General features: G+C 69.5%; 210 protein-coding genes and 3 pseudogenes. 90 read left to right on the top strand and 123 right to left on the bottom strand.

Annotated features, from left to right (window positions below; genetic code table 11):
• Positions 1 to 87: 87 nt before the first annotated feature.
• Entirely contained in the window at positions 88 to 1,191 is a 1,104-nt protein-coding gene (locus tag K933_RS01155) for an AI-2E family transporter (RefSeq protein WP_023392835.1), read from the bottom strand.
• A gap of 187 nt (positions 1,192 to 1,378) precedes the next feature.
• On the opposite strand from K933_RS01155, the gene K933_RS01150 reads away from it, so the two are divergent.
• Entirely contained in the window at positions 1,379 to 1,798 is a 420-nt protein-coding gene (locus tag K933_RS01150) for a CBS domain-containing protein (protein ID WP_049947429.1), read from the top strand.
• 127 nt (positions 1,799 to 1,925) lie between these two features.
• Here the strand turns inward: K933_RS01150 and K933_RS01145 are convergent, their stop codons facing one another.
• The 8 genes from K933_RS01145 to K933_RS01115 form a co-directional block, all read right to left on the bottom strand.
• Complete coding sequence (locus tag K933_RS01145) at positions 1,926 to 2,375, bottom strand: pyridoxamine 5'-phosphate oxidase family protein (RefSeq protein WP_049947428.1); 450 nt, start codon at positions 2,373 to 2,375, stop codon at positions 1,926 to 1,928.
• 578 nt (positions 2,376 to 2,953) lie between these two features.
• Positions 2,954 to 4,078, bottom strand: a complete 1,125-nt coding sequence (locus K933_RS01140; protein WP_023392832.1) for an MBL fold metallo-hydrolase — start codon at positions 4,076 to 4,078, stop codon at positions 2,954 to 2,956.
• A 224-nt stretch (positions 4,079 to 4,302) separates the two neighbouring features.
• The gene (locus K933_RS01135; protein ID WP_023392831.1) at positions 4,303 to 4,707 is read right to left on the bottom strand and encodes a helix-turn-helix domain-containing protein; all 405 of its coding nucleotides are present in this window, start codon (positions 4,705 to 4,707) and stop codon (positions 4,303 to 4,305) included.
• A gap of 65 nt (positions 4,708 to 4,772) precedes the next feature.
• Positions 4,773 to 5,783 (bottom strand): sulfite exporter TauE/SafE family protein, encoded by a 1,011-nt coding sequence (locus K933_RS01130; protein WP_268744610.1) that lies wholly within the window; start codon positions 5,781 to 5,783, stop codon positions 4,773 to 4,775.
• A 2-nt stretch (positions 5,784 to 5,785) separates the two neighbouring features.
• The gene (locus K933_RS18505) at positions 5,786 to 5,935 is read right to left on the bottom strand and encodes a DUF7512 family protein (protein ID WP_023392829.1); all 150 of its coding nucleotides are present in this window, start codon (positions 5,933 to 5,935) and stop codon (positions 5,786 to 5,788) included.
• Between the two features lie 91 nt (positions 5,936 to 6,026).
• Positions 6,027 to 6,458 carry a YeeE/YedE family protein gene (locus K933_RS01125; protein WP_049947461.1) on the bottom strand — a complete coding sequence of 144 codons (432 nt, stop codon included), beginning with the start codon at positions 6,456 to 6,458 and terminating at the stop codon, positions 6,027 to 6,029.
• Between the two features lie 101 nt (positions 6,459 to 6,559).
• On the bottom strand, positions 6,560 to 7,075 hold the full coding sequence (locus tag K933_RS01120) for a YeeE/YedE family protein (protein ID WP_023392827.1): 516 nt from the start codon (positions 7,073 to 7,075) through the stop codon (positions 6,560 to 6,562).
• Between the two features lies 1 nt (position 7,076).
• Positions 7,077 to 8,258, bottom strand: coding sequence for an MBL fold metallo-hydrolase (locus K933_RS01115; protein WP_023392826.1), 1,182 nt, complete (start codon positions 8,256 to 8,258; stop codon positions 7,077 to 7,079).
• A 205-nt stretch (positions 8,259 to 8,463) separates the two neighbouring features.
• Between K933_RS01115 and K933_RS01110 the strand changes: the two genes are divergently transcribed.
• The 3 genes from K933_RS01110 to K933_RS01100 all read left to right on the top strand — a co-directional run bounded on the left by K933_RS01110 (position 8,464) and on the right by K933_RS01100 (position 10,449).
• Positions 8,464 to 8,706: a sulfurtransferase TusA family protein gene (locus K933_RS01110; RefSeq protein WP_023392825.1), complete on the top strand. Its 243-nt coding sequence runs from the start codon at positions 8,464 to 8,466 to the stop codon at positions 8,704 to 8,706.
• A gap of 28 nt (positions 8,707 to 8,734) precedes the next feature.
• Entirely contained in the window at positions 8,735 to 9,316 is a 582-nt protein-coding gene (locus K933_RS01105; protein WP_023392824.1) for a DsrE/DsrF/DrsH-like family protein, read from the top strand.
• 197 nt (positions 9,317 to 9,513) lie between these two features.
• Entirely contained in the window at positions 9,514 to 10,449 is a 936-nt protein-coding gene (locus tag K933_RS01100; RefSeq protein WP_023392823.1) for an alpha/beta hydrolase, read from the top strand.
• 220 nt (positions 10,450 to 10,669) lie between these two features.
• On the opposite strand, the gene K933_RS01095 is transcribed toward K933_RS01100, so the two are convergent.
• Entirely contained in the window at positions 10,670 to 10,963 is a 294-nt protein-coding gene (locus K933_RS01095; protein ID WP_023392822.1) for a winged helix-turn-helix domain-containing protein, read from the bottom strand.
• A gap of 365 nt (positions 10,964 to 11,328) precedes the next feature.
• Here K933_RS01095 and K933_RS01090 point away from each other — a divergent pair, with 365 nt between their 5' ends.
• Positions 11,329 to 13,251, top strand: coding sequence for a methyl-accepting chemotaxis protein (locus K933_RS01090; RefSeq protein ID WP_023392821.1), 1,923 nt, complete (start codon positions 11,329 to 11,331; stop codon positions 13,249 to 13,251).
• Between the two features lie 86 nt (positions 13,252 to 13,337).
• Here the strand turns inward: K933_RS01090 and K933_RS01085 are convergent, their stop codons facing one another.
• On the bottom strand, positions 13,338 to 14,345 hold the full coding sequence (locus K933_RS01085) for an aldo/keto reductase (protein ID WP_023392820.1): 1,008 nt from the start codon (positions 14,343 to 14,345) through the stop codon (positions 13,338 to 13,340).
• Positions 14,346 to 14,640: 295 nt separating this feature from the next.
• Here K933_RS01085 and katG point away from each other — a divergent pair, with 295 nt between their 5' ends.
• Complete coding sequence (gene katG, locus K933_RS01080; RefSeq protein WP_049947427.1) at positions 14,641 to 16,815, top strand: catalase/peroxidase HPI; 2,175 nt, start codon at positions 14,641 to 14,643, stop codon at positions 16,813 to 16,815.
• A gap of 170 nt (positions 16,816 to 16,985) precedes the next feature.
• Here the strand turns inward: katG and K933_RS01075 are convergent, their stop codons facing one another.
• The 3 genes from K933_RS01075 to K933_RS01065 form a co-directional block, all read right to left on the bottom strand.
• Positions 16,986 to 17,798 carry a DUF6920 family protein gene (locus K933_RS01075; protein ID WP_023392818.1) on the bottom strand — a complete coding sequence of 271 codons (813 nt, stop codon included), beginning with the start codon at positions 17,796 to 17,798 and terminating at the stop codon, positions 16,986 to 16,988.
• A gap of 197 nt (positions 17,799 to 17,995) precedes the next feature.
• On the bottom strand, positions 17,996 to 18,955 hold the full coding sequence (locus K933_RS01070) for a carbohydrate kinase family protein (protein ID WP_023392817.1): 960 nt from the start codon (positions 18,953 to 18,955) through the stop codon (positions 17,996 to 17,998).
• 246 nt (positions 18,956 to 19,201) lie between these two features.
• On the bottom strand, positions 19,202 to 19,636 hold the full coding sequence (locus K933_RS01065; protein ID WP_023392816.1) for a DUF488 family protein, N3 subclade: 435 nt from the start codon (positions 19,634 to 19,636) through the stop codon (positions 19,202 to 19,204).
• A 254-nt stretch (positions 19,637 to 19,890) separates the two neighbouring features.
• Between K933_RS01065 and K933_RS01060 the strand changes: the two genes are divergently transcribed.
• The 3 genes from K933_RS01060 to gdhB all read left to right on the top strand — a co-directional run bounded on the left by K933_RS01060 (position 19,891) and on the right by gdhB (position 24,327).
• Positions 19,891 to 22,770 carry a bacterio-opsin activator domain-containing protein gene (locus tag K933_RS01060; protein WP_023392815.1) on the top strand — a complete coding sequence of 960 codons (2,880 nt, stop codon included), beginning with the start codon at positions 19,891 to 19,893 and terminating at the stop codon, positions 22,768 to 22,770.
• Positions 22,771 to 22,885: 115 nt separating this feature from the next.
• Positions 22,886 to 23,029 carry a rubrerythrin-like domain-containing protein gene (locus tag K933_RS17710; RefSeq protein ID WP_152529718.1) on the top strand — a complete coding sequence of 48 codons (144 nt, stop codon included), beginning with the start codon at positions 22,886 to 22,888 and terminating at the stop codon, positions 23,027 to 23,029.
• A gap of 2 nt (positions 23,030 to 23,031) precedes the next feature.
• Positions 23,032 to 24,327 carry a glutamate dehydrogenase GdhB gene (gdhB, locus tag K933_RS01055; protein ID WP_023392814.1) on the top strand — a complete coding sequence of 432 codons (1,296 nt, stop codon included), beginning with the start codon at positions 23,032 to 23,034 and terminating at the stop codon, positions 24,325 to 24,327.
• 167 nt (positions 24,328 to 24,494) lie between these two features.
• On the opposite strand, the gene K933_RS01050 is transcribed toward gdhB, so the two are convergent.
• The 4 genes from K933_RS01050 to K933_RS01035 all read right to left on the bottom strand — a co-directional run bounded on the left by K933_RS01050 (position 24,495) and on the right by K933_RS01035 (position 26,774).
• Positions 24,495 to 24,794, bottom strand: coding sequence for a DUF7521 family protein (locus K933_RS01050; RefSeq protein ID WP_049947460.1), 300 nt, complete (start codon positions 24,792 to 24,794; stop codon positions 24,495 to 24,497).
• Positions 24,794 to 25,114 (bottom strand): hypothetical protein, encoded by a 321-nt coding sequence (locus K933_RS01045; protein ID WP_023392812.1) that lies wholly within the window; start codon positions 25,112 to 25,114, stop codon positions 24,794 to 24,796. The genes K933_RS01050 and K933_RS01045 overlap by 1 nt, the downstream gene beginning before the upstream one ends.
• 1 nt (position 25,115) lies before the next feature.
• Positions 25,116 to 25,460: an ArsR/SmtB family transcription factor gene (locus tag K933_RS01040; protein WP_023392811.1), complete on the bottom strand. Its 345-nt coding sequence runs from the start codon at positions 25,458 to 25,460 to the stop codon at positions 25,116 to 25,118.
• A 612-nt stretch (positions 25,461 to 26,072) separates the two neighbouring features.
• Positions 26,073 to 26,774 carry a TOBE domain-containing protein gene (locus tag K933_RS01035; RefSeq protein ID WP_023392810.1) on the bottom strand — a complete coding sequence of 234 codons (702 nt, stop codon included), beginning with the start codon at positions 26,772 to 26,774 and terminating at the stop codon, positions 26,073 to 26,075.
• Between the two features lie 65 nt (positions 26,775 to 26,839).
• On the opposite strand from K933_RS01035, the gene K933_RS01030 reads away from it, so the two are divergent.
• From K933_RS01030 to K933_RS01015, 4 genes are all read left to right on the top strand, one after another.
• Positions 26,840 to 27,949, top strand: coding sequence for an extracellular solute-binding protein (locus K933_RS01030; RefSeq protein WP_023392809.1), 1,110 nt, complete (start codon positions 26,840 to 26,842; stop codon positions 27,947 to 27,949).
• The gene (locus K933_RS01025) at positions 27,949 to 28,764 is read left to right on the top strand and encodes a molybdate ABC transporter permease subunit (protein ID WP_023392808.1); all 816 of its coding nucleotides are present in this window, start codon (positions 27,949 to 27,951) and stop codon (positions 28,762 to 28,764) included. The genes K933_RS01030 and K933_RS01025 overlap by 1 nt, the downstream gene beginning before the upstream one ends.
• The gene (locus K933_RS01020; RefSeq protein WP_023392807.1) at positions 28,761 to 29,855 is read left to right on the top strand and encodes an ABC transporter ATP-binding protein; all 1,095 of its coding nucleotides are present in this window, start codon (positions 28,761 to 28,763) and stop codon (positions 29,853 to 29,855) included. Before K933_RS01025 ends, K933_RS01020 begins: the two co-directional genes overlap by 4 nt.
• A gap of 244 nt (positions 29,856 to 30,099) precedes the next feature.
• Positions 30,100 to 32,058: a glycoside hydrolase family 127 protein gene (locus K933_RS01015; RefSeq protein ID WP_023392806.1), complete on the top strand. Its 1,959-nt coding sequence runs from the start codon at positions 30,100 to 30,102 to the stop codon at positions 32,056 to 32,058.
• 820 nt (positions 32,059 to 32,878) lie between these two features.
• Here the strand turns inward: K933_RS01015 and K933_RS01010 are convergent.
• The 3 genes from K933_RS01010 to K933_RS01000 all read right to left on the bottom strand — a co-directional run bounded on the left by K933_RS01010 (position 32,879) and on the right by K933_RS01000 (position 34,679).
• Complete coding sequence (locus K933_RS01010; protein ID WP_023392805.1) at positions 32,879 to 33,385, bottom strand: hypothetical protein; 507 nt, start codon at positions 33,383 to 33,385, stop codon at positions 32,879 to 32,881.
• Positions 33,378 to 33,929: a hypothetical protein gene (locus K933_RS01005; protein ID WP_049947426.1), complete on the bottom strand. Its 552-nt coding sequence runs from the start codon at positions 33,927 to 33,929 to the stop codon at positions 33,378 to 33,380. The genes K933_RS01010 and K933_RS01005 overlap by 8 nt, the downstream gene beginning before the upstream one ends.
• Positions 33,930 to 34,019: 90 nt before the next feature.
• Positions 34,020 to 34,679 carry a TetR/AcrR family transcriptional regulator gene (locus K933_RS01000; protein ID WP_023392803.1) on the bottom strand — a complete coding sequence of 220 codons (660 nt, stop codon included), beginning with the start codon at positions 34,677 to 34,679 and terminating at the stop codon, positions 34,020 to 34,022.
• A 208-nt stretch (positions 34,680 to 34,887) separates the two neighbouring features.
• On the opposite strand from K933_RS01000, the gene K933_RS00995 reads away from it, so the two are divergent.
• Complete coding sequence (locus tag K933_RS00995; protein WP_023392802.1) at positions 34,888 to 35,523, top strand: NAD(P)-dependent oxidoreductase; 636 nt, start codon at positions 34,888 to 34,890, stop codon at positions 35,521 to 35,523.
• A gap of 86 nt (positions 35,524 to 35,609) precedes the next feature.
• Here the strand turns inward: K933_RS00995 and K933_RS00990 are convergent, their stop codons facing one another.
• Positions 35,610 to 37,100, bottom strand: a complete 1,491-nt coding sequence (locus K933_RS00990; RefSeq protein ID WP_023392801.1) for an aldehyde dehydrogenase family protein — start codon at positions 37,098 to 37,100, stop codon at positions 35,610 to 35,612.
• Between the two features lie 262 nt (positions 37,101 to 37,362).
• Between K933_RS00990 and K933_RS00985 the strand changes: the two genes are divergently transcribed.
• Positions 37,363 to 38,100 (top strand): pirin family protein, encoded by a 738-nt coding sequence (locus K933_RS00985; RefSeq protein ID WP_049947425.1) that lies wholly within the window; start codon positions 37,363 to 37,365, stop codon positions 38,098 to 38,100.
• Positions 38,101 to 38,295: 195 nt separating this feature from the next.
• Here K933_RS00985 and K933_RS19365 read toward each other — a convergent pair.
• From K933_RS19365 to K933_RS00920, 14 genes and pseudogenes are all read right to left on the bottom strand, one after another.
• Positions 38,296 to 38,517: pseudogene (locus K933_RS19365) on the bottom strand (fibronectin type III-like domain-contianing protein); the annotation flags it as partial.
• A gap of 68 nt (positions 38,518 to 38,585) precedes the next feature.
• Positions 38,586 to 38,849: pseudogene (locus K933_RS18885) on the bottom strand (glycosyl hydrolase); the annotation flags it as partial.
• A 435-nt stretch (positions 38,850 to 39,284) separates the two neighbouring features.
• A complete protein-coding gene (locus K933_RS00975; RefSeq protein WP_049947423.1) occupies positions 39,285 to 40,583 on the bottom strand; it encodes a 5'-deoxyadenosine deaminase in 1,299 nt (432 codons plus the stop codon).
• Between the two features lie 99 nt (positions 40,584 to 40,682).
• Positions 40,683 to 41,354, bottom strand: coding sequence for a nucleotidyltransferase family protein (locus K933_RS00970; protein ID WP_023392798.1), 672 nt, complete (start codon positions 41,352 to 41,354; stop codon positions 40,683 to 40,685).
• A complete protein-coding gene (locus K933_RS00965; protein ID WP_023392797.1) occupies positions 41,351 to 42,484 on the bottom strand; it encodes an XdhC family protein in 1,134 nt (377 codons plus the stop codon). The genes K933_RS00970 and K933_RS00965 overlap by 4 nt, the downstream gene beginning before the upstream one ends.
• Before the next feature lie 63 nt (positions 42,485 to 42,547).
• Complete coding sequence (locus K933_RS00960; protein ID WP_023392796.1) at positions 42,548 to 42,766, bottom strand: hypothetical protein; 219 nt, start codon at positions 42,764 to 42,766, stop codon at positions 42,548 to 42,550.
• A 98-nt stretch (positions 42,767 to 42,864) separates the two neighbouring features.
• A complete protein-coding gene (locus K933_RS00955) occupies positions 42,865 to 43,581 on the bottom strand; it encodes an urease accessory protein UreF (protein WP_023392795.1) in 717 nt (238 codons plus the stop codon).
• Complete coding sequence (locus tag K933_RS00950; RefSeq protein WP_023392794.1) at positions 43,578 to 44,222, bottom strand: urease accessory protein UreE; 645 nt, start codon at positions 44,220 to 44,222, stop codon at positions 43,578 to 43,580. The genes K933_RS00955 and K933_RS00950 overlap by 4 nt, the downstream gene beginning before the upstream one ends.
• A complete protein-coding gene (locus tag K933_RS00945; RefSeq protein WP_023392793.1) occupies positions 44,222 to 45,223 on the bottom strand; it encodes an urease accessory protein UreD in 1,002 nt (333 codons plus the stop codon). Before K933_RS00945 ends, K933_RS00950 begins: the two co-directional genes overlap by 1 nt.
• Positions 45,223 to 45,852, bottom strand: coding sequence for an urease accessory protein UreG (gene ureG, locus K933_RS00940; RefSeq protein WP_023392792.1), 630 nt, complete (start codon positions 45,850 to 45,852; stop codon positions 45,223 to 45,225). Before ureG ends, K933_RS00945 begins: the two co-directional genes overlap by 1 nt.
• Positions 45,849 to 46,187 (bottom strand): urease subunit gamma, encoded by a 339-nt coding sequence (locus K933_RS00935; protein WP_023392791.1) that lies wholly within the window; start codon positions 46,185 to 46,187, stop codon positions 45,849 to 45,851. The genes ureG and K933_RS00935 overlap by 4 nt, the downstream gene beginning before the upstream one ends.
• 13 nt (positions 46,188 to 46,200) lie before the next feature.
• Complete coding sequence (gene ureC, locus K933_RS00930; protein WP_023392790.1) at positions 46,201 to 47,907, bottom strand: urease subunit alpha; 1,707 nt, start codon at positions 47,905 to 47,907, stop codon at positions 46,201 to 46,203.
• Entirely contained in the window at positions 47,904 to 48,353 is a 450-nt protein-coding gene (locus K933_RS00925) for an urease subunit beta (RefSeq protein WP_023392789.1), read from the bottom strand. Before K933_RS00925 ends, ureC begins: the two co-directional genes overlap by 4 nt.
• A gap of 849 nt (positions 48,354 to 49,202) precedes the next feature.
• Complete coding sequence (locus K933_RS00920; RefSeq protein ID WP_023392788.1) at positions 49,203 to 49,652, bottom strand: DUF5518 domain-containing protein; 450 nt, start codon at positions 49,650 to 49,652, stop codon at positions 49,203 to 49,205.
• A gap of 294 nt (positions 49,653 to 49,946) precedes the next feature.
• Between K933_RS00920 and K933_RS00915 the strand changes: the two genes are divergently transcribed.
• Together K933_RS00915 and K933_RS00910 are read left to right on the top strand one after the other, a co-directional pair.
• Complete coding sequence (locus K933_RS00915; RefSeq protein ID WP_023392787.1) at positions 49,947 to 50,390, top strand: hypothetical protein; 444 nt, start codon at positions 49,947 to 49,949, stop codon at positions 50,388 to 50,390.
• Between the two features lie 87 nt (positions 50,391 to 50,477).
• On the top strand, positions 50,478 to 50,780 hold the full coding sequence (locus tag K933_RS00910; protein WP_023392786.1) for a hypothetical protein: 303 nt from the start codon (positions 50,478 to 50,480) through the stop codon (positions 50,778 to 50,780).
• A 45-nt stretch (positions 50,781 to 50,825) separates the two neighbouring features.
• Here the strand turns inward: K933_RS00910 and K933_RS00905 are convergent, their stop codons facing one another.
• From K933_RS00905 to glpA, 3 genes are read right to left on the bottom strand one after another with little or no spacing between them, the layout of a single operon-like run.
• Positions 50,826 to 52,196: an anaerobic glycerol-3-phosphate dehydrogenase subunit C gene (locus tag K933_RS00905; protein ID WP_023392785.1), complete on the bottom strand. Its 1,371-nt coding sequence runs from the start codon at positions 52,194 to 52,196 to the stop codon at positions 50,826 to 50,828.
• The gene (glpB, locus tag K933_RS00900; RefSeq protein WP_023392784.1) at positions 52,193 to 53,467 is read right to left on the bottom strand and encodes a glycerol-3-phosphate dehydrogenase subunit GlpB; all 1,275 of its coding nucleotides are present in this window, start codon (positions 53,465 to 53,467) and stop codon (positions 52,193 to 52,195) included. The genes K933_RS00905 and glpB overlap by 4 nt, the downstream gene beginning before the upstream one ends.
• Positions 53,457 to 55,190: an anaerobic glycerol-3-phosphate dehydrogenase subunit GlpA gene (gene glpA / locus K933_RS00895; RefSeq protein ID WP_049947420.1), complete on the bottom strand. Its 1,734-nt coding sequence runs from the start codon at positions 55,188 to 55,190 to the stop codon at positions 53,457 to 53,459. Before glpA ends, glpB begins: the two co-directional genes overlap by 11 nt.
• A 294-nt stretch (positions 55,191 to 55,484) precedes the next feature.
• On the opposite strand from glpA, the gene glpK reads away from it, so the two are divergent.
• The 3 genes from glpK to K933_RS00880 all read left to right on the top strand — a co-directional run bounded on the left by glpK (position 55,485) and on the right by K933_RS00880 (position 59,406).
• Positions 55,485 to 57,017 carry a glycerol kinase GlpK gene (glpK, locus tag K933_RS00890; RefSeq protein WP_023392782.1) on the top strand — a complete coding sequence of 511 codons (1,533 nt, stop codon included), beginning with the start codon at positions 55,485 to 55,487 and terminating at the stop codon, positions 57,015 to 57,017.
• A gap of 3 nt (positions 57,018 to 57,020) precedes the next feature.
• Positions 57,021 to 58,091 carry a hypothetical protein gene (locus tag K933_RS00885; protein ID WP_023392781.1) on the top strand — a complete coding sequence of 357 codons (1,071 nt, stop codon included), beginning with the start codon at positions 57,021 to 57,023 and terminating at the stop codon, positions 58,089 to 58,091.
• A gap of 139 nt (positions 58,092 to 58,230) precedes the next feature.
• The gene (locus K933_RS00880; RefSeq protein WP_023392780.1) at positions 58,231 to 59,406 is read left to right on the top strand and encodes a Cdc6/Cdc18 family protein; all 1,176 of its coding nucleotides are present in this window, start codon (positions 58,231 to 58,233) and stop codon (positions 59,404 to 59,406) included.
• 40 nt (positions 59,407 to 59,446) lie between these two features.
• On the opposite strand, the gene K933_RS00875 is transcribed toward K933_RS00880, so the two are convergent.
• On the bottom strand, positions 59,447 to 60,460 hold the full coding sequence (locus K933_RS00875) for an SGNH/GDSL hydrolase family protein (protein WP_023392779.1): 1,014 nt from the start codon (positions 60,458 to 60,460) through the stop codon (positions 59,447 to 59,449).
• Positions 60,461 to 60,655: 195 nt separating this feature from the next.
• On the opposite strand from K933_RS00875, the gene sugE reads away from it, so the two are divergent.
• The 4 genes from sugE (at position 60,656) to K933_RS00855 (ending at position 63,929) form a co-directional block, all read left to right on the top strand.
• Positions 60,656 to 60,979, top strand: coding sequence for a quaternary ammonium compound efflux SMR transporter SugE (gene sugE / locus K933_RS00870; protein WP_023392778.1), 324 nt, complete (start codon positions 60,656 to 60,658; stop codon positions 60,977 to 60,979).
• Positions 60,980 to 61,228: 249 nt separating this feature from the next.
• Positions 61,229 to 62,203, top strand: coding sequence for a hypothetical protein (locus K933_RS00865; protein WP_023392777.1), 975 nt, complete (start codon positions 61,229 to 61,231; stop codon positions 62,201 to 62,203).
• 152 nt (positions 62,204 to 62,355) lie between these two features.
• Positions 62,356 to 62,790: a DUF1810 domain-containing protein gene (locus K933_RS00860; RefSeq protein ID WP_023392776.1), complete on the top strand. Its 435-nt coding sequence runs from the start codon at positions 62,356 to 62,358 to the stop codon at positions 62,788 to 62,790.
• A gap of 248 nt (positions 62,791 to 63,038) precedes the next feature.
• Positions 63,039 to 63,929, top strand: a complete 891-nt coding sequence (locus tag K933_RS00855) for a DMT family transporter (protein ID WP_023392775.1) — start codon at positions 63,039 to 63,041, stop codon at positions 63,927 to 63,929.
• A gap of 71 nt (positions 63,930 to 64,000) precedes the next feature.
• On the opposite strand, the gene K933_RS18200 is transcribed toward K933_RS00855, so the two are convergent.
• A complete protein-coding gene (locus tag K933_RS18200; protein ID WP_161631393.1) occupies positions 64,001 to 64,147 on the bottom strand; it encodes a hypothetical protein in 147 nt (48 codons plus the stop codon).
• A gap of 259 nt (positions 64,148 to 64,406) precedes the next feature.
• Between K933_RS18200 and K933_RS00850 the strand changes: the two genes are divergently transcribed.
• Together K933_RS00850 and K933_RS00845 are read left to right on the top strand one after the other, a co-directional pair.
• Entirely contained in the window at positions 64,407 to 64,826 is a 420-nt protein-coding gene (locus K933_RS00850) for a GlcG/HbpS family heme-binding protein (protein ID WP_023392774.1), read from the top strand.
• A gap of 297 nt (positions 64,827 to 65,123) precedes the next feature.
• Entirely contained in the window at positions 65,124 to 67,322 is a 2,199-nt protein-coding gene (locus tag K933_RS00845; RefSeq protein ID WP_049947419.1) for a WD40/YVTN/BNR-like repeat-containing protein, read from the top strand.
• Positions 67,323 to 67,409: 87 nt separating this feature from the next.
• Here K933_RS00845 and K933_RS00840 read toward each other — a convergent pair whose 3' ends face one another.
• Together K933_RS00840 and K933_RS00835 are read right to left on the bottom strand one after the other, a co-directional pair.
• Entirely contained in the window at positions 67,410 to 68,102 is a 693-nt protein-coding gene (locus K933_RS00840) for a rhamnogalacturonan acetylesterase (protein WP_023392772.1), read from the bottom strand.
• Between the two features lie 462 nt (positions 68,103 to 68,564).
• Positions 68,565 to 68,777 (bottom strand): hypothetical protein, encoded by a 213-nt coding sequence (locus K933_RS00835; RefSeq protein WP_023392771.1) that lies wholly within the window; start codon positions 68,775 to 68,777, stop codon positions 68,565 to 68,567.
• 277 nt (positions 68,778 to 69,054) lie between these two features.
• Between K933_RS00835 and K933_RS00830 the strand changes: the two genes are divergently transcribed.
• From K933_RS00830 to K933_RS00820, 3 genes are all read left to right on the top strand, one after another.
• Positions 69,055 to 70,818: an ABC transporter substrate-binding protein gene (locus tag K933_RS00830; RefSeq protein ID WP_049947457.1), complete on the top strand. Its 1,764-nt coding sequence runs from the start codon at positions 69,055 to 69,057 to the stop codon at positions 70,816 to 70,818.
• A 975-nt stretch (positions 70,819 to 71,793) separates the two neighbouring features.
• Complete coding sequence (locus K933_RS00825) at positions 71,794 to 72,672, top strand: NAD(P)-dependent oxidoreductase (protein WP_023392769.1); 879 nt, start codon at positions 71,794 to 71,796, stop codon at positions 72,670 to 72,672.
• 456 nt (positions 72,673 to 73,128) lie between these two features.
• The gene (locus K933_RS00820; RefSeq protein ID WP_023392768.1) at positions 73,129 to 73,623 is read left to right on the top strand and encodes an Lrp/AsnC family transcriptional regulator; all 495 of its coding nucleotides are present in this window, start codon (positions 73,129 to 73,131) and stop codon (positions 73,621 to 73,623) included.
• A 28-nt stretch (positions 73,624 to 73,651) separates the two neighbouring features.
• Here K933_RS00820 and K933_RS00815 read toward each other — a convergent pair whose 3' ends face one another.
• The 4 genes from K933_RS00815 to K933_RS00800 all read right to left on the bottom strand — a co-directional run bounded on the left by K933_RS00815 (position 73,652) and on the right by K933_RS00800 (position 78,551).
• The gene (locus K933_RS00815; RefSeq protein WP_023392767.1) at positions 73,652 to 73,942 is read right to left on the bottom strand and encodes a hypothetical protein; all 291 of its coding nucleotides are present in this window, start codon (positions 73,940 to 73,942) and stop codon (positions 73,652 to 73,654) included.
• Positions 73,943 to 74,045: 103 nt separating this feature from the next.
• On the bottom strand, positions 74,046 to 75,818 hold the full coding sequence (locus tag K933_RS00810) for an esterase-like activity of phytase family protein (RefSeq protein ID WP_080509150.1): 1,773 nt from the start codon (positions 75,816 to 75,818) through the stop codon (positions 74,046 to 74,048).
• 197 nt (positions 75,819 to 76,015) lie between these two features.
• Positions 76,016 to 77,314 (bottom strand): tubulin/FtsZ family protein, encoded by a 1,299-nt coding sequence (locus K933_RS00805; RefSeq protein ID WP_023392765.1) that lies wholly within the window; start codon positions 77,312 to 77,314, stop codon positions 76,016 to 76,018.
• Positions 77,315 to 77,372: 58 nt separating this feature from the next.
• Positions 77,373 to 78,551, bottom strand: coding sequence for a tubulin/FtsZ family protein (locus tag K933_RS00800; RefSeq protein ID WP_023392764.1), 1,179 nt, complete (start codon positions 78,549 to 78,551; stop codon positions 77,373 to 77,375).
• Between the two features lie 312 nt (positions 78,552 to 78,863).
• Between K933_RS00800 and K933_RS00795 the strand changes: the two genes are divergently transcribed.
• Complete coding sequence (locus K933_RS00795) at positions 78,864 to 79,622, top strand: SDR family oxidoreductase (protein WP_023392763.1); 759 nt, start codon at positions 78,864 to 78,866, stop codon at positions 79,620 to 79,622.
• A gap of 66 nt (positions 79,623 to 79,688) precedes the next feature.
• Here K933_RS00795 and K933_RS00790 read toward each other — a convergent pair whose 3' ends face one another.
• The 3 genes from K933_RS00790 to K933_RS00780 form a co-directional block, all read right to left on the bottom strand.
• The gene (locus K933_RS00790) at positions 79,689 to 80,555 is read right to left on the bottom strand and encodes a DNA adenine methylase (RefSeq protein ID WP_023392762.1); all 867 of its coding nucleotides are present in this window, start codon (positions 80,553 to 80,555) and stop codon (positions 79,689 to 79,691) included.
• Positions 80,556 to 80,708: 153 nt separating this feature from the next.
• On the bottom strand, positions 80,709 to 81,752 hold the full coding sequence (locus tag K933_RS00785; RefSeq protein WP_023392761.1) for an alpha/beta hydrolase: 1,044 nt from the start codon (positions 81,750 to 81,752) through the stop codon (positions 80,709 to 80,711).
• Positions 81,753 to 81,876: 124 nt separating this feature from the next.
• A complete protein-coding gene (locus K933_RS00780) occupies positions 81,877 to 82,197 on the bottom strand; it encodes a cupin domain-containing protein (protein ID WP_023392760.1) in 321 nt (106 codons plus the stop codon).
• Between the two features lie 553 nt (positions 82,198 to 82,750).
• On the opposite strand from K933_RS00780, the gene K933_RS00775 reads away from it, so the two are divergent.
• Positions 82,751 to 83,149, top strand: coding sequence for a helix-turn-helix transcriptional regulator (locus K933_RS00775; protein ID WP_023392759.1), 399 nt, complete (start codon positions 82,751 to 82,753; stop codon positions 83,147 to 83,149).
• 58 nt (positions 83,150 to 83,207) lie between these two features.
• Here K933_RS00775 and K933_RS00770 read toward each other — a convergent pair whose 3' ends face one another.
• The gene (locus K933_RS00770) at positions 83,208 to 84,173 is read right to left on the bottom strand and encodes a hypothetical protein (RefSeq protein WP_023392758.1); all 966 of its coding nucleotides are present in this window, start codon (positions 84,171 to 84,173) and stop codon (positions 83,208 to 83,210) included.
• A gap of 182 nt (positions 84,174 to 84,355) precedes the next feature.
• Here K933_RS00770 and K933_RS00765 point away from each other — a divergent pair, with 182 nt between their 5' ends.
• The gene (locus tag K933_RS00765) at positions 84,356 to 84,970 is read left to right on the top strand and encodes a sugar-transfer associated ATP-grasp domain-containing protein (protein ID WP_023392757.1); all 615 of its coding nucleotides are present in this window, start codon (positions 84,356 to 84,358) and stop codon (positions 84,968 to 84,970) included.
• Positions 84,971 to 85,019: 49 nt separating this feature from the next.
• Here K933_RS00765 and K933_RS00760 read toward each other — a convergent pair whose 3' ends face one another.
• The gene (locus K933_RS00760) at positions 85,020 to 85,967 is read right to left on the bottom strand and encodes a glycosyltransferase family 2 protein (RefSeq protein WP_023392756.1); all 948 of its coding nucleotides are present in this window, start codon (positions 85,965 to 85,967) and stop codon (positions 85,020 to 85,022) included.
• A 318-nt stretch (positions 85,968 to 86,285) separates the two neighbouring features.
• The gene (locus K933_RS00755; RefSeq protein ID WP_023392755.1) at positions 86,286 to 87,431 is read right to left on the bottom strand and encodes a tyrosine-type recombinase/integrase; all 1,146 of its coding nucleotides are present in this window, start codon (positions 87,429 to 87,431) and stop codon (positions 86,286 to 86,288) included.
• A gap of 274 nt (positions 87,432 to 87,705) precedes the next feature.
• Here K933_RS00755 and K933_RS00750 point away from each other — a divergent pair, with 274 nt between their 5' ends.
• Positions 87,706 to 88,158 (top strand): hypothetical protein, encoded by a 453-nt coding sequence (locus tag K933_RS00750; RefSeq protein WP_049947417.1) that lies wholly within the window; start codon positions 87,706 to 87,708, stop codon positions 88,156 to 88,158.
• 425 nt (positions 88,159 to 88,583) lie between these two features.
• On the opposite strand, the gene K933_RS00745 is transcribed toward K933_RS00750, so the two are convergent.
• The 5 genes from K933_RS00745 to K933_RS00725 form a co-directional block, all read right to left on the bottom strand.
• Positions 88,584 to 89,801 (bottom strand): Cdc6/Cdc18 family protein, encoded by a 1,218-nt coding sequence (locus K933_RS00745; protein ID WP_023392753.1) that lies wholly within the window; start codon positions 89,799 to 89,801, stop codon positions 88,584 to 88,586.
• A gap of 1,389 nt (positions 89,802 to 91,190) precedes the next feature.
• The gene (locus tag K933_RS00740; RefSeq protein ID WP_023392752.1) at positions 91,191 to 92,033 is read right to left on the bottom strand and encodes a DUF4097 family beta strand repeat-containing protein; all 843 of its coding nucleotides are present in this window, start codon (positions 92,031 to 92,033) and stop codon (positions 91,191 to 91,193) included.
• A 571-nt stretch (positions 92,034 to 92,604) separates the two neighbouring features.
• A complete protein-coding gene (locus K933_RS18875; RefSeq protein WP_023392751.1) occupies positions 92,605 to 93,006 on the bottom strand; it encodes a DUF7521 family protein in 402 nt (133 codons plus the stop codon).
• Positions 92,999 to 93,385, bottom strand: coding sequence for a hypothetical protein (locus K933_RS00730; protein ID WP_023392750.1), 387 nt, complete (start codon positions 93,383 to 93,385; stop codon positions 92,999 to 93,001). Before K933_RS00730 ends, K933_RS18875 begins: the two co-directional genes overlap by 8 nt.
• Positions 93,382 to 93,756, bottom strand: a complete 375-nt coding sequence (locus tag K933_RS00725; RefSeq protein ID WP_023392749.1) for a winged helix-turn-helix domain-containing protein — start codon at positions 93,754 to 93,756, stop codon at positions 93,382 to 93,384. Before K933_RS00725 ends, K933_RS00730 begins: the two co-directional genes overlap by 4 nt.
• A gap of 309 nt (positions 93,757 to 94,065) precedes the next feature.
• Here K933_RS00725 and K933_RS00720 point away from each other — a divergent pair, with 309 nt between their 5' ends.
• Positions 94,066 to 94,824 (top strand): sensor domain-containing protein, encoded by a 759-nt coding sequence (locus K933_RS00720; RefSeq protein WP_023392748.1) that lies wholly within the window; start codon positions 94,066 to 94,068, stop codon positions 94,822 to 94,824.
• Between the two features lie 138 nt (positions 94,825 to 94,962).
• Here the strand turns inward: K933_RS00720 and K933_RS00715 are convergent, their stop codons facing one another.
• The gene (locus K933_RS00715) at positions 94,963 to 96,003 is read right to left on the bottom strand and encodes an LLM class flavin-dependent oxidoreductase (protein ID WP_023392747.1); all 1,041 of its coding nucleotides are present in this window, start codon (positions 96,001 to 96,003) and stop codon (positions 94,963 to 94,965) included.
• 296 nt (positions 96,004 to 96,299) lie between these two features.
• Here K933_RS00715 and K933_RS18870 point away from each other — a divergent pair.
• Positions 96,300 to 96,413 (top strand): annotated as a pseudogene (locus tag K933_RS18870) (halocyanin domain-containing protein); the annotation flags it as partial.
• A gap of 90 nt (positions 96,414 to 96,503) precedes the next feature.
• Here K933_RS18870 and K933_RS00710 read toward each other — a convergent pair.
• On the bottom strand, positions 96,504 to 99,776 hold the full coding sequence (locus K933_RS00710) for a methyl-accepting chemotaxis protein (protein WP_023392745.1): 3,273 nt from the start codon (positions 99,774 to 99,776) through the stop codon (positions 96,504 to 96,506).
• A gap of 363 nt (positions 99,777 to 100,139) precedes the next feature.
• Here K933_RS00710 and K933_RS00705 point away from each other — a divergent pair, with 363 nt between their 5' ends.
• The 4 genes from K933_RS00705 (at position 100,140) to K933_RS00690 (ending at position 104,311) form a co-directional block, all read left to right on the top strand.
• Positions 100,140 to 100,979: an aldo/keto reductase gene (locus tag K933_RS00705; RefSeq protein ID WP_049947416.1), complete on the top strand. Its 840-nt coding sequence runs from the start codon at positions 100,140 to 100,142 to the stop codon at positions 100,977 to 100,979.
• 61 nt (positions 100,980 to 101,040) lie between these two features.
• Positions 101,041 to 101,763, top strand: coding sequence for a UTP--glucose-1-phosphate uridylyltransferase AglF (gene aglF / locus K933_RS00700; protein ID WP_049947415.1), 723 nt, complete (start codon positions 101,041 to 101,043; stop codon positions 101,761 to 101,763).
• Between the two features lie 99 nt (positions 101,764 to 101,862).
• Positions 101,863 to 102,807, top strand: coding sequence for an NAD-dependent epimerase/dehydratase family protein (locus K933_RS00695; RefSeq protein WP_023392742.1), 945 nt, complete (start codon positions 101,863 to 101,865; stop codon positions 102,805 to 102,807).
• A 325-nt stretch (positions 102,808 to 103,132) separates the two neighbouring features.
• The gene (locus K933_RS00690; RefSeq protein WP_023392741.1) at positions 103,133 to 104,311 is read left to right on the top strand and encodes a glycosyltransferase family 4 protein; all 1,179 of its coding nucleotides are present in this window, start codon (positions 103,133 to 103,135) and stop codon (positions 104,309 to 104,311) included.
• A 7-nt stretch (positions 104,312 to 104,318) separates the two neighbouring features.
• On the opposite strand, the gene K933_RS00685 is transcribed toward K933_RS00690, so the two are convergent.
• The gene (locus K933_RS00685; RefSeq protein ID WP_023392740.1) at positions 104,319 to 105,239 is read right to left on the bottom strand and encodes a glycosyltransferase; all 921 of its coding nucleotides are present in this window, start codon (positions 105,237 to 105,239) and stop codon (positions 104,319 to 104,321) included.
• Positions 105,240 to 105,455: 216 nt separating this feature from the next.
• Here K933_RS00685 and K933_RS00680 point away from each other — a divergent pair, with 216 nt between their 5' ends.
• Together K933_RS00680 and K933_RS00675 are read left to right on the top strand one after the other, a co-directional pair.
• The gene (locus tag K933_RS00680) at positions 105,456 to 106,388 is read left to right on the top strand and encodes a hypothetical protein (RefSeq protein WP_023392739.1); all 933 of its coding nucleotides are present in this window, start codon (positions 105,456 to 105,458) and stop codon (positions 106,386 to 106,388) included.
• Between the two features lie 98 nt (positions 106,389 to 106,486).
• Complete coding sequence (locus tag K933_RS00675; RefSeq protein ID WP_023392738.1) at positions 106,487 to 108,016, top strand: flippase; 1,530 nt, start codon at positions 106,487 to 106,489, stop codon at positions 108,014 to 108,016.
• Between the two features lie 86 nt (positions 108,017 to 108,102).
• On the opposite strand, the gene K933_RS00670 is transcribed toward K933_RS00675, so the two are convergent.
• A complete protein-coding gene (locus K933_RS00670; RefSeq protein ID WP_023392737.1) occupies positions 108,103 to 109,437 on the bottom strand; it encodes a sulfatase-like hydrolase/transferase in 1,335 nt (444 codons plus the stop codon).
• A gap of 225 nt (positions 109,438 to 109,662) precedes the next feature.
• Between K933_RS00670 and epsC the strand changes: the two genes are divergently transcribed.
• Entirely contained in the window at positions 109,663 to 110,532 is an 870-nt protein-coding gene (gene epsC, locus K933_RS00665) for a serine O-acetyltransferase EpsC (RefSeq protein ID WP_023392736.1), read from the top strand.
• Positions 110,533 to 110,661: 129 nt separating this feature from the next.
• Here the strand turns inward: epsC and K933_RS00660 are convergent, their stop codons facing one another.
• From K933_RS00660 to K933_RS00640, 5 genes are all read right to left on the bottom strand, one after another.
• On the bottom strand, positions 110,662 to 112,038 hold the full coding sequence (locus K933_RS00660) for a DolP-mannose mannosyltransferase (protein ID WP_023392735.1): 1,377 nt from the start codon (positions 112,036 to 112,038) through the stop codon (positions 110,662 to 110,664).
• The gene (locus tag K933_RS00655) at positions 112,035 to 112,499 is read right to left on the bottom strand and encodes a GtrA family protein (RefSeq protein WP_023392734.1); all 465 of its coding nucleotides are present in this window, start codon (positions 112,497 to 112,499) and stop codon (positions 112,035 to 112,037) included. The genes K933_RS00660 and K933_RS00655 overlap by 4 nt, the downstream gene beginning before the upstream one ends.
• Complete coding sequence (locus tag K933_RS00650; protein ID WP_049947414.1) at positions 112,489 to 113,295, bottom strand: glycosyltransferase; 807 nt, start codon at positions 113,293 to 113,295, stop codon at positions 112,489 to 112,491. Before K933_RS00650 ends, K933_RS00655 begins: the two co-directional genes overlap by 11 nt.
• Before the next feature lie 81 nt (positions 113,296 to 113,376).
• On the bottom strand, positions 113,377 to 114,510 hold the full coding sequence (locus tag K933_RS00645; protein WP_200862258.1) for an acyltransferase: 1,134 nt from the start codon (positions 114,508 to 114,510) through the stop codon (positions 113,377 to 113,379).
• Positions 114,511 to 114,746: 236 nt separating this feature from the next.
• A complete protein-coding gene (locus K933_RS00640; protein ID WP_023392731.1) occupies positions 114,747 to 115,193 on the bottom strand; it encodes a universal stress protein in 447 nt (148 codons plus the stop codon).
• Positions 115,194 to 115,385: 192 nt separating this feature from the next.
• Between K933_RS00640 and K933_RS00635 the strand changes: the two genes are divergently transcribed.
• From K933_RS00635 to K933_RS00605, 7 genes are all read left to right on the top strand, one after another.
• On the top strand, positions 115,386 to 116,780 hold the full coding sequence (locus tag K933_RS00635) for a GntP family permease (RefSeq protein WP_049947413.1): 1,395 nt from the start codon (positions 115,386 to 115,388) through the stop codon (positions 116,778 to 116,780).
• Between the two features lie 348 nt (positions 116,781 to 117,128).
• Complete coding sequence (locus K933_RS00630; protein WP_152529716.1) at positions 117,129 to 118,004, top strand: hypothetical protein; 876 nt, start codon at positions 117,129 to 117,131, stop codon at positions 118,002 to 118,004.
• 118 nt (positions 118,005 to 118,122) lie between these two features.
• Complete coding sequence (locus tag K933_RS00625) at positions 118,123 to 118,398, top strand: hypothetical protein (protein ID WP_023392728.1); 276 nt, start codon at positions 118,123 to 118,125, stop codon at positions 118,396 to 118,398.
• Positions 118,398 to 119,447 carry a DUF4350 domain-containing protein gene (locus K933_RS00620; RefSeq protein ID WP_023392727.1) on the top strand — a complete coding sequence of 350 codons (1,050 nt, stop codon included), beginning with the start codon at positions 118,398 to 118,400 and terminating at the stop codon, positions 119,445 to 119,447. Before K933_RS00625 ends, K933_RS00620 begins: the two co-directional genes overlap by 1 nt.
• Complete coding sequence (locus K933_RS00615; RefSeq protein WP_023392726.1) at positions 119,440 to 120,480, top strand: AAA family ATPase; 1,041 nt, start codon at positions 119,440 to 119,442, stop codon at positions 120,478 to 120,480. The genes K933_RS00620 and K933_RS00615 overlap by 8 nt, the downstream gene beginning before the upstream one ends.
• 84 nt (positions 120,481 to 120,564) lie before the next feature.
• Entirely contained in the window at positions 120,565 to 122,787 is a 2,223-nt protein-coding gene (locus K933_RS00610; protein WP_023392725.1) for a hypothetical protein, read from the top strand.
• Between the two features lie 91 nt (positions 122,788 to 122,878).
• Positions 122,879 to 123,961, top strand: a complete 1,083-nt coding sequence (locus tag K933_RS00605) for a DUF1616 domain-containing protein (RefSeq protein ID WP_023392724.1) — start codon at positions 122,879 to 122,881, stop codon at positions 123,959 to 123,961.
• A 100-nt stretch (positions 123,962 to 124,061) separates the two neighbouring features.
• Here K933_RS00605 and K933_RS00600 read toward each other — a convergent pair whose 3' ends face one another.
• From K933_RS00600 to K933_RS17275, 5 genes are all read right to left on the bottom strand, one after another.
• Positions 124,062 to 125,006: a hypothetical protein gene (locus K933_RS00600; RefSeq protein WP_023392723.1), complete on the bottom strand. Its 945-nt coding sequence runs from the start codon at positions 125,004 to 125,006 to the stop codon at positions 124,062 to 124,064.
• A gap of 22 nt (positions 125,007 to 125,028) precedes the next feature.
• Positions 125,029 to 125,607 (bottom strand): hypothetical protein, encoded by a 579-nt coding sequence (locus K933_RS00595; protein ID WP_023392722.1) that lies wholly within the window; start codon positions 125,605 to 125,607, stop codon positions 125,029 to 125,031.
• On the bottom strand, positions 125,600 to 127,150 hold the full coding sequence (locus K933_RS00590) for a DUF58 domain-containing protein (RefSeq protein WP_049947412.1): 1,551 nt from the start codon (positions 127,148 to 127,150) through the stop codon (positions 125,600 to 125,602). The genes K933_RS00595 and K933_RS00590 overlap by 8 nt, the downstream gene beginning before the upstream one ends.
• A 451-nt stretch (positions 127,151 to 127,601) precedes the next feature.
• Positions 127,602 to 127,868 carry a hypothetical protein gene (locus tag K933_RS19440; protein ID WP_161631392.1) on the bottom strand — a complete coding sequence of 89 codons (267 nt, stop codon included), beginning with the start codon at positions 127,866 to 127,868 and terminating at the stop codon, positions 127,602 to 127,604.
• A 562-nt stretch (positions 127,869 to 128,430) separates the two neighbouring features.
• The gene (locus tag K933_RS17275; RefSeq protein WP_023392720.1) at positions 128,431 to 129,816 is read right to left on the bottom strand and encodes a sulfatase-like hydrolase/transferase; all 1,386 of its coding nucleotides are present in this window, start codon (positions 129,814 to 129,816) and stop codon (positions 128,431 to 128,433) included.
• Positions 129,817 to 130,155: 339 nt separating this feature from the next.
• Between K933_RS17275 and K933_RS00585 the strand changes: the two genes are divergently transcribed.
• The 5 genes from K933_RS00585 to K933_RS00570 all read left to right on the top strand — a co-directional run bounded on the left by K933_RS00585 (position 130,156) and on the right by K933_RS00570 (position 136,472).
• Positions 130,156 to 131,754, top strand: coding sequence for a hypothetical protein (locus K933_RS00585; protein WP_023392719.1), 1,599 nt, complete (start codon positions 130,156 to 130,158; stop codon positions 131,752 to 131,754).
• A gap of 181 nt (positions 131,755 to 131,935) precedes the next feature.
• Positions 131,936 to 133,432, top strand: coding sequence for a lipopolysaccharide biosynthesis protein (locus K933_RS17270; protein WP_023392718.1), 1,497 nt, complete (start codon positions 131,936 to 131,938; stop codon positions 133,430 to 133,432).
• A 123-nt stretch (positions 133,433 to 133,555) separates the two neighbouring features.
• Positions 133,556 to 134,365, top strand: a complete 810-nt coding sequence (locus K933_RS00580) for a hypothetical protein (RefSeq protein ID WP_152529714.1) — start codon at positions 133,556 to 133,558, stop codon at positions 134,363 to 134,365.
• A 154-nt stretch (positions 134,366 to 134,519) separates the two neighbouring features.
• On the top strand, positions 134,520 to 135,443 hold the full coding sequence (locus K933_RS00575; protein ID WP_023392716.1) for a hypothetical protein: 924 nt from the start codon (positions 134,520 to 134,522) through the stop codon (positions 135,441 to 135,443).
• An 18-nt stretch (positions 135,444 to 135,461) separates the two neighbouring features.
• Positions 135,462 to 136,472, top strand: a complete 1,011-nt coding sequence (locus K933_RS00570; protein ID WP_161631391.1) for a glycosyltransferase family 4 protein — start codon at positions 135,462 to 135,464, stop codon at positions 136,470 to 136,472.
• A gap of 11 nt (positions 136,473 to 136,483) precedes the next feature.
• On the opposite strand, the gene K933_RS00565 is transcribed toward K933_RS00570, so the two are convergent.
• Genes K933_RS00565 through K933_RS00555 form a run of 3 tightly spaced genes read right to left on the bottom strand, consistent with a single transcriptional unit; the run spans position 136,484 to position 140,755 of the window.
• The gene (locus K933_RS00565) at positions 136,484 to 138,337 is read right to left on the bottom strand and encodes a hypothetical protein (RefSeq protein WP_023392714.1); all 1,854 of its coding nucleotides are present in this window, start codon (positions 138,335 to 138,337) and stop codon (positions 136,484 to 136,486) included.
• Complete coding sequence (locus K933_RS00560; RefSeq protein WP_023392713.1) at positions 138,334 to 139,491, bottom strand: glycosyltransferase family 4 protein; 1,158 nt, start codon at positions 139,489 to 139,491, stop codon at positions 138,334 to 138,336. Before K933_RS00560 ends, K933_RS00565 begins: the two co-directional genes overlap by 4 nt.
• Before the next feature lies 1 nt (position 139,492).
• Positions 139,493 to 140,755 (bottom strand): sulfatase, encoded by a 1,263-nt coding sequence (locus K933_RS00555; protein WP_049947411.1) that lies wholly within the window; start codon positions 140,753 to 140,755, stop codon positions 139,493 to 139,495.
• Positions 140,756 to 141,129: 374 nt separating this feature from the next.
• Between K933_RS00555 and K933_RS00550 the strand changes: the two genes are divergently transcribed.
• The 5 genes from K933_RS00550 to K933_RS17695 all read left to right on the top strand — a co-directional run bounded on the left by K933_RS00550 (position 141,130) and on the right by K933_RS17695 (position 145,415).
• On the top strand, positions 141,130 to 142,308 hold the full coding sequence (locus tag K933_RS00550) for a nucleotidyltransferase domain-containing protein (RefSeq protein WP_080509148.1): 1,179 nt from the start codon (positions 141,130 to 141,132) through the stop codon (positions 142,306 to 142,308).
• 180 nt (positions 142,309 to 142,488) lie between these two features.
• Positions 142,489 to 142,776 carry a PqqD family protein gene (locus tag K933_RS00545; RefSeq protein ID WP_049947409.1) on the top strand — a complete coding sequence of 96 codons (288 nt, stop codon included), beginning with the start codon at positions 142,489 to 142,491 and terminating at the stop codon, positions 142,774 to 142,776.
• 13 nt (positions 142,777 to 142,789) lie between these two features.
• A complete protein-coding gene (locus K933_RS00540; RefSeq protein ID WP_023392709.1) occupies positions 142,790 to 143,236 on the top strand; it encodes a lasso peptide biosynthesis B2 protein in 447 nt (148 codons plus the stop codon).
• Entirely contained in the window at positions 143,233 to 145,119 is a 1,887-nt protein-coding gene (locus K933_RS00535) for an asparagine synthase-related protein (protein WP_049947408.1), read from the top strand. The genes K933_RS00540 and K933_RS00535 overlap by 4 nt, the downstream gene beginning before the upstream one ends.
• 131 nt (positions 145,120 to 145,250) lie before the next feature.
• A complete protein-coding gene (locus tag K933_RS17695) occupies positions 145,251 to 145,415 on the top strand; it encodes a putative RiPP precursor (RefSeq protein ID WP_152529713.1) in 165 nt (54 codons plus the stop codon).
• A gap of 41 nt (positions 145,416 to 145,456) precedes the next feature.
• On the opposite strand, the gene K933_RS00530 is transcribed toward K933_RS17695, so the two are convergent.
• A complete protein-coding gene (locus K933_RS00530) occupies positions 145,457 to 146,380 on the bottom strand; it encodes a hypothetical protein (RefSeq protein ID WP_023392707.1) in 924 nt (307 codons plus the stop codon).
• Between the two features lie 89 nt (positions 146,381 to 146,469).
• Positions 146,470 to 148,251: an ABC transporter ATP-binding protein gene (locus tag K933_RS00525; protein ID WP_023392706.1), complete on the bottom strand. Its 1,782-nt coding sequence runs from the start codon at positions 148,249 to 148,251 to the stop codon at positions 146,470 to 146,472.
• Positions 148,252 to 148,440: 189 nt separating this feature from the next.
• Here K933_RS00525 and K933_RS00520 point away from each other — a divergent pair, with 189 nt between their 5' ends.
• Entirely contained in the window at positions 148,441 to 149,040 is a 600-nt protein-coding gene (locus tag K933_RS00520) for a metal-dependent hydrolase (RefSeq protein ID WP_023392705.1), read from the top strand.
• A 31-nt stretch (positions 149,041 to 149,071) separates the two neighbouring features.
• Here the strand turns inward: K933_RS00520 and K933_RS00515 are convergent, their stop codons facing one another.
• Positions 149,072 to 150,457, bottom strand: coding sequence for an MATE family efflux transporter (locus tag K933_RS00515; RefSeq protein ID WP_023392704.1), 1,386 nt, complete (start codon positions 150,455 to 150,457; stop codon positions 149,072 to 149,074).
• A gap of 188 nt (positions 150,458 to 150,645) precedes the next feature.
• Here K933_RS00515 and K933_RS00510 point away from each other — a divergent pair, with 188 nt between their 5' ends.
• Positions 150,646 to 151,848 (top strand): glycosyltransferase family 4 protein, encoded by a 1,203-nt coding sequence (locus K933_RS00510; protein WP_023392703.1) that lies wholly within the window; start codon positions 150,646 to 150,648, stop codon positions 151,846 to 151,848.
• Positions 151,849 to 151,881: 33 nt separating this feature from the next.
• On the opposite strand, the gene K933_RS00505 is transcribed toward K933_RS00510, so the two are convergent.
• From K933_RS00505 to K933_RS00495, 3 genes are all read right to left on the bottom strand, one after another.
• On the bottom strand, positions 151,882 to 153,171 hold the full coding sequence (locus K933_RS00505) for a glycosyltransferase family 2 protein (RefSeq protein ID WP_023392702.1): 1,290 nt from the start codon (positions 153,169 to 153,171) through the stop codon (positions 151,882 to 151,884).
• Positions 153,172 to 155,071: 1,900 nt separating this feature from the next.
• On the bottom strand, positions 155,072 to 155,938 hold the full coding sequence (locus K933_RS00500) for a fumarylacetoacetate hydrolase family protein (protein WP_023392701.1): 867 nt from the start codon (positions 155,936 to 155,938) through the stop codon (positions 155,072 to 155,074).
• Positions 155,939 to 156,146: 208 nt separating this feature from the next.
• A complete protein-coding gene (locus tag K933_RS00495) occupies positions 156,147 to 157,244 on the bottom strand; it encodes a Gfo/Idh/MocA family protein (protein WP_023392700.1) in 1,098 nt (365 codons plus the stop codon).
• Between the two features lie 324 nt (positions 157,245 to 157,568).
• Between K933_RS00495 and K933_RS00490 the strand changes: the two genes are divergently transcribed.
• Positions 157,569 to 158,438 (top strand): amidohydrolase family protein, encoded by an 870-nt coding sequence (locus tag K933_RS00490; RefSeq protein ID WP_023392699.1) that lies wholly within the window; start codon positions 157,569 to 157,571, stop codon positions 158,436 to 158,438.
• Between the two features lie 77 nt (positions 158,439 to 158,515).
• Here K933_RS00490 and K933_RS00485 read toward each other — a convergent pair whose 3' ends face one another.
• The 3 genes from K933_RS00485 to K933_RS00475 all read right to left on the bottom strand — a co-directional run bounded on the left by K933_RS00485 (position 158,516) and on the right by K933_RS00475 (position 161,525).
• Entirely contained in the window at positions 158,516 to 159,277 is a 762-nt protein-coding gene (locus K933_RS00485) for an IclR family transcriptional regulator (RefSeq protein WP_023392698.1), read from the bottom strand.
• A 552-nt stretch (positions 159,278 to 159,829) separates the two neighbouring features.
• The gene (locus K933_RS18860) at positions 159,830 to 160,084 is read right to left on the bottom strand and encodes a hypothetical protein (protein WP_023392697.1); all 255 of its coding nucleotides are present in this window, start codon (positions 160,082 to 160,084) and stop codon (positions 159,830 to 159,832) included.
• Between the two features lie 343 nt (positions 160,085 to 160,427).
• Complete coding sequence (locus K933_RS00475) at positions 160,428 to 161,525, bottom strand: Gfo/Idh/MocA family protein (RefSeq protein WP_023392696.1); 1,098 nt, start codon at positions 161,523 to 161,525, stop codon at positions 160,428 to 160,430.
• Between the two features lie 168 nt (positions 161,526 to 161,693).
• On the opposite strand from K933_RS00475, the gene K933_RS00470 reads away from it, so the two are divergent.
• The 5 genes from K933_RS00470 to K933_RS00455 all read left to right on the top strand — a co-directional run bounded on the left by K933_RS00470 (position 161,694) and on the right by K933_RS00455 (position 164,714).
• Entirely contained in the window at positions 161,694 to 161,921 is a 228-nt protein-coding gene (locus tag K933_RS00470; protein ID WP_023392695.1) for a hypothetical protein, read from the top strand.
• An 899-nt stretch (positions 161,922 to 162,820) separates the two neighbouring features.
• Positions 162,821 to 163,378: a DoxX family protein gene (locus K933_RS00465; RefSeq protein WP_049947449.1), complete on the top strand. Its 558-nt coding sequence runs from the start codon at positions 162,821 to 162,823 to the stop codon at positions 163,376 to 163,378.
• 212 nt (positions 163,379 to 163,590) lie between these two features.
• Positions 163,591 to 163,755 carry a DUF7560 family zinc ribbon protein gene (locus tag K933_RS18495; protein ID WP_023392693.1) on the top strand — a complete coding sequence of 55 codons (165 nt, stop codon included), beginning with the start codon at positions 163,591 to 163,593 and terminating at the stop codon, positions 163,753 to 163,755.
• Positions 163,756 to 163,854: 99 nt separating this feature from the next.
• On the top strand, positions 163,855 to 164,274 hold the full coding sequence (locus K933_RS00460) for a winged helix-turn-helix domain-containing protein (RefSeq protein WP_023392692.1): 420 nt from the start codon (positions 163,855 to 163,857) through the stop codon (positions 164,272 to 164,274).
• Between the two features lie 74 nt (positions 164,275 to 164,348).
• Complete coding sequence (locus tag K933_RS00455) at positions 164,349 to 164,714, top strand: DUF7475 family protein (RefSeq protein WP_023392691.1); 366 nt, start codon at positions 164,349 to 164,351, stop codon at positions 164,712 to 164,714.
• A gap of 38 nt (positions 164,715 to 164,752) precedes the next feature.
• Here the strand turns inward: K933_RS00455 and K933_RS00450 are convergent, their stop codons facing one another.
• On the bottom strand, positions 164,753 to 165,193 hold the full coding sequence (locus K933_RS00450) for a pyridoxamine 5'-phosphate oxidase family protein (RefSeq protein ID WP_023392690.1): 441 nt from the start codon (positions 165,191 to 165,193) through the stop codon (positions 164,753 to 164,755).
• 114 nt (positions 165,194 to 165,307) lie between these two features.
• On the opposite strand from K933_RS00450, the gene K933_RS00445 reads away from it, so the two are divergent.
• Positions 165,308 to 165,904, top strand: a complete 597-nt coding sequence (locus K933_RS00445; RefSeq protein ID WP_023392689.1) for a DJ-1/PfpI family protein — start codon at positions 165,308 to 165,310, stop codon at positions 165,902 to 165,904.
• A 256-nt stretch (positions 165,905 to 166,160) separates the two neighbouring features.
• On the opposite strand, the gene K933_RS00440 is transcribed toward K933_RS00445, so the two are convergent.
• The gene (locus tag K933_RS00440) at positions 166,161 to 168,263 is read right to left on the bottom strand and encodes a glycoside hydrolase family 15 protein (RefSeq protein ID WP_023392688.1); all 2,103 of its coding nucleotides are present in this window, start codon (positions 168,261 to 168,263) and stop codon (positions 166,161 to 166,163) included.
• Positions 168,264 to 168,453: 190 nt separating this feature from the next.
• Between K933_RS00440 and K933_RS00435 the strand changes: the two genes are divergently transcribed.
• On the top strand, positions 168,454 to 169,257 hold the full coding sequence (locus K933_RS00435) for an SDR family NAD(P)-dependent oxidoreductase (protein WP_023392687.1): 804 nt from the start codon (positions 168,454 to 168,456) through the stop codon (positions 169,255 to 169,257).
• Between the two features lie 58 nt (positions 169,258 to 169,315).
• Here K933_RS00435 and rpiA read toward each other — a convergent pair whose 3' ends face one another.
• Positions 169,316 to 170,188 carry a ribose 5-phosphate isomerase A gene (gene rpiA / locus K933_RS00430; RefSeq protein WP_023392686.1) on the bottom strand — a complete coding sequence of 291 codons (873 nt, stop codon included), beginning with the start codon at positions 170,186 to 170,188 and terminating at the stop codon, positions 169,316 to 169,318.
• Positions 170,189 to 170,203: 15 nt separating this feature from the next.
• Positions 170,204 to 171,292 (bottom strand): NADP-dependent phosphogluconate dehydrogenase, encoded by a 1,089-nt coding sequence (locus tag K933_RS00425; protein ID WP_023392685.1) that lies wholly within the window; start codon positions 171,290 to 171,292, stop codon positions 170,204 to 170,206.
• A 149-nt stretch (positions 171,293 to 171,441) separates the two neighbouring features.
• Here K933_RS00425 and K933_RS18195 point away from each other — a divergent pair, with 149 nt between their 5' ends.
• Positions 171,442 to 171,603, top strand: coding sequence for a hypothetical protein (locus tag K933_RS18195; protein WP_161631390.1), 162 nt, complete (start codon positions 171,442 to 171,444; stop codon positions 171,601 to 171,603).
• Here the strand turns inward: K933_RS18195 and K933_RS00420 are convergent.
• From K933_RS00420 to K933_RS00370, 12 genes are all read right to left on the bottom strand, one after another.
• On the bottom strand, positions 171,587 to 172,993 hold the full coding sequence (locus K933_RS00420) for an SLC13 family permease (protein WP_023392684.1): 1,407 nt from the start codon (positions 172,991 to 172,993) through the stop codon (positions 171,587 to 171,589). The genes K933_RS18195 and K933_RS00420 overlap by 17 nt on opposite strands.
• Before the next feature lie 159 nt (positions 172,994 to 173,152).
• Positions 173,153 to 174,496 carry a hypothetical protein gene (locus K933_RS19435; protein WP_023392683.1) on the bottom strand — a complete coding sequence of 448 codons (1,344 nt, stop codon included), beginning with the start codon at positions 174,494 to 174,496 and terminating at the stop codon, positions 173,153 to 173,155.
• Positions 174,497 to 174,730: 234 nt separating this feature from the next.
• Positions 174,731 to 175,525 (bottom strand): DUF7260 family protein, encoded by a 795-nt coding sequence (locus K933_RS00410; RefSeq protein ID WP_049947447.1) that lies wholly within the window; start codon positions 175,523 to 175,525, stop codon positions 174,731 to 174,733.
• Between the two features lie 2 nt (positions 175,526 to 175,527).
• Positions 175,528 to 176,466 (bottom strand): DUF7551 domain-containing protein, encoded by a 939-nt coding sequence (locus tag K933_RS00405; RefSeq protein ID WP_023392681.1) that lies wholly within the window; start codon positions 176,464 to 176,466, stop codon positions 175,528 to 175,530.
• Between the two features lie 256 nt (positions 176,467 to 176,722).
• The gene (locus K933_RS00400) at positions 176,723 to 177,730 is read right to left on the bottom strand and encodes an ABC transporter ATP-binding protein (protein WP_023392680.1); all 1,008 of its coding nucleotides are present in this window, start codon (positions 177,728 to 177,730) and stop codon (positions 176,723 to 176,725) included.
• Positions 177,730 to 178,890, bottom strand: coding sequence for a FecCD family ABC transporter permease (locus tag K933_RS00395; protein ID WP_023392679.1), 1,161 nt, complete (start codon positions 178,888 to 178,890; stop codon positions 177,730 to 177,732). Before K933_RS00395 ends, K933_RS00400 begins: the two co-directional genes overlap by 1 nt.
• Before the next feature lie 3 nt (positions 178,891 to 178,893).
• Positions 178,894 to 179,799 carry an NAD(P)/FAD-dependent oxidoreductase gene (locus K933_RS00390; protein ID WP_049947446.1) on the bottom strand — a complete coding sequence of 302 codons (906 nt, stop codon included), beginning with the start codon at positions 179,797 to 179,799 and terminating at the stop codon, positions 178,894 to 178,896.
• A 92-nt stretch (positions 179,800 to 179,891) separates the two neighbouring features.
• Positions 179,892 to 180,023 (bottom strand): hypothetical protein, encoded by a 132-nt coding sequence (locus K933_RS19145; RefSeq protein ID WP_268744609.1) that lies wholly within the window; start codon positions 180,021 to 180,023, stop codon positions 179,892 to 179,894.
• 119 nt (positions 180,024 to 180,142) lie between these two features.
• Positions 180,143 to 181,417, bottom strand: coding sequence for an ABC transporter substrate-binding protein (locus K933_RS00385; protein ID WP_023392677.1), 1,275 nt, complete (start codon positions 181,415 to 181,417; stop codon positions 180,143 to 180,145).
• 80 nt (positions 181,418 to 181,497) lie between these two features.
• Positions 181,498 to 182,778, bottom strand: a complete 1,281-nt coding sequence (locus K933_RS00380) for an ABC transporter substrate-binding protein (protein WP_023392676.1) — start codon at positions 182,776 to 182,778, stop codon at positions 181,498 to 181,500.
• A gap of 2 nt (positions 182,779 to 182,780) precedes the next feature.
• A complete protein-coding gene (locus tag K933_RS00375) occupies positions 182,781 to 184,037 on the bottom strand; it encodes an ABC transporter substrate-binding protein (RefSeq protein ID WP_049947407.1) in 1,257 nt (418 codons plus the stop codon).
• A 78-nt stretch (positions 184,038 to 184,115) separates the two neighbouring features.
• A complete protein-coding gene (locus tag K933_RS00370) occupies positions 184,116 to 185,402 on the bottom strand; it encodes an ABC transporter substrate-binding protein (protein ID WP_023392674.1) in 1,287 nt (428 codons plus the stop codon).
• A gap of 163 nt (positions 185,403 to 185,565) precedes the next feature.
• Here K933_RS00370 and K933_RS00365 point away from each other — a divergent pair, with 163 nt between their 5' ends.
• Both K933_RS00365 and aglM read left to right on the top strand, forming a co-directional pair.
• Complete coding sequence (locus K933_RS00365; protein ID WP_023392673.1) at positions 185,566 to 186,801, top strand: ABC transporter substrate-binding protein; 1,236 nt, start codon at positions 185,566 to 185,568, stop codon at positions 186,799 to 186,801.
• Between the two features lie 173 nt (positions 186,802 to 186,974).
• Positions 186,975 to 188,279, top strand: coding sequence for a UDP-glucose 6-dehydrogenase AglM (gene aglM / locus K933_RS00360; RefSeq protein WP_023392672.1), 1,305 nt, complete (start codon positions 186,975 to 186,977; stop codon positions 188,277 to 188,279).
• Between the two features lie 328 nt (positions 188,280 to 188,607).
• Here the strand turns inward: aglM and K933_RS00355 are convergent, their stop codons facing one another.
• The gene (locus tag K933_RS00355) at positions 188,608 to 188,853 is read right to left on the bottom strand and encodes an FtsX-like permease family protein (RefSeq protein WP_049947406.1); all 246 of its coding nucleotides are present in this window, start codon (positions 188,851 to 188,853) and stop codon (positions 188,608 to 188,610) included.
• An 81-nt stretch (positions 188,854 to 188,934) separates the two neighbouring features.
• Here K933_RS00355 and K933_RS00350 point away from each other — a divergent pair, with 81 nt between their 5' ends.
• Together K933_RS00350 and K933_RS00345 are read left to right on the top strand one after the other, a co-directional pair.
• Positions 188,935 to 189,291, top strand: coding sequence for a sensor histidine kinase (locus K933_RS00350; RefSeq protein WP_320408812.1), 357 nt, complete (start codon positions 188,935 to 188,937; stop codon positions 189,289 to 189,291).
• An 81-nt stretch (positions 189,292 to 189,372) separates the two neighbouring features.
• Positions 189,373 to 190,371, top strand: coding sequence for a zinc-binding dehydrogenase (locus K933_RS00345; protein WP_235063398.1), 999 nt, complete (start codon positions 189,373 to 189,375; stop codon positions 190,369 to 190,371).
• 430 nt (positions 190,372 to 190,801) lie between these two features.
• On the opposite strand, the gene K933_RS00340 is transcribed toward K933_RS00345, so the two are convergent.
• Both K933_RS00340 and K933_RS00335 read right to left on the bottom strand, forming a co-directional pair.
• A complete protein-coding gene (locus K933_RS00340; protein WP_023392668.1) occupies positions 190,802 to 191,044 on the bottom strand; it encodes a DUF7127 family protein in 243 nt (80 codons plus the stop codon).
• Positions 191,045 to 191,465: 421 nt separating this feature from the next.
• Positions 191,466 to 191,738, bottom strand: a complete 273-nt coding sequence (locus tag K933_RS00335; RefSeq protein ID WP_023392667.1) for a hypothetical protein — start codon at positions 191,736 to 191,738, stop codon at positions 191,466 to 191,468.
• Positions 191,739 to 191,948: 210 nt separating this feature from the next.
• On the opposite strand from K933_RS00335, the gene K933_RS00330 reads away from it, so the two are divergent.
• Positions 191,949 to 192,509: a DJ-1/PfpI family protein gene (locus K933_RS00330; RefSeq protein WP_023392666.1), complete on the top strand. Its 561-nt coding sequence runs from the start codon at positions 191,949 to 191,951 to the stop codon at positions 192,507 to 192,509.
• Positions 192,506 to 193,564 carry an SDR family oxidoreductase gene (locus tag K933_RS00325; RefSeq protein WP_023392665.1) on the top strand — a complete coding sequence of 353 codons (1,059 nt, stop codon included), beginning with the start codon at positions 192,506 to 192,508 and terminating at the stop codon, positions 193,562 to 193,564. The genes K933_RS00330 and K933_RS00325 overlap by 4 nt, the downstream gene beginning before the upstream one ends.
• Positions 193,565 to 193,618: 54 nt before the next feature.
• Here K933_RS00325 and K933_RS00320 read toward each other — a convergent pair whose 3' ends face one another.
• On the bottom strand, positions 193,619 to 194,167 hold the full coding sequence (locus K933_RS00320) for a uracil-DNA glycosylase (protein ID WP_023392664.1): 549 nt from the start codon (positions 194,165 to 194,167) through the stop codon (positions 193,619 to 193,621).
• A 2-nt stretch (positions 194,168 to 194,169) separates the two neighbouring features.
• Positions 194,170 to 194,559, bottom strand: a complete 390-nt coding sequence (locus tag K933_RS00315; RefSeq protein ID WP_023392663.1) for a hypothetical protein — start codon at positions 194,557 to 194,559, stop codon at positions 194,170 to 194,172.
• Between the two features lie 188 nt (positions 194,560 to 194,747).
• Between K933_RS00315 and K933_RS00310 the strand changes: the two genes are divergently transcribed.
• On the top strand, positions 194,748 to 195,380 hold the full coding sequence (locus tag K933_RS00310; protein ID WP_023392662.1) for a metallophosphoesterase family protein: 633 nt from the start codon (positions 194,748 to 194,750) through the stop codon (positions 195,378 to 195,380).
• 147 nt (positions 195,381 to 195,527) lie between these two features.
• Positions 195,528 to 195,917: a DUF7130 family rubredoxin-like protein gene (locus K933_RS00305; RefSeq protein ID WP_023392661.1), complete on the top strand. Its 390-nt coding sequence runs from the start codon at positions 195,528 to 195,530 to the stop codon at positions 195,915 to 195,917.
• Between the two features lie 93 nt (positions 195,918 to 196,010).
• On the opposite strand, the gene K933_RS00300 is transcribed toward K933_RS00305, so the two are convergent.
• The 5 genes from K933_RS00300 to K933_RS17680 form a co-directional block, all read right to left on the bottom strand.
• Entirely contained in the window at positions 196,011 to 196,301 is a 291-nt protein-coding gene (locus K933_RS00300) for a DUF7553 family protein (RefSeq protein WP_023392660.1), read from the bottom strand.
• Positions 196,302 to 196,578: 277 nt separating this feature from the next.
• Complete coding sequence (locus K933_RS00290) at positions 196,579 to 196,995, bottom strand: winged helix-turn-helix domain-containing protein (protein WP_023392658.1); 417 nt, start codon at positions 196,993 to 196,995, stop codon at positions 196,579 to 196,581.
• A 79-nt stretch (positions 196,996 to 197,074) separates the two neighbouring features.
• Complete coding sequence (locus tag K933_RS00285; RefSeq protein ID WP_023392657.1) at positions 197,075 to 197,710, bottom strand: helix-turn-helix domain-containing protein; 636 nt, start codon at positions 197,708 to 197,710, stop codon at positions 197,075 to 197,077.
• A 106-nt stretch (positions 197,711 to 197,816) separates the two neighbouring features.
• Positions 197,817 to 198,284: a pyridoxamine 5'-phosphate oxidase family protein gene (locus K933_RS00280; protein WP_023392656.1), complete on the bottom strand. Its 468-nt coding sequence runs from the start codon at positions 198,282 to 198,284 to the stop codon at positions 197,817 to 197,819.
• 101 nt (positions 198,285 to 198,385) lie between these two features.
• On the bottom strand, positions 198,386 to 198,550 hold the full coding sequence (locus K933_RS17680; RefSeq protein ID WP_023392655.1) for a DUF7560 family zinc ribbon protein: 165 nt from the start codon (positions 198,548 to 198,550) through the stop codon (positions 198,386 to 198,388).
• Between the two features lie 377 nt (positions 198,551 to 198,927).
• On the opposite strand from K933_RS17680, the gene K933_RS00275 reads away from it, so the two are divergent.
• Positions 198,928 to 201,030: an acetate--CoA ligase family protein gene (locus K933_RS00275; protein WP_023392654.1), complete on the top strand. Its 2,103-nt coding sequence runs from the start codon at positions 198,928 to 198,930 to the stop codon at positions 201,028 to 201,030.
• A complete protein-coding gene (locus tag K933_RS00270; protein WP_023392653.1) occupies positions 201,027 to 202,097 on the top strand; it encodes a phosphotransacetylase family protein in 1,071 nt (356 codons plus the stop codon). The genes K933_RS00275 and K933_RS00270 overlap by 4 nt, the downstream gene beginning before the upstream one ends.
• A gap of 157 nt (positions 202,098 to 202,254) precedes the next feature.
• Here K933_RS00270 and K933_RS00265 read toward each other — a convergent pair whose 3' ends face one another.
• From K933_RS00265 to K933_RS00255, 3 genes are all read right to left on the bottom strand, one after another.
• Complete coding sequence (locus tag K933_RS00265) at positions 202,255 to 202,575, bottom strand: hypothetical protein (protein WP_200862257.1); 321 nt, start codon at positions 202,573 to 202,575, stop codon at positions 202,255 to 202,257.
• Between the two features lie 13 nt (positions 202,576 to 202,588).
• Entirely contained in the window at positions 202,589 to 203,113 is a 525-nt protein-coding gene (locus K933_RS00260) for a DoxX family membrane protein (protein WP_023392651.1), read from the bottom strand.
• Positions 203,114 to 203,359: 246 nt separating this feature from the next.
• Positions 203,360 to 204,409: a PfkB family carbohydrate kinase gene (locus K933_RS00255; RefSeq protein WP_023392650.1), complete on the bottom strand. Its 1,050-nt coding sequence runs from the start codon at positions 204,407 to 204,409 to the stop codon at positions 203,360 to 203,362.
• Between the two features lie 156 nt (positions 204,410 to 204,565).
• Between K933_RS00255 and K933_RS00250 the strand changes: the two genes are divergently transcribed.
• The 3 genes from K933_RS00250 (at position 204,566) to K933_RS00240 (ending at position 207,072) form a co-directional block, all read left to right on the top strand.
• Positions 204,566 to 205,483 (top strand): universal stress protein, encoded by a 918-nt coding sequence (locus K933_RS00250; protein ID WP_049947404.1) that lies wholly within the window; start codon positions 204,566 to 204,568, stop codon positions 205,481 to 205,483.
• 126 nt (positions 205,484 to 205,609) lie between these two features.
• A complete protein-coding gene (locus tag K933_RS00245) occupies positions 205,610 to 206,191 on the top strand; it encodes a hypothetical protein (protein ID WP_023392648.1) in 582 nt (193 codons plus the stop codon).
• Between the two features lie 26 nt (positions 206,192 to 206,217).
• Positions 206,218 to 207,072 (top strand): hypothetical protein, encoded by an 855-nt coding sequence (locus K933_RS00240; RefSeq protein ID WP_049947403.1) that lies wholly within the window; start codon positions 206,218 to 206,220, stop codon positions 207,070 to 207,072.
• A gap of 20 nt (positions 207,073 to 207,092) precedes the next feature.
• Here the strand turns inward: K933_RS00240 and K933_RS00235 are convergent, their stop codons facing one another.
• Positions 207,093 to 207,707, bottom strand: coding sequence for a TetR/AcrR family transcriptional regulator (locus K933_RS00235; protein WP_152529712.1), 615 nt, complete (start codon positions 207,705 to 207,707; stop codon positions 207,093 to 207,095).
• A 543-nt stretch (positions 207,708 to 208,250) separates the two neighbouring features.
• Here K933_RS00235 and K933_RS00230 point away from each other — a divergent pair.
• From K933_RS00230 to K933_RS00220, 3 genes are read left to right on the top strand one after another with little or no spacing between them, the layout of a single operon-like run.
• Positions 208,251 to 209,864, top strand: a complete 1,614-nt coding sequence (locus K933_RS00230; protein WP_152529711.1) for a COG1361 S-layer family protein — start codon at positions 208,251 to 208,253, stop codon at positions 209,862 to 209,864.
• 6 nt (positions 209,865 to 209,870) lie between these two features.
• The gene (locus K933_RS00225; RefSeq protein WP_023392644.1) at positions 209,871 to 212,318 is read left to right on the top strand and encodes an efflux RND transporter permease subunit; all 2,448 of its coding nucleotides are present in this window, start codon (positions 209,871 to 209,873) and stop codon (positions 212,316 to 212,318) included.
• Complete coding sequence (locus K933_RS00220) at positions 212,315 to 213,088, top strand: TrmB family transcriptional regulator (RefSeq protein WP_023392643.1); 774 nt, start codon at positions 212,315 to 212,317, stop codon at positions 213,086 to 213,088. Before K933_RS00225 ends, K933_RS00220 begins: the two co-directional genes overlap by 4 nt.
• A 65-nt stretch (positions 213,089 to 213,153) precedes the next feature.
• Here K933_RS00220 and K933_RS00215 read toward each other — a convergent pair whose 3' ends face one another.
• Entirely contained in the window at positions 213,154 to 214,269 is a 1,116-nt protein-coding gene (locus K933_RS00215) for a CNNM domain-containing protein (RefSeq protein ID WP_023392642.1), read from the bottom strand.
• A gap of 207 nt (positions 214,270 to 214,476) precedes the next feature.
• On the opposite strand from K933_RS00215, the gene K933_RS00210 reads away from it, so the two are divergent.
• On the top strand, positions 214,477 to 215,583 hold the full coding sequence (locus K933_RS00210; RefSeq protein WP_023392641.1) for a CNNM domain-containing protein: 1,107 nt from the start codon (positions 214,477 to 214,479) through the stop codon (positions 215,581 to 215,583).
• 46 nt (positions 215,584 to 215,629) lie between these two features.
• On the top strand, positions 215,630 to 216,727 hold the full coding sequence (locus tag K933_RS00205) for a CNNM domain-containing protein (RefSeq protein WP_023392640.1): 1,098 nt from the start codon (positions 215,630 to 215,632) through the stop codon (positions 216,725 to 216,727).
• Positions 216,728 to 216,785: 58 nt separating this feature from the next.
• Here K933_RS00205 and thiD read toward each other — a convergent pair whose 3' ends face one another.
• The 3 genes from thiD to tenA are packed head-to-tail and all read right to left on the bottom strand — an operon-like array spanning position 216,786 to position 220,417.
• Positions 216,786 to 218,147, bottom strand: a complete 1,362-nt coding sequence (gene thiD, locus K933_RS19320; RefSeq protein ID WP_023392639.1) for a bifunctional hydroxymethylpyrimidine kinase/phosphomethylpyrimidine kinase — start codon at positions 218,145 to 218,147, stop codon at positions 216,786 to 216,788.
• Positions 218,144 to 219,700, bottom strand: a complete 1,557-nt coding sequence (locus tag K933_RS00195) for a sodium:solute symporter family transporter (RefSeq protein ID WP_235063397.1) — start codon at positions 219,698 to 219,700, stop codon at positions 218,144 to 218,146. The genes thiD and K933_RS00195 overlap by 4 nt, the downstream gene beginning before the upstream one ends.
• A complete protein-coding gene (gene tenA, locus K933_RS00190; protein ID WP_023392637.1) occupies positions 219,701 to 220,417 on the bottom strand; it encodes a thiaminase II in 717 nt (238 codons plus the stop codon).
• A 105-nt stretch (positions 220,418 to 220,522) separates the two neighbouring features.
• On the opposite strand from tenA, the gene K933_RS00185 reads away from it, so the two are divergent.
• Positions 220,523 to 221,449: a thiamine-phosphate synthase family protein gene (locus tag K933_RS00185; protein ID WP_049947444.1), complete on the top strand. Its 927-nt coding sequence runs from the start codon at positions 220,523 to 220,525 to the stop codon at positions 221,447 to 221,449.
• A gap of 40 nt (positions 221,450 to 221,489) precedes the next feature.
• On the opposite strand, the gene K933_RS00180 is transcribed toward K933_RS00185, so the two are convergent.
• Both K933_RS00180 and K933_RS00175 read right to left on the bottom strand, forming a co-directional pair.
• The gene (locus K933_RS00180) at positions 221,490 to 222,038 is read right to left on the bottom strand and encodes a hypothetical protein (protein WP_023392635.1); all 549 of its coding nucleotides are present in this window, start codon (positions 222,036 to 222,038) and stop codon (positions 221,490 to 221,492) included.
• 1 nt (position 222,039) lies between these two features.
• Positions 222,040 to 223,386: an NRAMP family divalent metal transporter gene (locus K933_RS00175; RefSeq protein ID WP_023392634.1), complete on the bottom strand. Its 1,347-nt coding sequence runs from the start codon at positions 223,384 to 223,386 to the stop codon at positions 222,040 to 222,042.
• A gap of 1,316 nt (positions 223,387 to 224,702) precedes the next feature.
• Here K933_RS00175 and K933_RS00170 point away from each other — a divergent pair.
• On the top strand, positions 224,703 to 226,961 hold the full coding sequence (locus K933_RS00170; protein WP_049947443.1) for a glycoside hydrolase family 3 N-terminal domain-containing protein: 2,259 nt from the start codon (positions 224,703 to 224,705) through the stop codon (positions 226,959 to 226,961).
• A gap of 147 nt (positions 226,962 to 227,108) precedes the next feature.
• Here K933_RS00170 and K933_RS00165 read toward each other — a convergent pair whose 3' ends face one another.
• The 3 genes from K933_RS00165 to gfo6 form a co-directional block, all read right to left on the bottom strand.
• Positions 227,109 to 227,996 (bottom strand): fumarylacetoacetate hydrolase family protein, encoded by an 888-nt coding sequence (locus tag K933_RS00165; RefSeq protein WP_023392632.1) that lies wholly within the window; start codon positions 227,994 to 227,996, stop codon positions 227,109 to 227,111.
• 159 nt (positions 227,997 to 228,155) lie between these two features.
• Positions 228,156 to 229,400 (bottom strand): mandelate racemase/muconate lactonizing enzyme family protein, encoded by a 1,245-nt coding sequence (locus tag K933_RS00160; RefSeq protein ID WP_023392631.1) that lies wholly within the window; start codon positions 229,398 to 229,400, stop codon positions 228,156 to 228,158.
• Positions 229,401 to 229,497: 97 nt separating this feature from the next.
• Positions 229,498 to 230,589: a D-xylose 1-dehydrogenase Gfo6 gene (gene gfo6 / locus K933_RS00155; RefSeq protein ID WP_023392630.1), complete on the bottom strand. Its 1,092-nt coding sequence runs from the start codon at positions 230,587 to 230,589 to the stop codon at positions 229,498 to 229,500.
• Between the last annotated feature and the right edge of the window lie 97 nt (positions 230,590 to 230,686).

Below are 230,686 nucleotides of genomic sequence, written 5' to 3'. Positions count from 1 at the left end.
GTCGTCCTCTCGCGGGTGGAGGACCATCTGTCTTGAACACGGTCTTATCAGTCTCGGAGTAATTTCGTCCCGTCCTCGGGGAGCGACTCAACTGGCTCGTCGTTCGTCGCCGTCCGAAGTTCGACCGCGATTCGGACCCGCCGATTCCGCCGGTGCGGGGGAGGTGGATGGAGGGCGCTCGCGAGCGAACAGTTCGACGAGCAGTTTCAACGTTCCCAAGACGACGGGGCCGAAGAACAGGCCCATCGGGCCGAGAACGAACAGCCCGCCGGCGATCCCGAGGACGAACAGTCCGGGGTTGAGGTTCGCTTCGCGACCCCCGATCAGCGGTCGGAGATAGTCGTCGGAGATCGTCACGACCGTAGCCCCGTAGGCGAACAACAGTACGGCGGCGAGGGGTCGATCGACCACCAGGAGGTAACCCACCGCGGGCACCCAGACGACCGACGCGCCCAGGAGGGGGAGGAGACCGAGAGCGAAGGTCACGAACGTCCAGAAGACGACGTTCGGCAGTCCGACGACCGCAAACCCGACGCCGGTGAACACGGCCTGTACGCCGGCCACGGCTACGTTCCCGACCAGCACTGCCCAAAGCAGCCGGTCGGTCCGCTCCGCGAGGTCGTTCCAGACACGGGGTTCGAGGTGTGAGACGTCTCGAAGCCAGCCTACGAGCGTCGCTCCACGGGTGAGGAGATAGTACCACAGAAACAGCAACACGGTGAGCCCGAGGAGGACGTTCGAGACGCTCCCGAACAGGCCCACCACGCCGCTGAACAGTTGCGACCAGTCCTCCCTGCCCATCGACCCGAAAATCGCGTCGAACGTGAGATCGGAGCCCACTACGCGCCCGAGGTCGACGCTGACACCGAGTTGCTCCCGAAGGAACTCCTGGACGGATTCGACCCCCAGTCGACCCTCTCGTACGGCTACGAACACCCGGAGCGCCTGGTCTACGGCAACGGTCAGTAGTAGACCGAGTGGAAACAGGACCACGAGTGCCGTGGCCGTGATGAGCCCGCCCGCCGAGAGTCGGGAGTCGATCCGTCGAGCGAGCCGTTCGTGGAGCGGGTAGAGGACGTACGCCAGTAGGATCGCGAGCAAGACGTACTGGAGTACGGGCAGAACCAGCAGCAGCGCTATCGCTCCACACACCAGAATCCCGCCGGCGAGAACTCCGCTACTGTCGTCCATACACGCTGGTGCGCCGAGGAGCTACTAAATCGACCGGACCCCTCCACGGATCCGCACGCGACACGGAGCCACTACGGTCGTCAGCCCCGTCGCCCCGGACGGAACCGTAGCCGAGACTTCCCGGTGAGAGAGAACGCGCGGAACGTTATTCCCCCCTCCGCGAGTCGGTCCACTCGGAGGCAAAACCATGACAGTATCCGACCTGATGCGCGAGGACGTCGTCACGGCGTCCCCCGACGCGCCCGTCACCGAGGTAGCGACCGAGATGCGCGACGAGAACGTCGGTAGCGTCGTCGTCGTCGAGAGCGACGCGCCGGTCGGTCTCGTGACCGACCGGGATATCGCCGTGCGTATCGCCGCCGACGGACTCGACGCCGACGAGATGACCGCCGAGGGAGTGATGACCGAGGACCCGCTCACGGTCGAACGCGACACCGGCGTGTTCGAACTCTGTGCGACGATGGACGAGGAGGACGTCCGGCGGATGCCGGTCGTCGACGGGGGTGACCTCGTCGGTATCGTCACGCTCGACGACTTGATCCGCCTCCTGACGGACGAACTCACCACCCTCACGGGCGTCATCGAGGCGGAGTCACCCAGCTACTGACCCCCGACGTGGGAACGCGCGATACCGCCCCCGCGACGGGGTTTATCCGGTAGTATTCTATCCCGCGAGAGTGGGGTCCGACGGCGGGGATAAACGACGAGCGGGGACGATACTACCGAGCGAACGCTCAGACGCCCGTCGTCGCCTCCTTCCGCCCGGTGAGCGAGTCGGGGACGAGCCGGTAGAACTCGAACGGAACCTCGCTGGGGGGGCGGCCGAACACGTCGACGAGTGGGATCCGAACGCGCTCGAGTCCCTCGAGCGTCTCGGTCGCTATCGCGTCGTCGGTGGTCCCCTCCAGTCGGCCGCTCGCGACGACACTCCGCCACTCGTCGTCCACGGAGTCGTACACGACGAACGAGACGGAGCGGTCGACGGCGTCGGTCTTCCCGCTTCCCGATTCGACCGCGAGCCGGAAGTAGAAGGTCGACTCGACGGGATCGTAGCCGTACGAGACCGGAATCGAGTGGGGCGCGTCGTCCCCCGTCGGCGCGAGCGAGAGCACCCCCGTCCCGCCCCGTCCGAGGAACTCGTCGCGCTCGTCGCCGTCCATGACTACCGAATCCGGGGTGGACATACCTCGACGTACGGTCTCGGCGGTAAAAATAATGAGGGACTGGAGCCAGCGACCCGACTGGCGTATCGGTCGACCGCGTCTCCGGTCAGTTCGTGATACCCCGTGTGTCATCCCCGCTACGGTCGGTCCTATTCGTACGAACTACTGTTACGGAATGGAGAACGACCCCGTCCCCGAGACTCGTTACGCCCGTACGACTGTAATTCGTGAATGCTATAATCGGAGCGGAGGGTAGTCGGGTGAGTAGGACCGGTACGCGCCACTGAACCGTCGTCCGTGTCGAGAGGGATTCGCGGGGGAGTTCGCGACGCCGGCGGAGCAGTCGATGGATTTCGCCGACAGGACCGCCGGTCCGATAACGAACGGCGCTCGCAGTATCCCTCATCGGAGCCTCGAACAGCCGTACAACAATCGCGTCTCGTCATCCGACACGAGTTCGGTACCCGAGGAGTATCTGACACGTACACGGAGGTACCACTCGGAGGAGACTCTGTACCCCCAGGAGGGTGTACACCACGTCACGCCGTCGTCGTCCCGTTCGTACGTGCGATACGAGGAGTACGAGTCCAGTCGTCGGCTTAGTTCGCGGCGCAGTTGTTCGGGCCGAGTTCGAGGTCCTCGACGTCGCCGCCGGGCTGTTGCTTCCCCCAGTTGATCTGCTTGATCTCGTTGTAGTTGGCGGGTTCGTCCGCCAGACTCTCGACGATGGTCCCGACGAACGACTCCTCGTCGTCGTCCGCGACGTAGCTCAGGAGTTCGTTCGTCGCCGCTCCCCGGAGCCCTTCGAGTCGCGTCGCGAGCGGCCGGACCTGCTCGTCGTCGAAGTGGCCGGGGAGGACGAGGGTGTCGTCGTCCCCGTCGGTCAGCCGTTCGAGGCTGTCGAACAGTTGGCTCGCCGCCTCGCGGACGGCGTCCTCGTCGCCGTCCTCCAGGTCGGGGCGGCCGACACTCCGGAGGAACAGCGTGTCTCCGGAGAGGAGCGCGTCGCCGTACGCGAACGAGACGCTTCCGGGGGTGTGCCCCGGCGTGTGGAGGACGTCGAGTTCGCGGGTTCCGACGTCGATGGAGTCGCCGTCGTCGAGTTCCGTCACCCCGTCGAGGTCACCCGCGTCGTCACCGTGGAGGTAGTAGGGCACGTCGAGTTCGCCCGCGAGTCGGCGCGCGCCCGAGACGTGGTCGGCGTGGGCGTGCGTGTCGGCGACGCCGACGATCTCGAGGTCGCGTTCCTCGGCGACACCGAGATACTCGTCGAGGTACTGAGAGGGGTCGACCACGACCGCCTCGCCGTCGTCGTAGACGAGGTACGACACACACCCCGTGCCGGGTCGGACGACCTGCGCGACGCCGTCGGCGTCGTCGAGGTCGTACTGCCGGTGGAGACGGCCCCAGCCGTCCATCCCGCCGTCGATCGACTCGGCGTCGAACCCGCGTTCGCGGAGGAACTCCGCGGCGTGCGCCGACGTGACGCCCGCGACGCAGACGACGGCTATCGCCTCGTCGTTCGGCAGTTCGTCGAGGTGGTCCTCGAGCGTCGAGAAGTCCGACTCGAGGAGTTCGTCGTAGATGGGGAGGTTCCGGCTCCCGGGGATCTGCCACTCGTCGTAGTCGTCCTCGTTGCGGACGTCGAGGACGTACGGGTCCTCGGCGTCGTCGTCGAAGACGCGCTCGGCGACGGTCGACGGGTCGTAGCCTGTATTGTACATTACATCCAACACTACACAACACGCGGGCTTAAATCCAACGGGCGGTCGAACTCGACGAAGACCGCCGTCCTCTCCGACGGGTGGGAGACACCAGTGACCGGCGAAGTCGGTCGAGCGCGTAGCGGCGCACGTCGACCGATGAGAGGGGCGGAGAACGTACAGGTAGTGCAGGATAGAGGACGAGCGGCGTGAGGGGCGTGCGACGAGAGCCAGCCGTCGGGGGTTCAGCTCTCGACGGGCGTCGACGGAGCGGAGGTCTCGTCGTACTTCTCGCCGAACTCGCCGATGAGTTGGCCCATCTTCGCGTACCAGTCGTTGAGCATCCGCTGCATCTCCCGGGAGATCTCCTCGGCGTCGCGAGGGTGGTACACGTGGTAGTAGCCGCCCTGGTCGTAGTTGACCTGTTCCTTCTGGATGAACCCCGCCTGCATCAGCCGCTGGACCGACCGGTAGGCGGTCGAGCGTTCCCGGTCGATCGCGTCGGCGATCTCGTCGACGGTGAGTCCCTCGCCTCGCTCGTGGAGGATGGCGAAGACGTCCTTGTCGAGTTCCTTCAGGTCGTGGAAACACTCCAGGAGCCCCTCACACTCCATGTCGCTCCGGAGCATCTCGCTCATCGAGTTCGGCATCGGTATCCGGTCTACGGGACGAGACGGCAAAAATGTTTGCGTAGACGGTACAATACTCCGCGACACTACGGCAGTACGACTCGACACCACCTGGTCCGCCGGTCGGCCCGCAACTCACAGACCGCGACGAGGAGGATCGCCGCGCTGACGACGAACGCCGACCCGAAGATGAGCGCCGTGCTCGCGGCCGTGAACGCCGGAATCCCGTAGGCGGCGCCGAGTTCCTTCGCCGCGACCGCCAGACTCCCGGCGAGCAACATCGCCGCGAAGTACCCCTTGATCTCCTCGTCGTCGACGAACTGCGTCGCACCCGCGCCGACCCGCGCGCCGAGCGCGCTTCCGGTCAGGAGTGCGCCGACGACGGGGAGCGCGATCGACCCGGCGCGCGCGTAGGTGAACGCGCCGAACGCCCCCGAGACCGTGATCTGGAGGATATCCGTCCCGACGGCGATGGCGGCGGGAACCCCGAGCCCGTAGATCATCGCGGGCATCAGGAGGAACCCCCCGCCGACGCCGAGGAACCCCGAGAGAACGCCCACGGCGACGCCCACCGCGACGACGACGACCGCCGAGACGCGACCGCCGTCGCGGAGCGTCACCATCGGCGGGAGGTGGATCGAGCGGACCCGGTCGGCGAGGTCACCTCCGGCCGCACCGTCACCCCCGTCGGAGTCGTCGTTCGTCCGCGCGTCGCGGAGCGTGAACAGACCGACGACCCCGAGGAGGCCGACGTAGGCGGCGCTGATGACCAAGTCCGCTGCACCCGTAGCGTCCAGTACGAAGACCACGTTCTTGCCCGCCTCGATGCCGAGCGTCATCGCGACGATCATGATCGCGGCGAGTTTGTAGTCCACCTGTCCGTGGTCGCGGTGGCGCAGCGCGCCGATGACGCTCGTCCCGAAGACGAACGCCAGCCCGCTCCCGACCGCGACGGTCGAGGGGTAGCCCATCACGAGCAGCGCGGGGGTGACGAGAAACGACCCGCCCATCCCGAAGAATCCGAAGAGGATCCCGACCAGCAGGCCGAACCCCACGAACACCCCGAGCAGTACGAGGCTCAACCCGAACAGCTCCACCGTCACTCACCCCCGACCGCGCGCACGACGGCCGACCCGACGGCGCCGGTGATCGCGCCGTACCCGACGTACAGCGCGAGCGCTTCGACGAAGACCACGCCCACTGTCGCCGCCGCTTCGGCGGAGCCGCTCAGCGTCTCGAGTCCGAACATTACCCCGCGCTCCCCGTACTGTCTCTCATCTCCATCACTCCCCAATTCCGCCGGCACCACGACGATCCGCTCTCGTCTCGAACCACGGCCGTCACTCGGAGACGGCCTCGGCCGTCTGCTCCGTCTCGTTCGTGTGGCGTGACCGCCAGTAGCCGTGCGCGTACGCCCCGAGGAACATCCCGGCGATCGCCAGCAGTACCGGGTAGTTCCCGATGCCGACGCTCGCGTACGCCGCCCCCGGACAGATCCCCGACAGCCCCCAGCCGACGCCGAATATCGCGCCGCCGACCACGACGTTCCGGTCGAACGACTTCAGCCGGCGGGTGTACGCGTCGCCCGTCAGCGGCGCGCGGTCGAGGTACCGGGTGGCGACCGTGAACACGATCCCGGTGACGACGGCCGCCCCGCCCATCACGAACAGGAGCCCGAAGTCCTCGAACTGCAGGAAGTCGAGCACGATCTCGGGGCGAGCCATCCCGCTGACCGCCAACCCGAGCCCGAAGATCGACCCCCCGACGTAGATGAGCGGGAGGAACCACGGACTCCGCTCGGTCGCCGTACCGCTCGCGGGTCGTCCCTCCCCGGTCGTCCCCTCCGGGGTCTCCCGCCGGTCGGCCTCGCGACTCACGGCGCCACCCCCACTGCGGCGACGAGTTGCGCCGTTCCGACGGCGACCGCGAGGAACGTCGCGACGTTGACGAACGAGGTGTTCGACAGCGACCCCATCCCGCAGACGCCGTGGCCCGAGGTACAGCCCTTCCCGAGTCTGGTGCCGACGCCGACGAGGAACCCCCCGCCGAGCAGCCGCCACCACTGGACGTCGGTCGGCGCGGCGACCGACCAGCTACTCGGGTTCAACACGAACGCGTACAGCGCCGCGCCGCTCACGATACCGACCGTGAACACGACGCGCCACCCCCGGGAGCTGACGTACTTGAGACGGTTGAACCGCGGCACGTCCGAGACGTACGACAGCGTCGATTCGAGGAACGTGCTCGCGCCGGCGATGATCCCCGTCGCGAGGTAGATGACCGCCGCGCCCGCGCCGACGAGCAGACCGCCGACGAGGTACGGCAGGACCCCTCGCGGGAAGAGGTCGCCGAGCGCCGCCAGTTGGATCAGCGTACTCGGTTCGGTCATCTCAGTCGGTGAGCGCCTCCTCGCTCGCCGCGCAGTTGTTCGGGCCGAGTTCGAGTTCGAACGCCGTCTCGTCGTCGAACGACTCGCGACCGAGGTTGGCCGCGATGATCGCCTCGTAGTTGGCCGGCCGGGGCGGCATGTCGGCGGCGACGAACTCGACGAACTCGTCGCGGTCCATCGACAGCGCGCCCATCGACGCGTTCAGGTCGCCGAGCGTCGCGGTGTAGGTGCCGTCCGCGGCGGGGGTCGCGCCGTCGCCGAAGTGGGCGGGCGCGACGACGGTGTCGTCGGGGTTCGACAGCACCGAGTCGTGGAGCGAGTCGTACAGCGTTCCCGCCGCGTCCCGTGCGGCGTCGGGGTCTTCGAGGTCGGGGCGGGCGACGCTGTCGGTGAACAGCCCGTCACCCGTGAACAGGACGTCGCTGACCCGGTAGGTCGTCATCCCCGTCGTGTGTCCGGGCGTGTGGAGGACCTCGATCTCGGCGTCTCCGACGGTGAGCGAGTCGCCGTGACCGACCGTCTCGTAGTCGGAGTCGTACGCGACGCCGCGGTCGGCGGCGTGAGCGGGGAGGACCGCCGTCGCACCGGTGTCGGCCGCGAGCGTTCGCAGGCCCGAGACGTGGTCGGCGTGGACGTGCGTGTCGAGCACGTACGTCAGGTCCGCGCCGAGGGTCCGCGCGTCCTGCTTGTACTCGCTCGTGAACGCGCGCAGCGGGTCGATCACCGCCGCTTCGCCGGCCGAAGCGACGAGGTACGCGAGACAGCCGCTGGAGGGTCGACGGTACTGTGCGACCGTCGCATCCGCGTCCACGTCGAGTTCAGCGTACTCGTAGAGGCCCGCCCACCCCTTCATGCCGCGGTCGAGGTGGGTCGCGTCGTACCCCGCCTCTTTGAGGGTCTCGGCGACCATCTCGCTCGACCCGCCCTTCGCACACAGGACGGTGATCTCCCCGTCGTCGGGGAGTTCCGGACGGAGGTCGTCGGGGACCCCCTCGAGCAACTGGAAGTAGGGGTAGTTCACGATTTCGACGTTCTCGCCGTCGAGGTGCCACTCCTGGAAGTCGTTCTCGGACCGCGCGTCGAGGACGAACACGTACTCGCCCGCGTCGATCCGTTCTTTCAACTCAGCCGGGGCGACCGCTTCGACCGCCCCCTCGCCGCTCGTCCGGTTCGGATCGGGCATCGGTAGCTCCACGTACCCGCCGCCGCCCAATAAGACTTTGCATGGAAATTCTATGTTTGCACAATACTGTGATCGGCTGAAGCCCTCACAACCGCCGATACGAGCTGACTGGTGCTATCATCGGATTTTGAATGTGTGCGTCTGACGAACAACCGACGACACGCTTTTACCGACACCCCCAGTATTGGGGAGTGAAGTCAATACCATGACCGAGTACGAGAGCACACAGACGCTCGACGTGAAAGGGGAGAACTGCCCGATGCCGGTCGTCAAGACCAAACAGCGGGTCGACGAGTTGGCGGCGGACGACGTCCTCGAAGTCCTCGCGACCGACCCGGGGAGCGTGAGCGACATCGCGGGGTGGGCCGACAGCACGCCGGGCGTCGAACTCGCCGGACAGGAGGAGAGCGGCGACGTGTACGCCCACTACGTACGCAAGACCGAGTGAAGCGGACCCCGTTACTACCACACGACTCATGAGCACGGACTCATCCACATCGACGACCGACACCGCCTCCGAGACCGACGTCGCCGCGTTGGAATCGCGGATCGACGAACTGGAGTCGGAACTCGCCGAACTGCAGGGCGCGGACGACGGCCAGCCGAAGATGTCGCTCATCGCGACCAAGGGCACCCTCGACATGGCGTACCCGCCGTTGATCCTCGCGAGCACCGCGGCGGCGTTCGGGTACGAGGTGACCGTCTTCCACACGTTCTGGGGGCTCGACATCCTCCACGAGGAGCGCTCGAAGGAGCTCAAACTGAGTTCGGTCGGCAACCCGAACCTGCCGGTGCCGAACGCGGTCGGCGCGCTCCCGGGGATGGACCGCGTGACGACCCGGATGATGGAGCGGAAGATCGCGGACAACGACACCGCGACGGTCGAGGAGTTGATCGGGACGGCGCTCGACATGGGCGTGGAGTTCCAGGCGTGTCAGATGACGATCGACCTGCTCGGCTACGACGAGAGCGACTTCTACGACGGCGTCACCACCGGCGTCGGCGCCGCGACCGCGATCCAGGACATGGCCGACGCCGACGTCCAACTGCTGGTGTGACACCGGACGTGTGAGCGCGTCGCGGGCCGCTCGCCGCCTCGCTGGCGACGCTGCTCGTCGCGTCCGAGCGGTCCACGTTCGCGGTCGTCGGCGTCCGGGACTGCTCGCGCCGGTGCCGGTCCCGCGCGTCGCCGGCCGCCGACGGTCGCTCCCCCGGGACACAAGAGCTATCCATATCGCTCGACCAACCGGTCAGCGTGCACGCCGACCAGATCGACCCGCAGGCGCGGGCGGCGGTCGACCGCCAGGACCGCGTCCCGCTCCCGCACAGTCGCCGCGGGGTGAGGCTCCTCCGCTCGCTGACTCGGCCGATGATGTGGCTCCGGAACCGGAACCCGCCGAGCGTCGGCGCGACCGTCGACCGGGCGATACCCGGTCCCGCGGGCGACCTCGACGCGCGCCTCTACCTGCCGGACGCCGACCGCCCGGTGCCCACGGTCGTGTTCTTCCACGGGGGTGGGTTCGTCTTGGGGAGCGTCGAGACGCACGACCGGCTCTGCCGACACCTGACGCGGGAGAGCGGCTGCGGCGTCCTCTCGGTCGAGTACCGCCTCGCGCCCGAACACCCCTTCCCGGCCGCGGTCGAGGACGCGTACGCGGCCGTCGAGTGGGCGGCCGCGAACCCCGACGCCCTCGGGGGGACGGGGCGACTCGCGGTCGCCGGCGACTCCGCGGGCGGGACGCTCGCCGCGGTAGTCGCGCTGATGGCCGCCGAACGCGGCGGTCCCGAACTCGCCCACCAGGCGCTGTTGTACCCAGCCGTCGGCGTCGACCGCGACCAGCCGTCCGTCCGCGAACACGCGGGTATCGTCCTCGACGAGGCGGACCTCGACTTCTTCGACGACGCCTACTACCGGAACGACATCCACAGGCGCAACCCGTACGCCGACCCCGCGAACGCCTGCGACCTCTCGGGGGTCGCCCCCGCGACGGTCGTCACAGCCGGGTTCGATCCGCTCCGGGACGGCGGTCGGGCGTACGCCGAGCGACTCGTCCGCGACGGCGTCGACACCCGCTACGAGAACTACGAGGCCCTGGTCCACGGGTTCGCGACGCTCCGAAACGTCGACCGAGCGCGCGAGGCCGTCGCGGACGTCGCGGACGACCTCGCGGACTCGCTCGACGGGGGCTGACACGCCCCGAACCAGCCCCGTCGCCGCTCGTACCGTCGAGTTCCGCGCGACCGGGTGCGGCCGACGTGCTCGGCGTCGTTTAAGTAGTTCTGGTCACAACGGATAGATACGAAGGCAGGTCGCCCCGGCCGGGGGCGTCTCGTTCTCGGGGGTTCACGTGTTCGGAGCGCTCGGCTCGCTCCCGTTCGTCTCCCACCAGTCGGCGACTTCCGCGGGCCGCTCAGAAGATGTACTCGTCGTCGGGCCGCGGGAGTTCGCCGTGTTCGAAGTCACGGGTCCACGCGCCCGCCGTTCCCTCCACGAGCCCCTTGCTCCGCAGGTCGCGCAGGCGGTCGAGCACCGTCGCCTCGTCGAGGTGGAGGCGGGACGCTATCTCGCGTTCGGTGAACACGCCGAACCCCGAGAGTTCCTCCAGGACCGCGTCGCCGACCGACAGCGACGCGCCGACCGAGTGTTGGTCCCCCGCGGTCCCCGCTTCGAACTCCTCGTCCGCGTTCCAGTGGTTGTCGAGCACGACTGCTGCTTTTCGACGTGGGTAATAACCGTTCGCGCCGAAATCCCACGCCTGAGAGTCTACAGGGGCCTATCTAGACGTTACGAGGTACCCATCCGGTAGTCGGAGCCGCGGCCGGCCGGGTCGTGCGGAACCCGCCGTGGCGGCCGGTTCGACGCCGCTCGGCGGCGGCGGGCGCGTGTGGGCGTGGTGGTAGGGACGCGGCAACGACAGCCGCGGTATCGCCGGCGGAAACGGTAGCTCGTGCGGTCCGACGGGCCGGGACGGTCGCCTCGCGGCGACCGTCGCCGGGCGACGACCGTTCGAATATCCCCTTTGATTTTTTGAACGTTTATGCTATACGTTGGTAGGGGTTGTCGACGGGTATGACCCAGACAGACGGAGGACTCCCGGCGGCCGGGACGCCGACCGGGAGGTTGTCCGACCGGCTCAGGGAGGCCGTCCGGTACGTCCCGAGCGGCGACACGATCCCCGACGAGACGTGGGCGGGGCGCCACCGCCGCGTGCTGATCTCGCTGGTGGCGCACATCCCGCTCCTCCTCGCGTTGGGCCTGTACGAGGGGACGGAGTCGCTGGTGACGGGGGCGACGATCCCGGCGATACCGACGGTCACGGTCGTCGGCCAACTCGGGATCGTCGCGGCGCTGGCGGCCGGGGCGGCGTGGCCGCGGTTCGGCCGGCGCGTCCGGACCGCGCTCGCGTCGGTCGGGCTGATGACGACGTCGACGCTGCTCGTCCAGTTCTCTGGCGGGTTCATCGAGGCGCACTTCCACTTCTTCGTCGTGATGGCCGTGATCGCGGTGTACGAAGACTGGGTGCCGTTCGCGCTCGGGTTGGCGTACGTCGCCGGCGGACACATCGTCTTCGGACTGATCGACGCGACTCGGGTGTACAACCACCCGGCGGCGATCGAGAACCCGATGGTGTGGTCGGGGATCCACGCGGCGTTCGTGATCGTGTTGTGTGCCGCGTTGATGACCAACTGGACGTCGATCGAGAAGTCGCGCGAGCAGTCGCGGGCGCGACTCGACCAGGTCGCCGCCACGAAAGAGGAGATCAGCGACGTCGAGGAAGCGGTCGCGGAGGCCGACGCACGCCGCGAAGAGGTCGAACGGCTCAACGACCACCTCGAACGCAAGGCCGACGACTACAGCAGCGCGATGGGGCGGGCGGCCGACGGCGAACTGACGGTCCGGCTCGACCCCGAGAGCCGGAGCGAGGCGATGACGCAGATCGGCGGGGCGTTCAACGGGATGATGGACGAACTCGAATCCGCCATCGGCCGGGTCGACGCGGTCGCACGCGACGTCTCGCGCGCGAGCGACGAGACGGGCGACGGCGTCGCCGAGACCGAACGCGCCGCCGGCGAGGTCGCGGCGTCGGTCGAGGAGATATCCGCGGGCACCGACGAGCAGGTCGTCCACATCGACGAACTCACCGGCGAGATGTCGCAGCTGTCGGCGGCGATCGAGGAGGTGGCGAGCACGGCCGACGAGGTGGCAGCCCGCTCGGCCGAGGCGTCGACCCGGGGCGAACGCGGAGCGGCCATCGCGGACGAGGCGATCGAGGAGATGGAGACGATCGAGGCGACGACCGCCGAGGCCGCCCGGGTGGTCGAGAGCCTCGACGACGAGGTCGGCGAGATCGGCGAGATCGTCGAGGTGATCGACGAGATAGCCGAACAGACCAACACGCTCGCGTTGAACGCCACGATCGAGGCGGCCCGCGCGGGCGCCGAGGGCGAGGGGTTCGCGGTCGTCGCCGAGGAGGTGAAGGCGCTCGCCACGCGGACGCGCGAGGCGACCGCGCAGGTCGCGGGTCTCGTCGAGGAGGTTCAAGCGTCGACGGACGACGCGGTCGAGACCATCGAGGAGACCACGGCGCGCGTCGAGACCGGCGCGGAGACCATCGAGACCGGGCTGGGGACGTTCGGCGACGTGGTCGAGGCGGTCAACGAGGCGAACGAAGGGGTCCAGTCCATCTCGACGGCCGCCGACGACCAGGCCGAGAGCGCCGAGGAGGTGGTGGCGATGGCCGACGAGGTGGCGACGGTGAGCGAGGAGACCGCCTCGGAGGCGCAGACCGTCTCCGCCGCCGCCGAAGAGCAGTCCGCCTCGCTCAACCAGGTGAGCCGGGAGGTCGAACGGCTCTCCGACCGCGCGGGGGAACTCGAACGGCTCGCGAGCCAGTTCGAGACGGGTGACGACGCGACTCCCTCCGAGCGACACCCGTCACCGGAGGGGCAGGGGTCGGCCGTCGCGACCGACGGCGGGCCGGCGAGCGAGTGAGAGGGACGTAGCGGCCCGCGGGGCGGGCCGGCGGGAGGCCCGGTCCGCCGCTCGCCCGTGCGGTCCCGCGGTCCCGCGCCGTCCCGTCAGTGACCGGTTCGGTACAGTTCCCCGTTCTCGTCGTACCGCGCGTCGACGATCCGGTCGAACTGGTCGTCGGAGAGGTCGACGTCGACCGCGCCCATGTTCTCGTCCAACTGCTCGGTCGTCCGCGCGCCCACGATGGGGACGCACGTGAACTCCGACTGGTCGATCAGCCACCGGAGCGCGACTTGGGCGGGCGTGGCGTCTATCTCCTCGGCGACGGCGCGGATCTCGTCGAGCACGTGCCAGCCCCGCTCGGAGACGTAGAAGCGCTCGAACCGGTCGTCGAGCGTCGCGCGCGTGCCCTCGGGCGCGTCGAGGTCGTAGGTGCCGTCGCCGACGCGTTCGTACTTGCCGGTGAGAAAGCCCCCCGCGAGCGGCGAGTACGGACAGACCGCCAGGTCCTGGTCGGCACAGACGTCGAGGTACTCGGACACGTCCTCGTAGTAGGCGGCGTGAAAGAGCGGTTGGGTGACGCTGAACGCCTCGTAGTTGTTCACGTCGGCCTTCCAGATCCCCTTCGTGAGCTTCCAGGCGTCGGCGGTCGACAGCCCGACGTGGTGGACCTTCCCCTCGCTCACGAGGTCGTCGACCGCGCGCAGCGTCTGTTCGATCGGGGTGTCGTCGTCCCACCGGTGGAGGTAGAGCACGTCGAGGTAGTCGGTGCCGAGGCGGTCGAGCGACCCCTCGACTTCGGCGCGGACGTTCTTCTTCGAGAGGTTCTCCTGGAAGCGCGAGACGGTCGACCAGAAGCACTTCGAGGCGACGACGTACTCCTCGCGGTCGCGGTCCGCGAGCCAGTCGCCGATCCACGCCTCGCTCTTGCCGCCGCCGTAGCCGTTGGCGGTGTCGATGAAGTTACCGCCCGCGTCGGCGAACGCGTCGAGTAGCTCGTGCGCCTGCTCGCGGTCGGTCTCGACGACGCCGTCGGACTCCTGTCCGAAGCGCCACGTGCCGAAGCAGACGGGCGACACCTGCACACCGGTCGAACCGAGTCGTCGGTAGTCCACACGGATGGAGGCGGGCGGGAGTCAATAAGCGTTGAGTTGCGGTCCGTACGCGAGCGGTGACGGTCTCGACCCGGCGGGTGACGGCGGCGCCACCCGGCCGGTCCACGCGGCGGCCGGCTCGCTCCCCCCGCCGTCGGAGGCGGGCGACAACCGTCGAGGTGGTCCGGCCGCGACCCGTCGGTCGCGGACGCGCCTTCGGCGCCAAAGGTTCATAAATACGATAGACTCCTTGGCTCACAGCGAAGTATTACTACCGAATTAGACAATCTTAACACGCCAAAGCAACAATACCCGGGTGATGAAGACCAATGAGGATTGGTGGCCGAATCGGTTGAACCTAGAGATCCTCGACCACAACGCCCGCCCGGGCGACCCGATGGACGACGAGTTCAACTACGCCGAGAAGTTCGCGGACCTCGACCTCGACGAGGTGAAAGCCGACATCGAGGAGCTCCTGACCACCTCCCAGGAGTGGTGGCCGGCCGACTACGGCCACTACGGGCCGCTGATGATCCGGATGGCGTGGCACAGCGCCGGCACCTACCGGGTCGGCGACGGCCGCGGCGGCGCGAACCGCGCGGGACAGCGGTTCGCCCCGCTCAACAGCTGGCCCGACAACGCGAACCTCGACAAGGCTCGCCGGCTGCTCTGGCCGGTCAAGCAGAAGTACGGCCAGCAGCTCTCGTGGGCCGACCTGATCGTCCTGACGGGCAACGTCGCTCTGGAGTCGATGGGGTTCGAGACGTTCGGCTTCGGCGGCGGGCGCAGGGACGCCCACCGACCCCACGACGCGGTCGACTGGGGTCCCGAGGACAACATGGAGACCACCTCCCCCGAGCGGTTCGACGAGGAGGGGCACCTCGAGAACCCGTTCGGTAACTCCGTGATGGGGCTCATCTACGTCAACCCCGAGGGCCCGCACGGCGAGCCCGACCTGGAGGGGTCGGCGCACAACATCCGCGAGACGTTCAGCCAGATGGCGATGAACGACGAGGAGACCGTCGCGCTCATCGCCGGCGGCCACACGTTCGGGAAGGTCCACGGCGCGGACAACCCCGACGCGCTCGGTCCCGAGCCGGAGGCGGCCCCGATGGAGTCGATGGGGCTGGGCTGGGAGAGCGACTACGAGTCCGGCCGCGGGGCCGACACCATCACCGGCGGCATCGAGGGTCCCTGGAACAGCGCGCCGATCAAGTGGGACATGGGCTACATCGACAACCTGCTCGGCTCCGAGTGGGAGGCGCACAAGGGTCCCGGCGGCGCGTGGCAGTGGCGGCCCCTCGACGAGGAGCTCCACGAGAGCGTGCCGGACGCGCACGACGACTCGAAGAAGGTCGACCCGATGATGCTGACGACGGACGTCGCGCTCAAACACGACGAGGACTACCGCGAGGTCCTCGAGTCGTTCCGGGACGACCCCAGCAAGTTCCAGGAGGCGTTCGCGAAGGCCTGGTACAAGCTGATCCACCGCGACATGGGTCCGCCCAGCCGGCTCGTCGGCGAGGAGGTGCCCGACGAGGAGATGCTGTGGCAGGACCCGATCCCCGAGGCCGACTACGACCTGATCGACGACGAGGACGCCGAACAGCTCAAGGCCGAGGTCCTCGACTCCGACCTGACCGTCCCGCAGTTGGTCCGGGTCGCGTGGGGTGCGGCGTCGACGTACCGCGACAGCGACAAGCGCGGCGGCGCGAACGGCGCGCGGATCCGGCTCCGACCCCAGCGCGACTGGGAGGTGAACAACCCGGAGGAGCTGTCGACGGTGCTCGACACGCTCGAAGAGATCCGCGGGGAGTTCAACGACTCCCGCGACGACGGCACGCAGGTGTCGCTCGCCGACCTGGTCGTCCTCGGCGGCTACGCGGCCATCGAGCAGGCCGCGGCCGACGCGGGCCACGACGTGGAGATACCGTTCGAGCCGGGCCGGACCGATGCCTCACAAGAGCAGACCGACGTCGAGTCGTTCGAGGCGCTCAAACCCGAGGCCGACGGGTTCCGCAACTACTACTCCGAGGAGGCCGACGACCCCGCCGAGGAGATGCTGGTCGACCGGGCCGAACTGCTCAACCTGACGGTGCCCGAGATGACGGTGCTCGTCGGCGGCATGCGCTCGCTCGACGCCAACTACGACGGCTCCGACCTCGGCGTCTTCACCGACAGCCCGGGCACGCTCACCAACGACTTCTTCGAGACGCTGCTCGGCATGGACGTCGAGTGGGAACCCGTCGACGACGAGGAGTACGTGTTCGAGGCGCACGACCGCGAGACGGGGGACATCGTCCGGAAGGGGACGCGCGCCGACCTGGTGTTCGGGTCGAACTCCCGACTCCGGGCCGTCGCCGAGGTGTACGGCGCCGACGACGGCGAGGAGAAGTTCGTCGAGGACTTCGTCGCCGCCTGGCACAAGGTGATGACCCACGACCGGTTCGACCTCGACCACGAGGGTCGGGTGCCGCTCTCGAACCAGTAGTCGCGACCGCCGAGGCGGGGTAGCGAGCCCCGCCGGGCCCGGACCGTCGCTCCCGGGCGGACGGTGATGCCCGCGAGCGGTCGGGGCGCGCTCGATGTCGACCGAACGGCGTTTCTCGGAGGTCGGAGTCGAAGCCCGCGACCGGCGGGACCGGTCGGGAGCGCTCGATGTCAACCGAACGTAGCGTCTCGGAGTTCCGCCCGGAAGAAGGGGTCGTACGCGTTCGTCCCGACGTCCCACCCGACTTCGAGCCGCCAGGGGACGGTCAGCCCGTCGACGGTCCGTTCGGACTCGACGAACGCGCCGAACGGCCGCGGTTCGCCGGTGTCGCCGTCGACGCGTCTGGTCTCGACCGACCGGAGCGCGCCGTCGTCGCCGACGGTCAGCGTCAGCGGCTCGTCGGCCCACGGGAGTCGGACGCGCGCCCGTCGCTCGGAGACCGACTCCCAGTCGGCGCCCGCTTCCGGCAGCAGACTCGTCGGGAGCCAGACCGACTCGGCGAGGAACCGCCCGGCGGACGACCGGTCGACGGCCGGGCCGCGAGCGCGGACCACCGGCAGGAGGCCGTCGAGGGAGAACCGCTGTCCGCCGGTGCCGTCGACGTAGAAGTCGGCGCCCGACACCCACAGCCCCGGACCGAGGCGGACCGTGGGCTGCCAGACGAACCCCCGCCGGGCCGCGAGCACCTCCGTCGCCTCGAACGGCCGCCAGCGGGACCCGAGTCTGAACCGCCCGTCCATCGTCACCGCGACGCGGCGGGCCACCGCCGCCCCGGGTTCGACGGCGTGACGGAGGTACCGCCGCGCCGCCGGCGGGAGGTCGGCCACCGACTCCGGGTCGAACGTCGCACCCGCGGAGCGTTCCGCCTCCAGGGAGCGTCGACGGCCGCGGACGTCCCGCCGGTCACGAAGCCGGAGGGCGCCGAGTGCACCGCCGACGCCCGCGAGCACCGCGCCGATACGACGGAGACGACGGTCGGACATGGGATCGGTCGTCCTCTCGGCCGGTGAGCACGTGAATCGGTCGGTTCGACCGGGCGTCGGGTCGGCGGAGACGGACGGCGCGTCGGGGTGGACACGAGCGCGGCCACGGCCATCCCGCGCACTCGGCGTTCGGCAGCGAACCCGCCGACGAACGGGTGTCGGGGCGGTCGTCGACGGGGACGGACGGACCGGGCGACCTACGACCGCTCGCTCAAGAATCGGTCCACCTCCGCACGCGACGGCGGGTCCTCCATCGCGCCCCCCGTCGTCGTACTGAGCGCCGCCATCGCGTTCGCGGTGTCGAGCGTGGTCCCCAGCGGTAGCCCCTCGACGATGCCGCGTATCGTGCCGGCGACGAACGCGTCGCCCGCGCCCGTCGTGTCCACCGCGTCGACGCCGAACGCCGGGCGTTCCGCCGAGGCCGGCCCCCACGGGGAGCGCTCGTCGCAGTACGCGAACGCCCCGTCGCGACCGAGCGTCATCAGGACGGTGTGCGGGCCGCGCTCGCACGCGGCCTCGCACACCTCCCGTTTCGTCCCACCCGAGACCCCGAACCGTTCGAACTCCTCGACGGTGGCTTTGACGACGTCGGCGTGTTCGAGGACGTCGGCCGCCAGCGCCTCGAACTCCGCGGGGTCCCAGAGTTCGGGCCGGAAGTTCGGGTCGAAGTACAGCGTACACTCCCGCCGGCTCGCGCGTTCGACCAGGTCGAGGACCGCGCTCCGCGACGGGTCGCTCGCGAGGACGACCCCTCCGACGTAGACGCAGGTCACCCCGTCCAACACCTCGTCGGGGACGGCGCCCGTCCGCAGACGAGTGTCCGCGGTCCCCTCGCGGTAGAAGGTGAACGACCGGTCGGCGTCCGCGTCGTGTCCCACGAACGCCAGGCTGGTCGCGGCGTCGGCGTCGCGCGTGACGAACCGGTCGGGGACCCCGGCCGCCGAGAGCGTCTCGGCGAGGTACTCCCCGAACGGGTCGGTAGCCAGCCGCGTCCAGAACCACGGCGCGCGACCGAGCGCCGACAGCCGGACCGCGACGTTCGCCGGCGCCCCGCCCGGCCGGCGCGAGAACGATTCGACCGACTGCAGGTCGCCGCGGCTGTCCGGAATGAAGTCTACGAGCGTCTCCCCGACGACGAGTACGTCCGTCTCTGACATCGGCTGTGGGTCTCCGTTCGTGAGTCGCCGCGCCCGTCGGCGTCCGACCGACGGACGGTACGCTTCGGCGTGCTATCGGGTGCGCGGTGCCGCGAAGCATAACAGTACCGACGGCCGCGCCCGTTCGGGGTGCGCCGTCGGAACGAGCGGGTCCACTCCGGAGCGGTGAGCGTCGCCTACGAGGCCGGAGCGGCCGTCTTCATCCCGAGCCGCGGCGCGCACGGCTCGGTCGAAACCACGGGCGACTCACAGCCGGTCGCTCAGTATCTCGCGGAGGACCGTCCGGTGGGACCGCAGTCTCGCCGTCTCCGCCGAACACACCACGGCGAGTTCCTCTCCGGCCCGCAGTCGCTCGACGAGGCGTGTTACGGCGGCTTGTGCCTCCGACTCGCCGTCGACGTACGCGCGGTACCGACCGTCGACACCCTCCGCCTCCCAGGCGGCGTTGTGAGCACCCTCCGCGCACATCCCGCGCATCTTGAACTCCTCGCACCGTCGCTCGAACTCGTCGAGTACGGTCGCTGGCGGGGCGAGCGCCGGGTGGTTCTCGTCGACGGCCGAGAGCACGCCGCGCGACGGTCGCCGGACGGCTCCGACGAACGTCGTCCCGTCCGGAAGCCCGGTGAGGCCGCGCTGGATAGCCGTCACGTGTGTCTCGTGGAGCGGACAGTCCGACGCCATCCCTCTCACCTTCGGTCCCCACGGTAGTCAATCCCCCGTCGGTAGCCGGTCGGACGGACCCGCCGGACACGACCACCGGGATGGCGAACGGCGACAGCGGGAGCGGGCGCGGCCGACCGCACCCGCGGCCGGCGTCGAGTACGTCGAGGGCGACGGCTCCCGGTTCGATCGTAGTCGAGGGTCGATCGTGGTCGAGGGTCGAGGTCGTGCGGCCGTCGGTGCGTTGAACCGCTTCGAGGGAGTAGGCCCGACCAATGCACCCCGCGTCCAGCGCGCTCGATTCGGCGCGCGTGTTGCTCTCCGGGACGTCCGACTGGGTCGAGCGCTTCGCCGAGGTCCTCCGAACCCGCACGACCGCGTCGGTCCTGACCGTCCCTACCGTCGAGGAGACGCTCGAAACCGTCTCGACCGACGACGTCGACTGTCTCGTGGTCGACTACGAGTTCGACGAGTCGACCGGGATCGACCTCCTCCGTTCGGTCCGCGCCGAGACCGCGTCGCTCCCCGTCGTGATGTGTACGGCGGCCGGCAGCGAAGCGATCGCCAGCGAGGCGGTCGCCGCCGGCGTGACCGACTACGTCGCGCTCGACGGGCGGACCGACGAGTGGGGCGACGACCTCCTCGAACGGACGGAGCAGTGCGTTCGGTCGGCCCGGCGGACGGTCACCCAGCGGGACCGCGCGAGACAGTTCGACGCCATCTTCCACGACACCGAGACCGCGACGTGGGTTCTCGACCCGGACGGCTCGCTCGAACGGGCCAACCGGACCGCGCGCGCGGCGATCGACGCCGACATCGACTCCGTCGTCGGTCGCCCGTTCTGGTCGCTCCCGTGGTGGTCACGGGGCGCTCGAACCCGAGCCGACGTCCAGCGGACCGTCGAGCGGGCGTCGTCGGGAGCGGTGGGAAACACGGAGGTGTCGGTCCCGGCCGGAGACGGGACGACCCGGACGCTCGATCTCTCGGCCCGGCCCGTCGAGGACGAACGGGGCGAACTCGTCTCGATCATCGTCGAGGGGGTCGACATCACCGAACGGGTCGAACTCGAACGCGACCTCCGCCGGTCCGAGGAACTCCACCGGGTCACGCTCAACAACATGACCGACACGGTGCTCATCACGAACGAGTCCCGCGAGTACACGTACGTCTGTCCGAACGTCCACTTCGTCTTCGGGTACGATGCGGAGGAGATCTACGAGCAGGGGACGATAGACGCGTTGCTCGGCGATGACCTCTTCGACCGCGAGGAACTCGCCGAGGAGGGGGTGCTCAAGAACATCGAGTGTACGGCCACGGACAAAGCCGGACGGGAACACAGGCTGCTGGTCAACGTGAGGGAGGTGTCGATCCAGGGCGGGACGCTCCTCTACAGTTGTCGCGACATCACGAAACGGAAACAGCGCGAGGACGCACTCGCGACGCTCCACGAGACCACGCGGGACTTCCTCTACGCGGGGACACACCGGGAGATCGCACAGCACATCGTCGACGACACGCCGAGCGTCCTCGATCTCGACGCCAGCATGGTCTACCTCTTCGACGCCGAGGAGAACCAACTCCGTCCGATCGCGTGGTCGTCGAGCATGGAGGAGTTGAACGGTCCGTTCCCGACCGTCCACGCCGACGGGAAGGGGGTGACGAGTCACAGTTTCGTCGAGGACGAACCGCTCTTCTTCGACGACGTCCACGACGCCGAGGAGTTCACGAACCGGGCGACCGAGATCCGGAGCGCGGCGGTCATCCCGCTCGGCGACCACGGGGTGTACGTCGTCGGGTCGCCCGAAGTCGGGGTCTTCGACGAGGTGAGGCGGGAACTCGCCGACCTGCTCGCAGCGACCGCGGAGGCGGCGTTGGACCGCGTTACGCGGGAGACACAGCTCCGCGAACAGGACCGGGAGCTCCAGCGGCAGAACGCGCAGCTGACGGCGCTCAATCGCATCAACGAGACGATCCGCGAGATCGACCAGGCGATCGTCCGAGCGGAGACGCGCGAGGAGATCGACCACACGGTCTGTGAACTCCTGACCGCCGACGACCGATTCGGCTTCGCGTGGATCGGGAGGGCCGACCCGCTGACCGAGACGGTCGACCCGACGGCGTGGGCGGGCGCCGAACGGGGGTATCTGGACAGCCTCACCTTCCCGGTCGGCGGGGCCGAGACGGAACCGACCGGGCGGACCGCGTCGACCCGCGAGGCGACCACGGTCACGAACGTCGCCGCCCGACTCCGAGCGGAACCGTGGCGGAAGGAGGCGCTCGCGCGCGACTACCTCTCGGTCCTGAGTATCCCACTCGTGTACAACGACCTCACCTACGGCGTCCTCTCCGTCTACGCGGAGACGCAGGACGCGTTCGACGAGACGTCGCGGGAGGTGTTGGTCGAACTCGGCGAGACGATCGCCTCGGCGATCAGCGCGATCGAGCGGAAGAACGCGTTGCTCACCACGTCGATGACGCGACTGGAGTTCGACGTGGACGACCCGTCGTTCGTGCTTGCGCGTCTCGCGCGAGAGGCGGACTGCTCGCTGTCGTACGACGGGGGCGTCCAACAGACGAGCGAGGGCGCGTACGTGTTCGTCACCGTCGAGGAGGGGACGGTCGAGGCGGTCGAAGCGGCCGCAGGAGACCTGGTCGCGGTCGACGGCGTCCACCGGATCACCGCCGACGGAACCGGCGGTGTCGTTCGGCTCCGACTCTCACAACCGTTTCTCGCCCTCGAACTGGCCGACCACGGCGCCGTCCTCCGAACCGCGACGGCGGATCCCGACGGGACGACGCTCGTCGTCGACATCCCCGAGAGCGTCGACGTCCGTCACATCACCGGCCTCGTCGGGGAGACGTTCACGCGCGTGGAACTCCGGTCGAAGCAGACCTTCGATCGGGCCTCCGAGTCCACCCTCTACTCGCGCTTCTTCGAGGAGTTGACCGACCGACAGCTCGAAGTGGTCCAGACGGCCTACTACAGCGGGTTCTTCGAATCACCCCGCGACAGCACCGGCGAGGAGGTGGCCGAGACGCTCGGTATCTCCCCGCCCGCCTTCCACAAACACGTCAGAACCGTCCAGCGAAAACTGTTCTCGACGCTGTTCGACGAGGGCGGTCGGCCCACGGCCCCGCAGCCGACCGCCGGTTAAAGAATTAACCCCCCGATCGAGATCGGGTTGGTATTTTAACCAGCGTCTACACCTGACTCGACCCGCTACCCACTCACAGAGTGCTCCGGTGGCCGAGGGCGCTCGTCATCCAACTATGAGAGACCTGACCACGGACCTAGAGGAGGAGAGCCCGTACGAGTGTTTCGAGTGTGGGAACATCACGGTCGCCGAAGAACACCCCGGGAGTTGTCCGGACTGCGGGGGAGCGATGCGCAACCGACGGACACCACTGGAGTAACCATGACCTCGCAATCGACTACCCACGACGGAGCCGACGAGACGACCGGATCGACCGAACCCGAGTCGGCGCTCGAGACGGCGCGGCGGCAGCTCCGTCACGCCGCCGACCATCTCGACATCGACGACCAGATCGTCACGCGTCTGAAACACCCCAAGAAGGTACACGAGGTCGCGGTTCCGATCGAACGCGACGACGGCTCGGTCGAGGTGTTCACCGGCTATCGAGCCCAACACGACAGCGTTCGCGGGCCGCACAAGGGGGGACTCCGCTACCACCCGGAGGTCACCCGAGACGAGTGTGTCGGCCTCGGGATGTGGATGACCTGGAAGTGTGCGGTCATGGACCTCCCCTTCGGCGGAGCGAAAGGCGGCATCGCGGTCAACCCGAAGGAACTGAGCGAGGGGGAGACGGAACGGCTCACCCGTCGGTTCACCCAGGAACTCCGCAACGCCATCGGGCCGAAACAGGACATCCCCGCACCCGACATGGGGACGGACTCGCAGACGATGGCGTGGTTGATGGACGCCTACTCGATGCAGGAGGGGGAAACCGTCCCCGGCGTCGTCACGGGCAAGCCGCCCGTCGTCGGCGGGAGCGAGGGGCGCGCGGAGGCACCCGGTCGGAGCGTCGCGATCGTGACGGAACTCGTCTGTGAGTACTACGACCGGCCGCTCGACGACACCACGATCGCCGTCCAGGGGTACGGAAGCGTCGGCGCGAACGCGGCTCGCCTCCTCGACGGGTGGGGGGCGACGGTCGTCGCGATCAGCGACGTGAACGGCGCGATGTACGACCCGGACGGGATCGACACCGCGTCCGTCCCCTCCCACGAGGAGGAACCCGAGGCGGTCACGACGTACGCCGAGACGACCATCTCGAACGAGGAACTGCTGACGCTCGACGTGGACGTGGTGATCCCCGCCGCACTGGGCAACGTGATCACCGAAGCGAACGCGAATCGGATCGCCGCCGACATCGTGGTCGAGGGGTCGAACGGTCCGACCACGTCGACGGCCGACGCGATCCTCGCGGAGCGGGAGATACCGGTCGTCCCCGACATCCTCGCGAACGCCGGCGGCGTGACGGTCAGCTACTTCGAGTGGCTCCAGGACATCAACCGGCGGTCGTGGTCGCTCGAACGGGTCAACGACGAACTCGAAACCGAGATGCGCGCCGCGTGGAGCGCGGTCCGACGCGAGTTCGAGCGTCGCGACGTCACGTGGCGCGATGCGGCGTACATCGTCGCGCTCTCGCGAGTGGCCGAGGCCCACGACGCGCGTGGGTTGTGGCCGTAGCGGTCGGACCACTCGCCGCCCGGGCGGGTTCGACGCACGTCGACGCCGACGCCTCCCGCCGGGCGGGTCGACCGCCGTTCGACGTACCGCCACGCTTCGCCGAGCGCCTCGACGGGTCGTCCGCGGCGGCCACCGGAGGAGCGCGCCCGGGTCCGTTGCCGGGCGACTCAGTCCCGGAGGAGCGCGACCAGGACGGCACAGAGGCCGGCGACGGTCACCAGTCCGCGGGCCACCAGGACGACGCCCGCCCCGGCACCGGCCTCGGCGGCGACCGAGACCGCGAGGAACGACCCCGCGGTGACCAGCCCGATGCCGACCGCGAGCCAGCGCATCCGCGGCGCGTCGTTCCGCCGGAACCCGCGGTAGGCGAGCGCCGAGACGAACAGTCCGACGACGGCCGTGAGCGCCCGGGTCCCCCACGCGACCGCGTCGGGCGAGAGGAGGCCGACCGGCGGGACGGGCGGGATCACGGCTCGCCACCTCCGTAGACCGCCCAGAGGACGGTTCCCAGCCCCAGAAGCTCGAACCCGCTGACCAGAATCGACCGCTTGGCGGTCCCAACCCCCGTGAGGGTCGGCAGGCCGATCCGCAAGAGCTCCGGCACCGTCGTGAGCAAGAGGAGTCCGGCGGCGAGATACAGTATCCCGGCGCGGCCCGGTCCCCGGCGATAGCCGCGGACGAGCACCGCCGCGACCGCGATCGAGAGCGCGACCGACAGCGCCGAGAGCGCGACCGCGGCGGACGCCACCAGCGGGTCGGCCGCCGCCGACTGGAGCGGGGCGTCCATCTCAGGACAGCCCCTCGAACAGGTCGGTGAACCGGTCGGCCGGGTCCGTCGACCGGGTGACGGACACCTCGTACGACCCGTCGACGAACGCGACGGTCACCTCGTCGACGGTCGCGACGTACCGCTTGTAGTGGTGGCCGTCGGGGTCGGGTACCCGCTGTTCGGCGACGAGGTCGGCCGCCCGGAGGCGTTCGAGCCGGCGGTACGCCGTCGGGTCGGACATCTCGGTCTCACAGGCCGCGCGGAGTTCGGAGACGGACATCGGTTCGGTGGTGAGTTCGGCGAGGATGGCCCGCGCGTACTCGTCGTCGAGCAACGCGAGGAGTTCGTCGTCACCCTCGTCCATACCCATCGAGGGGCGCTGGGGGAGTAAAAAGCACCCCGCGACTTCCGAGTCGGAAGCCGCGCCGGGAAGACGAGCGTGAGGGGCGCGACGACCCGTCCGCCGGCCGGCGTCTACCGTCGGCTCGTTTTGATACGTCAAGTGACCGAACGGTCGAACGGTAACGTATCGTTCACGAACCGCGGGGAGCGGAGGCGACCGGGCCGCCGAACCGTCGGTACCGCCGGAGGCGGCCCGTCGTCGGCGAACTGGCCCGATTTCGGCCGCGGCGAGGTGAGCACCCCGAACGACCCCGGCCCGCGAACGACGCGAGCGACGACGCTCGGGCCGCCACCTCCGGACGGCCCGAGCACCGTCCGAACCACCGCTCGACCGCGAATCCGCGTCTCGTGTCGTCGTCCGTCGGTGGTGGGGAGCCCGGTAGTCGGGGATCGATCTACCGGGAGACAAATCGGATAGAATTACTGAACGCTCGGGTGTCATCTTCGCATCTCCGAACTCGACCGTTCGTGACGACCCCCCAGCGTGCGGAGCGGAGGACGAGCGGAGCGAAAACGAGAAGTCGAGCGGAGCGGAGTTCCGCGGGCTACCGGGATAGCCGACGCGAGGAGGGGACTACTCGTCGCTCGGTGACTCGACCGGGTACGCCCGCGTCGCGGTCGCTTTGAACGACGCCGCGACGGGCGCACCCGGCGCGAGATCGAGCGTCTCGACGCTCGTCCGCGTCACGAGGACGGTCAGGTCGGGGTCGGCGCCGACGTCGAGGACGACGCGAGCGACGGCGTCGCCCGCGACCACCTCCCGAACCTCGCCGCGGAACCGGTTCCGGGCGCTCGTCTCCGTCTCGGGGACGCCGCCGGCCGGGTGGAGCGTGATGGCGTCCGCGCGGACCGCGAGCCGAACCGCCGAGGCCGTCGGGGGGACGACGGCGCGTACGGGTCCGGCGTCCGTCTCGACCGTCCCGAGTTCCCCCTCGGTGTCGACCACGGTCCCCCGGAGCACCGTCTCCTCGACCTGCGTCACGCCGGCGAACTCGGCTTCCAGCCGGGCGAACTCGCCGAGGAGTCGGTCGGCGGCGGCGGTCAGCGAGCTACCGCCGCCGTCCGCGCCCCCGCGCGTGCGGTCGACCAGCCGGCCGAACGCCTCTTCGAGTTCGACGACGCGCCGCTGGGACCGGGAGTACGACCGGCCCAGCGCCTCCGCCGCCGCGTTGAGCGACCCGTGTTCGTCGACCGCCCGGAGCAACTCCGCGTCGCGCGCGCCGAACCGCACCCCGTCCCGCTCCAGCCGCGCGTCGAAGCCCGCGTCGAGGTCCATACGAACCCCTCTCGGCGCACGACCAAAGCGGTTATGCCGGGCGGGAAACAACGGTGGTTGTATCCATGGCGACACAACGACGCGGGTCGGCCGGCCCGTCGCGCCGGGGGTTCCTGCGGGCCGTCGGCGCCGCCGGCGTCGCGGGCGTCGCCGGCTGTAGCGGCGGCGCGGCGAGCGGGGACGGGGGGCGGGTGTCCGAGTCGGGGACGGCGACCGACGGCGCCCGGACGGGGGTCGCGACGACCGACCGGGGCGGGTCGGCGCCGGTCAGCGTCCTCGCGGCGGGCAGCCTCCAGAACGCGCTGACGAACGGACTCGTCCCCGCCGTCGACGCGCCGGTTCGCGTCGAGACCCACGGCTCGGCGACGGTCGCGCGGATGGTCCAGGAGGGGCAGCGCGACCCCGACATCGTCGCCGTCGCCGACACCTCGCTGTTCGAGGGACCGCTCTCGCCGCCGTGGTACTCGGTGTTCACCAGCAACTCGGTCGTCGTCGCGTACAACCCCGATACCGAGGGGGGTCGGCGGCTGGCCGAGGCCGACCGCTGGTACGAACCGCTGGTCGAGGGGGCGGTCGGGCTCGGCCGCACCGACCCCGACCAGGACCCGTTGGGCTACCGCACGCTGTTCGCGCTCGACCTCGCCTCCCGGTACTACGACGACGCGCCCGACCTGCGGGAAGCCGTACTCGACCGGGACCAGATCTACCCCGAGACGGCGCTGGTCAGCCAGTTCGAGACCGGGTCGGTCGACGCGGCGGTCGCCTACCGCAACATGGCGGTCGAACGCGGCTACGAGTACGTCGACCTGCCCGACCGGGTCGACCTGAGCGACCCGCGGTACGCCGACGACTGGTACTCGACCGTCTCGTACACGCTGCCGAGCGGGCAGACGGTCCGGGGCGGGGTGATAAGCTACGGGGCGACGGTGCGTCACGCGAGTGACGCCGCGCGCTCGGTGTTCGACGCGCTCACGACCGGCGACTACCTCGCCGAACACGGCTTCCTCCCCCGCGAGGCGTTCCCCGCCTACGAGGGCGACGTCCCCGACCGGGTCGTCCGGGTGGCCGGCGGAGCCGGCGCGGACCGGTCGAGCACGTCCCGGTCGAACGGAAGCCGTCCCGACGGGTCGGCGGACCCGCCGTCGGCGGTGTCGGACGCCGCACAGTCGGGCTGATGGCGACGCGACCGAACGCGGCGACGCCGTCGCTCGAACTCGACTGGGGGAGCGTCGCGCTCGCGCTCGGGGGAGTGTTACTCCTGTACTACCTCGCGCCGGTCGTCTCGCTGTTTCTCGCGGTTCCGCCGGGCGACGTGCTCACCAGGCTGAGCGACCCGACGGTCGTCGACGCGGCGACCACCTCGCTGCTGTCGGCGTCGGCCACCACGGTCGTCTCGACGGCGTTCGGTCTCCCGTTGGCCTACTGGCTCGCGCGCACCGAGGGACTCCGGGCGAGGCTGGTGCTCGCCGTCGTCGTCCTCCCGCTGGTGCTCCCGCCGACGGTCGGCGGTATCGTCCTCCTGACCGTGTTCGGTCCCGGCGCGCCCGTCGGCGCGGCCGCGGACGCCGCGGGCGTCCCGCTCACCCGGTCGTTCGCCGGGGTGGTGCTCGCACAGACGTTCGTCGCCTCGCCGTTCGTCGTCGTGACCGCGAAGGCGGCGTTCGAGGGCGTCGACCGACGGCTCGAACACGCCTCCCGCTCGCTGGGGAAGAGCCGGTGGGCGACCGCCCGTCGCGTCACGCTACCGCTCGCGGGGCCGGGCATCCTCGCGGGGGTGACGCTCGCGTTCGCGCGCGCGATGGGCGAGTTCGGCGCGACGATGATGGTGGCGTACTACCCGCGGACGATGCCGGTCCAGATCTGGGTGGCGTTCCAGGCGCTCGGCCTCGACAGCGCGTACCCCGTGGCGATACTGCTGGTGGTCGTCGCCGTCGGAGCGCTCGCGGTGCTCGACGTCGTCGCCTCGAACCCCTGGGGGCGGGAGACGTGAGACTCGACGTCTCCGGGCTGCGGAAGGCGTACGCGGGGTTCGAGTTCGGCCCCGTCGATCTGACGGTCGACGACGAGGTGCTCGCGGTCCTCGGGCCGTCGGGGAGCGGCAAGACGACGCTGCTGTCGCTCGTCGCGGGTATCGCCGTCCCCGACGCGGGGTCGGTCACCCTCGGCGGGCGGGAACTGGTCGGGCGGCCGCCCGAACAGCGGCGGGTGGGGCTGGTCTTCCAGGAGGGGGCGCTGTTCCCCCACATGACCGCCCGCAAGAACGTCGCGTACGCGGCCGACGACGACGACCGGGTGGCCGACCTCGCGGAACTGCTCGAACTCGACGACGCGCTCGACCGGCGCCCGGCGGCGCTGTCGGGGGGCGAGCGCCAGCGGGTCGCGCTCGCGCGGACGCTGGCGGCCGACCCCGACGCCCTGCTGCTCGACGAACCGCTGTCGAGCCTCGACGCCCCGATCCGGACGCGGCTCCGCGATGACCTCCACGACCTGTTCGCGTCGCTCGACGTGCCGGTGGTCTGCGTCACGCACGACCGGCGGACCGCGACCGCACTCGGCGCCCGACTCGCCGTCGTCCGCGACGGCGGCGTCGAACAGGTGGGCGAGCCGTCGGCGGTGATCGACCGACCCGCCACCGAGTTCGTCGCGCGCTTCACCGGCACCGAGAACCTCCTCGCGGGCACCGTCACCCGACGGGACGGCGACGGCGTGCGGGTCCGCGTCGCCGACCTCTCCCTCCGGGCGACGGCGTCGGTCGAACCCGGGACGGCCGTCACCGTCTGCGTCCACCCCTCGCGGGTGGAACTCGACGCCCCCGACGCGGCCGACCCGTCCGACGCCCCCGACGCGGGGGAGAGTAACGCGGTCGTCGGCACGGTCGTCCGGTGGCTGAACGAGGGGAGCGAGTACCGGGTCGAGGTGGAACTCGACGACGGGTCGCTCGGGCTCACCGCGGCGGTCCGCCCGCCGACGTTCGACCGACTGGCGGTCGACGCCGGCTCCGAACTCCGAGTGGTGATCCCGCCGGAGTCGATCCACTTGCTCGCCGACGACACCCCGGCATCGATGGACCCGTCCGCGTAGCTGCCGGTCCGCATCCGCCGTCCGCCAGCGACGGTTCGGTCGGCGACGGCGCGGGCGCCGGGGGACCGAACCCCCGTCGGTACGCGGCTCAGTGACGCCTATCCGACTGCAAGACGGTCCGTTCGCTCTTCGAAGCGACCGGAAACGCGCCCGAAGCGCCGACCACAGTCGGGCTGCGATTCGCCGGTCACCGGCTTCACAACGCATATGCTGTGTGTCACGCAACCGTGCATGAGGATCAATGATGGACGATACCGCCGAGTCCGTCGAGTCGGTCGACTTCTCGGACGTGGAGATCGACGACGAGTTCTGGTCGCCCCGGATCGAGACCAACCGCGAGGTGACCCTGGAGTACCAGTACGACCAGTTGGAGGAGTCGGGCACCCTGGAGAACTTCCGACGCACGCGCGACGGGGAGGAGGGCGGGTTCCAGGGGATGTGGTTCCAGGACAGCGACGCGTACAAGTGGATCGAGGGGGCGAGCTACGTCCTCGCGAAACACGACGACGAGGAACTCCGGTCGAAGGTCGACGAGGTGATCGAGTTGGTCGCGGGCGCCCAAGGGGAGGACGGCTACCTCAACACCTACTTCTCGTTGGTGGAGCCGGACAACCGGTGGAGTAACCTGCACATGATGCACGAACTCTACTGTGCGGGCCACCTGATCGAGGCCGCCGTCGCCCACCACCGCGCGACCGGCGACGACTCGCTACTCGACGTGGCGACGGCGTTCGCCGACCACATCGACGAGGTATTCGGCGACGAGGTGGAGGGCGTGCCCGGCCACGAGGAGATCGAACTCGCGCTGATCCGGCTGTACCGCGTGACCGACGAGGAGCGCTACCTCGACCGCGCGACGTACTTCGTCGACCTCCGCGGGACCGACGACGACCGGTTGGCGTGGGAGCTGACCCACCCCGAGGATATCGGCGGCTCCGAGTACGACGACGGCGCGCTCATCCCCGACGGCTCCGACGGGGCGGCCAAGAGCGTCTTCCTCGACGACGACGGGGAGTACGACGGCCGGTACGCGCAGGCGCACGAACCGCTGCGCGACCAGACGACGGTCGAGGGCCACTCGGTCCGCGCGATGTACCTGTTCGCGGCCGCCGCCGACCTCGCGCTCGAAACCGGCGACGACTCGCTCGTGGAACCGCTCGAACGCCTCTGGGAGAACATGACCGAACGCCGGATGTACATCACCGGCGGGATCGGGCCGGAACACGCCCACGAGGGGTTCACCGAGGACTACGACCTCCGGAACGACGGCTACGCGGAGACGTGTGCGGCGGTGGGGAGCGTCTTCTGGAACCGCCGGATGTTCGAGTTGACGGGCGAGGCCAGGTACCCCGACCTGGTCGAACGAACCCTCTACAACGGGTTCCTCGCCGGCGTCTCCGCCGACGGGACGAAGTTCTTCTACGAGAACCCCTTGGAGAGCGACGGCGACCACCACCGCAAGGGCTGGTTCACGTGCGCGTGTTGCCCGCCGAACGCCGCGCGTCTCCTGGCGTCGCTCGGCGACTACCTCTACGCCCGCGACGACGACGGCGTGTACGTCAACCAGTACGTCGGCAGCACCGTGACCACCAGCGTCGGCGGCGCCGAAGTGACGCTCTCACAGGAGAGTTCGCTCCCGTGGGAGGGTGCGGTCGAGTTGACCGTCGACGCGTCCGACGAGGTGGCGGTGCGCCTGCGGGTGCCCGAGTGGGCCGACGGCGTCGACGTTCGGGTGAACGGCGACGCGGTCGATGAGGACGCGGCCGACGAGGGGAGCGGGTACGTCGAACTCCGCCGCGAGTGGGACGGCGACGCGGTGACGCTCTCGCTCGACCAGTCGGTCGAGGCGATGGTCGCCCACCCGAACGTCGGGTCCGACGCCGGACGGGTGGCGCTGACGCGCGGACCGCTGGTGTACTGCGCCGAGGACGCCGACAACGACCGGCCGGTCCACCAGTACACCGTCGACGCGGACGCCGACTTCGGGACGGACCGCGCCGACCTGACCGACGCCGTCGGCACCGACGTGGTCACCCTCGGCGGGCCGGCGGACGTGCCGTCGCTCGACGGCTGGGAGGGGGAACTCTACCGGCCGGTCGCGGAGACCGACACCGAGGAGACGACGCTGACGGCGGTCCCGTACTTCGCGTGGGACAACCGCGAACCCGGGGCGATGCGCGTCTGGTTCCACGCCGACCGATAGGGACGCGACGGGGCGGGCCGACTGGTCACCCCCCGTGGTCGTCGGACGGAAGGGCGGGAGCGCCGACCGTCCCGCCACTCGGGGCGGCGGGTATTCGACCGATACCTATCGGTTCGTCGTGTACTGATCGATCAGTGTCACGATGGGTGATCGCTCCCCAACCGACGGACCACGGTCGGCGGAGCGGGACCACCGCGGCGGCGAACGCGACGGTGGCGACGGCCGCCAGCGGGGAGCGGTATCCGGAGGCCTGGTCCGTCCCGCGCGGGACCCGTTCGAGGTCGACTCACCAGTTACGCGCCGGCGACGACACCGGACGGTCCCACCACGCCGCCGGCCGCGTCCGCGAGCGACGCCCCACCGTCGAGTACCGCCGGCGTACCGGCGACGGGCGGTCCGACCAGCAGCACGGGGGAGCCTTGGATGGACGCAGGATCGCTCGTCTGGCGTGAGCGGGGCAGAGCCGAGGCATCCAGGGAAGCCACGTACGGGCCAGGCGATTCGGCCTGACGGGGAGCCGTTCGACTGGGTCTGCACCCACCGTCAGTAGATCGCAAGTTACACGTTCAATGAGATGTCAAATTTCGATTACGAATCGGCCATCCCGAACCGTGCGCCGCTCGACCCGCGCTCGGTCGCACGAACCGACCAGCCGTGCGATCGCGCCACCGCGTCGACGACGCCCAGCCCGCACCTCGTACCGCCGCGCGTGGTCGAGTAGCCGGCCTCACCCGTTCGCCTCCGCGTCGGTGATGCCCGGCCGTCGTCTTCGGCGTAAACGCCATCCGGGCGGGTGCCGGCCGGACTGCGATCGACCGTCCTACCGCTCGGCCGCGGCGGCGCGGGTCCGCCGGCGGTCGAGCAGCCACGCGCCCACGGCGAGCAGTAGGGCGACGACGAGCGCGCCGGGTTCGGTGCTCTTGAACAGCCCGGGAGTCGGGAAGTAGTACCGCGTCAGCGGCCACGCGACCGCGTACGAGTGGCCGGTCGGCTTCGCGAGCATCGCGTCGGTGAGGAGGTGCGTGGTCGCGCCGACGGCGAGCGCGCCCGCCGTCCGGCGCCGCTCGCGCGGGACGACGAGCAGCGCGCCGACCGCGACCCAGACCGCCGCCGCCCCGCCGGTCTCGAGCGCGTCGAACGAGAACGGCAGCCCGATGGCGTCCCGCACCCGCCAGGCGTCGACGAACACGCCGATCTTCGAGATGTCGGGGATCAGCCCGCCGGCCATCGCGGCCGTCCGGTAGGGGGTCGTGAGCCACTCGTAGCGCCACGAGAGCGCGGTGCAGGCCGCGTACGCGAACAGCACGTGCGCCAACCCGTCAGGCATCGCGGTCGTCCCCCGCCTCGCCCGTTCCGGCGCCGTCCTCACCCGCGCCCGCCAGCGCTCGCAGCGACGGCGGCGACGCGCGGGGTTCGAGTCCCCACCCCCCGAGGTCGACCCGCCAGTCGCGGAGCAGCCGACCGATCACGACGAGCCCACCCACGATCGACGCCGTCGCGGCGTAGACGAACCCGCCCGGCCGCGTGGTGACGACCCCGAGCGTCCGGAGCGTCCCCTCCGATTCGAGGACGCCGAACGCGCGGATCCTGACCCCGGCGGCCACCGGTCGGTCGACCCCGTCGAGGAGCACCCGGACGGGCGGGTCGGTGCCGGCCAGCGAGACGACGACCGGGTCGACGCTCACCACCTCCCCCGCGAGGACGACCCGCCGGCCGATGTAGCGTTCGGGGCCGGGAAACACCTGCGCGGTCCGCGGGAACACCCACGACGCCGGGTCCGTGCCGAGCGTGCCGTACCACACACAGAGACCGAACAGCGCGCCGAGTAGCGCCACCAGGCCGACCCCCCGTTCCACCCTCGATTCGAACACACCGTGGATCGACCGGGGTGCGGCAAAACGGTGCTGTTTCGCGGTCGAACCGGATCGAACCGGGTCAGTCGGCTTCGCGGTCGAATCGGGTCAGTCGGCTTCGCGGTCGGCCCGCCGCATCGACGAGAGCGCGAACTCGGCGTCGACGAGCGACGAGAGGACGAACTCGTCTATCGCGCGCCGCACCTGCTCGGGGGCGTCCTCCTGCCCCAGCGAGATGCGCCGCTCGCGGGCGACGTGGATCAGGTCGGTCACCACCTGTGCGGTCGCGTCGGCGTCCACGTCGCGGAACACGCCCTCGTCGACCCCGCGCCGGATCACCGCCGCGATGCTCCCGCGGATCCGCTCGTAGTGTGCGGCGAACACCTCGCGGTGGCGCTCGTCGTACTGCGCCTGCGAGAACAGGTCGTGGTACACCTTCATCCGCTCCCAGTGGCCGAACTCGTCGTCGAACCCCGGGCCGAACAGACACCGGTCGATCCGGCGGTCGAGTTCCGACCACGGGTCGGCCCCCTCGGGGACCGCGACGCTGCCCTCGTACTGGTCGACGATGTACTCCAGAAACGCCGAGATCAGGTCGTGTTTCCCGTCGTAGTGGTAGTGGATGAGCGTCCGGCTCACGTCGAGTTCCTCGCCGATGTCGCGCATCCGCAGGTCCGAGTAGCCGTGTTTCGCGAGCGCGCGGAACGTGGCCTCCATGATCGCCTCGCGGGTGTCCGTGGAGGCGTCCGACTCGCCCGAGGAGGTCATACTCCCCGAGGTACGCGACCGCGCCCCTTATACTCGCGGATACCCTCGAACGGCGGCCGGAAACGACCGGCGACGACCGGGTGCGGTCGGCCCCCGCCCGGGGTCGACGCCGGGCGCGACCGGGGGTGTTCGGCCGCGTCGACGGCCGGGGCGTCCGAGCGGCAAAGACGTATGTGGACGCACCCCGGAGTGTCGACCGACTCACCGCATGGACGTACTCTTACTCGGAGCCAGCGGACGGATCGGTCACCGGATAGCGGCGGAGTTACTCGACCGCGGCCACTCGGTGACGGGCGTCTCGCGGGGCGGGACGGTCGACGGGGTGGACCACCCCGAGTTCGTCGCCGTCGCGGGCGACGCGACCGACCCGGACGCGGTCGCCCGACTCGCCGCCGGTCACGACGCGGTCGCGTCCGCGCTCGGGCCGAGCGAGGACGAGGACACCGCCGTCCTCGTCGAGATGGCCCGCGCGGTCACCGAGGGGATGGCGGCCGCCGGCGTCGACCGCCTCGTCTGGACGGGCGGCGCGGGCGGACTGAACGTCGGACCCGACACCCTCCTAGTCGACACCGACGAGTTCCCCGACGAGTGGGAACCCGTCGCCCGCGCGGCCATCGACGCGCTCGGCGTCCTCCGGGAGACCGACCTCGCGTGGACGTACGTCGCCCCCGCCGCGATGATCGAACCCGGCGACCGGACCGGCGAGTACCGGACCGCCGAGGGGGAACTCGTCGCCGACGACGACGGCGAGAGCTACGTGTCGATGGAGGACTTCGCCGTCGCGTTCGTCGACGAACTCGAAGACGCCGACGCGGTCCACACCCGACTCGGCGTCGGCTACTGAGCAGGGCGACTCACCGCGCCGGCTCGGGCGTTTCGCCGCGGGTCACGCCCCGCACCGTCCCGGCGGCGAGTCGCCGCCGTACCCGCTCAGAACGGGTACTCGCGCGCCTCGCGCTGGATCGAGATCCACTTCGTCTCGGTGATCTCGTGGAGGAACGCGTCGCTGTTGTACGTGCCGACGCCGGAGGCGCCGGTCCCGCTGAACGGGACGTGCGCCTCGTCGTTGATCGGCTGGTCGTTGATGTGGACGTTCCCCGTCTCCATCCGCTCGGCGATGTCCTTCGCGACTTCGAGGTCGCCCGCGTGGACCGCCCCGGAGAGGCCGTACTCGGTGTCGTTGGCGAGTTCGACCGCCTCGTCGACGTCCGAGAAGGGGACGACCGGCGCGATGGGACCGAAGTGCTCGTTGCAGGCGGCCGGCATGTCGTTCGTCACGCCCGAGAGCACGGTGGGGGCGACGACGAGCGAGTCGTCGACGCCGTCGATTTCGACGGTCTCGCCGCCGGTTTCGAGCGTCGCGCCCGCGTCGACCGTCTCCTCGACGTAGCCGAGCATCTCGTCGCGCTGGGACTCGTCGATGATCGGCCCGACGACGGTGTCCTCGTCGTGCGCGCTCCCGACGGGGAGCGCCTCCGCCCGTTCGGTCAGTCGCTCGACGTACTCGTCGTACACCGACTCGTGGACGATGTGGCGGTTGATCGAGATGCACACCTGCCCCTGGTGGACGAACGAGCCGAACGTGGCGCCGTCGAGTGCGCGGTCGAGGTCCGCGTCGCCCGTGACGACGTGGGCGTTGTTGCCGCCGAGTTCCATCGCGGGGACCGCGAGGTTCTCGCCCGCGATGCCGGAGACGCGCTGGCCCACCTCGGTCGACCCGGTGAACGCGACCACGTCGCTCTCGGGGTGGCCGGCGACGCGGTCGCCGATCTCCGACCCCCGACCGGTCACGACGTTGAGCACGCCCTCGGGGAGGTCGGTCTCCTCGAACAGTCGGGCGAACAGCAGCCCGCCCGTGATCGGCGAGTTGGTCGCCGGCTTGAGCACGACGCTGTTGCCGGCGGCGATGGCGGGCGCGACCGCGCGCATCGAGAGGTTGAGCGGGAAGTTCCACGGCGAGATGACCGTCACCACGCCCTTCGGCTTGCGTTGGACCAGGTTCTCCTTGCCGGGGATGTTGGAGTCGGCGTGTTCACCCTTCATCCGCCGGGGGAGCGTCGCGGCCTCGCTCGCGTGGTCGGAGGCGATCTGGACCGACGTCTCGCCCATGATCGCCGACCCGCCGACCTCGTGTGCGAGCAAGTCGGCGACCTCCTCGCTGTGCTCTCGAAGCGCGTGGAGCAACTGCTCGACGACCGCCTGTCGGTGCGCGGGCGACTGCTCGCCCCACTCCTGCTGGGCGGCCGCCGCGGCCTCGTAGGCGGCGTCGACGTCCGCCTCCGTGCCGGACGGTACCTCCGCGAACGCCTCGCGGGTCGACGGATCCTGGTCGGTGAGCGTCCCCGTCGCCTCCCCGCGGGTCCACTCGCCGTCGATGTACAGCGCGTTCCAGTCCGCCTCGACCGAGATTGGTTCGGACATTCGTACGTTGACCATATGGTCTAACGACGCAAAAGGCCCGCGGCCGCGGACGCTCCCGGGGGGTATCTGGCGCGACGAACCGGCGCGCGAGTCGGCGGTCCGACCGGCGCACACGACGCTCTGCGACCGAGACGCGCGGCGTTCCGGCGAACGCCGCCCCCGCCTGCGGGGGCGGGCATCGTGAACGTCTACCACCACGGTCGACCCGCGGCCGCGCACGCCCCCGACAGACCCTTTACCGTCTGGTCAACATAGTCGAACAGTGAACCGAGAGACAGCGGGTCCGGTGTCGGGCCAGGACGTACAGCACGGGACCGGCGTGACGTCGAACCGGGCGTTTCCGACGAACTACCACCCGGGCAACATCGACCCGTTCGTGCTGTTCGAGCGGTTCTACATCGACCCGGAGAGGGGGTTTCCGATGCACGAACACCGCGGGTTCGAGATCGTCTCGTACATGCTAGAGGGCGGGATGGACCACGAGGACTCGCTGGGCGTCACCCACACCGCCTACGAGGGCGACGCGATGCGGATCACGACCGGCGGCGGGATCGAACACTCGGAGTTCCCCGCCGACGACGCGGCCTGTAACGGGCTCCAGTTGTGGGTGAACCTCCCCGAAGCGCGGAAGGAGGTCGAGGCGGACTACGACGACGCCGACGCCGGGTCGCTCCCGACGCGCGAGGCCGACGGCGCCACCGTCACCACCGTCGTCGGCGAGGGGTCGCCGCTCGACCTCCACACGCCGATGGAGTACCTCGACGCCCGGATCGACGACGAGTGGACGTGGACGGTGCCCGACGGGTGGGCGGGGTTCCTCTACGGCGTCTCCGGCGCCGGGACGGTCGACGGTGACGCGTTCGGGCAAGGTGACGTCCTCCCCGCGAGTGAGGCGGGGAGCGTCGCCGTCGAGAGCGACGACGACCCGTTCCGCGTCGTCGCCGTCGCCGGTCGACCACACGGCGAGGAGATCGTCCAGCGCGGCCCGTTCGTCCTCTGAACGGCGAGCGGCGACCGGGAAAGCTGCCCGCAGTGAGGGTTCGGCGTCCTCGACCAGGTGGTAACGTGGCGGGCGGGAGCGGATTCGTGTCTAATTCCGTGGGTCTTCCCCCGGAGTTCGGCGAACGAATATCCCCGCACTCGCCGTCGGTCGGGGTACGGACGACGACTCGAACGGGACGGTGTACTATCGGGACTAGCATAGAACTACTCCGACAGACCGAGGTCGAGTGCGCTCGGTCGCGAGTTCGAGTCGCGCGTCCCGCGAGGACCGCCCCACCTCGACCGCGTACTCGCCGGCGGCGACGACCCACCCGTCGTCCCCATCGTACCGGCGGAACGCGAGGTCGTCGAGCGTCACGTCGACGGTGACCGTCTCGCCCGCGGGGACCGCGACGGCCGCGAACCCCGCGAGTTCCCGCGCCGGGCGGTCGACGCCGTCGACCGTCGGGGGAGCGACGTACGCCTGGACTACCTCGCGGCCGTCGCGCGCCCCTGCCGGCGTACGAGGTCCGTGTCGAACGTCGCCGCGAGCGCGATTCCCGCCGGGAACGCGGTCGACGACCGGCCCGGAACCCGGACGCCCAGCGGCCCGTCGGCGAGCCTGAGCGGCGGCACGTCCAGCCGTTCGACCCCCGGGACGTAGCCGGTCGCCGTCCCCTCGGGGTCGACCGCGCCGTGGACGAGCCGGAGTTTCTCCTCGGTCGTGAGTTCGGTCACGATTCCCTCGACGCCTGTGTCCTCGCCCATTCGTCGGCAATGCGGGACCGTGCGCTCGTCAATCGTTCGGTGTCGGCGCGCTCACCCGACCCCACTCGGGGCCTGTACGGGCCGTCCACACGCCGAGTGAGACGGCGGGTCGGTGAACGGTGCGAGTGCCACACGACGGACTCGAACCCGACCGAGGGTTCCCGGTCCGCGCCGTCGGCTCGGCGTGATCGGTCGAGAGTGTGAACTGACCAGTCGATGGTACGTTCTCGGAACTGTTTCCGTCAGTATAGGACGAACCCGTGACTCCCTGCGGTGTTCGACGGAGTCGGTCGGGAGTGTGGCCGAACCGACTCTGGATCGAGCCTCCGACGGGTCGGGAGCGGGGCGGCCGCTCGCGTTCGGCGCGGGGACTGCTCGGTGACCGGGGGCGTGGCGGGACGACGGGCCGCGGGTCCGGCGGGTGTGGTTCCGCTCTCAGGCGTCCGCGAACTCCCGGGCGGCGGCGCGCGCCCGCCGCCGGACCGCCTCGGCGTCGACGTGCGGGAAGCCGTCGTCGTAGCGCACCTCCCCGTCGACCATCGTGAACGAGACGTCGTCGCCGTGGGCGGCGTACACCAGGTGCGAGAGCACGTCGTGGATCGGCGTCGCGCGTTCGAGGTCCGTGTCGACCCCGACCACGTCCGCCTTCCACCCCTCGCGGAGTTCGCCCACCCGGTCGAAGCCGGCGGCGCGCGCGCCGTTCCGGGTCGCCATCGCGAACACCGCTTCGGCGGGCACCGCAGTCGGGTCGAGGTCGTCGACTTTCCCCAGCAGGCTGGCCTGCCGCATCTCCGTGAACGCGTCGAGCGTGTTGTTACACGGCGGGCCGTCGTTCCCGAGCGCGACGTTGATCCCGCGGTCGAGGTAGTCCGCGACCGGGGCGACGCCGGAGGCGAGCTTCATGTTCGACGACGGACAGTGGGTGACGTGCGTACCCGTCTCCGCGAGCACGTCCCGCTCGGACTCGTCGGTCCACACGCAGTGAGCGAGCACGACGTCCTCGCCGGTCAGCCCCACCTCGTCGAGCCAGTGGATGTTGCGCATCCCGGTGTCCTCCTCGACGGTGGCGACCTCGCTCCGGTTCTCGCTGGCGTGGGTGTGGATCCGGACCCCCTCGTGGGCGTCGGCCAACTCGCGCGCGCCGCGGAGACACGCCTCCGAGCAGGAGACCGCAAAGCGGGGCGTGACGGCGTACCGAACCCGGTCGTCGTACGCGCCGTGGTACCGCTCGATCAGTCGCTCGCTCTCGGCGAGGGCGGCGTCGGCGTCCTCTTCGAGACCCGCGGGCGACCGCCGGTTCATCAGCACCTTCCCCAGAACCCCGCGGATGCCCGTCTCCCCGGCCGCCTCGAACGCCTGGTCGGCGTGGTGGACCGAGAGGTGGTCGATCACGGTCGTGGTGCCGGAGGCGAGACACTCCAGGTAGCCGAGTTCGGCCGCGGTCCGCATCCCCTCGGCGTCGAGGCTCGCCTCCATCGGGAGCACCGACTCGAACAGCCAGTCGAGCAGTTCGGTGTCGTCGGCGATGCCGCGCCCCAGACTCTGGACCGAGTGGACGTGCCCGCCGACCAGCCCCGGCGCGACGACGCCGAACGCGCGCTCCTCGTGGTCCGGATAGCGTTCGAGCAGGTCGGCGCGGTCGCCGACGGCCGCGATCGTCGACCCGTCGACGACGACCGCTCCCTCGTCGACCACCGTGGACGGGTCTACGACGACTGTGCCTGAGAGGATCATATCCTTCCCCACAGAACCGATCCGGAGGCATAAACGCTTCGTCGCGGGCCGGCGCGGCGACACGCCGGCACGTGGGTCCCCCGGGCGACCCGCCGCCGGTCAACGTCGGCCGGGGCGGCGCGTCCGACCGCGTCGGTACCGCTCCAGGTCGGCGGCCGTGTCCACGTCCGCACGGACCCCGGGGTCGTCGACCGGCACCCGGACGACGGTGAACTCGTCGGCGCCGAAGAGGGCGCGCCCGCCGACGTCGCCCGACAGCGTCGTCAGCCGGCGGAGCGCCCGCGCGTCGAACGCCACCGGGTTGCCGCGGTCGCCGCGGTACTCGGGGACGACGACCGACGCCGTCTCCCGGTCGGCCACCGCGACTAGCCGGTCGTACGTCCCGGGCGCGACCAGCGGCATGTCGCCGAGCGCGAACAGCCCCGCGGTGCCGCCGCGTTCGAGCGCCGCCGCCGCACCCCTGCGGACGGACGCGCCCTGCCCCTCGTCGTAGCGGTCGTTGCGGACGACGGCCACCCGGTCGCGGTGGGCGAGCGGTCCGAGCGCCTCCCGGACCCGGTCGGCGTCGTGGCCGACGACGACCACCGTCTCGTCGACCGGCGCGTCGGCGAGTCGGCGGGCGGCGCGGCGGACCACCGGGTCGCCGTCGAGCGGTCGGCGGAGCTTGTTCCCCCCGTCGAACCGCGAGCCGGTCCCGGCCGCGAGCAACACCCCGACGCGGCGCTCGCGGTCGCCGCCGGCTCCGGGACCCGAACGACCCGCTCGGGTCACGGGACCTCCGACCGGTCGTGGATCGGTCCCTCCAAGTCGGTCAACCGCCCGCCCGCCCGGCCGTTGTGGACCGCGACCACCTCGCTCACCACGCTGAACCCGATGGCCGCCGGGTCGTCACCCCCGAGGTCGAGTCCGCACGGCGCCGCGATCCGGTCGCGGTCGGCGGCGTCGAGCGTCCGGTCCATCGACTCCCGGAGGTCGCGGAAGCGCTCCCGCGGCCCCATCACGCCGACGTACGGCACGTCCGTGTCGAGCAGCGCCGCCACCGCCAGTCGGTCGTCGACGAAGTTGTGCGACATCACCACCGCGTACGTGTACGCGGGGGCGTCGACGGCGTCGGCCACCTCGGCGGGGTGCGTCGAGCGAACGTCGACGGCGTCGGGGAACCGCCCGTCGTCGGCCCGACCGCCGCGTGCGGTCGCGACCCGGACCCGGAACCCGGCCCGGAGGGCCAGCGACGCGACCGGGTCGGCGTCGGCCTGCCCGCCGAAGACGAGCAGGGTGGGCGTCGGGACGAGGCGGTTGGCGAACACGTCTACCTCGCCGGCGTCCGTCCCGACCGACAGCCGGGCCGCCACGTCCGCGTCGGTCCCGTCGAGTCGGCGTTCGGCCGCGTCCGCGACCGCTTCGGGGAGCGGGTCGCGGCCCGGCGAGACGCGGCCCGCCCCGGTCAGGGTCGTCCGGTCGCCCGCGTCGACGGCCGGGTCGGTCGACCCGACGGCGGTCAGAACGGTGACCGGCCGCGTCGCTTCGAGTTCGGCGAGCGCGGGACCGAAACTCGCGTCGAGCGGTTCGACCAGCACGTCGATGACGCCGTTACAGCCGAGACCGAGTCCCCACCCCTCCACCGCGTCGTCCCGGAGGTCGAACCGCTCGAGGCGGGGGTCGCCGTCGGTGACCACCCGGGCGGCGATATCGCGGACCGACTCCTCCAGACAGCCCGCCGTGACCGACCCGCGGTGTGTCCCCTCGGGGTCGACGACCATCCGCGCGCCCGGCCGGCGGTAGCCCGACCCCTCGACGGCGACGACGGTAGCGACGGCGACGCCCTCGTCGCCGAGTCGGTCGCGCATCGACTCGCGAACGCCGCTGGCGGTCGTCCCCGGGGGGCGGTCGGGCGAGCGCATCGTCGACACAGTACCGGCCGGAGCGTTATCGGTGTGTCGGTGGCGGAGCGGAGGCGCGGACGCTCACCGGCCCGCGGCCGCGCGTTCGATCGCCCGCCGGCAGTCCGACCGGACGAGTCGGAGCCGGTACCGCCCGGCGGCCGCGTCGGTGTCCGGCAGGCCCGCGGGGTCGACGCCGTCGAGCGCCGTCGCGGCCGCTCGCTCGACCGCGTCGCCGTCCAGCGACCCGCGCCGCCTCCACGACGGCCGCCTCGACGACCCGCTCCCGCCGGTCGGCCGCACGAACCGACCGTTCGTGGGGGCAATCCCCCGGCGACGGAGCCGAAACGAAAGATACTCGGGGGCGTGACAGCCGTACGCGCGTAATCGGACGGCCCGGCTCAGCTCACGAACAGCCGCCTGTCGGCGCGTTCGTGTTCGGCCGAGAGCACGTCCACGAGCGGCGAGAACGGCGTCATATCCGCCAGCCCCCGCCCGACGCTGTCGTCGGCCGCCTCGACCATCACCGGTCGGAGGTCGTCGAGCACCCGCTGGGCGTCGGTGTGGCCCAGCGAGAGCAGCCGCTGGGCGACGCCGAGCCGCCCGGTGACGAACCCGTGACAGCAGAGGAGACACGCCCGGTCGGCGTCGACGCCGGCCACCCCCGTCGCGGCCCCGAGGACGACCGCGTAGTTGCACGCGGTGTCGCCCTCCTCGACCCGTTCGGCGTAGCCGTCGAGCACCGGGTCGTCGCGCAGTTCCCGCTGGAGCGACAGCAGTCGCCGCCCGGACTTGCGCGAACTCTCGCGGAACTCCGCGGGCAGCGTCACCGCGGTCAGCCGGCGGTCGGCGTCACACACCGCGTCGACATCGCCGTCGCCGGCGGCGGCGTGCGCCGCCCGGAGCGCGACCAGTTCGGCCGGTCCCAACTGGTTCCGGAGATACGTCGCGAGCAGGTCCCGGAGGTCGTCGGCGCCGGTCACCCGGTCGTCGGCGACGAACTGTTCGAGTCCGTACGAGAGCGTGTAGCCGCCGACCGGGAGAAAGGAGTCGGCCAGCCGGAACGATTCGAGCGCCGCGAGCGGGTCGTCCGCGGCCGCCTCCTCGCGGTCGCTCACGCGCCGTCCCCCGCGGTGCCGCCCGCGCCGTCACCGTCGCGTCCCGGTCGGAAGCCACCGCGTGAGCGAGCGCCAGCGTGTCCCCCGTCGGGGCCGTGGTCGTGCCCGTGAGCACCGTCCCGTTCGTGTCCGTGACCGCGGTCGGAGCCGTGCGCGTGGTCCGGCGCGTCGCCGTCGAAGACGGCGGGCGAGATCCGTTCGAACCGGGTGGTGACGCCGGGCGGGAGCAGGTCCGCGACGGTCGCCTCCGTCCGCTCGCGCGAGTCAGCGACCGGGAACAGCGCCCGACCGCTCTCGACCGCCAGGTCCCAGTGACGGTTGCCGAGCGCGTGACCCATCTCGAGCGCCTCGGTCGCCGACACGTCGGCGTCGCCGAACTCGACCACCAGCGCGTCGACCGGCGCGAGTTCGACGACGACGAGTTCGCCCGCGTCGGTTTCGAGCACGTCGCCGTCGGCGAGTTCCTCGGGGACGACGATGCCGACCTCCCGGTCCGCCGCGGTCTCGGTCCGGACGCGCGACCGGCGGCGCTCCACCTCCGACAGGACCACCCGGTGGACGTCGCCGTCCACCGCGTCCGCGAGGCGGGCGGCGACCCGCTCCTCGTCGCGGTGACCGAGATAGTCGTCGGCGACGAGCATCAGTACTTCCTCCCCGCGGGCGCGGGCGCGCCGACGAGTTCGCGCCGGGCGCGGTCCCAGGCGGCGTGTAACGCGGCCCGGACCGTCTCGGCGCGGTCCGCGAGCGCGCGCACGGCGACGCCCGCGCCGTTCGGGAGTTCGGTCGCCCCCGCGCGGGCGTCGCCGTCGGCACCGCCCGCGACGGCGTCGTGGAGCGTGTCGCTCAGCGCGGCGGCGTCGCGGTCGGGCGCGACGACGAACGCCGCCCCGTACACCGCGAACTCGCCGAGGACCCCGGGTGCGGTCGGGTCCGACTCCGCGGGCGTCAGGTGGGTCGCGTCCGCGAACAGGGGGCCGTCGGGACCGGTCGCGCGGGTCCGCGAGAGGTAGCGCTCGAACGCGAACCGCTCGTCGCGCGCGAGCCGACCCGGCACCACCACGTTCGAGACGACCGCCGACGCCCCCGCCGCGAGGTCGAGCGAGAACTCCTCCGCGTAGCGGGCGTCCGCGTGGAGGATGGTCGGCTCGGGCGCGTAGTCGAGGTGGCCGCCGGAACCGACCGACAGCGTCGTCTCGGCGCCCGCGTAGTTGTGCGTCATCGACTGGACCTTGGTCGAACTCCCCGTCGAGACGTGCGCGACGGCGTCCGCCCCCACCTCGACGGTGACCTCGTGGCGGTCACCCTGCGCGACGCCGCCGGTCGGCGACTGGACGAACACCGTCTCCCCGTCGGGGTGGGGGTCGTAGTCGAGCGTGCCCGAGAGGTGGAACGGTACCGTCGCGTAGTCGTGGACCAGTGTGGTTCCGCCGCTCGTCGCCGCGAACCGGAGTTCCAGGCGACCGTCCTTCCCGGGGGAGCCGACGGCCGCCTGCGGCACCGTCTCGCGGGCGTACGGTTCGAACGCCGGGTGCGGGACGTCGACGGTGTCGGCGTCGTCCGCGTCGTCGGTGGCACCGTCGTCGGTCCCGGCGGCGTCCGTATCGTGGGGGCCGTCCGCGTCGGCGTTCGCGTCGGCCGCCATCAGGCGAACAGCACCTCGCGCTGGACGTGCGCTATCACCTCGTCGACCCCCTCGCGCGCCTTGCAGTCGGTGAACACGTACGGCCCGGTCCGCACCTCGCGGGTGTCGCGTTCCATCGCGTCGAGGTCCGCGCCGACGTGGGGCGCGAGGTCGGTCTTGTTCACCACGAGCAGGTCGCACTCGACGACGCCCGGCCCGCGTTTGCGCGGGATGTCGTCGCCCTCGGCGACGCTGATGACGTACAGCGAGTAGTCGGCGAGTTCGGGGTTGAACGTCGCCGCGAGGTTGTCGCCGCCGCTCTCGACGACCACGAGGTCGAGCTCCGGGTGGGCCGCGAGGAACTCGTCGATCTGCTGGAGGTTCATCGAGGGGTCCTCGCGGATCCCGGTGTGGGGACACGCCCCCGTCTCGACGCCCGCGACCAGGTCCGGCGGGACGACCCCCTCGAACCGCTCGCGGAGGCGGTCGGCGTCCTCCTGGGTCAGGATGTCGTTGGCGATGACGCCCACGTCCAGGCCGTCGTCGCGGAGTTGCGGGACGAGTTCGGTCAACAACGACGTCTTCCCCGACCCGACGGGACCGCCGACGCCGACCGTTGCCACGTCGCGGTGGGTGAGGCTCGGACTCACTCCCCGTCACCACCGGGGGTCTCGATGTCGTCCGACCGGATCGGGTCGTGGACGGTCACCAGTTTGGTGCCGTCGGGGAAGACGGGTTCGACCTGGATCATGTCGATCATCTCCGGCACCCCCTCCATCACGTCGTCGCGGCCGAGCAGTTGTGACGCCCCCGACCGGATCTCCGCGACCGACTGCCCGTCGCGGGCGCGTTCGATACACCAGTCGCTGACGTACGCGACCGCCTCGGGGTGGCTCAGGAGGACGCCCCGCTCCTTCCGGCGGCGGGCGACCTCCGCGGCGGTGAACGTCGTCAGCCGTTCCTCCTCTTTGGTGGTGAGTTTCATTGTAGAACCCTGATCAGATCGTGTACCGCTGTGCCAGCGGCAGTTCCGACGCCGGTTCGCAGGTGACGTGGTCGCCGTCGACCCGCACCTCGAACGTCTCGGGGTCGACCTCGATGTCGTCCGGGCAGTAGTCGTTGTACAGCATGTCCGCCTTGCCGGGCGTGCGCGTCCCCTCGACGGGGACGACCGGCGTGTCCAGGCCGTACTCCTCGCCGACGCCCGCCTCCGCGGCCGCCGGCGAGACGAACGAGACGGAGAGACCGTGTTTGGCCTTGCCGACCGCGCCCGCGCGCTTCCGCTGTTTGATCGGCTCGCAGGTCATCAGCGACCCGTTGGCCTCGCCCATCTCGGAGTGGACCGGGAAGCCGCCCTTGAACGTCATCGCGGGTTTGATCCCGAAGAACGCGGGGTCCCAGACGACGACGTCGGCGAGTTTTCCGGGTTCGAGCGTGCCGACGTACGGTTCGATCCCCGCGGAGATGGCGGGGTTGACCGTGTACTTCGAGACGTACCGCTTGATCCGGAAGTTGTCCGCGCCCGTCCCCTCGTCCGCCGGGAGCGGTCCCCGCTGGGACTTCATCTTCGAGGCGGTCTGCCACGTCCGCGGGACGAGTTCCGCCATCCGCCCCATCGCCTGTGAGTCGGTCGTCATCATCGAGATGGCGCCCATGTCGTGGAGGACGTCCTCGGCGGCGATGGTCTCCGCGCGCACGCGCGACTCCGCGAACGCGACGTCCTCGGGCACGTCGGGGTTGAGGTGGTGACACACCATCACCATGTCGAGGTGTTCGTCGAACGTGTTGTCGGTGTACGGCATCGACGGGTTCGTCGAGGAGGGGAGCATGTTGGGTTCGCCCACCATCTCCATGATGTCGGGCGCGTGCCCGCCGCCCGCCCCCTCGATGTGGAACAGGTGCATCGTCCGGCCGTCGACCGCCGAGAAGGTGTTCTCGACGAACCCCGCCTCGTTGAGCGTGTCGGTGTGCATACACACCTGCACGTCCTCCTCCTCGGCGACCGCGAGGCAGGTGTCGATCGTCTCGGGGGTCGACCCCCAGTCCTCGTGGAGTTTGAGCGAACAGGCGCCCGCTTCGATCTGCTCTCGGAGCGGTTCGGGGTCCGAGGCGTTCCCCTTGCCGTAGAAGCCGACGTTGACCGGCCACGCCTCCGCGGCTTGGAGGTGGCGTTTCACGTTCTCCGGCCCGGTGGTGCAGGTGGTCGCGCCGCCGCCGTAGCCGCCGCCGAGCATCGTCGTGATCCCCGCGTCGAGCGCGTGTTCGTGGAGTTGTGCGGAGTTCCAGTGGACGTGGATGTCGAGTGCGCCCGCGGTGGCGATCTTCCCCTCGGCGGGGTAGACGTCGGTCGACGGGCCGACCACCATGTCGACGCCGTCCATCGTATCCGGGTTGCCGGCCTTCCCGATGCCCGCGATCTCGCCGTTCCGGATGCCGATGTCGCCCGCGACGATCCCCACCACCGGGTCGATCACCGTCGCGTTCGTGATCACCCAGTCGAGCGCGCCCTCCGCCTGCGTCACGCCGGGCGCCATCCCGAGACCGTCCCGGAGCGTCTTCCCGCCGCCGAACACCGCCTCGTCGCCGGGCGTCCGGTAGTCCTCCTCGACTTCGGCGAACAGTTCGGTGTCGGCGAGTCGCACTTTGTCGCCGACGGTCGGGCCGTACAGTTCCGCGTACGCGTCGCGGCCGATGTCGCGGGTCACGACCCGCCCTCCGCGTCGTCGGGCGTCCCGTCGGGTCCGCTCGCGCCGTCGCCGTCGTCGGGCGCGCCGGTGTCGGCGAAGCCGGCGTCGCGGAGGCGTTCGAGCGCGGCGTCGAGGTTCCGGTCGGTGCCGACGGTGCCGTTCACGAGGCCGTTCATCCCGTGTGCGCGCCGCTTGCCCCCGATGTCGACCAGTTCGACCGTCTGTTCGTCGCCGGGTTCGAACCGGACGGCGGTGCCCGCGGGCACGTTCAGCCGCCGGCCGAACGCCGCCGCGCGGTCGAACGCGAGCGCGGCGTTCGCCTCGAAGAAGTGGAAGTGCGACCCCACCTGCACCGGCCGGTCGCCCGTGTTGGCGACCCTGACCTCCGCCGTCTCGCGCCCCTCGTTCAGCGTCACGGTCCCGTCGCCGGTGACGAGTTCGCCGGGTACGGTCCGCTCGCTCATCCCGCCGTCCCCCGCCCGGACTCGGTGTTCGTGTGTGTTCGGTCCACCGCTGTGATCGCCTCCGGCTTCCGCGAGTGTGAGTATTATCCCGGGGTTTATCCCAATACTTGCCGAACTAATCGACGATGATCGTTCACGTTCTCGCCGAAGAATCGGGGTAAAACGTCCGATCCGGAACGTGTACGATCCTCTATCGGTCTCGGATCCGAGGTTAGTTAACTATCATGTAGAATTTTATAGTATATACCGGGTCCTGAACCTGTGTCTACAGGAGGACACGAGCGCCCACTTCTGGTGACGGTACCGTCCGTACACCACACCTGATCGCGTGTGGGGACGAAAGCCACGACGGTACGGGACCGACCCGCGGGGCACGCGCCCGACGACGCGATGAGCCATCGCTCGTCACTCAGCGCGTACTTCGGGCGAGCTATCGGTGTCCGTACAGGATTTCGGCGAACGAGCCACGACAGACGAGCGCGTTTCAGCCGACGAGCGCGCACTCCACTCCGGGCGCCGGCTATCGAGGCGGGAACGAGCCGAGTGAGCGGTCGAGCGCCCCGAGTACCGTGTAGTCGCCGTCGTGAGCCGCGCTCGATACTGACGGCGGACCTCGCCGGTCTCGCTGGGTCGAAACGCGAACGACCGGGAGGGTGGGCCGGAGGCGCCGGCACCGGGCAGGGGAGTCCGGCGGCCCCCGCTCTCCGGGCAGTTCACTCGGGCCGACTGAGACGGCCTGACGGGAGAGTGGTATCGCTCGACGGAATACATTGGTATCCGACTGTTTCGCCGACTCCGCCCGTCGGCGAGGAGGGCGTCGGGGGAGGGCGCGGACGGCCGACGAGAGCTTTAGCTCCCCGCGGCGGGGGGCCGGCGCGGGCCGACGACGCCCGCCAGCCACCCGCCGACCCGTCCGCCGACGGCGCCGACGAGCGCCGTGAGCGCCAGACAGAGCAGCGCGAACACGCCGCCCATCAGGACGGTGAACGCGGTGCCGGCGGCGACGAACCACGCCGGACCGGCCAGCGCCGACGTCGCGAGGAGGACGTCGGTCAGCATCCACAGTGCCGGGAGCGCGCCGACCAGACCCGCCCTGGCGCCGACGCCGCTGCGGTCGCCCGTCGCCCGTTGGGCCAGGTAGCCGGCGAGGAGTCCGCCGAAGAACACCGGCGAGACCGACAGTTCCGAGCCGGTCTGCCAGTAGCTCGCGGCCGTAAACGGCACCGACGCGAGACCGCCGACGAGCGCGTACCGCCACCGGTCGCCGAGTCTATCGAGGGAGGGACCAATTCGTGACACGTACGGGGATTGTGTCGGCCGCCACATAACTGTTGGTCCGCCGCGTTCGCGGCCGAGTCTACCGAGCGTTACGGCGGCGGAGCCGACCCGACGCGGCCCACATCGTACTACAGCGGTCGTCCGCTCCGGAGGGAGATTCGGACCGTCCGAAACCTCCACCGAGGTTCTTACGCTACCCGCACCGTTGCCGAAGAAAGATTCGGGTATCGATGGAGTCGAGGTATCGGTACTAGGCGGTTACAGAGGAAACTATGGACAGTTTCAAGGTACGACCACACAATCCAACGAGCGAACATGGCATTCGAAAAGGTCCAAAAGACTGGTCAAGGAGGAAGCACGAACGAACCGCTAGTTAGTCTCCGAAAGAGCGGCGGAATCGGTATCAACTCCGCCGCGACCGAGGAGTATCTCTCCGACGTCGAGTTCGTCCACATCTACTACGACGAAGACAACCGGAAGATCGGTATCAAGCCGGTCGACGAGGCGGACGGGAACACGTACAAAGTGAACATGACCGAGTCGAGCGCCGGCATCACCCCGAGTTCGTTCATGAAGCGACACGGTCTCGTTCCGGACGTCACGACCCGCTACGAAGTCGAGTGGGACGACGACGAGGGGATGCTCGTCGCGGACCTGACGGCCGAGGCGGGGACGTACGGCTCCGCGGACGACGACACCGAGGAGGGCGACGGAGACGCCGACGGGGACGCCGCCGAGACGGGCGCCAGCGAGGAGTGAGGTAGCCGGCGGCGGTACCGACCCGGTCCGCCGGTCGCGGGTCGTCCGTCGGAGCGGTTTTGTCGCCGTCACCCCGAGAGGCAGGTGATGGTCACGACGCACGACATCCGGAACGGGATCCGCGGCGGGGTCGGGCGGTTCAAGCGGGAGGTTACCGCCCCGTTCACCAAGGAGGAACTCGCGGCGCTGTGTGCGCAACTCGAACCGGGCGTCGAGCCGCCGGGGTCGAAAACGGCGATGCGTCGTCGGGTCCGAGTGGTCGTCGGACTCACCGACGACGACGAGGGGGAGACCGACGACGGTGCGTTCTCGAAGCCGGAACTCGAAGCGATCGCCGACGCGCTCGAGGTGGAACCGGTGAGCGACGACGAACCCGACCCGCTGTTCTGAGCGCCGGCACGTCGCGTCGGGCTGCGTCCCCGTTCCCGCGGTGAGTCAGGCCACCAGCGCCGCTTCCAGCAACTCCAGCGGGTGGCGGATCTCGTAGCCGGTGCCGTGTTCCATCTGCATCGCGCAGGTCGGACACTCGGTCATCCCCGTCTCCCCCTCGGTGGCTTCCATGTGGTCGAACATCTCGTCGCCGATCTCCATCGACGTGTCGTACTTCTCGGCCTTCCAGCCGTACGTCCCCGAGATGCCAGAACAGGAGTCGCCCACGTCGGTGACGGTCACCTCGTCGAGTTCGCCGAACAGTTCGACCGCCTGCCGCTCCAACCCCTGATTGCGCGCGTGACACGGCGCGTGGTACGCGAACTCCTCCGCGAGGTCGCCCTCGATGTCCGCCGCCGCGAGTTCCCCCCGGAGGTCCTCGTGGATCCGGAGGTACTCCACCGACTCGAAGGTGCGCGCCGCCACGTCGTCGATCCCCTCGATGTCGAACAGTTCGGGGTACTCCTGTCGGAGCGCCATCGAACACGACGTACACGACGCGATGGCGTCGTACCCCCGGTCGACCAGGTCCGCCATCGACGAGACGTTCACCTCCGCGTGCCGCCGGGCGTCGTCGACCATCCCGTTGGCGAACATCGGCGTGCCCGAACACCGCTGTTCGGGGACGACCACCTCGTAGCCGAAGTGTTCGTACACCCGGACCATCGCCTTGCCCACCTCGGGCGTGTTGTAGTTCGAGTAGCAGCCGTGGAAGTACGCCACCTTCTTGTCGCCGTCGACAGGTTCGTCGAGACGCGAACGGGCCTCCCGTGCGCGCCGCCTCGACTCCGCGGCCGCCCCCCGGCGTTCCCACCACTCGCGGAACGTCTCGGTCGCGAACTCCGGGAAGTCGCGCTCGCTGGTGACGCCCAGCGTCTTCTCCATCGCCCACCGCGCGGGACCGAAGTTCATCGCGAAACTGGCGAGCCGCGGCACCTTGCTCGCGAGCCACGCCGACGTCCGGTAGTTGGCGAGGATGCGGTTGCGCCAGTACTCGACCGACGTCTTCGACATCTGCTCGTCGACGTACTCCCCGCGGGCGGTGTTGTGCATCTCCGAGAGCGGCACGCCCGACGGACAGGCGCCGTCACACCGCATGCAGTTCGAACAGCTCATCACCGAGTCGTCTATCGTCTGCTCGTCCTCCCGGCGTTTGAGCCGCCACTGCTCGGGCCCCTGGAACTTCGGGCCGGGGAAGTCGTCGTCCACCTCCGCGACGGGACAGGTGGTGTCACACGTCGAGCACTTGTAACAGGAGTCCGCGCCCGGCCGCAGGTCCGCGTCGGCCGAGTCGGCGGCCACGTCGACGGGGTCGTACTCCTCGCTCGTGTTCGGTTCTGCCGGGTCGAAGTCGTTAGGTGAGTGTGTGTCGCTCATCGTACCTCCTCGGCTGCCGCGCGGCCGGCCGCGTAGCCGGTCGCTATCGAGACACCGCTTCCGGACTTCTCCGCCGCGAAATCGTAGCCGCCGAGCACCGAGCCTGCGGCCCGCAGGTTGTCGAACTCCGTCCCTCCGTCGGCCCTCGTGGGCCGGAGGTCGTCGTCGGTCGACACGCCGAACCGGGCGAACGGGTGGTCGCCGAACGCGTCCGTCTCGAACCAGTCGTAGCGGTCGTCGGGGTGGGGAACGTGACAGCCGAACACGGGTTCGGAGACGCCCTCGCGGTCGGACTCGACCCCCTTCCCCACCAGCCCGCCGGTCGCGAGCACGTACTGGTCGGCGGCGTTGGGGATCCGCGCGCCGTTCCGCTCGACGTACACCCGTTCGACCCGGCCGTCGCCGTCGTAGTCCACGACCGGGTTGCCCGTCTCGATGCTCGCGCCGGCGGCGTCTAACGCCGCGAACAGCCGGTCTTCGAGTCTGAGTCCCGGCAGCGACGGCGGTCCCATCGGCACCTCGAACACCTCGGCGCCCAGCCGGTCGCCCAGCGCGGCGCGGATGCCCGGCGCGTCGTCGTCGCCGAGGACCGCGGGGAAACCGACGCGCTCCTCCCCGTGGAGCTGGGTGTTCACCCGCTCGGCGAGCGCGTCGCGGACCGGACGCGCTTGCCCGCGGACGGTCACCTCGCCGTCCGTGTCGAGCAGTTTCGCGTACCGGGTCACCGTCGCGTCCGCCCGGAGGTCGCCCGGGAACCGGATCGTGACCCCGCGGGCGTCGAACGGGACGCCAGCCGCCCGGAGGTGTGCGGCCGCCTGGGGGGCGTCGAAGTCGACCAGCGACTCGAACCCGACCAACAGGACGTCGCGGTCGTCGCTCGCGAGGCCGGCGCTCGCCCCCTCGGGGTAGCGCGCGGTCGGCTTCACGCTGCCGCCGTGAGTCGGCAACAGCGCGTTCCGGTCGGTGTGGCCGCCCCGGTACCACGGGACGGCGTCGTCGAACAGTGCCATCGCCTCCCGGACCGTCGGGACGCCGACGGTGCGGTAGGGGTGTTCGTCGGGGAGGTCGGCGATGGCGTCGTACGGGTCGACGAGCGGTCCGTCGCCCTCGGGGGTGTAGCCGAGGATGTCCACGAGCCCCGAGGCGTTCCGGAGCGTGCTCTGTTTGTACGACAGCAGGCGCGCGTCCGCGCCGGCGCGCGCGGCCGCGAGCGTGGCCGTGAGACCGGCGAGGCCGCCGCCGACGACCAGCACCTCGGACTCAATCGCCATCCCGGCCCCCGTCGGCGACGGCGTCCCGGGTCGGCGGGTCGTCCGTCGGGGTCGCACCGTCGTCGAACGCGCCGAAGTCGACCGGGGGACCGTCGCGTTCGGCCGGGTCGTGGTCGCGGTTCTGCGTGGTGGCGTGGAGCGCGTAGTTCAGCATGGCCTGTGAGAGCTGTTCGCCCCACAGGGCGTGTCGCTGACCCTTCCAGCGCTCCTCGAGCAGTTCGTTCCACGCCGCGCGGGTCGTCGCCTCGTCGTACTCGCCGTGGAGTTCGCTCGCCAGCCGGTGACAGCAGAACCCGCCCTGGCAGTTGCCCATCGACGCGCGCGTGCGGATGCGGACCGCGTTGAGGTTCGACCCCGACCCCTCGATGGCGTCTTGCACCTCCGCGCGGGTGACGCCCTCGCAGGTGCAGACGACCGGGTTCGGGTCGGTCGTCTTCAGCACCTCGTCGGCGCGCGAGCCGAGTCGTTCGACGCTGCGCCGGCCGACCGGCGAGCGGAGACCGAACTCGTCCATGTAGTCGCGCAGCACCGAGAAGTCCTCGCTGCCCGGGAGCGGCACCTCGGCGGTGCGGCAGTCGGCGTCGACCCCGAACTGGTCGCAGACGTGGTCGCTGATCTCCTCGCCCATCATCCGGTAGGTGGTGAACTTCCCGCCGACGATGCTCGTCATCCCCCGCAGGTCGTCGCGCTCCTCGTGGTCGAGGAGGAAGTAGTCGCGCGTGATGTCGGTCGGGTCGGTGCTGCCGACGTCGGGCGGTTCGTACAGCGGGCGGACGCCCCAGAAGGAGCGGATCGTCCGCGCGTCCGCGAGCATCGGCACCAGTTCCGAGAGGGTGTCGATCACCAGGTCGACCTCCCACTCCTCCTCGGGGTAGTCCTCGGGGTCCTCGACCTCCTCGTCGGTCGTCCCCAGGATGGCGGTGGTCTCGTGGGGGACGACGATGTCGGCGTCGCCCTTGGGCCGACAGCGGTTGATCACCGTGTCGACCTGCCGGGTGTTCATGATCGTCATGACGCCCTTCGAGGGGCGCACCTCGACGTCGACGCCCGCCATCTCGCCGATGCGGCCGGCCCACGCGCCGGTCGCGTTGACGACGTAGTCGGCGCGGATCTCCTCGGTGCCGCCCTCGACGCCGTGGACGTGTCTGCCGGCGCCGGAGGCGTGGTCGACTTCGACGCCGACCACCTCGTCGCCGTCGACGAGGAGGTCGGTGACCGTCGAGTGGGTCTCGATGCGCGCGCCGTGTTCGCTCGCGCTCGCGGCGTTGGCGACCACCAGTCGGAACGGGTCGACGGCGCCGTCGGGGACGGAGATGGCCTTGTCGATGTCCTCGGCGAGGTGGGGTTCCATCGCGCGCGCCTCCGACCCGGAGACGACCTCCGCGGGGATACCGCAGGCCTCACAGCCGCGGAGTTTCTCCTCGAAGTACTCCTCGGAGTCCTCGGGCCGTTTGACGAACAGCCCGCCGGTCATCTCGACGCAGTGGCTCGCGATCCGCCGCAGGACGCGGTTCTCCTCGATGCACTCGGCCGCGCTCTTCTGGTCCGAGACGGCGTACCGGCCGCCACTGTGGAGCAGCCCGTGCATCCGACCCGTCGTCCCGTGGGTCAGGTTCCCCTGTTCGAGGAGGGTCACGTCCAGCCCCCGCATCGAGAGGTCGCGGGCGATACCCGCCCCGGTCGACCCCCCGCCGATGATCACAACGTGTGGTGCCGACGCCATTACGACACCCGATTCGGGAGCCGCCCACTTCTGTTTACCGGTGAGCCGATCGCGGGGGTAAAAATAACGTTCGAGCGTGGGAGATGCGGCACGCGCGCGGTCCCGAACTGCCCGGTTCGCGACCGGAGACTCCGACCGAGCCGCCGCGGACGACGCGCGGGCGCGTCGCCACGCGACGAACTGGATATCTTTATCGCCGGATCCGGATCGTTAGTAACGTTTATGATTGATGCGACTGTTCTCTTCGAGAACGGCGGCACCGGCGGTGCCCGGTTCCGCCGAAGGAAACAGCCAATGGCAGACACATACGTCGGCGCGATCGACCAGGGGACGACGGGAACCCGCTTCATGGTGTTCGACCACGGCGGGCACGTCGTCGCCAACTCGTACGAGCGACACGAACAGATCTACCCGAAACCCGGCTGGGTCGAGCACGACCCGACGGAGATCTGGGAGAACACAGAGCAGGTCGTGACTGACGCCCTCGATTCGGGCGGGATCGACGCCAGCCAACTGGAGGCGATCGGGATCACCAACCAGCGGGAGACCACCCTGATCTGGGACGCCGAGTCGGGGCGGCCGGTCCACAACGCGCTGGTCTGGCAGGACCGCCGGACCACCGACCGGGTCGAGGAACTGGAGGAGGCGGGCAAGGCCGACGCGATCCGCGCGAAGACCGGACTCCAGCCCGACGCGTACTTCGCGGCGACGAAAGCCGAGTGGCTCCTCGACAACGCCGAACCGCTCAAACTCGCGGGCAGTCGGGCGAGCGACCTCCGCGACCGCGCCCGCGACGGCGAACTCCTGGTGGGGACGGTCGACTCGTGGCTGATCTACAACCTGACGGGTAACCACGTCACCGACGTCACCAACGCCTCGCGGACGATGCTGTACGACATCCACGAGATGGCGTGGGACGACGAACTGCTCGAGGAGTTCGACGTCCCCGAGGCGATGCTCCCCGAGGTCCGCCCCTCCTCGGACGAGGAGTTCTACGGCCACACCGACCCCGACGGGTTCCTCGGCGCCGAGGTACCCGTCGCGGGCGCGCTCGGCGACCAGCAGGCCGCGCTGTTCGGTCAGACCTGCTTCGACGAGGGCGACGCGAAGAACACGTACGGCACGGGGTCGTTCTACCTGATGAACACCGGCGAGGAGGCCGTCGAGTCCGACCACGGACTGCTCACGACGGTCGGCTTCCAGATGTCGGGCGAACCCGTCCAGTACGCACTGGAGGGGTCGATCTTCGTCACCGGCGCCGCCATCGAGTGGCTCGAAGACGTCGACCTGATCACCAACGCGGCCCAGACGGCGGAACTCGCGCGGTCGGTCGACTCGACCGACGGCGTCTACATGGTGCCCGCGTTCACCGGACTCGGGGCGCCCCACTGGGACGGCCGCGCGCGCGGGACCATCGTCGGGATGACCCGCGGCACCCGCAAGGAACACATCGTCCGGGCGACGCTGGAGTCGATCGCCTACCAGACGCGCGACATCGCCGAGGCGATGGAGGCGGACTCGGGCGCGGAGACGACGACGCTCCGCGTCGACGGCGGCGCCGTCAAGAACGACTTCCTCTGTCAGCTACAGGCCGACATCCTCCAGACCGAGATCGCCCGCCCCGAGGTCGACGAGACGACCGCGCTCGGCTCCGCGTACGCGGCGGGGCTCGCGGTGGGCTACTGGGACACCATCGACGAACTCCGCGACAACTGGCAGATCGACCGCGAGTTCGACCCCGAGATGTCCGACGCCGAGGCCGACCGGATGTACGGCCGGTGGGACGACGCCGTCGAACGGTCGCTCGACTGGGCGACCGAGGAGTAACCGATGTACGGACTCGTCGCCCAGGTCCCGCTGTTGGACATGGGTTTCGAGGCGTTCGCGGTGCTGTTCATCACCGCCCTCGCCGGCGGCGCACTCGGCGCCGCGCTGGGCGCGCTGCCGGCGTTCGTGTTCACCGGGTTCCTCGTGTTCCTCGGCGAGGGGATCGACATCCTCCAGCGGGCGGTCGCCGGGGTCGACGGGGTTCCGGCGGATGCGCTCGCGGTGAACGTGACCGGCGTCATCGGGTTCGGCGCGGTCACCGGCCCCCACATCGCGTTCGCGGGCGGCGTCGCCGCGAGCGCGTACGCGGGCAAGAAGTACCCCGAGATGGGTCCCAAGGAGGGGTACCACTTCGGGAAGGACATCGCGTACGCGTTCGGGACGAAACCCGACATCCTCGCGGTGGGCGCCGCCTTCGGCGCGCTCGGCATGCTGATCAGCCAGGTCTCGTCGGCGCTCGGCGTTCCCACCGACGGGATCGCGCTGTCGGTGTTCCTGACCGCGGTCCTCGCGCGCGTCGTCTTCGACTACCCGCTGATCGGCAGCCCCGCCGGTGACGGGCTGCTCGACATGTCGCCGTTCGAACGCGGCGAGGAGCGCGTCGAGACGGACGGCGGGGTCGAGCGCGTCAGGCCCGCGACCGAGCCGTGGCTCCCCCACCAGTACGAGTGGGCGGGCGTCACCGCGATCGGTCTCGTCGGCGGGATACTCGGCGGCTACATCTGGCTGGAGACGGGGAGCATCTTCATGGGGTACGCCATCTCGGCGATGAGCCTGCTGTTCTTGAACCTCGGCGTCGAGAAGATCCCCGTCACCCACCACATCACGCTCATGGGCTCGGCGGGCGCGGTGGTCGCCGCCGCCGCCGTCGGCAGCCCCCTCGTCACGCTGTTGGTCGCGGGCGGCGTCGGCGCGCTCACGGGCGTCATCGGCGAGGTGACCCAGCGCGTGTTCTACTCGCACTCCGGCACCCACGTCGACCCGCCCGCGATGGCGATCGCCGTCGTGATGTTCCTCGTCGGCGTGCTCTACCTCGCCGGCGTCATCCCGAACGCGGGATACCTCGGGATCTGACGCGCCATGCTTCCGTCTTCGCTTTCGACCCGTCGCGCCGGCGACCGGGGACCGCGCCCGTCGGCCGGTGCCGACCGCCGCGCGGGACGCGTCTGCGTCGCCGGGGCGGGGCCGCCGCCGCCGGACGTGGAGACCGACAGTGGACCTTGACGCGCGGATCCGACGACGACAGCGGCGGAACGGCGACCGCCGGCTCGTCCGGAACTACGAGTCGCTCTCGCCGGTCGCACACGTCGAGGAGCCGACCGGCAGGGGACCGACGTTCGAGCGGCTGCTGGACCACCTCGACCCGGTGTTCGACGGCAACCTGCCGCCGAACGCGTACGTCCACGGTCCCGCCGGGTCCGGCAAGTCGGCGGTCGTCACCGCCCTGTTCGCGCACCTCCGACGGCTCCCGACGGAGACCCGGTCGGTCATCCAGACGAGCACGCGGGCCACGTCGCCGCCCTCGCCGGCGTTCGCGTACCTCGACCTCCGGACGACGACCAGCGAGTTCGCCTTCTACCGGGGCGTACTCGGCGCGCTCACCGAGGAGTCGGTTCCGGAACACGGCATCAGCACCGACGAGGTCCGGCGCCGCCTCCACGCCCGCCTCGGTGGGTCGCGGACCGGCGTCGTGATCGCCGTCGACCACGTCGACACGGCCGAGGGCGTCGACCCGGGCGAACTCCGAGACCGGTTCGCGGGCCTCCCGAGCAACGTGAGCTGGCTCGCCGTCGGACGCGAGGACCCCGAGCCGGCGGAGTTGGCGGCGTACACGGCGACGTCGGTTCGGGTCGGCCGCTACCCGCGCCAGACGCTCGTGGACGTGGTGATGGCGCGCGCCTCGACCGGACTGGCGCCGCAGGCGCTCGGACACGACCTGGCCCGCCGGGTCGCCGACTGGGCCGACGGGGACGCCCACGACGCGCTGGCGGCGCTGTTCGCCGCCGCCGACCGGGCCGAGCGGGACGGACGGACCCGGCTGGCCGACCGGGACGTCGCCGCGGCGATAGACGAGGTCCCCCGGCCGTCGGTCTCGCTGGGCCGGGTTCTGGCGCTGCCGCCGAACGAGCAACTCGTCTTGCGCGAACTCGTCGACCTCGACGCGAGCGAGCGCACGTCGGTCACCGAGACGACGGACGCCATCAGCGCCTCCCCGGCGGTCGACCTCTCGGCGGGTACGGTGAAACGGTACCTCTACGAGATGGCCGAGACCGGGGTCGTCGAGCGCGTCCGCTCGGAGGGCGAGACCGGGCGGGGGCGCCCCCCGAGCCGGATCGAGTTCCGCTTCCCGCCCACCGTCTTCCGCCGGCTGTACGACCTCGGGCGGTAGGTCGTCCACCCCTCGCTCCGGCGGCCCCCACACCCCACGCTCACTCGAGGAGGGCCGCGAGTCTGGGCGCGAGGTTCCCGGCGACCACGCCCATCCCGCGGTCGGTGGGGTGGACCAGGTCGGGCGAGAGACCCGCGACGTCGTCGAGGAGTTCCTCGCCCTCCGCGAGGTGGACGTTCGCGTGCGGCGAGTCGGCGACCACCTCCCGGAGCGCCGTCCGGTACTCGTCGGGGGTCGCCTCCCACTCGTCGTCGTAGCCCGAACAGACGTCGGGGTAGACGGGGAAGAGCGTGACCGCGAGCACGGGCCGGTCGGGGTTCTCCCCCGCGACCGTCTCCAGCAGGTACACCGCCCGCTCGCGGAACTCCGCGGCCGTGAACCCCTCCGCGAGCATGTTGACGGAGACGGCGAGCGTCGCGACGTCCCAGTCGTCGCGGCCGGCGATGTAGTCGGCGATTGCGGGTTCGCAGAACGCCGACCCGCCCGTCCCGAGGTTGAGCAGGTCGGCGTTCACCCGCCGGGCGGTCTCGGCGACGTACGTCGAGGGGTGGTCGGTCGCCACCGCACCCTGCGTGATGGAGGTGCCGTACGCGAGGTACGTCCGGTCGGGGAGTTCCGCGGCCCGGGGCGGGCGGGTCTCCCCCTCGATGCCGCGGAGGAGCGTCGGGTTCCCCCGCAGGACGAGTCGACACACCCGCGGGGAGACGGAGGCCTCGTCGACCGCGTCGGATTCGAGGTCGGCGAGGCGGTCGGGAAACGACACCTCGACGGTCGTCGGCTCCGCGCCGACCGTGACCCGTTCGTCCGGCCCCGTCTGGAACGGTCCCCAGAACGGCGTCACCTCGCACTCCCCGTCGGGACACGAGAGGGTGACGCGCGCGTCGCCCTCGGCGACGAGCCGTATCTCCACGCCGGAGGGCCGGCGGTAGTTGTCCCGCGCCTGCTCGTTGAGGTCCGCGCGGACGGCCCGTGGGACGCGCGCGAGCGCGAGTCCCTCGTCGGTCTCGACCGTCTCGGCGACGTTGTGCAGCGTCGCGCGGTCGTCGTATCGCACGCGGGCCGCTACCGGGGGCGAGGGTTTAGCTACTCGGGTCGGGCGGCCCCGCGGCCCCGCGGCCGCGGCGGGTCGGCAGTCGGCCGCGTCCGGTCCGGCGAACCCGACCGGCGCTCGACGGTATCGCCGCGAGCGCCGGCGGGAGGCGGACGGGGATCCCAACTTATAGCTTGCGAGACCGGGAACGACGAGGAGATGTCGTGGCTGGTCCTCTTCGTCGCCGGGCTCTTCGAGATAGCGTGGGCGGTCGGGCTGGAGTACTCCGACGGGTTCTCGAAGCCGCTCCCGTCGGCGGCGACGGTCGTCGCGCTCGCCGTGAGCATGCTACTGCTCGGGCGCGCCGTCCGCGACCTGCCGATCGGGACGGCGTACGCGGTCTGGACGGGTATCGGCGCGGTCGGCACGGCCGCGCTCGGGGTCGTGCTGTTCGACGAACCCGCGACGGGCGCCCGACTGGTGTTCATCCTCCTCATCGTCGTCGGGATCGTCGGCCTCCGGTTCGTCTCGGGGAGCGTCTGAGCGTTGGGGGAGAGGCGGTCGAACGGGCGGCCAGAACGCGCACCGGTCCGTCGGGCGCGACCGGGAGACGGGTTCGACGGACCTGACCCACGCGCGCGCCGGACCCCCCTCGTCCCCTCCTGACCCCCCGACCGGGGGTGCGAACCGGCCTGTCCCCGCCAGCCGACGCCGTGCATACCACGTCCCGATTATCACGTTCCGCATACCGGCCGGACAGGTTATACGTCACCAATCGAACTCACGACCGAGATGTCATCACACCGTCGCGGGGGGACGACGGCACCAGCACCCGACGACCTGCGCGCTCGCAGTCTGCCGCCGGTCGTCGAACGACTCGTCGAGGACTACCGGTCGGCGTTCGCCTGTCGCGACCGCTACATGTGGGGGTGGCTCGACGCGGTCCTGCCGGAGTTCCGACTCGACTCGGTGCCCGGTCGGTACGAGGACGTGGCCGACGAGGGACGCCTGCTCGTCAGCGTCTACGTCACCGCGCTCAACGACCTCTCGGACCGGCGGTCCGACTACACCGCCTTCGAGGCAGCCGCACGGGTCCCGCGGGAGGGACCGCCCGAACCGGGCAGCCCGGCGGACGAACCCGCGGTCCGGGTGGCCGCCGACGCGTGGGCGGCGCTCGTCGACCGTCTCGCGGACGCGCCCAACTTCGAGTACTACCGCGCGACCCTCCACGAGGCGCTCGCCGGCAGCGCCGAGGCGCAGCGACACTCGGTCGCCGTCGCCGACGACCCGGAGTCGGCCGACTACGACGAGTGTCTGCGCGCGCAGTCGTCGACCATGTGCATGGACGCGCTCGCGACGGTCGACCTGATCTGTTCGCCCGGGGTCGACCCGAACGACGAGCCGGAACTCCGGGAGGCGATCGAGTTGGTCGAACCGCTCGGCCGGATCGGCAACTGGCTGACGACGTGGGAGCGGGAACTCTCGGAGGGCGACCTGGCGAACGGCGTCGTCGTTCGAGCCGTCGACGACGGCGTCGTCTCGTCGTCGGACGTGTTTCGGGCGCGGGACGACCCGAGCTATCGCCCGCTGTTCGCCGAGCGGATCCGCGAAGCGAGCGTCGAGCGGACGATCGGCCGGGAGCGCGCACGACGACTCGAACGCGCGTGCGAGCGCGAGTGGGAGACGACGTCGATCGACCTCGACGGGTTCGTGCGGGCGATGGAGACGGTGTGGTCGTACCACGAAGCCAGCGCCGGACACAAGTAGTACGGCTGGTGGACCGGCGGCCGCCGGTAGCACGGGGGCGAGGACACCCGGGGGAACACCGGAGGACGGTAGTGTGCGAGCACTCGCCGACGGGAGCCGTTCCGCCGATCCACTTTCCTCGTCGGTCCGCGTAGGAACGGAACCGAGAACCGATGACGCGCTCGGACCCCCACGACCTGGAACGGTTCGTCGAGGCGCAAGACCCGGTGATAGCGGAAGTGAAGGAGGAACTCCGGTCGGGCCGCAAGCGCACGCACTGGATGTGGTACGTCTTCCCGCAGATGGAGGGGCTCGGTCGGAGTCGGACGGCCCGACGCTACGCGATCGGCTCGCGGGCGGAGGCGGAAGCCTACCTGGCGCACCCGATACTCGGACCGCGGCTGCGGCGGTGTACGAGGCTCGCGACCGCCGTCGAGGGGCGCTCCGCGAACGACGTGTTCGGCTCGCCGGACGACCTGAAGTTCCGCTCGTCGATGACGCTGTTCGACGCCGTCGCGGACGACCCGACCCCGTTCCGGGCGGCCCTACAGCGGTACTACGGCGGCGAACCGGACCCGAAGACGCTGGAGATCCTTGACGACCCGTAGGCCGGCGCCGCGTCGCCGACGGAATCCCCCCCTCCTTCCGCCGTGACCGGCACGGTTCCGAGTACGTTTCCGAGTACGAGCGTGAGTGTCGCGAACACGCGAGACGGTGTTCGAGCGAACGAGACGCCCTGTTGCGGTCGGGTGCGCGCCGGCGGGTGACCGCCGGAGCGGGAGCGGCGGATACCGAAACGCGTAGGCGGGTCAGTGGCCGTAGGACGAACCGATGAGGGTGAGCGGGTGAGCGGCGGATGAACCGCGAGCGAGTCCTGGCGGCCACGCCGCTGCTCGCGGCGGTGATCTGGGGAGGGATGTACGTCGTGAGCAAGTGGGGGTTCGAACAGGTGCCCCCGCTCACGCTCGCGTTCGCACGGATCGTCGTCGGCGCGGCCGTCCTCTACCCCGCGGTGCGGGCGACCGCGCCGGCCCGGTCGTTCTCGCGACGGGAGTGGCGGCAGTTCGGGGCGCTCGCGGTCTGGTTGACCGCGGCGCTCACGACCCAGTTCGTCGGCACCGACCTCACGAACGCGAGTCAGGGGTCGCTACTCACCGTCGTGACGCCGATATTCGTGATCGGACTGGGGGTGACGGTGCTCGACGAGTCGCTCACGCGGCGGAAGGTCGGCGGGACCGCCCTCGCGTGCGCCGGGACGCTGGTGATACTCGCCGGCCAGTACGACGTGACGGCGGTGACCGGCGGGAGCGTCGTCGGCGCCGCGCTCCTGCTGGCGTCGGCGTTCTGCTTCGGCGGGTTCACCGTCTTCGGGAAGCCGCTGATCCGGCGCTACTCGGCGCTCGAAACCGCCACGTACGCGACGGTGCTGTCGGTCCCGCTGTTCGGGGCGCTGGTCCCGGTCGAGTTCGCCCTCTCGCCCGCCGCGTTCGAGTCCGTCCCGACGACCGCCCCCGTCGTCGGCGCCGTCCTCTACCTGGGGCTGTTGAGCACCGCCACCGCGTGGTACTGCTGGTACAAGGGGATGGAGTACGCGGACGCGAGCGCGGTCGCGGTGTTCTTCTTCGCACAACCCGTCGTCGGCATCTCGCTCGGCGTGCTGTTGCTCGGCGAGCGTATCGGACCGGAGTTCGCGGTCGGCGGGGTCCTCTTGGCCGCGGGCGTGCTCTTAGTCGACACGGGCGAGTGACCCCCGAGTCGGGTCCCGACGACGCTCGGGCGAGCGGGGAGTCGGCCTCACGCGGGTGCGGACGCCCCGGCTCAGTAGCTCCCGCGAACGGTCGGCCACGTCTCGTCGACCCGCTCTGCGCGGTCCGGCTTACAGTGCACGCAGTAGTAGACCTGCCGACCCTGTTCCTCGTAGCGGTGGGTTCCGTAGGGCGTTCCACAGCGCGTGCATGCGTTCACACCCCGTCTTCGGGCGCCACGGTCTTAGCTGCACAACCGGCGGGTGCAGGGCGTCCCGGTCCCGACCGGCGGCTCTGCGGACCGATACCCGCGCCTCGCAAGCACGGGCGACGGCCCTCCTCGGCGCTCCCGGTCGAGCGACCGACGGGCGTCACTCGACCGGAACCACTGGTTCGGCCGCCCGACCGAGGCCACCGATTCGGCCGCCCGATCCGGTCGACAGCCGGGTATAAGTGGTCGACGGGAGTAGGTGTCGGGGATGGCAGACGCACTCAGGCTCGACGACGCGAAGGAACTGATCGACGCCGCCGAGGCGCAGGCGGAGGAGATGGACCTCCGGATGGTGATCACCGTGGCCAACCCCGAGGGGAACCTGATCGCCCAACACCGGATGGACGACGCGTGGCTGGCGAGCGTCGAGATATCGCGGAACAAGGCGTACACGGCGGCCGCACTCCAGACGGCCACGCACGAACTCGCGGAACCCACCGAACCCGGCGAGTCGCTGTGGGGACTCCAGACCACCGACGAGGGACGGATCGTCGTCTTCGGCGGCGGGTACCCCCTGAAGCGCGACGGCGACATCGTCGGGACGGTCGGCGTCAGCGGCGGCGAGGTCTCACAGGACATGGAGGTCGCGAGCGCCGCCGTGGACCGCTTCGACGAGATGGACGGGTAGACGCGACGCGCGTCCCGGGTGACCGACCCGGCGGCCGTTCACGGTTCTCGGAGCCGAACCCTCCGGCCGGACCGCCGACGCTGCCGTTCGAGAGGGACCCTACCAGCTATCGGACGGCTCCCGCCACCGGGAGTTTCACAGTCCACCGGGCCACCGGTATCGAAGACGACGTCTGCGGGTTCGAGACGGGGACCACCCGAACGGCGGCCTCGCAGTATCCGTATTTTCTATCGGAACAGCGTTGCCTTCTCCCGAGTGGCCACCGAATTTATGCGAACACCGTTCGGGTTCCCGTCCGTGTCGTCAGACCCCTCCGAACGGCAGAGCGTGAGTCGGCGGAACACACTCAAACTGCTCGGCGCAGGCGTCGCGGGTGCGGCGGGACTCGCGACGGCGGGGACGACCCGCGCTGCGGCCGGGTTCGAGCGGGTGGCGTCGGAGACGGGGAAGTCGGTCCGCGCGGTGGCGGCGACGGCGGAGGGCGCGTACGCCGCCGCGGCGAACGGCGACGTCCTCGCGCGGCGCGCGGGCGACGACCCGCCGACGTTCGAGCGAGTCCTCGACGCCGGTCTCACCGCCCAGTCGAAGAGCTTCTACGGCGCGGACGCGACCGCCGACGGCCGGAACCTGTGGCTCTGCGGCGAGGCGGGCGTGGTCGGCCACTACGACGTGGTCGACGAGCAGTTCACCGACCACTCGAAGCCGAACGGACTCGGGTCGACGGTCCGGGACGTCGCGGCGATGGGACCGGCCGGCGACGAACGGGTCGCACTCGTCACGGGCGGCGGGGTGTTCCTCACGGGCCGGAAGCGCGACGGCGGGATGGAGTGGGGGACGGCCGTCTCGCCGAACGGCGGCAACACCATCCACGCACTGGAGATGGTCGACGCGAGTCGCGGCTGGTTCGCCGACGCGACCGGGTCGGTCTACCGGACGCGCGACGGCGGGTCGACGTGGACCGAGGTGGGTCCCGACGGGTTCGGCTCGCCGCTGTACGACGTGACGGTCCGCGCGGACGGAGGGGTAACCGCGGTCGGGTCGGCGGGCCACGTCTTCGAGTACGACGGCTCGTCGTGGGCGGCGGCCCGGCCCGGCGGGGCGGCCGTCCGCGGCGTCGACAGTGCCGACGGCGTGGTCGTCGCCTGCGGCGAGGGCGGCGTCGTCTACCGGCGGACGGACGACGGCTGGACGGCGGCCGGTCTCGACGCGAGCAAGACGCTCCGCGACCTCACGCTCGACGCGAGAGAGGCGTACCCCGACACGGTCGCGGGGAACGCGGGCTACGTCTACGAGCGCGGGTCGTTCGACGCGTACCCCGACACGCTCACCGTCGAGACGACGTCGGAGTCGCGCGTCGACTACGCGTTCGGCAACGACACGAGGGTCCGGAAGGGACCGAACGCGGACGCCACCGAGTCGGTCGAGGAGACGTGCGGCTGTGCGGGGCACGCGTTCGAGGTGACTGGGAGCGTCGGCGGCTCCGCCGACGCCGACGACTTCCGCTACGGCGGCGCAGTACGGGGGTTCTCGGTGACCGACGGCTCGGCGGCCGACCTCGTCACCTCGGTGAGCGGGACCGAGGTGTCCGTCGAGCGTCTCGCCGACCGGTCGTGGTCGGCGGTCGACGCGGGCGTGTCGGTCACGCTGTTCGCACTCGCCGAGACCGCGGCGGGACCGTACGCCGTCGGCGGGGCGGGCCGCGTCGTCGCGCGGACGGACGACGGGTGGGGCGTCGTCGACGCGCACGGTCCCTCGGGTGCGGGCAACAACCTCTACGGCGCCGCAGTCACCGACGAGGGCGACCACCTCTGGGCCGCCGGCGGGTCGGGCGAACTCGGCCTGTACGACGTGGCCGCCGGCGATTCGACCGACTACACCGCCCCCGCGGGCGAGACGAGCACGTGGACCGACGTCGCCGTCGGCGGAGCGGCCGGCGACGAGTCGGTGTACCTCGTCAACGGCTCCGGCGAGGTGCTCGTCGGACGGTACGGCGCCGACGGACCGACGTGGTCCGCCCCGGTCAAGCCGGGCAACGGGTCGACGATCCGCGGCGTCACGACCCACGACTCGGGGGTGTACGTCTGTGACGACAACGCGACCGTGTTCCGCTCGACCGACGGCGGCGCGACGTGGAGCACGCTCGGCATCGACGGCGCGGGCGTCTCGCTGTACGACGTCGCCGTCGTCGCGGAGGACGACATCACCGTCTCGGGCGGCTCCGGCCGGCTGTTCCGCTACAACGGGGCGGTCTGGACCGAGCAGAAACTCGGCGGCAACGCGCGCTACTCGCTGGCGCGCGACGACGACCGCGGCCTGATCGGCGGCGGGTCGGGCGAGGTGTTCGAACGCGAGATCGGCGGCTGGACGGGGACGTACACCGGTCCCTCGAAGAACCTCCAAGGGACGCTCGTCACGAGCGACCCGTCCGTCCCCAAGATCGTCTGCGGCGGCGACGGGACGATCCTCGAACAGTCGTTCGTCGACCCGCTGTACTGAGACGGGACGGCGACGCCGGCCGATAGGACGCCGAGCGCCGCCGGTCCGCGAGCCGCGGTGCGTCCCCGTCGCCGTAACCGGGCCGGGCTACGGGTCGTCGCGCGCGACGCGTGCGGCCAGTTCGAGGTCCACCTCCTCGACCCCGGCGAGGACCAGGTCGGCCACTCGGCGGGCGCCGTACTCGCTGAAGTGGGTGTCGTCGGCCACCCCCTCGGGGTAGTTGGGGTGTTCGTCCGGCGGGAGGTGGTTGTAGAGCCGCTTCGACGCCTCCGGCCCGAGTTCGCGTAGGAGCGCCCGACTCCGCTCGTCCGCATCGACCAGCGGTACGTCCCGGTCGCGCGCGACGGTCCGCGTCAGGTCGGCGTACTCGCGGTGGGTGTCCGTCGGCTCGCCGGACTCGTCGAACCGGCGGCGCGCGACGGGCGTGAGCAACACCGGGTTCGCCCCCCGCTCGCGCGTCTCGTCGACGAACCGTTCGAGGTTGGCCCGGAACGCCGCCTCGGGCGTGTACTGCTCCTTCGAGGGCACCTCGTCGTTGTGGCCGAACTGGACGAACACGTAGTCGTCGGCCGTCAGGGCGTCGACGACGGGCTGCCACCGCCCCTCCTCGATGAAGGTTCGGGTGCTCCGCCCGTTGCGCGCGTGGTTCTCCACCGTCACGGAGCCGTCGAACCGGTCGGCGAACGGCGTCCCCCAACCGGTCTCGGGGCGTTCGTCCGCCGCCTTGTCGGCCGCGGTGGAGTCGCCGACCAGGTGGACGGTAGTCGAGTCGGATGCCATCCCGGGAGTGGCGGGGCGGCGGGGGGATATAACCGATCGATGTCGCCGAGCCGACTCGCGACTGACGGACGAGCGTACTCCCGTTTGTAACTGTACTTCGATAGTTTGTCATACATATAATATATATTTCTTTTATACTCGTCGTGGAAGCCGACAGGGGAGCGGCCGTCCGAACTCGGCGAGTCCCGACGAGCGTTCGAATCGGACGATCCGGGTTTGTCGGTCACTCGGAGTATCTTTCCCAACCTAACTGGCCGCAGATCAGATCGATCGTAAACTAATAATCGGATCGGGGGAATAAATACAGTAGTGTGCTCGGATAAAAACGGCAACACGAGCGACCGTACCGCGTCGAAAGTCACGGCTCGGCTCCGTAGTACTCGACCGAGTCCGAAGCCAGCGTGTCGGCTGACCCACCTCTACGAACGCTCGTAACAACTTTAGATTATTTAATGAGAGGTGTCATTTTTGGATCGCCTTCCGCGATCTCGACCGGCCGTCCCGCGTCGACGCTCGGATGGAGTCGAGCGTCGAGTGCTGGTTGGCGTCGTCGCTCCACGACGACTGCTGGGCGTCGGCGCCGTTCTCCGTCGAGGCGTTCGACCCGTCGACGAGTTCGCGCTGTGGAGCAGGGGCTGTGGTACCCGCGAGGAACCGTCCGACCGTCCCTCCCACCCGCTCGTCCGTTCCGTATGCGAGAACGCGCTCGCCCCGTCACGACCCGCCTCACCTCCCCCGAGTGAGGATTACATCGATACCGATGTAATTTCCTCGATCGGGCGTTTCGTATTCGAGAACACGTGCGGGTCGTGAGGCGCGTTGGCGGGTCGGGAAAACGCCCGCGGGCGGAGCGGCGACTCGAAACTGTTAACCGCGCCTGACAGGTAGACGGACTACGATGGCGACAGATAGCGATCCGGAGGAGTTGGACCAGGTCCTGAGTCGCCGGGCGATGCTGGCGGCCGCGGGCACGTCCGGGGTAGCGGCCCTCGCCGGCTGTTCGGGTGGCGGGGGCGGCGGTGACGGGGCGACGAACGGGACGAACGGCACGAGTGGGGAGACGAGTGACAGCAACACGCCGAGTTCCGACGGGGACTCGCAGGTGTACGACGCGTCGCTGGTGAACGCGTACAACGGGAACCCCGTCGACCTCCACTTCAACGCCTACGCCAGCCAGAACTACAGTTGGCCGGCCGGCCGGGCGGTGTTCGCGCCGCTGTTGAAGTACTCGTTCAACGAAGACGAGTTCCTCTACGGCGCCCTCGAGAACCTGGAGATCGCTGACCAGGAGGTCACGATGACCTTCCGCGACGACATCACGTGGAGCGACGGCGACGAGTGGACGACCGAGGACTTCGACGTCCAACTCCAACTGCTGGAGAAGACCGGCAACACGCTGTTCGGCTACGTCGACGACTACGAAATCGTCGACGACCGGACGGTCCGGCTGGCGCTGTCGGGACCGACGAACCCGCGGATCATCCGGTTCGAACTCACCAACTTCTTCCTCAACACGAAGGCCGAGACCCACGAGGAGTGGCTCGACCGCGAGACGGCGGAACTGCTCCAGTGGGCGTGGGAGGACCCGGTGGCGACGGGGATGTTCTCGCTCGCGAGCAAGGACCGTCAGGCGTTCGAGTTCGAGCGCAACCCCCAGTTCTACAAGTCGGACAACGTCAACTTCCAGACCCAACTCATCGAGAACACCGGCGGTGGCTCCGCCCAACACCAGGCGCTCATCTCGGGCACCGAAGTCGACGCGGCGACGAGTGCGTTCACCCCGCCGGAGATCGCCGACCGGTTCCCCGACCACGTGGTCGAGGTGAACATCCCCGCCAAGTGGGGGTACGGGATCGTCTTCAATCACGACGACCCCGACTTCGGCAACCGGAACGTCCGACAGGCGGTCGCACACGTCATCAACCGCCAGTCGATCGTCGACAACGCGGGTCCCCAGACCAAGTTCACCGCCCCCGTCCCGTGTGGGATCGCACCCGAGGACCAGGAGTACTGGCTCGGCGACTGGATGGACGACTTCGAGACGTACGGCCCCGAGTCGAGCAACACCGACCGGGCGGCCGAACTCCTCCAGGAAGCGGGGTACAGCCGGCAGAACGGCACCTGGTCGAAGGAGGGGCGGACGCTCGGCGGCACTTACTACTCGCCGGCAGGCTGGAGCGACTGGACGACGATGACCCAGACGGTCACCAGCCAACTGAACGACTTCGGCTTCGACTTCTCGATCAGCACGCTCCCGACCAACGAGTGGTTCACCCGCTACTCCGAGAGCAACTTCAAGATGGGGTCGTTCTACTGGCTGCCCGGCGGGTCGCGGTCGGCGTTCCCCTACTTCCCGCTGTACTACCAGATGTACGCGACCGACATCGGCGGCGGGCACAACTACCGGTCGATCGCACAGGAGAGCCAGACCGTCCCCGGCCGCGACGGCGGCGAGTTGACCCTCGACACCCCGCTGAGCACGGCCGAACAGATCGCACGACAGAGCGGCGACGAGGAGGCGCGGCCGTACGTCCAGCAGTCGGCGTGGTACAACCACGTCGACCTGCCGTTCCTCGGGCTGGTGTCGAAGTACGAGCAGTCGTGGGTCACCAACGACGAGTGGACGGAGGCCCCGACGGACAGCCCCAACCGCAACGTCAAGTGGCCGCAGTTCTGGTGGGTCCACGAGGGTGACCTCCAGTACGACCCGCAGTAGCGCCGAACGACGGCGACGGTCGGCGCCCGGTCCCCGACCCGTGGTCGCGTCCCCCCTCGGCTAGGGAGGGATGCCCGTCGAGTGACCGCCTCGCGACGGACGCCGCGGGGGCGTCGGTAGACCGAGTAGGTCCCGGCGCCCACCGCGGAACGACGGTCGTCGAGACGCACTTACCGTCTCGAAATACTATACTCTAATCCGATATATTTCGAGTCCGAGACGTGGGTTCGCGTTCGTCGCTCGCGTCGACTTCAGGATCCGCGTCGGCCGCCGGTACACGAACCCCGTCCCGGAGCGAGCGAGGAACGACCCGAAAGCGCACACCAGACAGCGAGACACCATCTTCTGGGTCCGGAGGTCGCAGACCGGCTATCGACCCCGCAGACGCCACCGGTTCTCCTCGCGCCGCAATAGCTCTCTGGCGGCGGAGACGGAACGGATGGCCCGCCGAGATGCTCCGGCCGCGCCGCCTCACCGCGGTTTCGACGACGAATTGGGAGGTGGGGGCGTCCGTCCTCTCCACGCCGGGACCGACGCGGACGAACCGGGGCGCGAACGGGAATCGTCCCGGTTCGACGCCGTTCACGAGCGTACGGCGATCTGTGCGGCCCCACCGGGGGTGAGCCGGGTCCGTGACCGGGACGACGATCGGACGGACCGTCCGGCGGGTCGGGCGGGGTGACGAGGCGGAGAGCGCGTGTGAACCCCACCGGCTACGGCGTCGGCGTCCGGGACGAGAGTGACTCTACTGCTCCCGCCGTCGGGGTGGTCGCGCGAGAGCGACGCGTCTCGTCGTTCGCGTTCGTGATTCCGTCTGTATGTGTTAGATCTACAGTCAGACACAGTATGTATCTCGTTCGAGAGTCGGTCCGACCCGATCCAGTTCGGGTCGGTTCCGGTCCCGAGGCCGAGCGCCGCCGCGGTCGCCCTCCTCGCCCCCGGCGCTTACGGTCCCGGGGACCGACCGGGGGAGGGATGAGACCGATCGGCCTGGTCGGCGTCGGCTACATCGGGAAACTGTTCGTCGACCGCCTGCTCGCGGCGGGCTACCCGCTGACGGTGTACGACGTCGACGACCGCCAGACGGCGTACGCGACGGAGCGGGGGGCGACCGCCGCCGAGTCGCCAGCCGAGGTGGCCCGCGAGGTGGAGACGCTGGTGTTGGCGCTCCCGGGGTCGGCGGAGGTCGAGGCGACGATGGCGGGCGGCGGGGACGGCGACGGCGCCATCGCGGCGTTCGACGGCGGGGAACTCGTCGTCGACGCGAGCACGACCCGGCCGGCGACGTCGGTCGCCTGCGAGGAGCGGTGCGACGCGGCCGGCGTCGACTTCGTCGAGGCGCCGATCACCGGCGGGGCGCCCCGGGAGGGCTACCACCTGATGGTCGGCGGGACCGCCGACCGGTACGAACGCGCGAGCGACCTCCTCGACGCCCTCGGCGACGACCACGTCCGCGTCGGCCCGGTCCCGCGGGGGACCGTGTTCAAACTCGGCCTCCAGATGCGGTACGCCGGTCACCGCGCGGTCGACGCCGAAGTCGTCGAGTTCGTCCGCGACAACGACGTTGACCCGTCGCTGTTCTCGGAGTTCCTCGGGTTCGACGTCTGGGAGCGCTACCTGACCGGCGACTTCACGCAGGACATCGAGGGGCTCGGCGGCCTCGCCATCTGGGACAAGGACGTGGGGTACGCCCGCGAGTTCGCCCGCGAGCGGGGCACCGCGCTCCCGCTCGCGGCGGTCGTACACGAGGCGTACAAGGCGGCGGTCCGTCGGGCTGACGACGACGAGGGCCACGCCGCGGCGCTGGTCCGCTACTGGCTCGCGCTCAACGACGCCGCCGACCGCTACGACTGACGCGACCCGGCCGCCCGGGGACGGTCGGCCGAGTTCGGGTGGATCCGGGCCTAACTCGTGGCCGATCCGGGAGGAAGTTCGTCAACCACTCATCACGTCCCGGCTGGGTTCGTCGGGTATGGCGGACGTATCCGACCGACGGCGAGGAGAAGCGGAACGTCCTGCGCGCGTACCTCCGGCGGGAACTCGCCGACGGGCCGCGCCACTTCAACAGCCGGCAGGTCGCCGCGGAGACGGGGCTCTCCCCCAAGGAGGTGGGCGCGGTTGTTCTTCGAGTTCCAGACCGCCGAGACGGACCTGCGCGTCGACCAGTGGGGGTACAGCAGTTCGACCACGTGGCGCGTCGAACGCGAGCCGTGAGACGCGGCGCGCGGCCGGCGTCGTGGCGGCTCGCGTCGCCCGCGCGACCGGTCCCTCCACCATTATACCGGCGAGGGTCGAACCGGGGGGCGAACGATGATTCGAGAGATAGACGCGCTCGACAGGCGGATCCTCTACACGCTCCAGCGGGAGGCCCGCCACACCTCGTCGAGCGACGTCGCGTCCGCGCTCGACGTCTCGGCGAGCACCGTCCGGAACCGGATCCAGCGGCTCGAAGCCGACGAGGTGATCCGGGGGTACCACGCCGACGTCGACTACGAGGCGGCGGGGTACCAACTGTTCACGCTCATCGTCTGTACGGCGCCGATCCCCGAGCGGGAGGAACTCGCCGCCGCGGCGGCCGACGTCGCCGGCGTCGTCGAGGTACAGGAGGTGATGACGGGCGAGGCGAACGTCCTGGTGCGGGCGATCGGGGTCGACGGCGACGACCTCAGCCGGATCGGCGAGGAACTCGACGAACTCGGCCTCCGGGTCACCGACGAGGACCTGGTCCGGAACACCCACCGCCGGCCGTTCTCGGGGTTCGACGACGCCGACGGCTCGGGGGACGGCGACACCGGAGGGGCGTGACGGGACGGGCGGTCGCTTCGGGGGAGCGTCAGTCGGAGTCGGTGGGGTCGAACACGCCCGGCCGCGGGTGGAGCGTGTACACCCGCCTGTCGTCGTGGACGGTCGTCGACACCGACAGTCCGTGCTGGAGACCGAACTCCTCGACGAGATACTCCGCCCCCCGCCGGACCGACGGCGAGCCGAAGCGGTCGCCCGAGGCGCGCACCACGAGTACGTCCGCCTCCTCCGACTCCGTGACCTCGACGTGGTCGACCACGTCGGCCAACGCCTCCCGGAGCGCCGCCGAAACCCGAGTCAGGTACTCCCGTTCGCCGTTCACACCGACGGTCGGGCGGGGAGACACTTAGCGTGTCTGCCTCCGCGACCGGGAGACGGTCCCTGTTCGCGCCCGGTCGCGTCCCACTGCCGACGGGGGCGCCGTCTCAGGCGCGTCCGCCGTCGCTCGGCAGGTCGATCTCGATGGTGTGCTCGCCGGGGCCGAACGTCTCGGTCGTGCTGTCGAGTAGCACCTGCTGGTCGACGGTGTCGGCCGAGAACGCCTCGCCGGGCATCGAGTGGACCGCCAGCGACAGCGTGAGTTCACACCCCTCCGCGACGGTGAACGTCACGCGCGCGCCGTCGTCGGTCTCGACCACGTGGCCGTAGTCGGCGAGACAGTTCCGCACGTCGGCGCTCGCCCACGCCGACCCGCGGTCGGTGACCCCCTCGTCGGTGTTGCCCCACGCGTACCGGAGCAGGCGGTCCTGGTCGGCGTACAGCCCCTCCTCGCCGAGTTCCTCGATCGGTTCGCCCGCGAGGAAGTCCACCTGGTAGTAGTCGGCGCCGAGCGGGCCGGACAGTTCGACGCGCGCGACCCGCGTCTCAGCGCCGAACAGTTCGTAGTCGCTGTCGTTCGCGATCAGCAGTTCGTCCGGGGTCGGCTGCGCGATGGCTTCGAGTTTGGTCGGGAACCCCTCGTGGTCGTCGGTCGTGAACAGGAGCCGTTTCGGAACGGCTTCGAGTTCCGGGTCGGACGCCGGGTCGACCTGCGCGAGCGTCGGCCGCGTTTCGGGGTCGTCGTACGCGTCGGGGACCGGCGGTACGTCGGAGAGGTCGACCACGTAGAACTTCGTCGTCCGGCTGACCCGTTCGAGGACGAGCAGTCGGTCCGTCCCGAGCACCGATAGCTCGCTCACCTTGACGTCGCTCTGTGCCACGTCGCCCGCGGCGACGTCGGCCTCGAACGTCTCCGGGCGGTCCAGCCGGTAGAGGTACTGCGCGCTCACCCGCTCCGTCTCGGGGTCGAACGCGCCCACCCGGACGTTCCGCGACGACTCGAACGCCGCCGGATCGGGGTTGGCCAGCGGGCTCTGGAGCGCGAAGTACACCGTCTCGTCGTCCGGTCCGACGCCGACGGACTCGATGCCCCGGTCGCGCCGCTCGAACACCGCCGGGAGCGCTCCTCTGACCGGATAGGTCGCGCCGTCGAGCGTGGATTCGAGCGACGCGGGGACGTACCGCGCCAGCACCTCCCCGTCGGCGCCGACCTTCGCGACGCTCGGCGCGTACTCCTCGCCGACCCAGAAGGTGCCGTCGGCCGTCCGCGCGACCGCCTCCAGGTCCAGCCCGTTCGGGTCGAACGGGACCCGCTCGCCCTCGACGGAGAACATCGGCGCCGCGTCGGAAAGCGGGTTCGAGAGCGTGGAGATTCCGTCGCCCGCCGCGTCGGTCAGTTCGGTCCGGTCGGTCAGGCCGGCGGTCCCGTCGGATCCGATCCCGATCCGGTACACCGACGGCGTGTAGTCGGGAACCGGTCGGATCGTCGCGGGACGGGTGTCGCCACAGAAGTAGTCGGCGCTGCGGCCGGTGAGCGCCTCGGCGTTCTCGGCGTCGACCTCCGGGCCGCCGTCCGCGACGCCGTAGAAGGCCAACGTTCCGTCGTCGTCGACGGCGAACCCGCCGCTCCCGACCGACGCGACGGGACCGAGCGTCTCCCCGCCAGGGACGGACACGTCGCCGAGTTCCAGTCCCTCCGTGTCGAGGTCGTGGAACGTGACGTCCGTCACCGACGGGAGAGGCGTGTCGGCCGCATCCTCATCCTCGTCGTCGGTCGTCGCGCCGGTCTCGGCCGCCGCGGACGCGGAGACGACGCCCGCCCCGAGCACTCCCGCCGACAGTCGCAGCACCCTCCGCCGTCGCATGCCATCGTCGGACATACGGCGACCCTGTCGGCACCTCCGCTTATCGGTTTATAATGGGTCGACGTAGCCGACGGTCGACGTCCCCAGGGGTGTGGTCGGGTACGGACACCCCCCTGTCACGATAGAGACCCACCGAGCGCGCGCCCCTCGGAGGGGCACCGACCGGACTCGCCCGAGGACGGAAACCGGGGAGCGCGGCGGAGCGCCGACCCCTACCGGGGGTCGGCCGTCTCGAAGCGTCCCCAGTCGGCGTCCCGCTCCCGCGAGTCCCGGTCCGCCGCCGGGTCGTCGCGACCCCGCTCCGACTCCGCGTCGTCGAGGTAGTCGAGCGCCCGCGTCTGCATCGCCTCGACCGGGGGAACGTCGGTGACGTTCGACAGCAGCACCACCGCCGACAGCGTCGTCGACCCGTCGATCGGGTCGTCGCCGGCCTTCACGTCGACGACGTCCGCCTCGCGTTCGAGCCAGTGACGGCCGCTCTCGAACCCCTTCCGCGAGAGCGCCCGCGGCGGCCCCGACAGCGAGACCAGCGCGCGGTCGGCGCTCGACGACTCACAGGAGACCGTCAGCGCCGACCCGGCCGCCCGACGGACCAGGTGGGTGATCCTCGCCGCGTCGGTCGGTTCCTCGTCGTCGGACGACCAGGGCAGCCAGCCGCGGACCGCGCGGAGCCACGAGCGAACCCCGCCGTTCGGGGGGAGGTCGGTCGAGGCATAGCCGACCGTCGAGACACCCCCCGTGTCGAGCGTTCGCGCGATGTCGCTGGGGTCCATCACGTTCTCGGGCGCGGAGCCGTCGCCGAACTCGCCCGCCGCGAACAGCGCGACCAGCCGCTCCGCCAGCGCCTCGTTGACCTCCGCGAACGCCGCGGGGTCGAACGACACCGGGTCGCCGGGGTTATCGGTTCCGTCGGCCCCATCGGTCCCGGCGTCGTCGTCCCCCGCGTCGGCGGCGGAGTCGCGGTCCGCCACCGGGGGGTCGCTCACCCAGGCGTCGTTGTCGAACACGATCACGTTGTCCGCGTGCTCGACGAACGACCGGAGCGACCGCGCGGCGGTGAGCGCCGCCCGCCCGCCCTCGCTCGCGCTCGGGAGGACGCCGACGGCGTAGACGGGTTCGTCACAGACCGACTGGAGGCGGTCAATCACCACCGCGCCCGCGCCGCCGCCGGTCCCGCCGGCCAGCCCCGCGAGTACGAGGACGCCGTCGACCCGGTGGAGGTCGAGCAGGTCGAACGCGCGGACGAGTTCGCCCCGCTCGGCGCGGGCGACGTCGGCGCCCAAGTCGGGGTCGCCGCGGGTGCCCCCGCCGTCGACCGCGTCGTGGACGTCGCCGATCGTCACGCGCCGCTCGTCGGAAACCCGCTCGGGCGCGTCGAACGCGGGGGGTTTCGAGGTGACCAAGAGCGCGTTGCCGCCCGAGAGGGTGCGGCCGGACCGCTGTTCGAACGCCACGAGCCGGTTGGCGACTCGACTCCCGGCGGCGCCGACGCCGACGACCGCCAGCCTCATCGACCCAACCCCCGGTCGCTGTCGGCGCCCCCGGGGGCGACGGCGGTCGGTCTCACGGTCAGAGGACCGGGTCGATCTTGCCCTGGTCGTCCGTGATCAGGTCTTCGATCTCCTCTTCGCGCACCGCGTCCTGGTGGGCGATCTTGTCCTGCGCGTCGACCGCCTGCTGTTGGATCGCGTCGATCCGCGGCGTCTCGGTGACGTTCGACAGCAGCACCACCGCCGACAGCGCGGAGGCGCCCTCGCGGGGGTCGTCGCCCGCGAGCACGTCGACGGTGTCGACCTCGTCTTCGATCCACTCGCGCGCGCTCTCGAGCCCCTTCCGGGAGAGTTCCGACGGCGGCCCCGAGAGGACGATCAGCGCCCGGTCGGCGCTCGACGACTCACACGGCAGGGTGAGCCGGGAGTTGACCGCCCGCCGAACCAGGCCGTTGATCTTGGCGGCGGGGGTCGACCCGCTCTCGACCGCCTCCGTCTCGCGGAACCGTCCGAGCAGCCCCTCCTCCTCGTCGGCGTCCTCGACGGGCGTCGACGCGTATCCGATCGAGGAGATACCGCCCGTGTCGAGCGTCCGCATGATGTCGCTCGCGTCCATCACGTTCTCCGCGACGGTCGGCTCGTCGTACTCGCCGGCGCCCAACAGCGTGACCAGCCGGGTCGCGAGTTCGCGGTTCATGCCCGCGTACCCCTCGCCGACGGTCTGGTCCTTCGAGCGCCACGCGTCGTTGTCGAACGCGATGAAGTTGTCGACGTTGGCGACGAACGACTGGAGCGACCGCGCGGCGTTGAGCGCGGGCCGGCCGCCCTCGAACTGCCCCGGGAGCACGCCCAGCGCGTACACCGGCTCGTCGTACATCTTCTGGAGTTCGTTGATCACCACGGGACCGGCGCCGCTGCCGGTGCCGCCGCCAAGCGACGCGCAGACGAGGATGGCGTCCACCTCGTGGATGTCGACGTCGTCGAACGCGCGACGGATCTCGTCGATGTCGTTCTTCGCCACCTCGGCGCCCACCTCGACGTCGCCGCCGACGCCGTGACCCTTCGCCTTCTGGTGGGTGTCGCCGATCAGGATCCGTCGCTCCTCGGGAACGTGGTCGGGTTTCGACAGGTCCGTCCGCGCGGTGTTGATCACCAACGCGTCCCGACAGAGGCTGCGGTTGGTGAGCGTCTCGAACTCGACCATCTTGTCGACGACTTTGCTGCCGGCGTTGCCGACACCGATCGTGCCTAGTTTCATGGTTGACGTGGACCAGGTTCGGTCGTGCGACCGGGACCACCCCCCGGATGCGGCCGCCCCGAGCGGGTCCGCTCGTGGCCCGGCCGCCGACCCCGATACCCAGTTGGATAGCTCGTGGTCGCTTCCGGGCTTATATGTTGGCGAGCGATTTTCACGTTCGATACTCCGGGGACGGCGTCCGCCGCGTCGCCGGCTGACTCGGGTTCGGCGTCCCCGAACGCCGACCGGGCGCGTCCGACCCGGTTCGTCTCACGGGACCCCGCCCAGATATTATAAATAAAATTCATTATAGTTCGGGAGTTACTCGCTCGCATGGTATCCGGTCTCGACTCGAAGACGGCGGTGGTGACGGGCGGCGGATCGGGCATCGGGCGCGCGACGGCCGAACGGTTCGCCGCGGCGGGCGCGAACGTCGTCGTCGCCGACGTCGACGCCGACGGGGGTGCAGAGACGGTCGACGCTGTCGAGGACGCCGGCGGGAGCGCGACGTTCGTCGAGACGGACGTGAGCGACGCCGCGTCGGTCGAGGCGATGGTCGCGACGGCGGTCGACGAGTACGGCAGCCTTGACGTCGCGCACAACAACGCGGGCATCGAAGGCGACGACGCACCCCTCGCCGAACAGTCGGAGGAGAACTGGGACCGCGTCGTCGACATCAACCTGAAGGGCGTCTGGCTCTGTCTGAAACACGAACTGGCCGAGATGGCCGCGAACGGCGGCGGCGCGGTCGTCAACACCGCCTCGATCGCCGGACTCGCCGCCGCAGGGGCCGTGCCGTACGTCGCCAGCAAACACGGCGTCGTCGGGCTGACGCGCGTGGCCGCGAACCAGTACGCCGAGGCGGGCGTCCGCGTCAACGCCGTCTGTCCCGGCGTCATCGACACGCCGATGGTCGCACGCGCGAGCGAGGAGTCGCCCGAGGAGATAGAGGGGTTCGTCGGGATGCAGCCGATGGGGCGGATGGGCCGACCCGAGGAGGTGGCGAACGCCGTCGTCTGGCTGGCGTCCGAGGAGGCGTCGTTCGTCACCGGCAACGCCTTCCCGGTCGACGGCGGCTACATGACGCTGTGAGGTGACCCCGACCGGGCGGCCCGCGCGGGAGCGTGACGACCCGGCCGTGCGGTCACCCGCGGCGGCTCAGCCGAAACTGTCGAGCGACCGCTGGCGCCGGTCGGCCGCGTCGACGTTCGAGACGATGATCTCGGCGACGTCGTCGCGGTTCGCCGCGTCCCGACTGACCGTCCGCGCGGCGGCGACCGTCTCGACGTCGAAGGCGTCGTGGCGCGCGTACAGGTCCGCGACGGGCGGGGAGTTCGACAGCAACACGTCGACACCCGCCTCGTCGAGTTCGACCGCGACGTCCCGGAGCCGTCTCTGGTCGTCGGCGTCGAACCCGTCGGCCTGGTACTCGGTGAAGTCGGCCGTCTCCGAGACCGGTTCGTACGGCGGGTCGAAGTAGACCAGGTCGCCCGCCGTCGCCTCGTCGAGGACGTACTCGAAGTCGGCGTTGTACACCTCGACGTCCGACAGCACCGCGCTCGCGCGGCGGATCTGTCGCTCGCGGACGAGGTCGGGGTTGGTGTGTCTGCCGAACGGGACGTTGAACTCGCCGCTGCTGTTCTCGCGGTACAGCCCGTTGAACCCGCTCCGATTCAGGTAGACGAACAGGCTCGCCGCCCGGACCGTCTCGTCGGTCGAGCGGTCGTCGCCGTCGAACAGCGCGTTGAACTCGTCGCGCGCGTCGTAGTAGTACGCCTCCTCGTACCGGTGCGTCCGGTTCTCCTCGACGACCCGCTCGGGGTGGTCGCGGACCGCCCGGTAGAGCGCGATCAGCTTCCGGTTCAGGTCGTTGACCGACCCGCGTGCGGGTTCGAGGTCGAAGAACACCGCCCCGCCGCCGACGAACGGCTCGTGGTACTCGTCGAACGACGCCGGGAACCGCGGGCGGAGTTCCGAGAGCAGTTGGCGCTTCCCGCCGACCCACTTGACGATCGGTTCGGCCACTGCCCCGAGGCACGCGAGCGCCCGGCATAAATGGTGTTCATCCCCGGGAGGGAGCGACCCGCGCTCGGAGTCGGCTCGACGGACGGGTCCTATCCTGTCGCGTCCGTTCCGGGGGAGCGACTCGCGGGCGGGTCGTCCCGTTCGGTTAGCGTCTCACCGGATCGTCCGGTCGAGGAACTCCCGGATCGGGACGGGACCGGCCGGCGGCGCCCCCTCTACGAGCGGGGTTCCGCTCTCACCCTCGGCGGCGTGGGTCGCCCGGCGGAGCGACTGGGCGGGGGTCGGCTCGGCGGTGAGGAGGTCCATCGCCGTGCGCTCGGACTCGATGGCCTCGACGCCGTCGTGCGACCAGACGTGGTCGAGGTGGTGTAACTCGTAGAAGGCCGCGTCGACGCGGCGGTCGTCGAGGGCGTCGAACAGCCGCCGGCTGTGTTCGACCGGGACGACGTCGTCCTCGGTGCCGTGCATCACGAGCATCGGCGGGCTGTCCGCGGCGACGTGGGTGAGGGGGCTGGCCTCCGCGAACGCCGCCTCGCGGTCGGACTTCGTCCCGCCGAGGAGGAGCGAGGTGGGGTCGGTCGCGTCGCCGGGGACCAACGCGAAGTCGGCGACGCCGTACCAGTCGACGACCGCCTGTACCGCGCCGGACTCGTCGGGCGCGACCGTCTTCTCCAGGTCGGCGTCGGGGAAGGCAGTTCCGTCCAGGTCGGCGACGTCGTCGACCACTCCCGCGAGTAGCGCGAGGTGGCCGCCGGCGGACGACCCCCACGCGGCGACGCGGTCGGCGTCGTAGCCGTACTCGTCGGCGTTCGAACGGAGCCACCGTATCGACGCCTTCACGTCGACGAACGGGTCGGGAAACACGCCCCGCGGCGTGGGGTTGTCGGAGTCGAACATGGCCGCCACCGCCTCGTCCGCGTCGTCGGGTACCTCGGCCAGCCGGTAGCTCACGCTGGCGAGCGCACACCCCAACTCGGCGGCGTACCGCTCGGGGTCGGGGACGTTGTCGCGGGTCTCGGCGACCCACCCGCCGCCGTGGACGTACACCACGAGCGGCGGGTCGTCGGTCTCGGGGACGAACAGATCGAGGTCCATCGCGCCCGCCTCGCGGTCGGCGTAGGTGACGCCCTCGAAAACCGCGACCGGGTCGCCGCCCGACTCGTCGCTCGCGTCCGCGTCGTCCGTCGGCGGAGCCATACGGGTGCGAGCGCCGGACCCGGTATAGAACTACGGGTCCCCGGGGGGACCGGGTGTGCGCCCGGACCCGGGTCCGTATCGGGAGCCGACCGAGGTCCGGCGTCGGCTCTCGCCGCGCGTCGGACTACTCGGGCGCGCCGGTGAGGACGAACGTACTCTCCACGTCGCCGTTCTCGATCCGTCGGGTCGCCTCCGGCGGGACGCGGACCGCGTCGCCCGACTCCATGGTGACCTCCTCGTCGTCGACGGTGACCGTCGCCTCGCCGTCGACGAGCAGGTACACCTCCTCGTGATTCTCGTCGGCGTGGTCGTGTTCGGGTCCCTCCCAGCCCGGGTCGGCGTCGACGACCGTGACGCCGTGGTCCTCACAGCCGAGTTCCTCCCGGAGGAAGTGCATCCCGTGGCTCGTCTCCGTCTCCTCGTAGTTGACCTTCGTGTACGACATCGGTTACGAGGAGGGGAGCGACACGGAAGTGCGTGGTGGGCGGGAGCCCGTCGCTCCGTCGTCGGGACGGGGCGTTCGAGTATCGGCGTCGAGAACCGGGGATTTTTGTGCCGGACGGTCGACCGGGAATCGCGGTCGCGTGACCGCACTCGGTAGAGGTGTCATATCCGGCTACGCGCCGCCCGTCCCCGCACCCGTATTCCGACGGTAGCTCGTCGGCGAGCGAGTCGCATCCTCCCGCAGTACGTACGCCCGGCGGGCCGGCCGCCGACGCCCCGACCGACCTGACCAGTCCGGTCGATCTGACCGAGCCGACTGCTCCCGGCGAGCCGACGGATCCGACCGACCCCTCGACGGGCGTTGCCGACCCGACCGACGTGCCCCGACGCTCGGACCGACACCCCACACGGATACACTCCGAACGAGGGGCGGGGAGCCGTCGGACCGAGGCGGTATCGGTCGGCCGCCGCTACCGCCCCGGCCGCCGCGGGAGGGGCGGCCGCCGTCCCCGGATTTCGGTTCGTTTTTCCAGGTCGGACCCGACCTCCGAGCCGTGGTGCCCGACAGCCCTCCCTCTCCCGACGACTCGGACCGCTCCGACACCGGGTCGGCGCCGCCCGCCGACGACCCCGCCTCGCCGAACGCGAGCGACGCGCTCGGTTCGGCCGACGGCGACACCGCCGACTCGGCGAGCGGCGGTCCGATCACGACCGCGGAGTTCTTCTGTGAGACCGGACTGCTGCCCCACGAGTACGTGTTACGAGCGCTCGCGGACGCCGACGGGGAACTCCCCCAGCAGGCCATCGTCGGTCTCACCGACTGGTCGGCGTCGTACGTCTCCGACCTGCTCGGGGAGATGGAGTCGGTCGGTCAGATCAGCCGCCTCCGGTTCGGACACGAGAAAGTGGTCTACCTCCCGTCGGCGGTGCCCGAGACGAGCGTCGGCCCCTGACCGATACCGGCGGTTCCGACCCCGACGACTCCGACGCTTGCGACCCCGACGCCGCCCCTCAGACGAGTGCGACCCCGTCGAGGAGGACGAACCCGACCGCGACCACGGCCAAACCGGTCAGGCGGTGGAGCCAGACGTACCACGGTTTCGGCGTGACCTGCTCGCTCCCCCCGAACCCGACGAGTTCGAACGCCTTCGAGACGGAGATGTAGGTGTGCGCCCCGGCCAGACCGACGACGCCGACCAGGACTAACACGAGTCCCGCCCCGCCCGGCGCGCCGAGCCACCCGCCGTTCGGGAGGGCGACCGACCCGGCCACGGCGGCGAACGACGCCGCGGCGACCAGCGCCGCCGGGGTCCGCCGGACGTCGAGGGAGGCGCGCGCGCCGCCGAGAACCACCGCGGCCGTCCACAGCGCCGAGACGACGACGACGGCCGCCCAGAGGGCGCCGTCGGGGAACAGCGCGTCGACGGCGGCCGCCCGGACGCCGTCGAGCGACGCCGGGTGGCTCCACCCCGTCAGCGAGCGCTCGACGGCGACCGGGCGGGCGAGATACCGGAGGACGCCGGGAACCGCGGCGAGGGCGGCCACCCGTACGCCGTCGCCGAACGCGTCGGCCGCGTCGCCGTCGCTCCCGGACGCGCGCCCGGAGACGAGTGCGAGGAGACCGCCGACCAGCAGCACCCACGCCAACGGGACGAGCGCCGCCTTCGACGTCACGTCGCCGACGGCGGCGCTCGCGGCCGGCCGGAACGACCGTTCGACCGTCTCGGGGGCGTCACAGTCCCACACGTCGGAGTCCGTCCCGCCCTCACACACCCAGTCGGGCGGGCGTTCGGGGTTGTCGACGGTGACGCTGCCACCCACCTCGCCGACGACCGCATCGCCCGCCCGTCCGACCGACACGGCGCTGAGCGCGCACAACACGACGACGAGCGCGAGCGCCACGCGGAGGCGCGGGGTCCACCCGTCGAACGCCTCGCGCGGCCGGAGGAGGGCGCGGAGGTACCGTTTCGGGGACACGTTCGTACGCTCCGCGAGGAGTCACATATACCTCGTGGTCGTCAGCCCGTAACGCGTCCGTCGGTAGGTGGGCGGTACCGGCGTTCTCGGGTCACCGACTCGCCGGTCGTCCCGTAGGGGATGGCGGCGAACTCGTCTCGGAACCGTCCGCCCGGCTCCCCCTCGGGCGCCGACTGGTCCGCTTGCGCCACGGGTTCACCAGCCGTGCGGGCGCGCTGTTCGGCGTCGAACCCGGCGAGTGGGACCGCTACCTCTCGGAGTACCTCGTCTCCGAGTTCGTCCGGCAGGCCGACTACGCCGACCGGCTGTTCCCGGACGCGGTCAACACGCTCCGGGTCGTCACGCTCAACGACGACGCCGACGGGCCGTTCGTCGCCGGCGCGGTCCACCGGGTCGGGACGGCGGCGTCCGCGCCGGTCGACAACTGGAGCCGGGGCGGGCTGTCGGTCGAGATAGCCGGCGACGGCACGCTCTCGGACGGCGCGCGGTGGTCGTCGGCCGGCGAACTGCGGTGGTTCGACGCCCACCCCGACACGGGCGACCCCCTCGCGGGGGTGGAGATGCCCGGCTGGCCGGCGGTCCGCGAGCGGATTCTGTGGATGGCCGCGGCGCTCCCGTCGCTCCCGCACATCGGGTGGGACGTCGTGCTCACGGACGAGGGGGACGGCGAGAACGACCCGGGGTTCGTCGTCATCGAACGCAACAGCCATCCCGGGGTCGAGACCCTCCAGGTCCACCGCCCGCTCCTCGACGACCCGCGCGTCCGCCGCTTCTACGAGCGGCACGGCCACGCGTGAGACGGTGGACGACCCCGAGTCGGGAGCGAGCGGGCGCCCCGCCCGCCGGTCAGTTCCGTAGCCGGATCACTCGCCGTCGGGTCGCGATGACCGCCTGGTACAGCCACGACGGAATCAGCGCCAACAGCAGCAGCGTCCACGCGCGGAACAGCAGCGGGTTCAGCCGGAGCGCCCTGAACGCGAACCGCCGCGCGTCGGCGGCGTGGCCGTTGGTCAGTGCCGACGACGCGAGCGTGACCGACAGCGACTCGACGAACTCCCGCTCGCGGTCGTACTCGGCGGCCAGGTCGCGGTGTTTCTCGATGAGTCGCGGGTAGGAGACGTCCCGCTTCTCCTCGAACGCGTTCTTGATCTGTTCGTACTCCCCCGCCCCTTTGACGACGAGCGGTCGGGGGTCGACGGCGAACGAGCAGTGACGCGACAGCCTGAACTGCCAGTCGAGGTCCTGCCACGCCGGCAGTTCCTCGTCCGGGAGTCCCGCGCGCTCGAGCACCCACCGGCTGACGGCCATCGTCGAGAACGTCCCGCTCACCTCCCCCTCCAAGAGGCCGCGGGTCGCGTCACCCCCCACCGTCGGGATGCGAACCGTCGTCGTCCTCCCGTCGTACGTGTACCGCTGTCCGACGAGCGCGACGCCGACGTCCTCCCCCTCGCGGAACTGCGTCACCTGCGCGTCGACGTACTCCGGCAGCCACGAGTCGTCGTCGTCGAGGAACGCGACGATGTCGCCCGACGACTCGCGGATTCCGGTGTTTCGCGCCGCGTTGGCTCCCTGGTTCCGGTCGTGTCTGACACACCGCCACCGGAGACCGCCGAACGACCCCCCTTCGAGCACCTCCCGCGCCGGCGAGGGCGAGGCGTCGTCGACGACGACCAGTTCGACGTTCGGGTACGTCTGTGCGGCGACGCTGCGGACGGCCGTCACGAGTTTCGCCGGTCTGTCGTACGTCGGGATCACCACACTCACCAGCGGAAGGTCCTCGGAGGGAGGGTCCATACACCGATTCGTACGTCGTATGCCATGACTGTTCTTGTTACGGATGACTGATCACCCCGGTCCCGTCGGCGACACCACCGTCTCGTCTGACGCTTCGGCGGGCGACCGCTCGGCGAGTCGTATCCGGTGGCCGTTCGGTGTTGCCCGACAGTGACCGCCGCGCCGTAGCGGGAAACGTACCGTACCGTGGCGACTCCCGAGAGCCACGACAGCCGGGAGCACCGGGGAACGGTATTCGGAGCGTCGCTACCCTCCGAGCCGTCTCGCGTACTCGGCCTCGGCCTGCGCCCGCTCGATCCGGTCGAGCGCGTCGGTGAACTACAGGAGCGCGTCTTCGGCCGCGTCCCGGAGTCGCTCGACGTCCTCGTCGCGGTAGCTCCGGTGTGTGGTCTCGACCGACTCGTGTCGGAGGACCTCCTGGGCGAGTTCCGCGGAGACGTCGTACAGTTCGTCGCCGAGTCCGCGGCGGGCGCCGTGGGGTTTCAGCGCCTCGCCGCCCTCGGTGATACCGCTCTCCGCCGAGAGCGTCTTCAGTAGCCGCCGCGCGCCCGCGGTCGTGAGCGCCGGCGGCGCGACGCCGTGCGTCCGGAGCAGGTCCCACACCGTCTCCGGCGTGGGGTCGGCGTCGACGCCGTCCGCCGCGTCGAGCGCGCCGTACAGGCTCGGGAGGTGGCTCGTCGGGAAGACCGGCCACTCGTCGGTCGGCGGGTCCTGCCGGCGGTAGTGCGCGCGGAGTCGCTCCACGCCGGGTCGGAGCAGCGGCGTCTCCTGCCACTCCTGGCTCTTCCCGAACACCCGGAGCGTCCCCGTCTCCAAGTCGACGTTCCGCCACCGGAGCCCGTGTCGGCGCTCGTTCTGCGGGTCGCGGAACAGTTCGGCCCCGCGGGCGCCCGAGTAGGCGAGGACGGCGACGAGCGCGCGGTCGCGCATCGCCCGTGCGGGGTCCATCCACCCGGCGTCGACGGCGTCGTCGGCGCGCCAGTCCGTCCAGCGGACGACGGCCTCGCGCGTCTCGCGGCTCCAGAACTGCTGGCGACCGGACGCGTCGCGGACGCCGACGCTCTCGTCGGGGAGCGCGCCGGTCGCGGCGGGGCGTTTCGCGGGGTTGTCCGCGAGTGCGTCCCGGTCGACGAGGTACGAACAGAACGACCGGACGAGCGCGTAGTACTGGTGGGCGGTCCGGCCGGTGACGCCCGCGTCGGGGTCGCGCTCGCGGGCCCACGCGCGCTGTGAGAGGTAGTCGGCGTACGCTTCGAGCCGTCGGTCGTCGAGGTCGGCGACCGTCTCGGCCCCCCGAGCGGCGGCGCGGTCGACGAAGGCGCCGACGACGCGGGCGACCTCGCCGCGGTGGCGGCCGGAGTCGCCCTTGGCGACGTGGTCGACGAACGCGGCGAGGGCGTCTTCGAGCGGCGTCGGCGGCCGGACACGACCGGCGGACCCCTGCTCGTCGGCTGACGGAGCCATCGAACGCACCCGACGGTGGCCACTGGCAAATAACCACCCGTAAGCGAAAGTGGGTCGACCGGGTGAGACCGTTTCAGGGCTACCTGCGGATGGGCAGCGGCGGGTGTAGCAGCGCCGACCATCACTCTCACTCTCGAAGCCGAGACCCGTAAACGAAGCCGCGAGGTGTCACGAACGGCGGTATCCGCCTCGTCGTCTTGGTCAGCTCTGGCTTCCCGATCGGGGTTCCGCTCCCGAACACTCATACTCCTCGCGTCACTCGATGAGCGGAGAGATGTCGCACGAGAGTACGTTCCGCGAGGTGCAACGGTTCCGCCAGCGGTGGCTCTGGGCGGTCGTGGTCGGGGGCGGTCTGGTCTCGGCCGTCGCCGGCGGACCCGTCGGCGTCCTCGTCGCCGCCGCCCTCGTCGCGTTCGTGTGGTCGCTCCGACTGGTCACCGAGGTACGGGACGACGGACTCTACGTCAGGTTCGCCCCCTTCCACCGGTCGTTCCGACGGGTCCCCTGGTCGGCGGTCGAGTCGGTCGAGTCGACGCGGTACCGGCCGCTCCGCGAGTACGGCGGGTGGGGGATCCGCTGGAGACCCAGGGCGGTCGCGTTCAACGTCAGCGGGTCCCGCGGCGTCTTCGTGGAACGGCCCGACGACCGTGACCTCCTGATCGGGAGTCAGCGTCCGGACGAACTGGCGACGGCCATCCGGAAGCGGTGGCAGGAGACGGACCGGTGAGGCTCGACCCGCGGACGCGGCGTGGGTTCGAGACGATCGACAGCCACGCACGACCGAGTCTACGACGTGTACTCGGAAACCCCGTGGCCCGGAACGACTGTCGCCTCCCGTCGCACGCGTCTTGGGTCGGACGCACAGGGGTGGACACCGGGTTTCCGGTGAACCGTCGGAGCAACGCCTTGGCTCCCGGTCGGACGCGAACGGGGATCGGTCCGGGAACCCGAAGATACCGCAGCAGGGAGGACGACACGGGAGGTTCACCGGAAGCCCGGTGTCCCCGTAGACACCGAGTTTCCGGTGAACCGTCGAGCATCCGATGGGCACACCGAACTTCCGGTGAACGGTAACGACGAGTCGAACGGTACCGAGGGGTCGCAGGGTCGGGAGTCGCGAGGCGGAGAGGGGTCGCTCTCGGGGGCCGCCTCTCACTCGATCGTGTCGGCGAGGACGTCCCGAACCACGTCGGGGTCTTCGAGGAGGGTGTGCTCGGTGTAACTCCCCTCCGCGCTCCCGCCGCTGTGGCGGGACTGTTCGACGATGTCGAGGAAGGCATGTTCCTTCAGGAGGTCGCGAACCCGCCGGAGCGACAGCGAGTCCGACCCCTCCTGCCGACAGATCTGCTCGTAGAGGTCGTAGATCCGGGTCGTCCGGAACCCCTGGTTCTCGGTCCCCTCGTGGGCGCCGTCCTGGCTGTTGATCAACAGCATCGTCAGCGCCTGGAGGACGTACCGCGAGTGGGGCGTCGACCCCCGGATGAGTTCGCGGAACCGGTCGGTCTCCGCGCGCTCGCGCGCTTGGGTGATGAACACCTCGCGGACGGTCTCCGCCTCCTCCGACTGGGCGATCTCGCCGGCGTACCGCAGGATGTCGATCGCTTTCCGCGCGTCGCCGTGTTCGCGCGCCGCGAGCGCCGCCGCGCGCGGGATGACGCCGTCGTCGAGGACGCCGTCCCGGAACGCGTCGCTGCGGGCGGTCATGATGTCGTTGAGCTGTGAGGCGTCGTACGGCGGGAAGACGAACTCCCGCTCACAGAGGCTCGACTTCACCCGCTCGTCCATCCGGTCTTTGTACTTGATCTTGTTGCTGATCCCGACGACGCCGATCTTACACGAGGTGAGCTTGCCGGCCTCGCCCGCGCGCGACAGTTGCATCAGGATGTCGTCGTCCTCCAGTTTGTCGATCTCGTCGAGCATGATCAGGACGACGTCGTACTCCTCGTCGAGGATCGTCCAGAGCCGCTTGTAGTACGTCGCGGTGCTGATCCCCTTGTCGGGGATGTAGATGTCGGTCCCCTCGGTGTTGACGCTGCTGGCGATGGTCTGGACCGCCTGCGTCTCGGTTCCGTCCTGCGCGCAGTCGACGTACGCGTGCGCCGCGCTGACCCCCTCCTCGTCGGCGGTCTCGACGAGTCGACTGGAGACGTACTTCGCACACAGCGACTTTCCGGTGCCCGTCTTCCCGTAGATGAGGACGTTGCTCGGGCTCTGTCCGAAGATACCCGGGTTGACCGCGTTGGCGAGTTGGCTGATCTCCTCGTCCCGACCGACGATCCGTCCTTCGTCGGGGAGGTGGTTGATCTCGAGGAGTTCCTTGTTGACGAAGATGGGGTCCTCCCGAATGAACAGATCGTCTGACTCGGACATTTCCTTACACACCGGATTTCCGGTGAATCGTGTTGACTCTTTCCCCCGCACACACACACCACGTTTCCGGTGAAACGGGCTGCGGAGGGGCCCCCACCCCAGACGAAACCGGGGTCGAGGTCCACGGGAAACGAGGCAGTTTCGTGGGAAACGAGGCAGTTTCGTGGGAAACGAGGCGCTTCCACGCGAAACGAGGTGGTCACACGGAAAAGCGGGGGATCCTCGGGGGATCTCCCTCGATCTCCTCTGTTCTCGGGGGAAGTACTCTACTCGGTCCGGGACTGGCGGAAACGAGACGGGGAAGAGGGAACTGGGTGGACCGAACCGAGTCGGCGAATATCGCAGTACTGTACGGTAACGGGATAGTTTTCACCGGAAGGGCGGTGCGTTCAGAGAAGTCGGGAGTCGGAAGGTCAATCGAGGAGGAGACGAGCTCGGATGGGTCGAGACGGAGGACAAGACGAGAAGCCGAATCGTCGTGGACGGGACCAGTTCGACTGTTTCGAGTCGAACACCGAAGCGATACCGATCGCTTCTTCTTTCGTTTCGCGATCGACTCAATGAGCGATTAGGGAGTAGGGGTAATAAAAGTACGTCAGACGCCGCTCGGCGCTCCCCCCCCCGTGAACGCCCGTCCCGGAGACGCTTCCGACGGCTTTCACCGGAAACGTGGTGTGCGCGCGCGGCCACCTCCTCCACGCGCCACCCGTTTCCACCCCGGGACCCGGATTCCCCTTCGTCCGGGACACGCACGGGCCGCACCCAACCCCCGGAGGGAAACGGTGGAGGCAGAGATGAGACGGGAATGGGTCAGGATGGACCAGATGGACCAGAATGGATCGAGTCGACTCTCGTCTCCGCGATATCGGGGGAAGGGAACATCCGCGCCGAGGTTTCACCGGAAACGTGGTGTGTCCCGGCCACCGACGGGAACACGGCCGTCCGATGGAAGCAGAACGGCCAGGAGGTCCCCTACGGACTCGTCGACCGCGTCCGTACGCGAGGTACGCGAACGAGAGCGACCGGTCGAGGGGCGAGTCGAGAAGCCGTGCCCTACCCCGAGACTCACCCGGCGTCGATCCGAAAACCGAACGGCCGAATCGGACCCGCGAATTCGGGCCGATGACCGCCCACGCAGCGTTCCTTTCACCGGAAACACGGTGTGCCACCCGAGGGGGTGGTTCGTGCGTCGATATCTCCCGGTCCGCTCCGCCGGTCCCCGTCCACCCCGACTACTCTCCACTCCGTTCGACGGACCGCCGGGACCGTCGTCACCGACGTTACTACCTCACTCGCTCATTACCGACGTTACTACACCACCCGCTCATCACCGACGTTACTACGCCACTACATCACGCGCTCTATCACCGATACCGGGAGTCCACGACGCTACGCGTCGGTTCGGTACGCCGAGAGCCGCACGTCCCCGGTGTTCGTCTCGATCGTCAGGCTCGGGCCGCCGTCGCCGAGCGTTCCCGAGACGAACCCGTCCTCGCGAGTCGTGTCGGTCACCGACAGCCCCTGGACGACCACGTCGCCGGTGTTCGTCCGCGCGGTCAACGAGGCGTCGAGGTCCGGCGAGAGGGCGGCGGTGACGTCCCCAGTCGAGGCGCTGAACCGGGTCGACCCGTCGATGGCGGCGACGGTCAGGTCGATGTCGCCGGTCGAGGTGGAGACGTCGCCCACCGCGTCGGCGCCGTCGACGACGACGTCGCCGGTGCTCGCCTCGGCGGTGACGGTGCCGCGAACGCCCCGCAGGCGCACGTCACCGGTCGTCGCCTCGGCCGCGAGGTTCCCGGCGACGTCGCGCGCGGTCACGTCGCCGACGGTGGTCCGGACGCGGTCGACGGCGAGCGACCGGGGAACCCGGAGCGAGAGGTCCATCGTCGGCGTCCCGCCGAAGAAGGGGGTCGACCCCTCGTACTGGGTGCGGAGGCGGAGGTGGTCCCCGTCGGGTTCGACGGCGAGGGTGAGTCCCGACAGGTCGGCGGTGACGGAACTCGCCTGCTTGACGACGTGGACGGCGGCGTCGTCGCGGTCCTCGCCGACGACGCGGACGTCGCCGACGTTCGCGTGGACCGAGAGGGTCGAGACCCCGTCGAGCGGGAGGGTGCGGTCGGACTCGGTGCGTTTGCCGACGAACGGCGTCGCACCGCTACAGCCGGCGAGACTCGTGAGAGCGGCGACGGCGCCTCCGGCCAGGAAGCGTCGTCTCGTAGCGGTTCGATCCACGACTCCACCCACGACCCCGACCCACTTCAACCGTCATCGGTGCCTGTGGGCCGACCCACTCGTCGAAAGGTTCATGTAGCGGGTCGGACCGCGCCGCTCGGGAGCGGATGTCGACGGTCCGCAGTCCGAACCGGTAGTCAACCACGAGAACCTCGACTCACCGTACGCCAGCGGGGAAACCGGGAGATCGACGGTCAGCGAGACCACGGTCGTCGGGAGGGCGACCGCGGCGGCCGCGAAGACGACGCGCTAGCAGCGGTAAGCGGCGCCGGTCCACGCGTCTCGGGCCGCGAGGAGGGCGAGCGCGAGCGTCAGCAGGGGTACGACGTGCGGTACGTCCGGAGGGCGAACGGCGCGCCGAGGACCGACGCTGGGACGCGCCGCGGTGAGGTGGTCAGCGTGGGGGTGGCGAGCGGGCGGTCCCGCGGTGGGTCGGCGGGTGCGGGGCGCCCGGTTCCGTCGAGACACGGCAGGTCGGTATAGCCGCTAGACCGACTGCGAGCCGTGCGACTCGGCGGAGGATTGAAGTGACCGAGTGGACCGCCGAGCCGGTGGGTGCGTCGACGGCGCGTCACGTCCCGTCGAGCGAGTAGAGCACGGCCAGGAGACCGACGACGTTCGACAGGAGCACGCCCAGTAGGGTCGCGGCGTCCGACGCGCCGAGCGCCGGCCCGGCGCCGTAGGTAGCGAGGAAGGGGACGACGGTGAAACAGACGACGCCGACCGCGAGCAACCGCATCGCCCGGCTCCCGTTGCGGCGGTACCCCCGGTAGGCGAGCCACGCGACGAACCCCCCGAGTAGCGCCGTGACCGCAGCGGTGACGAACAGCAGGGTGGCGGCGTCGACGCCGAGCGGGGCACTCGCCGCCGGCGCGCCCGCGAGCGGGGACGGAGCCGGGACCGGTACCGCCGTCGAAGTCGAGAGTCCGACCGACAACGCGGGGTCGACCGCGAGCGCGCTCGGGTCAACCACGGTCGTACACCACCCCGAGCACGACGAGCAGGCCGAGCAGTTGGCTGGTCGTGGCCGCGAGCGCGCGCGTCGTCGCGGGCACGCCCCCGACGTTGGTCAAGACGAGCCGTAACAGGATGGGCACCGTCGTCAACAGCACTAGCCCGACGAACAGGCCGAGCATGCCGCGGCCGCCACCCGCACGGTAGCCGCGATAGAGGCGCGTAGCGAGGTACAGCGACAGCAGCGTCGCGGCGAACAGCGCGGCGAACACCAGCAGTACCAGCGTCGGCGACCCGCCGGTCGCCGTGGTCGCGAGCGGTCCGAGCGCCGTCGACGCGGTCGGCCACGCCGTCGCCACTGCGGTCGTCCACGCCGCGTCGAGTCCGGTCGGTGTCACTTGAATCCCTCGTACAGTCTGGTGAAGCGGTCGGCGGGGTCCTCCTCGGGTGCCCGGTCGAGTTCGACCTCGTAGCCGTCGGGGTCGATGCGGACGGTCACCGCCCGGAGCGCCGCGCCGTACTCCTTGTAGTGGTGTCCATCGGGGTCGAGACGCTGGTGGGAGACGAGCAGCCCCGCCTCCCGCAACCGTTCGACGCGACGGTAGATGGTCGACGGGTCGGCGCCGCAGGCGGCGCTCAGCGTGTCGACGGACTTGGGCTCTTCGCGCGTCTCGACGAGGATGGTCCGGACGTAGTCGTCGCCGAGGAGGTCGACCACCTCCTCGTCGTCGGCGGCCGCGCGTTCGGTCCCGCCCGCGTCGCCGCTCATCGTCAGAGAGCACCGTCCGCCCCGTGAAAACTCCCCGCACTCCGTTCCGGCGGTCGCGTCGGCGTCCGTACGCGCGCTCGTACTCGCGTTCGCACCCGCGCTCGCGGCCGTATCCACGCTGGCGGTCGGTTCCCGCCGGCGGTGGACCCGGTCGCGACTGCGGACGCGCCCACGGCCGTACCCGGCCCGGTCGGTTCGACTCCCACGTCCGCCGGTCGACGCGGGTGGGGTTCGTTCCCGGTGTCGACGTGCGCGCTCGACAGGTCGACCCGAACGTTTATTCGATCGCCACGGGGAGACCCGCACACGATGGTCCCGACGCTCGCCGAGGCGGGCGGCCACGCGCTGTCGTTCATCGCGGTGCCGTTCCGCCCGCAGACCTACCGGAACCTCCTCTACCTCTCGCTGGCGTTCCCGCTCGGGTTCGTCTACGTGTTGTTCGTCTCGCTCGGCGTCTCGTTCGGCCTGGCGCTGGCCGTCGTCGTCGTCGGCATCCCCCTCCTGGCGCTCGTCCTCGCGGTCACGCTCGGAGTGGCCGGGGTGGAGCGCAGGCTGACGGCGGCCCTGCTGGGCGTCGAGTTCACGCCCCGGCCACGGCCCGCGGGCGGCTTCTTCGACCGCCTCCGTGCGGTCGTCACCGACCTGAGCACGTGGGCGGCGCTGCTGTACCTGCCCGCCCGGTTCGCGTTCGGCGTCGCCTCGTTCGTCCTCGTGATGAACACGCTCGTGACGGGCGTCGCGCTGCTGTTCGTCCCGTTCTACTACGACCAGCCGGGGCTGTACGTCGGCGTCGTCTCCGACCGGCCGGTCGAGTTCCACCCGGCGCTGTACCTCGGCTGGGACCGCCTGCTCGTCGGCGTCGAGACGGTCGTCACCCTCGACGCGTGGCGCGTCGACACCGCCGGCGAGGCGGCCGCCGTCGCCGCCGTCGGCGTCGGCGTCTGTCTGGTCGGTCTCCACCTGCTCAACTGGCTCGCGCGGGCGAATGGCTGGCTCGCCGAGCGCCTGCTCGGCGGGACGTACGGCCCGCTCGCGGCGGTTCGACACCGGCCCGCCGACGCCGAGTAGCATCGACCGCCGACGCCCAGTAGTGCCGATCGACCCGTCGACGCCGAATAGTCCGAGTAGCGCCCAGCGACCCGGCTCCCGCTCGCGGCGGTTCGTCACCGGACGCCCGCCCGCTACGGGCGCGTCCGTCCCGCTCCGCTACCGCGGCGAGAGGTCGGCGGCCTCCGCGAGCAGTTCGTGCGACCGGAGGGCGTCGTCGGGGTCGGCGACCTGTTCTTGGACGATCACCTCGTCGACGCCGGTCTGGTCGGCCATCTGGTCGAGCAGCGCCCGGACGGTCGAGGGGCTCCCGGACAGCTGTCGGGGCCACTCGCCGGGTTCGACCGACGCGGGCGTCGGGTCGGGGACGTAGCCGAGTTCGTCGACCGCCTCCTCCGTCGACCGGATCGGGGGTTCGTCGACGCGCCCCTGCGCCAGCCGGCGGTGGGACGCCTCGGCCGTCGCGCGGAGCCGCGCCGCTTCCTCGTCCGTCTCCGCACAGACCACGTTCGCGGCGACGGCGCCGCGGGGTTCGTCGGGACCCGCGCCGTACGGCGACGGCCGGAAGTGCTCGCGGTACGTCTCGAACGCGCGGACGGCGGGCGTGGGCCGGATGAACGCGGCGAAACAGTAGGGTAACCCGAGTTCGCCCGCGATCTCCGCGCTCGACGGACTGGAGCCGAGCACCCACACCTCGGGGGCGCCGTCGTGCGACCGCGCGAGGCTCAACTCGGCGTACGGGTGGTCGTCGTCGAACCCGCCGTAGAGGTGGGCGGCCACCTCGTCTATCTTCTCGGCGTGGTCGGCGCCCGAGCGCCGCCCGTTCCGCTCGCGGTCCACTTGGAGCGCGCGGTCGCTCACCGGGTTCCCGGTCGCACGCCCCAGCCCGAGGTCGATACGGTCGGGTGCGAGCGCGTCCAACACGCCGAACGTCTCGGCCACCTTGTACGGGCTGTAGTGGTTGAGCAGGACCGCCCCGGAGCCGACCCGGATCTCCGAGGTCCTCGCGGCGACGTGTGCGATCAGAACCTCGGGGGTCGTGCTCGCCAGCCGGTCGGTGAAGTCGTGGTGTTCGGCCACCCACACCCGCGAGTAGCCGAGCCGTTCGGCCTGCTGTGCCCGTTCGACGGTGTTCTCGAACGCCTCGGTCGCCGATCCGTCCTCCGGGATCGGCGCGAGGTCGACGAGCGATAGGTCCACCCGTCCCGGTCCGTCGAGGAGGCGGTTAAGGCTGTCCAGGTCGGACGCGTTTACGTACGCGCGGGAGCGAACAGCGACAGGCGGTTCGGTCGCGTCACGCCCGCCGGCGGAACTGGTCCCGACCGCGAGGGACCGCCACCGTCGCCGTGGCGACGCCGTCGAGCGCCGAGCCGGCTCCGAACCCCACCGCAGTCGGACGATCTCCGTCGAATTTGGGTCCGAGTTCGGCGAACGCTTTTCCCACGAGCGCGCCCGGGACCGAACGGACATGAGCGAAGACCCCTCCGGAGTGACGCGGCGCGGGCGACCGCGGGATGGCGTTCGACCCCGCGGCGGTCGCAGTCGACGCGGGAACGACCGTCACGTGGGAGTGGACCGGCCGCGGCGGCGAACAGGACGTGGTCGCCGTCGGCGTTCGGCGCCGCGAACACGCGCCCGCCGACGAGGAGACGAGCCGAGCGTAGCGCGGAGCGGACGGCGCTTCGTCCCGGTTCGACCGGTCAGTCGTCGCCGGGGTCCGTGCCGCTCTCCTCGAACTGTCCGCCGTCCGCGACCGCCGACCCGGTGCCGTCGCCGGCGTCGCCGCCCGCCGCGCCGACCGCCCCGGCATCGCGGGTGTCCACGTCCACGTCGACGTCGCCGACGTCGAACTGGTCGACGAGTCGCTGGAGCGACTCCGCCGACTCCGCCACCTGCTGGACGTTCCGCGTGACCTCGTTTACCGCGGCGGTCTGCTCTTCGGTCGCGGCGGAGACGGTGTTGGCCTCCGCGGCCGTCTCCTCGCTCACGCTCGCCACCTCGTCGACCATCGCGACGACCTCCTCGGTCGACGTGGCTTGGTCTTCGGTCGCCTCGGATATCTCCGTGACGCTCGACTCCGCCTCGTCGATCGCCTCGGCGACGTCGTCGAACAGGTCGATCGCATCGCCGATCGTCTCCGACCCGGTCTCGACGCGGTCGCGCATCGACCGCATGTCGGTGACCGTCTCGTCGGCGTCCGCCTGGATCTCGTCGATCAGCCGCTCGACCCGGTCGGTCGCCTCCTCGGCCTCGCTCGCGAGCGTCTTGATCTCGTCGGCGACGACCGCGAACCCGTCGCCCGCCTCGCCCGCGCGGGCGGCCTCGATCGACGCGTTGAGCGCGAGCAGGTTGGTCTGCTCGGCGATCGAGGTGATCATCCCGACGATCTCGTCGATCTCGTCGACCCGCTCGCCGAGCCCTTCGACCCCCTCGACGGCCGTCTCGGTCTCGGCTTCGATCGCGGATATCTCGCCCGTCGCCTCGGACGCGTGCTCCCGGCCGCGGTCGGCGAGCGTCGCGGCGTCGCTCGTGGTCTCGGCGACGCCGTCGGCCGAGGAGGCCACCTCCTCGATCGTCGCCGAGAGGTCGTTCATCTCGCCGGCGGCCGACTGGAGCTGTTCGGTCTGTCGCTCGGCGCCGGCGGCTATCTCCTCGACGGACGTGGCGGTCTCCTCGCTCGCCGCTTCGACCTCCGCCGCGCTCGTGCCCGCCTCCGCGCTGGTCTCGGCGAACCGGTCGGCGACTGCGCGCACCTCCGCGAGGCTGCGTTCGACCTCGTCGATCCCCGCGTCGAGGTCGCTCGTCACCGCGCCGTACGCGCCGGGCAGTTGCGTGTCGAGACGCTGGTCGAGGTTCCCCTCGCGCAGGCCGCTGCTCGCCGCGCGTATCTCATCGAAGCTGTGTGCGAGTTGGTCGACGCCGTCGTCGAGGTCCGACAGCACCGCGCCGTAGTCGCCGGGGAGGTCGGTGTCGACCTCCTGGTCGAGTTCGCCCGCCCTGATCCCCCGGCTCGCGCGGCGGATCTCGCCGAACCCGTCGCGGAGTTTCCCGACCCCCTCGTCGAGGTCGGCCATGATCGCGCCGAACTCGCCCGGCAGGTCGGTCTTGACTTCCTCGTCGAGTCGTCCCTCGCCGAGGTTGCCGCTGACGCGCCGGAGTTCGGCCACCTGCCCTTCGAGGTTCTCCTCCATGTCGTCGAACGCGGCGACGAGTTCGCCGAGTTCGTCGTCGCGGGACGCCGCACCGCTCTCGCTCTCCTCGTCGAACCGGCCGGCCGCGAGCGCCGTCGCGCGGTCGCGGAGTCGCTCGATCGGTCCCGAGAAGTAACGTGCCGCGCCGTAGCCGACTCCGACGACGACGACGGCCACCGCGCCGATCAACAGGAGGAAGAAGTCGCGCGCGGAGGCGGTCTGCTCGCGCAGTTCGCGTCCGAGCGCGGCGGTCGGTCCGGTCACGTCCTCCTCGGGCACCGTCGCCAGCAGCGCGAACTGCCTGTCGCCGAACCGGAGCGGGGCGTACGCCGCGTAGTAGCGGCTCTCGTTGCCGGTCGCGTCCGTACGGACGTACGTGTCGAGTCCCCGCTGGCCCGCGAGGACCCGGTCGTTCGCGACCGACGCGAGTCCGCCCGCGTACGACTCGTTGGCGATGCTCGGCCCGGCGACCAGGTCGGGGTCGGGGTGGCTCACGAACCGACCCTCCTCGTTTACGATGCTCAGGTAGCCCGTGTCGCCGACGGTGACGCCGTCGATCATCGACGAGAGGATGCCGTAGTCGAACCGGAGCGCGACCGTGCCCACGAACTCGTCGTCGCGGTACACCGGCGTCGTGACGTACGCCACCCGTTCGCCGTCGAGCCGTCGCACCTCGCTGACGTGCACCTCGCCCTTCGCGAGCGACTTCGTCGCCTCGAACCACTGCTCGCCGGTGGTGCCGTCGAACTCCTCGTAGTAGTCGATCCGCTCGGCCTCTTCGGTCGAGATGGTCCCGTCCGTCCGCTGGACGGCGACGACGGTCTCGCCGCTCGCGTCGGTGAGGATCGCCTCGTCGTACGCGGGCACGTCCTCGCCGTCGATCGACACCGACCGGGTGGTGAGGTAGCTCCGGAACGAGGCCTCGATCCGGTCTCGCGCCTCCGCGCTCGCGGTCGTCTGGAGTTCGTAGTAGTAGACGCTCGGCGCGAGCACCCAGTCGAACTCCTCGTGGTAGGTGTACGCGATGAACTTGTGTTCGGACGGGTTCCCCGCCTGGGTGGTGTCCTCCCACTCGTACTCCGCGATCCCCCACTCGTCGCCGTTCCGGACGCCGGGGTTCGACTCCACCTCCGCCGCGATGTCGTCGAACACCGCCAGCGAGGCGTCCTCGCGGAGGTTGTACCCGTCGTCGAGGCTGTGGTGGGCGACGACGTTCGAGTCGCTGTCGGTGATGTACGCGTAGCCGGTGTCGCCGATGTAGCCGGGCCGGAACGTCTCCGCGAGGGTACCGTCGTTGGCGACGCCGTCGCCGCTCGTGCCCGCGAGCGTCCGCTCGACGCGCGCCTCGACGGCCCGCTGTTCGGCCGGCGAGAGGTCGTCGAACGACCGTCCGCCGTACTCGGATTCGAGAACCGTCCGCTTCGTGCTCTCGACGGTCGCGTGCATCTGGAGCGCCACGTGGCCGACCTGCGCTTGACTCCGCCGTTGGACGAGTCGCCACTCACCCGCCTCCGCGGCGTAGTAGTTCTGCACCGGCGAGGAGTCGGCGAGCGACCGGGTGTCGACGCTCCGGCCGTCGAGGACGTTCTGGATCCCCGCCTGGCGCGCGCTCACCGTGTTGTTGAGTTCGCCGGACACCTGCTCTTCCATGTGGTTCGTGCTCCGCTCTTGGGCGTACGACCCGATCGCATCCATCTCCTGGACGCCGACGACGCCGACGACGGAGACGGGGATCAGCGAGACCACGAGACACATCGCGATCAGTTTGGTCCGGATCCTCACGTTCTCCCGCCTCCTCGCTCCCACACGTGACCCCGACCGCCGTCGACCGACGCCGACCCCCCGTCACGTCGTGCGATACGCCCGGCTGACGCCGCCGATCGCGTGATGTTCGTAAGTCGTAGATCGTTCACTAGTGTCGTCGTGTCGAATCCCACGGATAACCGTTGAGTTCCGGAACTCACTTTTGATACCCAACGGACGGCCGAGTGCGGGCGTCTCGCGCCGCCGACCGACCGGTCGAGGGTCCCGTCGGCACCGTTTCGGGCCCGCCTCGGGGCGCGAGACCGAACCCCCGACCGAGTACCGGCAACGCGACCGCCCGGCCCACACAGTTAATGGCCGTTTGGGGGAACTACCGCGCGTATGTCCGTTCCGTCCGTGACGCTCCCGAGCGGCGACGAGATGCCGATCGTCGGCGTCGGCACGTGGGACATCGGCGGCGACACCGTCCGCGAGTCGGTGCGCGCCGCGCTCGACGGCGAGTACACCCACGTCGACACCGCAGAGGGGTACCACAACGAGTCCGAGATCGGCGAGGTGGTCGCCGACTACGACCGCGAGGACCTGTTTCTCACCTCGAAGGTCCTGCCGAAGAACCTCAACTACGACTCCGTGATCGCGTCGTGCGAGGAGTCGCTCGAGAAACTCGGCACCGACTACCTCGACCTGTACCTGATCCACTGGCCGAACCCCGCCGTCTCGCTGCGGGAGACGCTCGACGCGATGGCGACGCTCCACGACGAGGGGCTGGTCCGGAACGTCGGCGTCTCCAACTTCAGCGCCTACCAGTTGAGCAACGCGCTCCACGTCTCGGACGTGCCGATCGCGGTCAACCAGATCGAGTTCCACCCCTGGCTCCAGCGACCCGAGATCGTTGACTACTGCCGGGAGTCGGACGTGGTGGTCGAGGCGGCCGCGCCGCTCGCGCGCACGGAGATCCTCGGCGACGACACCGTGACGGAACTCGCCGAGGAGTACGACAAGACGCCCGCGCAGGTCGTCCTCCGGTGGGCGGTCGAGAAGGACGTCGTCGTCGTCCCCAAGTCGTCGTCCGCCGACCACATCGCGGAGAACGTCGACCTGTTCGACTGGGAACTCGACGAGGCGGACCACGAACGACTCGACGACCTCGACAGGGACTACCCGGTGTACGACACGCCCGCCCGCGAGTGGTCGGGCGACGTGTACGGCATCTCGGAGTAGCCCCGTCGCCGGGAACCAATCCCCATAGCTTGAATAGGACCGCTTACAACTCTCCGGTCACATGAAAGCGGTTGTTCTCGCGGCGGGAGAGGGGACGAGACTCCGTCCGCTCACCGAAGACAAGCCGAAGGGGATGGTCGAGGTGGACGGCAAGCCGATCCTCACCCACTGTCTCGACCAGCTCGTCGAGTTGGGCGCCGACGAGTTCGTCATCGTCGTCGGCTACCTCAAACAGAAGATCATCGAACACTACGGCGACGAGTACGAGGGGGTGCCGATCACCTACTCCCACCAGCGCGAACAGAAGGGGCTCGCCCACGCGCTGATCACCGTCGAGGACCACATCGACGACGACTTCATGCTGATGTTGGGGGACAACGTCTTCCACGCCAACCTCGAGGACGTCGTCCGCCGACAGCGGGAGGACCGCGCCGACGCCGCCTTCCTCGTCGAGGAGGTGCCGTGGGAGGAGGCGTCCCGCTACGGCGTCTGTGACACCAACAAGTACGGCGAGATCGCCGACGTCGTCGAGAAACCCGACGACCCGCCGTCGAACCTGGTGATGACGGGCTTTTACACGTTCTCGCCGGCGATCTTCCACGCGTGTCACCTCGTCCAGCCGTCGAACCGCGGCGAGTACGAGATCAGCGAGGCGATCGACCTCCTCATCCGGTCGGGCCGGACGATCGACGCGATCCGCCTCGACGGCTGGCGGCTCGACATCGGCTACCCGGAGGACCGCGACGAGGCCGAGGAACGCCTCCAGGCCGAACTCGAAGCGTAACGCGACACGACCCGGCCACCCCGCCGTGCGAGCGAATACTGGTACTCATCCAAACGTTAATCGATCAGTACTTTCTACGGGAGGACGAGTTACCGACTCATGAGAGACGAACGGATCTTGGTCACCGGGGGAGCCGGGTTCATCGGCTCGAACCTGGCGAACACGCTCGCCGCGGACAACGACGTCGTCGCACTCGACAACGGCTATCTGGGGACGCCCGAGAACCTCGTCGACGAGGTTGAGTTCGTCGACGCCGACGTTCTCGACGACGAGCTCCCGACGGACGTGGACGTCGTGTTCCACCTCGCGGCGCTCTCCTCCCGGCAGATGCTCGAGGAGAACCCGCGTCTCGGCGCGCGCGTCAACGTCGAGGGGTTCGTCAACGTGGTCGAACAGGCGCGGGCCGACGGCTGCGAGACGGTGGTGTACGCCTCCACCTCCTCGGCGTACGGCAGTCGGACCGAACCGTCCAGCGAGGGGATGGACCTGACCGCCGCGACGGGGTACGACGCGTCGATGCTCGGGCGCGAGCGCTACGCGGAGTACTACAACGAGTTCTACGACGACCTCTCGGTCGCCGGGACGCGGTTCTTCTCGGTGTACCAGGGGTACGGCGGCACCGAGGCGCACAAGGGCGAGTACGCCAACACCATCTCACAGTTCGCCGACAAGATCGCCGACGGCGAGTCGCCCGTTCTCTGGGGCGACGGGAGCCAGACCCGCGACTTCACCCACGTCAGCGACATCGTCCGCGGTCTCGAGACGATCGCCGACCACGAACTCGCGGGCGTGTACAACCTCGGAACCGGCGAGCCGTACTCGTTCAACGAGATGGTCGACCTGATCAACGACGTCCTCGGCACCGACGTCGACCCCGAGTACGAACCGATCCCGCTGGAGAACTACGTCCACGACACCTGCGCCGACATCTCGAAGGTGCGGGAGGCGACCGGGTGGGAACCCGAGGTGTCCTTCGAGGAGGGGGTCAAGCAGGTGTGCGAACCGTACCTCGACCACTCGGGGACGGCCGGCCGGTCGGAGTAGCGCGGTTCACGGCGACGCCGCGCCCGCCGGGACGAGCCGCTCGTTCGACCGTCTCGAAGGCCGGCCCGCACTCCGATACGCGGTGTGCGGGGTGGACCTCGCGGCGTCCGCGCGAGGATCGAACCGGCTAAACGACCGGACGCTGAACAGCCGGCAGAGAGAGTGACTCGGACCGGAGACTCGGTACGGCCGCTCGCCCGGACGCGACCACCGCGAGACACCGGGCGCGGTCCGCGAGACGCGTCCGCGATGGAGGGGACGCGGCCGTCACGTCAGTTCACCCCGTGAATCCGGTACTCACCCGACTCACGTACCCGATCCCGACATGAACATCCTGTACATGGTGTCCCGCTTTCCGAGTCTCTCGGAGAGCTTCGTCATCAACGAGATCTACGAACTCGAACAGCGCGGACACGACGTGTCCGTCTTCGCCCAGGAGCGCCCCGACGAGGAGATCGCCCACGACGAGGTGGCGGAGATGGACCTCACCGTCCACTACGCGGGGCGGCCGTCGCTCCGCTCGTTCCCCGAACTGCTCTCGCGGCGGGTCCTGAACCCGACCATCCTCCGGCAGTCGGCGTACGTGGACGACCCGTTGTCTCACGCCGCCTACCTCTACTTCGGCAAGGAGCTGATGAGGGCGGTCGAGGCGGAGGGCGACGTCGACCTGATCCACGCCCACTTCGCGTTCCCGACCCGGATCGCCGCCACGTACGTCGCGAACTACTTCGACATCCCCTGTACGCTCACCGCCCACGCGTACGAGATATTCGCCTCGCCGAACATGCGTCGGCTGCGGCGACTACTCTCGCGGCTCGACCACGTCGTCGTCCCCTCCGAGTACAACAAGCGGTACCTCCGGGAGGACCTCGAAATCGAAACGGACGTCTCGGTCGTCCCGGCGACCATCGACGTCGACAAGTTCCAGCCGTCCGACGACTGCGTCTCCGGGCGCCTCCTGACCGTCGCGCGTCTCGTCGAGAAGAAGGGCCACGAGTACGCCATCGACGCCGTCGCGGACCTGCTCGACCGCGGGTACGACGTGGAGTACCACATCGTCGGGACCGGCGAACGTGAGGCGTTCCTGCGCGAGCGGGTGCGCGAACGCGGCGTCGAGGAGGCCGTCGAGTTCCTCGGACACGTCTCGGACGACCGACTCCAGCGGGAACTCCACGAGGCGGAACTGTTCGTCCTGCCGTGCGTGATCACGGCCAACGGCGACCGCGACATCACGCCGGTCGCGCTCCGGGAGGCGATGGCGACGCGGACCGCCTGCGTGTCGACCACCATCTCCGCCATCCCCGAGGTCATCACGGACGGCCACGACGGCCGCTTGGTCGACCCGAACGACGCGGTCGCGCTGGCGGACGCACTCGCCGACCTGCTCGACGACCCGGCGCGTCGGCGGACCCTCGCGGGGAACGCCCGCGAGACGGTCGAGACGAAGTTCGACATCGCGACCGCGGTGGACGACCTCGAAGCCGTCTTCGACCGCGTGAGCTGACGCGGGACTACGACACCCCGGCCACGAGCGAGGACAGCGAGTCGTATATCCGCTCGTTGGTCGGGTCGTACGCGAGCGCCAGACCCAACCCGCGGAGCGACGCCGGGTTCGGCAGGCGGTAGTTGGCGTCCTGTAGATACCGGTTCGACATCGCCCGCCGGTAGTGCCGGCGCGTCACCCGCGGCTCCGCCTCCCGATACCGCCGGCGGATCAGGCGGATGATCCGTCTCCCGTCGGCGAGGTTCTGCTCGTATCGCGTCGTCATGTGCTCGTGTGCGTCGCCCCGCCGCATCTCCACGAGCGGCTCGCCGATCGCGTACAGGTCCGCCTCGTGTGCCACGTGGAGGTGGTGTTCGTAGTCGGCGCACGTCTCAAGGTCCTCGTTGAAGCGGCGGGCGCCGTCGTTCCGGAACATCACCGACGGGTTCGGGACGAAGTTCCCGTGGAGGTAGAGCCGGTAGAACGCCTCCTCGGCGGGGAGGACGCCGGCGGGCACCTCGCTCCACCGGTCGTCCCGCTCCCCGTCGTCGTCGAGGAACCACGCCTGCGAGAACACCAAGTGGACGTTCGGGTGGGCGTCCAGCACCGCCACCTCCTTCTCCAGGCGGGTCGGCAGCGAGACGTCGTCGGCGTCCTGAAAGCAGACGTACCGGCCGGTCGCCGCCTCGATCCCCTGGTTGATCCCCTCGGCGTACCCGGCGTCGACCTGTCGCCGGTAGACGACCCGTTCGTCGCGGAGATACGGCTCGAGAAGCTCCTCGGTCCGGTCGTCCGCGGCGTGGGGGCGGTGGACGACGAGCAGTTCGAAGTCGTCGTACGTCTGCCCCAGCACCGACTCCACCGCCTCCTCGACGTACGACTCGGCGTCGTACACGGGGAGGACCACGCTCACCGTCGGGTCGTCGCCGGCGTCGGATGTCGTGCCCATCTACGGTCTCACTGGGACAACTGGGCCGGCGCCGATTATAGCCTCTGACTCGTCCCGGTCGGGGGTGGCCCGTCGGGTTCGTCCGCGAGGTATCGGTCCGGTCGCCGGCGCCGTCCCCGCGGGCGGGTTCGCGGGCCGTCGTCGCCGGGTGTGTGGACGACTACCGCTCGCGTCGGCTATGGATACTATTAATCACTCCCACCGAAACAGCCGCACATGGGACTCGTTGGCGCCGCGGGGAGGTGGTGGGAGCACTTCCGCACGCGGACGCGGTCGTTCGGTCTCCCGTTCGCCCTCCGGTGGGCAGTGTGGCACTTCGGCTACTCGATACCGTACAAACTGCTCGGCGTCGACTCCGTCACCGCCGACCCGGTGTTCGACGAGGAGTGGGACGTACTCGTCCTCCTCGACGCCTGCCGGTACGACGCCGCTCGGCGTGCGCAGAACCGACACCGGTGGCTCTCGGGCGTCGAGAGCCGGTGGTCCGTGGGGGGGACGTCCACGCAGTGGATGGACCGCACGTTCGACGACCCGTCCGTCGACCTCTCGGACGTCGGCTACGTCACCGGGAACCCGTACTCCGAGACCCACGTCGACGAGTCGGCGTTCGCGTTCGTCGACGAGGTGTGGCGCGACGCGTGGGACGACGAGACGGGGACGATACGGGCGCGCCCGGTCACCGACCGCGCCATCGAGGCCGCCCGGACCCGCGACGCCGACCGACTGATCGTCCACTACATGCAGCCGCACTTCCCCAGCGTGCCCACCCCGATCACGAGCGGGCTCTCCGTCGACGGGTTCGGCGACGACTCGATGTCCGTCTGGGACGACATCGCCGAGGGACGCATCACCGTCGACGAGGCGCGCGACGCCTACCGCGCGAACCTCGACTACGTGCTCGACGACGTGGAACTGCTCCTGTCGAACGTCGACGCCGACACGGTCGCGATCTCCGCCGACCACGGCGAGGCGTTCGGCGAACACGGGGTGTTCGGCCACGACGGCTCCGCGCTGCCGGCGGTGCGGCGCGTCCCGTGGGTCGAGGCGTCGGCGACCGACACCGGCGACCACGACCCGGCCGACCACGAACGGGCCGACGTCTCGTCGTCCGTGGAAGACCGGCTTCAGCAGTTGGGTTATGCGGAGTGAGCCGACCGCCGTCACCCACTCGACGACCCGAACAGGCCCGGCGTCCGGACGACGCACGGTACGGACGACAGTACGACACCGACGGCCCCTCCCGATGAATGAGTGACGAAGAGGACGCGGACTCGGAGAGTTCACTGGGGTCGGTCTCGAAGGGTGCGGGGCTGTTCCTCGGCGGTGACGGCTTCTCTCGGGCCGTCGGGCTCGTGACCAACCTGATCTTGACGCGGACGCTCGGCACCAGCCTCTACGGCATCTTCTCGTACACCACGACGCTGTTCTCGCTGTTCATGGTGTTCACGCGGCTGGGCGGGAACAAGTCGATGCTCCGCTTCCTCCCCGAATACGAGGACGACACGCGGACCCAGTCGGTGATGCTCGGGCTGGCGTACGGCACCTCGATCGTCGCGAGCGTCCTCGTCACGGCGGTGGTGTTCTATCTGGCGCCGTTCATCTCCTCGGTCACCCTCGACGACCCGCTGTTCGTGGACGTGCTCCGGGTGGCGTCGTTCGTGTTGCCGTTCAACACGCTCGCGAACGTCACCACGTCCGTCTTCAAGTCGATGGAGAAGATGGAGTACGACGTCGTCGTCTCCTCCGTCGCGAGACCCATCCTCCGGCTGGTGTTCGTCGGCGGGGCCGTCCTCCTCGGCTACTCCGTCGTCGGGGCGGCCGCGGGGTTCGTCGTCATGGGCGCGCTGACGTTCGGGGTCGGGCTCGCGATCTTGATCCGGCGGTCGCCGTTCGGCGTCGGCACCGTTCGCCGGCCGTCGACCCCCGAACTCAAGGAGTACTACAACTACTCGCTCCCGCTCACGTTCAACCAACTCGGCGGGTTCCTCTACAACCGCACCGACATCCTCATGGTCGGTTTCTTCCTGTCGAGTTCGGCCGTCGGTATCTACAACGTCTCGGTGACGGTGGCGACCATCCTCTCGCTCCCGCTGGTGGCGTTCAACCAGCTGTTCCCCCCGATCGCGTCGCGGCTGTACCACAACGACGAACTGGACGAACTGGAGGACCTCTACGGGACGGTGACGCGGTGGATATTCACCCTCTCGCTGTGCCCCGCCATCGCGGCGCTGCTGTACTCGGGTGACGTGCTCGCCGTGTTCGGCGAGGGGTTCACCCGCGGGAGCGTGGTGCTCAGCCTGTTCGTCTTCTCGCAGGTGACGAACTGCTTCGTCGGTCCGTCGGGCTACCTCCTCATGATGAGCGACCACCAGTACCTGACGCTCGTCAACCAACTCGCCTCGGGGGTGCTCAACGCGGTGTTGAACTACGTGTTGATCCTCGAGTTCGGTCTCATCGGGGCCGCCATCGCCACCTCGGCGGTCCTCGCGGGGATCAACGTCCTCCGGATCGTCGAGGTCTGGTACCTGGAGGGGCTGCTCCCGTACGACCGGACGTTCCTCAAACCGGTCGCGGCGGGCGCGGTGGCGGCGGGCGTGATGTACGCCGTCTCGCTCCTCCTCGACCAGTACGCCCTCCTCGTCGTCGGCGGCGCCGCGGGCGCGGTGGCGTACGCCGCGGTGCTCTACCTGCTCGGGTTCGAACAGGAGGAACTCGACCTCCTGGCCGGGGTCGTCCCATCCGAGCGCCTGAGTCGGCTACTGACCGACCGGAGTTGACCTCGAACTCCAGTCGCGCGCGTAGCCTCCCCCTCCTATCCGTCGCTCCCTACGCGCACGCCTCCCCCACACGTATCGAACGCTCCCTACGCGTACCCGAGGTCCTCTAGCTGGCCCATCACGTCCGACGAGACGTCGTCCGACCCCTCGTCGTCCACCGCCCGCTCGGGGACCGACGAGACGAGCGACTCCAGCCGCTCCTCGTCGTCGGGCGACACCGGTCCGTCGGGGGAGCGGTAGCCGTCCTCGTGGGTCTCGTAGACGTACCTCCCGTCGGCGGTGACCAGCCCTCGGAGCGGCGTGTCGAACCGCTCGTACACCTCCGCGACGCCCTTCGACTCGAACTGCTCGCGGTGCCAGGGGAGGAACCCCTGGTACTCCGTCAGTCGGGCGACGGGGTCGGAGTCGCCGAGGAGGTTCCGCCCGCGCGTGTCGAGTTCGACGCCGGTCAGGTCGGCGAGCGTCTCCGGTACGTCCAGCAGACTGACCGCCTCCTCGGGGTCCGCGTCGGCCCCGTCCGCCTCGACCCGGTCGTCTAGCCAGACCGCGAGCGGGACGCGGACCAGTTCGGGGTAGAGTCCGTACCCGTGGTTCCAGAGGTCGTACTCGCCGAGCAGTTCCCCGTGGTCGGAGAGGGTGACCACGACGTCGAACTCCGAGCGGAGGCGGCGGAACAGGCCGCGGTACACCGCCGAGAGGTACATCGCGGAGTCGTCGTACACCGCGCGGTTGCGGTCCGGATCGGTCACCAGCCCGGCGAACGCGTCGCCGATCTTGAAGTTGACCCTCTCGTCGACGCTGCGGTACGGCTTCGGGGGGAAGTGCGGCGTGTGCGCCTCCATCAGATTGACGAGGAGAAACTCCCGGTCGTCGAACCGGGTCCGGTCTAGCCGCTCGACGACCGCCTCCGCCCCCCGCTCGCCGTCTTCGAGCCGCAGTTGACGGGCGGCCTCCCGCAGCGAGCCGACCGTGCTCTCGGGCGACCGGAGCGCGTGCGGGAGCGCCCGCAGGTACGTCCCCAGCCGTCCGCCCTCGCTCGACCGGTGGAACGCCGCCCAGTCGAGCGACTCGTCCGTGTACGGGTGGAGCCGCTCGGAGCCGCGAACGTGGTCGAAGCCGCGTTCCCAGTCCTCCCACTTTGACATCAGCGGGTTCGCCGTCCACAGCCGGGTCGTGTACCCTCGCTCGTGGAGTACCTCGACGATGCTCGGGTCGGGACAGTCGAACGACCGCGACTTCCCGTGGACGCCCACCTCGCTCGGGTACTTCCCGGTGAGCAGGGAGGCGTGAGCCGGGACGGTCCAGTGGGCGGTGGAGTAGGCGTTCTCGAACGCGACCCCGGGGACCCACTCGAAGTACCGGTCGAACGCGTCCTTCCGCAACGTGTCGAGGACCACTACGGCGACGCTCGGGCTGTCCATTCGACTCTCCCTTCCGGGGTTGGCTATATACGGTTTCACACACGGAACTCACCGGTTTCCGATCGAGTACCGACGCTTCGGCGGCGGGTACCCGTCCGGCACTGGTTCGCGGGATGGGTTCGCCGGCGCTACGGGCGCGACGCGCGTCACCGTCCGCCCGGGACGGTACCGCCGACGGGCGAGTGTGGAAGGACTAACGTCACTCGGCGGTCACACTCCACACGAATGCGGTACGAGTACACCGGCGACGCCCACGCGGAACTCGTCGAATCATACCGAGCGGACGGACCGCCCTTCCCCACGGACGCCTCGCCGACCTACCCCCGCCGCGACTCGCTGCGCGACGAGCCGCCGCTGCTCAAACAGCTCCTGTTCCCGCAGTGTTGGAACGCGACGGAACTGCTGGACGACCCCGGCGAGACCCGCGCGCGCCTGACCGAACTCGGCGTCTGCATGCGGAAGGGCGTCACGGCCTACGCGGACGACGGGACCGACGTGACCGGGACCGTCGACGCGACGCTCGACCGGTTGCCCGGGGTCCGGAGCGCGCTCAAGAAGGACGTCGAGGCCGCGTACAAGGGCGACCCCGCGGCGAAGAGCTACTGCGAGATCATCCGGTCGTACCCCGGCTTTCACGCCGTCTTGACCCACCGGGTCGCACACCACCTCTACGAGGCGGGGAGCTTCGAGTACGCCCGCGAACTCGCCGAGTACTCGAAAGTCGAGACGGGGATCGACATCCACCCCGGTGCGGAGATCGGCGAGTACTTCTTCGTCGACCACGGCACCGGGGTCGTCGTCGGCGAGACGACGACTGTCGGCGACTGGGTCCGGGTCTACCAGAACGTCACGCTGGGCGCCCTCCACTTCGAAGAGGAGGAGGACGAGGACCACATGCTCGCGAAGGGGTACAAGCGTCACCCCGACATCGGCGACCACGTCGTCATCGGCGCCGGGAGCAACGTGCTCGGCCCGGTGTCCATCGGCGACCGGGTGAACATCGGCGCGCAGTCGTGGGTGACCGACGACGTGCCCGACGACACGAGCGTGTTCGTCGCCGACCACCCCGACCAGGAGCGGAAGCCGAACGGGTAGAGGCCGGAGTCTCCCGTCGTTCGAGTCGCGCCTCCCGTCGTTCGAGCCACGTCTCGTCGGCTCCGCGGTCGGACGTGGCTCGCGGTGTTCTCCCGGGGCTGTTCGCTCGCGAGCGCGAGCGAGCGACCCTCACAGGTGCGAGAGAGCGACGCCCAGATCCCCACACTGCGTGTCGATGAGGGGGCTGTCGGTCAACTGTATCCACCGGAGTTCGGTCGTCGACAGCCGAACGTGACACGTCTCCGATTCGATGCCGTTCCAGAACAGGTAGCGGACGTCCGGACGCTCGACCGCGTACCCGTCGCCGAGACCGGTCTCGTGCGTGGTCGATTCGAGTTCCGAGAGGGGGTCGGCGGGAGCGATCCCGTACCCGCCGAACAGGCCGCCCATCCCGACGACGAGCACGAGGTTCGCCACGATGCACGCGGTGACGACGACCGTCAGCACGGTTCGGTACGACCGCGAGGGGAGCCTGTCGTAGACGACGCCCACGCCCACCGCGACGAACATCAGCCCCGGGATGAGGTCGGGGTAGTTGTCGTAGTCGAACGCGAACACGACGAACGCGAACCACGCCGCCCCGGCGACGACCCACCACGTCTCGCGCCAGCCGTACGCCGTGACGGCCAGAGCCACGCCGACTGCCCCGGCCGCGACGACGGGTGCGGCGACGCCGAAGTCGCCGACGCCTTCGACCACGAGTCGGAGAAACGCCTGTTCGCCCGAGTCGACGACGAGGGGGACGAGGACCGCCTCGGTCACGAGCGCCTCCCCCGCGCCCGCCCAGACGACGGGTGCGACCGTGAGCGCGGTCATTCCGACACCACCGGCGACCGCCTCGGCCGCTCCCCGTACCGAGCCGTACTGCAGCGCCAGGCCGACCGCGAGGACGGGGAACACGGCGGCCGCTTGGTAGTAGCCGACGCACGCGGCGGCGGCCGCTCCGCTCAGCGCGTAGCGCTCCCGTCGTGCGAGCCAGACCGCGAGCAGACCGGTGAAGACGACGTAGAACTTCGACTTGAACCCGTACGCGGGGAGGTAGAAGTAGCCCGGGAGCAGGAGCACGCTCACCCCCGCGAGCGCGGCCGCCCGCCCGTTCGCGGTGACGTCGTCCACCAGCGCCCCGACGAGTACCGCGGCGCCGACGCTGACCGCGACGGTCAGTCCGACGTTCAGCAGGTGAGTGACGAGCGGGTCCCCGCCGGCCAGTAGCGCGAGCGCCGCCGGAGTCTGGTACGCGAGCGGGAGCTTGATCTCCCAGAGTTCCGTATAGAGGGTGGCGCCGTGTGCCAGAAACCAGCCGGCGTACTCGAAGATCCCGCTGTCGGCCCGGAGCGGGAGCCGGCCGGGTTGGAGCGCGACCGCGGCGAACACGACGAGGTTGGGGATCAGGACGACCGCGGCGACGACCCGTCGCCACCAGTCGTCGCCGCCGAAGACCGACGTCGTGAGCCGGCCGACGAGCCGTGACTCCCGGAGGCGTTCCCCGTACGACGGCGAACTCACGGGGGCGCCTCCCCGCCGACGCCCCACGTGAAGAGACTCTCGGCGACGTAGTTGAGCACCATCCCGACGCCGATCCCGACCACGTTGGCGACCGTCGGCCACAGGTCGACGCCCCACACCGGAAGCGTGACCGAGACGACTGACGTCAACACGAACAGCACGGTGAAGGCGACCGCCAGCCCCCCGAGACGGACGGCGTGCGACTTCGTCCACCGGCGGACGAACGCCACCACCCCGCCCTCGCCCTCGGCGGCGAACGTCCAGCGGTCGTTGACGACGAACATCGTCGAGATGGAACACTCGGCGCCCACCGCCTTCGCGGCGAGTGCGCCGACGCCGAACAGCGTCGTCAACAGCGCGACGATGGCCGTCTCGATCGCCGCGCCGACGACGCCGACGGAGACGAACTGCCCGATCCGCGCCCGGTGAGCGAGCGCGTGAAGCCGCGAGTCAGTCGCCATCGTCGTCCGCTCCGAGCTTCATGAGCGTCGAGTCGGTCGTCGCCTGCACGTCGTGATAGCGCGGACTCTCTGCGATCGCGTCCGTCCGACGCTTGACGTCGACGAGTGCGGTCGCCAACTCCACCGACGTCGTGAGCGGGTCGACCGTCGAGTCGGGGTGGTCCTCCCAGTCGACCGGCACCTCGGCGATCTCGTAGCCGAGCGAGCCGGCGACGGAGACGAACTCCAGGTCCCACGCGAACCCGGGCTCGTAGCAGTGGTGCCCGATAGCGCTCCAAGCGGCCGAACTGACCGCCTTGGCGCCACACTGGTAGTCGCGACACTGGGTCGGGAGCATCCAGCGGGCGGCGCGGGCGAACGCGTCGCCGAGGAAGCGCCGGACGACCGTCTGGTGGTCGACGATGTGCGAGGCGGGGTGGCGCCGCGACGCGATACTGACGTCGGCCGTCCCCTCGGCGACCTGCCGGACGACGTCGTGGAGCGAGGCGGCCGGGACCGACCCGTCGGCGTCGGCGAACGCGAGCAGGTCGTGTGTGTCCGCGAGCGCGTCGAACCCGTCCATGATCGCGCCGCCCTTCCCTCGCCGGGTGGTCGATACGTTCAACTCGTCGACGCTCTCCGAGAGGCGGTCGACGTGCGCTTGCCGCGGCGCGTCGAGTTCGACGCGGACCGTCACGGAGTCGAACGTCGCACGTATCTCGCCGACGTACTGCTCTAGGGTGAGAACGTCGGGAGCGTACGCGGGGACCACGACCCCGACCGAGGGGGCGTCGGACGCCTTGCTCTCAGAAGCCATTTATTACTGGCATCTCTCCCTACACCCATTTAATACATCACTGGTTACTGGGTGATTAGGCGGTGATTAACCCGTTCACCCTCAGTTCGACGGCGAGCCGAACAGTTTCTCCCGCATCCGGCTCACCCGCGGAAGGTGGCTTCCGTCGGGGTCGATCACGCCGAGTCGAGCGGCCAGTAGGTACAGTCCGAGCGAGAGGACGTACAGCAGCGGAACGACGCTCACGTTCCAGAGGAGCGAGTCCAGGATGGCGACTCCGGTCGCCGACTGGAGCAACTCCACGCTCTCCACGAGGAGGTTCTTGAGCGGGTAGTGGAGCAAGTAGACGCCGACGGCGTACGTCCCGAGCGTGGGGAGGGGCGTCCCCTTCCCCCACTCGGGGGTCGCCAGCGCCCAACCGAACAGCGCGGCCACCAGAAACGGGGTCACGAACGTGTACTCCGTCGTGTAGAACCCCGCCGAGAACGGAACGTCGTGGACGACGGCGGCGACGAAGTACTGTTCGGCGAGTTGCGCGGCGAGGAGGACACCGAACGCACCGAGATACGCTCGGCTCCGGTCCGCGGACGGCGACCAGTCGACCGACCGGATCGTGTAGCCCAGCGCCACGTAGAAGAACCCGAAGAAGAGCGCATCACGGGTCGGGACGGGGACCGAGAACACCGTCTCGTAGTTCTGCGTGAGCACTCCCACAACGTGGAGGGCGGCCGCCGTCGGGAACAGGTACCGTTCCCCGCCGATGGCGACGAAGCCCGCGACGAAGCAGATGGCGAACGCCAACGCCGTGAGGTACCACAGGTGGACGGCGACGGCGTCGCCGTAGTAGACGAAGTCCAGCGGGCTTCGTCGCGCGAGTTCGGAGACGGCCCTGACTGCACCGAAGGCGAGCGACCGGCCGTCGAGCATCCCCCCGACGGCTCTGATCGGGATGTGGACGGCGAGCGCGAACAGGATACCGAAGAGGTAGAGCGAGCCGAGTTTCCGGATAGTGCCGACGACGTACCGGCCGGACACCGAAGGCGAGAGCTTGGTCGCCAGGAAGTACCCCGAGGTCACGAAGAAGAACTGCACGTCGAACTGCCCGATCGTATCGAGTACGAAGTACAGCAGGTTGCCCCGCGCGCCCATCCCGGCGAACGGCTTCGCGTGTGCGACGATCACGAACGCGATCGCGACCGCACGCAGCGCGTCGATACTATAAATGCGTTCACCCACGATAGACAACACATATCAACACCTCATTACCGTTTCGGCACGGCACCACTCCTTCGGCGCATCCCGCTCCGTCGTAGCCGGCGGGCTACGATCGACGGCGAACGAGGAGCCCACCGCGGTTCACGTCGTCCCTCTCCCGTCCGTCTCTCACACGAACGGGTCGACGGAGTACTCGACGCGTTCGCGGAGGAGCGGGCGGACCCGCCGGAACGACGTGTCCGCGGATTCGCCACCCCTCACTCCGTCTTCACGGTCACGTACCCGTCGAAGTCAAGGACGACCCGCTGGGTCGTATCGCCGAACAGCGCCTTCCCGGCGGGCGAACGCTGGCGTCCCGTGAGGAAGACGTAGTCGCAGTCGTACTCCTCGGCGACCCCCAGCACCTCCGTCGCCTCGTCGCCCAGTGCGCCGACGGCGTCGTACTCCACCTCGGTCCCGGCGAACACCTCGTCGCCGATGTCGCGGGCGAACTCCGTCGCTCCTCGGCGGGCGTCGTCGTGGGTGTAACTCGCCGCGGAGTTCGGGAGCGACTCCATCGCGCCGCGACGGGCGGTGTACGCCTCCTCGGTCGTGACGTGCACCAGGACCAGTTTGGCGTCCATCCCCTCGGCGAGCGACCCGGCCTCGCGTACGAGTTCCTTGGCCACGTCGGTGGTGTCGACGACCGCGAGTACTCGTTCCACATCCGAGGCGGACACCGTCGACGGAATAAGACATCGGTACGCTCCTCCGCGTCGCTCCCCTCCCGGGAACGACCGGCCGCTCTCCATGTGAAACGACCGTATTGTTTTCAAGAAACAATAATTTATAATAATTATACAGAGTAGATATAGAAACCGCTTTCAGCGGACGAGGATCACGATAGTCCGATCTGTATGGCAGTCCAGTTCGCCCATAGTCCGCTTTTGACCTTCGCGGTTGGGCTCGTCTTGGTAGTACTGTTACTCGTGGTCTGGGACCTCCCGGCGTTCGTCGGGTTGACGCTCGCCGCGTTCTCCGTCGGGCTGATCAACTCCGTGTTCGTCCAGGACTTCTCGCTCGCCGACGCCGCGACGAGAACCGCGGCGGAGTTCGGCGCGGGGATGGAGGGGATCGGGATCCCGATCTTGATGGCTGCGATCATCGGCAAGTCGATGCTCGAGAGCGGCTCCGCACAGCGGATCGTCCGCGGCTTTCAGTCGCTCGTCGGAAGCGACAACTCGGAGTTCGCGCTGTGGGGGAGCAGTACCGTCCTCTCCATCCCGGTGTTCTTCGACAGCGTGCTCTTCTTGCTCGCACCGCTCGCGCGGTCGATGCGCGCCCGACAGGGGAAGAACTACGCGCTGTACCTCATGGCGGTCGGAGCCGGCGGCACCGCGGCGCACGTGTTCATCCCGCCGACGCCGGGTCCGCTCGCCGTCGCCGACGAGATCGGCGTCACCCTCGGGGTCACCATCCTGGTCGGTGTCGTCGTGGCCATCCCCTCTGCGGCCGTCGCGGGACTCGCGTACGGACACTGGATCAACGCGCGGATGCAGATCCCGCTCCGCGACTCGATGGGGACGACCACCGAGGAACTCGAAGAGCGCGCACAGCGTAGCACCGACTCGCTGCCGGGCGTGTTCGAGTCGGCGCTTCCGATCGTGATCGCGATCGCGTTCGTGAGTTCGCTCACGGTCGTCGACACGCTCGAAGAGATCTACCCCGTCTTCACGACGGTCAAGCCGTACGTGTCGTTCGTCGGTAACTCGAACATCGCGCTCACGGTCGCGGCGCTCGTCGCCGCGCTGACGTATCTCCGGTGGTCGGATCTCTCGCGGTCGCTGTGGGAGGACGAACTCACCGAGGCACTCCGGAGCGGCGGGAACATCGCCGCGATCACCGCGATGGGCGGTGCGTTCGGCGCGCTCTTGGCCGCGTCGGGCGTCGGCTCGTACATCTCCGGCGTGCTCTCGGGGCTCGGGATCAACCTGCTGTTGACCGCGTGGCTGATCGCGGCTATCGTCCGGGTCGCACAGGGGTCCGCAACCGCCGCGATGCTCACCACCGCAGGGATCATGGCTCCCCAGACGGGCCAACTCGCGGTCCACCCCGCCTACCTCGTGATGGCGATCGGGTCGGGCGGCATCATCTGCTCGTGGTACAACGACTCGGGCTTCTGGTTGATGAACGAGATCGGGGGGCTCACACAGACGGAGACGCTCAAGACGTGGACCGTCATGACGACGATCCTCTCGGTCACCGGTATCGTCACGGTGCTCGCCTTCTCGACGGTGGTGCCGCTGACGTAACTCGACGGGCCGCGTAGCCGCCGACCCGGGGTCGCTTTTCGCTCGGACCCCGTTCGACCGCTCGGTTCCGAACGGACGAGCGACCCCGCGGCCGGTGACTCGCATTCGACCGGCTACAGTACCCTCTCGTAGAATCGGCCGCGGTTCCTCGCGCGTCACGCGTACGTCCGGTCGAACCTGGCGATTTCGGATCCGAGAGCGGGAGACGCGTTCGCTCGTGAGCGTGTTCGCCGGTCGTCCTCACGGACTGCCGTCGCTCTGCGGGGCGCGTCCCACCCCTGGATTCGCGGCTCTGATAATTCGCGCGCCGGGCTTATGTTCGACAGCGGACCCGGTTCGATACGGAACATGGGGGACGAGACGGCGGAGACGACGGGGGGAAGCGGGGAGCGACCGACCGACGACGCGGACGGGGGACCGACGGCGACTCGCCGCTCGGTTCTGGGACTCGTCGCCGGTGCCGTCGGGGTCAACTTGGGTTCGTCGCGCGCGCGTGCGACCGAGAGCGGGACCGACACCGACGCGGGGCCGACCGTCGTCGGGTTCGGCTACGGCGGCGTCCCGCTGACCGACGGCGACGCCGGCGAGGAGCGCGAGTTCGACTCCGCCGCGGCGGACGCGGACGGCGCGGGCGGCGAAACCCACTCGCTCGTCGTCTCCGGGACGGGGGAGCGGAGCACGTACGAGTTCTCGGTGAGCGGCGAGGTCGTCTCGGCCGCCCGCCTCTCGGGGTGGGACGGCTTCTCGGGAGGGAGCGCGCGCGGGGTCGTCTGGGAGGGGGGAGACGAGTACTCCTTCGACGGCGACGTAACCGACCTGTCCGTGGACGGCGACGCGGAGGTGTTCATCGACGGGACACGGGTCGACCCCGGCGACTACGGAGGCGGCCTTCACACGCTCGTGGTCGCCGGTACCGGGACGAAGGCGACGTACGAGTTCACGGCGAGCGAGGAAGTCGTCTCGGGTGCGGGCCTCTCGCACTGGGACGGCTTCTCGGAACGGAACGCGCGCGGGGCCGTCTGGGCGGGGCGAGACGAGTACTCGTTCCGCGGTGAGCCGACGACTCTCTCGCTCGACGGCGACGCGGAGGTGTTCGTCGACGGCGAGCGAGTCGACCCCGCCGACTACACGGGGACGAGCGGTTCCTCGACGACCGACGGACGCACCGCGAGCCCCGAGGAGTCGTTCGGCTACGGCGAGGGAGGGTACGGCGGTACGCTGTGACCGCTGGCGTCGTCACCGGCGGGCACTCGCGCGTCGGCCCGAGCGCGGACGGACCCGACGCGGGGTCGGGAGTTCCCGACGTCGTCACCTTCAAACGGATCCGCCGCAACGACCGCGTATGGCAATCACGAGGCGCCGGCGGTTCGTCCACGCGCACGTCGCGTGGATGCTGGCGTCGGCGCTCGTGCTCGTCCTCCTCGACTCGCTGACGTACGAACTGTTCTTCGTCGTCTCGCTCATCGGCTTTCTCGTCGTCGTCGAACTGACGGCGCCGTTCCGGGTCACCCCCCGGTGGCGCCGCCGGCTGAAGTGGGTGGTCCTCCTCGGACTCGCCGGGTTCGCGTACATCGTCGTACGGCGGATCCTCGCTCTCCTTCCCCCGGGGGTGCTCTGATGGACCTCCCGCGGCCCGCGCCGAAACTCCTGGTCGCGGGACTGGCGCTCGCGCTCGTCGTCACGGGCGTGTGGGCGGCGTCGACGTCCGCCGGGGCGTTCGACGCGTACAACCGCGGCTGGGAGGGGACGTCGGAGCTCCGCGACGAGGCCGAGGCCGCCGGCGCGTCGCCGTTCGTCGCGACCGACGTGGCGGAGTATGCCGACGTGACACCGGGCGAGACGGTGGCGTTCGTCCTCTCGCCCGACGAGCGGTACACCGACGCCGAGGCGGTCCGGCTCCGGGAGTTCGTCCGCTCGGGCGGGACGTTGGTCATCGCCGAGGACTACGGCACCCACTCGAACCCGCTGCTCGAACGCGTCGGCGCCTCGACCCGTGTCGACGGCGCCCCCGTCAGGGACGAGCGCAACTACTACGGCTCGCCCGACCTCCCGGTCGCCCCCGGCGTCGCCGAGTCGAACCTGACCGAGGGGGTCGACCGGCTCACGCTGAACCACGGCACCGTCCTCGACCCCGGCGGCGCGCGCGTCCTCGTCGAGACGTCGCCGTTCGCGTACGCCGACGAGAACGGCAACGCGGCGCTCGACGACGCCGAGTCGCTCGGGCGCTCCCCCGTCGTCACGGCCGAGACGGTGGGCGACGGACGCGTCGTCGTCGTGAGCGACCCGAGCCTGTTCATCAACGAGATGCTCGAACTCGACGGGAACCGCGGGTTCGCCCGCGCGCTCCTCTCGGGTCACGCGACCGCACTGTTCGACTTCTCGCACGCCGGACCGACGCCGCCGCTGGTCCGGGCGACGCTCACCCTCCAGCGGAACCCGCTCGCGCTAGTCGCCACCGGCTTCGCGCTCGTGGGTGCGGTCCTCCTCGCGAGCGCCCGACTCCCGGCCGTCCGGTCGCGCGGACGCGCGAACGACCTCCCACGCGCGTCGCGTGAACGCCTCCGACGGGGGCTCCGGCGCCGGCACCCGGACTGGGACCCCGAACGAGTAGACGGGTTGATAGCAGGAACTATCAACGAGGGAAAACAAGGGTGGGAAGATGACTGACCCCGACGAGTTGTTCGAAACTATTCGGGACGAAGCCGGTCGGGTGCTCGTTGGAAACGAGGATATTCTCGAGGGTCTGACGGTCGCGCTGTTCACCCGGGGGCACGTCCTGTTGGAGGGCGTTCCGGGCGTCGCCAAGACGACGATCGCCAACCTGTTCGCACAGACGCTCGGACTCGACTACCGTCGGCTCCAGATGACGCCGGACCTGTTGCCCGCCGACGTCACCGGGACGCGGATCTACCGGTCGGGGACCGGTGAGTTCGACCTCCAGAAGGGACCGGTGTTCTCGAACGTCGTCGTCGCCGACGAGATCAACCGCGCGACGCCGAAGACCCAGAGCGCGCTGTTGGAGGCGATGCAAGAGCGGCAGGTGACCATCGAGGGCGAGACCCACCCGCTGCCGTCGCCGTTCATGATCGTGGCGACGCAGAACCCCATCGAGATGGAGGGCACGTTCGGCCTGCCGGAGGCGCAACGCGACCGCTTCCTGCTCAAACTCCGGGTCGAGATCCCGCCCCGGGCGCTCGAAGCCCGACTACTCGACGTGTTCGACGCCGACCCCGACGCGGGGTCGGCCGGCGTCGACAGCGTCGTCGGGCGCGCCGATATCGTCGCCGCGCGCGAGGCGGTCGAGGAGGTGTACGTCTCCGAGGCGGTCCGCGACTACGTCCTCGACGTCGTCGAGGGGACGCGGACGAGTTCCGACGTCGCGTACGGCGCCTCCCCGCGGGCGGCCATCGGACTGCTCCAGGCGTCGAAGGCGCGGGCGGCGATCCGTGGGCGCGATTACGTCATCCCCGACGACACGAAGACGCTCGCCGAACGGGTGTTGGCCCACCGGCTGGTGCTCTCGACGGACGCGGAACTCAGCGACGTCTCGCCGGAGGTGGTGGTCCGGGAGGTGCTCGACTCCGTGACCACGCCCGACGCGGGCGAGGGCGACGGGAACGCCACGGCGGTCGGCGACGGCGGCGACCCCGGCGACGGACCCGCCGACGCCGCCGACGCACCGTCGGAGGAGTCCGACTGAGAGCGTGTACGCGATGTCGCCACCGGCACGGCACCGGCCCGCCCCCGCGAACACCGACCGGTCGGCGGGAGGCGTGACCGGCGAGTGAGCCTCCCCGCCGACCGTCGCCTCTGGCCGCTCGCCGTCGCGTTCCTCCTGATCACCGTCGCGGTCGGCCCGGCGGTGGCCGCGGACCACCCGGACGCCAACCGGGACCGCCCCGCCGTACCTGCGTCTCAGCCCGTCGTACACCAACAGCAGGCGACACCGGTGAACAACTCGACCGACTCCACCGTCCGCCACGAGCGGTCGGACTCGGCCGCGGGCGAGGGGAACCTCACCGCGCTCCGACGGTGGCTGGCCGTCCGGATCGACGACGCGCTCGTCGCGTGCGCCGAAGGGGTCGACGCCGGGACGAACGAGACGTGCGAGGCGATCGAGTCGGAGTTCCCCTCGCTCGCCTCGCGGTACGCCGCGGTGGCGGAGGCGACCGAGGAGACCGGCGACGACAACGTGAGCCGGGTGCTCAACCGGACGGCCGAGCGGCAACTGGCGTACGTGCGGGCGGTGCGGGAGTACCGCGAGACGCTCGCCGCCTACCGCGAGGCGCGCAGGGGGAACGACGTCCAGCGGGCGCGCGAACTCGCACAGGAGCTCTCCCGACAGGGCGAGAGGGTCGTGACGCTGGGCAGTCGGTTGTCGGCCGACTACGAGACCATCCTCGCGAACGGCACGCTGGACGTCGCGCCGGCGGGGGAGATAACCGAGGAGGTGACGGCGAACGTCTCCGAGACGACCGAGGAGATCCGGACCGCGGAGTTCGACCCGCCAACCCTGACCGTCTCGGCGAACTCCTCGACCGCCTCGTTCGTCGACCCGGTGGCCATCAGCGGGGAACTGCGAGCGGACGACGGGACGCCGCTCGCCAACCGGACGGTGGTCGTCAGCGCGGCGAACGCGACGTTCGAGACGCAAACCGACCCGGACGGCACGTTCGAAGTCGTCTACCGCCCGACGACGGCGCCGACCGGACCGGTCGAGGTCGTCGCGCGGTACGTCCCGGGGAACGGCTCGCAGTACACCGCCACCGTCGCGCGGACGAACGTCTCGGTCGAGTCGGTCGAGGGGACGCTCCGACTCGGGGCCGACGCCGGCGCGTCGGCTCTCGGGTTCGGCGACGACGTGTCGGTCGTTGGATCCCTCCGGGTCGACGGGCGCCCCGTCGCCGGAGTTCCGGTCACCGTGGTGCTCGACGGGATTCCGTTCAACGCGACGCGGACGAACGAGTCGGGAGGGTTCGCGCTCTCGGAGCCGCTCCCGGCGGCCGTCGCCAACGGGTCGCCAACGCTCGCCGTCCGGGTCGTACGGGAGAACCGCGCCGTGACCGCCGCCCCGGCGTCGACGACGGTCCCGGTCGACACGACCACGCCCGCCCTCGCCGTTCGCGCCGCCCGCCTCGGCGCCGAGACGGTTCGCCTCTCCGGACGCATGACCGTCGGCGACACGCCGGTCACCGGCGCGAGACTCGAGATTCGGCGGGGGACCGAGACGCTCGCCACCGTCCGCTCCGGTGAGGCGGGGTCGTTCGCGACCAACGTCTCGGTCCCGGACGTGCCCGCGAACGAGTCGGTCGCGGTGACCGTCGCGTACGACCCGCCGGGTGGGAACCTCGCGCCGGCCGACGTGACCCTCGACGTCGGCACCGCACCACGGTCGGACGGTCTCGTCCCCGACGTCGACACCGGGTTTTCGCTCGGGCCGCTAGACGACCTCGACCCGACGCTGCTCGCGCTCGGCGCGCTGGTCGTCCTCGTCGTCCTCCTCGCCGTCTCCGGACTCGCCTACGAGTCGTGGGTCGAGGGGGGGCTCCGTTCGGTCGGCGGATGGACGGCGACGCTCGGCGGCGACGACGCGCAGCGGGACGGGAGCGCAACCAGCCGCTCGGAGCGCGCACGCATCGACGAGCCGCCGGAGAGCGTGCGGAGCGACGCGGGCGACCTCCTACTCGACGCGGCGGAGATGCAGTTGCGCGAGGAGGGGTCCGACGCGGCGGTCGTCCGCGCGTACGCCGCGGCCAGGCGGAGCCTCGACGCCCGGTTCGGTATCGACCCGACGCTCACCCACTGGGAGCTACTCACCGCCTACCGTGACGCGCTCGACCGGGAGAGCGGCGAGGCGCTCGAACGGCTCACCGCCGCGTACGAGCGCGCGGCGTTCTCGTCCGCCGAGAGCACGACCGAGACGGCCGACGAGGCGCTCAAACAGGCGGGCGTCGTCGTCGGAACCGACGTGTCGGCGTCGGCACGGGGCGACGGAGGGGACGACTGATGTGCTCGCGTAGCCGCCCCACCGACCGGCAGTCGGCCCCACAGGGGCGGGACCGACCGACTTTTGCCGGCCCGTCGGCAGGGGGCGCGTAATGGGGACCGACAACGACCCCGACGGCGACTGGCGCGCGTTCTTCCCGCCGTCGCTCCGGACGTTCCCCGCCGACCTCGTCGCTGTCGTCGTGTTCGTCGCGCTTGCGGGCTGTGCGGCGCTGCTGCCCGTCGTCCGCGAGACGCTCGCTCGGCCGCTGTTCGCGCTGCTGTTTTCGGTGTTCGTCCCCGGCTACGCGTTCGTCGCGGCGCTGTTCCCCGAGCGCGGCGAGTCGGCGGACGGTTCGGACGCGGCCGACCCGGGCGACGCGAGCGGCATCGACGGGATGGAGCGGGTCGCGCTCTCGTTCGGGACGAGCATCGCCATCGTTCCGCTGGTCGGTCTCGTGTTGAACTTCACGCCGTGGGGGCTCCGGCTGGGACCGATCTTGGTCTCGCTGAGCGGGCTCACGCTACTGTTCGCGTACGTCGGGGCGCAGCGACGGGCGGCGCTCGACCCAGACGACCGGTTCCGCGTCCCGTACGAGCGGTGGGTCGCCGACGCCCGCGCCGAACTGTTCGACCCCGAGACGCGGACCGACGCCGCGCTCAACGTGGTCATGGTCGCGAGTCTCCTCCTCGCGGTCGGCAGCGTCGGCTTCGTGGCGGCGTTCCCCAAACAGGGGGAGGCGTTCTCCGAGTTCTACCTGCTGACCGAACGGGACGACGGGACGCTCGTCGCGGACGACTACCCGACCGAGTTCGTCGCCGGCAACCCCCAGCAGGTGGTCGTCGGGGTCGGCAACCACGAACACGAGCGGGTGTCGTACACGGTGGTGAGCGAGCTCCAGCGCGTCAGGGTCGAGAACAACTCGACGACCGTGCTCGACGCCGAGCCGTTGGGGCGGTTCTCCTCGACGGTCGACGCGAACGAGACCTGGCACCGGCGCCACCGGGTGGCGCCGACGATGACCGGCGACGACCTCCGGTTGACGTACCTCCTCTACCGCGGGGAGCCGCCGGCGACCCCGACGACCGACAACGCCTACCGGAGCCTCCGGCTGTGGGTGAACGTGACCGCGCCCGCCGAGAGCGCGACGACCGAGGCGGTCACGCCGGCCGCCGGGGCGGTCGGCGCCGGCTGAGCCCGGCCGTGGCGGTCGGGTTCCGGACGGTCCCGTCCGGGGTGCTCGCGTCGGGTTCGCTCTCCGGTCGAACCGCGACTCCGAGCGCCCGTCGCCGCCCTCACCACCGACACGTCACGAGGGTTCGACCGTCGGTCTCGGTCGTCTCGACGGTGACCGCGCGGTCGAGTCCCGCGGCGAGACCCGTCCCGACGAACGACGGCACCGGGTGGTCGAACCCCGTCGCGTCGTCGTAGACGCCGCCGTCGACGCCCACCGTGAGCCGCCGCGAGTCGGCGTCCACCTCCGGGTCGGCCCCGTCGACGAGTTCGAACCCCTCGACGAGCGCGTCCGCCAGTTGGGCCGCGAGCGCCTCCGGGTCGTCCGCGACCGACCCCGTGGCCGACTCCGCGAACTCGTGGACCAGCCTCGACCCCGTCGGCCGGACGGCCACCCCGCGCTCGTCGGGCGACTCCGGGACGACGAACAGCGAGTCGAGCGCGTCGTCGTCGGGAACCTCGTAGGCGGACGACTGCGGGACGAACAGCCTGACCGACGCGCCGGTCGCGTCCGTCCCGTCGACGGGCACGTAGACGTTCGTCGCTTCGAGACCGAGTTCGTCACGCAGGCTCCCGCCCGTGTCCGCGACCGACTCGTACACCGACCGGCCGACGGCCGCGGTGACGAGCCGTTCGGGCGTGAGAAACCACGTCAGCGCGCCGCCGAACAGGCCGATTCCGCCGAGGACGAACAGGACCTCCCGCGCGATGGGGAAGAGTAGCCCGCCGATGACGGCCGCGAGACCGAGCGCGAGCAGCGCCGCGGCCGAGCGGCGGTACTCGCCGCGCCGCGCCTCCGCGTACTCCGTCCGCAGTCTGCGGTTCTCCGCGCGGAGTTCCGCGACGACCGCCGTGAGACGGTCGCGGTCGAGGTCCGCCAGCGACGGGTCCGCCGGCGCCGTCCCGGCGGCTCCGGCTGGGTCCGGCTCTCCGTCCCGACTCGCCGGTGGGTCGTCGTCGCCCGTCCGCTCCCGGTCGTCGCCGACGGCCCCGTCTGACTCGCTCATCGCTCACCTCGGCGTATCCCGATCACGGGACCTCACTCCTTCGGTCGCTCCCGTCGTCGTGCTCCGGTGGGCCGGACTCCGGACCGGTCCCGCTCGACGCGTCGAGACGAAACACCTCGTAGCGGTGGAGGAGGTACGACGCGAGCGCGACCGCCGCGACGACACCCAGCCCCAGCCAGTGGAGTACGACCCGCTCGCGCGCGGCGACGATACCCGCACCGACGAGCGTGAACAGCGCCGCGAACAGCGCGACCGGACGCGCCGACGCCCAGGTCCGCCACAGGTCGACCGCGAGCAGGCCGGCGAGACCGGCCACCACGAGGACGCCCCCGAGCGAGGTCGGGTCCCCGCCGACGCCCGCGACGAGCACCGCGCCCGCGGCGAACACGAACTCGACGCGGAGGAACAGCCAGAGCGCGACCAGGAGGACCCCGGCGGCGACGCCGACCCGGCCGCCCTGGAGGAACAGCCCGCCGACCGCGACGAGCACCGAGACGAGTTCGGGGACCCGGTCCGACCGCCGTTCGAGCCGGTCGAACGGGCTGTACCGCCCGTCGCCGTCGGCGTCGATATCGCCGGCGGACTCCGCCCGCTCACTCATCGGCCCGCGCCCCCGCTCCCGTTCCCGCTCCCGTCCCCTCGGGGTCCGACCCGGCCGCCGCGGTGGAGCGGGGAGCCGCCCGGGAGTCCGGGGCCGACCGAGCGGGCGGGGCACCGCCGCTCCGACGCCGGCCGCCGCCCGACGCGACCCGGCCGACGACCGTCTCCAGCCGGTCGCTCGGGCCGACCTCGAACGCGGAGACCCGGTCCATCCGGGCGAGCGACCGCCGGAGCGCCTCGAACTCGCGGTAGCGGTCGTACGCGTCGTCGGGGTCGCCCACTTCGGACTCGTAGAGCACCGACGGCGCGAGAAAGACGACGACGTTCTGCTCGTTTCGGCGGGCGAGCTTGACCGCCTCGCGGAGCTCGGTCGGGTTCGAGTCGTCCGTCAGGAGCACCAGCCAGGAGCCGCCGCGGAGCCGCGAGTGGGCGAGCTGGACCGTCCGGAACAGCGGACGGTCGCGGAGCCGGCGCACGTACGTCTCGCCCGCCTCGAAGTAGGGCCCGAGCGTCGACCCGAACCGGCTGTCGTCGCCGCCGAGACGCTCGGCCGTGCTCCGCGCCTCGGTGGGGGAGATGGGGTCCGCGCCGTCGGGGTCGGACGCCTCGGTGGGTTCGAGCCGCCGGACGAGTCGCCGAATCGTCGCGTACCCCTCGGCGCCCGCGGCGGGGTCGCGGCTCGCCGTCGCGCCGTCGTCGCCGACGGCGTAGAGACCCAGCGGGTCGTCGAAGTCGGCCGCCGCGGCGCCGAACCCGAGCGCCACCTCCCGGAGGTGGTCGAGTTTGGTCTCCCCGGGGGGACCGTCGCCCATCGAGGCTCGGTGGTCGACGACGAGCGCCGTCTCGTGGCTCCGGGTGAGTTCGTACTCCCGGATGTGGGGGTGGTCGAGGCGGGCGGTCGCCTTCCAGTCGATCCGCGAGAGCTGGTCGCCGGGGGCGTACTCGCGAACCTCGTACGGTTCGAGACCGGCGCCGGCCCTGTCGGTCCGGTGGTCGCCGTACAGCGTGGCGAGCGGGCGGCCGCCCTCGCCGACGTGGACGCGCTCGGGGGTGCGGGGCTGGACGTCGACGGTGAGGGTGGTCGAGTCGGTGGTGGTGCCAGTAAAGAAGCCGCCGCGGTCGCGGAACTCGACTTCCACCGGGCCGATCTGTTTCGGTCCGACGACGGGGGTGGTCAGTTCGAACACGGTCTCGGCTGCTCGGTCGCCCGACGGGAGGGTGACGGCGGGTGCGCGCGACCGGGTGACGTTCGCGGGGAGGTCCGGCGTGGCAGTGAGGTCAAACGGGAGCGCCGAGGCGAGGTCGGCTCGGAGACGGACGGGCGTGGGCTCGTCCACGGTGACTTGGCCGTATTCGCCGTCAAGGGTGAATTCGGCGTCGGTCACCGACCCCGACCGGGAGACGAACGCCGTCTGGGCGGCGAGGAGCCACAGGCCGAGCGCGACGCCTCCGAGGAGGAGTGTGACGTCGGCCACGACGACGCCGAGAGCGACGAGAAGGGCGGCGAGGGTAGCCGTAGCCCAGAACCGGCGGTTGGCTCGCATGGTGTGGTATCGCTCGCTTCTACCGACATAAAGTCCTGTGCTCGGACGGACTCGTCCCCGGTGACTGGTGAAGGGGTCGGCGTTGGCCGCTTTTGATCACGATTTAGCTAGATGTTTGTTATAGTGTTTGAAAGAAGTATACGCCTCTGCTCACTAACTCTGATATGGACAGAGGTCACCCCGAACGACCGGATTCGACTCCGAAAGCCGACTACGTTGAGAGTGACTCGACTGCGCTGAACGCCTTGTGAGGAGACGGCTCGGTCAAAGAGGATAGATCAATGACTGAGACCCCAAATCACGGCTACAACGCGCCTGCGAAAGGGAGAGAAAGAAGGGACATCCAGTTGAACAGCACTGTCTATTTTAGTATCTGCTCAACTAGCGTTCGTCCGCCGAACAATTGATGGAGACTGAGGTGGTTGTAGGAATGTTCGGATAGCGCAAGCCATTAGCGGACGTTCCGCCGACTGCTCATCCAGGAGTTGTAGAAGCGGTCAACGCGCAGTTTGGGCGTATAAAACAACCTTTCGGTGAGGTTTCGGTCGGTGTAGTTGATCTGACCGCTCAGCTCAAGTTGAGCAAGGCCAATCCGATACCCGAACTGATCGGCCAGAAACACGGTGTCCGCAAGATGGTGTTTCTCGGCAAGATCGGACAGGAACGCAGCTGCTGGATCGGTGCCGTGCGGACCGAACAACGCTACGTCTAGAATCACCTTTGTGTTGAGGTCTATTGCAGTGTACGATCAAGATTACTCGCAATTGACTTCGACAGCGGTCTCGTCGGCCGTGACCCGCGACGGCTGCGCAGTCAGTGGATCTGGAACGCTATCAGAAACCAAATGTACCCACTTCCAACCAGTTCCCTGTGAGTGTTCGACATATATTTCAGCAAGAATTAAAGTTATCTCCCTGAGCGACCAACCTATTGTGTGGAGGTAGATGGCAACGCCTCTAAGTCTCTTCTAAATTCGCTACAAGCATTCGATGAGAAGATCTACGATCATTGTCACAAACAAACTCAATGATGCGCGCTCCTCAAACTGGCTTGTCTAGACAGTGGCCCTACTAGGGACTACCCATCGGTGGGCAACCCGAATCCTACAAGGACTAGTAAATCCGACATCGGATGGGGGCTACTTGGGTTCAATGGTGGCGCTACAATCTAACAAACGGCGATGAACACGCGAAGGACCACTTCCGATCGTATTTTAGGCAGTCCTGAAAGGATTCGGGACGAGTGCGAAACGAGAGGGAGGGCTTGCGGACGAATTGTAGCTATAGATAACCGAGTTCCTCTAGTCGGCTCTCTGTCGACTTGGAGACGGTGGCCGAATTTTCCTCCTCAAATGCCTGGTCTCGGGCTGCTGCAATATCACACTTGAACAGCGACTCAAGTTCAGGAGGGAGTTCGAACGGCCCATCCACCTCACGCTGCCAGCTCGGTTTGCCGTGCTTGAGTTTGTAAACAGCTTCGGTCCCTTGGGTGTCCCAGACGTACTTGGTCATATCCTCATATACACACCTGATAGTTCGGTCCCAGAACTCCTTTTTTGATGGAGGATCGGGGTTCGGTCCCATTCCCATAACCTCGGCCCGAGGTATCGCGTCCCACTCGAACGTTTCTTGGCCCTTCGCGAGCGCTGATACTACATCGGGCATATCAAGATGAGAGACCACTCGGTTCTCCGGAGACGGGATGATATCACCTGGATTTATGATCGAAAATGGAACGTGAAGCAGACCCTCCGATAGGCTACTCGTGTGGTTGACTAACCCCCCCTCTTCAGAACGTCCCAAGTTCTCTCCGTGATCGGCTGTGACGATCACCGAAGTGGGAACAGCAGAACGACTAGTGACGTACTTGACAAACTCCGATACGACTCGATCAAGGTACTCAATCACGGCTGCATAGAGAGATTCGCGATACCGCCAATACTCCTCAAACTCGTCTCGCCGCCCGAAATACTCCCACTGATCATACGAGTGCGTAGACCAAGAACTAGGGACCTCGTGGTCTCGTAGGTTTCGATGAGGTGTGAGCGGGAGGTGAGCATCCATTAAATTCAAGAACAGAAAATATGGCTCCTCAACTGAATTAACCATCCCCCGAGCTTCGTTCAACAATGGCTTCGCACCGTCGTCAAATATATCCTTGAAGGGTGTATGTCTGTTAACCTGTCTTGTGACACCGATTGCCCCGTTTAGTAACGACGCTATAGGGTGATCTGACCGGAGAGCATCTCGCAGGAACCGACCGTATCTCTCTTTTAGTGTCCCATTATTGTAAGAAACGGGATTCAATCCAGCCGTGTACCGATGAGAGGGTGAAGTGAAGTATCGAAACTTATCGAATCGCTGGTTAAAATTGAACGGCGGACCCGCGAAGGTATTTGCCGACGCTCCCAATAATGTATGTTCGGGAAGTTTAGACAAGAATGTTCCTTCTTCAGGTATACCGTTGAATGAGCGTTGATAGGTGTGGACACCATGTTGGTGAGGAAGCTCCCCGGTGAACATTCCGGCATGGCTCGGCGCACTCCAAGCGCTCGTGGCGCGGCACTGCCGAACGTCTACATCGGCACTATCTTTGATCCGCTTTGCATTCGAATCAAAGAAGTCCTTCCTAACCGTATCTAGGCATATCAAGACTACATTTCTCATCTGTGAATCTATCCAATTTAGAGAAGCAAGCAACTTATGTTTTTCAGTTGGGGTACATTTTCGTACTCGTAGTGCGTGAACGACGACTCTAATAAGGATATCGTAGTGGAGGAGGAATGAAACGATAATAAACCGATAGATCTCGCGCAACGCTTCTAATTATCCGATCGTATAATTTCTTCCGTGCCTTTATTTCAACCTGCTCTATCTTCCTTACATGAACGAGACTCGTATTGGCAGCACAGGTTGGTCAACATTTGGGAGCCAGTCGGCTCTAGATCTAACTCCGGGGAATACATTTCTTGAGCCCGAGTTGAGCAGAGGCAGGAGGCGGATAGAATGACCGAGACGCCGAATCACGAGTACAACGCGCCCGCGAAAGGGACGAAAGACTGGCACCTCCAGTTGAACGAGAACTTCGCGGAACTCGACGCGGATATCGAGATCCGCGGCGCGGAGGCGGACAAGGGTGACTACGAACCCAAGGAGGGCGCGAAGTTCGAAGCGACCGACTCCGGTGCGGTGTACTACGGCGACGGGAGTAGTTGGGTGCTCACCGACCGGCAGGTCGGGACACTCCACGCGGAGGACGTGAACCACACGCTGACGCCGCAGGAGAACACGCTCGAAGCGATCCAGGCACTGGTCGACGACACCGACCGCCGCACCGTCGACATCAAACTCAAGCCGGGAGTGCTGTACGAGGGGGACACCCAACTGTTCTTGGACAGCGAGGGTCCGGACGGACGGGGGCGGAGCATCCGGATCGACGCGTACGGGGCCGGAGTCCACTACACGGGTGACGAGGACGCGGCCGTCCAGATCCGGCAGGGTCAATTGGGCGCGCGGAGTTTCAAGGGGCGGGTCCGGATCGAGCACGGCTCGTGGTACTACGGCCCGAACAGGGACGGCGACACCGCGGTCATCCGCGTCGACGACGCGTTCGGCGCTCACGTCATGCCCACGTCCGTCCGCGGGGCGGAGAACGGGGTGCTGGCCGTGAACAACGAGGAGTGGTGTGAAGCGGTGCTCCTCGGCCGACACAGGGAGGGGGGATACGAAGGTGACGACACGCCGCGTCTGCGGGTCCCCATGTACTACGTCCGGGCGGCCGGCGGCGGCTCTTCGTTCCCCGACGCCGACGGGACGAACTCCTTCCGCGACGCCGACGTGAAGATTCCGTGGGCGTCCGGCCGTGACGGGGACGGAACGGGCGCGAACGGGGGAATCACCTTCTGGCAGGACAACGCCAGCTTCCACGGCGGTCGCGTCGAAGTTCGCGGGTTCTGTCCCGATGGGGGATCGCTCTACCGTGTCGACGGCGGGAGCTACGGGACGACCGCCCACGTCGAGAGCGAGGGGGGCGACGAACACTCGACCGCGGTCCGGGTCAACACCCACCAACCGCCTACGTTCGTCAACCCGCGCGTTGTGGTCTCCAAGGAGGGGGGAACCGACTTCGACTACTCGGGCGCCGGGTGGCCCGTCGCGTACACCAACAACGGTATCTCGAAACCCGGTGGACGAACGTGGAACGGGGGCAACGACTACCTCTCGTGGGGGAAGCACGGCGAGATATCGCACGGGACGACGCGGATCCATGTCCCGGACAACACGGACTTCTCGTGGGACCACAGGTGGCTCTACCTGTGTGACGACGACGGCGACGCGTATGCGTCGGTCTCGCCGGAGCGGAACCATCTCACCTTCCACATTTCGGAGGGAGGGTTGCGGATCCGTGACAACGAAGAGGGGTGGATGCCGGTACAGGCCCACTCACATACGTCCCACGGTAACACCGGGGATCGGTCGCACCTCGGGACGTTCGCCAGTCACCCGAACGCGGGTAATGGTGACACGTGGTACTGTGACGGCACCGGAACGTCTTCGGAGGGGTTCTACGGGCAGACGAGTAGTGGTCCCGTCCAACTGGGCTAGTCCACGTCTTCATCTCTCCGGTCTCACATCGATCGACACTCCAGAACACGCCTTGAATCGGTAGTTCCGCTTCTTTCGTCTGTACTTCCAGTAACGAATATTGTAGATGATCGTTCCGGTAGTAGTGCAGATGTTCGGAAAACAGAACCATTCAATAGAGAGGAATTGAAGTTCGAAACACGTGTTCGAGATCCTCCGTACAATATATAAACGTCTAACGGCCGACGGTTCCACCGAGGAGCAGGCCGTCCGAAGCGGGGTTTGGGCGGCGGGGATCAACGTCGGCGACAGGGTTCTACAACTCCTCAAGGTCGTCATCTTGGCTCGGTTGCTCTCCCCGGAAGCGTTCGGTCTCCTCGGGATTGCGCTGTTGGTTCTCTCGGGCCTCCGACGGTTCTCGAACCTCGGGTTTAACCAAGCACTCATCCAACATCAAGACGAAAACGTCGACGCATACTTGAATACGGCCTGGATGGTAAATATCGGGCGCGGAGTCCTGATCGCGGCCATTTCGTTCGTCGGCGCTCCTTACCTCGCGAGATTTTTCAACGAACCGCAGGCAGCGCTACTTATCCAAGTTATCGGAGCCGCTAATCTGTTCTTGGCCCTTCAGAATCCTGCCATCGTATACTTCCGGAAGGGTTTGAATTTCCACAAGGAGTTCGGGTACAAGATGAGTGCCCGTCTAGCCGACTTAGGGGTCGCCGTTGGGTTCGCTCTGGCCTACGGGAGTGTCTGGGCGTTGGCACTGGGTATCACTACGATGAATTTCGTGCAGCTCACACTGTCGTACTTTATTCTTGACTATCGGCCAAATCTCGAATTTAAGTTCGAATACGCGAGAGAGATGTTCGGATTTGGGAAGTGGATGTTTGCTCAAGCGGTACTCGGATTCTTCTTCATTGATGGAGATGATGCGTTCGTAGGATGGTTCTTTACTGCCTCTGCGTTAGGATTCTACCAGATCGCCTACCGATATTCCAACGCCCCGGCTACAGAGATCACGCAGGTCATTCGTCAAGTCGCCTTTCCGGCGTTTTCAAAGGTACAGAACGACGTCGGTAAGTTGCGTTCGGGATTCTTTCGCCTTATTCACTTTTCTACTATAGTCTCATTTCCAATTGCTGCCGGTATTTTTGTAGTTGCTCCGCAATTCGTTCATGTGGTGTTTGGTAACCAGTGGAAACCGATGGTTCCCTTGATGCAGATGCTTGCTCTCTGGGGAGCCGTTAGATCGTTATTTGACAACTTCAGAGCAGTATTCAAGGCGGTAGGTAGCCCTGAATACATCTCATATCTATTATTGTTACAGATCGGTTGTGTCATCATCAGTATTTATCCCGCTGCCGAGATATTCGGTGTTGTTGGTGTTGCTTACGTGATCGTTGGGCAGAATATTATTTCACTCCCGATCGGTTCCTATCTTACTCTCCAAATCATAGAGGGGAAACCCATCGAATATTTAAGATTAATTATATACCCTGCTTTCGCAAGTACCTTTATGGCCATCTCAGTGTATAGCATTAACAATTATATATTGACTGGGTATAGTATTCTTAGTCTTTTTATTCTGATCTTATCTGGAATAGTAGTATATATCGTGTATATGTTGATACTGGAACAGTATACACAGTATGAATTCTCCCAAGTCTATCGAAGACTTGCCCAATCAATATAATACTGATTTTATTATTTACATTATTACAAAATAAATGCGGGCAGATCTAGAAGAACTCTCAGGGTAGGAGGACGGCCTTATGGCACCAACAAATATATCACCGATTAAACTTATGAGTGGATGATGTCAAGTGGGGTCTTATACGTCGCTACCGGGGATCAATACATCCGCGAAGCCAAAACCTCGGCTAAGAGCGTCCGTGACCACATGCCCGATACGGACATCGCGTTGATAACGGACGACGAGGTGGAGTCGAACCTGTTCGATATCGTCCGAGACACGGACGAACTCGACGCGGATTTCAGTTCCTCGAATCTGGAGCCGGGTATGAGTCCGTTCGACCGGACGCTGTTCTTGGACACCGATACGTACCTCACGGATAGCGTACACGAGTTGTTCGACGTACTCGACGAGTACGACTTGGCTATCGCCCCGTCACTGAGTCAAGGTTCCGTATCCGGAGTTCCCGCGCCCCGGACACAGTACAACACGGGCGTCGTGTCCTACCGGTCCAACGACCCCGTACGAGAACTGTTCACCCTCTGGAACGACATCTACCGGGAGTGGCGGGAGGAACGGGACGTCGTTCAGAACCAACCCTCGTTCTTGAAGGCAGTTTACGAGACGGATGTGGACCTGTTCACGCTGTCGCTCAACTACAACACGCGCCTGTTCTCGCCCGGGGCTCTCCACGGCGACGCGAAGATCCTCCACGGCCGCCCGGAGACAGGCATCGAGAACGCGGCGCGACTCATCAACGAGAGTTCGCGGTTCAGGGCGTTCTACCGCAACTCGTACCTCTCTCGGTCCGGTGCGTTCAAAGTGGTCGAGGACGCGAGCCCCCGATATCACCTCGAAAAGTCGGTATTCGAGCGCGGACTGAAACAGACGCTGCTCGAAGCCCCCGAGTATCTCAAGGAGCGTATCCTCTGATGTTTGTCCGGCGTGACGCGTCGGTCCACTGGTGGCGGACGTACGCAAGGAACCGGAGGTTCTGGAGCAAAATTGGGTGAATAGTAACGTAAAAGCTATTGCTTGTCGAACGAACCCGTCAACGAATCGCCCGTCGTTTCAGCGTATTTAATCCATGGAAATAAACGAAGAACGACTCCGCCTCGGCCTCTCCAACCCGAACCTCCTAGCACGGAAACTCTCGCAGACGTACAACCGCCTCCGGTCCCAGGGCGGGTACAACCCGAACGGGATCGACTTTCTAGAGCAAGACTGGGACAACCTCCTGATCCTCGACGCCTGCCGGTACGACCTGTTCGAGGAGCTCAACGACATCCCGGGTGACCTCCGACGCGTCGAGTCCCGCGGCTCCGCGACGCCGGAGTTCCTCCGTGGGAACTTCGACGGGAAGCAACTACTCGACACGGTGTACGTGACCACCAACCCGATGCTCTATCGGCACCGCGACGCTCTCGACGTCGAGTTTCACGCGGTCGTCGACCTCTGGAGGGGCGAGACGTGGGACGACGAACACGAGACGGTGCTCCCGGAGGTGGTCACTGCCGAAGCCAAGCGGGTCGCCGACGACTACCCGGACAAACGGCTCGTCGTCCACTACATGCAGCCGCACTACCCGTTTATCGAGGCGGAGACGACCTTCGACAAGGGCCACATCGGCGACGACTCGCCCGACGGCCTGACGACGTGGATGCAAGTCCTGACCGGCGAGATCGATATCGACGAGGAGACGCTCTGGAACGCGTACGCGGACAACCTCCGCCGAGCACTCCCACACGTGAAGGAACTCACCGAGTACCTGACCGGGAAGACGGTGGTAACCTCCGACCACGGAAACATGTTCGGCGAACGCGCGTCGCCGCTCCCGATCCGCGAGTGGGGCCACCCACCGGGGATCTGGACGGACGAACTGGTCGAGGTACCCTGGCTGGAGCTGACGAACGGCGACCGGAGGGCGGTCGTCTCCGAGCCCCCGGACGAGCTATCCTCCGAGGACGACGAGTCGGTGCAGGACCGTCTGGAGAGTTTGGGCTATGTCTGAGCCGACATGCAGGTAGTGATGATCCACTGCGGGGAGAGTCCCCACCCGTCTCACCAGGGTTTCGCCGACGCCATCGACGCGGACCTGTACGGTCTCAACACGTGCTCCGTAGACAGAGTCGCGGGGACGATACCGGTCGAGGTACTCAATGGTCTCCTGATGGGGGAGTACGACGTCTGTATCGCCGAAGGAACGCGCTCTTTGTACGGCAGTCTCTCTCATCAACTGTTCTCCGATTCGACGCTTATCTACATCGCTGCCGACCAGTCGCTGTACCAAGTCCGTCGTCACGAGGACGACCAACCGTTTCTGAACCGCTTGATTGGACGATACGGGATGAGTGCGATGGAGACGGCCTTCAACCGGTACATCGACGGGGTGATCGCGGTGTCGGAGTTCACCGCCGAGTACACCAACGAGATAGTCCACGCCCCGACCCGGATTGCCCACCCCTACATCCAGCCGGATCTGTACGACGAGTTAGGAACGGTCACCCCGGACTTGGCTTCCAACACCGCGGTCACCGTCGGCGGATTCGCGCAGTACAAAGGGCAGGATATCCTCGTCGACGCCTGGCGACTGGTTAGAGACCGGTTCCCCGGTGCGCGTCTCAGACTGGTCGGCAGTGGCTACCCTCCCGAGTTGGACCAAGAGCCGGGAGTGACCGTCCGCGGATACGTTGACGACTTGTGCGCCGAGTTCGAACGGGCGTCGCTGTATGTCCAGCCCTCGCGCGCGGACAGTTACCCCGTCAGCGTTCTCGAAGCGCTTCGAGCGGGTCTCCCGACGCTCGTGACGACGACGACCGGTAACAAGACCGAGGCGGAACGCGTGAGCAGCGAGTTGGTGGTAGAACCCTCGGCGGAACGTATCGCTGACGGTGTGGCCGGCTACTTTGGTAGGGACGTCTCGGAACGGGAGACTATGTCCGCGACCGCTGAACGCCGGGGACGGAGGTACGACGGTAAGACGCAAAAGGAGATATTTCGAAGGCAGTTCCATGAACTACTCTCCGAAATCGGGCATTGAGCGTAGGTCGCTCACCCGTGGCGATACGCATCGTACCGCCCGTTCGTGTAGATTCGGCCCTCCTTCGGGTCTTGATCGAACAGTACGAACGCGAACTGTCGACCGCCGAGACTCAGCCCCACGTCGGTGACCACCCCACTCGTACGCGAGGTGAGGTCGTACGTGTACACGGACCCCTCCACCATCCCTGAAGTATCGATCGTAACACTCGATCCGTCGATCCTCCTGTACTCTTTCGTCGGTTCTCCGGAAACGTACTCCGCCCTCCACTCCTCACCGGCTATCGACTCGGACCGGTCGAACCGCTGGAAGTGCGGGATCCGGTCGCCGGACGGCGAGAGGTGCATACCAGCCACAGGGGACACTAAACTCAGCACGCAGAACACGGCGACGACCCCGGCGACCGTCTTCCGCCCGACCGGGAGGCCGTTCTCGCAGAGCCAGACGAGCGTCACCCCGGCGAAGACGTTCAGCCCGAACAGTCCGAGCAGCGAGTAGAAGCGCTGGGGCTGGGTGTCCGCGGAGTTGAACACCAGCCCGACCAACAGCAGGACCGCGAGCACCCCCATCCAGGCGATGCCGAAGTCGAACTCCCACCTGGAGCGACGGAGCGCGACGGCGGCCCCGAACACGGCGAGCGCGAACAGCAGCGCCTGCGCGGCGGTGTTAACCAACAGGAGGTCGAGCGGGAGCTGCGAGTAGCGGCCGGGACCGCCCGCCGCGGTCCCGCCGACGCTCACACCGCCCGCGGGCGCGAAGATGGAGTTGAACAGCCCGACGATCCGACCGAGGAGCGCCCCCGAGTGGATCGGGTTGCCGAAGATGCCGAGCCCGTAGGCGGCGACGAACGCGAGCGTCGACCCGTACGAGACGACTCTGTACTCCTCTCGGAGAGTGGAGACGACGACCGAGGTGAACAGCCCGATGGTGAGGAGGAACACGAGCGCGGCTCCGGCGCTGAACTGGTGGCCGAAGATGATCGCGGGCGAGACGACGACGGCGATCGCCAGCCAGCGACGATGCGTCCTCCTGTGGATGAAGATCCCGAACGTAGCTATCCCGACGAGGATGATGAGCGGGTAGAAGAAGTTGAGCTTGTTCGGCTGGAACCCACGACCGAGCGTCCAGCTCATACAGCCGAATATCAGAGCGGCGTACAGCGCGACCCGGTCCGGAATCGCCGGGAGCGTGACGTCCATCACCGAGATGACGAGGAGCGTCCCGGTGAGGACCACGACCGACAGGAGGTAGTAGCCCAACTGGGCGGAGACCCCCATCAGCACCGTCGTCGCGGTCACGTAGGTGAGGTGCCCGAGGTAGATGAGTTGCGATAGCGAGACGTAGCCGGTGGTGAGAGCGGTCCGGACCGCGGGGAGGTAGCGGTACTTGGTGTCCGGGCCGTACATCCCGGCGGGGAACGCGAACTGCGTACTCCAGTAGGTTACGAACGTGAGGACGAGCAGCTGTGCGACCACCCGTCTCCGGCTCGCGCCGGTCGCGATATCGTAGGCGACGTACCCCGCGTACCCGCCGAAGATGGCGTAGTGGACCCACGGCCGCTGGTAGGACACCAGTCGGTAGAGGACGAGTATCGAGGTCACGTACAGGCCGGCGAGAGCTATCGATATCCGATAGTCGGCCGGCGACTGATCCCCGTCGGTCGTGGAACGGAGCTCGGTCGAGGCGTCGAAGAGAACGAGCGCGACGACGGCCACGAGGCCGCCGACGACGCCACCGAGGACGGGACCGAGGACCGCACGGTATCCGATCGAGACGAAGACGTACAACGCGAGGAGACAGAAGAGGGCGACCGGAATCGCCGCGTACTTTCGGACCACCCGTACCGACGTGTACTTCCAGTTCATGCGCGGAGCTTCGCGTACGCGTCGTCGACCTGTCGTATCGTCGCCTCCCACGACATCCGTCGGTCGTCGGTCGACGACACTCTCGCGTCACCTTCGCGCGACCGATCGAGGATCCGACCGATCGCGTTCGAGACCGCCTCCGGAGTTCGGTCGGCGACGATACCGCTCGAGGCGCTCTCGACAGCCGTCGGAATCCCTCCCGCGTCCACCCCGATCGCCGGCGTCCCGCACGCCATCGCCTCCAGCAACACGAGTCCGAACCCCTCGTACCGCGAGGGTAACAGAAACACGTCCGCCGACGAGTACAGCGTCGGGAGCTGCTCGTCGGGGACGAACCCGAGGAACCGGACCTGCTCGCTCACGCCCAGCTCCTCGGCTAGCTCGCGCAGTCGGGCCTCGTGTCGTCCTGTGCCGGCGATCAGGAACTCGACGTTCGGGTCGTCGACTTCCGCGACAGCCCGCAGCGCGAGCCCCAGCCCCTTCCTCGCTCCGAGCCGGCCGACGTATAGCACGGTGAACCGCTCCGGGTCGACCGCCGGATGCCGTTCCTCCCGCGGGTAGAACCGGTCCGTATCCACCCCGTGTGGAATCGTCTCCACGTCGCTCTCGTCGAGGCCGTAGACCGTCGTCAACTGCTCGCGGGCGTGGTCGCTGATCGCGATCACCGCGTCCGCGTCCCGGCTGGCGACGTAGTCCATCACCACGTTCGTCGGGTGGAAGAAGAACTTCAGCAGGTAGTCCGCGGGCGTCTCCAGCGCCACCGCCTTCGCCTCCCCGACCGAGGTTCCGTGGCTCGTCAGCACTACGGGGACGTCGACGTCGGTGAACGGCGTCACCGCGACCGTCGACGCGGGCATGAGCGTCCCGTGGACCACGTCGTACCGTTCGAGGTCGACGGTTCGCCGGACGCGGTAGCTGAAGTACAGCGTCTCGAACGTGACCAACTTCCGGCGCGCCTTACAGACCCGGTGGACGGTGACGTTCTCGTGGGTGTCGACGCTCTCGTCGGGGCTGTCGACCCACTGGGTGTAGACGTCGACGTCGTGTCCTCGCTCCCCGAGCCCGTTCGCGAGTTCGTGTGCGTACGTCTCCCCGCCGCCGACGCCGGGGGGGAACTGCTTGGAGACGAGACAGACGCGTAGCGAGTCGTCCATCCTACTCCTTGTACCCCAGCGCGCTCAACCGCCGTTCGATCTCCTCGGTTTCCGCCTCCCCCTCGGGTCCGCCCTCGCCGTTCTCGGCTCGGACCCGCCGGTCGACGTGTGCCTCCAGGTCGCTCCGCAGGTCGCGGCCGGAGTCGCCGAACTCGACCGCGCCCGACTCCCGGTCGCGCTCGCAGTAACACGACCCCTCGCGCGTCTTCGCCGCGTACCGGCGGACGTCGGCGTGGTCGTCTTCGCCGCGGGCTTGCAGGAAGACGGTCCGGTCGGTCTCGTTCCGGTCGAGCAGCGACGCGCGCCCGGCGCCGACGTCCCGGCCGAGCAACTGCTCGAACGTCGCCGCGACGTCGAGCGTGCTCGCCGGCGTCGACACCGTCTCCCCGTCGGCGCCGCCCGGCGGCCGGACGAACAGCGGCACGTGCGTCGTCTCGTCGTGGAGGTACCGGGGGTGCTCGTAGTAGCCGTGCTCGCCGAACGCGTCGCCGTGGTCGGCGGTCACCACCACCAGCGACCGCTCCAGTAGGCCGCGCTCGCGGAGCGCGTCGAGGAACTCGCCGATCTTCTCGTCGTTGTACCGGATCTCGGCGTCGTACAGGTTGACCAGGAGGTCGCGCTCGTCGGGCGTGATCGACTCCGGCTCCCTGATCGCCCGTCGGTAGAGCGACTGAGCGTCGCGGTCGGAGACCTCCGACTCGCGGTAGAGCGTCGCGTACTCGCCGGGCGGTTCGTACGGCCCGTGGGTGTCCATGTAGTGGTTCCACAGGAAGAACGGCTCGTCGCCGAGCGAGTCGAGCCACGAGAGCGCCCGGTCGTTGATCTCCGCCGCACGCGCGTAGTGGCGGTTCCGCAGTTTGTCGAGCGCCCGCTGTGCGAGCGCGACGAGCTTGTGCCTCCCGAGGTGGAGGTCGTCGTCGAACTCGTCGAACCCCCGGTCGAACCCGTACGCCCGGGAGACGTACGGGTTCGAGTGGAACCCCCCCGTCGCGTACCCCGCCTCGGCGAACGTCGACGCCACCGTCTCGGTCGCGAGCCGGTAGTCGGCTCCGACCGCCACGTCGGGGAACTCCCCGGTGAGCAGCGCCGGTACCGCCTCGCGCGTGTGCGAACTCGCGCTGTACGCGTTCGTAAACCGGACGCTCTCCTCCGCGAACTCGTCGAGAACGGGAGAGGTGTCACGGTGGTAGCCGTAACACGAGAGGTGGTCCGCGCGGAGAGCGTCGGCCGACAACAGGATCACGCGATCCCCTGCACAGGTCATTACGGGTACAGAATCTGGTTGGGCGCATATAGCTTTACCTTGAACCAAATCTCCCTCTTTCGATTCACGACCGCTGATCTCCCGGCACCGTCGATCCGTTCACTGACGAGTCGTCCCGGTCGCTCCCTCGTTCGACCCTCCATTCACATCACGATAGGGTTATGACCAGTGAGCCGATCAGTTCGGTCTGAGGGAATTACCACGATGTGCGCTCTCGTTCGGGTCGGCGGACGACGGCGGTGTGTGGACAGTCGGGTCGCCCGATATCGGAGTCGACAGTCCCCCGAAGGAGCGGACAACCCGATGAGACGCCGACGTAATCGGGGCCACCCCGTGTGTATCGACCCGGGATTCGAGGCCGAAGACAACCCCCGATGAGGACGGACCCCGAGACGGACTTCCTGTTCAGGCTACTCTCGTTCGCCTCGTCCCCCGACGACCCTCGATGCTTGGTGAAGGCGGCACTGGAAGTCACGGACTGGACGCGGGTAGTCGACCTGGCACGGCACCACTCGTTGATCTCGCAACTCCACACCGCGTTCACCACGGTTCGAGCCTCAGATCTCGCTCCCGTCGAGGTGCGGCGCCGAGTCAACTCGCTTCACCGACAAAACGCCATGCGAAACCTGCGGTGCGTTCACCGTCTCCACACCCTTCACGGCGAGTTCGACGACGAGGGTATCCGAGCGATACCGTACAAGGGGCCCGTGGTCGCCGAGTTCGCGTACGACGACCCCGGTCTCCGGTGGTACGGGGACCTCGACTTTCTCGTCGCGAAGGAGGACGTCCTAGACGCACGTCGACTCCTCTTGGAACTGGGGTACGAACAGACGAACTACTCCGACGTCCGACCCGAGACGCTGGTCGACGGCACGGTGTTCCGGTGGGGGAAGGAGTTCCGATTCCTGAACCACGACGACCAGATCCCGATCGAGTTGCGCTTCGAGTTCATCGGCGGCAGTCGTCCGGACGCGACGATATTCGACGAGCTGTGGGCCCGGCGTACGCCGCTCTCGCTCACCGGGCGCACCGTACCGGTGCTCTCCCCGGAGGACAGGGCGATGCTCCTCCTCGTCCACGGGACGAAACACGGCTGGCGCCGGTTGTCGTGGGTGTGCGACGTCGCTTTGCTCCTCCAGCGGGACGTGGCCTGGGAGACGGTGTTGGCGCGCGCCGACCGGTACGACTGGCGGAGTGCCGTGCTCTTCGGGCTTGCTGTCGTAGCGAGACTGGCCGAGGTACGGTTACCGACGGCTGTAGAACGCGAACTCGAGGAACACCCCCAGTACGGCCTGAGCGCTTCGCTCCTCGCTTCGTTCCTTCGACGGGACCCGCTGTGTACGTCGCTCCGTTTGGAGCCGATAGCGACCGTCCTGTTCTCGAACGACGGTCTCGTCGGGTCCGCTCTCGAACTCGTCGACGTGGTCTTCTCCCCGCGCAAGGTCGACTTCGAGTCGATGTCGCTCAATCCGAGTCTCTACCCGCTCTACTACCTCGTCCGACCGTATCGGATCGGGCGTGACCTCGTCGGACGGCTGTTCGACCGGGGCTGATCCCGGCTCCGACCCACCACAGCGGGGGAGGAACTGTGAGGTGGATGCGATCTCGATCGCCGACGGGCGTCCCCAGCCACGACGTCGCGTCTGGGGCGGCCGTCCTCGGTCCGGGCACGACGCGACAATGAGGTTTATGTATGGTGAGCGAAAAGTACCTTCTATTACAGAGGGGTATAAGTGAACACGTTCGATAATTCACACGAGATAGTGGCGGCCGAGAACTGCCTCTCGACGACCATCGACGGTGAGACGGTCGTCCTCCACACCGACGCGGGGAAGTACTACGGGTTCAACGAGGTGGGCACGTTCGTCTGGGAGTCGCTTCAAGAGCCGCACACGGTCGAGGAGGTGTACGAGGCGGTAACCGACGAGTACGACGTGGGGTACGACCGGTGTCGTGAGGACGTCGACGAACTCCTCGCGGAACTGGCCGACAAGGACCTCGTCACGGTCGATGCGGAGTGAGGGTCGGGCACGGATGAGGACGCTCTCGACGGCTCTGTCGCTCGGGTTCGGCGATCAGGCGCGGCTGCTGACCGCGGCGGCGCTGTTGGTGACGGTCTCGGTCGGCGTCGTCGTCGGGTCGTTCGCCCGGCTTCGTGACCTGCTGTTGTGGGCTGGCGACGCCGCAGCGCCGGTCGTCCCCGGCGACCCGACGCCCGCTCGGGTCGCGGGCGCGGTCGACGTGGCCGACCGCGGGCTTCCCGGGGACCGAACCTGTCTGGTCCGGTCGCTGACGGCCGAGACGCTCCTCAGGCTGTACGGGTACACCCCGGTCCATCGGATCGGCGTCGACACCGCCGTCGAGAGCGGGATGAAGGCGCACAGCTGGCTCGAGTACGGGGACGACATCCTGATCGGGGAGGTGGAGGACCTCTCGCGGTTCACGCCCCTGCCCCCGCTCGACGAGGACGGCGAATCGTGAGCGGGATCGTCGCCATCTTCGATCGAGGTGGGGTGGGAGCCGTCGACCACGCGGATGGGATGCTCGACGCCATCGACCACCGCGGTCCCGACGGCCGGGGAGCGTGGTGTGACGACGCCGTCGCGCTCGGACACCAGCAGTTACGGACGACGCCGGAGTCCGCGTTCGACGACCAGCCGTACCGCGAGGACGGACTCGTCGTCGTCTCGGACGCGCGTCTCGACAACCGAGGCGAACTGCTCGAGACGCTCGACGTTCCCGACCCCGGCCATCCGATCCCGGATAGTCGTCTCCTGCTCGCGGCCTACCGGGAGTGGGGTGACGCGTGCGTCGACCACCTGATCGGCGCGTTCGCGTTCGCGATCTGGGACGCCGACGACGGCTCCGTGTTCTGCGGCCGTGACCGGTTCGGCGTGAAGCCGCTGTACTACTACGAGGGTGCCGACGCGTTCGCGGTCGCGACCGAACTGAAGGCGCTGTTGACGCTCCCGTTCGTCTCGAGGACCGTCGACGAAACGAAGGTCGGGGACTTCCTCGTCGGCCTGTTCGACGACAAGGAGCGGACGTACTACCGGGACCTGAGTCGGCTCCCCCCGGCACACGCGGCCCGCGTTCGGCTCGACGGGTCCGACCGGTGGCAGTACTGGGACCTCGACCCGACCCGGACGGTCACGCTCGGGTCGGACGCGGCCTACGAGCGTCGGTTCCGCGAACTGTTCGACCAGGCGGTCGACTGTCGGCTCCGGGCGAGCGGTACCGTCGGTACCGCGCTCAGCGGCGGTCTGGACTCGTCGTCGATCACTGTCACGGCTCGCGAGTTCCTGCGGACGGACCAACCGCTCCACGCGTTCTCGAACGTGTACGACGACGCCCCCGCCGCGGACGAACGTGACTTCATCGAGACGGTGACCCAACGGGAGGGGATCGTGCCCCACTACGTGTTCCTAGACGATGTCGGGTCGTTCGGGGACCGAGAGCGGATGATGCAACACTACGACGTGCCGCCGCACGACACGATGCACCACGCTATCTGGGAACGGGCGAAACGTGCGGACGAAACCGGAGTGGATGTCCTCCTGGAGGGTGCGCTCGGTGACAGCGCCACCGGATACGGGCTCGGGCTGTTGGGCGAGTTACTGCGGACGGGCCGCTGGTGGCAGCTGTTTACCCAGATCCAGGCGATGTCAGAGGTCGGGGGTGCGCGACGACACCGTCTGTTCCTCAGTAACGCCGTGGAACCACTCCTCCCACCTCCGGTGAGGAGAGTTCGTCGCCGACTACGGGGGGAACCGGTCTTGAACGACCGGGAGAACCCGACTCTGAACCCGGAGTTCGCCGAACGGTCGGGCATCCGAGAACGGCTGAAGGGTCGGGAGTCGAACACCGCCTTCCTCACCGAAACCGGCCGTCGGCGTCAGTATCGCTCGCTCCTGTCGGGGATGATAACCGCGAGCCTCGAAACGACCGACCTCGCGACTGCAGCGTTCGATGTCGAACCGTGGTACCCGTTCACCGACAAGCGGCTGGTCGAGTTCTCCCTCGCGATTCCCCCGTCGCAGCAGCTCTCCGATGGGTGGACCCGGTCGATCATTCGGCGGTCGCTCAGGGGCCGGCTCCCGGAGAAGATTCGGAGACGGCCCTGGAAGACGGACATGAGCCAGGGATTCTGGAACTCACTCTCCCGCGAGGACGAACGGCTTCGACGCCTCGTCGCTGACCCGGGACCGGTGGAGGCGTACATCGACCCGACCGCGCTACAGGAGGCGTACGATCGCTTCGTCGGGTCGAACGACACACGGGATGCGCGCTCGCTGTGGCGTGCTCTCTCGCTGTCCGTTTGGGTCGACGCGTACGAGCCTGAGAAACGTGATTCGGCACGGTGAGGACTCGTCGGACCCCCGTGGCCGATCATTCGCTCGTAAAATCCGTCCGATTAGAACTTGCAAATTTGTTAGATTACGGTTGAATTACCCAGTGGGTTTAAGTCAGGTGAGGATATAGGAACGATCGCGAAATGAAAGGCAGCCAATCAAACCGGGAGTACACGTCTCCCGAAGTTACCGAATTCGGCTCGGTTGAACAGATCACTGAAAAGCTAAACAAGCAAGGACTGAAGCCTGACCAGTACACGGAGGCGACTAACGGCGTCGTCGTCGGTTCGACCCAGCCGGCGAAGTAACGGGCAGACGGCGGTATCCCTATTTATTGACTTATCAGACGTCACGACCTCATACTCTCGGATACGGTGTCGACGATCGACCCGAGCACAGCGTGATCTCGTGGTCGTTTTAACTCCCCGAACCGGATCATCTGGGCGACGCGCGAACACTGTTCGAAGTGGTCCGGTGACTGCTCCGTATCGGAGAGCAGTCCACGTGCATGTGTGCGCGAGATGAGTTCCAACAATCGATCCGATCCGGACACCTCCTCCAACCCGACTTGGTCACCGTCCCGGAGGAGATAACACCAAGCGAGCGGGGCGGGATCGGGAACCTCGTCGACCTGCAGGTACCGCTTCTCGTACCAGGAGTCGGGAGCGGGAGTGGAGGCCTCGGTGACCCCGAGCGCCGCCGCCGCGTCGGGTTTCAGCCGCAACTGCGGGACACCCGGGACCACCGTCGGCCCGTCGTCGTCGAACCGGATCCCGACTACGTCGTCTTCGAGCATGGGATAGCCGTTCGTCTGGAACGCCGCGGCGGTCGTCGACTTCCCCGCACCCCTCGGACCGAGAAATACCGCGGCTCGGCCGTCGACCGAAACGGCACTGGCATGTAAGACGAGGTGGTCGCGTTGGTACAGTATCAAGCCGAGCATCTCGTTTTCCAGCAATCGACGAAAGACGTCCCGTTCCGGAACGTCCCCCGAGAGCGGGTCGCAGACGATGCGTCGACCTCCCTCGACTAGGAACGACCCGACCGACTCGTACGTGAGTCGGCACGCACCCGCCGTCGCCTCGATACGACGACCCCCGACCCCTTCGACCGATTCGGGGACGGGCTCGACTGCTCCGTGAACGAACTCGACGTCGATATCCGACTCGTCTCGCTCGACCGACGGTAGCTCCGGAAGATCGAACGTGGACCGGATCGTCAGGTCGTACGCGGAGTAGTAATACGGCCCGCTTCCATTCATCTCGTAGACCATTACGCTCCCGTCATTTATACTCACGCATCCCGCGGGGACTGCCCGCACGACGCCCGGCCGAGTGGACGTACCGAGCCAGGCGGAGACGACTACGACTGGGTGGCGTACAGGTCGGCGTACGTCCCGTCGGAGTCGAGAAGTTGGTCGTGGGTTCCGACCTCCGTCACGGAGCCGTCGACGAGCGTGTAGATGCGGTCGGCGTCGTCGATGGTCGAGAGGCGGTGTGCGATACTGATCGTCGCGTACCGGTCTTCGAGCGACCGGATACCCTCGTACACCTCCCGCTCGATGTTCGAGTCGAGTTCGCTCGTCGCCTCGTCGAGGACCAACACGTCGGCGTCCTTGAGCAGTGCGCGCGCGATGGCGACGCGCTGCTGTTGGCCGCCCGACAGCCGGATCCCCCCCTCGCCGAGTTCCGTCTCGTACCCGTCGGGCAACTCGGGGAGGAACTCGGTGACGCGTGCGACCTCACAGACGCGCTCGACCGCCTCCCGGGAGGCGTCGCGGTTCCCGATCGTCACGTTCTCCCACAGGGTGTCGTCGAAGATGAACGGGTTCTGACGCACGACGGCGAGTCGCGAGCGCCACTGCTCGACGTCGAACTCGTCGACGGGGACGCCGTCCGCGAGGACGCGACCGGCGTCGGTCGTCTGGAGGCGGCCGAGGAGCGAGACGACCGTCGACTTGCCCGCGCCCGAGGGACCGACGAGCGCGACCTTCTCGCCGCGCTCGACCGCAAACGACACGTCCCGGAGCACCTCCTCGCCGTCTCCGTAGGAGAACGACACGCCGTCGAACTCGACGCGGTCGACGGAGTCGACCGGCCGCTCGCCGGCGGCGTCCGGCGAGGTGCGCTCGGCGAGTTCGTCGAGTCGAGCGTCGACGCGGAGGAGGTGGGGAAGCTGTCCGTCGAGGTGGTACAGCGCGTTGTTGACCTGGTTCACGACCGGCGAGAGCCGGAAGACGGCGAAGAGGAACACGCCGAGCCGCGCGAGCGAGAGACCGGTGAACCGGAAGCCGGCGTACACCAGCCCGAAGACGACGAGCGCGTTCGTGAGCTGGTTGAGGCTGTTCAGCGCGGCCTGGTTCCGCCTGAGTTCGACGCTGTCCGAGACGTAGCTGCCGAGCACGCTCCGCATCTGGTCGACCAACTCCGACCGCAGGTTGAACAGACGGACGTCGCGCATCCCCTGGATGCCCGTCTGGGAGATGGTCTGGATCCGGTCGTTCGCGTCCGCCACGTCGTCACCGACGGTGTAGGCGGGTTCGAGGACGTACCGGACCGAGAGCGTGCTCACCCCGAGTCCGACGAGCGCGACGAGCGTCAGCGTCGGCGCGAGTACCGCGGCGATGGCGAGGTAGACGGCGCCGCGGAGGAGGACCTCCGCTATCTTGAACGCCGCCATCACGATACCGCCCGCCCGGTTGGTCTCCGTGATCACGCTGTTGAGGAGTTCGTCCGATCCCGTCCGGTCGATGTAGTCGATGGGCCCGTACACCAGCGACTCGAAGAGTCGTTGACGGAGGTGACGCTGGTAGCTCAGGCTCAAAATCGCCTGCAGCCACCCGGTGACGAAGCTCAGACCGAACCGGACGGTCATCACACTGGCGATGCCGAGGATCAGGTACTCGAGGGTGAGCGGTACTCCGAGAAACGAGTAGACCCGAACGAACACGCCGAGCACTCCCTCGGCGTCCGTCGGCGTCGTCGACGACCGGGTGAGTTCGAGGATGGGGAGGAGGAACCCGAGCCCGATCCCTTCGAGCAACGCCGTCCCGAAGCTGAGGACGACGATGGCGATACCGAGGCCCGGCCTGAACCGGACCGCTTCCGAGAGCGCGGACAGTTTCTCGCGAGAGAGGATCGACATGGATGGAGACGGGAGGCCGCTCGACGCTTGTCGAACCGATCTCTCCGCTGATAGGTAAATGCTTTCGGATGAGCGGCGGGCGCCCACGGGTTCCGGCGTGCGGCGGGGCCTCCGCTCCGGGTGAACCCGGGGGTCGCTCGCTGGATCCGGGACGTTTACTACCGAGCGTGAGTATCGAAACCTACTCTCATGATGCCGTGGGGACACCTCGCCGTCGGCTACCTCGTCTACACGGTCGGCAGCCGGGTGTGGTACCGGCGGACGCCGAGCGGGGTGGGGACTCTCGTCGTCGCGTTCGGGACGCAGTTTCCAGACCTCGTCGACAAGCCGCTCAACTGGTGGTTCGGCGTCTACGACGGCCGCGCGGTCGGCCACTCGCTGGTGACGGTCGTCCCGCTCTGCGTGGTCGTCGCCCTCGCGGCCCGCCGCTACGGCCGGTCGGAACTCGCGGGCGCCTTCTCCGTCGGCGCCCTCACCCACCTCCTCGGCGACTCGTACGGATCGCTCCTCTCGGGGGAGTTCGGCCGCGTCGGGTTCCTCCTGTGGCCGTTCCTCCCGGCCCCGACGTACCCCGCCGACAGCCTCCTCTATCACCTCGAGCGGTGGGAGGGGCAGTTTCGATACCTCTCGTCGCTCTCGCCGACCGACCTCCTGACGAGCGGGTTCGGCTTCCAACTCGTTCTCGCGGCGGTCCTGTTCGGCGTCTGGGCGCTCGACGGCTTCCCCGGCGTCGGCACGCTCTGGCGACTGGCGACTCGGCGGCGGACCGCCGACCGCCGCTCGGAGTAGCGCGGAACGGGCGGCGCGACGAGCGACAGACTCAGTTAGAGTCGGCGGCGTCCGCCCGTTCGGCCACCATCTCCGCGGCCGTGTCCGCCCAGTCGCCCCAGCGGAAGCCGACGACCACCACGAGCGCCCACCACGCGTAGCTGAGCACGATCCCCGCGTAGACGCCAGGGAGACCGTAGTCGAGTCGCACCCCGACGACGTACCCGAACCCGAGCATGAACCCGAAGGTTCCGGTGAACCGCGCGTAGAAGGGGGTCCGCGTGTCGCCCGCACCGCGGAGGCCCCCCGCGAGCGGGAAGAACAGCCCGAAGAACACCATCGAGACGGCGAAGACGCGGGTGAACGCGACGGCGTACGCCAGCGTCGGGGGGTCGTTCGTGAACAGGTCCGCGATCGGTTCGGCGCCGGCGAAGAGGACGACGCCGGCGACCCCGAGCGTGAGCACGCTCAGCGCCGTGATGGCGACCCCGGAGAAGCGCGCTTCCGTCGGGTCGCCCTCGCCGAGCGCCTGTCCGACGACGATGCTCGCGGCGGTGCTGTACGAGCGGTAGAGCGGCCCGGTGAACTGCTGGTAGACGCGGCGGCCGATGTGGTAGGCGGCGGTGACCTCCGTCCCGAACAGCAGCAACAGCGAGTTGAACGGGAAGTTCGCCACCGACGTGCTCATCCCCTCGGCGAAGTTGGGGAGGCTCACCGCGACGAGTTGACGGGTGATCGTGAGACTCCGCGGCCGGGCGAACGAGAGGTCGGTCAACGGGCTCCGGATCGCGGCCGTGATCAGGACGGCTTCGAGCGTCCGGCTGACGGCGGTTCCGAGACCGACGCCGACCATGCCCAGCCGCGGGAGCGGTCCGAGACCGAGGCCGGTTCCCACCGTGATCGCGATGTTGAGCAGGTTCGCGACGATGTTGACCGCCATCGGCGTCACGGTGTCGCCCGTCCCCTGGAGCGACCGCGCGCCGACGAGTCCGACGATGCGCATCGGCGCGACGGCGAGCACGAGTGCGAGGTACGCCGACCCCGCCTCGACGACGGCGGGTTCGGCGCCGAGGACGCCGACGAGTTGCGGCGAGACGGTGACCGCCACCAGAACGAGCGGCAGGCCGACGAGGAGTCCCATCAGGAGCGCCTGCGTTATCGCCCGGTCGCGGGCGACGGCGTCGCCGCGGCCGGTGTCCTGACTGGAGAGGGCGATGGCGCCGGTGCCGAGCGCCAGCCCGAGTCGGAGCGGCACCTGCGCGTACAGGTCCGCGAGACCGACCGCGGCGACGGCCGCCGGCGAGAAGAGTCCGGTGACGACGATGTCGACCGTCCGCATCAGCGTGTTGAACGTCTGCTGGACGGCGATCGGCGCCGACAGCGAGACGGTGCGTCGCCACGCGGCGAGCAGTCGACCCCCGAGCCCCTCCTCGGTCACACCGACCGACGACGGGGGTGGTTCGGGTCAGTGTGTCGGTATCGGCGATCCGGGGTAGGCGACGGTGACCGACGGGCGACGGGTACCGAGCCGACGGCGACCCGTCGCTCCGCGACTCGGGGTCGGTGACCCGGTGGTCGGTCGCCGAGCACGAAGCTACAAGTGGGCGTTCGGAGAGGTACGGGTAGATGGATGTCGCCTTCGTCACGAACGTGGTCTACCCGTTCGTCACCGGCGGCGCACAGAAGCGCGTCCACGAGATCGGAACCCGCCTCGCCGACCGCGGCCACGACGTGACGATATACGGCCGCCACTACTGGGACGGGCCCGCGGAGATGGCCCACGAGGGGATGACGCTCCGCGCGGTCGCCGACGCGGCCGACCTCTACGAGGAGGAGGGACGCCGGTCGATCACCGAAGCGATCGACTTCTCCGTCCGCCTGCTCCCGCCGTTCGCCCGCCAGGTCGACGACCACGACGTCGTCGTCGCGTCGGTGTTCCCCTACTTCCCCGTGCTCTCGTCGCGGCTCGCGACCCTCCTCCGGGACGTCCCGCTCGTGACGGTCTGGCACGAAGTCTGGGGCGCGGACTACTGGGACGACTATCTCGGTCGGCTGGCGCTCGGGGGGAAAGTGGTCGAACGGCTCACCGCCGCCGTCCCCCAGCACCCGATCGCCGTCTCGGGGGTCACCGCGGACAAACTCGCGCGGATGGGCATGGGGCCGAGGCGCGCCGACATCGAGGTGGTGCCCAACGGCATCGACGTCGACCAGATCCGGTCGGCCCCGCTCCCCGACACGTCCCACCGGCGCGACGGCGAACCCGGGTTCGACGTGCTGTTCGCGGGGCGGCTGATCGCCGACAAGCGGGTCGACGTGCTCCTCGACGCGTTCGACCGGGTCGCCGAGGCGCACGACGCCACTCTCGGGATCGTCGGCGAGGGTCCGGAACTCGACCACCTCCGCGAGCGGGCGGCGGGGCTGTCGAACGCCGACCGGGTCACGCTCCTCGGCTTCCTCGACGAGTACGAGGACGTCCTCGGGCAGATGCGCGCCGCGCGCGTGTTCGCCTCGGCGTCGACCCGCGAGGGGTTCGGCATCTCGTGTGCGGAGGCGATGGCGGCCGACTGCACGGTCGTCGCGGCCGACCACCCCGACTCGGCGGCGAGCGAGGTGGTCGGCGACGGCGGGTTCCTGGTCGACCCGACGGTGGAGGCGTTCGCGCGAGCGCTCGACGACGCACTGTCGGGCGCGCGCCCGCCGACGCCGCCGACCACCCGCGCCGAGCGGTTCGACTGGGACGCGGTGGCGACGCGGGCGGAGGAGCGCTACCGGCGCGCGGTCGACGGAGAGGTGGACGACCCCGACGTAGAGACGGGCGCGACGAACTGAGAACCGAGGACGAAGAGGCCGACCGCGACCCGTTCAGTCGGTCTCGGCCGTCGCGTCCGCGAGGATGCTCAACAGGAACGACGTGAACACGAGTTGGAGACCGGTGACGCAGGCGGTGAACGATGCGATGTTGACCCCCGCGACGGGCACCGCCGCGAACCCGGCGGTCGCCCACTCGTAGACGACGTACAGCGAGTAGGCCGCGCCGGCGGCGAACAGCGCCAGCCCCGCGCTCGCGCCGTGTTCGAGGTTGATCTGCTCGACGAGCACCTCGGTCACGGGGTCGGTGGCCCGGCGGATGGGTTCGCCCGCGATGGTGGCGAACGCGCCGAACGACGCCACCTGCACGCCGACGATGGTGAACAGGCTGCCCGCGATCATCGAGTTGACCCCGAGCGTGGTCCCGGCGAATTCGACCCCCGAGAGCACGACGCTCATCATCAACAGGCCCGCGAGCGCGAGGCTGATCCCCGGGCCGGAGAAGAGGTAGCCCGGCGCGTTGACCAGCATGAACCGGACGTGCCGCCAGCCGTCGCGGAACGATTCGAGCGTGGCCTCCCCCTCCCGCTCGTGGTACGTGATCGGGAGCTCCTCGATGGTGAGATCGGCCGCACCGGCGCGCATGATCATCTCGCTGGCGAACTCCATCCCCGTCGTCTGGAGGTTCATCTCCTCGTAGGCGTCCTTCGTGAACACGCGGAGTCCCGAGTGCGCGTCCGACACGCCGGCGCCGTAGAAGGCGTTGAGGAACCGCGTCAGGAGGGGGTTGCCGACGTACTGGTGGAGCTTCGGCATCGCACCCTGTTTGATCTGGCCGTTGAGCCGCGACCCCATCGCCATGTCGGCCTCTCCCGACGCCACCATGTCGTACAGTTTGGGCAGTTCCTCGAAGTCGTAGGTGGTGTCGGCGTCGCCCATCGCCACGACGTCGCCGCGTACCCGTTCGAACGCGTACTGGTAGGCGTAGCCGTACCCCTTCCCGTCGGGAGTGACAACGATCGCGCCCATCTCCTCTGCGATCTCGGGGGTTCGGTCGGTCGAGTCGTCGGAGACGACGATCTCGCCGTGGATCTGGAGAGCTTCGAGCCCCTTCTTCACCTGTTCGATACACTCCGCGATCCCCTCCTCCTCGTTGAGCGTCGGCATCACGACCGACAGCTCCGGATCGCGGGCGCTGTCGGCGTCCAACAGGAGTTCCTCGCCCGGGTACTCCGATCGGGCTTGTTCGACCGTCCCCTCCCCGTTCGACCGCTCGGAACGGTCGTCGAACGCCCCCTCCGGCTGGTCGGTGAACGCCCCGTCCGTGGTCGTACTGGTGGTCATGGTTGCATTTTATCTCTGGACGCGTCCCGTTCGGTCCCTACGGCGGTCGCGCCTTGTTGGTATTCACACAGGATTACACCTACTAATAGGTTGTCGTTCTATCAGTACCTGCCCGCTGATGTATATCCCGAACGATCACCATCGAAAAAGCGAGATCTGCCGTATCGACGGGCTAGACGGGCGATACTGTTGGTCCGGCTCGCCCCCTCTCCCTGTCAGTTCTCCCACCCGAACTAGTGAATAGGGAGAATCGTATCTTATTTATATGGTATGTAGAACTAGAAAAGCGGTTAGAAACGCTCTAACTAGTAACTATCGGAACTGTAACCGTGTACGACTTGGGACTTTACGATGGGGAAAATATGGCAAAAAGGCGACGAACGGAGGAACGGGTGAGAGAATAGAGCCGCACACCGACGCGAGTCGGTGCGACCTACCGCACGCTCGAAGGTTATCCGGTCGGCGACGACCCACTGGGACTCGACGGGCCTGTCCGTTCGTCGGAGCCAGGTCTGCGCCCGGTTACAGGCTCCACGGCATTCGACTCCGATCGACGCGCATCGTGGACTCTGACTGTGCGAGTGACGACTTCCGAACCACGCACGCTACCACCGGAATAACGGGCCGATACCGCAGTTCAAGCAGTGCCTGCCCGATATCAACCCGAGACTGAGCCCCGCTACGGACGGGTACCGTCTGCGAACTATCGCCCTCACTTCCCGACGTTGAGCCGGCGTGACCATCCGACAGCCGGCGTCGCTCCGCCGCCGTTGGAGCGCCGAGACCCGAAACGAGTACCGCCGTCGGCCGATCACTGACCAGCGGTCGAAGTTTATCCTCACTATGAGTAGCAACGTCGTGACAAAACGAGTTGGTATATTCGACGGCTAAACTGACTCGGCCGCCGCCCGAACCGGTAGTTACTTTATTCCGCGAATCCGATCGGTATCAGAGCCTGTCTCCTCCGCGTAGTGACTTGCTACTTCGACCCACGAACAGTGGGGGTGGAACGACTCGTCCGAGTCCGGCCTCGACGCGGAACGTCTCTCCACCCGATAGGAGCCGAAGCGGTGGAGAACGTGACGGACCCGACTGCGACCGTTCGTCGAACGCGCTCTCCGCTCGAACCTCACTGGTCACTTCGTCACACATATTAGATATCCTAAACGTACGCGAGCGAGAGGTGTCGTCACGGATTACATGTGTACGGATGTGATCGAATGCGTCTCCAGCGGGACCCACCGCTCGGTTCCGGAGTCGCCGTCGGTCGGTCGCCGACCAAGGGACGACGGTGTCGGCGAGGGGTCGCGAACGCGTCCAGCGGGATTCGCACGCTCCCAGTCGCCTCGGTAGCCGTATCCGCACAGCGAAGGACACGGTACCTCCAACGAAACAGAACAGCCGTCGAAGAGGGGAGAACGGCTCGTCTTCCGGCTGTCGCGGGCCGTTCGGAGCGCTCCGACCGTCTCGGTTCGGGAGCGACGGGTGTTGAGTCGTGCGGGCGCGAACGAGCGGACAGTAGGAGAGAACGAGTGGCCGTCACCGTTTCGAGTCAGGTCGATACCACGCGCTCGGCGGGCGGGTCGGCAGAGAGGGGTCGTCCGGTCGGGACCTGTCGGTGTCACCGAGCGTCGCACGGGGTCGAACCCGGTCGGCGTCGCTCACTTCCCGTTCGACCGTCCCGACGCGTTCGTCCGACCCAACTCCTCCGGCCCGACTCCTCCGGCTCGGGATCGGGGAGCAGCGCCGCCAGCGAGTCGCTCAGCGCCGCGAGCGCCGCCTCCGACGTAAACTGCGCGGCGTCCGACCCCGACGATCGGTCGGACGGGCGACGGACGACGGCGGAGAACAGCCAGGCACGAAGGGGGTAGCGTCGCGGCGTCGCGCGACCCCGCCCGCCTCACACCTCCGTGACCGTGTTCGAGAGGACGCCGACCTCCTCGATTTCGATGCGGACGTCGTCACCCTCGCGGAGCGTGAAGTCGTCGTCGGGGACGAGCGAGGTGCCCGTGAGCAACACCGCCCGCTCGGGGACGGCGTTGTGGGCGGTGTAGCAGTCGACGAGTTCCTCGACCGACCGGACCATCTCGCCGGTCGAGGTGGCGTCGTCGTACATGGTCTCGCCGTCGCGTTCGATCCGCATCGACATCTCCAGGTCGTGAGGGTCGTCGAGCGACGCCGCCGAGCGAACGCAGGGGCCGATCGAACAACAGCGGTCGTACACCTTCGCCTGCGGCAGGTAGAGGGAGTTCTCGCCTTCGATCGACCGGCTGGAGACGTCGTTACCGACGGTGTAGCCGACGATATCGCCCTCGTAGAGGACGACCCCGAGTTCGGGTTCGGGGACGTCCCACTCGGAGTCGGCGCGGATACCGACCGCCCCGCCCGGACCGACGAGTCGGCTGGGGGTCGCCTTGAAGAACACCTCCGGGCGCTCGCCGTCGTACACGTCGTAGTAGATGTCGGGCCGGCCGCTCTCGGCCTCGCGGGCCTCGCCGCTGATCTCGTAGGTGACGCCCGCCGCCCACACCTCCTCGGCCCAGATGGGTGTCTCGGGGGTCTCGACGTCGGACTCGGAGCGGGTCGGCGCGTCGGCGGCGAGGCGGTCGGCCACCTCGTCGAGCGACTGGTCGGTGATCGACGCGGCGGCGGCGAGCGACCCGAACGAGTCGACACCGGGCTTGACCGCGGTCAGGTCGTAGACGGCGTCGGCGGTCCTGAGTACCACGCGCGGACCCGCTTCGCCGCCGATCTGGTAGTATCGCATGCGCGGACGTTCTTGGCTACCCGAATATACTTTTTGTATGGGATCGGGGGCTCTGCCCGACTCCGGGGTAGTTCCGTCGCCGATCCCCTCCGGCCGGACGGACGACGCGGCACCGACCGAGGAGGGCGAAATCCAACCCACGCACCGACTCGACCCGTGCCTGCCGCCTCGGTACACCGCGGCCGCGGCGCGGTGGCCGCTCGCCCCCTCACCAGGAAGTGATCTCCACGTCCCGGAGCGCGGGTTCGAGCGGCATCGAGATCCGCCCGCCGGTGTAGTGTGAGAGGTAGAAGCCGACGATGATCTCCAGCGACCGGGCGGCCTCGCGGCCCGTCGACCGGTTCTCGGCGGTCCCGTCGAGGAGGTCCACGACGTGGTCGGCGGCGTTCGCGAACGCGCGCCGGTAGTCGTCGTCCCAGGTCCACGCGCCGTCGATGCCCGGGAGCGGCGTCTCGACGTGGTCGCCGTCGACGAGTTCCCAGTAGCGCCACTCGCCGTCGTCGTTGTTCATGTACAGTTTCCCCTCGCTCCCGACGAACTGGAGCGTCATCGACGAGTCGGCCCGCGGGATCGTACAGTCGACGGTGACGAACGTTCCGTCGTCCATGACGACGTGCCCGCCGCCGCCGGCGTCGTCGACGTCCCGGGCGGCGTCGAGCGAGTCGATCGCCTCGTTCTCGCCGGTGATGTACCCCGAGACGGTCTCCGCGCGCGCGTCGAGCAGGTAGACCAGCGTGTCGAGCAGGTGCGTCGAGTTCCGCAGCAGTTCCATCCGGAACTGCGTCGACACCGAGTGGACCTCGCCGAGGACGCCCTCCTCGTCCATCAGCCGGCGGAGCGTCTGGAGCTTCTCGGTGAACCGGAACGAGTGGTTGACCAGCAGTTCCGTCCCCGTCTCCTCGCAGGCGGCCACCATCCTCTCGGCGGCGGCGACGCTCGACGCGACCGGTTTCTCACACCAGACGAGCGACGGGTCGGCGGCCGACCGCGCGGCGTCGACCACGTGGCTGTCGTGGAGGAACGACGGCGTACACACCGAGACCACGTCGAGGTCCTCCGCGGCGAGCATCGCCTCGTGGCCGTCGTAGCGCCGGTCGTCGGGTATCCCCCACGCCTCGCCGAAGCGATCGAGTTGCTCCCGGTCGACGTCGGCGACCGCGACCAGTTCGACCCCCTCGGCCGCGTCGTAGCCGCCCGCGTGACTCGCCTCGATCCTCTCCGTGCCGATCCGGTCCTCGTCGTGCATCCCGAGGATCCCCATCCCCGCGATGCCGCCGGTGCCGATGATGCCTGCGTGGTATGTCATGAGTGTGTTCGGCGGGCGCGGTCACGCGCGGTCGGGGTCGCCCGGAGTCGCCGCCCGCCTCTCCCTGGGTCGACCCGGCGACCGATGCGGCGGTGAGAACCCGGCGTCCGCGACGCGTGTGATTCACGGTCCCCTATGCTCCCACGCCGCCAGGGCGTATAATTCATGCGGACGCACAGACCGCCCGACTGGCGACCGGCGCCGGCGGCGGGACCGATCTGCACCGCTCCGGTCGACGTGGTCCGCGGCGACGACCGACCGCGGACTGTCCCCCCTCGCGTCCGCGAGGCGAACGTTGAAGCGGGCGGCCGTCGACGGCTACCCATGCGACTGGTCGACACGCACACACACGCGTGGGGCGCCGACACCGACGAACTCCCGTGGAAGGCGGACGCCCTCCCGCCGGGGTGGGAGGGGAGCTACCCGCACCGCGACCTCGTCGCCGACATGGACCGCGCGGGCGTCGACGAGGCCGTCGTCGTCTCGACGCCGCTGTACGGGCGCGGGCGCCGAACCAACGAGTACACGATGCGCGCCATCGAGGTGTACCCCGACCGCCTGTACGGCGTCGGCATCGTCGACCCCTTCCCGGGCGACCCCGAGGCGGTCCGCGCCAACCTGCGGCGGGCGGTCGGCCACGAACGGATGTTGGGCGTCCGCTTTCACGCCGCGATGGCGTACGAGACGGTACCGACGACCGTCGACCGCACCGCTGACTGGGTCGCCGACGACGCGCTCGACCCCCTCTACGACGAGGCCGCCCGCCTCGACGCGGCCGTGTTCGTCCTCCCGAAGGCCGACCAGTTGGCGACGCTGGCGGCGGTCGCCGACGCCCACCCCGATGTGACGTTCGTCGTCGACCACATGGGGTGGGTCGACGACCGGACCGCCCCCGACGAGGCGCCGTGGACCGACTTCGAGGACCTCGCCGCCCGCGACAACGCGTACGTCAAGCTGAGTTCGCTCCCGCGGTCGTCCGACGAGGGGTGGCCGTACGCGGATCTCCACGGCTACGTCCGCCGGCTGGTCGAGTGGTTCGGTCCCGACCGCCTGCTGGTCGGGTCGGACTACCCCTGGATGGACGACTGGGCGGCGTACCCCGACTGCCTGAACTGGCTCGACACCGTCGAGTTCCTCTCCGCGCGCGACCGGGCGTACCTCCGCTACCGGACGTTCGACGAACTGTTCGGGTGAGTTGAGACCGCTCGCGGACGCATCCGCCGTCGGGTCGCCGACGCGCGGACGATCCGCCGACTCGGCGGGAGCCGGGGTCAGGAGTAGTTGTGGTGGAGTTCGATGATGTTCGCCGTCCCGAGTACCCGGTCGGGTAGTTCTTGCTCGAACCGCTCGTCGCTGACGCGGTGGGTGGGCGAGGCGACGCTGATGGCCGCGATGCTGCGGTCGTCGTCGTCGGTGATGGGCGCGGCGACACACCGCAGGCCGTCGATCCGCTCCTCGCGGTCGACGGCGTAGTTGCGCTCGCGCGTCTCCGCCAACTCCTCGAAGAACGCCTCGCGGTCGGTGATGGTGTGTTCGCTCACCGAGGGCATCCCCCGTTCGTCGAGGATCGCCTCCACCTCCTCGCGGGGGCGGAACGCGAGGATCGCCTTCCCGAGCGCCGTACAGTGGAGGTAGGTCCGCTTCCCCTCGTAGGTGTCGAGTTGGACCGCGTTGTCGCCCTCCGCCTGGTAGAGGTAGATGCCGCTGCCGCTCTTCTCGACCATCAGGTTGGCTAACTCGCCGGTGTCGTCGGCGAGTTCGTCCACCTCGGGTCGGGCGGTCTCGTATATCTCCGTCCGATTGCGCGCGTACGCGCCCAGACCCAGAAACGAGAGGCCGATGTGGTACTCGTCGCCCTCCTTGACGACGTACTCCCGGTTGGCCAGCGTGCTCAGGTGGTTGTGGACGGCGCTCTTGCCGATGTCGACGCGGTCGGCGATCTCGGAGACGCCCGTCCCGTCGAGGTCACGGATGATCTCGAGGATCTCCAAGGTGCGGTCGACGGTGCGGACCGGGTGTTTCGGTTCGGCCATGGGTCCGACACGAACTACTGTTACATATAGCTTGTTCTGCGCTGGCACGATGTCGCCCCCAGAGGCGAACCCCGTTCCAGTGTCGGTGAACGGTCCCTTACTCACGTGCTCCGCCCGGCGTGGCCGAGTCGCCGGGCGCCCCCTCGACCCGGCTCTCGACACGTCGAGCGGCGGCCCGTTCTCGACGAACCGACTCCGGTCCACTACCACAGAACGGCACTACCCACACGCTCGGACCGTCCGCCCGAGACGGGCACGGCGAACGATGGACCGCCCGTCCGCCGCGACCGCTCGATTACAGGCGTACGTCTGTAACGCCGGCTGGGGGCCGGGACGGGCGGAGCGGCGGTCCCGCCCGGCGGTTTCCCGGGCCGGTAGCCGAACGCACGGAGTGGGGCACCGAGTCGACGGTTCCCGGCGCGCGGCGGTCGTCGTGTGGGCGAGCGACGCCGTGACGAACGACGCCCGCACCGACACGCGGGCCGGACCATCGGTGTGACCTCGGCCGAGTGGAGCCGTCCGCCTAACCCAGCTACACGGAACGCCGTTCGGTCAAACAGAACGCACCGCGGCCGCCGCGCCGCAGTCAGCCGACGACGAGTCGGTACCGGCCGCCGGGGACGGTGTCGAACGCGGCGACGGTCGTCCCCCGTCGCTCGCGCCCGCACCGTCCCGTCCGTCCTGCTCGTCGACCGGGAGGTCACAGAAGGGGAGGTACGGCCGGGTGCCGAGGGGGTCGCCGCGGAGGTGGTCGTCACACAGCCGCTGGGCCTCCTCGTACCGGCCGTCGAACAGCGCCTCGCGCACGTCGTCGAGGTGTTCGTGTGCGCCCTCGACCGTCCGGTCGGTCGGCCCCCGGCCCCCAGCGTCTCCTCGTTACACTGCACCCGCTCTCGTTCGAGACCGCCGTACGCCATCGCGCCCAGCCTGCCGTTCCCGACCGGGAGCGCCGCTATCCACTCGCCGCGGGGTCGTCGTACCGGAGGACCTCCCGGGCGCTCGCGTCGGCCGGACTGCCGTCGTCCATGGCTCGCACGACAGCCAGCGGGGTAATAGGTGCACCTCGTCGCGGGGTCGGTCCACCCTCGCTTCGGTGGCCGCCCCCGAACTCGCCGCCCCGAGCGCTCCCGCCGTGAGCGACCCCGACTCCTCAGTCGGCGGCCGAAACCGCCTCGCGGCGGGCATCGAGGAACTCCTGGACCCGAACCGACTCGCCCGTCTCGGCGCTCTCGATGGCGGCGAACACCAGCGCCATCGCCTGGAGGTTGTCTCGCGCGTTCGTCGCCATCGGCTCGCCGCCCGCACACCAGTCGGCGAACCGCTCGATCAGCCGCGCGTTGCCCCACTTGTCGCCGTCGTCGAGTTCGACCGGGTCGCCGTCCTCGAACCGCGCGCTCCCCAGACAGCCCTCGGCGTCGGGGTCGTAGTCGAACCGCCGGAGGTCGCCGCCGTCGAGGACGAACGTGGCGTCCCGGCCGTTCGCGCGGACGCCCTCGGCCCCCCAGCCGTTGAACGTAGCCGCCGCGGTGTTGAGCCCCTCGTACGCCACCGCGGTCCCGTTCTCCATCGTGACCTGGACGACCGCGTTCGGGTCGCCCGCGAACTCGGAGTACGGCGGGTTCCAGGCGCGACAGAACACCGTCTCCGCGCGCTCGCCCGCCATGTCGGCCAGCAGGTCGAGGTGGTGGACCGCGCCGTCGACTAACAGCGGGTGCTCGTCGAGGTCGTAGAGCCGTTCGCCGGCCCAACTCCCCCGCGAGCGCGCGTTGACCGCGTACCGGCCGTGGAGGTAGTCGACCGGTCCCGCCTCGCCGGCTTCGATCCGCCGGCGGAGCGACGTGACGTCCCGCCGGAACCGGTGGCTCATCGTCACGCCCATCTTCGCGCCCGCCGTCTCCACCCGGTCGACGATGCGGAGCGCGCCCGCCATCGAGTCCGACAGCGGCTTCTCCGAGAGGATATCGAGGTCGTGCGACAGCGCCGTCTCGACCAGTTCCTCGCGGAACGACGGCGGCACCACCAGCGCAACCGCGTCGGCGTCGCGTTCGGCCATCGCGGTCCCGGCGTCGGTGTAACACCGACTCTCGTCGAGGTCGAGGTGTTCGACCGCGTTGTCGAGGGCGTCGGGGTTCACGTCGACGGCCGCGACCACTTCGACGGTGCCGTCGGCCACGTTCGGCGGGAGGAACTCCCGACACCACGTCTCGCCCTGGTTACCGGTGCCGACCTGGATGAGTCGCTGAGTCACGTCCGTCCGGTCGAAACGCGGCGTCTTTGCCCTGTCGGTGGTCGGCCCCACACGCTCGCCCCGTGGGTCGGATTATCACGCGCGAGGGTCGGGCGCGAACACGTATGTACTCGGTCCGGTTCGCTCCGGTATGCACCGGGACGACCCCGACGGCGTCGGAGGGCGGCAGTGAGCGTCTCGCGTTCCCACCTGGTCGGGACGTATCTCGCGGTCCGCGTGTTCGTGAGCCTGTTCGCCCTCGCCGCCGTCTGGCAGTTGTGGGCGGAGTTCTCCGCCGGCCCGTGGTCGCCCGGCGGCTACCTCCTCGTCGTCGCCGCCCTCCCCGGGGTGGAACTGGCCGTCCTCCCGCCGCTGTCGGCGCTGAGCGAGCGGACCCGGTCGATCCGCTGGCGGTAGCCGAACGGGGGGTGCCGTCGCCGCCCGCTCGGCATCAGGTCACACCGACCCGGAGACGTATAGAAAAACAGATCAGTAAGTGGATCCGATATATCAAATCGGATGAGCTGTCCGCGGTGGAGACCGAAGCGATTCGAAAAGCGACTGTGTAGACCCACGACGGCGTCGTACGCCGTACTGCCGTCGAATCACCGTTTCCAGCACCGATCTCTTGGCTCGGCGTTCGACGAAACGGGATCCGTCGCTCGGAGTCGTTTTAATGACCGTCTAGAGCGGATCGGGGACGAACCACTATCGATCGACCCAGAACAGCCTGAATACATATATCAACCGATTACAGTCTAAGATACTACTATTCAGAGGCGGCCCGTGTACGGCTCCGCGTTACGATCAACGCGACGGCCGAAGTCGCCTCCTCCAGTGTCGCGACGGGGTCGGAGTCGTGTTCCCCGCGGAGCGTCGCCGCGGCGCCGCGGTCGACTCACCCGCCGGCGCCGCGCTGACCGAGTCCGCTTCCGATCAGGAGGTCGAGCCAGGGCACGGGATCGCGTCCCCCCGAGCCGGAGATAAGGCCGACGCTCCCCGCGGCGAAGGCCGGTTCGTGCGGCCCGTCGCCGGCTCGGCGTACGTATCTGCGGTTCGTCGGGGCGGGGTCGCTGTCGGCCCGGCGCTCGGTCGGACACGGGGACGCCGCCGAACGCCGCGACCCCGGTGACGACGAGGTCGACCCCCTCGGACGGACCGGACGGGTTCGTTCCGGTCACCGGCCGTCGGTCTCCGCTCCGCGGGTCGTCGACCGACCCCGGGGTCGGCCGTCCCCGAGACGGCCGTTTCCCGGCGTCCGAGAAGCTCCCTCCGACTATATCTCCTCCCCCGGCGTTCGTCCAACCGTGAAACAGATGACTCCGACCGCCCCCAACACGTTCGAAAGCCGGATCGGCGACCTCACAGTTACCGGTCGTGCGCACAGCCTCAGCGCGTGGTTCGTCCTCGCGCTCCGTCTCGTCATCGGATTCGCGTTCCTCTACTCCGGGCTCGACAAGGTGCTCTCGGGAAGCTTCAGCGCCGCGGGCTACCTCACGAACGCCGCCGGCACCAACGGCAACCCGCTGGAGGGGCTGTTCCTGTGGATGGGTCAGACCCCCTGGTTCGTCGACGTCGTCAACGTCGCCGTCCCGTTCGGCGAGGTAGCCATCGGCCTCGGCGTCATGGTCGGCCTGCTGACCCGCCTCGCGGCGTTCTTCGGGGCGTTCATGATGATCCTGTTCTACTTCGGCAACTGGGACATCGCCCACGGGGTCATCAACAGCGACTTCATGTACATGCTGGTGTTCCTCTCGGTCGCGGCGTTCGGCGCGGGCCGCATCCTCGGACTCGACACCTACGTCGAACAGTACGAGGTCGACGGCGAACCGCTGATCGAGAAGTACCCCGCGCTCGGGTACGTTCTCGGCTGAGGCGGGCGAGCGTTCGACCCGCCCGTTCGCGTCTCGCGTCTCTCGCGTCTCTCGCGTCTCTCGCGTCTCTCGCGTCTCTCGCGTCTCTCGCGTCTCTCGCGTCTCTCGCGTCTCTCGCGTCTCTCGCGGTTTCCGCTCGCTGCCCCGCTCGTTGTTCTCACCCGGTTGGAATCCCGGAACGGCATTTATCCTCCGGTGACGTACGTGCTCTCATGACTCACGACGACGAGGTGTACGCGTTCGACTGTCCGGCGTGCGGCGAGGCGGTCGAGGTGGACGCGTCGATGCGCGAGGCGCTGGTCTCACACGGCTGTGTGGTCTGCGGCGCACGCGTGAGCACGCGCGCGTTCTCGCCGGCCGCGAGTCGCGCCCGGTGACCGCGCCGCGGTAGACGACCGGCGACCGACGGGGTGTATATAAACCTCCCCGGATACTGGGGGTGGACGTTCCTCTCCTCTCGGCTCCACCGATCAGATATGAGCCAGTCCACGACGCAGATGACCCCCGCGGCCGTTCGCCGTACGCGCGAGTCGACCGACGCCGGCGTCCCCGTCGACGACGCCGAGGCCGTCCTCTCGGCGCTCAACGACGCCGACTGCCGCGCCATCCTCGATGCGACCGGCGACGCGGCGCTGTCGGCGGGCGAACTGTCGGAAGCGTGCGACCTGCCGCTGTCGACGGCGTACCGGAAGCTCGACCTGCTGACCGACGCCGGCCTACTCGACGAGCGGACCCGGGTCCGCCGGTCGGGCAAGCACGTCAGCGAGTACGCCCGCCGGGTCGAGGAGGTGCTCGTCTCGGTCGCCGGCGACGGCGGCCTCGAACTCCGTATCGTCCCCGACGAGGATCTCGGGTCCGAGTCGGTGCCCACCGTTCCCACGCCCGGGTCGCGGTAGCGTCGTCACTCCCTGCCGACTCGTGACCGACCGTCACCGTTAGAACCCGCCCGCCCTTCTACGAGCGAACGCCCGTGACTTCCACCCGCCCGCACTCGGCCGACCGTCTCCACTACGCGGCGGTCCTGCTCGCGTTCGCACTCTCGGTCGTCCACTTCTACCTCGGGTTCGCGGTCGAACCGTTCGGGAGCGCGGCGTCCGTCCAGTTCGTCCTGTTCGGCGTCGTCTTCCTCGCCGGCGTCGGCGTCTACCTCACGACGTACTTCCGGCCGGTGCTCTACCTCGTCGGGTCGCTGTACGCCGCGTTCCTCGGCGTCCTCTGGTTCACCGGCGGGATGCGGTACCTCCGGCTCGGGCTAGCGACCGGCGTCCTCGGGGGGAGTTTCATCCTCCTCACCGCCTACCTGTTCGTCCGCGAGGAGCGGTTCGGCGACGACTGACCGGCCGTCGGCGTCCACCGTTCGGGCCGGCCGCCGGGCTACTCGACCGTCCGCCGGCCGGTCACCTCCTCGACCCGGAGTTCGTACAGCGCGAGGTCCGTCTCCTCGACGGACTCGCCGAACACGCGGAGCGAGCCGAACCGTTCGTCGAGCGTCGCCGCGTCGTACTCGTCTGCTTCGGCGTCCGAGAGTCGGTCAAGCGGGCCCGCGGCCACCACGCTCCACGAGTCGTCGCCGTCGGCGTCGAAGAGGACGAAACTCGCGCGGTCGGTCGCGTCGGCGAACTCGAACTTCCGGCCGTCGCCCTCGTCGCCAAGCCGGAAGTGGAGCGACGCGCCGTCGTAGTGGAACGAGACGGGGACGGCGTACGCGTCCCCGCCGTCCGCCAGCGACAGCACGCCCGCCTCGCTCTCCCGGAGGCGCTCGTCCACCTCCGACTCGGTCATCCCCGCCGTGTACACGTACTCTATCTGGTCCACGGCCGGAGCTACGCACCCGTCCGATATCAAGCCGATCGCGGTCTGTCCGTCGACTCCCGCCGACCGGGAACGGGGCGCGTGCTTTTACCCGATCGTTCCTTATGAACACTCGCCATGTCCGGAAAGCGCATCCTGATGGTCGTCGGAGACTTCGGCGAGGACTACGAGATAATGGTGCCGTTTCAGGCGCTCGGAGCCGTGGGCCACGAGGTACACGCCGTCTGCCCCGACAAGGAGGCGGGCGAGTCGATCAAGACGGCGATCCACGACTTCCGCGGCGACCAGACCTACCTGGAGGAGCGAGGCCACGACTTCGAACTCACCCACTCGTTCGACGACGTCGACCCGAGCGAGTACGACGCGCTGGTCGTTCCCGGCGGGCGCGCGCCCGAGTACCTCCGCGAGTACGACGCGGTGCTCGATACGGTCCGGCACTTCTTCGAGGCGGACAAGCCCGTGGCCACCCTCTGTCACGGCCCGCAGGTGCTCGCCGCGGCGGGCGTCCTCGACGGCTACGAGATGACCTCCTACCCGGCCGTGCGGCCCGAAGTCGAGGCCGCGGGCTGTTCGTGGGTCGACGAGGTGACCACCGACCGCAACCTCGTGACCGCGCGGGCGTGGCCCGACCACGCCGAGTGGATCGCGCAGTTCCTCGACCTACTCGGGACCGACATCGACCACGGCGCGGACGTCACGGCGGTCGAGGGCTGACCGGGCCGCGGTCGTCCGCCTCCTCGTCCCTCCGGTCGCTCGATACTCGCGACGCCGAGACGTGCGCGACCGCCCGACCCCGCCGGACCGGGACGGTCCGCGGGCCGGCGATCCGACCGTTACAGGTGTACATTCGTCACGTAAGTTGTTAGTATTCTCGCGCCGGTCGCCGCTCGCGCTCCTCGCACCCCTCGTCCGTCGACCGGTCCCGCCGACCCCGTTCTGCCCGTCGGTCCGGGACGGCCGGCCGTCGCGGCTACTCCGCGTCGGGTGCCGGTGCCATTCCGTACGGCTCGTCGCGGACGTAGCTCTCCGCGAGCAGGACGTACATCGCCTGACTCCACTGGAGGTTCGCGTTCCAGCGCACCGTCCCGTCGCCGTCGACCTGTTCGGGGAGCAGTCCGGTCGCCGTCGTCCACGTGGGGGCGTCGTCGAACAGGTGATCGCGGAGCGCGTCCTCGTCGCCGTCGAGCCACCGGACGGCGTCGGCGAACGCCTCGCAGATGGGCCACCCGCCGTCCTCGGGTTCGCTCGACGGGGTGTAGTCGTCCTCGGGGTAGCGGCCGACGCAGGGAGTGTCGCCCGCGCGCCACGCCGGGTCGTCGGCGAGTTCGACCGTCGAGCGCATCGTCTCGCCGTCGGCGGCGACGACGTTCCACGGCCAACACGCCATGAACGCCGCCGCGTCGGGTCGCTCGTCGGGCGCGACGCCGCCGCCGCCGCTCTCGGGTGCGGCGGCGGTGACGTAGTGGTCGCCGAGGTAGCCGTCCTCGCGGAAGCAGTAGTCGTCGAAGGTACCCGCCCACTCGTCGGCGGTCGCCCGACAGTCGTCGGCGAACGCGTCGTCGCCGCGCTCGTCGGCCATCTCGGCCATCGCGCGTAACCCCGCGATGGCGGCGGCGCTCCCCTCGGTGGAGTGACCCCACACCTCCTCCCAGGGGTCTTGGGACTTCCCGGGGAAGCCGTCGTCGTCGTAGCCGAGGAGGAACTCGGCGGCGCGCCGGCTCATCGCGTAGTAGTCGTCGAGGACGGCGTCGTCGCCGGTCTCCTGCCACACCAGCCAGTGGGCGTAGACGGGGCCGCCCACCTGGTCGAGTTGGAGCGCGCGCCAGTGGGGTTCGCCGTCCGAGCGGTAGTTCTGCCACCACGTCCCCCCGCGGGGGATGTCGCGGTCGTCGGTGGTGTCGTCGTCGATCTGTTTGTCGTCGAGCCACGCGAGCGCCTCGCGCGCCTCCGTCTCGGCGTCGGCCGCGAGGAGGGCGGCGACGATGAACACCTGGTCGCGCGGCCAGACGAACCGGTAGCCCTGCTCGTTCGGTTCGAACACGCCCGCGACCGTCGCGCCGGTGGGGTCCTGCGCGCACTTGATGCTCGTCAGCGACCGCTCGTACATGTCGTTCGCGGCGTCGTCGTCGGTCGGTCCGTCGGCGACGCCCTCGTGCCACGTCTCCCAGGCGTCGGCGAACGCCTCGCGTTCGGCGTCGTAGCCCGCCGCGAGCGTCGTCGTCGCGGCATCGACCGCCTCCTCCTCGGTGCGGCCGAAGCCGACCGCGGTGGTCCACTCCACCTCGCGGTCGTCGCCGACGTGGAGACCGAACCCGAGGTCGATCGACCCCTCGCCCGCCTCGTTCGAGTCGATGTAGCCGTCGTTCTCGCCGTAGATGTCGTGCCAGGCGCTCTTGTCGTCGCCCTCCGTCTCGCCGAGGACCCCGACCCGCCGGCCGTCGAACGAGCGCTGGCCCGTCTCCGGGCGGTGGAGCGCGACCGCGAAGTGCCGCTCGCCGTCGGTCGAGACCAGACACTCGTACTCGTCGCCCGCCCCGTCTTCGGCGGTGACGACGTGCGCGCGGTCGCCGCCCTCCTCGTCCTCGCCGGCGTGGATCGAGGAGTTGACGACCGAGAAGACGGTCCGATCGGTCGACTCCCCGGACGCCTCGGATTCCTCGGACGCCTCGGACGCCTCGAACGACGCGCGATTGTGAACCGCGAGCGCCGGCCGGTCCACGCAGGTGACGACGTCCTGTTCGAGCGACGCATCGGTCCCGTCGTCGAACGCGAACCGGTTCTCGATGTGCGTCTCGGGGACGCGCGCCGACTCCGTCGAGACGGCACTGTCGTACGCGTCGTTGCGCACGTCGAGCGTCTGCTCGCGGTCGGCGTCCCACAGGAGCGTGTGGAAGTCGCCGAACTGCTCGACGTCGGCGCGGAACGCCGACGTCTCCTCGATGAGCGCGCCGTGCCAGTCGCCGTCGGCGGCGGGCGACGGGTACTGGTTCACCGTCGACAGCACGTACCCGCTCTCCTCGCGGGGGGAACTGATCAGCGCGTCCTTGTCGCTCGGAAGGTGCTGGCCGTCCATGTGTGTCTACCGGCTATTGGGGGGGTCGTTTAACGTGCCTTTCGGCGGGGACCGACCGACCACGACTGCGTGACGCGGTCCCCTCGGCGGGCGCGACTCCCGCGTCGACGCTTCTCCCCGTCTCGACCGTTCCCCGAGTCACGCGCTACCGGCGAGCACACTTAACACCCCGACGCGAGGACGCTCGGACGTGGGATCGACGAGCTTCGATTTCGACGGCGAGACGGTGATCGTCACGGGCGGCAGTGCGGGCATCGGCCGCGCCATCGCGCTCCGGTTCGGCGAGGCGGGCGCGACGGTGATCAACGCCGACGTGCGGGAGGAGCCGAAACTCGACGGGGAGGAGACACCGACGCACGACCGGATCTCCGACGACGGCGGCACCGCCGAGTACGTCGAGACGGACGTCTCCGACCTCGCACAGTTGGAGTCGGTCGTCGAGGCGGCCCGCGAGTACGGCGGCGTCGACGTGATGGTGAACAACGCCGCCCGTCAGCACAGCGAGTCGTTCCTCGACGTGGGACAGGAGGCGTTCGACACCCTCCAGGAGACCAACGTCCGCGGCTACTTCTTCGGCACGCAGGCCGCCGCCAACGACATGCTCGACCGGGGGGAGCCGGGCTGTATCGTCAACACCGCCTCGATCAGTTCGGAGGTGGCCCAACACGACCAGGTCCAGTACGACGCCACCAAGGGGGCGATCAAGATGATAACCCGGGGGACCGCGCTCGAACTCGCCGAACACGGCATCCGCGTGAACGCGATAGCCCCCGGCCAGATAGCCACCGAGTTCTCCGAGGGGTGGAGCGAACAGGCGCGAGACGCCGCGGGGCAGGGCGGCGACGCGGACAGCGAGTTCATCAAGCCGGTGCCGCTGGGTCGGGCGGGCCGCCCCGACGACTGCGCGGGCGCGGCGCTGTTCCTCGCCACCGACGACGCCGCCTACGTCACGGGGGAACTCGTCTACGTCGACGGCGGCTGGACGGCGATCTGAGCGCGGGTTCGGTCGAATCCGCCCCCGACCCGAGCGCTCGGGTCGGCCGTCGCCGACCCTAGAACTCGACGTGGTCGACGCCGTCGTCGGTGCCGTAGACGACGCTGTCGACCATGTCGACGAACAGGCCGTGCTCCTGTGCGCCCGGCACCCGCGCGAGTTCGGTCGCCCGCCCCTCGATGTCGTCCATCTCGCCGAAGTCACAGTCGACGATCACGTTGCCGTTCGCGGTGAACAGCGGGCCGTCCTTCTGTTCGGCGTAGCGGAGCTGCGGCTCGCCGCCCATCTCCCGCACCCAGCGCTGGGCGACGTTGCGCGACTCGGGGAGCACCGACAGCGGCACCGGGTACGACAGCGGCGTCGACCGCTTCTCGTCGTCGGTCGCGACGACGAGCCGGTCGGCCATCGAGTCGACGAGTTTCTCGCGGGCGTGCGAGGCGCCGCCGCCCTTCACGACGTGGGGGTTCTCGGGGTCCCACTGGTCGGCGCCGTCGATGGCGACGTCGAGTCCGTCGAACCCGTCGACGTCGGTCAGCGGGATCCCGAGTTCGCGCGCCAGGTCGTGACTCTGGAGCGACGTGGCGACGCCGCGGACATCTTCGAGTTCGCCGCTGTCGAGTTTCCAGCCGATGGCCGCGATGGCCCACGCGGTCGTGCTCCCGGTGCCGAGACCGACGTCCATGCCGGACTCGACCACCTCGGCGGCCTCGATGCCGCCGCGCCGGCGCTTGTCCATCAGCACCTCCTCGGCGCTGCTCTTGATCCGTTGGGGCGAGGGGATCACGCGGATCCGGTCGCGGACCTCGTCGTCGCTCAGGTCGACGCCCGCCGCGTCGAGTTCCGACCGCGCGTTCTCGACCGCCTCCGCCTCGGATTCGGCCCACGCGGTGATCTCATCGCCGTCGTCGTCGTAGACGAACTGTTTTGCCATGGTGTGTCTCCTCCGTCAGGTGGTGTGGTCGGGCCAGTCCTCGTCCGGGTCGGCCGGGTACTCGCCGGTCCGCGTCGAGTGGACGGTGTCCATCGTACTCTCGTCGTTTCGGAGTTTGTTGCGCGAGACGTTCTCCACGCGGCCGGTGACCCGTTCGTTCGCGAAGTACTCGTCCTCGCCGAACGGGTGGAGACCGAACCCGTGTCGCATCAGCGCGACCGCGCGGTAGGCGTGCCGCTGGTTGCCCCGCGACTTGAACAGCTCCATCACCGACTGCGTGATGACGGGGATCGGCGTCTCCCCCTTGAACGCCTCCTGGACCAGCCAGTTGACCTCGCCGGTGTCCTCTATGTAGTTGGGGATGTCCGTGAAGTCGTCGGGCGCGTCGGACTGTTGGTCCTCCTGGCGGAGGCCCTTCCCCATGAGTTCGACCAGCCAGCTCTCGATGACGGCGCCGTTGTTCCACGTCTCGAACAGGTCGGGGAGGGTGTCCTCCATGTCGAACTGCCCCGCCATCAGGAGTTCGACCCCCTCGGCTATCGCCTGGAGCATGCCGAACTCGATGCCGTTGTGGACGAGTTTCGTGAAGTGGCCGCTCCCCGGCGGGCCGACGTGGATCAGCCCGTCTTCGACCGACAGCGCGTCGAGGTACGGTTCGGCGATCGCGAACCCCTCCTCGCGGCCGCCGACCATGAAGCACGCCCCCTCCGCGGCGCGGGGCGGCCCGCCGCTGGTGCCGGTGTCGAGGAAGTAGACGCCCTCCTCCCAGCACGCCTCCTCGCGGCGCATCGAGTCGCGCCAGAAGGAGTTGCCGCCGTCCATGATCACGTCGCCCTCCTCTAGGTGGTCGAGCAGGCCGTCGATCTCGCTGTCGATGAGTTCGCCCGCGGGCAGCGAGAGGTAGACGACACGCGGCGCGTCGAGTTCCCCTACCTCCTCGTAGTCGCCCGCCTCGTGGACGTCGACGCCCAGGTCCTCCAGTTCCGGGCGCTCTTTCACGTCGAAGCCGACGACGTCGATGTCTTTCCTGACGGCCTGTCGTGCGAGGTTGCCGCCGATCGATCCCAGTCCGACGATTCCGAGCGTGCGTTCCTGTTCAGACATGTGTTGGGTCGCTGTTGTCGCGCGCGCTGCGGTCGGTGTCCCTCCCGGGTGCGGGTCCCCGACTTCCGGCCCGAACGCGCGCCGGGAGCGCGCCCCCGTCGGGACGCTCTGACACACGTACACGGGCGCCAGCGAGGAGTAAAACCGTATTGGCCAACGGTCCCGCCTCCGAACGCGGCACCGTCGGACCCCCGACGCCGTGTGCGTTGGTCGGCGCGACGCCGTACGTCGGCGACGCGACGCCGTACGTCGCCGACGCGACGCCGTACGTCGCCGACGCGCCGCCAGCTCGGCTCAGAACGCGACGGTGAACACGCCGATCTGTACCGGGATCAGCACCAGGAGCGTCACGACCGAGCACGCGGCGGTCATCCGGATCAGCTCGCGCGGGTCGACCATATCGAGGCTGAGGATCGCGACCAGCACCGCCGACTGGTAGGGGAAGACGTACGCGACGAGCGACACCGCCTCTATCATCGCGACCGGGAGCAGCGGGACGCCCGCGTCGGTGGCGAACGAGACGAGCACGGGGGTGATCACGCTCGTGGCCGCCAGCCCCTCCATCACGAACGTGACCGCGACCGAGACGACGGCGACCGCCGCGAGCACCAGCGGGAGCGGCGCGTCGGCCGGCACCGCGGACAGCGCCGCGCCCGCGGCGATGTCGGTGAACGCGGTGCGGCCGAGCCCCTCGGCGATGGCGAAGATGGCGCCGAGGAAGAAGGCGATCGAGAAGTCGGCGTCGCCGACGGCGTCGAGTTCGACCACGCCGACCCGCGGGAGGAACGCGAGGACTGCCACGACGAGCGCGCCGTACAGCGGGTGGAGTCCGTGGACCGAGTCGGTCGCCCACACCGCGACGCCGACGAGCAGGAACGCGAGCATCCGCCGCTCGTCGCCGTCGGCCGCGGCGTCGGGAACCCCGGCGTCGGCGTCGAGCGCGTCGGCGTCGGTGGGGCGGTACAGCAGGTACGCCACCGCGACGACCGCGAGCGACCGGCCGACGGTCATCACCGGTCCCATCCAGACCAGCCACTCCACCCAGCCGATCGAGACGCCCGCGGCCGACTCCGTGATGCCCGTGATGATGATGTTGGGAAGCGACCCCGTGAGCACGCCCGCCCCGCCGTAGAACGTGACGAACAGCGGTCCCAAGAACAGGCCGACCCGCGCGCGCCGCTCGGCGAACCGCCCGCCCGCGGAGACGAGGATCGGTCCGAGGATGAGCACCCGCACCAGCGCCGAGGGGACCAGCAGGACGAACCCGACCGCGATCGCCGAGAAGGCGCCGAGCAGGTAGCGGTAGGCGGCGACCGCGTCGTCGGTCGCGCGGGCGGGCATCGCCGAGAGCACGCCCCGTTCGACGAGGACCGCCAGCCCGCTCCGCCGGGTCGCCTCCCCGATGAGGATCCCGACGAGGATGAGCCACGTCGCGGGCATCGCGAAGCCGTACAGCGCGAGGTCGGTCGAGAAGCGCGCGCCGATCAGGCCGATGCCGACCAGCCCGGTGAGCCACGGCGGGACCGGCGTGCCGACCCAGAGGCTGATACAGAACGCCGTGATCGCGAGCATCGCGGCGGCGTCGCCCGGCAGCGGGGCGAACAGGAGGACCGCACCCGCGAGGAGGACCCCCGCGGGGACCGAGAGCCACGCGGTGTCGATCGGAAGGTCGACCCCGGCCCGGTCGGAGAGAGCCGACATGTTGTGTCCACCCGGTTCCGGCGCCCGGCCATAACGCTTCCCTCATCGACTCGGCGGCGGGCGCGCCGCCCGCGACGGCCCTCGGACTCCCCCCTCGCGGCCGGCCGCGGACCGCGCCCGCGGTCCGACCGCTCGTCCGCCCGGACGCGCAGTCGCGTCCTACTCGAACGCCTCCAACACGACCGCGACCGCGTCCGCCGACGGCACGTCGCGGACGCTGTACGCCGTCGGGTGCCGGAGGTCGTGCGGGAGTTCGTCGGGCCGTGCGACCGCGAACCGCTCGGTGCCGTCGACCCCGCGGAGGTACTCGCGGGTGACCATCGGCTCGACGAACGCCAACCGGGGGTCGGTCCTCCCGTCGCCGACGCCGACGAACCCCTGAACGAGCGTCGCGGTGAACGCCTCGGGGCTCCCCGGTAGTTCGGGCGCGTCCGACGGCGCGAGGTGTTCGCCCATGTCGGTGACGTACCGCTCGTCGACGGCCGGTCCGCGGACGTACCCCTCCGGGACCCGCTCGCTCGGGATGTCGTCGTACGGCGGGGCGGTGGGTCCCTCGACGGCGTCGACCGTCGCCGGGTCGAGGGTGTGAAAGTGAACGTCGAAGTGCGGGACGCCCCACGCGCCGTCGCCGCCCGGGTGGCCGTTCGGGTTCCAGTTGAGTCCGAGGAACGTGAACGGCGTCCCCTCGGCGGCCGGGAACGGGACGAAGTACTCCCGCGACCACCGCCGGTGGATCCGGCGCGCCTGACCGCCGGCGCGGTACTTGTCGGTCTCGGCGTCGTCGGCCGCGGCCGCCAGTTCGTCCGCGCTCGGCAGGCCGACCAGCGCGTCGCGGTCGAACAGCACGCCGTGGTATCGCGGCTCGCCCGCCGCCGTCACTGTCGTGAACGGCCGCACCCGGCCGTCGCCGACGGTCACCGCGCGGCCGTACTCGGTGGTCCCCGACGGCGGGACCCACCCGCTCGCGCCGCCGTCGTCCGCGCCGCTCGGCAAGTCGACGGTGATGGTGTGGTCGCCGGGTTCGTACGTCCCGGTCGTCGCACCCAGAAGTTCCTGTTCGTCGGCGGTGTCAGCCGAGAACTCGTCGCTGGGCATCGAGTAGACCGCCAGCGACAGCGTCGTCTCGTCGCAGTCGTCGGCGACGGTAAACCGCACGCTCGCGGTGCCGTCGTCCTCGACGATGTGGCCGTACTCCACGCAGTCGCGGATCTCCGCGCTCGGCCACGCAGTGTCCTTCTCGGTGATGCCCTCGGAGGTGGACCCGAACGCGAACCGCATCAGCCGGTCCTCCTCGGCGTACAGCCCATCTTCACCGAGTTGTTCGATCGGTTCGCCCGCGGCGAAGTCCACCTGATACTCGGTCGGGGCGTCGCTCCTACCGCCGTCGCCGTCCGGCGAACCGCCCGCGGCGCCGGTCGCTCCGACGACCGCACCGCCGACCGCGGCCGACCGGAGCAGCGTCCGTCGGTCGATCCGTCGTTCGCCGTTCGCTCCGTCGTTCATCGTTCTACTGGGTGGGGGTGTGTCGACTGTCCGTGCTCGCATCGACGCGGGCGCCTCCGCCCCCGGCGAACCTGATTCCGGCGCCGGCACGCGGGGTCGATTCTATCACGGTCGTTCTCCCGAACGTTGCGGTCGAACGACGATAAAATTGTAGACGCGGTCGGGGCAACTCGCCGTCCGGTTCGGCCGGTTCGCCGCGCCCGTTCACTCGACCGCCGCCGACCGCGACCCGGCTCAGGCCCGCCGGACCAGGTGGCCGCGGACCGCGCGCTGGCAGTCGGCGCAGGTGTCGTCGAGGCGGGCGACCGTCGACAACACCGGGTAGTCGGTGGGGAAGTCGTCGTAGAGGTACGGGGGGAGCGCGCGGTGTGTCACCGCGGTGTCGAGTTCCGCCGCGGCGGTGGTCCCGTCGAGGTGGACCTGCCGGTCGGCGGCGACCCGTTCACACCGCTCGCGGTGGGCGGCGAGCGTCGCGTGCCGCCGCCGCAGGGCGTCGAATCCGCAGTCCGTCAGCGGCCGCTCGTCCGCCTCGACGACCCAGGTGGTCACCTCGTCGACGGCCGCCGCGGCCGCCGCGAGGCTCTCCGCCTCGCGGTCGAGCGCCCGACGGAGCGCCGCCGTCTCGCGCCGTCGCGTCTCGGTCTCGGCGACGACCGCGCGCTTGACTCCCGCGGAGAACGACGTGTCGGTCGTCGGCGCGAGCGCGAGTGCGATCGAGTCGGTGAACTCGCTGCGGACGGTCTCCAACAGCGGCTCCGGCGTCTCGACGTCCGCGACGCTGTGCGAGCGGACCGTCTCGTCGAACGCGGTCCGGACCGCCCGACACCCCTCGTCGGTCGCCCCGTCGGCGCGCAAGCGGGCGTCGGTCCCGCCGGTCGCCGCCACCGCCGACGACCGCGGGGTCGGCTCCGGCGGGAGGCGTTTCACGCGGGCGAGGAACGTCTCGAACGCCGCGGACTTGGCGTCGAGCGCGTCCACCTCCGTACGGACCCGATCGCGCGCGCGGTCGACGTGCGTCTCGACCCCCACCGTCACCCCTCCGACCGGATCGGGACGCTCGCCAGCCCGTCGGGGGCGCGCTCCCCGTCCGCGAACGTCAACACGACGCGCCAGCCGTCGCCGACCCGGGAGACGCGGAACCGCGAGGGCGGGTCGCGCCGCTGGCGGTAGAGGTCGAACGCGACCGGGAGCACCGGCAGCCGGCCCTCGCGCGGCGAGAGCGCGTACTCGGAGAGGTGGACCACGACCGTCCGCACCCCGGCGTCGATATCGACCGCGGCGGGCGAGCGGCTGTACTCCCCGACCAGTCCCAGCCGCTGGAGGCGGTCGAACGTCGCCGAAACCGGGTCGTCGGCGGGTTCGACCGGCGTCAGTCGGGTGACCGCACGCGAGAGCACGTCGGCCTGCTCGGCGGGGGTGAGCCGCGCGTCGAGTTCCGCCGCCGTACACTCCAGCAGGCAGAGACAGAGGTCGTCCGGGTCGGCCAGCGTCTCCGCCAACTCGAAGTACGCGTCCATGACGGCGGTCTCGACCCCGTCGTACTCCGCGTCCGACAGCGTCTCGAACACCGCCGCCGCGACGCGGTGGCAGAACTCGACCAGCCGCCGCCGCTCCGGGTCGGCCGACGGCTCCGTCCCCGACTCCGCGGCCGCTCCGGCGTCCGACCCCGTCGCCGGTGCCGCCTCCCGCTCGGACCTCGCGTCCGGCGGGACCGCCGTCGCGGCCGGCCGCGTGTCCTCGCAGACGATCAGGTCGTAGTAGGGGAGCTGTGGGTCGTACCGCCGGAGCGCGGTCCGGTACTGCTCGGTCGCCCGCAGCGCCGCCCGCGCAGTCGCGCGCCCGTCGAACCGCTCGCCCGCCGCGGGGACCGGTCGCTCGCCCGTCCGCCCGCAGACGAGGTAGAACGACCCGTCGTCGCTGGCGAGCGACTCGATGTGCTCGCGGATCTCGGTGAGCGTGGTCCCCACCATCCCTCGCTACCTCCCCTCCTCCCGGGGTCGACCGGCCGCCGGGCCGACGCCGGTCGGCCGGGACGGTCGACGTGACGCCACGCGGGCGCCCCGGTCGACCGTCGCGTTCTCGTCCGTGTCGGTACGCATGTGTTTTAGGCACACCTAAAACAACATAGTTCCTCCGGTCGGGTACGGTGCGGGGTCGAGCGGCTGTGCGAGTGGGCGGCGGAAGCTGTTCGGTCGGGTCGCGGCCGGGCGGGGTGCGGGTGTGAGGTTACGAGCCGTCGCCCGGGCGGGGGGTGTCCGACCCGTGGCTGTGCTCGTCGTGGAGGGGGTGGAGCGGCGTGATCTGCGGGCCGTACGCGGTGGGTTCGACGACCGCCTCGATCTCGAAGACGTCGGCGAGCAGTTCCTCGGTGACGATCTCGTCGGGCGCGCCCTGTGCGCGGATCGAGCCGTCCTTGAGCGCGACCATGTGGTCGGCGTACCGCGCCGCCTGGTCGATGTCGTGGAGGACGACCACCACGGTGATGTCGCTCTCGTCGCGCAGCGTCTCGACGATCTCCATCACTTCGAGTTGGTGGTGGAGGTCGAGGAACGTCGTCGGCTCGTCGAGCAGGAGGACGTCCGTCTCCTGGGCGAGCACCATCGCGATCCACACCAACTGCTTCTGTCCGCCGCTGAGGCTACCCACCTCGCGGTCGCGGAGGTGGTCGACGCCCGCCAGCGAGATGGCGCGGTCGATCGCCTCGCGGTCCTCGTCGGTCAGCGAGTCGAAGAACCCGCGGTGGGGGTACCGGCCGTGTTCGACGAGTTTCTCGACCGGGATGCTGTTCGGCGAGACGTTCTCCTGTGAGAGCAGGCCCAGCCGTTTCGCGAGTTCCTTGGCCGAAAGCGAGTAGACGTCGTCCCCGTCGAGGAGGACCCGGCCGTTCCGGATCGAGAGTTGGTCGGCCAGCCCCTTCAGGAGGGTGCTCTTCCCGCTGCCGTTCGGTCCCACGAGCGCGGTCACCTCGCCGGGTTCGACCCGGAGGGTCTCGCCGTCGATCACCGGCTCCTCGCCCGAGGAGTAGCCGATCACCAACTCCTCGCCCGCGAACTCGCACCCCGACCGTTCGGACTCGCCCGAGCGGCCGGGTCCGTCCGGGCCGCCGGGGGACTCCCCGCTCCGCTGGCGGGTCTCGGGGGCGACAGCCACCGACTCGCCGCCGTCGGTCCGCGTCTCGGGTTCGCGTTCGGTCTCGGTCTCGTTCCAGTTCTCGGTGACGTAGTCGTCGTTCATCAGATCTCACCCATGGTCTGCTGTTTCCGCATCAGGTACAGGAAGTACGGCCCGCCGACGAGTCCGGTCACGATGCCGACGGGTATCTGGACGGGGTTCAACGCCAGCCGCGCGCCGACGTCGGCCGCGACCATCAGCGCCGGACCGGTGAACGCGCAGCCGACGACGAGTTTCTTGTAGTCGCTCCCGACGACGTTCCGGACCATGTGCGGGACGATCAGGCCGACGAAGCCCACGATGCCTGCGACGGCGATGCTCGCGGCCGCCGCGAGCACCGCCACGCCCGACAGCGCGAACCGGACCTTCTCGACCGACATGCCGAGCGCCTTCGCGGTGCTCTCGCCGAGCAGGAGCACGTTCAACTGCCGGGCGCTCACCAGCGCGAGCACCATCGCCAGCACCGTCCACGGCGCCGCCATCCGGACCTGCTCCCAGTCGGTGCCGGTCAGCGACCCGGTGGTCCACGCGATGGCCGACTGGACCACGCCCAGGTCGTCGGCGAAGAAGAACAGCCCCGTCTGGAGCGACTGGAAGACGGTGCCCACGATGACGCCCGCGAGCACCAGCCGGATCGGGGAGGTGCCGTTCTTCCACGCGATCACGTAGACGATCAGGAACGCGCCGATGCCGCCGAGCGAGGCGATCACCGGCAACAGCGACGACACCCCGAGCACGAGCGTGCCGAAGACGTACGGGATCACCAGCGTCACCCCCGAGAACACCACGAGGACGAGCAGGATCATCAACCCCGCGCCCGACGAGACGCCGAGGATGAACGGGCTCGCGAGTTCGTTCCGCGTGATCGCTTGGAAGATGGCGCCCGAGACTGCGAGGTTCATCCCGACGAGCGCCGCGACGAACACCCGCGGCAGGCGGATGTTCCAGACGATGAGACTCCGCCGGTTCATCTCGGGTACCTCGCCCCCCAGCAGGAACGCCCGCCACGCGTCGGCGTTGAACAGCACGTCGGGGTTGAACACCGCCTGCCACGCCTCGACGATCGACATCGTGTACGCGCCGAAGCTCACCTGGACGAGCCCGCCGGCGACCACGACCAGGAGGCTCGCGACACAGACGCCCGCGAGTTTCCCGTCGAGCCACCAGAGCCAGTCGCGGCCGTCCTCGGCGGCCGACCCGGGCGACACCGACTCGCTCGCCACGGCTCACTCACCTCCCCCGGCCGACTCCGCGGGCGTCGTCCCGCGTTCGGCTTCGATCTCGCGGGCGGCCGCCACGATCGCGTCGTCGTCGACGTGTTCGAGCAGCCGCTCGTGGCCCGCTCGGGTCCGGCGGTCGACCTCGTCGTCGTCGAGGTACTGGTCGAACCGGCGGTCGATCGCCCGCTCGCGCAGTTCGACCCGGCGGTCGTCGTCGAGGTCCGCGTCGTCGGGGATCCGCCCGTCGACGTACTCCCGCCAGCGGTCGCGGTCGGCCCACTCGCCCGACAGCTCCGCCTCCCGCCGTCGCCAGTCGTAGTGGTTCGCCAGCGCCTCGGGGTACCCCCGCTCGCGGCGGACCGCCTCGACCAGCGTCACCGCGACGCGCGCGCCCCGACCGGCGGCCATGACCGCCTGTCGGTTCGCCTCCGCCGACGGCGAGGCGACGTACAGCCCCTCGACCGGCGTCGTGCCGTCGTCGTCGGCGTACGCCGTGTCGAACTGTTCGTGGGTCTCGTCGCCGTGGTCGTGCGTCTCGAACATCGCGTCGTCGTCGTCGAGTCCGCGCATGTACTCGCCGTCGTAGCGGGTCGCGGCCACGACGCGCCGCGCCGTGACGGGGTCGCCCTCCCCGAGGTGGACGACGAACCCTCCCGGTCCCCCCTCGTCGGCGCGCTCGACCGACTCGACCACGTCCGCGACCACGTCACAGCCCGCCGCCTCGGCGTGGTCGTGCATCAGGCCGTACAGCGTCTCGATGTCGACCCCGCCGGGGAAGCCGAGGTAGTTCTCCAGGTACGCACACCGCTGGATCGACGAGCGTCCCCGGTCGAAGACGACGGTGTCGAGCCCGTCCCTGGCGGTGAACACGCCCGCCGAACAGCCCGCCGGTCCCCCGCCGACGACGACCACGTCGCGGTCGTAGTCGGTCGCCTCGGATCCGGACCCGGCCCCCTGTCCGGCGTCGCCGTCGGTCGGTCCCCCCCGCCCTCGGTCGCTCACCGTCAGAGCGCCCCGTCGCCGGTGTCGGTGCCCGCGTCTCCCCTCCCCGTGCGGGCGGTGCGCGCGGCGGGACCGCCGCCCGCCCCGTCCCCGCCGTCCGTCGGATGGTCTTCGTCGGTGTCGTCCGGTGTCATGACTGTTAGGCTCGCCTAATCGTTAATAGGACTTCCCATTTTCGGCTGTCCTAAATCGAACGTGTGGGTTTTCCATCGCTGATGCCGCCTCGGTCACTCTCCGCCGTTCGGGCGGCCGGTCAGCGGTCGCCGGCGACGATGGCGGCCAGTCGCTCGCGGTCGAACAGCCGTTCGTCGGCGGGGATATCCGGGTACGACTCCCCCGCCGAGAACCCCGGCCACGCGCCGAACTCGTCGGGGTAGAGCTGTTTGGCGGTCATCTCGGTCTGGAAGAGGTTGACGATCGGTCCCTGGTACGGCGTTCCGCCGACGTAGAGCGCGTCCTCCTCGACGGCGGTGACCTGGCTCGTGACCGAGTTGTCGTACAGGAGGTCGACCGTCGGCTGGACGTAGTTCTCCCCGCCGAGGTCGCGGTGGGAGACGCCGAGGTGGAAGACGATCACGTCGGGGTCGTGTTCGAGCAGCGCTTCGTAGCCGACGGTGACGCTCGACTGGCCGTCGTATACGCCCGCGAACGCGTCGCGGACGTTCAGGTCGCGGTACTGTTTCTTCCCGTACGTCCTGTCGATCTCGGACGCCGGGTCGTAGACGACGAACCCGTCGCGGTTCTGGGGGTTGTAGCGGCCGTTCAGCAGGCCGACCGTGGGTCGGTCCGACCCCGTGGGCGCCCGCGAGGTGATGTCGGCCAGCGCCGGTTCGTACGTGTCGACGAGCGCCGCTGCCCGTTCGGTCTCGCCGAACGCCCGCCCGTACCGGCGGATGAACGATGGGATGTCGTAGTAGTCGTACGCCCCGTCGGGCCAGTCGGGCCACCCCTCGACGCGCGTGCGACGGCTGGCGTTGCCGAAGAACGGAGCGACCTCGTCGGTCAGTCGCCCGAGTTCCTCGGTGGAGAGCCCGTAATAGAGGAACACGTTCGGGTCGACCCCCACCACGTCGGGGTCGAGTTCGTACAGTTCCTCGGCGAGGATCGACCAGTCCTCGCTCGTGACCTTCGTCACCTCGTCGGGGGACGGCGCCGAGACGCCGATCCGGTCGTAAAAGCCCTGGAACCAGTACGACGGGCCGAGCATGCCCGCGACGCCGTCGGCGTGGCCGAGTGCGGTCAACACGTCCGCGGTGAACCCGAACCCGCCGACCCACGACTCCGGCGCCGTCTCGAACGACACCTCGCCGACGGGGTCCATCGCGGCGGCCGTTGACGCCGTCTCGGTCGGACTGGCGGTCACTGCCGTCCCGGTCCCGGTTGCCGTCTCGGCGGGCGTCGACTCGGTCGTGGACTGCGAGTCGGTGCCCGCACAGCCCGCGAGGATGCCGGCTCCGACCACCGCCCCGCCGTACTTCACGTACTCGCGCCGCGTCGCGTCCTGCTCGTCGGTGTCGTTCGATGGCACGATTCTTAGGCTCGCCTAATCCGTGATAGTGGTTCCTATCTCCCCGGCTCGCCGCGGGGGGAGCCGCCGGCGGTGTCCCGTCAGAGATCCCCGTTCACGATGCTCACGACCCGCTCGCGGTCGAACAGCCGCTCGCCTTCGGGGATCGCGGGGTACGACTCGCCGTCCCCGTAGCCGGGCCACTCGCCGAACCGCTCGGGGAACAGTTGCTTCGCGGTCATCTCCAGTTGATAGAGGTTCGTGACCGGCCCCTGCATCCCGTTGCCCGACGCGTAGTACCGCCCGTTCCGGAACGCGGGCACCTCGGACGCGAGCGCGTCTCCGAGCACCTCCGCGCGGTTGTCGAGGAACGAGTCGCCGAGCGCGGTCCCCCAGTAGCGCAAGACGATGTCCGGCTCCGCCTCCACCAGCGCCTCGTAGTCGTACGAGCCGTCCGCGCCGGGAGCGACATCGGTGGTCGTGAACGCGTTCGTCACCCCGAACGGGCGGACGTGCGCCCAGAGGTAGCCGTCACCCGTGAAGTCGTACGGCCAGAACGTCCCGCCGCTGTAGGCGACGACCGCGACCGTCGGTCGCTCAGACTCGGGCGGCAGCGCCGACTCGATCCGCCCGATGACCTCCCCGTGTAGCGACCTGAACGCCCGGTACCGCTCCCCCTCCCGGAGCACGGCGGCGATCTTGCCGATGTACTCCCACAGTGAGTAGTACTCGTAGTCGTCGCGGCACGGCTCCGGCGGCCGAGCGTCGGTCCGGCTGTAGTAGTTGCCGAACCACGGGCCGATGTCCTCGGCCAGCGCGTCGATTTCGCTCTCGCTCCACCCGAACGAACTGCTCCGGAGGAGACACGGGTCGAGGAAGTGAACGTCGCTGTCGAGTTCGTAGAACAGTTCCGCGTCGAGCGACCCGGGGTCGCCGCTCGGCGTGACGCGGCCGAGCCCCTCCCAGTCGAACGAGACGCCGTCGAGGCTGTCGTAGTAGTAGTCGACCGTGTCGCCGAACAGCTGTTTGTCGTACCCGATGGCGTTGATGGAGTCGCCGTGACCCAGCGCGACGGCGGTTCCCGCCGATAGCGGGTAGTACGTCAGGAAGTTCGTCGGCACCGCGTCGAACTCGACGGTGCCGACGGGCGACATCGTCACCGCGTACGACTCCTCCCCGGTCCCGTCGTCACCGCCGTCGGGCGTGTCGGTCGCGGGCGCCGTCGCCGACTCGGTCGCCGGATCGGTCGGGTCGGCCGACTCGGTCGCGTCCGACCCCGTCGTCGACTCCCCGCCGTCGCCCGAACAGCCCGCGAGGATGCCGGCTCCGACCACCGCCCCGCCGTACTTCACGTACTCGCGCCGGGTGGTGTCGTCGTTCATAGTTAGGTCGCTCCGGTCACGATGTCCGCGACCCGTTCGCGGTCGAACAACTGTTCCTCCGGGGGGATCTCGGGGTACGGTCCCTCGGTGTAGGTGGGCCACTCGCCGAACTGTTCGGGGTAGAGCTGTTTCGCCGCCATCTCGGTCTGGAACAGGTTCATCAGCGGGCCCTGGTTCCGCCCGCCCTGGGTGTAGATCCGTTCGTCCTCCACTGCCGACACCGACTGCGCCGTCGGGTCGTCCTCGAACCGCTCGCGGGTCTTCGAGACGTGGCGTTGGTCTGACATCCCCGCGAGACACAGGATCACGTCGGGGTCGGCCTCCAGGAGTCCCTCGTATCCGACCGTCGACTCGGTCTCGACGTCGGCGAACACGTCGGTCGCACCCAGCGGCCGGGTGTGAGCGGTTAGGAATCCCGGACCGTTGAGCGCGTACACCCACATGCTGTCCTCCGCCTGCGAGAGGATGATCATAGCGACCGATGGCCGCTCGTCCTCGGACGGGAGGTTCGACTCGACCGTCGAGAGCATCTCGTCGTGGACGCGCTTGAGTGCCGTGTACCGCTCCTCGGCTCGGAACACCTGCGCGACCCGCTCGAATATCTCCCACAGCGTGTAGTACTCGTACCCCTCCGCCCACTCGCCCGGCGGCTGCTTGTTGGCGTTGCTGAAGGTGTTGCCGAACCACGGGCCGACGTTCTCGGTGACCTCCGTGATGTCGCCGGCGGTCCAGGCGTCCATCGTCGTCATGTACGCGGGGTCGTCAAGGTGGAGGTCGGCGTCGAGTTCGTAGAGGAACTCCTTGCTCGGGTTCCACTCCCCGGGGAGGTCGGCCCACTCGACGGAGACGCCGGGGAGGCGTTCGAGGAACTTGCTCCAGATCGTCCCGTTGTAGCCGGGGTTGTACAGCATCGCGTCGACTGCATCTCCGTGGCCGGCCGCGGTCGCCATGTCCGCGTGGTGGGGGAGGATCGTGAGCACGCTCCCCGGCGGCTCCGCGAACTCGACGCAGCCGGCGGGCGAGAGACACGCCTCGTAGGAACCGCTCTCGGTCGACTCCGCCGTGGTCTCCGCGGCCGCGTCGGCGGGCGTCGCCGTAACCGGTTCGCCGGTGGTCGCCTCCGCCGCCGCCCCGGTGGGCGTGGACTCGGAGTCGCCGCCCGTACAGCCGGTGAGCAGGCCGCCGGCGACGAGCGCGCCGCCGTACTTCATCCAGTCGCGTCGGGTGTGCCCCGGTCGCGCTTCGTCGTCTCGTACCATGCGGTTTAGGCCCGCCTAATTATTAATAGGGGTTCCGATCTTTTGGCCAGCCTAAAACAGCGGCCGGGAGTCGACTCGTCAGGCCTCCCCGTTCACGATCGACGCGACGCGCGAGCGGTCGAACAGTCGCTCTCCCTCGGGAATCTCGGGGTACGCTCCGCCGTCGTACTCGGGCCACTCGCCGAACTGCTCGGGGTAGAGCTGTTTGGCGGTCATCTCCAACTGGAACAGGTTCATCAGCGGCCCCTGCACCGGGTCGGCCGAGGCGTAAAAGCGGTCGTTCTCGATGGCGGACAACTGGCCGCCGACGGGGTGGTCCGCGATCTCCTCGCGGATCGCGCTCACGTCGTAGTAGTCGCCGACGCCGTAGCGGTGGAGGATCACGTCCGGGTCGATCTCCAGGAGCGTCTCGAAGTCGTACGACGTCTCGTAGGTCACGTCCTCGCCGACGAACGCGTCGTTCGCGCCGAGCGGCCGGACGTGCGCGGTGGCGAACCCCTCGGTGTTGATCTTCGAGGGGTAGAACGTCTCGCTCATGTACAGCACCGAACCCACCGCGGGCCGCTCCTCCTCCGCCGGCAGGTTCGACTCGATCTCAGAGAGCATCCCGTCGTGGATCGACGCGAGTTCCTCGTAGCGCGACCGCTGTTGGAACACCTGCGACACCTTGTCCGCGATCTCCCAGAGCGTGTAGTACTCGTAGTCGTCGCGGTACGGCTCGGGCGGTTCGGTGTTCCGCCGGCTGTAGACGTTGCCGAACCACGGCGCGACGTTCTCGCGGACCTCCTCGATGTCGGCCATCTCCCAGCCGTCGAACGACAGCATCAGCGCGGGGTCCATCAGGTGGAGGTCCGAGTCGAGTTCGTACAGCAGTTCCTTCGACACCTGGATGTTCCCCGACCCGCCGCTGTTGAGTTGCGCGAGCCCCTCGCGGTCGAACTCGACGCCGTCGAGTTTCGCGTAGTAGGCGGTCAGCGCCCCCGCGGCGTCGGCGCTGAACCCGATCGAGTTGACCGCGTCGCCCGCGCCGTACGCCACCGCCATGTCGGCGTACAGCTGGCTGTACACCATCACGTTCTCCGGGACGGCGGGGAACTCCACCTCGCCGACCGGCGACATCGACACGGTGTAGCTGTCGCCCGCGGCCGTCTCGGCGGTCGACTCCGCGTCGGTCCCCGTCGCGTCCGCGGTCGTCTCGGCCGCATCGGTCCCCGTCGCGTCCGCGGTGGTCGACTCCGCGCCGGTCGTCGATCCGCCGCCGCCGCTCGAACAGCCCGCGAGGAACCCGCCGCCTGCGACCGCACCGCCGTACTTCAGGTACTCGCGCCGCGTCGTCCCGCGGTCTCGAACGTTGTCGTCTGGCACGTCGTTTAGGGGTTCCTAAACCAGTATATCCGTTTCGGTCGAGCGGCGTGAGACGACCGTATTCGTCCCGAACGACCGTCGAGACGCGCCGTGTCGGTCGACACCGGGGCGCGGCGCGGCGTCGGATCGAAACGTACTTGCCGTGTTTAGGCTAGCCGAAAACATGACGCGACGACCGAGCGACGACGCGACGCGGCGTCGGTTCCTGAAAGCGGGAGCCGGCGTCGGTATCGGCGGACTCCTCGCTGGCTGCGCCGGCGACGGCGGCGGATCGACGGTCGAAACGAGCGAGGGCGGGTCGACCGACGCGCCGACCGGGACGACCGAACCCGCGCCGGCGACCGGAACCGAGACCGGAACCGGAACCGAAACCGGGACCGAGGAGTCCGCCACGGACGCGGACGGCGGGCGCTACTCGGTGACGATGGAACCGGTGGGCACCGTCGAGTTCGACGCGGTCCCCGAGACGTGGGTCCCGTACACGGCGGACTACGCGGACATGGGGGTCGCGCTCGGACAGGCGGACGGGCTGTCGGCGATCGGCGTCCGCGCCCGCTACGGCACCCACCACTACGAGGAACTGTCGGGCGTCTCGGTCGACGCGAGCGAGTTGACTCAGCTCTGGCAGGACGGCACCGGCAAGGAGGTGTTCTACGAACTCGACGCGGACGTCCACCTGATCGACCCCAACTTCGTGGTGAACCGGCTGGGGTGGAGCGAGTCCGACGTCGACGAGATCCGCGGGAACGTCGCCCCCTTCGTCGGCAACACGATATTCACGCGCGTGTACGACTGGCACGACTACCGCTACTACTCGCTGTACGAGGCGTTCGAGAAGGTCGCGGAGGTGTTTCGGGAGCGCGAGCGCTACGAGGCGTTCGCGTCGTACCACGACGAGGTGCTCGCGACCGTCGAGGAGGCGCTCCCGGCGGAGAGACCCGACATCGCGGTCCTCTACCCCGCGGAGATCCCGCCCGAGACGTTCTACCCCTACCTCGTCGGCGAGGGCGGTCAGTCGAAGCAGTGGCGCGACCTCGGGGTGGGTGACGCGCTCGCACGGAACGGTATCACCGACGCGCAGGCCGGCGGCGGGACGGTCGACTTCGAGACGCTCCTGGATATCGACCCCGACGCCATCGTCGTCAGGATCCAAGGCGAGACCTCCGAGGAGTACTTCCAGGAGAACGTCGTCTCGCACCTGGAGGACCACGAGGTGGCGAGCGAACTCACCGCCGTCCGAGAGGACCGCGTGATCTACGGCGGGCTGACCTACCAGGGACCGATCATTCACCTCTTTCAACTCGAACACGCCGCACGGGAACTCTACCCCGACGCGTTCGGCGACGAACCGCTGTTCGACCGCGATCGGGTCTCGGCCATCGTCAACGGGGAGTTCTGACCGGGGACCGACGGGTCGCTCGGGACCATAGCGCTCGCCGCGTCGGCCGGTGACCGACCGTTCGGGCCGTCCGGGCTGTCTGGGCTGTCCGGGCCGACCGGGCCGCTCCCCCGCCGTGGTCCCGTCGCGGTGACCAGACCCTTCTTATGCGACATTCCCGAACGCCCCAACGGATGCGCATCTCCGTCATCGGCAGCGGCTACGTCGGAACGACCATCGCGGCCTGTTTCGCCGAACTCGGCCACGAGGTCGTGAACGTCGACGTCGACGAGGACGTCGTCGAGACGATCAACGCCGGGGAGGTCCCGATCCACGAGGACCGACTCCCCGACCTCGTCGCGGAACACGCGGGCGAGGGGGGAACGGGCCGACTGCGCGCGACGACGGAGTACGAGGCGGTCCTCGACACCGAGGTGACGTTCCTCTGTCTCCCCACCCCCCAGAACGACGACGGGAGCATCGACCTCTCGATCATGGAGGCGGGGGCGACCCAACTCGGCGACACGCTCGCCGCGAACGCCGACTGGCACACCGTCGTCGTCAAGAGCACGGTCGTCCCCGGGTCGACCGAGGACGTGATCACGCCGATCCTGACGGAGGCGACCGGCGGGACCGCGGGCGAGACGTTCGGCGTCGGGATGAACCCGGAGTTCCTCCGGGAGGGGACGGCGGTCGGCGACTTCCTCGACCCCGACAAGGTGGTCCTCGGCGCGGACGACGACCGCGCGCTCGGCGACATGCGCGACGTGTTCGACCCGCTCGTCTCGAACGCGGACGCGCCCGTCGTCGAGACGAACACCCGGACGGCGGAGATGATCAAGTACGCCAACAACGGCTTCCTCGCCGCGAAGCTGTCGCTGATCAACGACATCGGGAACGTCTGTAAGGAGTACGGCGTCGACACCTACGAGGTGGCGGACGCGATCGGTCTCGACGACCGCATCGGCGAGCGGTTCCTCGACAGCGGGGTGGGCTGGGGCGGGTCGTGTTTCCCCAAGGACACCGCGGCGATCCGGGCGGCGGCGCGCGACCGGGGGTACGAACCGACGATGCTCGACGCCGCGACCGAGGTGAACGACCGGCAGCCCCGGCGCCTGCTCGGTCTCCTCGACGACCACGCCGACGTCGACGGCGAACGGGTCGCGGTGCTGGGACTCGCGTTCAAGCCCGGAACCGACGACGTGCGGAACTCCCGGGCGATCCCCGTCGTCGAGGGGCTCCGCGAGCGGGGGGCGACGGTCGCGGCGTACGACCCCGTCGCGACCGAGAACATGCGCGCGCACTTCCCCGACATCGAGTACGCCCCCTCGGCCGCGGCGGCGCTCGACGGCGCCGCGGCGGCGCTCGTCGTCACGGACTGGGACGAGTTCGCCGCCCTCGACGAGGAGTTCGACGCGATGCAGGAGCCGGTGGTGATCGAGGGCCGGCGTGTCGTCGACCGGCGCGAGGGACTCACCTACGAGGGGCTGACGTGGTGACCGCCCCGGCCCGAGGGGTCGAGCGGGGCGGTCGGTAGCGCCCGCGGACGGGACCGAACGGGTCGACCCCTCGGCTCGCCCGGCCCCTCCCCGGGAACACGTACGCGGAGACGAGGTACGTCACCACCACCGCGGCGGCCGCGGCGGCGGCGACTAGCGGGACCGTCTGGCCGAGCGCCGCGTCGTCGCGGACGCTCCGTAGACTACGCATCGGTCCCTCCGGTCGCCCCCGAGCGCCTGGCGGCGTCGGCCGGAGCCGACGGGGTGGACGGCGTGGGGACGGCGGACGGGGCGGGCGGCGTGCGGACGACGGCGCGTCCCGTCATCGCTAGCTCCGGAGCGCGTCGACCGGGCGGTCGTTGGCTGCCTTCCAGGCGGGGTAGATCCCGCTCAGCACGCTCGCGACCACGGCGAAGCCGAACCCGTACACCGGATACCGGGCGCTGCTCCAGTCGAGCGCCGCGAGCGGGGTCCCGGTGAGCGTGTCGAAGATCACCAGCCCCGCCGCGAGCAACAGCAGCGCGCCGACGACGCCGCCGAGCGCGCCCATCAGCGTCGCCTCGGTCAGGATCATCCGGAGCACCTCGAGACCGAACTCGAACTCCGGCGGGAGTCGTTCCCCGAGGCGGAGTTCCGGTGCGGGGAGGTGCCGGACGTGGATGTGACGGCCAACGGGATGCTCGGCTCGGTGTTCCGCAACCTGCTGAACAACGCGGTCCAACACAACGACGCCGACGACCCCCTGGTCGTCGTCGACGTCGGACTCGACGGCGACCGGGTGACGGTCCGGGTCGCCGACAACGGGCCGGGCGTCCCCGACGACCGCAAGATGGAGGTGTTCGGGAAGAACGAGAAGGGCATCGACAGTTCGGGTACGGGCGTCGGCCTCTACTTGGTCCACACGCTCGTCTCCGAGTACGGCGGCAGCGTCCGGATCGAGGACAACGACCCCCGCGGGGCGGTGTTCGTCGTCCGTCTCCGGCGGGCCGGGCGCGGCGCCGACGAGGAGTGAGCGCCCCGGGTCGACGAGCCAGCCGGATCGCATGTCTCCGACAGCGCGGGATATTCCCCGCTCGCGCCCCGACCACCGGGCGTGTCTACGGAGATGACCGCCTACGTGATCGAGGAGTACGGCGACCCGAACGTCTTCGAGCGGACGAGCGTCGAGGTGCCCGACCCGGGACCGGAGGAGGTGCGCGTCGACGTGGCGGCGTCGAGCGTCAATCCGGTCGACTACAAGATCCGCCGGGGCGACCTGCCCGACTTCGCGCCCGAACTGCCCGCCAGGCTCGGCTGTGACGTGTCGGGCGTCGTCGACGCGGTCGGCGACGACGTCGACGCGTTCGAGGCGGGCGACGAGGTGTACGGGATGCCCGGCGGCGCGGGACGGCAGGGTGCGCTCGCGGAGTACGTCGTCGGCCACGCGGGGACGTTCGCGCACGCGCCCGAGTCGCTCCCGCTCGAAGACGCCGCCGCGCTCCCCGTGGTCGCGCTGACCGCGTGGGAGATGCTCGCCGACAAGACGACCGTCGGCGAGGACGACGGCGTGATCGTCTACGGCGCGAGCGGCGGCGTCGGCCACGTCGGCGTCCAACTCGCCGACCACTTCGGCGCCCGGGTGACCGCCACCGGCGCCACCGAGGAGAAGCGGCGGTTCGCGGCCGACCTCGGCGCCGACGCGACGGTCGACTACACCGACACCGACGTCGAGTCGTACGTCGACGAGTACGCCGACGGCGACGGGTTCGACGCCGTGTTCGACCCGGTGGGCGACGACCACCTCGAAACCGCGTTCGCGGCGGTCCGACCGTACGGGACGGTGCTCACCACCGAGTCGAGTTCGACGCAGGACCTCTCGCCGATGCACGCCAACTCGCTCGAACTCGGGGTCGTGCTCGTCATCCTGCCGGTCCTGCTCGGCGACCGCCAAGAGCGGGTCGGCGACGAACTCGACGAGATAGCGTCGCTGGTCGACGACGGCGCGGTCGAACCGCACGTCGCCGAGCGGTTCGACTTCGCCGACGTCGCCGAGGCGCACCGGACGGCCGAGGAGGGCGAGTTCGTGGGGAAGATCCTGCTCGTGGCCGACTGAGCCGACGCCGACCCGGTCGGTGTCGATTCGGACTGCCTCATCTATTCGAACTATTTTGGCTATTTGCACTATCCAGGGTATCCTAGACACTTCGAACACTCCTGCTGTTCGGGCTACTTCGCGTCCCCGGGCGAGTCCGAGCGGGTGGACTCGACCGTGTCGTCGCCGCTCGTCTCCCCTCGTTCCCGCTCGTCGCCTCCGACGAGCACGGGGTGCTCCGGGGACCGGAGCGACGGCCGTCGCGTCTCCCTCCCGGTCGAACCACCGACTCCTCAGGCGGTATCGCTACGGTCCTCGGACACCGCCCGGGTCCCGCGGGACCCGACGGGCCGGGCGTAGCTGACGCCGCCCGGTCGCACCGCTGGTCGGGTGCAACGCGAAGAACGGCGCGGTTCCACGATTCGGTTCGGACCGTCGGTCGTGCCGCCGGCTATCGGGCGTCGATGGTGAGCACGCCGCCGTTCATCGAGACGTCGGTCGCCTCGGGGGGGACGCCGAACTCCACCTGTTCGTCGTCGCCGACGACGATGGCGGTGCGGCCGACGACGTCGACCGACGGGTCGTCGCCGACGCCGCCGAAGTCGGCGACGATGACGGTCCCGTCGTCGTACTCGTACTTCCGGACCGGGATCTCCCCCTGATCGACCGCTCGGAGGGCCTGGGGTGTTTCCATACACCGTGTTGGCGGCCCGGACGGGTAAGGGATCCGGCTCCGCTGACGGCCGCGTCCGGCCCTGTCACGGGCGTTCCGACGCGCCCGGGCGACCCCGTACTCCGTCGGTCGCCTCGTCGGCTCGGCGGCCCCCGCTCGTCGGTTCGGTGCGTCCGCTCCGGTCGGCGCGGGCAGAAACGGGTCCCCACCGGGACCCCCCTCGCTGGACGATACGTACCCGTGGCGCCGTCCGACGCTCCGGAGCGGCGATCTACCCCCCGAGTAGACGAGTCGACCGGCCGGCGGGCGCTACAGCCCTGCTACGAGAGTGATGCCGCGGGAAGGCAGGGTAATCGAGGGCGGCCGGACGCCGCGACGCACACCCCTGCACACTCGTCCGCGCACGGCTCTCGGGGCGTCCCGCGACTCCTCTCACGGCGCCTCACGACGACTCGATCGTCTCGACTATCTCGCGCGCCTGCTCTCTCGCCTTCTCCTCGCCGACGTGTTTGTCGATCAGCACGCTCGTGACCTCCCACTCGTCGCTCCCCTCGACCCTGCCGGTCCGGACCTCGCTCCCCGCCGAGACGGACTCGGCGGGGTCGTCGGCCCAGTCGGGGGTCCGGATCTCGTCGTACCGGTCGGGGTCGCGAAAGCGGACGTGGACGTACTCGTCTCCGGTCTCGACCGTCTCGACGTCGGGTGTGTCGGCCACACGCGACCGTACCGTCTCCGCGCGGCTAAACGTTCAGCCTGAATCTGCCGGGGTGTGACCCCCAGCGCTGGGCCGGCACGCGACGGACTCCGGTTCGGCCGAGCGAAACGGAACGGCGGGTAGCGAGCGGGACCGTCGGCTCACGGAACGGCCGACGGCGCTTGCAGCGGCTTGCCCGCTCCTTATCCGTTCGTTCCCCCTACCCGGGACGTGAGCGAATCCAGTTCCGACTCCCTCGACGGGGTCAGCGTGGGCGTCTTCGTCGCACCGGAAGGAACCGAGGAAGTCGAGTTCACGCGGTCGAAGGAGGCGGTCTCCGAGGCGGGCGCGGACGTGGACGTCCTCGGGATCGAGGAGGGCGAGGCGAGGACCGTAAACGACGACCTGGAGTGGAGCGAGTCGTACGCGGTCGACCGCACGTTCGCGGCGGCGTCCGCCGACGACTACGACGCGCTGGTGGTCCCCGGCGGCACGGTGGGCGCGGACAAACTCCGCGCCGACGACGACGCCGTCTCGCTCCTGCGTGAACACCTCGCGGACGACGGCCCGGTCGGCGTGATCTGTCACGGCCCGTGGACGCTGGTCGAGGCGGACGCGGTCGACGGCCGGACCCTGACCTCCTTTCACAGCTTAGAGACCGACCTCCGGAACGCGGGCGGCGAGTGGGTCGACGAGGCGGTGGTCGTCGACGACGGCGTGATCACCAGCCGCAACCCCGACGACCTCCCGGTGTTCTGTGAGACGCTCGTCGAGGAGTTCGCCGACGCGTGAGCGTCGAGTTGAAGCCCGTCGAACGGCAGACGATCGTGATCGTGGGCGCCACCTCCGGCATCGGGCTGGCGACCGCCCGCGAGGCCGCCGACCGCGGGGCGAACCTCGTGCTCGCGGCGCGGAGCGAGGACGCGCTCCGCGAGTTGACCGACGAGTTGACCGCCGCCGGCGCCGACGCGACGTACGTCGTCGCGGACGTGCGCGACCCCGACGACGTTGCCCGGATCGCCGACGAGGCCGAGGCGGCGTACGGCGGGTTCGACACCTGGGTCAACGTCGCGGGCGCGTTCCTCTACGGGACACTGGAGGAGACGCCCGTCGAGGAGATGCGCGAGCAGTTCGACACCAACGTCTGGGGACTGCTCCAGGGGTCGCTCGAAGCCGCCGACCGCCTCAAACCGCGCGGCGGTGCGATCGTCAACCTCGGGAGTCTGGCCTCCGACCGCGCGATCCCCCTGCAGGGGAGCTACTCCGCGTCGAAACACGCGGTCAAGGGGTTCACCGACGCGCTCCGGATGGAGTTGGAGGAGGCGGGTGCACCCGTCTCGGTGACGCTGGTCAAGCCGGCGTCGGTAGACACGCCGTACCCCGAACACGCTCGCAGCCACATGGACGAGGACGCCCGACTCCCGCCGCCGCTGTACGCGCCCGAGACGGTCGCTCGCGCCATCTTGAACGCGGCGGAGACGCCCCAGCGCGACGTGTACGTCGGGGGCGCCTCGAAGGCCATCTCGGAGGTGGGTCACTACGCGCCCGGACTCGTCGACACGGTCATGGAGACGGTGTTCACCCCGCTCCAGAAGACCGACGAGTCGACGAGTTCGGCCGCCCCCGACAACGTCGAGGAACCCACCGGCGACCTCGACGAACGGGGGAGCTACGACGGCCACGTCTCCGAGACCAGCCTCTACACGCAGGTCACGCAGGGCCGGCTCTCGCCGCGGGCCGCGCTCGCGGGCATCGCCGCGGTCGTCCTCTACCTGCTGTTCGGCGCGTCCCGCGGGAAGAACGAGGACCTGATCCGCCCCGACGGCGACGCCGACTCCGACCGGTAACCCGCTCGACTCCGGCGTCCCGTCCCCGATCCGTTCTCTCCTCTCGCCGCTTCGCTACTCGTCGCGTCCGAAGACCGTCTCCACGTCCGCCGCGAACGCCTCCTTCGCCTCGTCGCTGTAGAACGTCGCCGCGGGGTGGTACGCCGGGACGACGTCGTACCCCTCGCGTTCGAACCGCTCGCCGTGGACCTCGGATATCTTCGCGTCCCCGTCGAGCAGTTCCTCGGTGGCGAACGAACCCAACGGGACCACGAGATCCGGGTCGACCCGCCGTATCTCCGCGTCGAGCACCGGGAGCCACGCGTCTATCTCGGCGCGATGCGGGTCGCGGTTCTCCGGCGGGCGGACCTTGACCAAGTTAGTGACGTACAGGTCCGCCCGGTCGACGCCCGCGTCGTCGAGCGCCGCGTCGAGTCGGCCGCCGGCGGAGCCGACGAACGGTTCGCCCGCCTCGACTTCGTCCGCGCCGGGCGCCTCCCCGACCAGCATCACGTCGGCGTCGTCGGGACCGACGCCGGGGACGAACCGCGAGCGGTCGAACTGCTCGTCTGGGACGTCGGCGAGGGCGTCCTCGTACGCCGCCTCGAACGAGTCGGCGTCCATCCCTACTCCCTCGCCTCGTCGACGTCCACGAGTTCGGCGCCCGCTTCGAACGCGTCGGCGTCCGCCTCCTCGCTCACCTCGGACCGTTCGACCAGCGCGAGCGGCCGGTCGCCCTCGACGCCCGACCCGTCGGGCGACCGGACCAGCGCCAACCCCTTCTCGTCGAACTCCTCGCGGAACTCCTCGCCGGACACCTCGGTGAGGTCCTCGTCGTCGTCGCGGAAGCCGACCCGGAGCAGTCCGCCGTCGCCCTCCGACTCCGACTCGGGCGGGTGGCCGACGTACGCGTTCGCGTCGTCGACGAAGCTCTCGGCGGTCCACGCGTCCGTGGTGTACTGGAGCGTCCGGCCGTCGGTACGCCCGTCGTCCGCGTCGGGACTGTCGGGAGCCATCACCCGCACGTGGGGCCGCCGTTCGGATACGTTCTACGGCGGGCGGGGCGTCGTGACCGGAACCGGGCGGGTCGCGACCCGCAGCCGGCGCGCGACGACCGACGCCGACCGCTCCCGCCCTCGGCGGCGCCCCTCTCATCCCCGCTCCCGTCGGAGGGGTTACCCCGGCCGGGACCCAACCCCCGCCGATGCTGGTACTCGGGGACGCACACGCCGACGAGGCGGACAAGCGCGCGGCGCTGTCGGCCGCATACGACGCCGCCGACGCCGACGTCGCGGTCCAGGCCGGCGACCTGCTGTGGTACGACCTCCCCGTCGAGACGTGGTTCGTCGCGGGCAACAACGAGGCGTACGACACCGTCGACGCGCTCCGGGCGGGCGAGACGCCCGACGGCGTCTGCAACGCTCACCTGCTCGCGAGCACCGCGGCCGACGTGGAGGGGGTGCGCGTCGCCGGCCTGTCGGGCAACTACGCGCCCACCCAGTACGACAAGCCGCGGTCGGAACTCGCGGGCGACCGGCGGCGACACTTCGTCCGCGACGACGTCGAACGGTTGGCGGAACTCGACGACGTGGACGTGCTCGTCACCCACGAGGCGCCCCACGGCCTGCTGTACTACGGCTACGACCCGGGCTGTGAGCACGTCGACGGTCTGATCGACGCGCTCGACCCCGACCTCTGTCTCGTCGGTCACCACCACGAACACCACGAGACGGAGGTCGCGGGCTGTCGCGTCGTGAGCCTCGCGCCCGCCTGGGAGCGCTACTACACCCTCGACCCGTCGGACCTGACGCTCGACGCGTACGACACGCCCAGGTGAGCCGACGCCGCCGACCGCGTCCCCGACCCGCTGGGTCGGTCCGCCGACGACGGCCGGACCGGGGCGATGGAGCGCGGCGGTCGACCCGGGCGGACCGGACCACCGTGCGGCCGTTAACGTAAATCGTGTCCCGCACCAAGCGGAGGTATGAGTGACTCCCCGGACGCGTCCGACGACCCGATCCCGATCGAGACTGGCTCCGTCGTCTACGACCACGAGGGCAACCGGCTGGGCGTCATCGACGGACTCACCAGCGAGGGGTTCGAGGTCGACACCAACGCGGAGATAGAGAGCGTCGACGACGAGGGACACGCGGAGGTGTCGGTCCCCGACGACGAGAGCGCGCAGGCCGCCGAGACCAACGACGAGAACCTCTACGGCTCCGAACAGGAGCACGACCCGGGGCAGGAGTTCGGCGAGGGGTACATCATGTGGCGGTGTGAGAACTGCGGCGAGATGGGCGAACTCGAAGACGGGCTCCCCGAGGAGTGCCCCGACTGCGGCTCCGAGGAAGTCATCAAGTGGCGAGAGGACTGACCTGACCGGCCGGTTCGGTCGACCGCGCTTCCCCTTCCTCTTCTTCGAACGGATCGAGACGGACCTACTGTCGCGAGCGGTCGCGCTACCGGACTACTGGGAGAGTTCGGTGTCGCGCTGTTCGCGGTAGTCGGCGAACGCGTCGCGCGCCTCGCGGATATCGGCGGTCGTCTCCTCGCCCGCCTCGTCTTCGGCGCCGCGGAGCTGTTGTTGGATCGCGTCGAGTTCGTCCGACTCGTCGGACGGCTCGTCCGTCCCCTCCGCCTGGCCGAGCGCCTCGATGGCGTCTTGGACCGAGTGGAGCGTCTCGCGGACCGGCCCGTCCGCCGTCTCGGTCGCGCGGTCGACCGCGTCGCGGGCGTCCTGCAGGTGGTGGTCTGTCACATCCGCCGGGTCGCCCGCGACCGGGTTAGGCGTGGTGGCCCGCCGTCGGGCGAGCGCACCGGCCCGCGTCGGGGTCGGCCCGGGACCGGTGGCGGACCTGCCGCGTTTCGGCCTCGTCGTCGGCGACGCCCGCCGCGTCGCCGCCGACCGCGTCGACGGACCGGTCGCGCTCCGGTTCGTCAACGGCCTCTCGCAGGGGTCGCCGAGCCGTTCGTCCCGGAGCCACGCCCCGGCGAGGAGAACGCGGGACGGCCAGTCGACGTTCGGTTTCCCCTACTCAGTCGTCGGCCGGCGCGGCCCGGCCGCCGGCGCGCGCGTCGCCGAAGCGGTCGTCACCGTCCGCTCCGAGGAGCCGCAGGTCGAGTCCGTCGGCGCCGTCGAACGACGCGACGACCGCCTCGGCGGCGCGGACGTACTCGCTGGCGTGTCGCCCCGACCGACGGACCCGGGTCCGTTCGTCGAGCAGGCCCGCCTCCGTGAGCGCGTCGACCTTCCGGTAGGCGGTCGACAGCGGCAGGTCGCAGGCGTCGGCTATCTCGCTCGTCGACAGCGCTCGGTCGCCGACCGCGCGGAGGACCGCACGGCAGTCGTCGTCGTCGAGGGCGTCGAGGAGACGGTCGGTGCTCTCGGCGTCGGTCGGGGTCGGCGACCGCTCGGGTCGACCTGTCGACACCGCGGGCGAGTGGTCGGTCACGCTCGGTCGTAGTCGCTCGGCGGGCACGAGCGGTCGCCCCCAGCATCGGGGTGGGTTTATCAGTCGTGCCGCCCGGCGCTCACAGCACGTCGCCGAGCAGTTTCGTCTCCGCCGCCGCGAGATGTTCACCGAACGTCGAGGCGGAGATATCGAGCGCGGCGGCCACCTCGGTCGCGTTGGCGCGGCGGGGGCGCTCGAAGTAGCCCATCTCGTAGGCCGTCTCCAGCACCTCCAGTTGTCGTGGGGTGAGCTTCCCCCGGTCGACGAACACGCCGTCGCGCGACCCGTCGGCGCCGGGCGAGCGGACGAACCGCTTGATGTCCATCCCCGGGAACCGCTCGCGGAGGTCGGCGACCACCTCGCGGAGTTCGTCGTAGTCGGCGGCGTGAAACACGAGCGTCAGCGACCCCTCGCGGGCGGTGTAGCGCGCGACCGGACAGCCGGACGACCCGAGACACTCACAGGGGCAGGTCACCCCCTCGTCGTGGACCAGCCGGTAGCGCCGGGTCGGCCCCCCCGAGAACACGGGCGTCACGTCGATAGCGGGGTCGTGGTCGGCGTCGAGCGAGAACTCGGTCACGCTCTCGGCGTCGTCGGTCGGGCAGACGTTGGCCGTCACCGAGTCGATGGTCGTCCCCGCCGCCGCCGACAGCCCCGCCAGCGGGCAGACGTCGGCGTCGTCGAACTCCACCGTGGCTCGGATCCCGGACGCCATGAATCGACCGACGGTTGCCGGCGTGACTACTTGAGTATACCGCGCGACTGCGGGACGACGCGCCCGGAGACCGCCCCCGGGTAGCGGAGCCGAAACGGGAGCCGCGTTACGACTTCGGGGCGTCGTCGCCCCGGTCGACGGCGATCCGCCGCCCGGTCACCTGCTCGGGGACCAGTTGGTAGAGCTTGATGTCGAGGTCCCGCTTCGCCTGCCCCCAGATCTCGAACAGCGGCCGCTTGGCCTCGCCGTACTGTTCGACGTGCTCGACGGTCAACTCGTCGCGGGCTATCTCCTCGAGGCGGCCGACGACGACGACGCTCCGGTAGACGTCGCCCTCCTCCTCGTAGACGACGAGACGCGCCTGCGGCGTCGACGCGAGGAACCGCCGCTTCTCGCTTTCGGGCGTCGAGACCAGTCGGAGATAGAACTTCCGAGCGCCGGCGTCGTAACCGTACGAGACGGGAACCGCGTACGGTTCGTTGTCGAGCGCGAGCGAGAGGACACCCGTCTCGCGTTCGCCGAGGAACGCGTCGGTCTCCTCCCGTGACAGCTCGGTTTGCGGGCCTAGACTCATCGTTCGCGTTAGCAAGCACGCGACGACTACTTAATACCTGTTTCGAGAGCCGGCGACCGGCGCCGACGGCTCGGGGCGCCGGCCGGCCGCCGTCGGGCGGCTCAGGTCGACTCGGTCGACGTCGTCTTCGTGAACGCTTCGGGGGTGAGCGACGACCCGCAGACGACGCAGCCTTTCTCCAGGAGGGCGTCACGCATCGAACCGTTCACCTCCAGCGACTCCCCGCACGCGGGGCAGTCGAACACGTACTCCGTCTCCCCATCCATCGTCCGTGGTACTCGTCCCTCGTATAATAAATGAGGGCGTCCGTTCCGAACGGCTGAGAACGCCGCCTCCCCGGCCGTTCCGCGGTCGGCGACCGACCGCCGACCGGGTCGCGGTGACGCGTCCCAGCGGCGGTTCCCGTCCGGTCGGAACGCGGGTGAGGTATTAACCGCCGTCGGGCGAACCACCCAGTACCCATGCGACCGAAGCGTGCGAGCGACGAGACGAGCGAGGACCCGATCCCCCCCGACGACGGGGGCGGTGAGGGGGCCGAGGAGTTGCCGCGGCCGCAGGGGTCGCGACGGGAAGCGACGCGGGCCGCGACGGCCGGCTCGTCCCCCCGCGTGGGGGTGCCGCCCGCCGTCACTCCCAGCGCCCGATGAGCGGCGGGCTCTCCGGGATGTTCGACCCCGACCGGGTCGCCGTGGTCGGCGCGACCGACCGCGCGGACTCCGTCGGCCGCGCCCTCATGGAGAACCTGCTCGCCGACTTCGACGGCGAGGCGGTGCCGGTCAACCCCGGCCGCGACCGGGTGCTCGACCGGGAGTGCTACCCCGACGTGGGGTCGGTCCCCGACCCCGTCGACGTCGCCGTCGTCGTCGTGCCGGCGGCGGTGGCGGTCGATGCGGTCCGCGAGGCCGCCGAGGCCGGCGTCGAGAGCGTCGTGGTGATCACCGCGGGGTTCGGCGAGACCGGCGGCGAGGGCGCCGCCCGCGAGCGCGACCTGCGGGCGGTCGCCGACGAGTACGACCTCGACCTCGTTGGACCGAACTCCATCGGGGTCCTCAGCACGCCCGCGGGGCTGAACGCGACGTTCGCGCCGACGATGGCGCTCCCCGGCGACATCTCCTTTATGAGCCAGTCGGGCGCGTTCATCACGGCGGTCCTGAGCTGGGCCGAGGAGCGCGGGCTCGGGTTCAAGGACATCGTCTCGCTGGGCAACAAGACGGTGCTCGACGAGGTGGACTTCGTCGACCACTGGGGCGACGACCCCGACACCTCGGTGGTGTTGGGCTACTTGGAGGACGTCTCCGACGGCCGGGCGTTCATCGAGACCGCCCGCGAGACGACCGGCAACACCCCGCTGGTCGTCGTCAAGTCCGGGTGGACCGACGCGGGCGCGCAGGCGGCCTCCTCGCACACCGGTGCCATCGCGGGGAGCGAACGCGCCTACGAGGCGGGGATGGACCAGGCGGGCGCCATCCGCGTCGAGACGGTCGAGGAACTGTTCGACTTCGCGCAGGTGCTGTCGGGCCAGCCGCTGCCCGACACCGACGACGTGGCGGTCGTCACGAACGCGGGCGGGCCGGGCGTGATGGCGACCGACGCCATCGGCGCCTCCGACCTCTCGCTCGCCTCGTTCGCGGAGTCGACGCGCGCGGACCTCCGCGCGGTGCTCCCCGACGAGACGGGCGCGGACAACCCGCTCGACCTGATCGGCGACGCCACCGTCGACCGGTTCCGCGACACGCTCGACACCGTCCTCCGCGACGACGGCGTGGGCGGCGCGGTGGTGATCGCCTGTCCCACCGCGACGTTCGACTACGCCGACCTCGCGGCGGTGATCCGCGAGTGTGACGCCGCCCACGACAAGCCGCTCGTGACGTGTCTGATGGGCGGCGAGCGCGCGACGGCGGCCGCGCGCGCGCTCGACGACGACGGCATCCCCAACTACTTCGACCCCGCGCGGGCGGTGCGGAGCCTCGACGCGCTCGCGCGCTACCGAGCGATCAGCGAACGCGAGTACGACGCGCCCGCCGAGTTCGACGTCGACCGCGAGCGCGCCCGGGAGGTGCTCGAATCGGTCGAGCGCCGCGAGAACAACCGCCTCGGCGTCGAGGCGATGGACCTCCTCGACGCGTACGGCATCGACACGCCCAGAGGCGAGATCCTCACGGACCCGACCGACGCCGAGGCGGTCGCCCGGCGCTACGACGGCCCGGTCGTGATGAAGATCGTCAGCCCCGACATCCTCCACAAGTCGGACATCGGCGGCGTCCGCGTCGGCGTTCCGAACGACGAGGTGTACGACACGTTCGAGACGCTGGTCGCGCGCGCGCACAACTACCAGTCGGACGCCACCGTCCTCGGCGTCCAGGTGCAGGAGTCGGTCGACATCGACGCGGGCGTCGAGACCATCGTCGGGATGAACCGCGACCCGCAGTTCGGGCCGCTCCTCCTCTTCGGACTCGGCGGCATCTTCGTCGAGATCCTCGAAGACTCCTCGTTCCGCGTCGCGCCCGTCAGCGAACGGGAGGCGCGGACGATGACCGAGGAGATCGACTCGGCGCCGCTGTTGCGCGGCGCGCGCGGGCGCGACTCGACGGACGTCGACGCGGTGGTCGAGGCGATCCAGCGACTCTCGCAACTCGTCACCGACTTCCCGGCGATAGAGGAACTCGACATCAACCCGCTGGTCGCGCTCCCCGACGGCGCGCAGGCGGTCGACATCAGGCTCACGGTCAACCCAACCCAACTATGAAACCACTGCTCGTCACCGCGACGGAGGAGAGTATCGGCAAGACGGCGGTCGCACTCGCGCTCGCGCGACTCGCGCGCGAGCGCGGCCGGTCGGTGGGCTACCTCAAGCCGAAAGGGACCCGCCTGGAGAGCACCGCCGGCAAGACGTTCGACACCGACCCCGCGCTCGCGGCCGACCTGCTCGAGTTGGGCGTCGACCCGGCGGACCTCGAACCGGTGGTCTACTCGCCGACGTTCGTCGACCAGGTGCTGAAGGGCCGGGAGGACCCCGCGGACCTCGCCGAACGGGTGCGCCGCGCGTTCGAGGCGCAGGCCGCCGACCACGAGTTCGTCGTCGTCGAAGGCGACATGGGCACCGGCGGCGTGGTCGGGCTGACCGACCCCGAGGTGGCCGACATGCTCGACGCGGACGTGCTCCTCGTCGCGGGCTACGACGGCCCGCGCGACGTCGACGCCATCGTCGACGCCGCCGACCGCGTGGGCGACCGACTCGCTGGCGTCGTGTTCAACGGCGTCGCCGACGCCGAGTACGACTACGTCGAGAACACGGTCGTCCCGTTCCTCGAAGGGCGGGGGGTCCCGGTCGTCGGCGTCGTCCCGCGGGCGACCGACCTCGCGGGGGTGAGCGTCGAGACGCTCGCGGACGAACTCGGCGCGGAGGTGCTGACCGACGTCCCGACGGACGGCGTCGTCGAACGGTTCGTCGTCGGCGCGATGGGCGGCGACACCGCCCTGCGGTACTTCCGGCGGACGAAAGACGCCGCGGTGATCACCGGCGGCGACCGCTCGGACATCCACGTCGCCGCGCTCGAAGCCGCGGGGGTTCGGTGCCTCGTGCTCACGGGCGGGGTCCGTCCCTCGGGGTCGGTGCTCGGCACCGCCGAGGAGAACGGCGTCCCCGTCCTGTTGGTCCAGACGGACACGCTCGGTGCGGTCGAACGCGCCGAGACCGTGCTCCGGAGCGGCCGAACCCGGTCGGCGCGGACGGTCGACCGGATGAGCGGCCTGCTGTCGGAACACGCCGACGTGGAGGCGCTGTTGGCCGGCGACTCCTCCGCCGACGGGTAGACCGGGTCGCGTCCGCTCGCCCGTCGGTCCCTCGCCGCCGTCGGCTGTGGGGACGCGCGGCTCCCGAGCGGTGCGTCGGTGGCGCGGGAAAAACGGCCGTCCGCGGTCAGGTGCCGTCGTCGGTTTCGACGGTCCGGCCCGCGGCCGAGTCGGTCGTTCAGCCGTCGAACAGCCGGTAGACGCCGTACAGCCCGAAGACGATCAGTCCGAGCGCGACGACGTACGCCCGCAGCGTCGGACCGAACAGCGGGCTCGCGACGACCGTCGCCCCCTCGGGTACGAGCGCGGGTGCGACCACCTGCCCCGTCGTCGTCTCGCCGCCGCTCGTCAGTTCGTAGACGTACAGCGGGCTCTCGTAGCCTACGAGGACGTTGATCAGTCCCATCACGACGATGCCGAGCGTGACGAGACCGCCCCCGCCGTACATCGCGAGTCTATCCACCGTGTCGAGTTGTCTCGTGTCTCCGATAGTTGCCATAGTCGTCTCCTCCTTATCCGAGCAGGTAGCGCGCCCAGCGGTGCTCGCGTACGAACTCCGTGTCCTCGAGGTACCCGTCGACGCCCCACACCCGGCCGGCGCCGAGTATCGCCAGGGTGACGAACAGCAGCAGCCCCCAGAGGTCGCCGTTGGTCATCCCGTTGGCCCACCCGTGGTTGGTGAAGTAGAAGAAGAACATCAGGACGCCGCCGAAGAAGGACGCCAGCCTGACGAACGCGCCCACGAGCAGGCCGAGACCGATGAGGAGTTCGCCCCACCCCACCGCGTAGTTCGTGAACGTCAGCAGGGCGCCGTTGGCGAACACCTGCATGATCGGTTCGGTGATCGCTCCCCGGCTGGCACCGCCGAGGTAGCCCGCGGCGCTGAAGCCGAACAGCACCTTCGTCAGGCCGGCGTGGAGGAACCAGTACCCGACGAGGACGCGCAGGAAGAGGGCCCAGTAGGCCACCCACGGTCCCGACAGGGAGAGCGTTACGTCGTCGTTGAGAACGGTCGTATCGAGTTCGTTCGTCGCCATCGTTGTCTCCGCGTGGGTCTCGTGGCTCCAACTGCTTCAACTTCGCACGCGATTCTCGGACGCTCGGAACACCGACCGCCCCCGGTCGCGAGCGGTCGCGCGTCCGCGCCGACCGGGTTCGACCTCGCGTGGGACGGACGGGTCGACGGCGAGCGGGAAGCGTCGCGTAGCCCACGGTCTTTCACCTCGGTCGGGGCGAGGGCGACCGGCCGGAACGCGGGTCTACCGACTCCAGCCGACCGGGACTCAGGGGGCGGTCCGCTCGATACGCGAGACGATGTCGTCGACGGAGCCGTGGTCGGCGGTCTCGACGTAGTGGGCCGCGCAGGCGTTGCCGCACGCGAGCGCGACGTCCCACGCCCAGCCGTTCGCCAGCGCGTACGCCAGCCCGCCCGAGAAGTGGTCGCCGCCGCCGGTGTGTCGGGCCACCCGGTCGACGTCGAGGCTCTCGACGGTCGTCCGGCGGTCGGCGGTGGCGACGACCGCCTCGTCGGTCGCGTGTACCACGGCGGCCGTGACGCCCGTCGCCTCCCGAACCGCGTCGAGGCGGGCGTCGTCGTCGACGGCGGGCGGGCCGGGGAGCGTCGCGGCCGTCGCGCGGAGTTCCGCCCGGTTGACGCTGTACACCACGTCGAACGTCGACCCGAGCGACGCGATGGCGTCGCGGAGCGCCTCCACCCCTTCGGCACCGACGCCGTCGAGGCCGCCCGGGTCGAAGACGAACGGGACCCGGGGGAGTTCCTCGCGACCCAGTTCGTGGAACGCCGCTCCCATCGCGGGCGCGGAACTCCAGTTGCTCCAGCAGACGGCGTCCACGTCGAACACGCCGGCGAGACCGGGGTCCGCGACCCGTCGTAGGTCCGCGAGCGCCCAGTCGTCGTCGGTCCGGTCGACCACCATCACGTCGCCCTCGTCGAAGTCGAACGCGCACACCGACGCGGGCGACCCCATCGACGCCGTCTCGAAGTCGAGGTCGTCGAACACCGGGTGGTCGAGGTGACCGTAGCAGGTCACGTCGCTCCCAAGCGCGTGGAGTTGCTGGGCGGCGTTGACCGCCTGTCCGCCGGGTTCGACCGAGTCGACCGACAGCGCGAACGTCGATGGGTCGCCGTCGACCAGCGCCCGCCCCAACGCCGCCCGGCGGTCGAACGCGCCGTCGCCGCCCGCGAGCGTACAGTGACGGTCGACGCTCCCGTCCGGGAGGGTGGCGAGCGTCGGCGCCGGCCGCTCGGTCAGCCGGTCGCGGAGGCGACCGTACGCGTCCGACCCGTCGGGACCGTCCGACTCTCGCGACACGGCTGCGGTTGGTCGGTCGCCGGCAAAAGCGTACGGTTCGCGGGTACCCCGGGTGGGTCCCGGGGCGCGACCCGCGCCGCCCGACGAGGCCGCGGCGGTCTCGCCGCGTGGGGACGCGCTGACCGTTTTTTGTACTCGCGGGTCGAACGGTCGACCATGTACGGGACGCTCCTCTTCCCAACCGACGGCAGCGAGGGCGCGTCGGCCGCCTTCGGCCACGTCCTCGACGTCGCCGAGGCTCGCGACGCGACGGTCCACGTCCTCCACGTGGCCGACACGACCAACGCGGGCGTCCGTCTGGGCGACGCCACCGCCGACGGTCTCGTGGCCGCGGGCGAGACGGTGGTCGACGAGACGGCGGACCGCGCCCGCGAACGCGGGGTGTCGGTCGTGACCGCGGTGGTGCGCGGCGAACCGTACGCCGAGATCGTCGACTACGCCGACGCCGAGGCGGTCGACACCGTCGTGATGCCGACCCGCGGGCGGCGTGGCCTCGGCCGCCTCCTGCTCGGGAGCACGACCGAGCGGGTGGTCCGGCGGTCGAACGTGCCGGTGCTCACGATCCGGCCGGACGCCGCCGTCGACTACCCCTACCGGACGGTGCTGGTCCCGACCGACGGGAGCGACTGCGCGGACGAGGCGCTCGCGCGTGGCGTCGACGTCGCGAACGGGTCGGGGGCGGCGCTCCACCTGCTGTCGGTCGTCGACGTCGCCAGCCTCGGCGTCGACGTCCGGACCGACATCCAGTCGGCGTCGCTCGAAGCCAGCGCGGAGGCGGTGCTCGACGAGGCGTCCGCGTTCGCCGAGGAGCGAGGCGTCGACCCGACGACGGCGATGGAGTACGGGTCGTCGATCCACCGGACGGTCGACTCGTACGTCGAAGAGCACGACGTAGACCTCGTCGTCGTCGGGACCCACGGTCGGACCGGGTTCGACCGCTACATGCTGGGGAGCGTCACCGAGGCGCTGGTCCGGACCGCACCGGTCCCGGTGTTGACGGTCCGCGCACCCGTCGACGGGGATGCGGACGCGGCCGACGCCGGGACCGAGGCGGCCGACCCCGACGGACGGTAGCGGGGGTCCTCGACCCCCGGCGGTCGGGTGGCGGCCTCCGCCGTGGGTTCTCCGTCCGCCGTTCCCGCCGACCGCCGGGTTCGTAACCCGCGAGCGATAAACCCCCCCGGAGACAGATCGAGCACGATGCTCACGACGGAGGACACGGAGTGCGGGCTACGGGCGGCACTCGTCGCGGTCTGTCTCGCCGGACTCCGCGACCGGAACCCGGGAGCGGTCGCGAACGGGCTGATCACACTCGCGTGTAGCTACCTCCCCGGATTCGTCGAACGGCGCTACGACGTCGAGTTCCGACCGTGGCAGCGGCTCTACGTCGAAGGGGGGATGCTCGCGCACGCGGTCGGGATGCTCGGCCCGTACGACGACGTCCCCTGGTGGGACCACCTCACCCACACCCTCTCGGCGACGATGCTCGGCGGGGCAGTCCACGTCGTCGCCAGGCGGCGCGGCCGCGACCCCCGTCCGCTCGTCGTCGGAACCGTGGCCGTCGGCGGTGTCGTCTGGGAACTCGGCGAGTACGCCGTCCACGCCGCCTCACGGCGGGTGGGTCTCGACCCGCTGTTGGTCTCGTACGGCCCGCTTGACACGGCCCTCGACGTCGTGTTCGACCTGGTGGGCGCGTCGCTCGTGGTCCGGTTCGGCGACCGCCTCCTCGGCAACCTCACGGGCCGCGACGACAGCGCCGGTCGACCCGACCGAAAAGAATAACTCGTCGACGTACCACCTCCCAAATTATGACAAATACCGTACCTGTACAGGACGCGACCGGAGAGGAGTGGGACTGTCTGATCGTGTTGGACGCCTGTCGGTACGATTCCTTCGAGCGGCTGTACGACGGGTACTTCTCGGGTGACCTACAAAAACGCAGAAGTCCGGGGTCGGCGACGCCCGAGTGGGCCGCCAAGACGTTCACCGCCGACCACGACATCACCTACCTCTCGGCGAACCCGTTCGTCAACAGTCTCGGCGTCCCGCTCGACGAGTTGCGGTGGGGCGCCTCCTGCGAGTACGAGTGGGCCGCCGCCGACCACATCGATACGGTGGTCGACCTCTGGCGCGACGCGTGGGACGACGACCTCGGCGCGGTCACCCCCGGGTCCGTGACCGAACACGCCCGGCGGTGGCGCGAGGAGACGGACGACCCGCTGGTGGTCCACTACCTCCAGCCGCACGCGCCGTACCTCCGGCGGGGGACGGGTCGGAAGCTGAGACGGATCCGCGGCGGCGTCGCGGCGCCTCCGGAGGACGACCCCCCGGACGGGTCGGCGGTCGGCGCGGTCAGGGAGTGGGTCGAACGCCGACTCGGCCGGAGCCAGGTGGCGATGATGCTGGGGATGCTCGTCGAACTCGACCCCGCGAGCGTGTTCGACATCGGCGGGCGGGGGTTCGCGGAGACCATCCGGTCGTACTACGAGGAGAACCTCCGTCTCGCGCTCGCGGCCGCGTCCGACCTCGCGTCCGACCTCGACGGCCGGGTGGTCGTGACCGCCGACCACGGCGAGGCGTTCGGCGAACACGGCGTCTGGGAACACCACGTCGAGACCCACATCCCGCCGCTGGTCGACGTGCCGTGGCTGGTGCTCGACTGACCGCCGGCCGCGGGTCGGCGTCACTCCCCCCGGTGGAGTTCGGCGTCGAGGTACGACGACAGCGAGACGCGGACGGCCGCCGTGCTCTTCCGCTCGGCGGTCGCCCGGCCGTACATCGCGCCGTTGACCACCGCGAGGACGTGTTCGGCCACCCGCGTCGAGTCGACGTCGCGGAACTCCCCCTCCGCGATGCCGCGCTCGATGATGTCGCGGACCGTCGCCACGATCCGGTCGTCGAGTTTGGAGAACTGCTCGCGGAACGCCTCCTCGGTCACCGCCTGCGCGCGGAGTTCCACCTGGACCGAGTGGAGTTGACGCTGCTCTTCGGCGGGGTCGAGCGGCAGCAGTTTCTCGACGACGTGTTCCAAGTCCGCGCTCGGGTCCTCGCCCACCTGGGTGTCGAACAGCGCCTCGAACCGGTCGGCCGCGAAGTCGAGAAACGCCACGAGCAGTTCGTCCTTCGAGTCGTAGTGGTAGTAGATCGACGCCTTCGACTTGTCGAACTCCTCGGCGATTCGCGAGATGGAGAGGTTGGCGTAGCCGTGGGTCAACAGCGCCCGGTAGGTGGCGTGCATGATCGCCTCTTCGGCCGCGCTCCACTTCCCGTCGGTCGAGTCCCATCCGGAATCCATCATCGACGCGCGCCGCCGGTCGTCGCGCCGGCGCGCTCGGTCACCCCCGTCGGTTCGACTCGTGCGCGTACCGACCGCCGTTCCCGCCGGCCGGCCCGGCGATCGCTCCCGTCGCCGGGCCGCCCGCGCGCGGCGCGACGGGGCGGGCCGGTCCGTGGCTGCGTCCGCGTCATGGACCTAGTTGAACGTTAAGTTGGTATAAAACTTGTCGGTGTGGTCCGTCCGACCGGCGAGCCACTTACCAGAAGCTACAAGTCGCGGGAGTTGAACGCTCACCCACCGAACGCACGCGGCGCCGACCACGGGTCGTCGGGCCGGTAGTGCTCCGGGAGACGGACGTACACGACGTTCTCACGCGTCCGGCGCGGTCGCGCTCCGTCGGATACGTCTGTGTGTAGAAAACAACTATCACTCTGTTTGGACCGGTTCCCTACCATTTATCTACCCCGCCCCGTAACGTGACTCTGACTAAATGTTCAGTATACGGGACGGCGACACAGCGGGTCACACCGAACGGTCGGTCGCGGACGGGGGGGACGGATGCGAGTGAACTGGCGAAAGGCGGGTGCGGTGGCGCTCGTCGCGATGCTGCTGGTGCCCGGCGTGGCGCTGGCCGGGTACACGGGGTCACCCGACATCGAGGTGTTCGCGCCCGACAACACGCTCGAACCCGGTGCGGAGACGACGCTGGCGGTCCAGTTGACCAACGCGGGCGACTCCAGACAGGTCAACTTCCGCTCCGGCGCGCCCAGCACGCCGAGCGCGGACCAGCAGGCGCAGGTGACGACCGCGCGCGACCTGAGCGTCGAACTGGAGAGCGGGAGCGCGCCCGTCGACGTCAAGACGAACGAGATCGCGCTCGGCGCCCTCCAGGACGGCGGCGTGACCGACGCGGAGTTCCGGGTCTCCGTCCACGAGGACGCCGAACCCGGCGAGTACCGCCTCCCGATCGACATCTCCTACCGGCACGTCGAGAGCGTCGACTACACGGGCGAGGTGCTCGACCGCGACGACGTCACCGAAGACGAGTACGTGACGATCGAGATCACCGACAGCGCGCGCTTCGAGATCGTGAACATCACGACCGACGCGCAGGTCGGCGGCACCGGCCCGGTCGCGCTCACGATGGAGAACGTCGGCTCGGCGGAGGCGTCGGACGCGACCGTCACCCTCCAGTCGATGAGCGGCGACGTGACGTTCGGACAGTCGGCCAGCACCTCCCGGTACGTCGGCAACTGGAGCGCCGACGGGCGGCAGACGGTCCGCGTCCAGGCCGCGGTGGCGTCGGGTGCGCTCACCGAACCGTACGCGGTCCAAGCGAGCGTCCAGTACGACGACGAGGACGGCGTGACGACCGAGTCACAGCCGCTCTCGACGGGGATCGTCCCCGAACCCGAACAGGAGTTCTCGCTGGATGCGGACGAGTCGACGCTCCGTGTCGGCCGCGAGGGGAATCTGAGCGGGTCGATCACCAACCGGGGTCCCTCGACGGCACACGACGCCGTCGTGGTGTTCAGCCCCTCCTCGCAGAACGTCAACGCCCAGGAGACCGAGTTCTCGCTCGGCACGCTCGAAGCGGGTGAGTCCGCGGAGTTCTCGGTTCCGGTCGAGGTCAGCCAGAACAGCGAACCCGGCCAGCGCCAGTTCGCGTTCCAGGTCCAGTATCTCGACTCCGATGACGACCAACGGCAGAGCTCGCAGCTCAACGTGCAGGCGGACGTCCAGCCGCAGCGGGACCGCTTCGACGTCCGGCTGGAGAACGAGACGCTCGAGGCGGGCCAGACCCGGACCGTCACGCTGCTCGTGACGAACAACGGCGAGGAGACGCTCCGGAACATCGACGCGCGGGCGTTCACCGACAACGACCTGTCGCTGCCGAGCGACACCGCGTTCGCCCGCCAGATCGGGCCGGGCGAGACGACCGAACTCGTGTTCGAACTCGGCGCGGGCGCGGACGCGATCCCCGACCGGACCTACTCGTTCAACGTCGACTTCCAGTACGAGACCGGCGGCGAGACGCAGCTCTCCGACACGTACTCGGTTCCCGTCGACGTCACCGAACCGACCGACAGCGGCGGGCTGCCGTGGGGGATCATCGGCGTCGTTCTCGTCGTCGTGGCGCTCGTCGGTGGAGCCCTCTGGTACCGCAGCCGGAGCTAACCCCCGATGATCGACTACGAATCGTACATCGAAACCATCGACGATTACATCGTCAACCGGACGAAGACCGTCGTCATCGCGTTCTTCGTGGTGACGCTGGTGTTCAGCGCGGGGCTGGGCAACATCTCGACGGAGGCCGGCACCAGCCAGTTCACCGAGGACTCGCCCGCGGCGGACGCGCTCGACTCCGTCGACCGCGAGTTCAGCCAACCGTTCGACGACGGCGGCGGGAGCACACAGCTCATCCAGCGCGGACAGAACGTGCTCGCGAAGGAGGCGATGCTCGACATGTTGCGGGTGCAGTACCGCGCCCAACAGCGGGAGGGCTTACGCGTCACGAGCACGTCGAGTTTCGCCAGCATCGTCGCGCGGACGCTCGACCCGAGCGCGACGACGCTCGAAGCGCAGATCGACGCCATGGAGGGGGCGACCCGGACCGAGGTGCGGACGGCCGCCCGACAGGTGTTGTCGACCCAGAGCGCGCAGTCGCTCGTCAGCGACGACGTCAACCGCGAGTCGGTCACGGCGTCGGCGACCATCGGCGTCGTCAGCCACGACGTGCCCGGCGCCGGCTCGTCGGGCGCGGGGACGGGTGGGACCAGTCCGCTGACGGGCATCCAAGAGCAGATCCAGTACATCACCACCACCGTCGGCAGCGACATCGAGGTGTTCGGCAGCGGCCTCATCTCCGCGGAACTGTCCAGCGTCATCCTCGACTCGCTGTTGATCGTCGTGCCCGCGGCGGTGGTCCTCATCCTGGTGTTCCTCGTCATCTCCTACCGCGATCCGTTCGACCTCCTGTTGGGGGTCGTCTCGCTGTTGATCGCCATCATCTGGACGTTCGGCTTCATGGGACTGGCGGGGATCGCGTTCTCGCAGATGCTGATCGCGGTCCCGCCGCTGTTGCTCGCAGTCGGGATCGACTTCGGCATCCACGCGATCAACCGGTATCGGGAGGAGCGCGTCGAGGGACGCGACATCTCGACGTCGATGCGGATCACGACCGACCAACTGCTCGTGGCGTTCACCATCGTCACCGTCACGACCGTGTTGGGCTTCCTCTCGAACACGATCAGCGACCTCGCGCCGATCCGCGACTTCGGGCTGGTCGCGGCGGTCGGGATCCTCTTTACGTTCTTCATCTTCGGGATCTTCCTCCCGGCGGCGAAGGTGATGATGGACCGGTTCCGCGAGCGGGTCGGCCTGCCGCGGTTCGGGTCGAACCCGCTGGGGAGCGAGGACTCCGTGCTGAGCACGGTGCTCGGCGTCGGCGTCACCGTCTCCCGGTACGCCCCCCGGCTGTTTCTGGTCGTCGTCCTGGTGTCGACGGCCAGCGTGGGCGCGTACGGCACCGGCGTCGACACCACCTTCTCCCAGGAGGACTTCCTCCCGCCGGCCGAACAGCCCCAGTGGCTCCAGGAGCTTCCGGAGCCGTTCGCGCCGGGGACGTACACGGTGACGCGGAACCTCGACTTCCTCGAGGAGAACTTCGAGTCCTCCCAGGGGAGTTCCGTCATCATCTACGTCGAGGGGGACTTACGCAGGGGATCGACGCTGGAGTCGATCCAGCAGGCGAGTCAGAGTCCCCCCGACGTGTTCGTCACCGACGACCGGTACGCCGAGTCGTCGAGCATCGTCACGGTGATCCGCGACTACGCCGACCAGTCGCCTGAGTTCGCCGCGCTCGTCGACCGGAACGACATCGACGACGACGGCATCCCCGACCAGAATCTCGAGCGGATCTACGACGAACTGTTCGCCTCGCCGTACGCCGACCAGGCGGACGACTACCTCACCGACGACTACCGCAGCGCGCAGGTCGTCTACACCGCCGAGGCGGGCGCCAGCCAGGACGCGGTCGTCTCGGGCGGCGAGACGATGGCCGAGCGGTTCCGCCAGTCGTCGACCGCGACCGGTCAGACGTTCGTCCTCGTCGCGGTCACGAACACCATCTTCAGCTCGGCGATCGAGAGCCTCGCGCTCGCGCTCGCGGCGACGGCGGTGTTCCTCGTGATCGCGTACAAGATCACGAACGACTCGTGGTCGCTCGGGCTCGCCAACCTCGTCCCCATCGTGGTCGCGGTGGCGTTCATCGCCGGGACGATGCGCTACCTCGGCATCCCGCTGAACGCGCTGACGGCGACCATCCTCTCGATCGCGATCGGGCTGGGGATCGACTACTCCGCGCACGTCGTCCACCGGTTCGCCGACGAGTACGAGGAGAGCGGCGGCGACGTCACGTTCGCGCTCCGCCGGACGATCAACGGGACGGGCGGGGCGCTCACCGGCAGCATGCTGACGACGACCTCCGGGATGGGCGTGCTCGCGCTGGCGATCACGCCGATCCTCGGGCAGTTCGGGATCGTGGTCGCGCTGAGCATCGGCTACTCGTACGTCGCGGCGATGGTCGTCTCCCCGTCGGTGCTGGTCGTCTGGGACCAGGTGGTCGGGTGAACGGACGCGACTCCGGGGCGGACGCCGACGACGTGGTGGCGGCGCTCAAGGAGTTCGGCTTCTCGACGTACGAGGCGGAGACGTTCCTCGCGCTCCAGCGGCTCGGCGTCGGCTCCGCGCGCGACGTCCACGAACTCTCGGGCGTCCCCCGCTCGCAGGTGTACGGCGCCGCGGAGTCGCTCGCGGAGGCGGGGCTGATCGACGTCCAGCAGACCAACCCGCAGGTGTACCGCCCGGCGGCGGTCGAGGAGGTGAAAGACCGGCTCCGGAGCCGGTTCGAGACGCGCTACGACCTCGTCGTCGACCACCTGACCGACCTCGCGGACCGCCGGGAGCCGACGACCGAACAACGGCAGGACGTCTGGCGGATCGAGGGGGCGGCGAGCGTCGCCTCCCGCGCGGTCAAACTGCTCGAGACCGCGGACGACGAGGTGGTGTACGTGCTCGGCGAGCGGACGCTCGTCACCGCGGCCGAGGAGTCGGCGGTCCGCTCGCTCGTCGACCGCGGCGTGGAGGTCACGGTGGTCTCGCCGTCGGCCGATCTCCGCGAGCGGTTCGAAGCGACGGGCGCCGAGGCGCTCTCGCCCGACGTGACCGACGGGTCGCCGGCGGTCAGCCGTATCCTCGTCGTCGACGACGCCGGCCTCCTGTTGAGCGTGCGCGGCCGCGAGGAGACCGCGATCTGGAGTCTCGACACGATGTTCGCGCGGACGCTCTCGGAACTGGTCCGCGAGTCGCTCGTGAGCTTCGTCGGCGGGTTCTCGGCGTAGCTAGCGAACCGCTCGCGACCCCCGCCGGCCGGGGTCGGGCGGTCCCGCCCGCGAGGGACGGCGGCTCACGCCGCGCCGGTGCCGGAGCCCGCACCCCGGTCGAGGGGGTCTTCGACTTCGCCCAATACCTCCTCGAACGCGTCGGTCGCGGTGATGAGTCCGACCGTCCGGCCGTCCTCGACGACGAACGCGGCCTCCTGGTCGGCGTCTTGGAACTCGTCGATCAGGTCGCTGATCGGGATGTCCGGCCGGACCGTCATCGGGGGCGAGGCGATGTCGGAGAAGTCGATCTCGTCGGCTTCGAGCGCCTCCCGCGAGCGGACGAACGCCGGCAGGTAGACCACGCCGACCAGGTCGTCGAGGTCCGACCCGACGAGCGGAAACCGGGTGTAGGCGTTCGCCCGGATCGTCTCGCTGTTCTCCGCGACCGACCGCTCGGTCGAGAGCGCGACGATGTCCTCGCGGGCGATCATGATGTCGGCCGCGTGGATGCGGTCGATCGCGATGGCGTTGGTGATCTCGTCGCGGCGCTCCTCGGAGACGTCGAGGTTCGCCAGCACGCCCCCCATCTGATTCATGAGTTCGCCCCGCGAGGTCACGCTGCCCTCCTCGTCTTCCATCTCCTCTTCGGCCCACGACCGGGTCATCTCGACGCCGAACGCCGAGAGGATCGCCTTCGCCAGCCAGTCGGCCAGCCGGATGACCGGCGAGAAGACGCGCGTCCACCAGTAGAGGATCGGCGCACCGAACTTGGCGACCTGTTTCGAGCGCTCGATGCCGAGGTACGTCGGCGCCTGTTCGCCCACCGTCAGGTGGAGGAGGTTGATGATCACGAGCGCGAGCGCCACCGCGAGCGCCGCGTGCCCCCCGCTGCCGGGACCGAGCAGACCCGCGACCCCGATCGACCGCAGTACGGGGTCGAGCACCGCCGCCAGCGCCGGTTCGGCGACGAACCCCAGCCCGACGCTACAGATAGTGATGCCGAGCTGACACCCCGAGAGGAATATCTCCAGCCGTTCCGTCATCTCCCACGCCCGTTCGAGCCCCCGCGACCCCTGGAACTCCGCCTCGTCGAACTGGCGGACACGGGTCATCGCGAACTCGATGGTCACGAAGTACCCGTTCCCGAGCAGGAGCACCACGCCGGCGAATAGCTGCCCGAGTGTAGCGATGTCGACCATATCTTCCACTCTGAGAGCACGGGGCAGACGGTAAACTCTGTCCATCTCGATTACCTTCCTTACCCGATGTACGGCCGCTCCCCGCCGAACGTTCGGTCTCTCCCCTCGTTCGCCGGACGTCTCGTACTGTCCGAAGAATAGGGTTCTAGTTCGATAGCTGGCAACAGCCTTTTTAACATTTCGGACGGAACGACGACGAGACGGCAATTGCAACCCACAGAGATCACGCTGCGGATCGTCGCCGGGATCGCTCTCGTCCTCGCGAACGGGTTCTTCGTCGCGATCGAGTTCGGGCTCACCAGGGCGCGTCAGTACCCCGAATCGGAGTTCGTGGAGGCGGGACTCGAACGCGCCTGGGAGATGACCGAGGATCTGGAGATCTACCTGACCGGCTGTCAGGTCGGGATCACCGCCGCCAGCATCTCGCTCGGGATCGTCGCCGAACCCGCGCTCGCGGCGCTGTTCGAGCCGCTGTTCGGCGGGACGCTCCTCGCGTCGGTCGGCGCGGGGACGCTGCTCGCGTACTTCGTCGTGAACCTGGTCCACGTCGTCTACGGCGAGCAGACCCCCACCTACCTCGGCGTCGAGCGCTCGAAACAGATCTGTCGGGTCGGCGCGACGCCGCTGTACTGGTTCACGCGTCTCATCCGACCGATCCTCGACCTCGGTGACATCGTCGCGAAGTGGACGCTCAAGCTGTTCGGCGTCGAGATGACCGGCGCGTGGCTCGAATCGGAGGCGGACGTGATCGAGGGACGCGCCGACCTCCACCGACGGCTCCGGACGGTGCTCTCGGAGAGCGACCTCCCCGAGGAGCGCCACGGCGAGGTGATGAACGCGCTCGCGGCCGGCGAGCTTCCGGTCCGGAACGTGATGGTCCCCCGCGAGGAGGTGGTGGCGCTGTCGACGGCGAACACGCCCGCCGAGAACCTCGACCTGATCGAGGGGACGCAGCACCGCCGGTTCCTCCTGTTCGGCGACGACGAGTCGGAGTTCCGCGGGATCGTCTACCTCGCGGAGTTGCTGAACGAGTTCGAGGCGTACCGGGACGGCGAGATCGCCATCGAGGCGATCGCCGCGCCGCCGATGACGCTCCCCGCCGACGAGGAAGTCAGCGACGCTATCGACGCGTTCCAGGCCGAACAGCAGGAGCTCGCGTTAGTCGCGGACGACGGCGAGTTCGTCGGCCTGCTCACCGCGACGGACGCGTTCGAGGCGGTGCTGGGCGAACTCGAAGGGCCGGGCGACGTGAACGGACCCTCCCGTCGGCCCGACGACTCGCTGGGTCTCGACTCGCGGGGTGATCCCGCGTGACCCGGTCGCCCCGTGACCGCCGCTCGCGGACCGAGGGGTGGGACCGATGAACGCGACGACGATATCGCTCCGCCTGCTCGCGGGGGTCGCGCTGATCCTCACGAACGGGTTCTTCGTCGCGATCGAGTTCGCGCTCACCCGCGCCCAGCAGTACACCGAGGCGGAGTTCCGAGAGCCGGGGCTCGAACGCGCCTGGGAGATGACGGAGAACCTGGAGATCTACCTGACGAGCTGTCAGATCGGGATCACCGCCTCCAGCATCGCGGTCGGTATCATCGCCGAACCGGCGCTCGCGGCGCTGTTCGAGCCGCTGTTCGGCGGGTCGTTCCTCGCGTCGGTCGGCGCGGGGGCGGTCCTCGCGTGGCTGGTCATCAACCTGGTCCACCTCACACACGGCGAGCAGGCGCCCACCTACCTCGGCGTCGAGCGCTCGAAGCAGGTCTGTCGGGTCGGCGCGACGCCGCTGTACTGGTTCACGCGCGCCATCTGGCCGCTGCTCCGGGTCGGCGACCTCTTCGCCAAGTGGACGCTCGGGCTGTTCGGCGTCGAGATGACCGGTGCGTGGCTCGAAGACGGCGAGGAGGACGCGGGGAGCGACCCGGTCGAGAGCCGCTCGGACGTCCACGAGCGGTTCGAGACGGTACTCGACGGCAGCGGCGTCTCCGAGGAGCGCCGCACGGAGGTGATGAACGCGTTAGCCGTCGAGGAGCTTCCGGTCCGGAACGTGATGGTCCCCCGCGAGGAGATGGCGCTCCTCTCGGTCGACGACTCCTTCGAGGAGGCGCTCGCGGTGATGCGCGACCACTCCCACTCGCGGTACCCGCTGGTCGGCGACGGTCTCGACGACCTCCGGGGGATGGTCTACCTGCCGGCGGTCACCTCGCGGTTCGACGCGCTCGCGAGCGGCGAGATCGACCTCGAATCGATCGCCGAACCGCCGATGACGATCCCCGCCGACGAGGAGGTCAGCGACGCTATCGACGCGTTCCAGGCCGAACAGCAGGAGATCGCGCTGGTGGTCGACGACGGCGAGGTGGTCGGCCTGCTCACCGCGACGGACGCGTTCGAAGCGGTGATGGGCGAACTCGAAGACCCGACCGAGGGGGACGGCGCGGCCGGCGACGGGACGACCGCGGGCACCTGACCGACGCTCGCGCGGCCGAGCCGGCGGTCGGACGCGGTCGGCGGGTGCCTCCCCCGGACTACCGAGCGTCGTCGAGCGTCCCGACCAGGTCGACGAGCCGTTCGGGCGAGTCCGCGAACAGCCGGCACATCGCCTCCTTGCCGACCGCACCGCGGTCGTATATCGCGTCGGGGACCGCTTCTCGACCCGCCATCGCCCGCTCGACGGTCCACGCCATCGTCCCGCCCTCGCGCGCCTCGGTCGGGTCGGCGTCGGGTTCGGCGGTCCGGTCCACCTCGACGGCGTCGAGGCGGTCGGTCGCCGCCGCGGCCACGCGGTCGTCGAGGCGGACGTTCGCGGCCGCCCGCATCCGAGGGTCGTACGTCCTGACCGCCAGCAACAGGCGCGCGACGTGGCTCGACGCGCCCAGGCGGACGCCGCCGGCCGCCCGGACGCCGTCGCTCGTCCGGTGGAGGCGGCCCTCGACGGCGGCCACCTCGTCGGTTCCCGTCGCGTACGGCGTGGCGACGACGACGTTCGTCCCCACCTCGGGGACGAGCGCGGAGGCGTCCCGGTCTCGGAGGGTGCGGACCACGCCGTCCACCGCCTCGGTCGCGTCGTACCGCGCGGCGTCGTTCCGGAGGGCCGCGAGGTGGTGGACCGGTCCCGCGCCGCCCCCCACGTCGAGAGCGTAGCGAATCGCCCGGTCGACCAGCGTCTCGGCGCGGTCGACCGCCGCGGGCAGGTCGTCGCCGGCGGCGAGGCGGGCGGCGACCGCCGCCGAGAGGGTGCAGCCGCTCCCGTGGGTGTCGTCGGTGTCGACCCGCGGCTTCTCGAACGTCCGGGTCTCCCCGTCGGCGTACAGCACGTCGACGAGTCGGTCGCCCCCGAGGTGGCCGCCGGTCACGAGCACCGCGTCGGGACCGTCGCCGCCCTCGGCGATGGTCTCGGCGGCCGCGCGTGCGTCGTCGACGCTCCCGACGCTCCGCCCGGCGAGCACCTCCGCCTCGGGGAGGTTCGGCGTCGCCAGCGCCGCCCGCGGGAGCAGGTCCTCGCGGAGGGCCGCTTCCGCTCGCTCGGCGAGCAGTCGGTCGCCGCTCTGTGCGACCATCACGGGGTCGACCACCAGCGGGAACTCGTAGTCGGCGAGGCAGTCGGCGACGGTCTCGACGATCGCCGCGGAACTGAGCATGCCGGTCTTGGCGGCGCCGACCGCGAAGTCGTCCGCGACCGCGCGGACCTGCGCGTCGACCACACCGGTCGAGAGGTCCTCGATGGCGTCGACGCCGCGCGTGTTCTGGGCGGTGACGCTCGTGACCGCGCTGGTGCCGAAGGTACCCAGCGCTTCCATCGTCTTCAAGTCCGCCTGGATGCCCGCGCCGCCGCCGCTGTCGGACCCCGCGACCGTGAGCGCCACCGGACGGTCGACCGGGTCGGTCATCGGCCCACCTCCCGCCCGCCGTCGGTCGCGGGCGTCGGCTCGGTCTCGGGACCGCGACCGGGGTCGTCGAGCGAGCGGACCTCGCTCGCCAGCGAGTCGAGGTCGAACCGGTCGTCGCCCCACCGCGCGCCGGCGACCGACAGCGCGGTCGAGACGCCCGCGGCGCCGACGAACGCGTGGACGAACGACGCGCCGGGGAGGAGCGGCCCGACGACCGGGAGACCGGTCAACGCGCCGTGGAACGTGGGGAAGTACGCCAGCCCGACCGCGAGACCGGCGACGCTGCCGACGAGCGCGCCCGTCTCGGTCGCCCGCGCGGAGTAGAGGCCGTGGAGGAACGGGACGAACGTGGCGGCGCCGAGCAGGTCCGCGAGCAAGAACAGTTCGAGCACGCCGTACCCCTGCGCGCCGACGACGACGGCGCCGGCGGTGACGACGACGGTCAGCCCGCGCGCGACGAGGCGGAGGGTCCCCGCGTCGGTGCCGTCGAGCGCGCGAGCCAGGTCGACCGTGACGACGCTCGCGAGCGCGTTGACCATCGTGTCGGCCGAACTCGCCATCAGGAGGACGACGAGCACCACCACCCCGAGCGTCGCCCACCCGGGGAGCGCCGCGGCGACGACGACGAAGAACGCGGCGCTCGGGCTGGCGTCGCCGAGGAGTCCGAGACCCGCGGCGGCGACGCCGAACAGCCCCGCCGCCAGCAGCATCGGCACGAGCACGACCGCCGCGAGCGCGAACCCGCGGCGGACCGCGCGGTCGTCCTCGGCGGCGAAGACGCGCTGCCACTGGCCTTGGTTGAACACGCTCGCGCCGGTGATCGCGATCACGACGTACGTCCCGAACGCGACGCCGGGGAGGAACGTCGGGTCGAGCAGGTCGGGGTCGGCGGCCGCGACCGACCCGTACACCTCGGCGGGACCGCCGAGACCGACCACCGCGGCGACGACGCTGACCGCGAGCAGCGGGAGGACGACGAGCGTCTGGACCGTGTCGGTGAAGATGCTCGCGACCAGCCCGCCGTAGGCGGTGTACAGCAGGACGAACCCGCCGACGGCGCCCGCGGTGACCCACGCGGGGACGCCCGCGACGAACCCCAGCGCGTCGGCGACGGCGGTCATCTCGGCGGCCAGCGAGACGAACATGTAAAACGCCGCGATCAGCAGGGCGTACGCGTACATCCGCCGGCCGTAGCGCGCGTAGACGTACTCGGTCAGCGAGTGGCCGCCGGGGAGGCGCTCGCGGACCCGGACGCCCACCGAGACGAACAGGAGCAACGGCACTGCGCTCCCGAGCGCGTAGCCGGCGACGGCGGCGACGCCGCCGAACGCCGCGCCGGCCTCGGCGGGGCTGAACAGGATCCACGCGCCCGCGCCGCTCGCGACGAGCGTGGCGGCCGTCGTCGTCGTCCCCGCGGAGTCGCGCGCGCTCACGTACTGCTCGACCGACCCGACCCGCCCCCGCGCGTGGACCAGACCGAGGACGGTCACCGCCGCGAGCGCCGCGAGCGTCGCGCCGAGCGCCACCGGCGTCGACACCGGCGTCGGAGCCACTCAGACCCCCTCCCCGGCGGACCCGGCGGCGCGCGCGCCGTCGCGGTCGGTCGCCCGCTCGTGGGGCCACGACTCCTCGGTGTACGCCATCTCCCAGAAGGCGTGTTCCAACTCCGCACACCGGAGAAACGCCGCTTCCATCTCCTCGTGTAGCGAGGGGTGTCGGTCCGCACACCGGTCGACGAACTCCCCCATCCACGCGACCGACTCCCGGAACGCGTCGCCGGTGTACTTCTCGACGAACGGCGTGTAGCGGTGCTCCTCCGTGGCCAAGTCGGCCATGTGTTCGGCCACGTCGAGGTAGCCCCGGCCGCAGGGGTAGATGGCCGCCGCCCCCACCGCGAGCGGTCGCTCCCGGGCCGTCCGGAGCAGGTAGTTGGTGTACGCCTCGCAGGTCGGCGCCTTCGAGACGGCCGCCAGATCCTCGCTCGTCAGGCCGTAGTCGGCCGCGAACGACCGGTGGAGCTCCATCTCGTCGTCGACGATGGCGTTCGCCACCTCGAAGCAGTGGGCCATCGTCGCCTCCTCGTCCGCTTTGGCCCCGAGGACGGCGAACGTCCGCGCGTAGTCGAGCAGGTAGCGGTAGTCCTGTTCGATCCACGTCCGGAACGCCGCTTCGCTCAGGCTGCCGTCGGCGAGTTCGGTCACGAACGGGTGCCGCCTCTGCGCCGCCCAGAGGTCCGACCCGACGTCGAGCAGGTGGTCGCTGAAGCCCATGAGTCGACTCGGCGTTGTGATTCGTGGGTAATATAACTAGTGTATACAACGGGAGTGTACGACCGAGTAGTCGAAACTATGGGGGTGGCGGTTCGAGTCGGTCACGTGCCGCTCCGGTTACCCAGCGAGATCGTGGTCGAGCAGTTCCTGCCGACGGTGCGGGCGATGCTGGCGAGTGCGCTGGTCGAGCGGGGGTTCACCCAACGCGAGGTGGCCGACCGCCTCGGCGTGACCCAAGCGCAGGTCAGCCGGTACGTCGGCGGGGAGACGCCGCTCGCGGAGCGGTTCGCCGAGGACGACCGCACGCGCGAGACGGTCGAGCGGGTCGCCGACGGGTTCGCCTCGGGCGGGATGGACGACTACGAGGCGCTCGCCGAACTGTTCGAACTCGTCCGCGAGTTCGAGGACCGCGGTCCCATCTGCGCCGCCCACGAGGAGGCGATGCCCGCGCTGGCGGGGCTGGGCTGTGACCTCTGCGTTCGGGGTCCCGACGCCGAACTCGAAGCCGAGCGGGCCGTCCTCGCGAACGTCCGGCGGGCGGTCCGCGCCGTCGAACGCGACCCGGCGTTCGTGCCGCTGGTGCCGAACGTCGGCACCAACCTCGGGATGGCGCTCCCCGACCCGGCCGACGCGACGGACGTCGCCGCCGTCCCCGGCCGGGTCCACGCGATGCGCGGGCGGGTGCACGTCCCCTCGAACCCCGAGTTCGGCGCGTCCGAGCACGTCGCCGCGGCGCTGTTGGCGGCGACGGCCGTCGACGCGGGGGTTCGGGGAGCGCTCAACCTCGCCACCGAGGACGCGCTACTCGACGCGGCACGCGACGCGGGGGTCGACCCGCTCCGGTTCGACCCCGCCTACGAGAACCGCCGCGGGCGGCTCGAACGCCGGTTCCGCGAGCGCGGCGGCGTGCCGCGCGTCTGCTACCACGAGGGCGCGTTCGGGACGGAGCCGGTCGCGTACGTGTTCGGCGCGTCGGCCGTCGACGCCGTCGAACTGGCGGCCGACCTGGCCGCCGCCGCCGAGCGGGAGTGACGGGCGGACCGAGCGCGGAGCGTACGCGAGGCGCGACCGGTCAGAGGTCGACCACCCGGTCGGCGCGCGACCGGAGCGCGTCGAGCGCCGCCCGCTCGTTGCGCGACACCCGGTCGTCGGCCCCGAGTTCGTCGCTCTCGAAGGCGTTACAGACGACGCAGTCGGCGGCCTCCCACCGGTCGGCGAGCGCCGTCGCGTCGCCCGCATCGGCCTGACACGGGATGGTGGCGTCGTTGACGAACACGGCCCGCGGGTCGGCCGGCATCGCGTCGAGCAGCCGCCGCGCGCGCCGGGCGTTCGACGCCGCCAACCGGAGCGCCCCCCGCCGATCTCCGGCCGACGCACGCGGCGCGTGCGCGTCGAGTACGCCCGTCCACACGCCGTCCGGGACCCGGGTGAACCGGTCGAGCCGGCCGCCCAGCAGCGTCCCCTCGCGCACCACTTCGGGCGCGAAATCGAGGACGACCACCCCGTCGGTGCCGCGCTCGTCCACCCAGCGGTCGAGCGCGCGGGCGGTCCGGCGCGTCTTGCCGGCGTTCGACGGCCCCGTCACCAGGGTCACGCCGTCGAGCGGGATCCGGTCGTCCATCTCAGCCCGTCGGCTCCACGGGGGCGTCACCTCCGCCCACCCGTTCGCGGACGAACAGCGCGAGCAGTACCAACGTCGCCGCGCCGAGAACGCCCGCGAACGCGAGGACGAACAGCGTCACGGGTCCGACCCCCGCCGCCACCCGCTCGCGGAGGAACGACCCCGCGGTGACGGCGGTCACGGCTATCAGGACGACCCCGCCGACGTTCGCTGCCGTCGACGGCGGTTCGGGGACCGCGCCGGGGTCGTTGAGCAGGTAGACGACCAGCGCGAGCGCGAACGGCGTCCCGACGAGACCGAACGCGAGCGTGAGCACCAGGAGGGGGAACAGCTCGCCGCTCACGAAGACGCCGCCGATACCCGCGAGCGCCACCCCGACGACGGCCGCGCGGTACCGGGGGTCGGAGACGTCGCGCTCCCAGCCGAGTTTGTCCGCGAGGAGGAACGGCGGGACCACCGTGTTCGCGCCGAGCGTCGAGACGGACGCACCCCACAGCCCCGAGAGAAACAGCCAGCGGGCGTTCTCGCCGACCAGCGGGCCGAGCGCCTGCGCGGCCGCCGTCGCGGTGAGTTCGCCGGCGTCGACGTTCGGACCGTAAAGCACCGCCGCGGTCACGAGGAAGATGGCGAGACTGTAGACGCCGAACGCACAGAGCATCGACGCCGCCACGTCGACCCGCGCGAGACCCATGTCCTCGCGGGTCCACCCGCGCGCGCGGGTCGTGTACGACTGCATCGTGACGAGCGTGACGTGGACCGCGCCGCCGAGGATGCCCGCCGCGACCAGCGCGCCCGAGACGCCCGTCGGGAGCCGCGGAACCAGCCCCCCGGCCGCCGCGCCGAGGTCGACCGGCACCACGAACAGCGACGCGACGAACGCGAGGACGACCACCGACACGAGGAGTTTCGCGCCGAGTTCGGCCGCGCGGTAGCCGCCGCCCGCGAGGCCGACGGCGAGGACGACCCCCCAGACGACCGCCCAGACAGTTGGACCGACGCCGGTGACGGCCGCGGAGACGCCCGCCACCGTCTTCGTGATCGTGAGTTGTGCGAGTCCCGCCGCCAGCACGGCGTCGACGACGAGGAGCCACGCCCACCCCTCGCCGAGGCGCTGTTCGACGACCGAGACGATACCCGCCTCGGTGAGCAGTCCGAGCCGCGCCGCGAGGTACTGCGAGAGCGCGCCCAACACGGCCGACAGCACCACCACCCACAGCAGCACGTAGCCGAACCCCGCCCCGCCGGAGACCAGGCTGGCCATCGTCGCCGGACCCGCCGCGACGGCGCCCGCGAGCCAGGTCGGACCCGTTTCGCGCGCGTACATCCTGACGCGGTCGAGCGCGCTCATCCCCGCTCACCCCGGACGGCCCCGCCGCCCGCGCGGGCCGGCTCCACACCCTGTCGGTTCATACCACCGGGTAGTATTTGGGGGTGATTAAACTTGTGAGACGTGGTCTGCCCGAAAAGGTAGAATGGATAATAGGAGTGATTGTTGACTTCTCGGGAAAACCGTTCGTAGTCGTACATTACTGGGACGACTCACTCGACGGAACTCGACGGAGCGTACTCCGGACGGAGAGGGGCGGACAACCGTACGGACGGCCGAGGAAGGCCCTCGAATCCGACGTGCGCTGTCGCCGCCTGACGGCCGGTCGGATACGTCCCCGTCTCCTCCTCGTAGACCGCTGATCGGCCGCGTTGGGCGTCAATCGGAGTGAGAACGGTACGACACGGGCCGCACCGTTGACCGGTCCCACTCACCGAACGATAAGCTCGAAATTCATATACTATTTCGTATATACCGATCGTACACGGGATCGATAGTCGGCTGTAGCCCTCAGTCGTGGGGCGCGAGTGTTCGACCCCATTCGACCCTCGCACCGCGTTCTCCCATGACAAACACTGAAGGATCAGCAACGATCGGGATCGTGAGCGACGCTCACCGCCCCAGCCGACGGCCCGTTTACAGTGGTACCGGTGTAATCGCTTCCGTCGCGCCCGGCGCGGACCCCTCGGCTCCGGCGACGACCGAGCGACTATCGCCGACGGACGCGAACGGCCGGGTCGGACCGCCGAGTCGTCCCCTCCAGTCCGTGAGGGGGCGTCTGACGCGGTTTCACTCCAATCTCCGTTATCGTTCCCGTTTTCAGAACGGTCGTTCTCCACCTCGGGCCGGTGGACCGCTCGTCGGCTTCTGACCCCCGAACGGATCGATCCGCCGTCAGGTCGTTCCGAGGGGTGTGAGGTGCCGACGGTCGGCAGTAGCCGGTGAGGTAATCGCTCGCCGACCCCGGTGTGGGTGACGACTCACGGAACGCGCGCGTCCTGGCGGGGCTATCCGGCGTCGAGACGCCGGTGATCTCGTTCTCCATTCAAGAACCGTCGGGTTGATCGGAAGTCTTCGGGCGTGTGTCCCGCTGTCTCCGGTATCGAGCGGGTCAGAGCGGCTCGGATTCGGTCGCCGGCGGGGCGAATCCCCGCCGGAACCCGTTTTCAAATGGGGAACGCCGCATCGCGGCGCGCAGCGTCTCCCGTCGGCGCCGCGGTCCCGGCGCACCGAACGGTTAAAGACGGAGGGTCGAGAGTGGCACGACCATGAACTCCGACGCGGAGCAGGCGACCGGCGGGTCCGCCGACCGGCGGGTCGAGACGTTGCTCGAACGGATGACGCTCACGGAGAAGGCGGCGCAGTTGGGGTCGGTCAACGCCGAGGAACTCCTCGACGACGACGGCGAACTCGACGAGGACGCCGTCGACGACCACCTCTCTGGGGGGATCGGTCACCTGACCCGTATCGGCGGCGAGGGGAGCCTCTCGCCGCGGGCGGCGGCCGAGACCACCAATCGGCTCCAGGAGTACCTCCGCGAGGAGACCCGTCTCGGCGTGCCCGCCATCCCCCACGAGGAGTGTCTGAGCGGCTACATGGGGCCGGAGGGGACGACGTTCCCCCAGACGCTCGGGATGGCGAGCACGTGGTCGCCCGACCTGATGGAGGAGGTCACGACGACGATCCGCTCGCAGTTGGAGGCGATCGGCACCGCACACGCGCTCTCGCCGGTGCTCGACGTGGCGCGCGACCTGCGGTGGGGCCGCGTCGAGGAGACGTTCGGCGAGGACCCCTACCTCGTGGCCGCGATGGCGTGCGGCTACGTGGACGGACTCCAGGGCGACGGCGACGGTATCTCGGCGACGCTGAAACACTTCGCGGGCCACGGTGCGGGCGAGGGCGGGAAGAACCGGAGTTCCGTCAACGTCGGCCGGCGCGAACTCCGCGAGACCCACCTGTTCCCGTTCGAGGCGGCGGTCCACACCGCGAACGCCGAGTCGGTGATGAACGCCTACCACGACATCGACGGCATCCCGTCTGCCGCCGACGAGTGGCTCCTGACGGACGTGCTCCGCGGCGAGTGGGGGTTCGACGGGACGGTGGTGTCGGACTACTACAGCGTCGAGTTCCTCCGGAGCGAACACGGCGTCGCCGCCGACGAGGAGGAGGCCGGGCGGATGGCGGTCGAGGCGGGCGTCGACGTCGAACTCCCGTACACCGACTGCTACGGCGAGCACCTCGTGAGCGCCGTCGAGTCGGGCGACCTCGCGGAGGAGACGGTCGACGCCGCCGCCCGGCGCGTCCTCACGGCGAAAGCGCGGAAGGGACTGCTCCCCGGGGGCGACCCGACGGTCGACGCCGACGCGGCGGCCGACCCGTTCGGCACCGACGAGGCGGACGAACTCACGACGCGGGCCGCCCGCGAGTCGATGACGCTCCTGAAGAACGAGGGCGACCTGCTCCCCCTCGACGACGTGGGGTCGGTCGCCGTCGTGGGACCGAAGGCCGACGACGTCCAGGAGATGATGGGCGACTACGCGTACGCGGCTCACTACCCCGAGGAGGAGGTCGAACTCGACGCGACGACGCCGCTCGACGCCATCGACGCGCGCGGCGCGGAGCACGGCTTCGACGTGCGCCACGAGCGGGGGTGTACCACGACCGGTCCCGACACCGACGGGTTCGACGCCGCCCGCGACGCCGCCGCCGACGCCGACGTGACGGTCGCGTTCGTCGGCGCGCGCTCGGCGGTCGACTTCTCCGACTCCGACCGCGAGCGGGTGAACCAGCCGAGCGTCGCCACCAGCGGCGAGGGGTGTGACGTGGTCGACCTCGACCTGCCCGGCGTGCAGGGCGACCTGCTCCGACACGTCCACGGGACGGACACGCCGCTCGTGGTGGTGCTCGTCAGCGGCAAGCCCCACTCGGTCGAGTGGGTCGCCGAGGAGGTCCCCGCGGTGGTACACGCGTGGCTCCCCGGCGAACGCGGCGGCGAGGGGGTCGCGTCGGTCCTGTTCGGCGAGCAGAACCCCGCCGGCCACCTCCCCGTCTCGATTCCCAAGTCCGTCGGACAGCTTCCGGTCCACTACAACCGTAAGCCCAACACCGCCAACGAGGAGTACGTCTACACCGACAGCGACCCGCTGTACCCGTTCGGCCACGGGCTGAGCTACACCGAGTTCGCGTACGGCGACCTCTCGCTGTCGGTCGACGAACTCGCCCCCGCGGGGACGGTGACCGCCGAGGTGACCGTCGAGAACGCGGGCGACCGCGCGGGCCGCGACGTGGTCCAGTTGTACGCGCGCGCCGAGAACCCCGACCAGGCCCGACCGGTGCAGGAACTCGTCGGGTTCGAACGGGTCGACCTGGAGGCGGGCGAGTCCGCGCGGGTCTCGTTCGAGGTGGACGCCTCCCAACTCGCCTACCACGACCGCGACATGGACCTGACGGTCGAGGAGGGTCCCTACGAGTTCCGCGTCGGCCACTCCGCGGCCGACGTCGCGACGAGCGCCGGCGTCGAGGTCACCGGCACGAAGGAGGTGCCCGCGACCGGTCGGACGTACTTCGCCGAGACCGACGTCGAGACGGACGAGTAGTCGCGCGGTCGTCGGGAGATCCCGCCGACCCCCGGGGGGTCGGCTCCCGTCGTCGTTCGTCGCGTTCGTCTCCGTTCCGTTCGTCGTCTTCTCTCCGCCCCGTTCGCGTTCGTTCCCGTCCGGTTCGTCCCGGTCGCCTCGGCGAGTTCAGACGGTGACGGTGTCGTTGACGAGGCGGCCGATCCGGTCGATATCGATCGCGATCCGGTCGCCCTCCTGAAGCGTGAAGTCGTCGTCCGGCACGAGCGCGGTTCCGGTGAGCAGGACGACCGTTTCGGGCAGTTCGTTGTGTCGGTAGAGGTACTCGACGAGCGTCTCACACCGCGTCGCCATCTCACCCGTAGAGGTGGAGTCCTCGTACATGAGTTCGCCGTCGCGTTCGATGGTTAGCGACATCGTCAGGTCGTGGGGATCCTCGACGGTCTCTTCGGTCGAGACGCACGGCCCGACCGAACAACACCGGTCGTACACCTTCGCCTGCGGCAAGTAGAGGGGGTTCTCCCCTTCGATCGACCGGCTGGAGACGTCGTTGCCGACCGTGTAGCCGACCACGTCACCGCGGTGGAGGACCACGCCGAGTTCGGGTTCGGGGACGTCCCACTCCGAGTCCGCGCGGACCCCCACAGCCTCTCCCGGGCCGACGGTTCGGCTGGGTGTCGCCTTGAAGAAGACTTCGGGCCGGTCGCTCTCGTAGACGTCGAGGTAGACTTCGGGTTTGCCGCTCTCGGCCTCGCGGGCCTTCTCGCTGATGTGGTAGGTGACGCCCGCCGCCCAGATTTCGTCGGCGACGACCGGCAAGGCAACCGACTCGTCCAAATCGTCGGTCGAGACGGGGTCGGCGTCGGGGATGCGGTCGCGGGCGATGGCGTCGATGGAACGGTCGCCGGCGTTGGCCGCGCGGGCTATCGCGGTGAACGAGCCGAGGTCGGGCGAGGCGGCCGTCAGGTCGTACGCGTCGCCGTCGTCGTCGACCACCACGAGCGAGCCGTCGGCGGACGAGTCGCTCTCCCCGCCGGGGAGTCGGTAGTAGCGCATACCCGCTCAATGAGTCGAGACCCATAAGAGAGTATCGCCATCCGTTCCGTTCACACGGCAGGCCGCCCGTCTCCGTACGAAACGGGAGCGTACGAGAACGAGAGCGGAGCCGCGCCGAACTGAACCGCAACCGAATCGTCGCCGTCGAGTCCGACGGAGCTACGCGTCGGCCTCGTCGAACAGTTCTTCGCCGGCGACCATGTGCTCTTCGACGGCGTCCATGTCGAGCGTGAGACCGAGGCCGGGCTCCTCGGGAATCTCCATCCGGCCGCCCTCGATCAGGTCGTCCTCCTCGACGAGGTCCTCCCACCAGCCCAGTTGGTAGGAGTGGAACTCGACCGCAAGCGAGTTGGGGATGGCCGCCGCGACCTGCGCGGAGGCCATCGTGCCGATGGGCGAGGAGACGTTGTGCATCGCGACGGGGATGTAGTACATGTCGGCGATGTCGGCGACCTTCCGGGTCTCGCGCATCCCGCCGACGCGCGGCAGGTCGGGCGCGATGATGTCGACCCCCTGCGGCTCCAGCAGCGTGCGCTGGCCGAACTTGCGGTAGACGTTCTCGCCGACCGCGATCGGGGTCGAGGTGGACTGCGTCACCTCCTTCTGGACGTCGTGGTTCTCCGGCGGGACGGGGTCTTCGAGCCACCAGACGTCGTACTCCTCGAGGGCCTCGCCCAACCGCTTTGCGCTGCCGGCGGTGAACGACCAGTGGCAGTCGAACGCGACGTCGGCCGCGGCGCCGACCGTCTCGCAGACCTCCTTTACGATATCGACCTTGTGGTCGACCTCGGGACCGCGGAGGTGGCGGTTGGCGTGGTCCTTCTCGTGACCGGAGGGTACGTCGAGGTCGAACTTGATCGCGTCGTAGCCGAGTTCCTCGACGACGCGTTCGGCCTCCTTCGCGTTCGACTCCGGCTCGGACTCGTCGCCGGCGTGACAGTCGCAGTAGATCCGCACCTCGTCGCGGTACTTCCCGCCGACGAGCTGGTAGGCCGGCACGTCGAGCAGTTTCCCGGCGACGTCGTGGAGCGCGATTTCGATGCCCGAGATGGCGGAGATGACCTTCCCGGCGATGGAGCCCTCGCCGGACATCTTCTGGACGAGGTGTTCGTACAGCCGGTCGATGTCGAGCGGGTTCTCGCCGATCAGGAACGGCGCCATCCGCTCGACGATCCCCGCGTCGCCGCCGCCCCAGTACGCCTCGCCGGTGCCGGCGACGCCGGCGTCGGTGTACACGCGCACGAGGATCCACGGGTAGTTCCCGTCGACCATCGTCGTCTGGACGTCGGTGATCTCGACGTCGCGGGCCTCGCCGCGGCTGTTGGCGATCCCCATCGTCTCCGCCGACAGGTCCCGCATCGTGTACTCCTGGTTCGGGTCGTGAAGTTCCCTGTGGTCGACCATTGCGTGCTGAGTATCCCGAAGCCCGATAGTAAAGGTTGTGAATCGCCGAACGCCCCGATCCCGCGGGTTTGAAGCGTTCGCGGCCCCAGCGGTGTCCCTACTCGACCGACACGTCCTCGCCCGTCTCGGCCGCCTCATAGATGGCCGCCAGCGCGCGCATGTCGACCAGCCCGTGTTCGCCGTCGGGTCCGAGCGGCTCTCCCCGGAGGACGTGGTCGGCGAAGTAGTCGAACTCCTCGGTCATCTCGTCGCCGTAGATGTCCCGGCGGCCGTCGTCCACCTCGGCCGAGCGGCCGTCGGCGGTTCGGAGCGTGAGCGTCTGGGGCGTCTCGCCGAGGAACACGGATTCGAGCGTCAACTCGCCGTCGGTGCCGACGACGCGGAGGTGCCCCGCGAGGTAGGCGTTCTGGCTGGCGGTGCAGGTTGCGTACGTGCCGTCGTCGAACTCGACGGTGAAACTGGCGTGCTGGTCGGGCACGTCGCGGAACGCCTGCGCCTCCGAGCGCATCCGCGCGTTCACCGACACCGGGTCGGCGTCGAGGACGAACCGGGCGGTGTTGAGCGGATAGATGCCCAGGTCCATCACCGTCGCGCCGTAGCCCGCCAGGTCGGGGTCAAGCCGCCACTGGTCGGGGTCGTCCGCCACCACGTCGAGCATCTGCTGGCTCATGTGACCGTGGACGAACACGGGGTCGCCGATGGCGCCCTCGCGGACGAGTTCGCGCATCCGGCGCACGTCGGGGTCGGTCTGCATCCGGTAGGCGACCATCAGCGGGACGTCCTCGGCGGCGGAGACCAGTTCCGCCGCGCGGTCGGCGGTCGCCTCCATCGGCTTCTCACAGAGGATCGCCTTGTCGTGGTCGGCGGCCGCCTCCGCGTACGGCAGGTGTTTCGCGTTGGGCGTGCAGATGTAGACGGCGTCGTAGTCGTCGGTCGCCTCGCCGTCGACAAACTCGTCGTACGTGATCGCGGCCTCCGCGGTTTCCACCCCCGCGGCGGCGTCCTCCGCAGAGTCGTGACTGCTGCTCACGAGCACCGTCGTCTCGCAGAAGTCGGACGCCTCGACCGCCGGGATCGCCTGCTCGCGGGTCCACCAGCCGAGACCGACCATCGCGACCCGGAGCGTCCCCGACTCCAGCCCCGCCCAGTCCCGCGCGCGTGCGTCGTTCAGGTAGTCGTCGATCGCCATGCGGGGGAATCCGACCCGACCCGAAAAAGTGTAGCGGACCGCCGCCCGCGCCGTTCCCGCCGAAACCGTAAGAGCCGTGTGTGTGACCGGAGAACGG

It is taken from the genome of Candidatus Halobonum tyrrellensis G22 (genome assembly GCF_000495475.1).
Taxonomy (GTDB): domain Archaea; phylum Halobacteriota; class Halobacteria; order Halobacteriales; family Haloferacaceae; genus Halobonum; species Halobonum tyrrellense.
The sequence above is the reverse complement of the archived record's forward strand: the minus strand, read 5'-3'. Positions and strand labels throughout refer to the sequence as shown.

Bases quoted from the DNA above. Each gene is read 5' to 3' on its own strand.
- K933_RS01155 (WP_023392835.1), bottom strand. From the start codon at position 1,191: ATGGACGACAGTAGCGGAGTTCTCGCCGGCGGGATTCTGGTGTGTGGA.
- K933_RS01150 (WP_049947429.1), top strand. From the start codon at position 1,379: ATGACAGTATCCGACCTGATGCGCGAGGACGTCGTCACGGCGTCCCCC.
- K933_RS01145 (WP_049947428.1), bottom strand. From the start codon at position 2,375: ATGTCCACCCCGGATTCGGTAGTCATGGACGGCGACGAGCGCGACGAG.
- K933_RS01140 (WP_023392832.1), bottom strand. From the start codon at position 4,078: ATGTACAATACAGGCTACGACCCGTCGACCGTCGCCGAGCGCGTCTTC.
- K933_RS01135 (WP_023392831.1), bottom strand. From the start codon at position 4,707: ATGCCGAACTCGATGAGCGAGATGCTCCGGAGCGACATGGAGTGTGAG.
- K933_RS18505 (WP_023392829.1), bottom strand. From the start codon at position 5,935: ATGTTCGGACTCGAGACGCTGAGCGGCTCCGCCGAAGCGGCGGCGACA.
- K933_RS01120 (WP_023392827.1), bottom strand. From the start codon at position 7,075: ATGACCGAACCGAGTACGCTGATCCAACTGGCGGCGCTCGGCGACCTC.
- K933_RS01115 (WP_023392826.1), bottom strand. From the start codon at position 8,258: ATGCCCGATCCGAACCGGACGAGCGGCGAGGGGGCGGTCGAAGCGGTC.
- K933_RS01110 (WP_023392825.1), top strand. From the start codon at position 8,464: ATGACCGAGTACGAGAGCACACAGACGCTCGACGTGAAAGGGGAGAAC.
- K933_RS01105 (WP_023392824.1), top strand. From the start codon at position 8,735: ATGAGCACGGACTCATCCACATCGACGACCGACACCGCCTCCGAGACC.
- K933_RS01090 (WP_023392821.1), top strand. From the start codon at position 11,329: ATGACCCAGACAGACGGAGGACTCCCGGCGGCCGGGACGCCGACCGGG.
- K933_RS01075 (WP_023392818.1), bottom strand. From the start codon at position 17,798: ATGTCCGACCGTCGTCTCCGTCGTATCGGCGCGGTGCTCGCGGGCGTC.
- K933_RS01070 (WP_023392817.1), bottom strand. From the start codon at position 18,955: ATGTCAGAGACGGACGTACTCGTCGTCGGGGAGACGCTCGTAGACTTC.
- K933_RS01065 (WP_023392816.1), bottom strand. From the start codon at position 19,636: ATGGCGTCGGACTGTCCGCTCCACGAGACACACGTGACGGCTATCCAG.
- K933_RS01060 (WP_023392815.1), top strand. From the start codon at position 19,891: ATGCACCCCGCGTCCAGCGCGCTCGATTCGGCGCGCGTGTTGCTCTCC.
- K933_RS17710 (WP_152529718.1), top strand. From the start codon at position 22,886: ATGAGAGACCTGACCACGGACCTAGAGGAGGAGAGCCCGTACGAGTGT.
- gdhB (WP_023392814.1), top strand. From the start codon at position 23,032: ATGACCTCGCAATCGACTACCCACGACGGAGCCGACGAGACGACCGGA.
- K933_RS01045 (WP_023392812.1), bottom strand. From the start codon at position 25,114: ATGGACGCCCCGCTCCAGTCGGCGGCGGCCGACCCGCTGGTGGCGTCC.
- K933_RS01040 (WP_023392811.1), bottom strand. From the start codon at position 25,460: ATGGACGAGGGTGACGACGAACTCCTCGCGTTGCTCGACGACGAGTAC.
- K933_RS01035 (WP_023392810.1), bottom strand. From the start codon at position 26,774: ATGGACCTCGACGCGGGCTTCGACGCGCGGCTGGAGCGGGACGGGGTG.
- K933_RS01030 (WP_023392809.1), top strand. From the start codon at position 26,840: ATGGCGACACAACGACGCGGGTCGGCCGGCCCGTCGCGCCGGGGGTTC.
- K933_RS01025 (WP_023392808.1), top strand. From the start codon at position 27,949: ATGGCGACGCGACCGAACGCGGCGACGCCGTCGCTCGAACTCGACTGG.
- K933_RS01015 (WP_023392806.1), top strand. From the start codon at position 30,100: ATGGACGATACCGCCGAGTCCGTCGAGTCGGTCGACTTCTCGGACGTG.
- K933_RS01010 (WP_023392805.1), bottom strand. From the start codon at position 33,385: ATGCCTGACGGGTTGGCGCACGTGCTGTTCGCGTACGCGGCCTGCACC.
- K933_RS01000 (WP_023392803.1), bottom strand. From the start codon at position 34,679: ATGACCTCCTCGGGCGAGTCGGACGCCTCCACGGACACCCGCGAGGCG.
- K933_RS00995 (WP_023392802.1), top strand. From the start codon at position 34,888: ATGGACGTACTCTTACTCGGAGCCAGCGGACGGATCGGTCACCGGATA.
- K933_RS00990 (WP_023392801.1), bottom strand. From the start codon at position 37,100: ATGTCCGAACCAATCTCGGTCGAGGCGGACTGGAACGCGCTGTACATC.
- K933_RS00975 (WP_049947423.1), bottom strand. From the start codon at position 40,583: ATGATCCTCTCAGGCACAGTCGTCGTAGACCCGTCCACGGTGGTCGAC.
- K933_RS00965 (WP_023392797.1), bottom strand. From the start codon at position 42,484: ATGCGCTCGCCCGACCGCCCCCCGGGGACGACCGCCAGCGGCGTTCGC.
- K933_RS00950 (WP_023392794.1), bottom strand. From the start codon at position 44,222: ATGCTCGTCGCCGACGACTATCTCGGTCACCGCGACGAGGAGCGGGTC.
- K933_RS00945 (WP_023392793.1), bottom strand. From the start codon at position 45,223: ATGGCGGCCGACGCGAACGCCGACGCGGACGGCCCCCACGATACGGAC.
- K933_RS00935 (WP_023392791.1), bottom strand. From the start codon at position 46,187: ATGAAACTCACCACCAAAGAGGAGGAACGGCTGACGACGTTCACCGCC.
- K933_RS00925 (WP_023392789.1), bottom strand. From the start codon at position 48,353: ATGAGCGAGCGGACCGTACCCGGCGAACTCGTCACCGGCGACGGGACC.
- K933_RS00915 (WP_023392787.1), top strand. From the start codon at position 49,947: ATGGCATTCGAAAAGGTCCAAAAGACTGGTCAAGGAGGAAGCACGAAC.
- K933_RS00910 (WP_023392786.1), top strand. From the start codon at position 50,478: ATGGTCACGACGCACGACATCCGGAACGGGATCCGCGGCGGGGTCGGG.
- K933_RS00905 (WP_023392785.1), bottom strand. From the start codon at position 52,196: ATGAGCGACACACACTCACCTAACGACTTCGACCCGGCAGAACCGAAC.
- glpB (WP_023392784.1), bottom strand. From the start codon at position 53,467: ATGGCGATTGAGTCCGAGGTGCTGGTCGTCGGCGGCGGCCTCGCCGGT.
- glpA (WP_049947420.1), bottom strand. From the start codon at position 55,190: ATGGCGTCGGCACCACACGTTGTGATCATCGGCGGGGGGTCGACCGGG.
- glpK (WP_023392782.1), top strand. From the start codon at position 55,485: ATGGCAGACACATACGTCGGCGCGATCGACCAGGGGACGACGGGAACC.
- K933_RS00885 (WP_023392781.1), top strand. From the start codon at position 57,021: ATGTACGGACTCGTCGCCCAGGTCCCGCTGTTGGACATGGGTTTCGAG.
- sugE (WP_023392778.1), top strand. From the start codon at position 60,656: ATGTCGTGGCTGGTCCTCTTCGTCGCCGGGCTCTTCGAGATAGCGTGG.
- K933_RS00865 (WP_023392777.1), top strand. From the start codon at position 61,229: ATGTCATCACACCGTCGCGGGGGGACGACGGCACCAGCACCCGACGAC.
- K933_RS00860 (WP_023392776.1), top strand. From the start codon at position 62,356: ATGACGCGCTCGGACCCCCACGACCTGGAACGGTTCGTCGAGGCGCAA.
- K933_RS00855 (WP_023392775.1), top strand. From the start codon at position 63,039: ATGAACCGCGAGCGAGTCCTGGCGGCCACGCCGCTGCTCGCGGCGGTG.
- K933_RS00850 (WP_023392774.1), top strand. From the start codon at position 64,407: ATGGCAGACGCACTCAGGCTCGACGACGCGAAGGAACTGATCGACGCC.
- K933_RS00840 (WP_023392772.1), bottom strand. From the start codon at position 68,102: ATGGCATCCGACTCGACTACCGTCCACCTGGTCGGCGACTCCACCGCG.
- K933_RS00830 (WP_049947457.1), top strand. From the start codon at position 69,055: ATGCTGGCGGCCGCGGGCACGTCCGGGGTAGCGGCCCTCGCCGGCTGT.
- K933_RS00825 (WP_023392769.1), top strand. From the start codon at position 71,794: ATGAGACCGATCGGCCTGGTCGGCGTCGGCTACATCGGGAAACTGTTC.
- K933_RS00820 (WP_023392768.1), top strand. From the start codon at position 73,129: ATGATTCGAGAGATAGACGCGCTCGACAGGCGGATCCTCTACACGCTC.
- K933_RS00810 (WP_080509150.1), bottom strand. From the start codon at position 75,818: ATGTCCGACGATGGCATGCGACGGCGGAGGGTGCTGCGACTGTCGGCG.
- K933_RS00805 (WP_023392765.1), bottom strand. From the start codon at position 77,314: ATGAGGCTGGCGGTCGTCGGCGTCGGCGCCGCCGGGAGTCGAGTCGCC.
- K933_RS00800 (WP_023392764.1), bottom strand. From the start codon at position 78,551: ATGAAACTAGGCACGATCGGTGTCGGCAACGCCGGCAGCAAAGTCGTC.
- K933_RS00795 (WP_023392763.1), top strand. From the start codon at position 78,864: ATGGTATCCGGTCTCGACTCGAAGACGGCGGTGGTGACGGGCGGCGGA.
- K933_RS00785 (WP_023392761.1), bottom strand. From the start codon at position 81,752: ATGGCTCCGCCGACGGACGACGCGGACGCGAGCGACGAGTCGGGCGGC.
- K933_RS00780 (WP_023392760.1), bottom strand. From the start codon at position 82,197: ATGTCGTACACGAAGGTCAACTACGAGGAGACGGAGACGAGCCACGGG.
- K933_RS00760 (WP_023392756.1), bottom strand. From the start codon at position 85,967: ATGGACCCTCCCTCCGAGGACCTTCCGCTGGTGAGTGTGGTGATCCCG.
- K933_RS00755 (WP_023392755.1), bottom strand. From the start codon at position 87,431: ATGGCTCCGTCAGCCGACGAGCAGGGGTCCGCCGGTCGTGTCCGGCCG.
- K933_RS00750 (WP_049947417.1), top strand. From the start codon at position 87,706: ATGTCGCACGAGAGTACGTTCCGCGAGGTGCAACGGTTCCGCCAGCGG.
- K933_RS00745 (WP_023392753.1), bottom strand. From the start codon at position 89,801: ATGTCCGAGTCAGACGATCTGTTCATTCGGGAGGACCCCATCTTCGTC.
- K933_RS00725 (WP_023392749.1), bottom strand. From the start codon at position 93,756: ATGAGCGGCGACGCGGGCGGGACCGAACGCGCGGCCGCCGACGACGAG.
- K933_RS00720 (WP_023392748.1), top strand. From the start codon at position 94,066: ATGGTCCCGACGCTCGCCGAGGCGGGCGGCCACGCGCTGTCGTTCATC.
- K933_RS00705 (WP_049947416.1), top strand. From the start codon at position 100,140: ATGTCCGTTCCGTCCGTGACGCTCCCGAGCGGCGACGAGATGCCGATC.
- aglF (WP_049947415.1), top strand. From the start codon at position 101,041: ATGAAAGCGGTTGTTCTCGCGGCGGGAGAGGGGACGAGACTCCGTCCG.
- K933_RS00695 (WP_023392742.1), top strand. From the start codon at position 101,863: ATGAGAGACGAACGGATCTTGGTCACCGGGGGAGCCGGGTTCATCGGC.
- K933_RS00690 (WP_023392741.1), top strand. From the start codon at position 103,133: ATGAACATCCTGTACATGGTGTCCCGCTTTCCGAGTCTCTCGGAGAGC.
- K933_RS00685 (WP_023392740.1), bottom strand. From the start codon at position 105,239: ATGGGCACGACATCCGACGCCGGCGACGACCCGACGGTGAGCGTGGTC.
- K933_RS00680 (WP_023392739.1), top strand. From the start codon at position 105,456: ATGGGACTCGTTGGCGCCGCGGGGAGGTGGTGGGAGCACTTCCGCACG.
- K933_RS00675 (WP_023392738.1), top strand. From the start codon at position 106,487: ATGAGTGACGAAGAGGACGCGGACTCGGAGAGTTCACTGGGGTCGGTC.
- K933_RS00670 (WP_023392737.1), bottom strand. From the start codon at position 109,437: ATGGACAGCCCGAGCGTCGCCGTAGTGGTCCTCGACACGTTGCGGAAG.
- epsC (WP_023392736.1), top strand. From the start codon at position 109,663: ATGCGGTACGAGTACACCGGCGACGCCCACGCGGAACTCGTCGAATCA.
- K933_RS00655 (WP_023392734.1), bottom strand. From the start codon at position 112,499: ATGGCGACTGACTCGCGGCTTCACGCGCTCGCTCACCGGGCGCGGATC.
- K933_RS00650 (WP_049947414.1), bottom strand. From the start codon at position 113,295: ATGGCTTCTGAGAGCAAGGCGTCCGACGCCCCCTCGGTCGGGGTCGTG.
- K933_RS00635 (WP_049947413.1), top strand. From the start codon at position 115,386: ATGGCAGTCCAGTTCGCCCATAGTCCGCTTTTGACCTTCGCGGTTGGG.
- K933_RS00630 (WP_152529716.1), top strand. From the start codon at position 117,129: ATGGGGGACGAGACGGCGGAGACGACGGGGGGAAGCGGGGAGCGACCG.
- K933_RS00625 (WP_023392728.1), top strand. From the start codon at position 118,123: ATGGCAATCACGAGGCGCCGGCGGTTCGTCCACGCGCACGTCGCGTGG.
- K933_RS00620 (WP_023392727.1), top strand. From the start codon at position 118,398: ATGGACCTCCCGCGGCCCGCGCCGAAACTCCTGGTCGCGGGACTGGCG.
- K933_RS00615 (WP_023392726.1), top strand. From the start codon at position 119,440: ATGACTGACCCCGACGAGTTGTTCGAAACTATTCGGGACGAAGCCGGT.
- K933_RS00605 (WP_023392724.1), top strand. From the start codon at position 122,879: ATGGGGACCGACAACGACCCCGACGGCGACTGGCGCGCGTTCTTCCCG.
- K933_RS00600 (WP_023392723.1), bottom strand. From the start codon at position 125,006: ATGAGCGAGTCAGACGGGGCCGTCGGCGACGACCGGGAGCGGACGGGC.
- K933_RS00595 (WP_023392722.1), bottom strand. From the start codon at position 125,607: ATGAGTGAGCGGGCGGAGTCCGCCGGCGATATCGACGCCGACGGCGAC.
- K933_RS00590 (WP_049947412.1), bottom strand. From the start codon at position 127,150: ATGCGAGCCAACCGCCGGTTCTGGGCTACGGCTACCCTCGCCGCCCTT.
- K933_RS17275 (WP_023392720.1), bottom strand. From the start codon at position 129,816: ATGAGAAATGTAGTCTTGATATGCCTAGATACGGTTAGGAAGGACTTC.
- K933_RS00585 (WP_023392719.1), top strand. From the start codon at position 130,156: ATGACCGAGACGCCGAATCACGAGTACAACGCGCCCGCGAAAGGGACG.
- K933_RS00580 (WP_152529714.1), top strand. From the start codon at position 133,556: ATGTCAAGTGGGGTCTTATACGTCGCTACCGGGGATCAATACATCCGC.
- K933_RS00575 (WP_023392716.1), top strand. From the start codon at position 134,520: ATGGAAATAAACGAAGAACGACTCCGCCTCGGCCTCTCCAACCCGAAC.
- K933_RS00570 (WP_161631391.1), top strand. From the start codon at position 135,462: ATGATCCACTGCGGGGAGAGTCCCCACCCGTCTCACCAGGGTTTCGCC.
- K933_RS00565 (WP_023392714.1), bottom strand. From the start codon at position 138,337: ATGAACTGGAAGTACACGTCGGTACGGGTGGTCCGAAAGTACGCGGCG.
- K933_RS00560 (WP_023392713.1), bottom strand. From the start codon at position 139,491: ATGGACGACTCGCTACGCGTCTGTCTCGTCTCCAAGCAGTTCCCCCCC.
- K933_RS00555 (WP_049947411.1), bottom strand. From the start codon at position 140,755: ATGACCTGTGCAGGGGATCGCGTGATCCTGTTGTCGGCCGACGCTCTC.
- K933_RS00550 (WP_080509148.1), top strand. From the start codon at position 141,130: ATGAGGACGGACCCCGAGACGGACTTCCTGTTCAGGCTACTCTCGTTC.
- K933_RS00540 (WP_023392709.1), top strand. From the start codon at position 142,790: ATGAGGACGCTCTCGACGGCTCTGTCGCTCGGGTTCGGCGATCAGGCG.
- K933_RS17695 (WP_152529713.1), top strand. From the start codon at position 145,251: ATGAAAGGCAGCCAATCAAACCGGGAGTACACGTCTCCCGAAGTTACC.
- K933_RS00530 (WP_023392707.1), bottom strand. From the start codon at position 146,380: ATGGTCTACGAGATGAATGGAAGCGGGCCGTATTACTACTCCGCGTAC.
- K933_RS00525 (WP_023392706.1), bottom strand. From the start codon at position 148,251: ATGTCGATCCTCTCTCGCGAGAAACTGTCCGCGCTCTCGGAAGCGGTC.
- K933_RS00520 (WP_023392705.1), top strand. From the start codon at position 148,441: ATGATGCCGTGGGGACACCTCGCCGTCGGCTACCTCGTCTACACGGTC.
- K933_RS00510 (WP_023392703.1), top strand. From the start codon at position 150,646: ATGGATGTCGCCTTCGTCACGAACGTGGTCTACCCGTTCGTCACCGGC.
- K933_RS00505 (WP_023392702.1), bottom strand. From the start codon at position 153,171: ATGACCACCAGTACGACCACGGACGGGGCGTTCACCGACCAGCCGGAG.
- K933_RS00500 (WP_023392701.1), bottom strand. From the start codon at position 155,938: ATGCGATACTACCAGATCGGCGGCGAAGCGGGTCCGCGCGTGGTACTC.
- K933_RS00495 (WP_023392700.1), bottom strand. From the start codon at position 157,244: ATGACATACCACGCAGGCATCATCGGCACCGGCGGCATCGCGGGGATG.
- K933_RS00490 (WP_023392699.1), top strand. From the start codon at position 157,569: ATGCGACTGGTCGACACGCACACACACGCGTGGGGCGCCGACACCGAC.
- K933_RS00485 (WP_023392698.1), bottom strand. From the start codon at position 159,277: ATGGCCGAACCGAAACACCCGGTCCGCACCGTCGACCGCACCTTGGAG.
- K933_RS00465 (WP_049947449.1), top strand. From the start codon at position 162,821: ATGACTCCGACCGCCCCCAACACGTTCGAAAGCCGGATCGGCGACCTC.
- K933_RS18495 (WP_023392693.1), top strand. From the start codon at position 163,591: ATGACTCACGACGACGAGGTGTACGCGTTCGACTGTCCGGCGTGCGGC.
- K933_RS00460 (WP_023392692.1), top strand. From the start codon at position 163,855: ATGAGCCAGTCCACGACGCAGATGACCCCCGCGGCCGTTCGCCGTACG.
- K933_RS00445 (WP_023392689.1), top strand. From the start codon at position 165,308: ATGTCCGGAAAGCGCATCCTGATGGTCGTCGGAGACTTCGGCGAGGAC.
- K933_RS00440 (WP_023392688.1), bottom strand. From the start codon at position 168,263: ATGGACGGCCAGCACCTTCCGAGCGACAAGGACGCGCTGATCAGTTCC.
- rpiA (WP_023392686.1), bottom strand. From the start codon at position 170,188: ATGGCAAAACAGTTCGTCTACGACGACGACGGCGATGAGATCACCGCG.
- K933_RS00425 (WP_023392685.1), bottom strand. From the start codon at position 171,292: ATGTCTGAACAGGAACGCACGCTCGGAATCGTCGGACTGGGATCGATC.
- K933_RS00420 (WP_023392684.1), bottom strand. From the start codon at position 172,993: ATGTCGGCTCTCTCCGACCGGGCCGGGGTCGACCTTCCGATCGACACC.
- K933_RS19435 (WP_023392683.1), bottom strand. From the start codon at position 174,496: ATGAACGACGGAGCGAACGGCGAACGACGGATCGACCGACGGACGCTG.
- K933_RS00405 (WP_023392681.1), bottom strand. From the start codon at position 176,466: ATGGTGGGGACCACGCTCACCGAGATCCGCGAGCACATCGAGTCGCTC.
- K933_RS00400 (WP_023392680.1), bottom strand. From the start codon at position 177,730: ATGAACGACGACTACGTCACCGAGAACTGGAACGAGACCGAGACCGAA.
- K933_RS19145 (WP_268744609.1), bottom strand. From the start codon at position 180,023: ATGACACCGGACGACACCGACGAAGACCATCCGACGGACGGCGGGGAC.
- K933_RS00380 (WP_023392676.1), bottom strand. From the start codon at position 182,778: ATGAACGACGACACCACCCGGCGCGAGTACGTGAAGTACGGCGGGGCG.
- K933_RS00375 (WP_049947407.1), bottom strand. From the start codon at position 184,037: ATGGTACGAGACGACGAAGCGCGACCGGGGCACACCCGACGCGACTGG.
- K933_RS00365 (WP_023392673.1), top strand. From the start codon at position 185,566: ATGACGCGACGACCGAGCGACGACGCGACGCGGCGTCGGTTCCTGAAA.
- aglM (WP_023392672.1), top strand. From the start codon at position 186,975: ATGCGCATCTCCGTCATCGGCAGCGGCTACGTCGGAACGACCATCGCG.
- K933_RS00355 (WP_049947406.1), bottom strand. From the start codon at position 188,853: ATGATCCTGACCGAGGCGACGCTGATGGGCGCGCTCGGCGGCGTCGTC.
- K933_RS00340 (WP_023392668.1), bottom strand. From the start codon at position 191,044: ATGGAAACACCCCAGGCCCTCCGAGCGGTCGATCAGGGGGAGATCCCG.
- K933_RS00320 (WP_023392664.1), bottom strand. From the start codon at position 194,167: ATGGACGCCGACTCGTTCGAGGCGGCGTACGAGGACGCCCTCGCCGAC.
- K933_RS00315 (WP_023392663.1), bottom strand. From the start codon at position 194,559: ATGGCTCCCGACAGTCCCGACGCGGACGACGGGCGTACCGACGGCCGG.
- K933_RS00310 (WP_023392662.1), top strand. From the start codon at position 194,748: ATGCTGGTACTCGGGGACGCACACGCCGACGAGGCGGACAAGCGCGCG.
- K933_RS00305 (WP_023392661.1), top strand. From the start codon at position 195,528: ATGAGTGACTCCCCGGACGCGTCCGACGACCCGATCCCGATCGAGACT.
- K933_RS00285 (WP_023392657.1), bottom strand. From the start codon at position 197,710: ATGGCGTCCGGGATCCGAGCCACGGTGGAGTTCGACGACGCCGACGTC.
- K933_RS00280 (WP_023392656.1), bottom strand. From the start codon at position 198,284: ATGAGTCTAGGCCCGCAAACCGAGCTGTCACGGGAGGAGACCGACGCG.
- K933_RS17680 (WP_023392655.1), bottom strand. From the start codon at position 198,550: ATGGATGGGGAGACGGAGTACGTGTTCGACTGCCCCGCGTGCGGGGAG.
- K933_RS00275 (WP_023392654.1), top strand. From the start codon at position 198,928: ATGAGCGGCGGGCTCTCCGGGATGTTCGACCCCGACCGGGTCGCCGTG.
- K933_RS00270 (WP_023392653.1), top strand. From the start codon at position 201,027: ATGAAACCACTGCTCGTCACCGCGACGGAGGAGAGTATCGGCAAGACG.
- K933_RS00265 (WP_200862257.1), bottom strand. From the start codon at position 202,575: ATGGCAACTATCGGAGACACGAGACAACTCGACACGGTGGATAGACTC.
- K933_RS00260 (WP_023392651.1), bottom strand. From the start codon at position 203,113: ATGGCGACGAACGAACTCGATACGACCGTTCTCAACGACGACGTAACG.
- K933_RS00250 (WP_049947404.1), top strand. From the start codon at position 204,566: ATGTACGGGACGCTCCTCTTCCCAACCGACGGCAGCGAGGGCGCGTCG.
- K933_RS00245 (WP_023392648.1), top strand. From the start codon at position 205,610: ATGCTCACGACGGAGGACACGGAGTGCGGGCTACGGGCGGCACTCGTC.
- K933_RS00240 (WP_049947403.1), top strand. From the start codon at position 206,218: ATGACAAATACCGTACCTGTACAGGACGCGACCGGAGAGGAGTGGGAC.
- K933_RS00235 (WP_152529712.1), bottom strand. From the start codon at position 207,707: ATGATGGATTCCGGATGGGACTCGACCGACGGGAAGTGGAGCGCGGCC.
- K933_RS00225 (WP_023392644.1), top strand. From the start codon at position 209,871: ATGATCGACTACGAATCGTACATCGAAACCATCGACGATTACATCGTC.
- K933_RS00215 (WP_023392642.1), bottom strand. From the start codon at position 214,269: ATGGTCGACATCGCTACACTCGGGCAGCTATTCGCCGGCGTGGTGCTC.
- K933_RS00205 (WP_023392640.1), top strand. From the start codon at position 215,630: ATGAACGCGACGACGATATCGCTCCGCCTGCTCGCGGGGGTCGCGCTG.
- thiD (WP_023392639.1), bottom strand. From the start codon at position 218,147: ATGACCGACCCGGTCGACCGTCCGGTGGCGCTCACGGTCGCGGGGTCC.
- tenA (WP_023392637.1), bottom strand. From the start codon at position 220,417: ATGGGCTTCAGCGACCACCTGCTCGACGTCGGGTCGGACCTCTGGGCG.
- K933_RS00180 (WP_023392635.1), bottom strand. From the start codon at position 222,038: ATGGACGACCGGATCCCGCTCGACGGCGTGACCCTGGTGACGGGGCCG.
- K933_RS00175 (WP_023392634.1), bottom strand. From the start codon at position 223,386: ATGAGCGCGCTCGACCGCGTCAGGATGTACGCGCGCGAAACGGGTCCG.
- K933_RS00170 (WP_049947443.1), top strand. From the start codon at position 224,703: ATGACGCTCACGGAGAAGGCGGCGCAGTTGGGGTCGGTCAACGCCGAG.
- K933_RS00165 (WP_023392632.1), bottom strand. From the start codon at position 227,996: ATGCGCTACTACCGACTCCCCGGCGGGGAGAGCGACTCGTCCGCCGAC.
- K933_RS00160 (WP_023392631.1), bottom strand. From the start codon at position 229,400: ATGGTCGACCACAGGGAACTTCACGACCCGAACCAGGAGTACACGATG.
- gfo6 (WP_023392630.1), bottom strand. From the start codon at position 230,589: ATGGCGATCGACGACTACCTGAACGACGCACGCGCGCGGGACTGGGCG.